Annotated in this window: 178 protein-coding genes, 2 tRNA genes and 7 pseudogenes; 106 read left to right on the top strand and 81 right to left on the bottom strand. The window is 37.7% G+C overall.

Annotation, left to right across the window (positions count from 1 at the left end; all coding sequences use genetic code 11):
• Positions 1-170 precede the first annotated feature (170 nt).
• The 4 genes from hppD (at position 171) to RT723_RS09330 (ending at position 4,223) form a co-directional block, all read left to right on the top strand.
• The gene (hppD, locus tag RT723_RS09345) at positions 171-1,253 is read left to right on the top strand and encodes a 4-hydroxyphenylpyruvate dioxygenase (RefSeq protein WP_315946790.1); all 1,083 of its coding nucleotides are present in this window, start codon (positions 171-173) and stop codon (positions 1,251-1,253) included.
• A 25-nt stretch (positions 1,254-1,278) separates the two neighbouring features.
• Positions 1,279-1,824, top strand: coding sequence for a VOC family protein (locus RT723_RS09340; RefSeq protein WP_216053857.1), 546 nt, complete (start codon positions 1,279-1,281; stop codon positions 1,822-1,824).
• Positions 1,824-2,831: a fumarylacetoacetate hydrolase family protein gene (locus RT723_RS09335; protein WP_315946789.1), complete on the top strand. Its 1,008-nt coding sequence runs from the start codon at positions 1,824-1,826 to the stop codon at positions 2,829-2,831. The genes RT723_RS09340 and RT723_RS09335 overlap by 1 nt, the downstream gene beginning before the upstream one ends.
• Positions 2,832-2,957: 126 nt before the next feature.
• A complete protein-coding gene (locus RT723_RS09330; protein WP_315946788.1) occupies positions 2,958-4,223 on the top strand; it encodes an NADH:flavin oxidoreductase/NADH oxidase family protein in 1,266 nt (421 codons plus the stop codon).
• Here RT723_RS09330 and RT723_RS09325 read toward each other — a convergent pair.
• Entirely contained in the window at positions 4,220-5,449 is a 1,230-nt protein-coding gene (locus RT723_RS09325; RefSeq protein WP_315946787.1) for an MDR family MFS transporter, read from the bottom strand. The two genes, RT723_RS09330 and RT723_RS09325, sit on opposite strands and share 4 nt — an antisense overlap.
• Before the next feature lie 216 nt (positions 5,450-5,665).
• On the opposite strand from RT723_RS09325, the gene RT723_RS09320 reads away from it, so the two are divergent.
• Together RT723_RS09320 and RT723_RS09315 are read left to right on the top strand one after the other, a co-directional pair.
• Positions 5,666-7,162: an Hsp70 family protein gene (locus RT723_RS09320; RefSeq protein ID WP_216053861.1), complete on the top strand. Its 1,497-nt coding sequence runs from the start codon at positions 5,666-5,668 to the stop codon at positions 7,160-7,162.
• Between the two features lie 312 nt (positions 7,163-7,474).
• Positions 7,475-8,218: an SDR family NAD(P)-dependent oxidoreductase gene (locus tag RT723_RS09315; RefSeq protein WP_315946786.1), complete on the top strand. Its 744-nt coding sequence runs from the start codon at positions 7,475-7,477 to the stop codon at positions 8,216-8,218.
• A gap of 107 nt (positions 8,219-8,325) precedes the next feature.
• On the opposite strand, the gene RT723_RS09310 is transcribed toward RT723_RS09315, so the two are convergent.
• Entirely contained in the window at positions 8,326-9,057 is a 732-nt protein-coding gene (locus RT723_RS09310) for a FadR/GntR family transcriptional regulator (protein ID WP_315946785.1), read from the bottom strand.
• Between the two features lie 851 nt (positions 9,058-9,908).
• On the opposite strand from RT723_RS09310, the gene RT723_RS09305 reads away from it, so the two are divergent.
• From RT723_RS09305 to RT723_RS09265, 9 genes and pseudogenes are all read left to right on the top strand, one after another.
• Complete coding sequence (locus RT723_RS09305) at positions 9,909-11,066, top strand: NAD(P) transhydrogenase subunit alpha (RefSeq protein WP_315946784.1); 1,158 nt, start codon at positions 9,909-9,911, stop codon at positions 11,064-11,066.
• Positions 11,066-11,338 (top strand): annotated as a pseudogene (locus RT723_RS09300) (NAD(P) transhydrogenase subunit alpha part 2); the annotation flags it as partial. The gene RT723_RS09305 and the pseudogene RT723_RS09300, both read left to right, overlap by 1 nt.
• A 13-nt stretch (positions 11,339-11,351) precedes the next feature.
• Positions 11,352-12,732, top strand: a pseudogene (locus tag RT723_RS09295) (NAD(P)(+) transhydrogenase (Re/Si-specific) subunit beta).
• A gap of 527 nt (positions 12,733-13,259) precedes the next feature.
• Complete coding sequence (gene fbaA, locus RT723_RS09290; protein ID WP_315946782.1) at positions 13,260-14,339, top strand: class II fructose-bisphosphate aldolase; 1,080 nt, start codon at positions 13,260-13,262, stop codon at positions 14,337-14,339.
• Between the two features lie 10 nt (positions 14,340-14,349).
• Positions 14,350-15,315: a class 1 fructose-bisphosphatase gene (locus RT723_RS09285; protein ID WP_216053869.1), complete on the top strand. Its 966-nt coding sequence runs from the start codon at positions 14,350-14,352 to the stop codon at positions 15,313-15,315.
• A 615-nt stretch (positions 15,316-15,930) separates the two neighbouring features.
• On the top strand, positions 15,931-19,002 hold the full coding sequence (locus RT723_RS09280; RefSeq protein WP_315947185.1) for a TonB-dependent receptor: 3,072 nt from the start codon (positions 15,931-15,933) through the stop codon (positions 19,000-19,002).
• 464 nt (positions 19,003-19,466) lie between these two features.
• Positions 19,467-20,873: a TolC family protein gene (locus tag RT723_RS09275; RefSeq protein WP_315947184.1), complete on the top strand. Its 1,407-nt coding sequence runs from the start codon at positions 19,467-19,469 to the stop codon at positions 20,871-20,873.
• A gap of 2 nt (positions 20,874-20,875) precedes the next feature.
• Positions 20,876-22,234 (top strand): efflux RND transporter periplasmic adaptor subunit, encoded by a 1,359-nt coding sequence (locus RT723_RS09270; RefSeq protein ID WP_315946780.1) that lies wholly within the window; start codon positions 20,876-20,878, stop codon positions 22,232-22,234.
• Between the two features lie 2 nt (positions 22,235-22,236).
• Positions 22,237-25,320: an efflux RND transporter permease subunit gene (locus RT723_RS09265; RefSeq protein ID WP_315946779.1), complete on the top strand. Its 3,084-nt coding sequence runs from the start codon at positions 22,237-22,239 to the stop codon at positions 25,318-25,320.
• A gap of 84 nt (positions 25,321-25,404) precedes the next feature.
• On the opposite strand, the gene RT723_RS09260 is transcribed toward RT723_RS09265, so the two are convergent.
• On the bottom strand, positions 25,405-26,073 hold the full coding sequence (locus RT723_RS09260; RefSeq protein ID WP_315946778.1) for a hypothetical protein: 669 nt from the start codon (positions 26,071-26,073) through the stop codon (positions 25,405-25,407).
• 1 nt (position 26,074) lies between these two features.
• The gene (locus tag RT723_RS09255) at positions 26,075-26,581 is read right to left on the bottom strand and encodes a sigma-70 family RNA polymerase sigma factor (RefSeq protein WP_315946777.1); all 507 of its coding nucleotides are present in this window, start codon (positions 26,579-26,581) and stop codon (positions 26,075-26,077) included.
• Positions 26,582-26,900: 319 nt separating this feature from the next.
• On the opposite strand from RT723_RS09255, the gene RT723_RS09250 reads away from it, so the two are divergent.
• Positions 26,901-28,085, top strand: a complete 1,185-nt coding sequence (locus tag RT723_RS09250; RefSeq protein WP_315946776.1) for a hypothetical protein — start codon at positions 26,901-26,903, stop codon at positions 28,083-28,085.
• A 71-nt stretch (positions 28,086-28,156) separates the two neighbouring features.
• On the opposite strand, the gene RT723_RS09245 is transcribed toward RT723_RS09250, so the two are convergent.
• The 4 genes from RT723_RS09245 to xseA form a co-directional block, all read right to left on the bottom strand.
• Positions 28,157-30,049, bottom strand: a complete 1,893-nt coding sequence (locus RT723_RS09245; protein WP_315946775.1) for a sensor histidine kinase — start codon at positions 30,047-30,049, stop codon at positions 28,157-28,159.
• Between the two features lie 76 nt (positions 30,050-30,125).
• Entirely contained in the window at positions 30,126-32,363 is a 2,238-nt protein-coding gene (locus RT723_RS09240; protein WP_315946774.1) for an EAL domain-containing protein, read from the bottom strand.
• A gap of 302 nt (positions 32,364-32,665) precedes the next feature.
• Positions 32,666-33,418, bottom strand: a complete 753-nt coding sequence (locus tag RT723_RS09235; protein WP_315946773.1) for a tRNA (adenine(22)-N(1))-methyltransferase — start codon at positions 33,416-33,418, stop codon at positions 32,666-32,668.
• Positions 33,418-34,761: an exodeoxyribonuclease VII large subunit gene (xseA, locus tag RT723_RS09230; RefSeq protein WP_315946772.1), complete on the bottom strand. Its 1,344-nt coding sequence runs from the start codon at positions 34,759-34,761 to the stop codon at positions 33,418-33,420. Before xseA ends, RT723_RS09235 begins: the two co-directional genes overlap by 1 nt.
• Before the next feature lie 233 nt (positions 34,762-34,994).
• Between xseA and guaB the strand changes: the two genes are divergently transcribed.
• Both guaB and guaA read left to right on the top strand, forming a co-directional pair.
• Complete coding sequence (guaB, locus tag RT723_RS09225) at positions 34,995-36,464, top strand: IMP dehydrogenase (protein WP_216053880.1); 1,470 nt, start codon at positions 34,995-34,997, stop codon at positions 36,462-36,464.
• Between the two features lie 353 nt (positions 36,465-36,817).
• Positions 36,818-38,401: a glutamine-hydrolyzing GMP synthase gene (gene guaA, locus RT723_RS09220; protein ID WP_315946771.1), complete on the top strand. Its 1,584-nt coding sequence runs from the start codon at positions 36,818-36,820 to the stop codon at positions 38,399-38,401.
• A 102-nt stretch (positions 38,402-38,503) separates the two neighbouring features.
• Here guaA and RT723_RS09215 read toward each other — a convergent pair whose 3' ends face one another.
• The 3 genes from RT723_RS09215 to RT723_RS09205 all read right to left on the bottom strand — a co-directional run bounded on the left by RT723_RS09215 (position 38,504) and on the right by RT723_RS09205 (position 40,298).
• On the bottom strand, positions 38,504-39,679 hold the full coding sequence (locus tag RT723_RS09215) for a retroviral-like aspartic protease family protein (protein WP_315946770.1): 1,176 nt from the start codon (positions 39,677-39,679) through the stop codon (positions 38,504-38,506).
• A 196-nt stretch (positions 39,680-39,875) separates the two neighbouring features.
• The gene (locus RT723_RS09210; RefSeq protein ID WP_315946769.1) at positions 39,876-40,010 is read right to left on the bottom strand and encodes a hypothetical protein; all 135 of its coding nucleotides are present in this window, start codon (positions 40,008-40,010) and stop codon (positions 39,876-39,878) included.
• Between the two features lie 54 nt (positions 40,011-40,064).
• Entirely contained in the window at positions 40,065-40,298 is a 234-nt protein-coding gene (locus RT723_RS09205; RefSeq protein WP_216053884.1) for a hypothetical protein, read from the bottom strand.
• A gap of 205 nt (positions 40,299-40,503) precedes the next feature.
• On the opposite strand from RT723_RS09205, the gene tadA reads away from it, so the two are divergent.
• On the top strand, positions 40,504-41,010 hold the full coding sequence (gene tadA / locus RT723_RS09200; protein WP_315946768.1) for a tRNA adenosine(34) deaminase TadA: 507 nt from the start codon (positions 40,504-40,506) through the stop codon (positions 41,008-41,010).
• 298 nt (positions 41,011-41,308) lie between these two features.
• Here tadA and mltF read toward each other — a convergent pair whose 3' ends face one another.
• Entirely contained in the window at positions 41,309-42,841 is a 1,533-nt protein-coding gene (gene mltF / locus RT723_RS09195) for a membrane-bound lytic murein transglycosylase MltF (protein WP_315946767.1), read from the bottom strand.
• A 239-nt stretch (positions 42,842-43,080) separates the two neighbouring features.
• Here mltF and purL point away from each other — a divergent pair.
• The 3 genes and pseudogenes from purL (at position 43,081) to RT723_RS09180 (ending at position 50,795) form a co-directional block, all read left to right on the top strand.
• Positions 43,081-46,990 (top strand): annotated as a pseudogene (gene purL, locus RT723_RS09190) (phosphoribosylformylglycinamidine synthase).
• A gap of 200 nt (positions 46,991-47,190) precedes the next feature.
• Positions 47,191-48,759 carry a glutamate--cysteine ligase gene (gene gshA / locus RT723_RS09185; RefSeq protein WP_315946766.1) on the top strand — a complete coding sequence of 523 codons (1,569 nt, stop codon included), beginning with the start codon at positions 47,191-47,193 and terminating at the stop codon, positions 48,757-48,759.
• 1,424 nt (positions 48,760-50,183) lie between these two features.
• On the top strand, positions 50,184-50,795 hold the full coding sequence (locus tag RT723_RS09180) for a transglycosylase SLT domain-containing protein (RefSeq protein ID WP_216054355.1): 612 nt from the start codon (positions 50,184-50,186) through the stop codon (positions 50,793-50,795).
• A gap of 73 nt (positions 50,796-50,868) precedes the next feature.
• Here the strand turns inward: RT723_RS09180 and RT723_RS09175 are convergent, their stop codons facing one another.
• The 4 genes from RT723_RS09175 to RT723_RS09160 form a co-directional block, all read right to left on the bottom strand.
• On the bottom strand, positions 50,869-51,900 hold the full coding sequence (locus RT723_RS09175) for a phospholipase A (protein ID WP_315946765.1): 1,032 nt from the start codon (positions 51,898-51,900) through the stop codon (positions 50,869-50,871).
• 92 nt (positions 51,901-51,992) lie between these two features.
• Entirely contained in the window at positions 51,993-53,627 is a 1,635-nt protein-coding gene (locus RT723_RS09170) for a methyl-accepting chemotaxis protein (RefSeq protein ID WP_315946764.1), read from the bottom strand.
• A gap of 163 nt (positions 53,628-53,790) precedes the next feature.
• Positions 53,791-55,071 (bottom strand): HlyC/CorC family transporter, encoded by a 1,281-nt coding sequence (locus RT723_RS09165; protein WP_216054352.1) that lies wholly within the window; start codon positions 55,069-55,071, stop codon positions 53,791-53,793.
• A 69-nt stretch (positions 55,072-55,140) separates the two neighbouring features.
• Positions 55,141-55,947, bottom strand: coding sequence for a cytochrome C assembly family protein (locus tag RT723_RS09160; RefSeq protein WP_315946763.1), 807 nt, complete (start codon positions 55,945-55,947; stop codon positions 55,141-55,143).
• A 236-nt stretch (positions 55,948-56,183) separates the two neighbouring features.
• On the opposite strand from RT723_RS09160, the gene ffh reads away from it, so the two are divergent.
• The gene (gene ffh / locus RT723_RS09155; protein WP_216054350.1) at positions 56,184-57,554 is read left to right on the top strand and encodes a signal recognition particle protein; all 1,371 of its coding nucleotides are present in this window, start codon (positions 56,184-56,186) and stop codon (positions 57,552-57,554) included.
• Positions 57,555-57,758: 204 nt separating this feature from the next.
• On the opposite strand, the gene RT723_RS09150 is transcribed toward ffh, so the two are convergent.
• The 3 genes from RT723_RS09150 to RT723_RS09140 are packed head-to-tail and all read right to left on the bottom strand — an operon-like array spanning position 57,759 to position 58,820.
• Entirely contained in the window at positions 57,759-58,244 is a 486-nt protein-coding gene (locus RT723_RS09150; RefSeq protein ID WP_315946762.1) for a CreA family protein, read from the bottom strand.
• Positions 58,245-58,304: 60 nt separating this feature from the next.
• On the bottom strand, positions 58,305-58,619 hold the full coding sequence (locus tag RT723_RS09145) for a hypothetical protein (protein WP_315946761.1): 315 nt from the start codon (positions 58,617-58,619) through the stop codon (positions 58,305-58,307).
• Between the two features lie 39 nt (positions 58,620-58,658).
• Positions 58,659-58,820 (bottom strand): DUF2986 domain-containing protein, encoded by a 162-nt coding sequence (locus tag RT723_RS09140; protein ID WP_315946760.1) that lies wholly within the window; start codon positions 58,818-58,820, stop codon positions 58,659-58,661.
• A 151-nt stretch (positions 58,821-58,971) separates the two neighbouring features.
• On the opposite strand from RT723_RS09140, the gene RT723_RS09135 reads away from it, so the two are divergent.
• From RT723_RS09135 to RT723_RS09120, 4 genes are read left to right on the top strand one after another with little or no spacing between them, the layout of a single operon-like run.
• On the top strand, positions 58,972-59,511 hold the full coding sequence (locus tag RT723_RS09135; RefSeq protein WP_315946759.1) for a hypothetical protein: 540 nt from the start codon (positions 58,972-58,974) through the stop codon (positions 59,509-59,511).
• Positions 59,438-60,298 (top strand): hypothetical protein, encoded by an 861-nt coding sequence (locus RT723_RS09130; RefSeq protein ID WP_315946758.1) that lies wholly within the window; start codon positions 59,438-59,440, stop codon positions 60,296-60,298. The genes RT723_RS09135 and RT723_RS09130 overlap by 74 nt, the downstream gene beginning before the upstream one ends.
• Positions 60,295-62,544, top strand: a complete 2,250-nt coding sequence (locus RT723_RS09125; protein WP_315946757.1) for an N-acetylmuramoyl-L-alanine amidase — start codon at positions 60,295-60,297, stop codon at positions 62,542-62,544. Before RT723_RS09130 ends, RT723_RS09125 begins: the two co-directional genes overlap by 4 nt.
• Before the next feature lie 40 nt (positions 62,545-62,584).
• Positions 62,585-63,781 carry an acyltransferase family protein gene (locus RT723_RS09120; RefSeq protein WP_315946756.1) on the top strand — a complete coding sequence of 399 codons (1,197 nt, stop codon included), beginning with the start codon at positions 62,585-62,587 and terminating at the stop codon, positions 63,779-63,781.
• A gap of 82 nt (positions 63,782-63,863) precedes the next feature.
• Here the strand turns inward: RT723_RS09120 and RT723_RS09115 are convergent, their stop codons facing one another.
• Together RT723_RS09115 and yhbY are read right to left on the bottom strand one after the other, a co-directional pair.
• The gene (locus RT723_RS09115) at positions 63,864-65,249 is read right to left on the bottom strand and encodes a Na+/H+ antiporter NhaC family protein (RefSeq protein ID WP_315946755.1); all 1,386 of its coding nucleotides are present in this window, start codon (positions 65,247-65,249) and stop codon (positions 63,864-63,866) included.
• A 245-nt stretch (positions 65,250-65,494) separates the two neighbouring features.
• Positions 65,495-65,791 (bottom strand): ribosome assembly RNA-binding protein YhbY, encoded by a 297-nt coding sequence (gene yhbY, locus RT723_RS09110; protein WP_216054333.1) that lies wholly within the window; start codon positions 65,789-65,791, stop codon positions 65,495-65,497.
• 101 nt (positions 65,792-65,892) lie between these two features.
• On the opposite strand from yhbY, the gene rlmE reads away from it, so the two are divergent.
• The 12 genes from rlmE to RT723_RS09050 all read left to right on the top strand — a co-directional run bounded on the left by rlmE (position 65,893) and on the right by RT723_RS09050 (position 76,846).
• The gene (gene rlmE / locus RT723_RS09105) at positions 65,893-66,522 is read left to right on the top strand and encodes a 23S rRNA (uridine(2552)-2'-O)-methyltransferase RlmE (protein WP_315946754.1); all 630 of its coding nucleotides are present in this window, start codon (positions 65,893-65,895) and stop codon (positions 66,520-66,522) included.
• Positions 66,523-66,560: 38 nt separating this feature from the next.
• A complete protein-coding gene (gene ftsH / locus RT723_RS09100) occupies positions 66,561-68,483 on the top strand; it encodes an ATP-dependent zinc metalloprotease FtsH (protein WP_305849771.1) in 1,923 nt (640 codons plus the stop codon).
• Between the two features lie 77 nt (positions 68,484-68,560).
• Positions 68,561-69,391 (top strand): dihydropteroate synthase, encoded by an 831-nt coding sequence (gene folP / locus RT723_RS09095; protein WP_315946753.1) that lies wholly within the window; start codon positions 68,561-68,563, stop codon positions 69,389-69,391.
• Positions 69,384-70,715, top strand: a complete 1,332-nt coding sequence (glmM, locus tag RT723_RS09090) for a phosphoglucosamine mutase (protein WP_315946752.1) — start codon at positions 69,384-69,386, stop codon at positions 70,713-70,715. The genes folP and glmM overlap by 8 nt, the downstream gene beginning before the upstream one ends.
• An 84-nt stretch (positions 70,716-70,799) precedes the next feature.
• A complete protein-coding gene (gene tpiA, locus RT723_RS09085) occupies positions 70,800-71,537 on the top strand; it encodes a triose-phosphate isomerase (RefSeq protein WP_216054329.1) in 738 nt (245 codons plus the stop codon).
• A gap of 9 nt (positions 71,538-71,546) precedes the next feature.
• Positions 71,547-71,933: a preprotein translocase subunit SecG gene (gene secG / locus RT723_RS09080; RefSeq protein ID WP_216054328.1), complete on the top strand. Its 387-nt coding sequence runs from the start codon at positions 71,547-71,549 to the stop codon at positions 71,931-71,933.
• Between the two features lie 9 nt (positions 71,934-71,942).
• Positions 71,943-72,027, top strand: a tRNA-Leu gene (locus RT723_RS09075).
• Between the two features lie 116 nt (positions 72,028-72,143).
• The gene (locus RT723_RS09070; protein ID WP_315946751.1) at positions 72,144-73,382 is read left to right on the top strand and encodes a leucine-rich repeat-containing protein kinase family protein; all 1,239 of its coding nucleotides are present in this window, start codon (positions 72,144-72,146) and stop codon (positions 73,380-73,382) included.
• A gap of 41 nt (positions 73,383-73,423) precedes the next feature.
• Entirely contained in the window at positions 73,424-73,696 is a 273-nt protein-coding gene (locus RT723_RS09065; protein ID WP_315946750.1) for a putative quinol monooxygenase, read from the top strand.
• Positions 73,697-73,894: 198 nt separating this feature from the next.
• A complete protein-coding gene (locus tag RT723_RS09060) occupies positions 73,895-74,182 on the top strand; it encodes a response regulator (RefSeq protein ID WP_315946749.1) in 288 nt (95 codons plus the stop codon).
• Entirely contained in the window at positions 74,151-75,440 is a 1,290-nt protein-coding gene (locus RT723_RS09055; protein ID WP_315946748.1) for an HD-GYP domain-containing protein, read from the top strand. Before RT723_RS09060 ends, RT723_RS09055 begins: the two co-directional genes overlap by 32 nt.
• Positions 75,441-75,442: 2 nt before the next feature.
• A complete protein-coding gene (locus RT723_RS09050) occupies positions 75,443-76,846 on the top strand; it encodes a GAF domain-containing sensor histidine kinase (RefSeq protein WP_315946747.1) in 1,404 nt (467 codons plus the stop codon).
• Positions 76,847-76,941: 95 nt separating this feature from the next.
• Here the strand turns inward: RT723_RS09050 and RT723_RS09045 are convergent, their stop codons facing one another.
• Positions 76,942-78,750, bottom strand: coding sequence for a cation:proton antiporter (locus RT723_RS09045; RefSeq protein ID WP_216054323.1), 1,809 nt, complete (start codon positions 78,748-78,750; stop codon positions 76,942-76,944).
• Between the two features lie 321 nt (positions 78,751-79,071).
• Between RT723_RS09045 and RT723_RS09040 the strand changes: the two genes are divergently transcribed.
• Genes RT723_RS09040 through RT723_RS09020 form a run of 5 tightly spaced genes read left to right on the top strand, consistent with a single transcriptional unit; the run spans position 79,072 to position 82,941 of the window.
• A complete protein-coding gene (locus RT723_RS09040) occupies positions 79,072-79,725 on the top strand; it encodes a response regulator (protein ID WP_315946746.1) in 654 nt (217 codons plus the stop codon).
• A gap of 2 nt (positions 79,726-79,727) precedes the next feature.
• Positions 79,728-81,041: a sensor histidine kinase gene (locus RT723_RS09035; protein WP_315946745.1), complete on the top strand. Its 1,314-nt coding sequence runs from the start codon at positions 79,728-79,730 to the stop codon at positions 81,039-81,041.
• Positions 81,042-81,072: 31 nt separating this feature from the next.
• On the top strand, positions 81,073-81,429 hold the full coding sequence (locus RT723_RS09030) for a cupredoxin domain-containing protein (protein ID WP_315947182.1): 357 nt from the start codon (positions 81,073-81,075) through the stop codon (positions 81,427-81,429).
• Positions 81,419-82,210 (top strand): FTR1 family protein, encoded by a 792-nt coding sequence (locus RT723_RS09025; protein WP_315946744.1) that lies wholly within the window; start codon positions 81,419-81,421, stop codon positions 82,208-82,210. The genes RT723_RS09030 and RT723_RS09025 overlap by 11 nt, the downstream gene beginning before the upstream one ends.
• The gene (locus tag RT723_RS09020; RefSeq protein WP_315946743.1) at positions 82,207-82,941 is read left to right on the top strand and encodes a hypothetical protein; all 735 of its coding nucleotides are present in this window, start codon (positions 82,207-82,209) and stop codon (positions 82,939-82,941) included. The genes RT723_RS09025 and RT723_RS09020 overlap by 4 nt, the downstream gene beginning before the upstream one ends.
• Positions 82,942-83,051: 110 nt before the next feature.
• Here RT723_RS09020 and RT723_RS09015 read toward each other — a convergent pair whose 3' ends face one another.
• The 9 genes from RT723_RS09015 to RT723_RS08975 form a co-directional block, all read right to left on the bottom strand.
• Positions 83,052-84,857 (bottom strand): protein-disulfide reductase DsbD, encoded by a 1,806-nt coding sequence (locus RT723_RS09015; RefSeq protein ID WP_315946742.1) that lies wholly within the window; start codon positions 84,855-84,857, stop codon positions 83,052-83,054.
• Positions 84,858-84,918: 61 nt separating this feature from the next.
• A complete protein-coding gene (locus RT723_RS09010) occupies positions 84,919-85,812 on the bottom strand; it encodes an FAD:protein FMN transferase (RefSeq protein ID WP_315946741.1) in 894 nt (297 codons plus the stop codon).
• A 5-nt stretch (positions 85,813-85,817) separates the two neighbouring features.
• Complete coding sequence (locus RT723_RS09005; protein WP_315946740.1) at positions 85,818-87,062, bottom strand: DUF3570 domain-containing protein; 1,245 nt, start codon at positions 87,060-87,062, stop codon at positions 85,818-85,820.
• Positions 87,053-87,277 (bottom strand): DUF4266 domain-containing protein, encoded by a 225-nt coding sequence (locus tag RT723_RS09000; protein WP_315946739.1) that lies wholly within the window; start codon positions 87,275-87,277, stop codon positions 87,053-87,055. Before RT723_RS09000 ends, RT723_RS09005 begins: the two co-directional genes overlap by 10 nt.
• Before the next feature lie 9 nt (positions 87,278-87,286).
• Positions 87,287-87,787, bottom strand: coding sequence for a TlpA disulfide reductase family protein (locus tag RT723_RS08995; protein WP_315946738.1), 501 nt, complete (start codon positions 87,785-87,787; stop codon positions 87,287-87,289).
• 176 nt (positions 87,788-87,963) lie between these two features.
• A complete protein-coding gene (locus tag RT723_RS08990) occupies positions 87,964-88,344 on the bottom strand; it encodes a rhodanese-like domain-containing protein (RefSeq protein WP_315946737.1) in 381 nt (126 codons plus the stop codon).
• A gap of 13 nt (positions 88,345-88,357) precedes the next feature.
• A complete protein-coding gene (locus RT723_RS08985) occupies positions 88,358-89,335 on the bottom strand; it encodes a cobalamin biosynthesis protein (RefSeq protein WP_315946736.1) in 978 nt (325 codons plus the stop codon).
• Positions 89,335-90,027, bottom strand: coding sequence for a 5'-methylthioadenosine/S-adenosylhomocysteine nucleosidase (mtnN, locus tag RT723_RS08980; RefSeq protein ID WP_315946735.1), 693 nt, complete (start codon positions 90,025-90,027; stop codon positions 89,335-89,337). The genes RT723_RS08985 and mtnN overlap by 1 nt, the downstream gene beginning before the upstream one ends.
• A gap of 153 nt (positions 90,028-90,180) precedes the next feature.
• Positions 90,181-90,789, bottom strand: a complete 609-nt coding sequence (locus RT723_RS08975) for a DUF2726 domain-containing protein (RefSeq protein ID WP_216054319.1) — start codon at positions 90,787-90,789, stop codon at positions 90,181-90,183.
• Between the two features lie 325 nt (positions 90,790-91,114).
• Here RT723_RS08975 and RT723_RS08970 point away from each other — a divergent pair, with 325 nt between their 5' ends.
• From RT723_RS08970 to RT723_RS08955, 4 genes are all read left to right on the top strand, one after another.
• Positions 91,115-93,379, top strand: coding sequence for a hypothetical protein (locus RT723_RS08970; protein WP_315946734.1), 2,265 nt, complete (start codon positions 91,115-91,117; stop codon positions 93,377-93,379).
• Positions 93,339-94,985, top strand: a complete 1,647-nt coding sequence (locus RT723_RS08965) for a hypothetical protein (protein WP_315946733.1) — start codon at positions 93,339-93,341, stop codon at positions 94,983-94,985. Before RT723_RS08970 ends, RT723_RS08965 begins: the two co-directional genes overlap by 41 nt.
• 94 nt (positions 94,986-95,079) lie before the next feature.
• A complete protein-coding gene (locus tag RT723_RS08960; protein ID WP_315946732.1) occupies positions 95,080-96,006 on the top strand; it encodes a hypothetical protein in 927 nt (308 codons plus the stop codon).
• A 135-nt stretch (positions 96,007-96,141) separates the two neighbouring features.
• On the top strand, positions 96,142-98,421 hold the full coding sequence (locus RT723_RS08955; RefSeq protein ID WP_315946731.1) for a carboxypeptidase-like regulatory domain-containing protein: 2,280 nt from the start codon (positions 96,142-96,144) through the stop codon (positions 98,419-98,421).
• A 108-nt stretch (positions 98,422-98,529) separates the two neighbouring features.
• On the opposite strand, the gene rdgC is transcribed toward RT723_RS08955, so the two are convergent.
• Together rdgC and RT723_RS08945 are read right to left on the bottom strand one after the other, a co-directional pair.
• Positions 98,530-99,435 carry a recombination-associated protein RdgC gene (gene rdgC / locus RT723_RS08950; protein ID WP_315946730.1) on the bottom strand — a complete coding sequence of 302 codons (906 nt, stop codon included), beginning with the start codon at positions 99,433-99,435 and terminating at the stop codon, positions 98,530-98,532.
• A 97-nt stretch (positions 99,436-99,532) separates the two neighbouring features.
• Positions 99,533-101,287, bottom strand: a complete 1,755-nt coding sequence (locus tag RT723_RS08945) for an ATP-binding protein (protein WP_315946729.1) — start codon at positions 101,285-101,287, stop codon at positions 99,533-99,535.
• 612 nt (positions 101,288-101,899) lie between these two features.
• Here RT723_RS08945 and thrA point away from each other — a divergent pair.
• From thrA to ung, 4 genes are all read left to right on the top strand, one after another.
• Positions 101,900-104,350 carry a bifunctional aspartate kinase/homoserine dehydrogenase I gene (thrA, locus tag RT723_RS08940; RefSeq protein WP_315946728.1) on the top strand — a complete coding sequence of 817 codons (2,451 nt, stop codon included), beginning with the start codon at positions 101,900-101,902 and terminating at the stop codon, positions 104,348-104,350.
• 2 nt (positions 104,351-104,352) lie between these two features.
• On the top strand, positions 104,353-105,351 hold the full coding sequence (thrB, locus tag RT723_RS08935; protein ID WP_315946727.1) for a homoserine kinase: 999 nt from the start codon (positions 104,353-104,355) through the stop codon (positions 105,349-105,351).
• Between the two features lie 57 nt (positions 105,352-105,408).
• Entirely contained in the window at positions 105,409-106,683 is a 1,275-nt protein-coding gene (gene thrC, locus RT723_RS08930) for a threonine synthase (protein ID WP_315946726.1), read from the top strand.
• 160 nt (positions 106,684-106,843) lie between these two features.
• The gene (ung, locus tag RT723_RS08925; RefSeq protein WP_315946725.1) at positions 106,844-107,554 is read left to right on the top strand and encodes a uracil-DNA glycosylase; all 711 of its coding nucleotides are present in this window, start codon (positions 106,844-106,846) and stop codon (positions 107,552-107,554) included.
• A gap of 161 nt (positions 107,555-107,715) precedes the next feature.
• Here ung and RT723_RS18170 read toward each other — a convergent pair.
• The 4 genes and pseudogenes from RT723_RS18170 to tal form a co-directional block, all read right to left on the bottom strand.
• Positions 107,716-107,829: pseudogene (locus RT723_RS18170) on the bottom strand (DUF3545 family protein); the annotation flags it as partial.
• Between the two features lie 268 nt (positions 107,830-108,097).
• Entirely contained in the window at positions 108,098-109,021 is a 924-nt protein-coding gene (locus RT723_RS08915) for a DMT family transporter (RefSeq protein WP_315946724.1), read from the bottom strand.
• Positions 109,022-109,137: 116 nt separating this feature from the next.
• Entirely contained in the window at positions 109,138-110,766 is a 1,629-nt protein-coding gene (pgi, locus tag RT723_RS08910) for a glucose-6-phosphate isomerase (RefSeq protein WP_315946723.1), read from the bottom strand.
• A gap of 106 nt (positions 110,767-110,872) precedes the next feature.
• Positions 110,873-111,826, bottom strand: coding sequence for a transaldolase (tal, locus tag RT723_RS08905; RefSeq protein ID WP_315946722.1), 954 nt, complete (start codon positions 111,824-111,826; stop codon positions 110,873-110,875).
• Positions 111,827-112,081: 255 nt separating this feature from the next.
• Between tal and RT723_RS08900 the strand changes: the two genes are divergently transcribed.
• Positions 112,082-112,564 (top strand): DUF3429 domain-containing protein, encoded by a 483-nt coding sequence (locus tag RT723_RS08900; protein ID WP_315946721.1) that lies wholly within the window; start codon positions 112,082-112,084, stop codon positions 112,562-112,564.
• A gap of 96 nt (positions 112,565-112,660) precedes the next feature.
• On the top strand, positions 112,661-113,437 hold the full coding sequence (gene yaaA / locus RT723_RS08895; RefSeq protein WP_315946720.1) for a peroxide stress protein YaaA: 777 nt from the start codon (positions 112,661-112,663) through the stop codon (positions 113,435-113,437).
• 179 nt (positions 113,438-113,616) lie between these two features.
• Here yaaA and pulA read toward each other — a convergent pair whose 3' ends face one another.
• The 3 genes from pulA to RT723_RS08880 all read right to left on the bottom strand — a co-directional run bounded on the left by pulA (position 113,617) and on the right by RT723_RS08880 (position 118,057).
• Positions 113,617-116,364, bottom strand: a complete 2,748-nt coding sequence (gene pulA / locus RT723_RS08890; protein ID WP_315946719.1) for a pullulanase-type alpha-1,6-glucosidase — start codon at positions 116,362-116,364, stop codon at positions 113,617-113,619.
• Positions 116,365-116,381: 17 nt separating this feature from the next.
• Positions 116,382-117,341 (bottom strand): 23S rRNA (adenine(1618)-N(6))-methyltransferase RlmF, encoded by a 960-nt coding sequence (rlmF, locus tag RT723_RS08885; RefSeq protein WP_315946718.1) that lies wholly within the window; start codon positions 117,339-117,341, stop codon positions 116,382-116,384.
• A gap of 95 nt (positions 117,342-117,436) precedes the next feature.
• Positions 117,437-118,057, bottom strand: a complete 621-nt coding sequence (locus tag RT723_RS08880) for a carbonic anhydrase (RefSeq protein ID WP_315946717.1) — start codon at positions 118,055-118,057, stop codon at positions 117,437-117,439.
• 161 nt (positions 118,058-118,218) lie between these two features.
• Here RT723_RS08880 and RT723_RS08875 point away from each other — a divergent pair, with 161 nt between their 5' ends.
• Entirely contained in the window at positions 118,219-118,617 is a 399-nt protein-coding gene (locus RT723_RS08875; protein WP_315946716.1) for a PAS domain-containing protein, read from the top strand.
• 37 nt (positions 118,618-118,654) lie between these two features.
• On the opposite strand, the gene RT723_RS08870 is transcribed toward RT723_RS08875, so the two are convergent.
• The 4 genes and pseudogenes from RT723_RS08870 to RT723_RS08855 all read right to left on the bottom strand — a co-directional run bounded on the left by RT723_RS08870 (position 118,655) and on the right by RT723_RS08855 (position 120,857).
• On the bottom strand, positions 118,655-118,873 hold the full coding sequence (locus RT723_RS08870; protein ID WP_315947180.1) for a hypothetical protein: 219 nt from the start codon (positions 118,871-118,873) through the stop codon (positions 118,655-118,657).
• 126 nt (positions 118,874-118,999) lie between these two features.
• Positions 119,000-119,736 (bottom strand): annotated as a pseudogene (locus tag RT723_RS08865) (ATP-grasp domain-containing protein); the annotation flags it as partial.
• Positions 119,737-119,891: 155 nt separating this feature from the next.
• Positions 119,892-120,377 (bottom strand): 5-(carboxyamino)imidazole ribonucleotide mutase, encoded by a 486-nt coding sequence (gene purE, locus RT723_RS08860; protein WP_315946715.1) that lies wholly within the window; start codon positions 120,375-120,377, stop codon positions 119,892-119,894.
• 138 nt (positions 120,378-120,515) lie between these two features.
• Positions 120,516-120,857: a PBPRA1643 family SWIM/SEC-C metal-binding motif protein gene (locus RT723_RS08855; RefSeq protein WP_315946714.1), complete on the bottom strand. Its 342-nt coding sequence runs from the start codon at positions 120,855-120,857 to the stop codon at positions 120,516-120,518.
• 401 nt (positions 120,858-121,258) lie between these two features.
• Between RT723_RS08855 and RT723_RS08850 the strand changes: the two genes are divergently transcribed.
• Genes RT723_RS08850 through RT723_RS08840 form a run of 3 tightly spaced genes read left to right on the top strand, consistent with a single transcriptional unit; the run spans position 121,259 to position 126,020 of the window.
• Positions 121,259-124,678, top strand: a complete 3,420-nt coding sequence (locus RT723_RS08850; RefSeq protein ID WP_315946713.1) for a PAS domain S-box protein — start codon at positions 121,259-121,261, stop codon at positions 124,676-124,678.
• Between the two features lie 11 nt (positions 124,679-124,689).
• Positions 124,690-125,103, top strand: coding sequence for a response regulator (locus RT723_RS08845; protein ID WP_315946712.1), 414 nt, complete (start codon positions 124,690-124,692; stop codon positions 125,101-125,103).
• The gene (locus RT723_RS08840) at positions 125,100-126,020 is read left to right on the top strand and encodes a GGDEF domain-containing protein (RefSeq protein ID WP_315946711.1); all 921 of its coding nucleotides are present in this window, start codon (positions 125,100-125,102) and stop codon (positions 126,018-126,020) included. Before RT723_RS08845 ends, RT723_RS08840 begins: the two co-directional genes overlap by 4 nt.
• A 64-nt stretch (positions 126,021-126,084) precedes the next feature.
• Here the strand turns inward: RT723_RS08840 and ybaK are convergent, their stop codons facing one another.
• The gene (gene ybaK, locus RT723_RS08835) at positions 126,085-126,579 is read right to left on the bottom strand and encodes a Cys-tRNA(Pro) deacylase (protein ID WP_315946710.1); all 495 of its coding nucleotides are present in this window, start codon (positions 126,577-126,579) and stop codon (positions 126,085-126,087) included.
• Between the two features lie 125 nt (positions 126,580-126,704).
• Here ybaK and RT723_RS08830 point away from each other — a divergent pair, with 125 nt between their 5' ends.
• Together RT723_RS08830 and RT723_RS08825 are read left to right on the top strand one after the other, a co-directional pair.
• Positions 126,705-128,729, top strand: a complete 2,025-nt coding sequence (locus tag RT723_RS08830; protein WP_315946709.1) for a RecQ family ATP-dependent DNA helicase — start codon at positions 126,705-126,707, stop codon at positions 128,727-128,729.
• A gap of 79 nt (positions 128,730-128,808) precedes the next feature.
• Positions 128,809-129,423 carry a hypothetical protein gene (locus RT723_RS08825; RefSeq protein WP_315946708.1) on the top strand — a complete coding sequence of 205 codons (615 nt, stop codon included), beginning with the start codon at positions 128,809-128,811 and terminating at the stop codon, positions 129,421-129,423.
• 51 nt (positions 129,424-129,474) lie between these two features.
• Here RT723_RS08825 and RT723_RS08820 read toward each other — a convergent pair whose 3' ends face one another.
• Genes RT723_RS08820 through rapA form a run of 3 tightly spaced genes read right to left on the bottom strand, consistent with a single transcriptional unit; the run spans position 129,475 to position 133,961 of the window.
• Positions 129,475-130,350: an alpha/beta fold hydrolase gene (locus tag RT723_RS08820; protein ID WP_315946707.1), complete on the bottom strand. Its 876-nt coding sequence runs from the start codon at positions 130,348-130,350 to the stop codon at positions 129,475-129,477.
• A 48-nt stretch (positions 130,351-130,398) separates the two neighbouring features.
• Entirely contained in the window at positions 130,399-131,067 is a 669-nt protein-coding gene (gene rluA, locus RT723_RS08815) for a bifunctional tRNA pseudouridine(32) synthase/23S rRNA pseudouridine(746) synthase RluA (protein WP_315946706.1), read from the bottom strand.
• A 5-nt stretch (positions 131,068-131,072) separates the two neighbouring features.
• The gene (rapA, locus tag RT723_RS08810) at positions 131,073-133,961 is read right to left on the bottom strand and encodes an RNA polymerase-associated protein RapA (protein WP_315946705.1); all 2,889 of its coding nucleotides are present in this window, start codon (positions 133,959-133,961) and stop codon (positions 131,073-131,075) included.
• Positions 133,962-134,203: 242 nt separating this feature from the next.
• Between rapA and RT723_RS08805 the strand changes: the two genes are divergently transcribed.
• A complete protein-coding gene (locus RT723_RS08805) occupies positions 134,204-135,622 on the top strand; it encodes a PhoH family protein (RefSeq protein ID WP_315946704.1) in 1,419 nt (472 codons plus the stop codon).
• A 150-nt stretch (positions 135,623-135,772) separates the two neighbouring features.
• Here RT723_RS08805 and RT723_RS08800 read toward each other — a convergent pair whose 3' ends face one another.
• Positions 135,773-136,279, bottom strand: a complete 507-nt coding sequence (locus tag RT723_RS08800; protein ID WP_315946703.1) for a type 2 periplasmic-binding domain-containing protein — start codon at positions 136,277-136,279, stop codon at positions 135,773-135,775.
• Between the two features lie 307 nt (positions 136,280-136,586).
• Between RT723_RS08800 and RT723_RS08795 the strand changes: the two genes are divergently transcribed.
• The 3 genes and pseudogenes from RT723_RS08795 to RT723_RS08785 all read left to right on the top strand — a co-directional run bounded on the left by RT723_RS08795 (position 136,587) and on the right by RT723_RS08785 (position 142,872).
• Positions 136,587-140,099 (top strand): hybrid sensor histidine kinase/response regulator, encoded by a 3,513-nt coding sequence (locus RT723_RS08795; RefSeq protein ID WP_315946702.1) that lies wholly within the window; start codon positions 136,587-136,589, stop codon positions 140,097-140,099.
• Positions 140,100-140,171: 72 nt separating this feature from the next.
• Positions 140,172-141,808 (top strand): annotated as a pseudogene (locus RT723_RS08790) (electron transfer flavoprotein-ubiquinone oxidoreductase).
• A gap of 116 nt (positions 141,809-141,924) precedes the next feature.
• Positions 141,925-142,872 carry a diguanylate cyclase gene (locus RT723_RS08785; RefSeq protein WP_315946701.1) on the top strand — a complete coding sequence of 316 codons (948 nt, stop codon included), beginning with the start codon at positions 141,925-141,927 and terminating at the stop codon, positions 142,870-142,872.
• A gap of 13 nt (positions 142,873-142,885) precedes the next feature.
• On the opposite strand, the gene RT723_RS08780 is transcribed toward RT723_RS08785, so the two are convergent.
• Entirely contained in the window at positions 142,886-143,599 is a 714-nt protein-coding gene (locus RT723_RS08780) for a ZIP family metal transporter (RefSeq protein ID WP_315946700.1), read from the bottom strand.
• Between the two features lie 149 nt (positions 143,600-143,748).
• Here RT723_RS08780 and RT723_RS08775 point away from each other — a divergent pair, with 149 nt between their 5' ends.
• Together RT723_RS08775 and RT723_RS08770 are read left to right on the top strand one after the other, a co-directional pair.
• Complete coding sequence (locus RT723_RS08775) at positions 143,749-144,042, top strand: hypothetical protein (protein ID WP_315946699.1); 294 nt, start codon at positions 143,749-143,751, stop codon at positions 144,040-144,042.
• Between the two features lie 163 nt (positions 144,043-144,205).
• Entirely contained in the window at positions 144,206-144,769 is a 564-nt protein-coding gene (locus RT723_RS08770; protein ID WP_216054280.1) for a CBS domain-containing protein, read from the top strand.
• 66 nt (positions 144,770-144,835) lie between these two features.
• Here the strand turns inward: RT723_RS08770 and RT723_RS08765 are convergent, their stop codons facing one another.
• From RT723_RS08765 to RT723_RS08745, 5 genes are all read right to left on the bottom strand, one after another.
• On the bottom strand, positions 144,836-145,204 hold the full coding sequence (locus RT723_RS08765; protein WP_315946698.1) for a diacylglycerol kinase: 369 nt from the start codon (positions 145,202-145,204) through the stop codon (positions 144,836-144,838).
• On the bottom strand, positions 145,204-146,910 hold the full coding sequence (locus RT723_RS08760) for a phosphoethanolamine transferase (protein ID WP_315946697.1): 1,707 nt from the start codon (positions 146,908-146,910) through the stop codon (positions 145,204-145,206). Before RT723_RS08760 ends, RT723_RS08765 begins: the two co-directional genes overlap by 1 nt.
• A 195-nt stretch (positions 146,911-147,105) precedes the next feature.
• On the bottom strand, positions 147,106-148,989 hold the full coding sequence (locus tag RT723_RS08755; RefSeq protein WP_315946696.1) for a CocE/NonD family hydrolase: 1,884 nt from the start codon (positions 148,987-148,989) through the stop codon (positions 147,106-147,108).
• Between the two features lie 198 nt (positions 148,990-149,187).
• Positions 149,188-150,606, bottom strand: coding sequence for a sensor histidine kinase (locus tag RT723_RS08750; protein ID WP_315946695.1), 1,419 nt, complete (start codon positions 150,604-150,606; stop codon positions 149,188-149,190).
• Positions 150,603-151,280 carry a response regulator transcription factor gene (locus RT723_RS08745; RefSeq protein WP_216054275.1) on the bottom strand — a complete coding sequence of 226 codons (678 nt, stop codon included), beginning with the start codon at positions 151,278-151,280 and terminating at the stop codon, positions 150,603-150,605. Before RT723_RS08745 ends, RT723_RS08750 begins: the two co-directional genes overlap by 4 nt.
• 211 nt (positions 151,281-151,491) lie before the next feature.
• On the opposite strand from RT723_RS08745, the gene RT723_RS08740 reads away from it, so the two are divergent.
• The 3 genes from RT723_RS08740 to RT723_RS08730 all read left to right on the top strand — a co-directional run bounded on the left by RT723_RS08740 (position 151,492) and on the right by RT723_RS08730 (position 154,969).
• Positions 151,492-153,054, top strand: coding sequence for a sugar porter family MFS transporter (locus RT723_RS08740; RefSeq protein WP_315946694.1), 1,563 nt, complete (start codon positions 151,492-151,494; stop codon positions 153,052-153,054).
• A 96-nt stretch (positions 153,055-153,150) separates the two neighbouring features.
• Positions 153,151-154,035 (top strand): sugar phosphate isomerase/epimerase family protein, encoded by an 885-nt coding sequence (locus tag RT723_RS08735; RefSeq protein WP_315946693.1) that lies wholly within the window; start codon positions 153,151-153,153, stop codon positions 154,033-154,035.
• Positions 154,036-154,048: 13 nt separating this feature from the next.
• The gene (locus tag RT723_RS08730; RefSeq protein ID WP_315946692.1) at positions 154,049-154,969 is read left to right on the top strand and encodes a carboxylesterase family protein; all 921 of its coding nucleotides are present in this window, start codon (positions 154,049-154,051) and stop codon (positions 154,967-154,969) included.
• 21 nt (positions 154,970-154,990) lie between these two features.
• On the opposite strand, the gene RT723_RS08725 is transcribed toward RT723_RS08730, so the two are convergent.
• The 3 genes from RT723_RS08725 to RT723_RS08715 form a co-directional block, all read right to left on the bottom strand.
• Positions 154,991-155,989 (bottom strand): LacI family DNA-binding transcriptional regulator, encoded by a 999-nt coding sequence (locus RT723_RS08725; RefSeq protein ID WP_315946691.1) that lies wholly within the window; start codon positions 155,987-155,989, stop codon positions 154,991-154,993.
• A gap of 131 nt (positions 155,990-156,120) precedes the next feature.
• Positions 156,121-157,653, bottom strand: coding sequence for an MFS transporter (locus RT723_RS08720; protein WP_315946690.1), 1,533 nt, complete (start codon positions 157,651-157,653; stop codon positions 156,121-156,123).
• 76 nt (positions 157,654-157,729) lie between these two features.
• Positions 157,730-159,064 (bottom strand): GH1 family beta-glucosidase, encoded by a 1,335-nt coding sequence (locus RT723_RS08715; protein ID WP_315946689.1) that lies wholly within the window; start codon positions 159,062-159,064, stop codon positions 157,730-157,732.
• Between the two features lie 254 nt (positions 159,065-159,318).
• On the opposite strand from RT723_RS08715, the gene RT723_RS08710 reads away from it, so the two are divergent.
• The 6 genes from RT723_RS08710 to RT723_RS08685 all read left to right on the top strand — a co-directional run bounded on the left by RT723_RS08710 (position 159,319) and on the right by RT723_RS08685 (position 168,343).
• Positions 159,319-160,572 carry a sugar MFS transporter gene (locus tag RT723_RS08710; protein WP_315946688.1) on the top strand — a complete coding sequence of 418 codons (1,254 nt, stop codon included), beginning with the start codon at positions 159,319-159,321 and terminating at the stop codon, positions 160,570-160,572.
• A gap of 24 nt (positions 160,573-160,596) precedes the next feature.
• Entirely contained in the window at positions 160,597-163,161 is a 2,565-nt protein-coding gene (locus RT723_RS08705) for a glycoside hydrolase family 3 protein (RefSeq protein ID WP_315946687.1), read from the top strand.
• 69 nt (positions 163,162-163,230) lie between these two features.
• Complete coding sequence (locus tag RT723_RS08700; RefSeq protein ID WP_315946686.1) at positions 163,231-164,334, top strand: glycoside hydrolase family 16 protein; 1,104 nt, start codon at positions 163,231-163,233, stop codon at positions 164,332-164,334.
• 525 nt (positions 164,335-164,859) lie between these two features.
• Entirely contained in the window at positions 164,860-166,071 is a 1,212-nt protein-coding gene (locus RT723_RS08695) for a type III PLP-dependent enzyme (protein WP_315946685.1), read from the top strand.
• A gap of 183 nt (positions 166,072-166,254) precedes the next feature.
• Positions 166,255-167,535 carry a GGDEF domain-containing protein gene (locus RT723_RS08690; protein ID WP_315946684.1) on the top strand — a complete coding sequence of 427 codons (1,281 nt, stop codon included), beginning with the start codon at positions 166,255-166,257 and terminating at the stop codon, positions 167,533-167,535.
• Complete coding sequence (locus RT723_RS08685) at positions 167,522-168,343, top strand: substrate-binding periplasmic protein (RefSeq protein ID WP_315946683.1); 822 nt, start codon at positions 167,522-167,524, stop codon at positions 168,341-168,343. The genes RT723_RS08690 and RT723_RS08685 overlap by 14 nt, the downstream gene beginning before the upstream one ends.
• 29 nt (positions 168,344-168,372) lie before the next feature.
• On the opposite strand, the gene RT723_RS08680 is transcribed toward RT723_RS08685, so the two are convergent.
• The 6 genes from RT723_RS08680 to RT723_RS08655 form a co-directional block, all read right to left on the bottom strand.
• A complete protein-coding gene (locus tag RT723_RS08680; protein ID WP_315946682.1) occupies positions 168,373-169,086 on the bottom strand; it encodes a DUF6445 family protein in 714 nt (237 codons plus the stop codon).
• 3 nt (positions 169,087-169,089) lie between these two features.
• Positions 169,090-170,598 (bottom strand): tryptophan halogenase family protein, encoded by a 1,509-nt coding sequence (locus RT723_RS08675; protein WP_315946681.1) that lies wholly within the window; start codon positions 170,596-170,598, stop codon positions 169,090-169,092.
• A 12-nt stretch (positions 170,599-170,610) separates the two neighbouring features.
• Positions 170,611-171,630, bottom strand: coding sequence for a cupin-like domain-containing protein (locus tag RT723_RS08670; RefSeq protein ID WP_315946680.1), 1,020 nt, complete (start codon positions 171,628-171,630; stop codon positions 170,611-170,613).
• A gap of 46 nt (positions 171,631-171,676) precedes the next feature.
• The gene (locus RT723_RS08665; RefSeq protein WP_315946679.1) at positions 171,677-172,405 is read right to left on the bottom strand and encodes a SapC family protein; all 729 of its coding nucleotides are present in this window, start codon (positions 172,403-172,405) and stop codon (positions 171,677-171,679) included.
• Positions 172,406-172,432: 27 nt separating this feature from the next.
• The gene (locus RT723_RS08660) at positions 172,433-174,007 is read right to left on the bottom strand and encodes a tryptophan halogenase family protein (protein WP_315946678.1); all 1,575 of its coding nucleotides are present in this window, start codon (positions 174,005-174,007) and stop codon (positions 172,433-172,435) included.
• 248 nt (positions 174,008-174,255) lie between these two features.
• Positions 174,256-177,228, bottom strand: coding sequence for a TonB-dependent receptor (locus tag RT723_RS08655; protein ID WP_315946677.1), 2,973 nt, complete (start codon positions 177,226-177,228; stop codon positions 174,256-174,258).
• A gap of 305 nt (positions 177,229-177,533) precedes the next feature.
• Here RT723_RS08655 and RT723_RS08650 point away from each other — a divergent pair, with 305 nt between their 5' ends.
• Genes RT723_RS08650 through RT723_RS08630 form a run of 5 tightly spaced genes read left to right on the top strand, consistent with a single transcriptional unit; the run spans position 177,534 to position 183,526 of the window.
• Positions 177,534-178,919, top strand: a complete 1,386-nt coding sequence (locus tag RT723_RS08650) for an MFS transporter (RefSeq protein WP_315946676.1) — start codon at positions 177,534-177,536, stop codon at positions 178,917-178,919.
• A gap of 4 nt (positions 178,920-178,923) precedes the next feature.
• Entirely contained in the window at positions 178,924-179,661 is a 738-nt protein-coding gene (locus RT723_RS08645) for a hypothetical protein (RefSeq protein ID WP_315946675.1), read from the top strand.
• Positions 179,625-181,832, top strand: coding sequence for a gluconokinase, GntK/IdnK-type (locus tag RT723_RS08640; RefSeq protein WP_315946674.1), 2,208 nt, complete (start codon positions 179,625-179,627; stop codon positions 181,830-181,832). The genes RT723_RS08645 and RT723_RS08640 overlap by 37 nt, the downstream gene beginning before the upstream one ends.
• A complete protein-coding gene (locus tag RT723_RS08635; RefSeq protein WP_315946673.1) occupies positions 181,825-182,613 on the top strand; it encodes a sugar-binding protein in 789 nt (262 codons plus the stop codon). The genes RT723_RS08640 and RT723_RS08635 overlap by 8 nt, the downstream gene beginning before the upstream one ends.
• A gap of 1 nt (position 182,614) precedes the next feature.
• Positions 182,615-183,526, top strand: coding sequence for a hypothetical protein (locus tag RT723_RS08630; protein ID WP_315946672.1), 912 nt, complete (start codon positions 182,615-182,617; stop codon positions 183,524-183,526).
• A 103-nt stretch (positions 183,527-183,629) separates the two neighbouring features.
• Here the strand turns inward: RT723_RS08630 and RT723_RS08625 are convergent, their stop codons facing one another.
• The 3 genes from RT723_RS08625 to RT723_RS08615 form a co-directional block, all read right to left on the bottom strand.
• Complete coding sequence (locus RT723_RS08625) at positions 183,630-185,249, bottom strand: methyl-accepting chemotaxis protein (protein ID WP_216054252.1); 1,620 nt, start codon at positions 185,247-185,249, stop codon at positions 183,630-183,632.
• Positions 185,250-185,534: 285 nt separating this feature from the next.
• Positions 185,535-186,158 (bottom strand): bifunctional phosphoribosyl-AMP cyclohydrolase/phosphoribosyl-ATP diphosphatase HisIE, encoded by a 624-nt coding sequence (gene hisIE, locus RT723_RS08620; RefSeq protein ID WP_216054251.1) that lies wholly within the window; start codon positions 186,156-186,158, stop codon positions 185,535-185,537.
• Positions 186,159-186,177: 19 nt separating this feature from the next.
• Positions 186,178-187,911: a proline--tRNA ligase gene (locus RT723_RS08615; RefSeq protein ID WP_315946671.1), complete on the bottom strand. Its 1,734-nt coding sequence runs from the start codon at positions 187,909-187,911 to the stop codon at positions 186,178-186,180.
• A 194-nt stretch (positions 187,912-188,105) separates the two neighbouring features.
• Between RT723_RS08615 and RT723_RS08610 the strand changes: the two genes are divergently transcribed.
• The 5 genes and pseudogenes from RT723_RS08610 to RT723_RS08595 all read left to right on the top strand — a co-directional run bounded on the left by RT723_RS08610 (position 188,106) and on the right by RT723_RS08595 (position 190,730).
• Positions 188,106-188,885: a DUF2310 family Zn-ribbon-containing protein gene (locus tag RT723_RS08610; protein ID WP_315946670.1), complete on the top strand. Its 780-nt coding sequence runs from the start codon at positions 188,106-188,108 to the stop codon at positions 188,883-188,885.
• Between the two features lie 206 nt (positions 188,886-189,091).
• Entirely contained in the window at positions 189,092-189,568 is a 477-nt protein-coding gene (locus RT723_RS08605) for a phosphate-starvation-inducible PsiE family protein (protein ID WP_428983651.1), read from the top strand.
• Positions 189,569-189,744: 176 nt separating this feature from the next.
• Entirely contained in the window at positions 189,745-189,984 is a 240-nt protein-coding gene (locus RT723_RS08600; RefSeq protein ID WP_315946668.1) for a hypothetical protein, read from the top strand.
• Positions 189,968-190,072 (top strand): annotated as a pseudogene (locus RT723_RS18165) (transposase); the annotation flags it as partial. The gene RT723_RS08600 and the pseudogene RT723_RS18165, both read left to right, overlap by 17 nt.
• Before the next feature lie 208 nt (positions 190,073-190,280).
• Positions 190,281-190,730, top strand: a complete 450-nt coding sequence (locus tag RT723_RS08595; RefSeq protein WP_315946667.1) for an MBOAT family O-acyltransferase — start codon at positions 190,281-190,283, stop codon at positions 190,728-190,730.
• 428 nt (positions 190,731-191,158) lie between these two features.
• Here RT723_RS08595 and RT723_RS08590 read toward each other — a convergent pair whose 3' ends face one another.
• Complete coding sequence (locus RT723_RS08590) at positions 191,159-192,271, bottom strand: Kelch repeat-containing protein (RefSeq protein WP_315946666.1); 1,113 nt, start codon at positions 192,269-192,271, stop codon at positions 191,159-191,161.
• Positions 192,268-193,020 (bottom strand): tRNA (N6-threonylcarbamoyladenosine(37)-N6)-methyltransferase TrmO, encoded by a 753-nt coding sequence (gene tsaA / locus RT723_RS08585; protein ID WP_315946665.1) that lies wholly within the window; start codon positions 193,018-193,020, stop codon positions 192,268-192,270. The genes RT723_RS08590 and tsaA overlap by 4 nt, the downstream gene beginning before the upstream one ends.
• Positions 193,021-193,286: 266 nt before the next feature.
• Here tsaA and RT723_RS08580 point away from each other — a divergent pair, with 266 nt between their 5' ends.
• The 6 genes from RT723_RS08580 to RT723_RS08555 all read left to right on the top strand — a co-directional run bounded on the left by RT723_RS08580 (position 193,287) and on the right by RT723_RS08555 (position 201,576).
• Positions 193,287-194,219 carry an ABC transporter ATP-binding protein gene (locus RT723_RS08580; RefSeq protein WP_315946664.1) on the top strand — a complete coding sequence of 311 codons (933 nt, stop codon included), beginning with the start codon at positions 193,287-193,289 and terminating at the stop codon, positions 194,217-194,219.
• Positions 194,220-194,231: 12 nt separating this feature from the next.
• A complete protein-coding gene (locus RT723_RS08575; RefSeq protein WP_315946663.1) occupies positions 194,232-194,975 on the top strand; it encodes an ABC transporter permease subunit in 744 nt (247 codons plus the stop codon).
• A gap of 25 nt (positions 194,976-195,000) precedes the next feature.
• Positions 195,001-196,896 carry a GldG family protein gene (locus RT723_RS08570; protein ID WP_315946662.1) on the top strand — a complete coding sequence of 632 codons (1,896 nt, stop codon included), beginning with the start codon at positions 195,001-195,003 and terminating at the stop codon, positions 196,894-196,896.
• A gap of 56 nt (positions 196,897-196,952) precedes the next feature.
• On the top strand, positions 196,953-197,987 hold the full coding sequence (locus RT723_RS08565) for a DUF4340 domain-containing protein (RefSeq protein WP_315946661.1): 1,035 nt from the start codon (positions 196,953-196,955) through the stop codon (positions 197,985-197,987).
• Between the two features lie 128 nt (positions 197,988-198,115).
• Entirely contained in the window at positions 198,116-198,754 is a 639-nt protein-coding gene (locus RT723_RS08560; protein ID WP_216054236.1) for a DsbA family oxidoreductase, read from the top strand.
• A gap of 284 nt (positions 198,755-199,038) precedes the next feature.
• Positions 199,039-201,576 (top strand): TonB-dependent receptor plug domain-containing protein, encoded by a 2,538-nt coding sequence (locus RT723_RS08555; protein WP_315946660.1) that lies wholly within the window; start codon positions 199,039-199,041, stop codon positions 201,574-201,576.
• A 78-nt stretch (positions 201,577-201,654) separates the two neighbouring features.
• Here RT723_RS08555 and RT723_RS08550 read toward each other — a convergent pair whose 3' ends face one another.
• The 4 genes from RT723_RS08550 to RT723_RS08535 form a co-directional block, all read right to left on the bottom strand.
• A complete protein-coding gene (locus RT723_RS08550; protein WP_315946659.1) occupies positions 201,655-203,331 on the bottom strand; it encodes a dipeptidyl-peptidase 3 family protein in 1,677 nt (558 codons plus the stop codon).
• A gap of 89 nt (positions 203,332-203,420) precedes the next feature.
• A complete protein-coding gene (locus RT723_RS08545) occupies positions 203,421-204,143 on the bottom strand; it encodes a UDP-2,3-diacylglucosamine diphosphatase (RefSeq protein WP_315946658.1) in 723 nt (240 codons plus the stop codon).
• Between the two features lie 116 nt (positions 204,144-204,259).
• Positions 204,260-204,754 (bottom strand): peptidylprolyl isomerase, encoded by a 495-nt coding sequence (locus RT723_RS08540; protein ID WP_216054233.1) that lies wholly within the window; start codon positions 204,752-204,754, stop codon positions 204,260-204,262.
• 125 nt (positions 204,755-204,879) lie between these two features.
• The gene (locus RT723_RS08535) at positions 204,880-205,542 is read right to left on the bottom strand and encodes an SDR family oxidoreductase (RefSeq protein ID WP_315946657.1); all 663 of its coding nucleotides are present in this window, start codon (positions 205,540-205,542) and stop codon (positions 204,880-204,882) included.
• Between the two features lie 201 nt (positions 205,543-205,743).
• Here RT723_RS08535 and ylqF point away from each other — a divergent pair, with 201 nt between their 5' ends.
• From ylqF to RT723_RS08520, 3 genes are read left to right on the top strand one after another with little or no spacing between them, the layout of a single operon-like run.
• Positions 205,744-206,676, top strand: a complete 933-nt coding sequence (ylqF, locus tag RT723_RS08530) for a ribosome biogenesis GTPase YlqF (RefSeq protein ID WP_216054231.1) — start codon at positions 205,744-205,746, stop codon at positions 206,674-206,676.
• Positions 206,677-206,735: 59 nt separating this feature from the next.
• Positions 206,736-207,038: an acyl-CoA thioesterase gene (locus RT723_RS08525; protein WP_315946656.1), complete on the top strand. Its 303-nt coding sequence runs from the start codon at positions 206,736-206,738 to the stop codon at positions 207,036-207,038.
• A complete protein-coding gene (locus RT723_RS08520) occupies positions 206,993-207,157 on the top strand; it encodes an acyl-CoA thioesterase family protein (RefSeq protein ID WP_315946655.1) in 165 nt (54 codons plus the stop codon). Before RT723_RS08525 ends, RT723_RS08520 begins: the two co-directional genes overlap by 46 nt.
• Positions 207,158-207,283: 126 nt before the next feature.
• Here RT723_RS08520 and RT723_RS08515 read toward each other — a convergent pair whose 3' ends face one another.
• The 6 genes from RT723_RS08515 to RT723_RS08490 all read right to left on the bottom strand — a co-directional run bounded on the left by RT723_RS08515 (position 207,284) and on the right by RT723_RS08490 (position 214,566).
• A complete protein-coding gene (locus tag RT723_RS08515) occupies positions 207,284-208,159 on the bottom strand; it encodes a chemotaxis protein (protein WP_315946654.1) in 876 nt (291 codons plus the stop codon).
• Positions 208,160-208,263: 104 nt separating this feature from the next.
• Positions 208,264-209,082, bottom strand: coding sequence for a hypothetical protein (locus tag RT723_RS08510; protein WP_315946653.1), 819 nt, complete (start codon positions 209,080-209,082; stop codon positions 208,264-208,266).
• A gap of 205 nt (positions 209,083-209,287) precedes the next feature.
• Positions 209,288-210,286 carry a cytochrome d ubiquinol oxidase subunit II gene (gene cydB, locus RT723_RS08505; protein ID WP_315946652.1) on the bottom strand — a complete coding sequence of 333 codons (999 nt, stop codon included), beginning with the start codon at positions 210,284-210,286 and terminating at the stop codon, positions 209,288-209,290.
• Positions 210,279-211,643, bottom strand: coding sequence for a cytochrome ubiquinol oxidase subunit I (locus tag RT723_RS08500; RefSeq protein ID WP_315946651.1), 1,365 nt, complete (start codon positions 211,641-211,643; stop codon positions 210,279-210,281). The genes cydB and RT723_RS08500 overlap by 8 nt, the downstream gene beginning before the upstream one ends.
• Before the next feature lie 42 nt (positions 211,644-211,685).
• Complete coding sequence (locus RT723_RS08495; RefSeq protein WP_216054225.1) at positions 211,686-212,237, bottom strand: GbsR/MarR family transcriptional regulator; 552 nt, start codon at positions 212,235-212,237, stop codon at positions 211,686-211,688.
• 202 nt (positions 212,238-212,439) lie between these two features.
• Complete coding sequence (locus RT723_RS08490) at positions 212,440-214,566, bottom strand: TonB-dependent receptor plug domain-containing protein (protein WP_315946650.1); 2,127 nt, start codon at positions 214,564-214,566, stop codon at positions 212,440-212,442.
• A gap of 220 nt (positions 214,567-214,786) precedes the next feature.
• On the opposite strand from RT723_RS08490, the gene RT723_RS08485 reads away from it, so the two are divergent.
• The gene (locus tag RT723_RS08485; protein ID WP_315946649.1) at positions 214,787-215,614 is read left to right on the top strand and encodes a DHHA1 domain-containing protein; all 828 of its coding nucleotides are present in this window, start codon (positions 214,787-214,789) and stop codon (positions 215,612-215,614) included.
• A 104-nt stretch (positions 215,615-215,718) separates the two neighbouring features.
• Here the strand turns inward: RT723_RS08485 and RT723_RS08480 are convergent, their stop codons facing one another.
• The gene (locus RT723_RS08480) at positions 215,719-217,515 is read right to left on the bottom strand and encodes an acyl-CoA dehydrogenase C-terminal domain-containing protein (RefSeq protein WP_315946648.1); all 1,797 of its coding nucleotides are present in this window, start codon (positions 217,513-217,515) and stop codon (positions 215,719-215,721) included.
• A gap of 419 nt (positions 217,516-217,934) precedes the next feature.
• Between RT723_RS08480 and RT723_RS08475 the strand changes: the two genes are divergently transcribed.
• From RT723_RS08475 to RT723_RS08460, 4 genes are all read left to right on the top strand, one after another.
• Positions 217,935-218,687, top strand: a complete 753-nt coding sequence (locus tag RT723_RS08475; protein ID WP_216054221.1) for an electron transfer flavoprotein subunit beta/FixA family protein — start codon at positions 217,935-217,937, stop codon at positions 218,685-218,687.
• Positions 218,684-219,610, top strand: coding sequence for an electron transfer flavoprotein subunit alpha/FixB family protein (locus RT723_RS08470; RefSeq protein WP_216054220.1), 927 nt, complete (start codon positions 218,684-218,686; stop codon positions 219,608-219,610). The genes RT723_RS08475 and RT723_RS08470 overlap by 4 nt, the downstream gene beginning before the upstream one ends.
• Before the next feature lie 652 nt (positions 219,611-220,262).
• Entirely contained in the window at positions 220,263-221,333 is a 1,071-nt protein-coding gene (locus RT723_RS08465; RefSeq protein WP_315946647.1) for an SMP-30/gluconolactonase/LRE family protein, read from the top strand.
• A gap of 164 nt (positions 221,334-221,497) precedes the next feature.
• The gene (locus tag RT723_RS08460) at positions 221,498-222,130 is read left to right on the top strand and encodes a FecR family protein (RefSeq protein WP_315946646.1); all 633 of its coding nucleotides are present in this window, start codon (positions 221,498-221,500) and stop codon (positions 222,128-222,130) included.
• Positions 222,131-222,220: 90 nt separating this feature from the next.
• Here the strand turns inward: RT723_RS08460 and RT723_RS08455 are convergent, their stop codons facing one another.
• Positions 222,221-223,288, bottom strand: a complete 1,068-nt coding sequence (locus RT723_RS08455; RefSeq protein WP_315946645.1) for a cysteine synthase A — start codon at positions 223,286-223,288, stop codon at positions 222,221-222,223.
• Positions 223,289-223,587: 299 nt separating this feature from the next.
• Between RT723_RS08455 and RT723_RS08450 the strand changes: the two genes are divergently transcribed.
• From RT723_RS08450 to rpsO, 7 genes are all read left to right on the top strand, one after another.
• Positions 223,588-223,664 (top strand) — tRNA-Met (locus tag RT723_RS08450).
• 214 nt (positions 223,665-223,878) lie between these two features.
• Positions 223,879-224,337: a ribosome maturation factor RimP gene (gene rimP / locus RT723_RS08445; protein ID WP_216054216.1), complete on the top strand. Its 459-nt coding sequence runs from the start codon at positions 223,879-223,881 to the stop codon at positions 224,335-224,337.
• 23 nt (positions 224,338-224,360) lie between these two features.
• Positions 224,361-225,857 (top strand): transcription termination factor NusA, encoded by a 1,497-nt coding sequence (nusA, locus tag RT723_RS08440; RefSeq protein ID WP_216054215.1) that lies wholly within the window; start codon positions 224,361-224,363, stop codon positions 225,855-225,857.
• 24 nt (positions 225,858-225,881) lie between these two features.
• Positions 225,882-228,518, top strand: a complete 2,637-nt coding sequence (gene infB / locus RT723_RS08435) for a translation initiation factor IF-2 (RefSeq protein WP_315946644.1) — start codon at positions 225,882-225,884, stop codon at positions 228,516-228,518.
• 195 nt (positions 228,519-228,713) lie between these two features.
• A complete protein-coding gene (gene rbfA, locus RT723_RS08430) occupies positions 228,714-229,082 on the top strand; it encodes a 30S ribosome-binding factor RbfA (protein ID WP_428983650.1) in 369 nt (122 codons plus the stop codon).
• A 2-nt stretch (positions 229,083-229,084) separates the two neighbouring features.
• Entirely contained in the window at positions 229,085-230,035 is a 951-nt protein-coding gene (gene truB / locus RT723_RS08425; protein WP_216054212.1) for a tRNA pseudouridine(55) synthase TruB, read from the top strand.
• A gap of 161 nt (positions 230,036-230,196) precedes the next feature.
• A complete protein-coding gene (gene rpsO, locus RT723_RS08420; RefSeq protein ID WP_315946642.1) occupies positions 230,197-230,466 on the top strand; it encodes a 30S ribosomal protein S15 in 270 nt (89 codons plus the stop codon).
• Positions 230,467-230,686: the final 220 nt, after the last annotated feature.

Below are 230,686 nucleotides of genomic sequence, written 5' to 3'. Positions count from 1 at the left end.
AATATTAGAAACTGTTTGCTATATTGCAGCCACAAAATAGAAGTTAGTTTAGGCCGTTTATAACCTTGATTATTAATAATCATAGCGTTTATTAAACAACATGAAACACTATGAGCAGATTCATAGTAATGTCCTAAACTGGCTCATAGAAGTTTAATGAGGAATATAAAGTGGCTGATTTATTTGAAAACCCAATGGGTTTAGACGGATTCGAGTTTGTAGAATTTTGCGCTCCAGAGAAAGGGATCCTAGAACCTATCTTTACTGCAATGGGCTTTAGTAAAGTTGCTGATCATAAATCAAAAGATGTTCAACTTTGGCGACAAGGTGATATCAGCTTTATCTGTAATTATGAAAAAGGCAGCCACGCAGATTATTATGCACAAGAACACGGTCCTTCCGCTTGTGGTTTAGCTTTCAGAGTTAAAGACGCACAGTTTGCTTACTCAGAAGTATTAAAAAAAGGCGCTCAGCCAGTCCATATTGAAACAGGACCGATGGAGTTACGCTTACCAGCTATTAAAGGTATTGGTGGAGCTACGTTATATTTAATCGACCGTTATAAAGATACCAATACTATTTACGACATCGATTTTATTTGGGTTGAAGGCGCAGACCGTAATCCAGAAGGTTGTGGTTTCCATACACTGGATCACTTAACGCATAATGTTTACCGTGGCCGTATGGATTATTGGGCATCTTATTATGAAGACCTATTTAACTTCCGTGAAATTCGTTATTTTGATATTAAAGGTGAATACACTGGGTTGTTATCAAAAGCGATGAGCGCACCAGACGGAAAAATTCGCATTCCTCTTAATGAAGAAGCAGCAGGTGGTGGTGGTCAAATTGAAGAATTTTTAATGCAGTATAATGGTGAAGGAATTCAGCATATTGCATTTTCTTGTGACGACTTAATATCTTGTTGGGATCGTTTGAAGAAGTCGGGTGTTAAGTTTATGACAGCGCCTCCTGCGACCTATTACGAAATGCTAGATGAACGTTTACCAGGTCATGGTGAACCTGTTGATGAGTTACAGGCGCGTGGTATTTTATTAGACGGCACAACAGGCAGTGATCAACCACCTCGATTATTATTACAAATATTCTCTGAAGCTTCTTTAGGTCCAGTTTTCTTTGAATTTATTCAACGTAAAGAAGATGATGGTTTTGGTGAAGGTAACTTCAAGGCGTTATTTGAGTCCATTGAACGTGACCAAGTGAATCGTGGCGTTATCGGTGACGATAAATAATATTACTAACATGTAGGAAGTAATTATGAAAACTCAAGGCATTCATCACGTCGCTTATCGTTGTATTAATGCGAAAAAAACCATGGAGTTTTATCGCGACTTACTAAACATGGAATTTATGTTAGCGATTGCTGAGGATAATGTACCTTCAACAGGTGCCCCTGATCCTTACATGCATATCTTCATGGACTCTGGTCGTGGTAATGTATTGGCGTTTTTTGAAATTCCTAATTCACCAGAAATGGGACGTGATGTGAATACACCTGAATGGGTTCAACATATCGCGTTTCAAGTTGATTCTATGGATGATTTATTAGAAGCAAAAGGTAATTTGGAAGCCGCAGGTATTGATGTACTAGGGCCAACTAATCATACTATATTTAAGTCGATTTACTTCTTTGATCCAAACGGACATCGTATAGAATTAGCGGCTAATACTGGGAAACCAGGTATGTTAGATGAATTAAAACGTGTTGCCCCTGCTATGTTAGACGAGTGGGACAAAACTAAAAAAGCACCACAACATGCAGCATGGTTGCACAGTGGTGAAGATTTTCCGGGAAGTAAATAATGAAATTAGCAAGTTTAAAATCAGGCCGTGATGGCAAATTAGTTGTGGTTAATAATGCTCTGACTAAAATGGTTTCTGCCGGTGATATCGCACCGACAATGCAAAGTGCGTTAGACAATTGGGAAGCCGTAGGGCCTAAACTTAATGCTTTATTCGCAGACTTAGAAAGTGGTGCAATTGCAGGTGATGTTTTTGACCAAAACGAGTGTGAATCGCCATTACCACGCGCTTATCAATGGGCTGATGGCAGTGCTTATGTTAATCACGTTGAACTTGTGCGTAAGGCTCGTAATGCAGAAATGCCTGCTAGCTTCTGGACAGATCCATTAATGTACCAAGGTGGTTCAGATAGCTTTTTAGCACCTCGTTCGCCAATTGTTATGCCACAAACTGAAGGTTTTGGTGTGGACTTTGAAGCGGAAGTTGCTGTTATCACAGGTGACGTACCTATGGGCGTTAGTGCGGAAGATGCACTGAATTACGTTCGTTTAGTGATGATCGTAAACGATGTATCATTACGTGGCTTAATCCCAAATGAATTGGGTAAAGGGTTTGGTTTCTTTCAATCTAAACCATCAAGTGCCTTTAGCCCTGTTTGTGCAACGCCAGATCAACTTGGTGATGCATGGCAAGACGGTAAGTTATCTTTGCCATTAATATCTATTTTAAACGATGACATGTTTGGCAAGCCAGAAGCGGGTGTTGATATGACATTTAACTTTGGTCAACTTATCGCTCATGCAGCTAAAACTCGTCCATTATGTGCAGGCACCGTTATAGGTTCTGGCACTGTATCTAACAAGTTAGATGGTGGTGCAGGTAAACCAGTGAAAGATGGTGGGGTTGGTTACAGCTGTATTGCTGAAATTAGAATGATCGAAACCATCGAAAGTGGTAAACCAACTACTCCATTTATGCAATTTGGTGACAAGATACAAATCGAAATGTTTGATAAACAAGGTCAATCTTTGTTTGGTCAAATAAATCAAACATTAGAGCAACAGTAAACATAAAGCTGTAATAGAGAAAACCTCATTTAAATGAGGTTTTTTTATGCCTGAAAATCGGTCTTTTTTTACTTTAAATTAACAGTGTATACTGCCAGTTAATAATTAGCGTGTTTTGAGTTATCAATGAATATAAGTAATCAACTTGTTTTACCCTGTGGTGCTACCTTACCTAATAGAATATGCAAAGCGGCAATGACAGAAGGCCTTGCTGATAAATTTGATCAACCTACTGAAGCATTAAATCGTTTATATCAAACATGGTCAGAGGGCGGTGCTGGCTTATTAATCAGTGGTAATATCATGGTTGATAGACGTTATTTGGAAAGAGCAGGGAACGTCGTAATAGAACAAGGTAGTGATATCAACTTAGTTAAACAATGGACTCAATCCGCTACCTTAAATGGAAACCACTTTTGGGCGCAGATATCTCATCCTGGCAGACAGTGCCCGCGTATGGTCAACTTACACCCTGTGTCACCATCAGATGTGCAATTAGATATGATTGGTAACTTTGGTAAACCAACGCCTTTATTAGAAACGGAAATTGAGCAGATCATAGAACGTTTTGCGACTACAGCTAGAATTGCGAAGGAAGGCGGTTTTACCGGCGTGCAAATTCATAGTGCACATGGTTATTTGTTAAGTCAGTTTTTATCTCCTATCACCAACAAACGTTCAGATATATGGGGCGGTAGTATTGAAAATCGCGCTAGATTATTACTTGCTGTGGTTCGGGCTGTTAGAGATGCGGTAGGCCCTGCATTTCCTATTGCGGTGAAACTCAATTCATCTGATTTTCAAAAAGGTGGTTTTAGTCATGAAGATTCGGTGAAAGTAGCTCGTTGGTTACAAGAAGTAGGAATCGACCTACTTGAAGTGTCTGGTGGTACTTACGAAAAGACCAAGTTTTTAACCACGGAAGAAGAAGACGATGTCAGAGAATCAACCAAACACAGAGAAGCTTTTTTCTTAGAATATGCCGAAACAATGCGTGAAGCTGTAGGTGATTTGCCATTAATGGTGACGGGTGGATTTAGAACATTAGAGGTAATGAACGAGGCACTTGAGCAGAATAAAACCGATATGATAGGTTTGGGACGTCCATTTTGTTTAGTGCCTGATTTCCCTAATAAACTATTAAATAATCAGACAAAATCACTACCAAAACCTGAATCTAGATTAGTATTAGGCAAAGGTAAACTTAGCGGAAATAGTTCTAATTCATTAATAAGAGCCATCAATACACAAGGTCAGGCTGGTTACTTCTATTATCAGATTTATCGCTTAGCGGCTGGCAAATTACCAAAAGATAACTTAGGAGTGTTTAGCTCTTTTTATAAACACTTATCTAGAGATTGGTATAAATCCATTGCCAGAAAACTGGCTTAACAGATCTGTTTTTCTATTAACGCCTCAAAATTGGGGCGTTTTGCGTATTGGGTTAACCCATACATAGCGTAAACAACAAAACATAAACCAAAGGTAATACAGAACAATACGCTGCCAGACCAAGCCGACAAAATGATCCCACCAATGTAAGGTGCAGATGCAAAACCAATAGAGTAAAAACTAGCAGCACCAAAATATACGCCTTTCATATGTTTTGGCGCAATTCTGTCGATTTGTATGTTCATGTTTGGAAACAAGATAGTTTCACCCACACTCATTACAAACGTGGCTATTATCCAACCGGCATAAAAATCAATGGGGTTTAAAGCAAAGCACAATTGAGATAACGCCAAGAAAAACATGCCTAAGTATATTCGCCTGATCAAACTGACATGGGCTAAAAATTTAATAGAAAAAAACTGTAAACAAATGATAGTGCACGCATTAGTAAAAATGAGAAAGCTGACTAATTCTATGACGTTATTGGTCGATGATTGGGTTAAGTATTGCACTAAGGATGAATCTAAATGTGCGTATATAAACATTACTATCATGTTCGCAATCAACAAGAGCAAAAACACATGATCTTGTCGTAATATATGCAAAGTTTGTTTAAGGGTTACTTTAGTTAAATTTGTTGGCTGGCCGATAAATGTTGAATGCTTAAAGGTGTATTTGAGTACAAGTACTAACACAACGAAAGAAAATGCGGTTAACAAAAAAGTTTCTTGTTGCGCGGTTACACCAAACCATACCCCCATTAAAGGTCCGATGGCCGCGCCTACATTAATAGCGAAGTATCTTAGTTGGAATGCTAGTTCACGTAAGTCAGTATTGGGTAATGAGTCTGATATTAGGACTTTTACCGGAGGTTCCCATATTTCCTTACTGATGGCGCACAACGCCATAAAGAATACATAGCTGATTATGTGGTTAGCGAAGGCTATGCCTACGAAGGCAAATATTGAAATAATGCCCGCTGCGAGAATAACATTTTTACGTCCATATCTGTCGGTTAGAGTCCCTGAGAAAAATCCGGTCACTACTGCTGATACAGCTGCAAGACTCATAAATAAGCCGATTTCCCATGGTGATAACTGAAACTTTTGAAACAGAATTATTGCCATAAATGGCCAAACCATAAAAAAAGTACCACGCGCAAAAAAGGCGCCGATAATTAATACCCAAACCACCACTGGAAATTGTTTGGCATTTGATATTTTCATGTTCAATCTCATACAGGCTAGAGTAATTACACTATCGTTTTTTTGCACAAATTACAGCCATTTTTTGCACGATTTTTGTTATATGAAATAGCAAATGTTTCCTATTCAAAATGCGGGTTATTTCAACTGAAATTATTCATGGTGTTTTGATTAAATATGGGTAGAATTGCATCCCGATTTTTCTGGTAAATATTAAAAATAAATAAAGAGTGCAGAATGGTAACAGTAGGTATTGATTACGGAACATCTAACTCCGAAGTGGTTTTATTTGATGGTAAAGAACATCATTATATTGAGTTAGACAAAGACTCTAAAACCCCGTTTAAGATCCGTTCTTCGGTTTTTATTTATTATGAAGATGACTTACCTTTACCTCCAGTTGAAGTGATTGAAGATAAAGTTCAGTTTTTAAAAAGAGCGATTACTGCGCAGTTAGATAAAGCTAAAGATAAGTATGAAGAAGCTAAAACGCCAGTAGATCAACGTCGTTACTTAAAACAAATCGACACGTTAAGAGCTGAATTCCATAATACGCCAGCGTTACAGCGTAAAGCGATTAATCAATTACTAAAAAATCAGTCAGTAGACGACTTACCGCTGCATAAAATGGTTGAAACCGGTACTTTCTTATTTGGTGAAGCTGGCTTTAAGCAATACTTAAAAACACCTGAAAAAGGACGTTTAATATATTCTCCAAAAAACTTCTTAGGTGCGAATTTATTATCAGGTCAAAAAGACGCTTTTGTTGGTTTGATCGCTAAACAATTGGCTTTCTTTAAAGAAGCCACAGAAGCCCAATTAGGGAAAGAAGTAAAAGGCGCTGTTATCGGCCGTCCAGTTAAATACCACGGCACGCGTGGCGAAGATGGTAACTCTCAAGCCATCACTATAATGAAAGAAGCGGCAAAATTAGCTGGTTTCGAAAAAATAGATTTTTTAGAAGAACCTATTGCTGCGGCATATCGAATTGAACAAAACCTAAATGAAGAAAAAGTAGCACTGGTTATCGACATCGGTGGTGGTACAACAGATGTATGTTGTATTCGTTTAGGAACACAAAAGCAACATGAGTACGACAGACAGCAAGATGTTCTGTCAGTGACGGGAACACGTCTTGGTGGTATGGAGTGTGACAAAAATCTAATCCTTAAATGCATTGCTCCTGCAATGGGATTAGGGACAGAAACCACAAATGGTATTCCTATCCCTCCGTTATATTACAACGACATGGTGGCGGTAGATGATATTCCACGTCTAAATAAGTTTTTTACTGACGAGACTGGCTTAGAGATAGCTCAAACGATATCGATTGCTAAAGAACCTAAAAAGTTGGAAAAATTATTAATCGTTCAAGAAGAGAAACAATCCGCTCGTTTGGTTAACTCTTCAAGAATGGCAAAAGAAATGTTGTCTGAGAAGAATCACATTGTTTTACCGTTAAAGTACATAGAGCCTGATTTTAATGTTGAGCTAACGGAAGATGATTTGAAACGTTCAATGATAGGTTGGATGTCACGTGTAAGAGCATTAGTGAACGAATGTTTAGCTAAGAGTAGTCAAAAACCTGATATCTTATTTTTAACCGGTGGCATGAGCTTGTCACCTGTGGTTCAAAAAGATATTAAAGCTATGTTGCCTGACATTCCAATTGTTACGGCTGATGCATTTAAGTCAATTTCTGAAGGTTTGAGTATTCAAGCCAATAAACTGTAATCTCCCTTTTCTACAACAGTTCTAGCCTAAAATAGGTTAGAACTGTATTTTACTCTCCTTATTCTACCGTTGCATTTAATCTCACGCGTCACGACACTTAATTATGATTAAGACCAAGCGTTATTGCAGTTTGAATAGCTATTTAATCAACTGTCTTGGTGGTTAACCAATGTCTTATAATTGGTTGATATTTGGTGGGTTAGTGATTAGTTTCTATATTAGCTTTAGAACAATCAAAGAAGCGCGGTTCTTTTTACTTCTGAAGTTTACCTTTTAATATTAGTTAATATAGTTCTGGAGAATAGAATGTCGATGAAGGGGAAAGTAGCAATTGTAGCTGGAGGTGGACGCGATATTGGTCGTGCTTGTGCAATTGCATTAGCAGAAAAAGGCGCAAACATCGTCCTTACTTATCACTCAAGTAAAGAAACCGCACTATCCGCAGTCGCTGAAATTGAAGCCTTAGGGTGTAAAGCGGTGGCAGTACAAGCTGATTTAACAGTACAAACAGGTGTTGATGCCACGGTTAAAGCGGCTTTAGATAGCTTTGGTTCAATTGATACTTTAGTGCATGTATCTGGTGGTTTATTAGACCGCGTTAAAATTGCAGACATGTCATTAGAGCATTGGACCAATGTGATGAATGTAAACATAACGTCATTATTTATGATGACAAATGCATGTATTCCACACATGAAAAATGGCAGTTCGATTGTCACATTTGCGTCTCAAGCTGGACGTGATGGTGGTGGCCCAGGCGCAGTAGCCTATGCAACATCAAAAGGTGCCGTGATGTCATTTACACGTGGTCTTGCAAAAGAACTAGGGGTCAATAACATACGAGTTAACAGTGTGTGCCCTGGCATGATCAGTACCGGCTTTCACGATACATTCACTAATAATGATGTACGTAAAAATGTTGCAGGCGCTACGGCGCTCAAACGTGAAGGTACATCACAAGAGGTGGCTAGTTTAGTTTCATTCTTAGCCAGTGATGAATCGTCTTATATGACGGGTAACTGTGTGGATATTAACGCAGGGTTATTATTCTCTTAATAGACTCAATCAGTCTATTTATAATGAGAGTGTTTGGTCATAAAAAAAGAAACCGTAGGGTTTCTTTTTTTATGCTTTTACCAATGCAGATTATTCGTAAAAATTGTTTAACTAACTAAATGACTTAACGAATATAAGTCTCTTGTTTCATTATTTTTTCTTTTTACTTCTTCTAATGCTCTTGCTTCAGTTGCATCAAATAATGCATTGATAAGGCGGTTAAAGTGTTCATGCATTGCTACTCTCGCAGCTTGGGCATCACCCGCTTTTAACGCATTATATATTTCTCTGTGTTCATCTTTACGTTTATTAACATTAGAGTTACACACCATTCTATAAGCTTCTTTGATATTTTCTTTGCTTTCTCTTAAGTGCCAAAAGTTTTGTACTGAGAATAAAATGGCATTGTTGCGAGTCGCTTTAGAGATAATTGAATGAAACTCTTTATCCGCTTCCTCTGCATTAACACCTGACTCCATCTTCACTAGACTAATATGTAACTGCTCTAGTTCTTCTTTAGTTATGCTGCCAGCCGCAAGCGCAGCTGCTTCACCTTCAACAAGCGCGCGAGCTTGGGTTAATTCGAATGCTGAAACGAACAATTGGCTATTAGCTTCGTCAGGCTTTTCAATTACATAGACACCTGAGCTGGTTTTGACCTCAACTCGTTGGCGAACTTCTAATGCAATGATAGCTTCACGTATAGTAGGACGACTTACATCAAATTGCTCAGCTAACACACGCTCCGGCGGTAGACGACTACCTGGAGGATAATTTCCGGAATCTATAAGTAATTCGATTTTTTCTACGATATCCCAAAACAATCGGCGGTTTTGCATTATAGGTCTCTTTCTCTGAATACAGCAAAGCTGGATTAAACAATTGATATTAGTTTAGATATTATATCCTTATATCAGGTTTTTATGAACAATCAAATTGGTTAATAAATAAGTTTTATATTGGTTTTATCTTTAGTGGAATATGGTTAACCGAAAGGGGAGCGATTTATCAATATTTGACTGGCTACTTTCGATGGAAGCTGTGTACTAAAACTCACTTTTATAGCTGTGTAGCTCACTAAACTTTACGTCGATTATTAGTCATTATGTAGTAGGTTATTAATCTGAATTGCTAAGGCGGTGACAACTAAAAGCCTGACTTAACACGATAATATGGTTTGTTATGTTTAATTACGTCACAGTTTGAACGTTACTTAATATTGCATCTTATAATATTAAAGAATTAATAATAAAATACGGTCCTAAACAAACAGGGTTACCTTAGCCTAAATACCACTCATATTCTTATTTGATCCACCTTTACTTAAGGAGGATTAAACCTATGCTTACAGCATAAATATTGTCGTTTATTCCTTGGAACAACTCTCTTCTTTGTAACTATTTAGTTGTATTTACCTTTGTTACATTTAGCTGTTTTTAACTTTTACTAAAACGACATTATTGAATCACGTCTGACTTTCATCAATTTGCGCATAGGTTATAAGTAAATTTTTCTCAAAATAATTCAAAAAAAGTTAAGCTGATCTAATCGCAAAAAAATAGAGCTAACGAATAAGGTTAGTTTCTAATTTGACCCACAAGGTCATGACTTTACTTAGAAATATAAAATTCAATTGAGCAGCAGATTATAGTGTCAATGGGATTTTATATCTGAAATTTGAGGAGCAATTATGCCGACTTTAGCTTTCCCAAAAGAAACCTTAGTAGGTGAGAAGCGCAGCGCATTGTTACCAAGCAATGTCAAAGCTTACAAACTCCTAGGTGCATCAGTCATTATTGAAACTGGTCTAGGAAAAGGTATTCATATAACGGATGAAGAATACCAGCAGGCAGGAGCCGAAGTAATTAACAGCCGAGAAGTGTTATTAACACAAGCTGATGTGGTTTTATCAATTCATAAGTTACCAAAAGAGGAATTAAGTTTAATCACCAACAAAGTGGTTATTAGCTTTTTAGATCCTTTTAACAATGCAGAATATGTAGAACAACTATGCCAACATAATGTCACTAGCTTTAGCATGGAAATGATCCCTCGTAGCACCCGTTGTCAAAAAATGGATGCGTTGAGTTCACAAGCCAGCTTAGCGGGTTATGTCATGGTCGTTAAAGGCATCGCAGAATTAAACTCTGTGTTACCTATGATGATGACCGCAGCGGGCACCATTAAACCGGCTAAAGTATTTGTTATCGGTGCAGGTGTTGCTGGTTTACAAGCTATTGCAACGGCAAAGCGATTAGGCGCAGCAGTAACCGCGTTTGATACTCGTTCTGTAGTTGCTGAGCAAGTTCAATCGTTAGGAGCTAAGTTTTTAGATATCGACTTAGGCGAAACCGGGCAAACTGCTCAAGGTTATGCCCAAGCGTTAACGCCTGAACAAATGCAAATTCAGCAACAAGAACAAGCAAAATGTATTGCTGATTCAGACATAGTGATCACAACGGCTCAGTTGTTTGGTCGTAAACCTCCAGTGTTAATTAATAAAGAAACGGTGTCTTTAATGAAACCAGGTTCTGTCATTGTTGATATGGCGGCTGAAAATGGCGGTAATGTTGAAGGTTCAGTAGCTGGAGAAACGGTAGTTGTTAACGGTGTGACTTTGGTTGGAACCGGAAACTGGTCAAACGATGTAGCTAAAAATGCCACACAAATGTATGGCAATAATGTATTTAATTTAGTCAGTGAGTTTTGGCAAAAAAGCGAAGACGAACAAGACACTAAATTTATCATCGATCTTGAAGATGACATTCAAGCCAATGCTGTTATCACTCACCAAGGTTTCATTTCAAATGACATGATCAAAAACCACTTACAGAAAGGACAAGCATAATGACCGCAATTTATCTGTTATTTATTTTAATGTTATCTATCTTTGTTGGTTTTGAATTAATTCGCAAAGTCCCCGCAACATTACATACGCCATTAATGTCAGGCGCTAATGCTATTTCTGGCATTACCGTTATTGGAGCTTTGGCATTGGCGGGTGGTGAATATGGACAATGGTCTACTTGGTTAGGTGCCATCGCCGTGTTTTTAGCAACGGTCAACGTAGTGGGAGGTTACTTAGTAACTGACCGTATGTTAGCCATGTTTAAGAAAAAAGTAGGGAATAATAATGTTGGATTCATTTATCAGTACCGCTTTATTAATAAACTTTGTTTATGTGATATCTGCTACTTTATTTATCTTTGGCCTAAAACTATTAAGTCACCCATCCACTGCAAGGAAAGGTAATTTTTTGTCGGCTTTAGCTATGTTAATCGCCGTTGTTATTACCTTGTTAGACAAACAAATCATTTCCTTTGAACTGATTTTAGCCTCTGTTGTTGCGGGATCAGCCGTTGGCCTTTTTGCCGCTAAGAAAATAGAGATGACGTCTATGCCAGAACTTGTATCTTTATTTAATGGTATCGGTGGTTTGGCTAGCTTAGCCGTAGCGTGGGCGACAATATTAGGGGGGGAATTTATCGACCTTTGTATTGTTTGTTAGTTTCTTAGCATTATTAATCGGTGCGATTACTTTTTCAGGCAGTGTGATTGCTTGGGCTAAATTAAGTGAACGCATTGTGGGCCGCCCAATTGTATTTAAAGGACAAGTGTTTGCAAATGTACTTTTAATCATTGCGATTGGAGCCTCTGCCGCCTTGTTAATCATGCAACCTGAAGTGACCAACTGGCACTATTTGGTGATTGGTTTAGCACTGTTGATGGGGGTTATGTTTGTATTGCCAATTGGTGGTGCAGATATGCCGGTGGTTATTTCATTATTAAATAGTTACTCAGGCTTAGCTGCTTGTGCCGCAGGGTTTGCATTAGAAAATAACCTATTAATAGTTGCAGGCGCATTAGTTGGGGCCAGTGGCATTATCTTAACTAATATAATGTGTAAAGCCATGAATAGGTCATTAGTGAACGTCATAACATCTGGTTTTCAACCGGTCGTGACCTCTGACATGGTGATTGAAGGTGAAGTAAAACCTTTGTCAGCAGAAGATGCTTTTTATGTGTTAGAAGCGGCTCAGTCTGTGTTAGTTATTCCTGGTTATGGCATGGCAGTGGCACAAGCGCAACATGCAATGAAAGAGTTGCAAGGTTTGTTAGAAGATAACGGTGCTGAAGTGGCTTATGCTATTCATCCAGTTGCAGGACGCATGCCTGGACATATGAATGTGTTATTGGCAGAAGCGGATGTATCTTATGAGCAATTGTTTGAAATGGATGAGATAAACCCTCGCATTGAAGGTTTTGACGTGGCAATTGTTATTGGCGCAAACGATGTAGTTAATCCTGCTGCGCGTGAAATGAAAGGCAGTCCAATTTACGGCATGCCAGTTATTAATGCGGATCTTGCTAAGAATGTTTTTGTTCTTAAGCGAGGCATGGCATCTGGTTTTGCAGGTATCGATAATCCACTGTTCTTTAAACCCAATTGCCGTATGGTTTTTGGTGATGCAAAAGAAACGTTAAATAATATTATTCGTCAATTTGCAGACTAATTTTATTATTAATATAAAAGCGTTAAAGGCAGGTTAAACCTCCTTTAACGCTTTTTTATATAAATGAAATATTCTAGTTAGGAACTCAAAATTGATTAAATATACTTAGCGGTAAGTTTAATGAGTTGCCAATGTAGATGAAGCTTTCATATGATTCAAACTTATAATTTTAATCAGCAATACCTTTAAACTAGCTGTTATTAAGCGGCATGTGGTTCTTCAATTTTATCGGCAGTCATATTTACAGAAGAATCTGTGCTACAAAATGTGTACGGATCTACCGAATTAAAAGCAACTCGTGTCGGCTTGTCAGGTGGCGCGTTATTTTTATCTGCGGTAAACTCAGTATTCCAAAATATTAACTTTTGCCCAACAGTGTTGTATCTCCATAAAATAAAACGAGCATCTCTAATTAACTAATAAGAGTGAGCTTGCAGGTTGATGGGATCACTGTAATAAGTGGATTAAAAAAATTGGCAGGCAAATACCGATGTTTGCCGTTATGCAATTAACTGAGGAATGAATAAATGTCCAAACTTACTGATATGTTGAAACCTGGGGTGGTTTTAACAGATGATGTTCAACGTTTATATGATCATGCAAGAGCAAATCAATACGCGTTACCAGCGGTAAACGTGATAGGCACAAACTCCATTAATGCAACTTTGGAAGCGGCTGCTAAAGTAAAGTCGCCAGTGATCATTCAATTATCAAACGGCGGAGCATCATTCTTTGTAGGTAAAGGTGTGGCATTAGAAGGTCAAGACGCTGCAATCGCAGGGGCGGTAGCCGCAGCTAAATACGTTCATGCTGTTGCACATTTATATAATGTACCAGTTATTTTGCATACAGATCACGCAGCTAAAAAGCTTCTTCCTTGGATAGATGGTCTTCTAGACGCAGGTGAGCAGCACTATGCCGAAACGGGTAAGCCATTATTTAGTTCTCATATGATTGATTTATCGGAAGAATCATTAGAAGAGAATATTCAAATTTGTGCTGAGTATCTTGCTCGCATGGATAAAATCGGTATGACCTTAGAAATAGAATTGGGTTGCACGGGTGGCGAAGAAGATGGGGTTGATAACTCACATATGGACAGTTCTGAACTATATACACAGCCAGAAGATGTTGCTTATGCCTATGAACAGCTTTCTAAAATAAGCGACAAATTCATTATAGCTGCTTCGTTTGGTAATGTTCATGGTGTATATAAACCAGGTAATGTTGTACTTACGCCTGAAATATTAAAGAACTCACAAGCGTATGTTTCTGAGAAGTTTAACTTACCGCATAACAGTTTGAATTTTGTATTTCATGGCGGATCAGGTTCTGAACCAGAAAAAATTGCCGAGTCATTAACTTACGGCGTGATTAAAATGAACATAGATACTGATACGCAATGGGCCAGTTGGCATGGTGTGTTGGATTATTACAACGATAAACAAGGTTATTTACAGGGGCAAATTGGTAATCCTGACGGTGACGATAAGCCAAATAAAAAATACTACGACCCTCGAGTTTGGTTACGTCATGCTGAAACATCAATGACAACTAGATTAGAGCAATGTTTTGAAGAACTAAATTGTCTAAATAGATATAGCTAAGGGATTTTGAATGCAACGATTAGTACCAGTATTAAAAAAAGATAACGTCAGTTTAGAACTGATTATGTTGATCAGAACGATATTAGCGGCATCTAAAGAAATTGCATTTCGTGTCAGTCAGGGGGCTTTGGCTGGAGTATTAGGCTCAACCTTAGACGAAAATATTCAAGGTGAAGTGCAAAAGAAATTAGATGTGTTATCTAATCAGTTATTAAAAGACATGTTACTTGGCGATGATACTGTTCGTGCGATTGCTTCTGAAGAGGAAGACTTTGTCGTTGCAGGCCATAAAGGTGCGCCTTATATTGTTGCTTTTGACCCATTAGATGGTTCATCTAATGTTGATATTAACGGCCAAATAGGCACTATTTTTACTATTTATGCTGCCAGAGATGATGTTGCTGATGATAGTGAGTTGCAGTTTGCACAACCTGGTAAAGATCAACTGTGTGCTGGTTATGTGCTTTATGGCGCGTCTACTTTATTAGTGATGACAACTGGTGGGCCTACACGTTGTTTCACGCTGGATTTAACTCATGGTGGTTACTTATTAACTGAAGACGAATTTACTATTCCTAATCAAACCAAAGAGTTCTCAGTTAATATCGCTAATTACCGCCATTGGTCTAAACCTACTCAAACGTATTTTGATGATGTGTTATATGCCTCTGAGAAGTATGCAGGTTCATCAATGCGTTGGAATGCCGCCATGGTTGGGGATATGCACCGTATTATTAGTCGAGGTGGCATATTCTTATACCCAGAAGATGGGCGTCCAGGTAATGAAAATGGAAAAATTCGTTTGTTATATGAAGCGAACCCATTAGCTATGTTGGCAGAAAATGCAGGTGGTAAAGCGACAGCGTCGGGTGAACGAATATTGGATATTCAACCAAGTTCTTTACATCAAAGAGTACCAGTAGCTTTAGGATCGGTTAACCAAGTCGATGAGTTTAATAAAGCAACCTTAAATTAAATCGGCTGCAATACTTTATCTGATAAAAAAACCTAGGCTTGCCTAGGTTTTTTATTGCCTAAAAATATTAAAGTTAAAAGTAAGATTGGTTACTGTCTTGTTTTTTAACGCTCACTTCACCTCATAACGCGCTTAAATCCGATTGAAATTTACGATTCGTTTATTCAATCGAGCATATCCTGACTCTTTTAACATCAATTTCAGCTACATAATATGTATAGAGAGCATCTTGATTGATTTTAGGTATTACAATTTGGTAAACAATTCGTGGTATTTTCACCCAATTAATTGTTGTTACTTATGTTACTAAAAAATAAGGTTATTTTTTAAAAAACTGATTTTTGTATAAAAAAAAGTATAAGTTAAGTCGATTATTGTTTGAACTACATTGTAAGTTGTATTATAAATGGTCAACCAAATTTAGTCGATAATACAAAAATAAAAGAAATTGGTTATATCCTTTGGTCTTATTTTGGTAAGGCCAATAGGCTGAGGTAATAACAAATAGCAACCTATGACTTTTGAAATTACTGAAAGTTATGTGCTTAGATTAATAGAATAAATCAACAGGGGTTATACAACGTGAAACTAAATAAAATAATATCTGCACTTCGTATGCAGAATTCACTAAATCAAAAATTATATGCATCTTCTTTAGCTGCTATGTTATTAGCTTCACCTACTTATGCTGCTGAAGCAGATAAAAACGCTGCCGATAAAGATGTAGAAGTTATCGAAGTGAAAGGTATTCGAGGTTCATTAGCGAGTGCACTTAATGAAAAACGTGAATCTAATAACTTAATTGAAGTTATTGAATCTGAAGATATTGGTAAGTTACCGGATCAAAACCTTGCTGAAGTATTAGAAAACTTAACGGGTGTACAAATTACACGTACTGCAGGTGTTGGTACTGGAGTACAAATACGCGGTAGTAACTCAAATATCGTACAAATTAATGGTATGCAGACGGTTGGTACAGGCTCTGGCCGTACAGGTATGAAGTTTGAAGATTTATCTGCATCTATCATTGCTGGCGTAGAAGTTATCAAATCGCCTCAAGCTAAACACACTGAAGGTTCAGTTGGTGGTACCGTTAATCTTAAAACAATCCGCCCACTTGCTTTAGGTGAAACTCTAGCAACGATAAGAGTTCAAGGTGAAGATAGTAGTTTAACTGAAGACGGTGTTATGCCAAGACTTTCAGGTGCTTGGGGTGATAACTGGGAGACTAGTTCTGGTAGATTCGGTGTTGTTGCAAGTGGTAGTTACTCATTACAAGAAGCCACTTCATTTCGTCCACGTGTTGACCGTGATGCATTAGTGGAAAATAAAAATGCCAATGTTATTCGTTATAACAGCGATGGCGTGGCGTCTACAGAAGATCAAGCAACTAAACGTCCAGCAGCACAAGATTTTGATTATTTAGGCATTCAATTCTTAAATCAAGAGTTAGAAAACTTTGAATACGAGACTACTAACTTTGCAGGTACGCTAGAATTTGCTCCAAATGCAGACATGAAGTTTTTCATAGACACAGTATTAACGAAACAAGAAGTGCGTCAGGAAAGTACACGTGTTCAAATTTCAGGCGTATCCGACTTACTAAATACATCGGTACCAGATGAATTTGAAACTGTAGATTACGGTTCATTAGGGGGGCAAGATCTTGGTCAAATTCAAGCGGCCGTTAAAGGCAGCTTAGGTATCAATGGTGAAGATCCTAACTTACGTTTTAACAGTGATAATGCAGCTCGTAAAACAGACACTACCTTGATCCGTCTTGGCGGTGAATGGCAAGTAACTAATGATTTGTTTGTTAGTGCTGAGTTCTCAAGTGCTACATCTAAAACTAAAACACCTAAGTTAGACTCACAGTTGAACTTCATCAACCCTAACGCTAATACTCCGGTAACTAGCCTAGATGCTGACGGTAACTACACAAGTAGTTCAAAGAACGATAACGCCGTTCCTACTTTATATGACTTAACCGGTGGGGCACTAACTTTCGGTATTGACTTTGATTCTATGTATGCCCCAACTATTGCTGACCTTCAAAATGGTGATAACGTCGTGTTAGACCAAGTTGATTACAGCTTAGGTAATGTAGATAACTCTGATACTGCTTTCCGTGTTGATGCGAATTACTTCCTAGACTCAGTTATAACATCTGTTGATGTAGGTTTCCGTTATAACAAAGCTAGCCACGAATCAGTATCAACATCTGATCGTATTGGTGGCTTTAGTTCAATGAAAGATAGCCCAGGTGGTGATTTATTCTCCGAACTATTAGTTGCGGGTCCAAGTAACTTTGGTGATGCTGATGGTCGTGAATTAGCAATCCGTAATTTTGTAATCATCAATCCAGATTTGGCTTACAATAACCCACAAGCGGTTATTGATACGCTTCACGGTGCTATGGATGCACATAGAGCTGATATGGAAGCGTTAGGTATAACTTTCGACAGCCCTGTTGACTACTTACAAACAGAACCTTCACAGTCTGATGCGTTTAAAGTTGAAGAAACAACGACAGCATTATATGCACAAGCTAATTTTGAATGGGAAATGATCCGTGGTAATGCTGGTGTTCGTTATATTACATCTGAAGTTACTTCAGAAGGTGCAACTGAGCTAAATGGCGAATTTACAACAGTTAAATACGAAGGTGACTATAATTACGTTCTACCTCGTGTAAATATTGTTGCTGATGTATTGGATGATGTTGTTGTTCGTTTCGGTTGGGGACAAGATATAAAACGCCCATCATTTAGTAACCTTAATACTAATGCTAAATTTAGCCCTACTGAGAATGCTTCGGTAACAATTGGTAACCCTGGGTTAGAACCAGAAGAAGTGACAAGTTTAGACCTTTCTGCTGAATGGTACTTTGCTGAAGCTGCGGTAGTTAGCTTAGGTTACTTTAGTAAAGATATTACTAATTTACATGTTGCAGGTTTAAACAGCGCGGCTCAATTAGCTAATAATGGTCGTGAAACAGATCCAAACTGTCCAGGCGGTGGTGTATTTAACCCGATTGCAGAACCAAATATCTTCAATGCAGGTGGCAGTGTAGGTATGTGTGTTGATGCGGAAACGTCTGTTAATGATACTGCAACAATCACTCAATCAGGTTTTGAATTAGCATTCCAGTATGACCTATCTGCATTTGAAAGTGATTTAGGTTGGGCATCAGGTTTTGGTATTCAAGCTAACTACACAGTTCAAGATTATGAAGGTGGTTCAGTAGAGAATGAATCAGCTACCCGTGGTACTGATATCTTCAATGCTATCAATGGAATATATGACAGTGCTGAATTTGTTAAAGTGACTGCAGTTCAAGGGTTATTAGACTTCTCTGAAAATGCATATAACTTAACGGCTTACTACGACAAACATGGTTTCTCTGCTCGTTTACGTTACACATGGCGTGAAGCGTTCCGTACAGATGACACTGCAGCGGGTGCTTCTCGTAACTCTACATTAGGTTTCCCTGTTTATACTCATGACAGAGGCCAGTTAAATGCAAGTGTTAGCTATGACGTGAATGAAAAATTAAACTTAGGTATAGAAGCGATTAACTTAACTGAATCTGAGATTACACAATCTTGTGTTAGTGAAGGTGCGCAATTCTGTTTCCAAGGTTTAGCTGACCGTCGTATCACATTTGGTGCACGTTACAAATTCTAAACCAACATAGAAAAAAGAGTTATCTAAACTCTTAACAACTAAAAATTTGAAAGCCTACTTATATTAAGTAGGCTTTTTTATTTGTTTAGCTTTAGCTGCCCCCTTGATTCCATATCTCATCGCGCCTTTTAATAAGCATTTGCAATACTAATAAGCATTCACAATTTTAATGGCTTCCTGATTATCAATTGGCGGTTAATCTATTAATTTGGGGAGTTGAACTCAGCGCAATAAAAAATGGCAAAAATATGGGGTATTCTTTAACGAGTTAACACTATGGGGCTAATACTATGACTCCTTATTTAAGGATATTTAGCTCCTTAAATGGGGATATAAATAGTTCTGTCATTGATTTTGCGTTTTTCACTTAGTTAACTATTTGATATTTATGAATATATTTGTCGGTATGTTTATTGAATAGTATGCCGTCTTGTTGTTTTAAACTTTAATACTTTTGGATTTAGATAAATGTTGTTTCAAAAAAGTCGTATCTAAGTTTTATTTTACTCAGTGGGTTTATTGTTACTGGTTGTACAACCAATTCAGCGATTGAAACCCAACCCAATTCACTTCCGACCCCAGAAAATTGGACTAAAGAAAATATATTAACTCAAAAGGTAAATTCCGAGGTTAATGCTCAGTGGTTAGATAAATTAGTTACACCAACATTAAAACAAAATATAGAAATTGCATTACAGAATAACCGTGCATTGAAGCAGCAGAAGTTAGCTGTTGAAATAGCAGAGCAAAGCTTGTTGGTTAGTGGCGCAACTTTGTGGCCGTCACTTGATTTAAATCTCTCGGCATCTGAACGGGATTACGGAACCGCGGTATCAAGCAGTGAATTATCTCTTTCGTTGAAATATGAATTTGATCTGTGGGGCAAATTAAGCGCATCTGAGCGCCAAGCAAATTTAAATTATGCTGCTTTGTTAGCTAAGTATGAACAGCAAAAGCGAGCGTTAGTATCTGACGTTATCTTAAATTGGTATTTAGTGGTTGAGCAGAATCAACAGTTAACCCTGTCACAAGAAAGATTAAACAGCATTACTCAGAACTTAGCCATTATTGAGTCAGGTTATGACAGCGGTTTAAATACGTCATTAGATGTGTATTTATCACGTAACGAAGTAGCTAGTGAACGTTCAAATGTGGCAAGTCAAAAAACGGCATTACAAGCTGCTATCAGAAAGTTAGAGTTGTTATTAGGCCAATACCCTAAAGCAGCACTACAAACTAATGTGCAAGAAATTCCAGAGTTAACCAGTAATATTGCAGTAGGACTTCCTGCTGATACGGTAGCGAATAACCCCGAGTTGCAGTATATGTGGAACAGCTTATTAGCCAAAGACGCTGGATTAGCTTATGCCCATAAACAACGATTCCCAAGTTTTAGTTTAACGGCGAGTGCTGGTGGTTCAAGTGAAGAACTTGCTGACTTATTATCATCCGATCTTGGTTGGTCTTTGGTTGGTAATATTACAGCTCCAATATTTAATGCTGGCCGATTAGCGGCTAATGAAGAAAAAGCTAGATTAGAAACTAAACAATCTGAACAAGCGTATTTAGAAACACTATTTAATACATTTTCAAGTATAGAAAATGGATTGACTGAATCCTCTAATTTAAAACTGAGTTACGACGCCAATATTGATGCGTCGAACAATGCTCAATTAGCGCAAGATGTGTCGTTTGAACAATATTTAAAAGGTTTAGTTAGTTATACCACGGTATTAGATGCTCAAAATCGAGCCTTTAGTGCACAAAGTACAGTGATTAAACTTAAATATGAAATGCTTAATACCCGCTTACAATTATTCACTGCGCTTGGCGGTGATTTTAGTTCAATTTTATCTAAGGACGTGAAGTAATTATGTCTCTATCTATTGCAAAATTAAAAAAATACGCATTACCTGCCGCCATCTTAATTGGTGGAATTGTTATTTCTCAGTTGATTATATCTAACCCTCCACAAGCCAATCGTCAAAAAGCATCTAGGGCGCCGCAAATGACGGTGGAAGTACAAACATTAACTCCACAGTTATACCAAGTGAAGCTAAGCAGCTTTGGTACAATTAGACCTAGAACTGAAAGTGTATTAGTGGCGCAAGCATCTGGACAAATAAACTATATAAGTGACAGTTTTAGAGATGGTGGTTTTTTTGAACAAGGTGATGTTTTACTTAAGCTAGATGACAGGGATCATCAAGCCGACGTTAAAATCGCTCAAGCTAATTTATTAGATATAAAACAACAGTTAGCAGAAGAACAAGCTCGTGCCGATCAAGCATTAACCGATTGGAAACGTTTGGGTAAACAAGGACAGCCTAACGCTTTAGTATTAAGAGAGCCTCAACTTGCGGCGGCAAAAGCCAAATTACTCTCCGCACAAGCACAATTAGATAAAGCTAAATTAACGTTAGAGCGTACGACAATTGTAGCGCCATACGCAGGACGAATCTTGAATAAAAATGTCGACTTAGGCCAAGTTATTTCAATGAATAGTCAGTTAGCTAACATTTATGCGGTTGATTATGTAGAAGTAAGATTGCCATTAAAAAATCAAGATCTTGAATTAATTGATTTACCTGAAGAGTATCGGAACCAACAAGTTGATAGTGAATCCGCATTAGTTGTTTTTGAATCAGAGTTAAGTAGACAGCATAAGTGGCAAGGTAGTTTAGTAAGAACCGAAGGGGCTATCGATAGTGATTCTCAACAACTTTATGTGGTCGCACAAATTGAAGACCCTTATGCACTAACTAAAGCAAATGATTTTCCAATTAAAATTGGCCAATACGTGAGTGCTAAAGTGACAGGCAAACTATTATCTGACGTTTTAGTTATTCCAAACAAAGCTATTTACCAAGGTAGTTATGTTTATATCGTAGAAGAAGGGGTACTTAAACGTCGCGAAGTCACCTTGTTGTGGAAAAACGAAACGGACGCAATCATTAAGTCAGGTTTAAATGAAAATGAACAATTAGTCGTTACCTCTTTAGGTCAAGTAAGTTCAGGTACAAGAGTGTCAATTGCAGGGGCTGAAAGTAAGGGCGATAACACAAAGGAAAAAGCCAACTCAAAACCGAACAAAGCGCGTAGTTTGTCGGACTTACCAAAAGATAGACAAGAAAAGATCAAACAGATGGCCGAGAAAGAAGGGATTTCACCAGAAAAAATGTTTGAAAACATGCAAGCGAAACGTAAACAACGAATGGCTAATGGAGACTGATCATGATTGCATGGTTTACTAAAAATCACGTCGCAGCAAACTTACTCCTGCTAACTATATTAATGGCAGGGTTATTCTCTTTATCTAATCGTATTCCACTTGAAGTCTTTCCATCATTTGAGTCTGACGTAGTGTCAGTTAGAGTAAGCTTGCGTGGAGCTACGCCTGAAGATGTAGAACAAGGTGTTGCTATACGCGTAGAAGAAGCAGTGCAAGATTTAGAGGGTATTAAACAGATTACTAGTCGTTCTTCAGAGGGCAGTGCATCTATTAGTATTGAAGTCGAATCAGGTTATGAACCAAGAGAAATGCTGGCGGATATAAAAAGCCGTGTTGATGCTATTAATAGTTTTCCAGCTGATGCAGAAAAGCCAGTTGTAGGATTAAATCAACGTAAACGAGATGTAGTTACTGTTACGGTTGCTGGTGATTATAGTGAAGTTGAAATTCGAGAGTTTGCAGAGCGCATTCGTGATGACATGTTACGCATCCCGGGGGTGACACAACTAGAACTCGATGGTGTTCGTAACTACGAAATAGCTATTGAAGTGAACCAAGATAAACTACGTCAATACGACTTAACTTTAAGTCAAATTGCCAAAGCTGTTGGCAGTAGTTCACTTGATGTTTCCGCTGGTAATTTACGTACGTTAGGCGGTGATATTTTATTACGTTCCAAAGGGCAAGCTTACAATAAAGAACAGTTCTCAAATATTGTGGTTAAGAATAATCCTGATGGCAGCATTATACGATTAGCTGATATTGCGGTGATTAATGATGGTTTTGAAGAATACCCAATTCGAACTCGATTTAATGGCAAACAAGCTGCATTTATTAAGGTCTACCGTATTGGACAGCAAAGTGCGATTGATGTCGCTGATAAAGTTAAACAGTACATTGTTGATCAGCAAAGCAATTTACCACAAGGTTTTGAATTAAGTTATTGGGATGATGATTCACAAATAGTTAAAAACCGTTTAGCTACTTTAACTACAAGCGCATTGCAGGGAGGCTTGTTGGTTTTGCTGTTATTGACACTATTTTTACGTCCAGCTATCGCATTTTGGGTATTTATTGGCATCCCCATTTCGTTTATGGGGGCGTTTATCGTTATGCCTATATTTGGAATTACACTTAATGTGATGAGTTTATTCGGCTTTATTTTAGTACTTGGAATTGTCGTTGATGACGCCATAGTCACTGGAGAAAATGTTTATACTCATATGCGGCATAGCAAATCTAGTGAAGAAGCCGCAATTAATGGGACTTTAGAAGTAGCAACACCAGTAACATTTGGTGTATTAACGACAGTAGTTGCCTTTCTGCCATTGGCATTTATAGAAGGGAATCGTGGCGCTCTGTTTGCACAACTCCCTGTCATTATTATTCCAGTATTACTATTTTCATTAATCGAGTCTAAATTTGTATTACCTGCCCATTTAAAATTTATTAAATATCGAGATGAAAATAAATTAACCGGGTTTTCAAAATTCCAACAGAACTTTGCCAATGGTTTTGAGCGCTCAATTATCAAATACTACCAACCAGTATTAAACAAAGCATTACGAAATAAGGGAACCACGGTCGCTTTGTTTATTAGTGCGTTTGTATTAGTGATGAGTTTAATTATGTCTGGCTGGACAAAGTTCATTTTCTTCCCACGTATACCAAGTGAAACAGTGAGTATGAATTTAACTATGCCAACTGGTACACCGTTTGAGGTAACTGATAGGTTTATCAGAAAAATATCTGACTCAGCTTATGACCTGCAGCAAAAATATGTCGATGAGAATGGTAAATCAGTGATCTTAAATGTTTTGGCTATTACTGGCGGACGAGGGGGAGCAACAAACCAAGGTCGAGTTCGTTTTGAAATCATACCTCCTGAAAAACGCGAATCTACCATTACCTCAAGACAGCTTTTATCTGAGTGGAGAGGACTTATTGGCATAGTTCCAGGGGCTGAAACATTAACATTTAGAGCCGAGATTGGCCGTTCCTCTGATCCTATTGATGTCCAGCTTTCTGCAACTTCTATTCAAGTATTGCAAGATGTTGCTGAGAAAGTTAAGGCTAGACTGGCAACCTACCCAACCGTATTTGAAATATCCGATAGTATGTCTGATGGTAAACAAGAGTTACAGATTGAGTTAACTAAACAAGGCAAAGCATTAGGATTAACTCGAAATGAAATATCTCAGCAAGTTAGAAGTGCTTATTTTGGCTCTCAAGTTCAACGCATCCAACGTGGCCGCGATGATGTAAGAGTAATGGTTAGGTTACCGCTTGAAGAGCGAAGAGCTATAGCTAACTTGGAGCATATACTGATTAACCTTCCAAGTGGTGGCCAAGTTCCATTAGCGCATGTTGCACAGTTGATTCCAGGGCAAAGTCCATCGACAATCAGTCGAATAGATAGATACCGTGTTTTGAATGTAACAGCGGACATTGATAAAACTAAAACTAACATGACAGTGTTAAATGCTGACTTAAAACAATTTTTAGATGAATTAGTGGCGAAATACCCTGGAGTTAGCCATTCATTAGAAGGTGAGGCTAAAGAGCAAAGGGAATCATTTGGTTCATTAGCGTGGGGCTTATTAATAGTATTTTTTGCGATATATTGTTTGTTAGCCATACCGTTTAAATCTTATTGGCAGCCTGCTGCCGTAATGAGTGTGATCCCATTTGGTATTTTAGGTGCAGTTATTGGGCATTGGATCATGGGTATGGATCTGACCATAATGAGTTTATTAGGTATGTTGGCACTTATCGGCGTAGTGGTGAATGATTCTTTAGTTCTGGTAGATTACATCAATAAAAAACGTAGCCAAGGTATGGCACTATTAGAGGCGGTATCAACCGCAGGAGCTGCAAGGTTTAGACCGGTTCTTTTAACTAGCTTAACCACCTTTATTGGTCTGTTACCTTTGTTGTTCGAGCAATCAACCCAAGCACAGTTCTTAATACCTATGGGGGTATCTCTAGGTTTTGGTATTTTGTTTGCGACCTTTATCACATTAATATTAGTCCCCGTGAACTATATGTTATTGGATAAAGTAATTGCATATAAACCAACTACTTAAAGTTACGTTTATCATTGAAATAAAAAAGGTCACATTAAATATAATGTGACCTTTTTTTATTTAATGACCTACACCTGTAATGTGTTATCCGTGTTGTTCTAGGTTATTTACCACACCTGACATTTCGACTAAATGTTTCCCAACAAGAAACTCGATGCTTTTTTTGACCCAAGGCGTTGAAACATTTTTACAACTCAATTTGATATTAAACCAAAGCATAACTAAAAACAGTAGGGCTGATGTGACAATATATATAGTGATTATGTTTTTACTTAGCTGGCTATAAAAGTCAAAACCAAACAACAGATCAAAACCTAAAAATACATACGCTAAATAAAATGGTGCTGACATTAGTACCAATTTAGTAAATTGCAGTTCGTGAGAAACAATAGTCAAAATCTGCGTTTGTAACTTTTTAATTGGAGCACTGTAGTCTAACTGAAAAATTAAGACGATTTGACCGATGCTACCAATCAGGCCAATAATCGCAAATATATTCAGAATCAAGGCTGAGATCGTTGGAGCCGTGAAGATCAAATTATGCTCTATGTTTGAGCCGATATAACGCCATAATGACAATATAATGATTGTGAAAATAATCGCTTCAAAAAGGCGAAAGGCAATTAACCGGCGAAACTTGTTTTTATGTTGGCTTGTATCCACATCCGATAATTCTTGTTGGTTAATTTCAACAGATTCTTCAATCGCTCTGTCTTGTTGTTCCCACGTGTTTTTCAATTCATTAATATTCATGTTAAGACGCCTGTTGCATAAATTGTTGTTTTAAAGTTTCTTTAATACGACCGATTCGAGTTGCTACATTGGATTTACTGAGACCTAAACTGTCCGCTATATCGTTATGGCTTTCGTTTTCCAAATACAGCAACATGATTGCTCGGTTCAGTCTGTCCAATTGGTTAATGAAAAAATAAAGCTGCTTGATATCTTCATTTTTTGAATCATCTTCATTCATATCGACAATGTTAAAAATACAATTTTCTTCCATGGATACATTGTCGTGATGTTTTTTATCTTTACGATAATATGAAATAGCGACATTCAACGCGACACGATACATCCAAGTGGAAAACTTATATTCTGCATCGTATTTATCAAATGACAGCCAAACTCTTGTAATTATCTCCTGTGCTAAATCTTGTTTATCTAGTTTGTGAGCACAATACGAATTCACTACTTTATACACTATGCCTTTGTGCTGATTTATCAGTTCAGAAAATTGACTTTTTTTCGATATATTCATTTACGTTATTACCCTGAAAATCCAATTTTTTAATGTGTCAAAGTTCATATATCCCTCATGTTTATCATTAATCTACTTAGTTATTCGCAGCGGGTTCAAAAAAATCACAAAAAATAATTATTTATTTTTGTTCAGTGTTTAATCTTAATTATTTAATTGCTCATTAATTGGTTTTTAAATGTGTGGTAATTAGGCAAACATAGGCCTTTGCCGGATTTTAACTATCAAATTAGCGCCATTTTTCGTATAATGCAGGCCTTTCACTGAATACCAATTATACTGATTGGTTATCATCCACAGATCAGAGCATAAGTCTTTCATGAGAAAATTGTTAACGTCCCCTGTAAAAATGGCATTGTCAGATGCTGAAAACACTATTTATCAAAACATTTTGGAATATGCTACTGAACTTAGTTTAAACCTAATGGCCGTCAAGGTGACGAATCACCCAGATGACTTTTTAAATTGGAGTGCTGAGTTACTCAGGATCACTAATCAAGATTTAAATCAGGATTTGATGGACCCGCCTCAGTTTGTACCATTGAAAAAAATGCAAGAGCTATTGATTAAAGCCATTAGCCTTTCTCAATTTAAAATGACTAAAATTGCGCCTTGGGTCATCTTCTACGATTTTATAAATGCACAAGCGGTACCGCAAGCATTGGAAGAAAGATTAAGATTGTTAGATTACATTGATACATTACGTGCTACTCCTATCGCACAAATGAGTGAGTTAGATCGTTTAGCATTTGTAGGTAAACACACAAATCAACATGACTTTAATATCTATGACTTCGATTGTGAATGGTTTGCTTCTACTAAAGCTGCCAAAGTATTCCACACGTTATTAGAAGCGCAACCTCAAGAATTTGATGCTGCTTTGGCACATATTCCATTAGAGGGGGATGTGAGCCATAAACAGTATCAAGCTTTTGTAGACCATTACACTTCACTATTTACAGCCTTTACTGAAAAGAAAGAAACAGGTGAAAAAGCACCATTAGCGGCAGCCACTCGTTTACTGGCTATGCGTAGACCCGACCAATTTGTCGCTTTAACCAACGCTAAAATAGATGTAATTTGCCAAGGTTTATCCATCCCTAAATTTAATAATTTTAGCTTTGATGGTTATTGGAATGACCTTATCACTACGTTAAGAGCTAGTGCTTGGTGGCGTAAGATGCAACCTGAAGATGAAGCAGAGCAAAAAATATGGCGTAATCGCGCTATCCTTATGGATTTATTTTTGTTTGCTGAAGACGGTTTAGCTGAGCAATCTAATTATGTACGTTTACGTGATAAGCCAATTTCAGCCACCAGAGCTAAATCTGGCACAACGACACGACGTACTAAAGAAACGGCTGAAATGATCGTTGATAAACGTTTAGCATCAGATGACATGCCAGCTTATATGCAGAAGAAACGTAATGCGTTAGTAAGTGAAGTAAAGTTAGGTAAGAATATTGACCAAGTAATAGCGTTAATGCGTAAGATCTTTGGTTAAGGTTTAATCGTTTTTTTAAGGGGCTGTTTATACAGCCCTTTTTTGATCGAGATAGTTATTATATACAATATTTATTTTGGTAATAAACTGGTTAAATCTGAGGGGAATAGAATAGTAAATGTGGTACCAGTACCTAATCTAGACCTAACTTTAATAGTCCCTTTGAGTGACTCACTTACCCATTGATGAGCAAAGTGCAAACCAAGACCGGTATTACCGCCAGCACGGTTAGTCGTGACAAAAGGTTCAAAAATGTCTGGTAAACTGGTTTCATCAATTCCTTTGCCATTATCACTCAACGTTAACTGAATAAAATCATCTTTATTTTTTAATGCTACGATAGTTATTACCCCACCAATATTTTCCTTAAATGCATGATTTTGAACATTTATAATTAAATTTTGTAACACTTGAGAGACAATGCCAGGATAACTCATTAATGAACATTCATCGCTAATATCGGAGTTCACGATAATAGAGCTACTTTTAAGACGATGAGACAGCGATTTTAGTAAATCACTTACAACTTGACTTAAGTCAAACCTGACGAGTTCTTCTTGAGCTCGGTCAATCGCCAATCTTTTAAAGCTTCGAATTAATTCAGCAGCACGATTTAAGTTAGTTTCACTTAAATCAAAACCTTGAGTACTTTGTTGTAAGTATTTTTCAAAAGCCGACTTTGTTAACCCTTGATCTAACGACTGTTGTAATTGTTCATGATTATTTCGTTGTTTTGAAACTGCCATCATAGCAGCTCCTATAGGGGTGTTTAATTCATGTGCTACGCCGGCCACCATCATGCCTAACGCTGAAAGTTTACCGGATTCAATCAAGTCTTGTTGAAGTTGATGTTGTTGCTCGAGTAATTTCGACATTTTCCTATTGTTGTTTTCTAGTTGAATTTTATCTTGCGCTAATGTTTTATTTAGTGAAGAAAGCGTTCGTTGATATCTAATATCTCGCCATGATAAATAAATCATTATAATCATGAGAGTTATTGCAATTAAAGCAGTTGGCCAAAATGCCCTCCAAGTTATTTCATCAATAATCGTTTTAGGTGTAATGGCGACAAAAAATAAGGTATTTTCTTGCCTACTTTTTTGGGTGAGATCCGATTTACGCAGTGTTAATAACTCTCCGTCAACCAATCTTGTTTCATTTATACTTTTATTATTTAAAAATGCCCATAAGTTGGCATTTGCTTTTGGTAAAACGTTTTCTGGATGCTCTAGCATTTCTCCCCATTCTTTATTTGGGTCCGGGTTAAGTAACCAATTGCCATTAATATCTATTATTTGTAATTGGACCTTGTCATTATTCAATGAACGTAGAAATGAAAATAATTTATTCATATCATAATTGATAACTAATGCGCCGTTTGCCATGTCATCTTCAACGCCTGTTTGCAATCCAACACGAATTGTTGATTGATAAGGTGTTTGGATCGCGCCTTTTTCTATATTAAGGTCAATAGGAGAAAAATAAATATTTGGGTATTGGGTTTTCATCGTGGTTTGAAAATAATAGCGATGGGATTTATTTTGAAGTTGGGGGGATGTTAAGACAATTGGTTGGTCATTTATTATATCAACGCGCGAACGTTCTTGTCCGTTTTCATCTAACCAACGTAATTGTAATAATGAATCAAAGCTTTTACCGTAAAAAGAAAATGCTTTATCTAATGAGTTTTTATCTACAGATAAGCTTAGCTTAAATGCTTCGTTGAATGTTGGATCACGGTATAACAGGTTAATTCCATTATTCATATCTCCCAAGGTTCTATTAAAATGCTCAAAAGCATAATCCAATAGTTGATTATGTTTACTTTCTAATACATTCAGTTCGCTATCTAATTTATGAATATAGAAACTTCTTGCAATAAAAATAATAAGAATAAGTGTGATACCGGATAATAAGCCAAATTTACCTATCCATTTATAAGACTTATTGTGTAATGCAAACATATTAGTTGATTCTCACAATGGTGAAACTAACTACTGTTGTGCCTAATTTCTAAATTAGACGAAAACAACATGAATATTAATCTAATTTTTGTGTTGGTAACCAGTCTAGTAATTTCTCTAAAGACATAGGTTTAGCAAATAAATAACCTTGTCCGTGGTGGCAGCCATGTTCGAGTAACATACTTTTTTGACCTTCGGTTTCAATTCCCTCAGCGATAACTGAAAAGCCAAACCTCTGAGCCAGTTTCATTACCATATCTACTACGTGGTAGCTAACTTCATCGTCTTCAATATTTGTAATAAAAGTACGATCAACTTTTATGATATTAGCGGCTAATTGAGCAATATGGGCTAAAGATGAATACCCCGTACCAAAATCATCAATACTAACATTCACCCCGTGCTCGCGAAAACGCATGAGTATTGGATTGATTTCTTCATAATCTAACATAGCTTGAGATTCAGTCACTTCAAGATCTAGTAGTTTCGGGTTTATTTCACCTTGCTCAATGATAGTGAGGATACTGTTAATATAGTGTTCATCCCTTAAATCGGATATGGTGGCATTGAATGAAATAGGTAAGCGATAACCCATGACATCAAGTGCTTTTAATGCATTAACAACTTCAAAGAAAACAAAAAGGTCCAGTTGATTAATCAGCCCTGATTGTTCGGCCACCGGAATAAACCGCGCAGGAGAAATTAAAACTCCTTGATTGCTCCAACGCAATAACGCTTCAAAACCGATAATTGTATTAGTTTGCATATTCACTTTAGGCTGCAATTCAATAAATAATTCAGACTCAGCAATAGCATTTCTTAAACCATGCATTATCTCTGATTCTTCCGTTATCTGTTGTAGGTATTCTGGTGAATAATCAAGTATATTGATACGCTGTTTACGGGCTATATTTAACATCCCTAATGCTAAATAAAGTATCCTGTCGGGATGTAACTCACTGAGTAAGTTTAAATCCATCCTAACCATCGTTAGATCCAAGTTATGTGAAATGCCATGAACAACCATAGGTTCATTCGTTAAAGCTATAAGAGATTCTAATTCAACGGCATCATTTTTATTGTATAAAATTGCAAATGTATCTGCACTCATCTTGGTAATAACGTGTCGCTCTGTTGTCACATTGCAAATTGAGTCATAGAGTTGTTTTATCAGCTGATTAGAATGATCTTCACCAAATATTAAAGCTTTGTTTGCAAATTGTTTTACATTAAAAATAACGAGCTCTGTATTATTCTTATCGGCAAAACTCATATTTGAAAGTTCGCGTTGCAACCAAGTCCGATTGTAGATATTGAGTTGTTGATCTTTATACGCTAAATGCGCTAATCGATTAATAAATGAGATGTTATTAAAGCCATTAGCAATGTTTTCACTAAAAACTTGCAGTAAATTTATATTATAAAGATTTAATGGTTGTTTGGTGTGCACTAAAATCAAATAATATTCAGCAATCTCTCCATCCCCAGGGAAAAATAAAGCTGAGTGATGACCACTAAACTGGTGTGTCATTTGTTCTAGAGCATTACGACAAACATCACCGTACAGGTTTTCGATCTCTTCATTGAACTCACAGTTAATATAACGAGTTGAGTTTCCCGTTGCCGCTTTGACGGTTGCTTTAGGTGCAACTTCATTGGAGGGAAGGGGACAAGGTTGCATAATGCAAAGGATGCCATCAGCTGATGCACTAATGACGTTACTAATTTCTGCTAAAACTACATGAGTAAAGGAATCAAGGTCGTATTTACTACTTAAACTACGAGCCGCTTCAACGACCATTTGTAAACCTAAAGTTGCTTGTTTTAACTCGCTCAATGAATGCCATGTTCTTAAGTGGGCACTAACTATTGAACATAACATGTCATACTGAATTTCAGATTTATTCCAGTACTCATCAATATCATATTCTTGCATCACTTCTAACCGAGGCGCGAATCCAGGTTGACCAGTTAATAATATAATTCTTATCGCAGAGTTTCCTTGAACATTACGAATAAACTCTACTAGTCGAAGCCCTGAGTCATCCTCTTCCATTACTACATCAAGCAAAACTAGAGCAATGTCTGGATTTTGGGTTAAAATGGTTGCAGCTTCAGCAGCTGAACTAGCCTTTAATATTTCAACAGGACGAGTATTAAATATTGTATCTTGGATAGCGTAAATTAATGACTCCTGATAATTAATGTCATCCTCAACACTTAAAATCTTCCAAGGGATACTATTGATACCTTGTAAATTTTTGACATCTTCATTGTTTTCTTGGGCGAATTCAAAACCTGAGTTTATATCCATAAAATTCTCATCACTCCTAAATACAATTTAAGTTCCTTATTTTATTTAGTCTATTAGAGCTAATATAATAATCAATTATTTGCAATAAAATTTAGGCTATTAACTATTAATCTCTAACTTAAAATAGGAATTGAAAGTGTAGTTGCGAAGTTATAATAGGTACAACTAATATATAAAAACATTTGCATAACAAGCATATATATCTATTGGTTTGAATAGCGAACTTGATAAATGTTTTATCAATAGAGGGTAGAGATTTTATGGAAAGTATTAAGTAAAAAAACAAAAATCAAAACTAGAGCTTAAAAGTTAAAATAACGTAGTTCCACTGCTTCATAGGCTTTAAGCATATTAGCGACATCTACTCGCCCTCCATCTTGGATACGGCGATAGTGCTGGATAGTTTTAGTTAAGTATTTATTTGCGGTTTTATACTCTTGTTCTGTTTTTGTTAGCCATAAACTATCTCCGGTTAAAGAAATTGTTTTAATATCTACTTTATTATTTTTCGATGTCATTAGATTATGCTTTACAAGTAACACTTCATAAATTCGATTATTCTCCTCTACCAAAATTTCTTGTTCCATCTTTAAATTTAAATTGGCCAATTGCTGGCGTAATGTGTATTGATGGTGAACAGGGCATAATAAAAAGTCGATAACGAATTGTGGAAATTGCTGGCAAATAGAGGTAACAAACTCCGTCATTAAATCTCCGCCAACACCTGCAATTATCACTAAATGACTGCCTTTATAATCTTTTAATGGCAGGGCGTTAACGTCAATACAATGGGTTTTCCATAAGCATTCTTCTAGCGTGTCATTGTTGGTTATTTGGTTTAATAAACTTTGTTCAGGATAAAACTGATTAAGTTTGTAGTTTAGGCCGCTCATCAACTCAGGAACAATATCAACAAAATGTATAACGTTGGCGGCTTGACGAGTTAATAACGAAGTACCTAAATAACCATGATCGCAACAACAATCCCAAATATGGTCATAGTTTGCTGTGACTAACTTATCTAATTGTTGTAATCGCTTTCCGAGTTTTAACATTAGTTGATTACTTTCACAGCAATATCACCATCGGCTACTTTTATATTTAATTTATCATCCACATCTACTTGACTGGTCTGTGTTATCACTTTTCCTGTTTTGGATGTGGCTATGGCATAACCACGTTGCAAAGTCGCTAGAGGACTCACGATTTGTAATTTTTCAATATTTTTAGCAAATCGCTGCTGTTGTTTAGAAAAGTGATTGTTAAAACTGGCCTGTAAATCATGGCTGAGTTGGCTGTGTTGTTTTTTAGCTAACAGCAATTGATGTTTTGGCGTATTGGCTAATAACATTTCTTTTGCCACTACCGAGCGTTGTTGTTTATGTGCAACCGTTTGTTTGATTAAACCGTTAAGTCGTAAATTCAACTCATCCGTTTGTTGTTGAGCTAATCTAATCTTGTGACTTGGATGCAATAAACTCAGTGTTTTATTTAATTGAGCAAAGCTCGACTTTCTGTTTTTATGGTTGTTGGCATAGGCCATTAACAAACGAGAATACAGCTGAGTAGTTTTATTTATTAACTCTGAATTATCCGTTGAAACTATTTCAGCCGCGGCTGATGGCGTAGGGGCTCTTAAATCGGCAACAAAGTCAGATATTGATACATCGACCTCATGACCGACAGCACTAATAATTGGTAATGCAGAGTTATAAATAGTATGTGCTAACGCTTCGTCGTTAAAACACCACATATCTTCTAATGAACCGCCGCCTCGGCCAACAATTAATACATCAACTTCATTTCGGTAATTAGCCGCGTTGATAGCCCATATAATATTTTGAGCGGCATGCTCCCCTTGCACCATCGTTGGGTAAAGTATTACTTCAGTTTGTGGTGAACGGCGTTTTAATACAGTTAATATATCGTGAACGGCAGCCCCCGTTGGCGAGGTAACAATACCAACTCGTTTTGGCGAAACGGGAATAGGGCGTTTGACATCTTGGTCAAATAAACCCATTTGGCTAAGCTGTTGTTTGAGTTGTTCAAATTGTTGTTTTAATAAACCTTCACCAGCAGGTTCCATGACCTCGGCTATAAACTGAAAGTCGCCTCTTGGTTCATATAAACTGACACGACCACGTACAAGCACTTGAGTGCCGTTTTCAACAACCGCTCTAACAGAGCGATTATTACCTTTAAACATGGCACTTTTTATTTGTGCACGGTTATCTTTTAACGAAAAATACCAATGACCACTTGAGGCTTTAACTAGGTTTGAAATTTCTCCTGAGATCCACACATTAACAAACTCACCTTCCAATAACATGCGGGCTTTTTGATTAAGTTCTGAGACTTGGTAGATATGTTGTTGCTGGGCATTATTGTGAGTTTGCACGTATTTCTAATTCACTTATAAGTCGAATAAATGGAGTCTAACAAGAGTGCAAATGAATGTCAGTTGTTGAAATATATTTCCACATAAATAAGTAGTAACTATTACTTTTTTAAATAGTGCTTATTATTTTACTGATTTTTGCAAATCTTCATTTACCTAGCACAACTTTTAGACTAAAATGCCGCCGCAACGTAATCATCTCCTTCCATATATTAAGTTAAGGTAAAATTTCCATGTTGCGCATAGCTAAAGAAGCTCTAACATTTGATGATGTTCTACTTGTTCCAGGACATTCCTCGATACTTCCTCACGAAGCCAATTTAAAAACTCGTTTAACTCGTAACATCGAATTAAATATCCCTATGGTGTCATCTGCAATGGACACTGTAACTGAAAGCCGTTTAGCAATTGCCTTAGCGCAAGAAGGTGGACTAGGTTTTATTCATAAGAATATGTCTATTGAAGCACAAGCTAATGAAGTTCGCCGTGTAAAGAAATTTGAAGCCGGTGTGGTGTCTGACCCAGTTACCGTTTCTACCTCTATTACAGTGGGTGAAGTTATGGCAATGGCAGATGAACATGGATTTTCTGGTTTCCCCGTTGTAGACAAAGACAATAATCTTCAAGGTATTGTAACGGGGCGAGATTTACGTTTTGAAACTAATTTAAAAACCAACGTTACTACAATTATGACGCCTAAAGAACGTTTGATCACCGTCAAAGAAGGTGCCTCAAACGAAGTCGTATTTAAGTTAATGCATGACAATCGTATCGAAAAAATCTTAGTTGTTGACGATAACTTCAAGCTTACAGGTATGATCACAGTTAAAGACTTCCAAAAAGCAGACAGCAAGCCAAATGCATGTAAAGACTCATTAGGTCGTTTACGCGTAGGTGCAGCTGTAGGTGTAGGTCCAGGTACTGATGAGCGTATTGAAGCTTTAGTTAAAGCGGGAGTAGACGTTTTATTAATCGATACTTCTCACGGGCACTCACAAGGTGTTTTAGAACGTGTCGCTAAAACGAGAGCAACTTACCCAGACTTAGATATCGTAGGTGGTAATGTAGCAACAGCCGCCGGTGCAATCGCATTAGTAGAAGCTGGTGTTGACGCTGTTAAAGTAGGTATTGGCCCAGGTTCAATTTGTACAACACGTATCGTAACTGGTTGTGGTGTACCACAAATCACGGCTATCTCTGACGCAGTAGACGGTGTTGCAGGTAAAGATGTACCTGTTATCGCTGATGGTGGTATTCGTTTCTCTGGTGATATTTCTAAAGCATTAGTTGCCGGCGCAAGCTGTGTAATGGTTGGTTCAATGTTAGCCGGTACCGAAGAAGCGCCAGGTGAAGTTGAGTTATACCAAGGCCGTTATTACAAATCGTACCGCGGCATGGGAAGTTTAGGTGCAATGAATCAATCACATGGTTCATCTGATCGTTATTTCCAAAAATCAGACAACAAAGAAAAATTAGTACCAGAAGGTATTGAAGGTCGTGTTGCATACAAAGGTCCAATCGAAAACATAATTCACCAACAACTAGGTGGCATTCGTTCAGCAATGGGCTTAACCGGTTGTGGTTCTATTCCAGAACTAAACACCAAACCTGAATTTGTACGCGTAACATCGGCAGGCATGGGCGAGTCTCATGTGCATGATGTGCAAATTACCAAAGAAGCACCTAACTACCGTATGGGTTAAATTTCTTCTTTGTTTTGTTGTCAGTTTAACTGATCTCAGTGTCAGCAATGCTCAAGTAGACTTCTACGTTCCGCGTTGCTTCCTTGACCTCAATTAAACTGACTTAAAAACAAATAAAGAAACAAGTAAGAGTAGCTTGCCTATTTGCTTCATGCTTTTGAGTTACGAGTTACGAGTTACGAACTTCTAGCTTCTAGCTTATAGCTTATAGCTTACAGCTTAAGGCTTAAGGCTTAAGGCTTAAGGCTTAAGGCTTAGAACTTAAAAATTATTCAACAAAGTCGGATTAGATGTCCGGCTTTTTCAATTACTTGGTTCAGGTTTCCTGACCACACAATTAAAAAGGCTAAAACATGTCAGTACAGCAAGACATTCACCAGCATAAGATTTTAATTTTAGATTTTGGTTCTCAATACACACAACTTATTGCACGTCGTGTATGTGAAATTGGTGTTTATTGTGAATTATGGGCTTGGGATGTTACCGAAGAACAGATCAAAGGCTTTAATCCTAACGGGATTATTTTAGCCGGTGGACCTGAGTCGGTTACCGAACACAATTCACCTAGAGCTCCTGAATATGTATTTAATGCTGGCGTTCCAGTACTCGGTATTTGTTATGGCATGCAAACTATGTCACAACAGTTGGGTGGATCAGTACAAACGTCTGATGAGCGTGAATTTGGTTACGCTCAAGTTGAAGTTATCTCTAACTCTGCGTTGCTAAAAAACATTGAAGACGCACTTTCAGCTGACGGTAATGCGTTATTAGATGTGTGGATGAGTCATGGTGATAAAGTCGATTCTATCCCAGCAGATTTCACTACCGTTGCAAAAACAGAATCTTGCCCTTATGCAATTATGGCCAATGAAGAGAAACAGTTTTACGGTGTGCAATTCCACCCAGAAGTAACACACACCAAACAAGGTTTACGTTTATTAGAAAACTTTGTGTGTGATATTTGTGCTTGTGAAAAGTTGTGGACTTCAGCTTCAATTATTGAAGACGCTATCGCTAAAATGAAAGAGCAAGTTGGTGATGATGAAGTTGTACTTGGCCTTTCTGGTGGCGTTGATTCATCGGTTGTGGCTATGTTGTTGCACAGAGCTATTGGTAAAAAACTAACATGTGTATTTGTTGATAATGGTTTACTTCGTTTAAACGAAGGCGAACAAGTGATGGAAATGTTTGGTGATCACTTTGGATTAAACATTATTCATGTGAAAGCTGAGGATAGATTCTTAGACCGTTTAGCATCTGAAAATGACCCAGAGAAAAAACGTAAGATCATTGGTAACGTATTTGTAGAAATCTTTGATGAAGAAGCCAGTAAATTAACTAATGCTAAATGGTTAGCTCAGGGCACTATTTATCCTGACGTTATTGAGTCTGCTGCTTCCGCAACAGGTAAAGCACATGTGATTAAATCTCACCATAACGTTGGTGGTTTGCCAGAAGACATGGAACTTGGTTTAGTTGAGCCGCTACGTGAATTGTTTAAAGACGAAGTGCGTAAAATTGGTTTAGAACTTGGTTTACCATATGACATGCTTTACCGTCATCCTTTCCCTGGACCAGGTCTGGGAGTTCGTATCTTAGGTGAAGTTAAAAAAGAATACGCTGATTTATTACGTCGTGCGGATCATATCTTCATTGAAGAACTTCATGCGGCTGATTTATATAATAAAGTAAGCCAAGCGTTTACTGTATTTTTACCTGTACGTTCTGTTGGAGTAATGGGCGACGGTCGTAAATACGACTGGGTTGTGAGTTTAAGAGCGGTAGAAACTATCGACTTTATGACAGCACATTGGGCGCATTTACCGTACGACTTCTTGGGTAAAGTATCGAATCGTATCATCAATGAAATTGATGGTATTTCACGAGTCGTCTATGACATTAGTGGTAAGCCTCCAGCGACCATTGAATGGGAATAACTAGATGTAGTTAGTTGAAAACGGAGCTTTTATGCTCCGTTTTTTTATATTCATTTTCAGTTTTAGGCATAAGGGAGAATTGTTGGATATTGGAATACAGAGTTAATTAACACCTAATATTAACTGATTGTTTAGTTGATCAATCTGAAAAGCAAAATGTTTTAAAAAGTTCATACCAAGCAAACCATCAGCTTTATCTAGGGTTTCTAAATCCATTACGGCAAATTCTATTGATTTAACTTGATAACCATTAATTTGAAATTGTTCAAATAGGTAGACTGGTGTGTTAACAGTTCCTCCTGCTGTATTCATATCTATTTGTCGACTAAAGACAGGATTTAACCAACTGGGGAGGTTTTCAAAAGCATAGTTGGATAAAACTGACAGTGATGCGCCTGTATCTATCATCAATTGAATTTGGCTTTGTGAATCAAACTGACCGTTCACTATAAAATGCTCGCCATGTTTTACTAGTGGAATGGCGGTTTCACCTAATAACAAAGATTGCACTTGTTGTAATAAGGCATCAACTTGGGCTGGTGATTCTTCAGATTCAGCAAGCTGTAACAATATTTCTTGTGCTGAGGATAATTGGTTTAGTTCTATTTTTGTTTTACTTAACAATAATAAATAGGGTGGGTAATCAGCCTCATCAAATAATACTTGTTCGAGAAAATGTAAGGTTTCTTTCCATAAACCTTGTTGGCTTAAGAGTGCATATTGTTTTTGTACCAGTAAATGGATCTGGTTTTCGCTGTGTTGTTCTATTTCTAGATTAAACGAATTATCTATAATGTCTTTATAGAGCTTAATTGCTTGTGGAAATTGAATAAGGTGCTCAAGCCGTTTGGCTTCTAACTGCATGACTCTGATATGATAGGCATTGTAATTAAAGAATGAAGAGGTAAAGGCGGCGACAGTATCATTATCGTGACTATTTAGGCGGTTGTTTAGTTTAATTAACCAAGTGTTAAGTATGTTATCAGCTAACGTTTCATCTTGATTAACAATGTCACTGTAGAGATCGATAGCTAAGTCATATTGCTGGTTATTGAAAAGGGCATGAACTTGTTCCGTCACGTTATTAACTTGTGGTTTAGTGCCTTGGACCGTCGTGTTAAATGGATTGTTGTTGGTTTTGTTTTCTATTTCCAACATTGGACTGTTCAACGCTAAATTGGCTTGCTGCTTTTGGATTGGAAGGGTTAAATAGAAATATAAGTTTAAGCTTAATGATAAAAATAATATCAGGATTAAAAGTCTTATTTTAATCTGCAATTTATTTCTCACTTTTTAGCTAGTCTAAGTTGAATCTATCCTAGATGTATTTATGAATAGATTCAATTAGCTAGCTTAATTTAACAATCTTATAAAGAATTGATCTTGTCTTTTAAATCGTAGTTTTCAGTCGTCACTATTTTTTCTAATACAGCGGTACGTTCTTTTAGTGCTAACATTTCTTGTTTTAATTCTTTCAGTTCTTTTTGCAGATCATCGTTGTCGTCTGCATTTTGTCTTTTAGTTTGGCATTAATGTTAAGTTCATAGGCTGAATATAAAAGTCCACCCACAATAGCTATGATGGCGATGGCTGCAGTTGTTCCTGTCATGACGTTTCTCTACTTAATAATTGTTATTGTTTTAAAGCTTTTGCAAACCAGTGATTAACTGGCTTTATCTAGCGCATTAATTTCGTTTCTTAAAGAATACTTTTCGTCAGTCACAATTTTTTCTAATACTTCGATGCGTTGCTTTAACTCATTAATAACGGCTTGAGTTTGCTCATCAATTTTGCTGTTTTGTTTCTTTAACTGAAGTTTTACATATTGTTCCCAAGCGGCATATCCTATTCCACCTACGATAGCGACTAATGCGATGATAAATGCTGAAGTTGGCATGTTCATTTCCTTCTTAATTTGTTTTATTCAATTATAGAGTGATTACGCTCTATTATTCATTTTTATAGTTGTCATATATAACAACATTTATACCATTTATTAACCTATTGAAATATAAGTAATTAAATTAATAAAGTGATAATTGTGTTGTGGTAATAACTGAATTTTAGTCTAATTAACCAAATTATATTTATTTAGCTATTTTATGACTGATGATGTTGAACATAATAATAAATGGATGTCGCATGCACTTAAACTTGCAGAATTAGCAGAGCAGCAAGGAGAGATACCGGTAGGCGCCGTGTTGGTTAAAAATGATCAAATAATTGGAGAAGGGTGGAATCAGTCAATTACACTAAATGATCCTACTGCGCATGCTGAAGTTATGGCCATTAGAGATGCAGGTAACAAGGTAGATAATTATCGGTTAGTTGGATCAACTTTGTATGTCACTTTAGAGCCATGTCCAATGTGTGCAGGGGCTTTAGTACATAGTCGTATAGAAAAACTGGTGTTTGGCGCAAGTGATTTAAAAACCGGTGCAGCAGGAAGTGTCATGAATATAGTTTCTCATGCGCAATTAAATCATCAAGTTGAGGTTTATTCTGGGGTAATGCATCATGAATGCAGCGCTCGTATTTCAGCTTTTTTTAAGAAACGAAGAGAACAGAAAAAAGCAGATAAATTAAAGAGCGCAATACTAAAAGATTAGAGAAGCAGAGTTATTGCTAGTCAGTTGGTGTAATAGTCGAACCTTCCAAACGCATTGCAATTTGTTTCACTCTTCGTTGAACTAAACGACGAGTATTTCTTTTTTCGATACACGACGACGAATGCCACTGGCCATTAACCCTACCTTTTTTAGTTTATTAACTTTTCTTCTTCTTAACATTTCTTATCCTTTACTGGCTCAAAAGCCCGATATTGATATTGCTATATCGATAATCGGGCTAATCTAGTCTATTTAAACTGAGGCTGCAATATGTGAGAGGTATTTGTTTTACATACCGTTATTGTGCTAGTTGTGGTTTGGCATTTTGCTCAACATCATTTTTTCTGTTGGCAATAGACTCTTCTTCTGTCATTTTTTGATCTATCCAAACAAGCGTGTCGTAATAACGTCTAATGTTTGAAACATAATTTACAGCTTCGTCGCCACGAGCAAAGCCGTAACGAGTTTTTTTGTAATAACGTTTTTGGCGTAATAGTGGTAACTGATTTTTAACATCTACCCATTTGTCTGGATTTCCGCCAAGTTGTGAAGTCAGTCTACGTGCATCTTGCACATGACCCCAACCAATATTATAAGCAGCGAGAGCAAACCAAGGTCGATCATGTTCTGAAATACGATCGGGAATCCTGTTTAATAACTTACGTAAATATACCGCACCGCCACGAATGTTTTCTTCTGCATCTAAGCGACTTTTAACACCAAATTGTTTCGCTGTTGGTTGTGTTAACATCATAATGCCACGAACGCCCGTAGGGGATTTTGCTCTCGGGTTCCAATGAGATTCTTGGTAACTTTGTGCTGCCAGCAAGCGCCAATCAATGTCACCAGCGTATTGAACAAACCAATCTTGGTATTTAGGTAACACATCGTCAACCGCACGCATAAATAACCGAGTATCCACATAATTGAATTTTTCAACATGGCCGAAATACCGGTCTTCTAACGCTAATAGTTCACCGGATTCGTTCATCTCGCCAAAAAAGTCGATTAACACAGCGTACAAAGAATCATCATGGTTATCGTTTAACAGCCAGCTTAAAGGCAACTTCTTTTGAATGGTAAAGGCAACACTAATGTCAGGGAAATAACGACGAACTACCGCTAAATTATGAGAGTCTGCAACGGTGTAATCTACTGTTCCATCCATTACCATCTCTAATATTTCATTAGGATCGGCATTTTCTGAAATGTTAATTTCCATGTCAGGATAATCTTCTACCATGCTTAACAATTTTTCGTGGTGACTTGTTTTAGCTGCAACGGTTATCGGTGCGTCAATATTTTCCATTGAATTTGGACGTTGGCGACCTTGTTTATAAACCACTTTCTGAGAGATGTTTAAGTATGGAGGCGAGTACCGAAATTTTTGTGATCGGTTTTTTGTTGGCGCTAATCCACCTACTAATATATCAACAGTCCGATTTTCTAATTTAGGCAGTAATTCCGAAACATGGTAACTCGGTACAAATTCGATATCGACGTCCAAATAACGAGCAAAGTTTTGTACTAGGTCGTGCTCAAATCCAGCGGCGCCATCAATATCAACATAATAACTGGTTGGGTTAAATAATATCCCTACCTTTAAAACACCAGCTTGTTTGATTTGTTTTAGTTTTGAATCTTTATCTGCAGGCTGACATGCCATTAACACAAACAAAATAGACACGACCCAAAGAAGGCGTGCTTTTGTTGATTTTAAGGTACAAGTTAGTGTACGGGTTACAGTGTGATTTCGTTTCATGGGCAGTTTATACCACAAACTCGATTTACCAGTCACTAAACATAATATGACAAAATTTTTAAATTCCATTATTTATCAGTCAATCCTTTGGTGTTAAAGCTTAGATTTGTTCGCTATAAAAAAATGGAAATAGCACGATAAATTATCTGTACTATTGACTTTAATTTAGCTGATTTTGTGCTAACAAAATATTTTTGTTTAATCGTTCTATTTATTACGATCGTACTCTATATCTTGAGAGCGATTGTGTATATAATGCGCGCCTAATTTTTTCCTTTCAAAACAATCAATGAATGGTGAATTGGCATATGTTAATCCTTCGTGGTGCCCCAGCTTTATCTGAATTTCGTGTTAAAAAACTTCTTGCTGCATTTTCGGCTATTGGCCTAAATGTAACAGACATTTATGCGGAATATTCCCACTTTGCTGACGTGTCAGCGGACCTATCAACAGACGAACTTGAAAAGCTTAATGCTTTATTAAAATACGGTCCGTCTATTGCGCAGCACAAACCTGAAGGTGAGTTGATCCTAGTGACACCACGTCCTGGTACTATTTCTCCGTGGTCAACAAAAGCAACTAACATTGCTAATAACTGTGGTTTAGAAAGTGTAAAACGGGTAGAACGCGGTATTGCGTATTATGTTGTTGCAGATGGTTTAACCGCTGAGCAAAAACAACAAGTAGCTGCAGAATTACATGACCGTATGACGGAAGTGGTATTCAACGAGTTACAACAAGCATCACAGTTATTTATTGAAGAAGCGCCTAAACCGTTTGCTTCAGTTGATATTATCTCAGGTGGCCGTGAAGCATTATCAACTGCCAACATTGAAATGGGCTTAGCCCTAGCTGATGACGAAATTGATTACTTGGTTGAAAACTTCAACAAATTAGGCCGTAATCCAAACGACATTGAATTATATATGTTTGCACAAGCAAACTCAGAACATTGTCGTCATAAAATATTTAATGCAGATTGGACAATCGATGGCATAAAAACAGCCAAAGTCTTTGTTCAAAATGATCAAAAACACATTTGAACACAATAGCGAATATGTAACTTCAGCGTATAAAGATAATGCAGCGGTTATGCATGGTTCTGAAGCAGGACGTTTTTTTGCTAATCCAGAAACTAATGCTTATCAATACCATAACGAAAGCATTGATATCTTGATGAAAGTTGAAACACATAATCATCCAACGGCTATTTCTCCATTCCCAGGTGCCGCAACTGGTTCAGGTGGTGAAATTCGTGATGAGGGCGCAACAGGTCGTGGTTCTAAGCCTAAAGCTGGTTTAAGTGGTTATACAGTATCAAACTTACGTATCCCTTCTTTCGAACAGCCTTGGGAAATCAACTACGGTAAACCTAGCCGCATCGTTAACGCATTAGACATTATGATGGAGGGCCCGTTAGGTGGAGCTGCATTTAATAATGAATTTGGTCGTCCAAACATCTTAGGTTATTTCCGTACTTACGAAGATATAGTAAACAGTCACAATGGTGAAGAAGTACGTGGTTACCACAAGCCAATCATGCTTGCCGGTGGTCTAGGGAATATTCGTCGTGAACATACTCAGAAAGGCATAATCCCTGTTGGCGCTAAATTAATTGCGTTAGGTGGACCTGCAATGAACATTGGTTTAGGTGGCGGTGCTGCTTCTTCAATGGCATCAGGTCAATCAAATGAAGATTTAGACTTTGCATCGGTTCAACGTGAGAACCCAGAAATGGAACGTCGTTGCCAAGAAGTTATCGATAAATGTTGGCAGTTAGGTGATGAAAATCCAATTGCCTTTATTCATGATGTTGGTGCGGGCGGTCTTTCAAACGCGTTCCCAGAATTAGTAAATGATGGTGAACGTGGCGGTAAATTTGAGTTGCGTAATGTACCAAATGATGAGCCGGGCATGTCGCCATTAGAAATTTGGTGTAACGAATCTCAAGAACGTTATGTACTAGCGGTAGCGCCAGAGAACTTAGAATTATTTGAACAGTTATGTAAACGTGAACGTGCTCAATATGCCGTTATCGGTGAAGCTACCGAAGAGCGTCACTTAACTGTAAGTGATGAGCATTTTGACAATAACCCAATTGATTTACCGTTAGATGTGTTATTAGGTAAAGCGCCTAAAATGCATCGTGACGTTACTTCTGCCCAAACAGCGGGGTCAGAATTTGATTTATCCAACATTAAATTAGATGACGCAGCAGAACGTATTTTACGTTTACCGACAGTGGCAGAAAAAACCTTCTTAGTTACTATTGGTGACCGTACGGTAACAGGTATGGTTGCTCGTGATCAAATGGTTGGCCCTTGGCAAGTTCCGGTAGCGGACGTTGCAGTAACAACGGCAGCATTAGACACTTATCATGGTGAAGCAATGTCACTAGGTGAAAGAACACCTATTGCTTTATTAAACTATGGTGCATCTGCGCGGATGGCGGTTGGTGAGTCCATCACTAACATCGCAGCCTCTGATATTGGTGAAATGAAGCGCATTAAAATGTCAGCCAACTGGATGGCCGCTGCTGGTCACCCAGGTGAAGATGCTGGTCTTTATGAAGCAGTTAAAGCCATAGGTGAAGAGTTGTGTCCAGCATTGGGATTAACTATTCCAGTGGGCAAAGACTCAATGTCGATGAAAACTCAGTGGCAAGATGAGTCTTCAAATGAAGATAAATCAGTAACGTCGCCACTTTCATTGGTAATTACTGCGTTTGCTCGTGTTGAAGATGTACGTAATACCGCAACGCCACAGCTTAGAACAGACAAAGGTGAGTCAGAACTTATCTTGCTTGATTTAGGTAATAAACAAAACCGTATGGGCGCGAGCTGTTTGGCTCAAGTTTATAATGAGTTAGGTACGTCAACTCCAGATGTTGATTCTCCTGCGATATTAAAAGGTTTCTTCGACAGCATTCAAACCTTAATCCGTGACGGTAAAGTGATGGCCTATCATGACCGTTCGGATGGTGGATTATTCTCTACCGTTACAGAAATGGCATTTGCTGGTAAAGCCGGGGTTAATGTTGAGCTTAGTGATTTAGGTGATGACGTAACGGCTGCGTTGTTTAATGAAGAGTTAGGTGCGGTTATTCAGGTTAAGTCTTCTGACAAAGCTACAGTGTTAGCCGTATTAGCTGAAAATGGTTTAGCTGACATGTCGCATGTGATTGGTTCTGTTAATAACGAAGATAAAGTTAGTTTTACTCATAACGGCAAAGTAGTACTTGAAAATACTCGTACTCATTACCGTACCGTTTGGGCTGAAACCACATTCAAAATGCAATCTATGCGTGATAACCCAGAGTGTGCACAACAAGAACATGATGCTAAATTTGATGTGAACGACAAAGGTCTAAACGTTGAACTTACTTATGACATCAATGAAGACGTAGCGGCTCCGTTTATCGCAAAATCGGCATCTACCGGTGTTAAACCTAGAGTGGCGATTTTACGTGAACAAGGAGTTAACTCTCACGTTGAAATGGCTGCTGCGTTTAACCGTGCAGGCTTTGAAGCAATAGATGTTCACATGAGTGATTTACAAGAAGCCCGTATGAATCTTGCTGATTTTACAGGCTTAGTTGCTTGTGGCGGTTTCTCTTACGGTGACGTATTAGGCGCTGGTGAAGGTTGGGCTAAGTCTATCTTGTTTAACGAGATGTTAAGTGAACAGTTTAAAACCTTCTTCCACCGTGACAATACCTTTAGTTTAGGTGTATGTAATGGTTGTCAGATGATGTCTAACTTACGTTCATTAATTCCAGGTGCAGATCATTGGCCTCGTTTTGTTACTAACAAATCAGAACGTTTTGAAGCTCGTTTCAGCTTAGTGGAAATCCAAGAGTCAGATTCTGTATTCTTTGCTGGTATGGCAGGCTCTCGTATGCCAATCGCAGTGTCTCACGGTGAAGGTCGTGCTGAGTTTGCTCAAGCATCGGCAGTAACTGCTGCACTTGAATCTGGAACCGTTTCAATGCGATATGTTGATAACAATGGTGAGTTCACAGAAACGTACCCAGCTAATCCAAATGGTTCACCAGAAGGGATTACATCGTTAACGACGACGGATGGTCGAGTTACTATTATGATGCCTCACCCTGAACGTGTATTCCGTACAGTGGCTAACTCTTGGCATCCTGATGAGTGGCAAGAAGACAGTCCTTGGATGCGTATGTTCCGCAACGCTCGTAAATGGGTTGGTTAATATAATCGCTTAAATAAAACCGCCGAAAGGCGGTTTTTTTGTTTCTACAAAAAATTTCTTCAAATTTATCTTTAACTTGCCCTTTATTTTATAGATATTAGACTCCATAACATGCTCTTATATAAACTAGTTTGGTTTCAATATCTTTAGTGCAAAGTAAATATACAGTGAATACTAAAGATGTAAGGAAAGGTTGCGCATTGACAACAATTAAGCAAAAACTTGAGCGATTAACTTCAGCTCAATTTACCAAAGCAATAACCAATATTAACCGTGGTATTGAAAGAGAAAGTTTACGAGTAAATACCGATGGTAAATTGTCTCAATTGGATCATCCAATTGCCTTGGGATCAGCTCTTACGCATCCTTATGTTACAACTGATTACTCTGAATCTTTATTAGAATTAATTACGCCACCTTCAAATAATATCAATACGACTTATGCCCAGTTACAAGATGTGCATAAGTTTGTCGCCCAAAATATTGGTGATGAAGTGTTATGGCCTATGAGCATGCCTTGTTTTATCAATAATGAAGATGACATTAGAATTGCTCAGTTTGGTAGCTCTAATGTAGGTAAAATGAAATCAACTTATAGAACTGGCCTGAAAAACAGATATGGCTCTATGATGCAGGCAATTTCAGGTATCCATTACAATTTTTCCCTACCAACTGAGTTTTGGCAATTATTTAAAGAGTTAAATGGATCAACAGAAGATACGCTTGAATATCAGTCTTCTCAATACATGCATATGGTACGTAATATTAAACGTTTTGTATGGGTAGTTACTTATCTATATGGTGCGTCACCAGCGATGTGTAAATCCTTCTTAAAAGGGCGAGAAACCGGTTTGGATTTTGATTCTTTTGGCAAAGGCTCTATATTTCTACCGAATGCTACGTCATTAAGAATGAGTGATCTAGGGTATACCAATAGTGCTCAATCAGAGTTGAATATTGAATATGGCTCGTTAACTCAATACATCGAAAAACTTAGGAAGGCGATCCATACAGAATCAGCAGAATACAAACAAATTGGTGTCAAAGTTGATGGTGAATATAAACAACTTAATCACAATATCTTACAGATAGAAAATGAGTTATATGCTCCAGTAAGACCAAAACAAGTTGCTAAGTCAGGTGAAAAACCAACAGACGCTTTGGCTAATCGTGGCATTATGTATGTTGAGTTAAGGGCGTTAGATGTAAATCCATTTACTCCTTATGGTATTACACTGGAGCAAATGCATGTTCTTGACGTTTTCTTGCTGTATTGTTTATTTAATTCTGAAACTGAATTAAATAATACGCAACAACAAGAAGCGGAAGAAAATCAGGATAAGATAGTTTTAGATGGTAGAAAACCAGACTTAACATTAGGACACAATGGTGTTGTTAAAAGTCGCACTGATTGGTTAGGCGAAATATTTAAAGACTTCGCTACGATAGCGACTTGGTTGGATAATCATTACGGTGAAACTCACTACTCAGATGCTATTAAAGCGACATTAGCTTCAGCAAACGATCCAACTAAAACGTTGTCTGGTAAATTATTAGCTGTACTACATTCAACTAATACAGATAACGGTGCATATGGGTTGAAGTTAGCTCAAGAATTTAAGAAAATTATTTTAAATAAAGAAACCAGCGAGTTTTCATCTGAGTTTTTACAACAAGAGTCAATTAAGTCATTACAAAAACAGTTAGAAGTTGAGCAAGCCGACCAAGTGGATTTTGATCAGTTTATAACAGAATACTTTAAATATTAACCAATACTTAAATAAAGACTAAAACTCGTAAACAGGACATTCACTTGTTTGCGAGTATTTCCCCTCAATACTTAGTTTTAAATATACAGTTATATACCTACATACTCTGCTTGAACAAAAAAGCCATCGAGCATACCTACATTAAAACAGGCATACTCTCCTTGGCCGTCCATGGCCATCGAGCATACCTACATTAAAACAGGCATACTCTCCTTGGCCGTCCATGGCCATCGAGCATACCTACATCCTGTAGGCAAAAAAAGCGAGCATATAAATGCTCGCGAATTAACAACAACAACTTTCCAGGGAATTAACAACTTTCACTTTGTTAGACAGGGTATTTACAAAAAGTTCATCCAAGTGTGAAATTAAATAAAATTAATTACTCAAACATCAAATTGAAAGGATTGGATATTCAGCTTTGTGACAACAAACTTAAAACTTAAAGTCTTTAGGCATACTCTCCTTGGCCGTCCATGGCCATCGAGCATACCTACATTAAAACAGGCATACTCTCCTTGGCCGTCCATGGCCATCGAGCATACCTACATCCTGTAGGCAAAAAAAGCGAGCATATAAATGCTCGCGAATTAACAACAACAACTTTCCAGGGAATTAACAACTTTCACTTTGTTAGACAGGGTATTTACAAAAAGTTCATCCAAGTGTGAAATTAAATAAAATTATTTACTCACACATCAAATTGAATGGATTGGATATTCAGCTTTGTGTCAAAAAAATTTAAAATCTTTAGGCATACTCTCCTTGGCCATCCATGGCCATCGAGCATACCTACATCCTGTAGACCGTCGCTCTTTGTCATCCATGGCTCGCGACATACCTGTTCCTTACAGGCAAAAAAAAGCGAGCATATAAATGCTCGCAATAAAACAACAACAATCTAAAGGGAATTAACAACTTTCACTTTGTTAGACAGGGGGTGGAAAAGTTCAGCGAAATGAAAAATAAATGTGTTTAGTTCTATTTTTATTTGATTTTAGTTTTAAATTTAACAGTAAACCTTAACATTCTATTTATCTATCTACTGATTTGGGGCTGTGAACATAGTTATTTTGAGTCTCGACATACTAATTCTGTATAGGCATACTCTCTTTGACCATCGTGGTAGATCGAGTATACCTACATTAAAACAGGCATACTCTCTTTGACCATCGTGGTAGATCGAGTATACCTACATTAAAACAGGCATACTCTCCTTGGCCGTCCATGGCCATCGAGTATACCTACATTAAAAACAGGCATACTCTCCTTGGCCATCCATGGCCATCGAGTATACCTACATCCTGTAGGCAAAAAAAAACGAACATTAATTAATGTTCGCTAAACTAACAACAACTTCCAGGGAATGAAAAAATACTGCTTTCACTATGTTAGACAGGATTTTCAGAAAAAGTTCTTACAATATGAAAAAAATTATAATTTATTTATTTTTGACCCTTTCAATTCTAGGTTGCACCACTCCACAGCCAAAGAATATCAACAACATTTGTGAAATATTTATAGAGAAAGATGATTGGTGGGATGCCGCGAATGATATGCAGGATAAGTGGGGAACACCAATTCATGTTGTAATGTCCATGATGTATCAAGAGAGTTCATTTAAAGCCGATGCACAACCACCTATGAGATGGTTTTTAGGTTTTATACCCTACGGTCGAGCGAGTAGTGCCTATGGTTATTCCCAAGCTAAAACTGTCACTTGGGAAGAGTATGTAAAAGAGTCTGGCAATACTTGGGGTGACAGAGATGATTTTGAAGATGCGATTGATTTTATGGGGTGGTTTACCGCAAAAACACACAGAATAAATAAAGTGTCAAAATGGGATGCTAAAAACCAATACTTGAATTATCACGAAGGGTGGGGTGGGTATCGCAAAAAAACGTACAATAAAAAAGCTTGGTTAGTTAAAGTTGCGAAAAAAGTAGATGTTCGAGCTCGAACATATGGACAACAATTAAAAGGTTGTAAGGAATACTTAGATTCTGGTTGGTTATGGCGCTTGTTATTTTATTAACCCACATAAAAAAATCAGGTTAATCAAAACGAACAGAAATATCTGTTCGTTTTGAAAGTAACTATAATCGTGTTTAAAATATTTCTGTTAGTGCAATACCTAGCCCCAACTTTTGTTGTTTATGATTGTAATCAATCATACTTTCGCCATATCCTGAGAAATATTGGATAGTGCCAATTAACTTGCCATAAAGCGGATAGGTATAATTTAATTCAATCGCTCCATTACCAGTTCGCCAGTTTTTGCGGATCAATACTGAAAGTTTATTATTATCGTTGTAAGCGTAGGCGCCATATAACTCATAATTACCCATGTAGTCTTCAATATCTGGATTGTCATCTCCTTTAGGAGATAAAGGGTCAGTTTTGTCACTTTCTCTAATTCTATGCCAAGGTTTTAACATAAACATGTAATCGCCCTTTTCATAGATTAGGCTGCCAATAATTCGATTCCAACTCCTAGAAAGTATCTGGGTTTGCCCATTTGATTGGTGTTCAAAGGCCAGCATAAAGCCCGTGTTGCCGCCAAATGGGTTCCATGGCAAAGGAGCTCGATAAAATAGTTCAGGTTGGTAATTGGTTTCTCTAAATGGTTTAGATATTTGGCTAGAATATAGCTGCCACCAAGCTTGTATTGTCATTGCAAAATAAGCCCCATCACCCCGAATAAAAATGTCACCAGTGTTAAGTGGGATTTTAAAACTTAATTGATATTTAGCTTCAACCTCTTTCATTCCTTCAGCATAGCCATCAAAATATTCGTACTCTTTGCTGTTAAAGTTGTCACTAATTACTATCGGTAAAATGTAACTTGGTTTATGCGGTGTGATGACAAAAGGGTTTAACTCGGTCATTTTTTCTTCAAGAATACGTTTGGCATATCTTCCAGGGTTAAAGTCTTTTTTGATGATCTTAACTTTACAGTATTGGTTCACTTTATCTTGACTACCGTCATAAAGACTGGAATTAACGATGTCATCAATACACTCTTCAATTTTTTTTAAATAGTTAAATTCTTCATATTGATCTTCAATAGTTTCTAAAGCGTGTAGCTGAGAAGTGAATATAGTAAAAGCGAAAATGGAAAGTAATGCAGGTAATTTCAAACTAAAATCTCTTTTGGAAAATGGGTAAAATTAACGAATGATATGTTTAACACTTCCATGTATTAAACATATTGTATAGAAAAAATACGAAATTAACTAAGTTTAAAACGGGTTACAGAGTTAGAAAGTTCAGTAGCTAACGCCATGGTTGTATTAGCTTGATTTCCATTGTTTTCTGCAATGTTAAAGTTAGTTTGAGTTTGGTCAGATAATACCGTTAAGTTTTCACTGATGTCCTCTGCCACAACACTTTGCTGTTCTGTGGCGGTTGCGGTCTGTGCTGCAACATTTGAAACATTGTTACAGGCTTCACTAATTTTTTCTAAAGAGGCTAGGGTTTGTTGTGAAAGTGCCACGGTTGATTCGGTAGCACTATTACCTTGGCTAATTGAACTCACAGCTTGCTCAACACCCGTTTGTAACGCCTCTATCATGCCTTGAATGCTTTGTGTTGACTCTTGTGTGCGACTAGCTAACGTCCTAACTTCATCAGCAACAACTGCAAAACCACGACCTTGTTCACCAGCACGCGCCGCTTCAATGGCCGCATTTAGAGCAAGTAAGTTAGTTTGTTCCGCGATACCCCTAATTACATCTAATACCGACGCTATATCTGAAGAGTTTTCGGCTAGACGTGAAATCACTTCTGCCGCGTGGTTAACGGTTTTGGATAGTTGCTCCATTTCATGAACTGCGTTGTTGGTAATATCTTTACCTTCGCTGGTAAGCTTATTAACCACATCAATTTCAGTGGCGGTTAAGTTGGCGTTAGTTGCCACTTCTTTAATTGCATAAGACATTTGATTCACAGCAGTGACTATCATGTCCACTTTATCCGTTTGCTCTTTACTGGTATGTTTGATTTTTTTAGCGCCAGAATCTAATTCGTTTACACCTGTAATTACCTCAGACGATTGTTCAACGATAGAGCCAATTAACTTAGCTAACACATCCATAAATTCATCGAAATCGTTGGCGATTTGGCCAATCTCATCATGACGATTACTATTAATTCGTTTTGATAAGTCACCATCTCCGCTATTCATTGCTTTTAGCTTAGACGACAAGTCATCTAGTGCATCCGCCATTGTTTTTGGCGCAATTATGCCTGTAATTAAAGTAAATAAAATGATAATGACACTGAAGATTGTCAGAACCGTTAATGTGGTATTAACGTCAGTAATGATTTCATCACTTAGTGATAAACTTTTTTTGTCTGCAGCTTCTCCCGCAAAGTCGTAAAAGGATCGCAAATTATTAAATGTGGTTAATGATGATGCGGCGCTTTGCTGCTTTGCCTTTTCAAGTTGTCCACTTTGTGCTAAATCAAAAACTTTAACCGCGGCCTCTTTCCAGTTATTGAAACTTGCATTAAATTGTCCGAGCTTTTGAGTGGTTGAAGGGTATTCAGACATATATTGTTTAAATTTTTGCATTCTGTCGTAAGCTTGCTGGGCATTTTCTTCGAACTCATTTCTTAGTTCAACTGCGCTGGAGTCACCCTGTTTTATGATCAATACTTGCAGTTCAGCTACTCTGGCTTGATAAAGGTCTCTATCTGCGTTTAACACTGCAGAAATAGCTGGGTTAAATTCATGGGCAAATAAGACCATCCCATTTTCCGTTTTGGATATTAACGAAAAATTCATCAAATTGGATATTATAAATACGGCGGCTATGCTGCAAAACATCGCCGTATATTTAACGCGAATACTCTTAAAATTCATTATCTCAACCCTAAATTGTTATACTAATCCTTAATGAATATAGATCATTAATTCATATAGTTAACGGCTGAAGTTGGAAAATATTGATATTTTGCACAATATTAGTGAATTATTTTTCTAAGTAAGGGGAGGGAGAGGCGAGCTGATAGCTAAGATACGTCAGTTAATCTGACGTATCTTCCATCTCAATTTTAGGATGGATTTTAGCCAAAGAAACTTTATTGTCTTTTACATCAATAATTTCAATTGGATAACCAGAAACTAAGATAGAAACGCCGCCATCTGGGATGTCTTCCATGATCTCTAAGATCAAACCGTTAATCGTTTTTGGTCCGTCAGTGGGTAAGTCCCATTCCATTTCTTTATTAATATCACGGATGGATGAACTCCCGTCTAAAACATAACTGCCGTCAGGTTGTTTTACACAAATAGCACTTGGGTCGACAGAAATACCAGTAGTAAAGTCACCCACTATTTCTTCTAAAATATCTTCAAGAGTAAACAAGCCTTGAATATCACCGTATTCATCAACAACTAAACCAATACGTTCTTTATTTTGTTTAAGTTTTTGTAGTAATACAAACAGAGACGTACCTTCAGGTGTGTAATATATTTCACGTACGGCTCTTAATAATGTGGTCTTGCTAAAATCTTCTTTGGCAAGCAATCTCAATGCGTCTCTTACATGAATAAAACCAACCGCGTCATCTATATTGTCACGATAAAGCAACAAGCGTGTGTGGTTTGCGTACGTAAGTCCCTTAAGTAGGTTTTTCCAGTCATCATTGATATCCAACGCATAAATTTCGTTACGTGGGATCATAATATCTTCAGCTTTAATTTTGCCCAAATCCAATAGGTTAACAATCATATTCTGATGACTATCTCTTAACATGCCACCGGATTCATTAACTACGGTTCTGAGCTCTTCTTTACTTAAACTATGTTCTTCACGTTGTTCAGAACTAACGCGTAATAAGGCTAAAATACCATTGGTGATGTAATTAACAATGACCACTAATGGGAATAGTATCTTCATTAGTATCAATAAAAGAATAGAGCTGGGGAAAGCGACTTTTTCAGGGTGTAAGGCGGCGAGTGTTTTTGGCGTCACTTCGGCAAAAATTAATATGACTAACGTTAATCCAAATGTCGCAATTGCGACGCCCACATCACCATATAAACGTAATCCTATAATGGTAGCGATTGCAGAAGCGCCAATATTAACCAAGTTGTTCCCAATGAGAATAAGCCCTATGGTTCGGTCAGGCCGACTCATCAACTTAGTGACGCGGATAGCCCCTTTGTGACCTTCCTTTTCTAAGTGTTTTAGCCGATATTTGTTTAATGCCATTAACCCAGTTTCAGTACTAGAAAAGTATGCTGAAATAAAAATAAGTACAACGAGTAAAATAAACAGTGCACTTGTAGAGATGTCGCCCAAAATTGATCCTTGCTGGAATTAATAAATGTATAAGTATGATCTTATGTAGGTATAGTCAAGCCAAATACGTTAAGTGAGCAATATTTCACGCACAAAACGACTGCCAAAATATGCCAACGTGAGTATTAAAGAGGCTAATATGGTGGCAATTGCACTGTTACTTCCACGCCAACCATATATTTTATGGCCTATGGTAAGTGTTGCAAAAGCAGCCCAAGCGATCAGAGATAATATTGTTTTATGTGCATATTGTTTTGTCCACATGTTATCTAGAAATAAGAACCCTGTGAATAAAGCGGCAGTTAACAAAATTAACCCAATAGCCATTAGCCTAAATTGTTGTAGTTCAACAACATTAAGTGAAGGTAGGTGACTGTTTAACGATAACGTTTTTGATTTTAGCTTAGAGTCTATGTATCTAAACTGTATTGCATATAAAGACGATATAACCAATACACAATAAGCACTAACTGATAGAACAATGTGAATTATCAAAGGTACAGACGAATTAATCGACACGCCCATATAAGCGAGTGAATCATTAGGTACAAAAATAATAGCCAGCGACAATAGCGCGGAAAATCCATAAGTGACTAACAAAATCATTAAGTTACTGTTTTTAAATGAACGTATAGTTAACACAACAACTATAAGTGCGTTGATTAATAAACACATTGAAGTTAAGGATAAATGCAATTCATTATTTACAAACAACATTGCGCGCACGGCAACTAATTGAGAGATTATTGCGCCAATGGCGACTGAAAATAGAACTTTAGAATTGAATGTAGAGTTTATGAAAACTGATCTAGCCGTCACAATACTGGCAACAGTAAATCCAATAAAAGCTAAAATAAGTCCTATCATTGCGGACATGGGGGTAAACCTTTATGAGTAAATCTAAAAAAATAACGCTTTGATGTTACCACGTTTTTTTATTTCGTTAATCAATATTCAAAAGTTTAATTGCAATAAATTAGCAGATTGTATCTTAGAATGAATTTGAAACCTTGTAATTGCTTTTTTACCCTATATTTAGCATAGGTAGCGGTATATAATCGCACCATTCGCGCTGTTAAAAACAGCTAGCCTTAGTAAGAGAATATTCATCTATGTTTGACAATTTATCTGAACGATTATCCCAGTCCCTCAAAAAAATTAGTGGTCAAGGGCGACTAACTGAAGACAACATTAAAGATACGTTACGTGAAGTAAGAATGGCGCTGTTAGAAGCGGACGTTGCGTTACCTGTTGTTCGGGATTTTGTTAAGTCCGTTAAAGAACAAGCCGTTGGCGAAGAAGTTGGTAAAAGTTTAACGCCAGGCCAAGTGTTTGTGAAAATCGTTCAAGGTGAGCTTGAAAAGGCCATGGGCGATAAAAATGAAGATTTAAACCTTGCCGCGCAACCTCCTGCAGTTGTCATGATGGCAGGTTTACAGGGGGCGGGTAAAACCACATCAGTTGCTAAGTTAGCTAAATTCTTAAAAGAGAAAAAGAAAAAATCAGTATTAGTAGTGAGTGCCGACGTTTATCGTCCAGCCGCTATTAAACAGTTAGAAACCTTAGCCACTGAAGTTGATGTTGAGTTTTTCCCAAGCTCAATCGAACAAAAGCCTATTGATATTGTTAACGCAGCAATCGATCACGCGAAACGTAAGTTTTTTGATGTGTTGTTAGTCGATACGGCAGGCCGTTTAGCAATCGACCAAGACATGATGGCAGAAATCCAAGCATTACATGCCGCGGTTAATCCAGTTGAAACTCTGTTTGTTGTAGACTCAATGACGGGACAAGATGCGGCCGTTACCGCTAAAGCCTTTGATGAAGCTTTACCATTAACGGGTATTATCTTAACTAAAGCGGATGGCGATGCCAGAGGTGGTGCGGCATTATCAATACGTCACATAACGGGTAAACCAATTAAGTTTATTGGTATGGGTGAAAAAATTGATGCGTTAGAACCTTTCCACCCAGAACGTATTGCCAGCCGCATTTTAGGCATGGGAGACGTACTTTCTCTAGTTGAACAAATTGAATCAACTATAGATAAAGAAAAAGCAGCGCAAGTTGCCAAAAAGGTCATGAAAGGTAAAGGTTTTGACCTTGAAGATTTTCGTGATCAATTAACGCAAATGCGCAGCATGGGCGGGATGTCGAGTTTGATGGATAAAATGCCGGGCATGGGCAAAGTATCTGATGCAGTTAAAGGCCAAGTAAACGACAAACAGTTTGTGCAAATGGAAGCCATTATCAACTCCATGACGAAAAAGGAACGTAAGTTTCCTGATGTCATAAAAGGCTCTCGTAAACGTCGTATCGCGATGGGCAGTGGAACACAAGTTCAAGATGTTAATCGCATGTTAAAACAGTTTACGCAAATGCAAAAAATGATGAAAAAAATGAAAGGTGGCGGCTTGATGAAAATGATGCGTGGTATGGGCGGTGGAATGCCAAAAATGCCAGGTGGATTCCCTAAGATATAAAGAAAACTTAGGTATATAAGCTTCATAAAAAAACAAAAAAGAGTTCATATGAACTCTTTTTTTGATCTTGGTTATGCGCCTCTAACAAGCTCCCGAAGGGCGAGTTTAAGAGCTTCATATGCTTTGTTATTGATTTTAACAAGGGAACAACCATTCTCTTCAATCAATGCCTCACCTATAAACCTTTTAATTCTCGCTGAATAACTAATTCATTAATTCAATTGGTTTAACTTTTTGCTTGTCGGCCCACGTCCAAGCCTGAGTATTATACAAAGGTACAGTGGAAAGTGCGTGGTGATGGCTGCCGTTTGTTTCTTTGGTTGAGTATGATAAATACATTAACGTCTTCGCTTTATTGTCATATATCCGACGTACTTTAAGGCTTTTTAATAAGATACTTTTGGATTCGCGAAAAATCACTTCTCCATTTTTTGATAAATCAATTTGAGCCAGGTGTTCCGGTAAGATGGGTCCAGTTTGGCGACAGGCAATTGACATATCAGAAGGGTCAGAAAAATCTAAATTAGCTTCAATATGACTAATATGGCAAGTAACACCTGGGATTTTAGGATCTTGCTCTGCTTTTATCACCACGTCTTTGGTGGTAAACAATCCTAAACTGACTTTGCCTACATCTTCAGTACATGCCGACATGCTTATTGCTAATAATAATATAACGATTGGTTTCATTTGCACTTCCTGTTATTTCGTATTATTGAGAATATACATGAAAGTTACTTAATTGGACGATTATTTGTTTTTCAAGCGTTCAATTGCAGGGGTATCAAAGAAGTCTAAGTCGTCCGAATTCAACGCGGTGCGATATTGATCTTTTCGCGCTTGTTTTTGTTTGATGGATTCGCCAAACACCTCAAAGTGAGCTTGTTCTAGCATATCTATACCTTCTTCATGAGTGATAATACCTAAGTATTCACCAGCGTGAAGAAATCCCTCTAATCTATGTTTGTTTTTTTGATCCGTTTTAGAGGTTTTTGAATGCTGAAATAACTTTATTAAGCGGTTAAGTGCTTCTTGCTGAAACACTTCTTTTGTTTTAGTGATCATGACTGGCCTCCTAGTTTCGTTGAAGGTCGATTATTAAGTTTATTGTTCGCTTGTTTGTTCTTGTTGCTCTTGCTCTTTTTGGTCTAACAAGGCTCTATCTGCTTTAGAAATATATTTAGGTTTGTTGCTTTTATGTAATTTGCTATTGGCCTTTTTTAACTTTCGTTTAAATGTTTCATTTATTTTCTTTTTTCTGTTCATTTTTACGGCCTCAGAGATAAATTTAAGTGAGCTATTCTAACGTGATTTTAGATATTAGTTTAATATAATTAATGTTTGCGATGGAATTCTGTTTAATGTTACGTTGTGAATAATTTATTCTTGACTTTATAATTAATTGGAAGTTTTAATTGTGAATTTAATGACAAGCAAGAGCGTTGTGGTGTTATGTTTAGTCGTCCTTGGTTTATTTTATATTTATTCAGATGATAATACTCGTATGTCATCAGATGTTTTTTATCAAAAGGTGATGGCATCTCCACCTTATAAGCCATTAAATACTCAAGCCAACCTCCTTCAAGGGTTATCAAAACCTAACTTGCAAGAGATAGATGCCTTCCAAAGTGGAGAATCCATTAATTACCGTTCCCCTGATTGGATAAATAATATCAAGGCTAGTTGGTCTGAATTAACAGTAAGTGACGTAGGAAATAAAGTTGTAGTAATAGAAACTAAGCAGTCAGTTAGTGACCCAGATACACTGGTATATCGTTATCGAGCCAACGAGCAAACGCATTTACAATTATTTGAACCATGGAGTGCCTCTAAAGTGATGGCTGTAACTGGCGCAATGTTGGTGGCGCAAGAACAGGGGATAAATGACGACTTTAAAATTGGTGATGCATGGTTTTCAGATCTTGTCACAAGTATCCATAGTTATGCCCCAAGGTAGAGCCGATGGAAATTCTAATAGAATCGCTACATATTTTATCAACTCGATTGGCCGTAAAAGGTTAACTCAGTTATTCAAACAAAAGTGGTTGAATGTAGGTAACAGTCATATAAATGGAGCTTACGGTGGAACTGCTTTTCAACCAGAAAGTAATCTATGGCAACAGACTGGCAAACCGCCAATGAAAGTTGCGGTTTTTAATCCAAGTTCTGACGACCCTAATTATCTAAGTTATCGCTGTGAGCATTGTGCCCTGACAGGAAATAAACCAATGAGTACTTTAGCGTTAGCTGAGTGGTTAAAGCGATTAGTTGTTAATCAAGCAGAGCCATCAACTCAATTAGAAAGTATTAATAACTTTAACTTAAATCTGTTATTTTATGGCAAGCAAAACAATGACAACGTAACAGGAATGACTGCGGGTATTAGTCGAATACTAGCTAATGCAATTGTCCAATCTCTACTCCCCGAGTTTGTCTTCGATCCAAATGGAGAACAAGCCAAGCAATATTTAGATAAGTTAACGGATGGCAAGTGGCGTATATTTCAAAAAATTGGGTGGGGTTATAGCGGCACTAGAACCGCTGGTGAGATAATATATTTAGCCCATGTTAGTTTACCCAATATTAACGGCGGGCATGAATTTACCATCGCCGCACAAACGAGTGTTTCCAATAAAGTGGATAACGATGAAGAACAAAATAAAGTGATAGAAGCGGGTATGAAAATGCAAACCTTAATGAATGAGGTCATGTTACAAGTTGTCGGGAGTAAGACTGAGCAGTGAATAATCATTGGAAAAAATATTTATTATTGGCTTGTGCTATTAGTTTATTGATTGGCTGCCAATCTTTACCTATCGATAAACAAATATCTGTTGGGCAAAATGCGAGGATTCAATCTTTAATTTTACACTTTACAGCGATAGATTATCAACGTTCCATGTGGGCGCTTAAAGATAGTGGAGGCGTGAGTGCGCATTATTTAATTCCAGAAAAAGACGATCCAAGTTACTCCAAAACTAGTTTGGAAATAATACAACTAGTGGATGAAAGCCAAAGGGCTTGGCATGCTGGAACCAGTTATTGGGATGGCCGCCGAAACTTAAATGATACTTCCATCGGTATAGAGATAGTTAATATTCCCAAATGCCATCACCAACCGGTAGTTAAAGCAACACATGGAGGGGAATATGGCGCTCATAAAGATTGCAGGTTTCCTGATTTTGACCAAGAGCAAATCAGTTTATTAATTGAATTATCAAAACAAATTTTACAACGTCATCCAGACATTGAGCCGACAAGAGTCATTGGACATTCAGATATATCTCCTAGTAGAAAAAACGATCCAGGGCCAAATTTCCCTTGGTATCAACTTTATCAACATGGCATTGGTGCTTGGTATGATGCCCAGACTCAAGCTAAATATCAGCATATGTTTGAAACGTTTTCCCCTTCTATCAATTTAGTGCAAAAAGCGCTTTATTATTATGGTTACAATATTAAGGAAACGGGAATATTAGACAGTCAAACTCAAGATGTATTATTTGCGTTTCAAATGCATTTTCTTCCTTGGGATGTGACAGGAGAGTTGAATACAGAAACGGCTGCGACGGTTTATGCATTATTAGAAAAATACAAAGAACCTCAACTGAAAGTATTAATGTCACGATATAACCGAGAAGCAGAACAGCAATTCGGTTTATCGAGTTTACTAGAGGCTAATAAAAACCGTTTAGTGAAACCTTTTTATGGAGCGAAAGGGCAGGGAGAAGTCACTTTAATTCATCCTAATTTATCAAGTTTGATTGACTTAGATATCACTATTAATGGTGTGTCCGTCGATTTCAAGCAACCAGTAAAAATGAATGCAACAGGCATTAAATTTGGTATTACTAGCTTAGTTAACAATGGCAATAACGTGTTAGAAATTGAATCTAAAAGCGATTTGTCTAATCTTTCTATTAATGTTACTGGGCCGGTATTAAAGCAGCCTACAGTCTGGTTAGAAAGGAAATTGAGAAATGAACTGGCCAATAGCCTCAGTACTTTAGAGCAAAGTTTTGAATTTAGTTTAGTTAAACATGACAAAGTGATCTTACACCAATCTTTTGGCCGCGCAGCAAAGAACGGTGAACTTCATTTAAATCAATTAAGTTCTTTTTTTACTACCCAACTTGCTATGGCTAAATTAATTGGTGAGCAACGTATAAAATTAGATAACTCAGTTTCATATTATTTACCTGAATATAAAGGTGATGGCAGAGCAAACCGATTGATCAAACACCTTGTTAATCATAAATCTGGTTACCCAAGAGTCGATGATTACCTTCAAGCCGTCCAACAGTCTAGAGAGGATAACGAACCGAATCAGGCGTTATCCTTAACCGTTGATGAATTACATCAGCAATCACTTGATATCGATTGGCAAAGCGCAATTTACCATGTCCCATTTTATTATGGTGTTGAACAAAAGCTTGTTTATAGTGAGTTTAATGACTTAGTTCTAAGATTAGTCATTGAAAGAGTAACTAACATGCCATTTGAGCAATTTGTTGAAACACAATTGTTCTTACCTTTAGGTTTAAATCATAGTGCGTTTCGAACAGAACCAAGTAACAAATCAAGGCCAACAAGCCAGCTAACCACTCGGATGGACGATGTATTAGTATTAACACAATTGTTTAAAAATAATGGTAGTTATGGCAACCAACAACTGTTTAAACCAAGTGCATACACTCGTTGGTTACAACACAATTCTTTTTGGCTATTAAGTAAAGAGTTGATCCAATTTAAACCTATATTAGATGTGCAAACCTGCCATCCATATTTGACACATAGTAGCCATGTTGCTTTATCTGACAACAATCTCGTATTGGTTGATGACAAATTAGATATTTCAGTAATTATCCATTTCCAAGAAGAGAATAAAGAAGGTGTGGATGAGCTGGGGTCAAATCCATGTGGTTTATCTGAACCGCAACAGCAAGTATTAACAAAGGCGCTACAGATAATCTATCAAGCACAGCGTTAATTAGTAATAACAAGCATATATTAAAAGGAAGAACATCAACATGGGTTGGCATATTTACTGTGAGAAAATACTATCAATATTACCAAAAAATAGACTGTTAGCGCTCGATGTATTTAGAGGGTTAACCATTACCGCTATGGTCTTGGTAAATAATCCCGGCAGTTGGTCTTATGTTTATCCTCCAATGTTACATGCTCAGTGGCACGGCTGGACTCCTACCGATTTAATATTTCCATTTTTTGTCTTCATTGTTGGTGTATCCATTGCCATTGTTATGAACAGAGAAATGGCCAAAGGAACCAATAAACTGAGCTTGATAAAAAATGCCAGTGTAAGGGCTGCTAAATTGTTTGGTTTGGGATTGTTTTTAGCTTTGTTTTACTTCAACGTTTTTGCTGCAGATTACAGTTGGGTTGAGTCTAAGTTAATGTCTGTGCGGGTGATGGGCGTTTTACAGAGACTCGGTTTAGTATTTTTATTTACCGTGATCATTGTTTTATATTTTGGCCGATTTGGGCGAGGGCTTTGGATTACAGGATTACTATTAGGTTACTGGGCGATCATGATGTTAATTCCATACACTGACAATAATGGTGTTGTTTACCAAGGGTTGTTGCAGCACGGAAATAGCTTAGCGGCATGGCTAGATAACGTAATTCTGGGAAGTGAGCACGTGTATTACTCGAAAGCTCAACCTTTTGCCTTTGATCCTGAAGGCATATTAAGCACGTTCCCTGCGATTGCGGGAGCATTAGCGGGGGTATTCACCGGAGATCTATTAACGGATAAATCTAGAACACTGATAAATAAAACTAAAACCATGTTTTGTTGGGGATTAGCGTTGATTATTGCAGGTGAGCTTTATGGTCTTGTATTCCCTATTAACAAAGCATTATGGACATCTAGTTTTGTTGTGATGACGACAGGCTGGGCGTTATTTATTTTAGGTTTGTTAACTTGGCTGATTGATATAAAAGGTTATAAAAACTGGAGTGCACCATTTGTTGTATTTGGTGCCAATGCCATTTTGTTTTATTTGTTTTCTGCGGTGGTCGCACGATTATTTATGATGATCCCTATTGGTAATATAAGCTTACAAGGCTGGCTGTACCATCAAGTATATAGTCCACTATTTGGCAATCTTAATGGTTCACTCATGTATGCGATAAGTTTCTTGTTAATGTCTTATGTTGTGATGCATATATTATATAAAAAGAAGATATTCTTTAAGGTTTAGCGAATTAAACCTTAAATTCTAGGCATAAAAAAAACGTTTCAAATTGAACGTTTTTTTAAGTGTTAGATTTAGATGTACCAATCTAGATCATTACTAACCCTGCTATTAAATAAGCGATTACTGTCAAACCTCCACCAACTAAGGCATAAGGTAATTGTGTCTTTACGTGTTCCAGTAAGTCACAACCCGAAGCAACTGAACTGACTGCAGTTGTGTCTGATATTGGAGAGCAATGATCGCCAAATACGCCACCACCTAATATTGCCGCTAAAATTAATGGTGCAGGTAAACCTAAGTTAACCACTAATGGCATACCTATTGGGATCAATATGGCAAACGTCCCCCAACTTGTACCTGTAGAAAATGAAATTAATCCACCGGCAATAAATAACACGGCTGGTATTAAGAAGTATGGTAACGACTCAGCTACTAAACCAGAAATAAATATACCTGTTCCTAGTTGTTTTAAACTGGCACCTAACGCTAACGAAAATAAAACTATCATCACTAGAGGTAGAAGTTCTGACATACCGGAAAAACCAATTTCAGTCATTTTTTTATGGCTAAATTTCTTCGTGCTTATCATCATGGCATAAGCAACAATACAAGCTAAAGCTGTGGCATATAAAACCGACTTAGAACCGGAACCTTCAATGAAATTACCATTGCCCGTTAAGAACATAAAGCCAACCATAGATAAAGACATCACGAATAATGGAACTAACATAAATCTTGGTTTTGATGGTTCAATATCTAACTCAATACTCTGAGTTGATTTAGATTGTCTCTTTTCCGCTTCTTTTAACGGGCCGTGGGTTTTATCAGCAATGATGGTATACAGCACAATCGATAACGTAATTAAGGCATAAAAATTAAGTGGGATAGTTTGAATTAAAGTATAGACAGTTGAGTCATTTAGTTCATAGCCACCGATTAAGGCCAACACGTAAGCGCCCCATCCATTAAGTAATAACAATATACAAATAGGGGCACTGGTACTATCAATAATATAAGCCAATCGAGCACGACTCATGTTAAATTTATCAAATAACCCTCGTGATAAAATCCCCGCCATTAATACACTTAAATTCGATTCTATGAAAATAAATACACCAGTGAAAAAAGCCAGAAAACGTGCACGTCTTGCATTGCCACTTAAGCCTTTTTCAACTAAAAAGTTAACGGTAGCTATCACACCGCCGGAATAACGCATAAAGGCGAGTAATGCTCCCACCATGAGTGAGAAAATTAAGATTCTTGTATTTCCACCGTCAGCAAATACATTAACGATGCGTTCTATGCCAGCAATAGCAAATCCAGCTAGGCTATTTGAGCTGTCGGAATTTGTGACCAGTATTAAAAGTTCAGAACTAAAAATAGCGGTTAATAATGCAAGTATAACTTCTCTTTTCCACAATACGATGGCAACGGCCAGTAGGGGAGGAATTACGGTGATCCATTCTGACACTATGTCTCCTATTCTCGCTCTAACGAGTTCTTATTATTTTGATGTTTAAATTTACTTTGCTAGAAAACAAGCAACATTAATTAGCTAGTTGTATTTTGAAAGACCTAATTGAAAAAAGATACCCCTAAAGACGTAATAAATATAAATTGGCAAAAGGGACAGCTGTAAATATTATTAAGTAAGATTTTGAACAAACAAAAAAACCTGCATCAGCAGGTTCTATTAGTTACTACAGGAGAAATTATTTATTTCTTCGGTAGTTCAATCTTTTTGTTTTCACTTTGTTTGAAAATAACAAGCGTCTTGCCAATTAATTGGATTTTTTCTGCTTTGCTTTCTCTAACGATAGCTTCAACGTATAATTGTAATTCTTCGCGGTCTTCACTTGGAATTTTAACTTTAATTAATTCATGCACAGCCAGTGCATTTTCAATTTCAGCTAATACGCCTTCAGTGAAACCATTATTACCCAGTTGTACAACTGGCTTTAAAGAATGGGCTTCGCCCTTTAAAAATTGGATTTGTTTTTTACTAAGATTCATTTTGTCACAAATTTAACAATGATAATTACTTGAATTACCGTTATTCTACCCCACCTTTAGGTTATTACCAATTTATAAGCGCATTTTATTAGGTAAAGAGCATGGCAAAAGATAGTCGGTCGGCCAGTAGCAAGAAATGGCTGCAGGAACATGTAAACGATAAATACGTAAAAGAAGCAAATAAAAGAGGACTTCGTTCTCGCGCTTATTTCAAAATTGAAGAGCTACAAAAAAGAGATAAATTAATGAAACCCGGTGATACTGTGGTGGATTTAGGGGCTGCCCCTGGTGGTTGGTGTCAATACGTTGTAAACGAATTAGGTGATAACGGAACTGTGGTTGCTTGTGATATTTTACCAATGGATTCCATGGCGGGTGTTGACTTTTTACAAGGTGATTTTCGTGAAGAGTCAGTACTTAATGCGTTGTTAAGTCGTATTGGTGGTAAAAATGTAGATTTAGTGATGTCAGATATGTCGCCTAATTTAAGTGGTAATGGTACCGTTGATCAAGCAACATCTATGTATTTAGTTGAATTAGCCTTAGACATGTGTCATCAAGTGTTAAAACAAAATGGTAAGTTTGTGGTAAAGGTGTTTCAAGGCGAAGGTTTTGATCAATTCATGGCTGATGTGAAATCAGCATTTAAAGTAGTAAAAATTCGCAAACCAGAGTCTTCAAGAGCACGATCTCGTGAAGTGTATTTGGTGGCGACAGGTTACAAATTATAGTAATCTTCTTTTAATTTATTTGACTAGAGGTTTTCCCTTTGAGTGATATGGTAAAAAATTTATTGTTGTGGTTGGTTGTTGCCGTTGTTTTGATGTCGGTTTTTCAAAATATAGTGCCTGACAGCGTTGAAGATTCAAATTCAAACTACACCCAATTTATTCAAGATGTTCAGCAAGGTCTGATCCGTGAAGTTAAAATCGAAGATCGTAAAGTGACAGGATTAAGACGTTCAGGCGAACGTTTTGAAACTTATATTCCAACACCATATGACCCAGATTTATTAAATGATTTAATTAAACAAAATGTACGTGTTGTTGGTGTTCCACCGGAAGAACGTTCAATTTTGGGACAAATCTTAATATCTTGGTTCCCTATGCTTCTATTGATTGGTGTATGGATATTCTTCATGCGTCAAATGCAAGGCGGCGGTGGCAAAGGTGCTATGTCGTTCGGTAAATCTAAAGCTCGTTTAATGGGCGAAGATCAAATCAAAACAACATTTAAAGATGTTGCTGGTTGTGACGAAGCAAAAGAAGAAGTTCAAGAGTTAGTTGATTACTTAAAAGAACCTGCGAAATTCCAAAAGTTAGGCGGTAAAATCCCTAAAGGCGTATTAATGGTAGGCCAACCTGGTACGGGTAAAACCTTATTAGCTAAAGCGGTTGCTGGTGAAGCTAAAGTACCTTTCTTTGCAATCTCTGGTTCTGACTTTGTAGAAATGTTTGTGGGTGTTGGTGCATCACGTGTACGTGACATGTTCGAACAAGCTAAAAAAGCAGCACCTTGTATTATATTCATTGATGAAATCGATGCGGTAGGTCGCCAACGTGGCGCGGGTCTTGGTGGTGGTCATGATGAACGTGAACAAACACTAAACCAAATGTTAGTTGAAATGGATGGCTTTGAAGGTAATGAAGGCATTATCGTAATCGCTGCAACAAATAGACCTGACGTACTAGACCCAGCATTATTAAGACCGGGTCGTTTTGATCGTCAAGTAACGGTAGGGTTGCCAGACGTTCGTGGTCGTGAACAAATTATTAAAGTACATATGCGTAAAGTACCTGTATCTGATGATGTAGAGCCTAGTTATATTGCTCGTGGTACTCCTGGTTTCTCTGGTGCTGATTTAGCTAACTTAGTTAATGAAGCTGCGCTATTTGCTGCTCGTGGTAATAAACGTTTAGTAGATATGCAAGATTTTGAAAAAGCCAAAGATAAGATCATGATGGGCGCAGAGCGTAAATCTATGGTTATGGGCGAAAGTGAACGTGAAATGACGGCATATCATGAAGCGGGTCACGCTATAGTTGGTCGCATGGTTCCAGATCACGACCCGGTGTATAAAGTAAGTATTATTCCTCGTGGACGTGCGCTTGGTGTAACTATGTACTTACCAGAGAAAGACCGTTTCTCACACAGCAAACAATTCTTAGAAAGCCAAATATCTTCTTTATATGGTGGTCGTATCGCTGAAGAATTGATATACGGTGCTGATAAAGTATCAACCGGTGCATCAAACGATATCGAACGTGCAACTGATATCGCTCGTAAGATGGTAACGCAATGGGGCCTATCTGAAAAAATGGGACCTATGTTATACGCTGAAGAAGAAGGTGAAGTATTCTTAGGCCGTACATCTTCTAAATCGTTACATATGTCTGATGAGACAGCTAAAGCTATTGACGGAGAAATAAAAGTATTTATTAACCGTAACTATGAACGTGCTGAGAAAATCTTAAAAGACAATATGGACATACTGCATACAATGAAAGATGCATTAATGAAGTATGAAACGATTGACGCTAAACAAATTGATGATTTGATGGATAGAGTTGAAGTTCGTGAACCTGCTGGTTGGACTGAAGACAAAAAGCCTGAAGTTAAACCAGAATCAAAAAACGATGATGAGCCAAAAGCATCATCGGCTAATGAGCCAGAGTCAAAATCTGCTGACTAATTAGCTAGCCCCAAATTAGTTAAGGCTCCGAAAGGAGCCTTTTTTATATAAATGATATAACTGTAAATAATAGCTAAATGAATAAAATTAACCTTCAAAACATCTCGCGTCCTCTCGTGATGGGTATACTCAATGTAACCCCTGATTCATTCTCTGATGGCGGTCGTTTTGCTAACTTTGATATGGCCTTACAGCAAACTGAGTTGATGCTTCAGCAAGGTGCTGACATCATTGATATCGGTGGTGAGTCAACTCGCCCTGGAGCTCCGGAAGTGCCAGTGGAGCAAGAGTTAGATAGAGTTATTCCTGTGATAGAAGCGATAAAGTCTCGTTTTGGTTGTGCGGTATCGTTAGATACAAGTAAAGCGCAAGTGATGCAAGCGGGGATAACGGCAGGTGTTGATTTAATTAATGATGTTTGTGGGCTGGAAGGTGAAGGCGTTTTAAAGGTTATTGCCGACTCGGATGTGCCAGTTTGTATTATGCATATGCAAGGCTCGCCGAGGACCATGCAAAAAAATCCTCAATACAGCAATTTAGTTAATGATATAATGGCGTACTTTTCAGAGCGAATTGATCATTGTGACACTTTAGGTATAGATAAAAGCAGAATAATTATCGACCCAGGATTTGGCTTTGGTAAAACCTTAAAACATAATTATCAGCTCTTGGCTGAATTAGAAAAATTTAAACAATTAGAATGTCCTGTATTAGTTGGCCTATCGCGTAAATCAATGATAGGTAACTTGCTCGAACTTGATATAGATAAACGCCTTGCCGGGAGTATTGCTGCGGCTACATTAGCGCTAAACAATGGTGCGGATATTGTTCGTGTACATGATGTTGAAGAAACCAAACATGCTGTTCGTATATTTAATGCGATGAAATATGGAGTAGAAAATGAGTAAGAAGTACTTTGGAACTGACGGAATACGTGGTTTGGTTGGTAAACCACCAATTACCCCTGAATTTGCATTAAAACTAGGTTGGGCTGCAGGAAAAGTATTTGCTGAAAATGGCAATAGAAAAGTATTAATAGGTAAAGACACTCGTATATCTGGCTATATGCTTGAAACTGCTCTTGAAGCCGGTTTAATCGCCGCGGGGGTTGATGTTGGTTTATTAGGTCCTATGCCGACACCGGCTATTGCTTATTTGACTAAAACCTTCAGAGCCGATGCGGGTATAGTTATCAGTGCTTCTCACAATCCATATTATGACAATGGTATTAAGTTTTTCTCAAAAGATGGCACTAAATTACCGGATGAGATTGAATATCAAATTGAAGACTTATTAGAACAAGACATCACTTGTGTTAGTTCTGAGCTTTTAGGTAAAGCCTTCCGTATTAACGATGCTGCGGGACGATATATTGAGTTTTGTAAAAGCCGATTTGCCCCTGATACGTTAAAAGGCATGAAGATAGTTGTCGATTCAGCTAACGGCGCTACCTATCACATTGCTCCAGAAGTATTTTCAGAACTAGGTGCTAAAGTCATCCCTATTTTCAATCAGCCAGATGGATTGAATATTAATAAAATGTGCGGCGCGACTCATACTGCCGCTTTGCAAAAAATAGTTAAAGCTGAAAACGCACATGTTGGTTTAGCGTTAGATGGCGATGGTGACCGTATCATTATGGTTGACGAAAATGGTGTTGAAGTCGACGGTGATGAATTAGTATTTATTATTGCAAGGCACGCCTTAAAACAGGGCAAACTTAATGGCGGCGTTGTGGGTACCTTGATGTCTAACTTAGGTTTAGAAGTTGCCCTTAAAAACCTAAGCATTCCGTTTAAACGTGCCAAAGTAGGTGACCGTTATGTCATGCAGTTATTAAAAGAAAATAACTGGTCAATTGGCGGTGAAAGTTCAGGTCATGTTATTAATTTGGAACATATTCCGACTGGTGATGGGGTGGTATCGGCCATTCAGGTCCTTGCTGCTATGGTTGAAACTGGAATGAGCCTGTCTGAGTTAAAATCAGGCATGGAAAAATACCCACAGAAGTTAATTAATATACGTGTATCAGACAATAAATACCCACTAGAAGTAGATGAAGTGAAAATTGCTATCGCCGAAGCTGAAGTAGAATTAGGTGAGGCTGGTCGCATTTTAATTCGTAAGTCAGGCACTGAACCTTTGATCCGAGTTATGACTGAAGGCAAAGATTCTGACTTGATAATAAGCGTTGCAGAAAAAGTAGCGCAAAAAGTAACGGAATTCGCATAATTTTCTAAGAATAAGACCAAGCATCTCTTGTAACTTTTGGCGAGGTTAGATACTATCTCGCCCCTAAAAACTAGGAGAGATTTAATGTCCACACGATTACCTCTAGTTGTAGCTAATTGGAAATTAAATGGCGACCGAGAACTACTAACAAACATGGTCGAACGTTTACAAACGTTAGACGCTGAACAAGTAGAAACTGTGATTTGTCCTCCATTTGTATACTTAAGTGAAGAAACGTCGAGTATCCAAAAAGGAGCTCAAAATATAGCGAGCCAAGAATCAGGGGCGTTTACCGGAGAAGTTTCCGGCAGAATGTTACGTGATGTTAATTGTTATTACGTAATAGTTGGTCATTCAGAGCGAAGATCTTTGTTTGGTGAAACGGATGACGTAGTAGCAGAAAAAGTAAAAGCTACATTAAGTGCCGGGTTAATTCCTATCATTTGTGTAGGTGAGACTGACGAAGAAAGAGAACAAGGCGAAACTTTAACCGTGATCACTCGCCAAGTTAAAGCAGTATTAGATGTACTTCCTTCATTCTCTGATAGTTTAGTTTTTGCTTATGAGCCTGTTTGGGCAATAGGCACAGGTAAAACAGCCAGTTGTGAACAAGCAGAAGATGTTCACAGTGGTATTCGCCAAATATTAGCTGGTTATAATCATGAACTGGCAAATACAACACGTATTTTATATGGCGGCAGTGTAAACCCTGACAATAGTGAAGAATTATTTGGTAGTGACAACATCGACGGCGGCCTTATAGGTGGCGCTAGTTTAGATGTTGACTCTTTTATGAAAATTTGTGAAAACGCAGTAGCTTAGGAAACAAGCATGTACGAAATTTTAATTGTAGTTTATTTAGTAGTCGCTTTAGCATTAATAGGTTTAGTGTTAATCCAGCAAGGTAAGGGCTCAGATATGGGCGCTTCATTTGGTGCTGGTGCTTCAGCAACTTTATTCGGTTCAAATGGTTCTGGTAACTTTTTAACTAAAACAACCGCTATATTAGCAACCTTGTTTTTTGTCATCAGCATCTTCTTAGGTGGCATGACGTCAAATACAATCAAAGCTGAAGACGATTGGAATGACCTTTCAGTTCCTGTTGAAACTAAAACAACAGCTCCTGAAACTGATATGCCAGCAATCAATAATGCAGACTCAGATGTTCCAGTAACGCCAGCTGCAGAGAATAAGTCTACAGACGTACCTGTAAACTAAAAAATATTTGCGGATGTGGTGAAATTGGTAGACACGCAGGCATGAGGTGCCTGTGCCGCAAGGCGTGAGAGTTCAAGTCTCTCCATCCGCACCATTACAAGGTTCATTAAGAACCAATAAAGCCAGAATTGCTAAATTAGCCTTCTGGCTTTTTCATTTCTAGCGCTCTCTTAATTGTTAATAGCTTGTTAAAATTGGAACCGAATAAATATGCATACGCTGGCACAGTTAAAATCAGGTGAATTACTTGGTATTAAAAAGTTAACACTGTCTGAAGACTTAACTGAATTTCCACTTGAGATCTTGTCATTGGCGGATAGTTTGGAAGTGCTGGATTTATCCAATAATCAACTAACTACTTTACCTCCTGAGTTAGTGCAATTAACGAAGCTTAAAATTATCTTTGCTTCAAACAATGGCTTTGAAACGTTACCAGAGGTGCTTGGTCGGTGTGACAATTTGGAGATGATTGGTTTTAAGGCAAACCAAATTAAACATGTACCTGCTAACTCCTTACCCGCTAAGTTACGTTGGTTGATATTAACTGAAAATCAGATTGAGCAGTTACCTGACTCTTTGGGTGAGCGACCAAAGTTACAAAAGTTGGCATTAGCGGGCAATAAGTTAACGCATTTACCTTTGACTATTTCGAAGCTTCATAATCTTGAGTTAGTTCGTATATCTGCTAATAACTTAGTTGACTGTCCGGTTCAGTTATTAAATTTACCAAAGCTTGCTTGGTTTGCTTTTTCAGGTAATCCCTTTAGTCGCTCTACGCTTAAGGTAGACAATGTTCCAATCTTACCTGCATCAAGTGTTGTTTTGCACAATATATTGGGGCAGGGCGCATCTGGCGTGATTTCACGGGGCAGTTGGCGAGATAAACAATGGCAGTTCCCTGAAAATATTGCGGTAAAGGTGTTTAAAGGCCAAGTGACTAGCGACGGTTATCCGGAAGATGAATTACAAGTTTGTTTAAAAACAGGTAATCATCCAAATTTGATTAAGTCTTTGGCACAAGTAAATGATGACGGTTATTTGGCCTTGATCATGAATTTAATCCCTGAGCATTTTGCAAATTTGGGGTTACCTCCTAGTTTAGAGACTTGTACGCGAGATAGATTTCCTGCTGGTTTTACGTTAAATATAAAACAAATCGCTAAAATCGTTGAGCAAATGGAAGATGTGTTTGAGCATTTACATGATAACCAAGTTTGTCACGGTGATTTATACGCTCACAACACTATGTTTGATGATGAGGCTAATATTATATTTGGTGACTTTGGTGCAGCGACTATGTACCACATGCTAACGGCAGAGCAGCAATCTTTGATCAGACAAATAGAGCAGCGTGCGCTAAATTATTTTATCGATGACTTACTTGGTATTTGTAATGTGGCAGACCGAGAAAACGAATTGTTTTTTGCCTTAAAAAACAAATTACACTAGTTTACATTTATTGCTTTTTTGTTTGAATATTGGGTGGCGTGATGGCGATTATCGTTGCAGGCAGTTTAATGATTAAACCAACTTACCGTGAAGAGTTCTTACTTCAATCTTGCGAAGCTATTTTACAGGCGAGAGCAAATGAAAGCTGTATTGATTTTTCAGTTTGCGCAGATTCAATTGAGCCAAATAGAGTTAATATATTTGAACTTTGGCATTCAAAACAAAGCTTGAAAGCATTTAGGCAAGCTGGAAATAATCAAGCCATTTTTAATTTAGTGGAATCGTTTTCAGTCAATGAATATGAGGTTACTTAGCCAGTATAATCTTTGTTTATGTCATCACCACTTATTTAATATGGATATTTGATTAAAAAACAATAAATATTAGTTTTAGCTAATGTTGACTTTCCCACCTTTTCTAACTAAACCTTAATTAACCGCTATAAAGTAATTCAACCCACTTTTTAAATATCTGAACAAGGATCATGTTAGTTATAAACATGAGAGGACATTATGCTGTTTAATAATAACGCTTCTGCTGAAATGAATAATATCAAACCTACATGGAAAGTATTAATTGTTGATGACGAAGAAGATATTCACGTTATTACCAAATTGGCACTAAAGCGGTTTGAATTAGATGGGAAACGCCTAGAATTTGTTAGTGCTTACGACAGCCTACAAGCTAAAGAAATCATAAATCAACAAAATGAATTTTCTCTAATTTTCCTAGATGTTGTGATGGAAACCGATCACGCAGGTTTGGATTTTGCCAAATGGTTACGAGAAACAAAAAAATAAATTCAGTCGAATTGTGCTTAGAACCGGTCAGCCGGGTCAAGCGCCTGAGGAAGATGTCATTATGGAATACGACATTAATGACTATAAGCAAAAAACAGAACTCGACCGCAAAAAGTTATTTACAACCGTTGTTACCGCTTTGCGAGCTTACCGTGATCTTCTTGCGGTTGAAGACTCTCGTCAGTATGAACGTAAGTTTAGGCATGGACTAGAACAAGTTATTGAAGCCACCTCAGACATGCTAAAAAGAAAGGACTTACAAACATTTTTTGATGGTTTGTTACAGCAAGTGATGAGTATTTTACATATTGATAATGATGGTGGGCTGGTCAATGTATCTGTTGGTGCAGGCGCCGGTACAAAATTAAAAAATCAGGGGTATGATCTCATTGCGAAAGTGGGAGATACCGAGCAAAGTGAACTTACCCCACAGGTGATACAACTACTAAATACAGCAAGTAAAATTAAAGAAAGCATCTTTGAAGATAATATTTATGTCGCTTATTTTCCTTCAACCACTGAAAAGTCGAGCTTGTTATATTTAACCGGGATCAGCCTTGAAGATATCCATGAAATAGACATTCAAATGTTAAACATGTTTTGCAGAAGTGTTGGGATTGCCTTTGATAACTTTTTATTAAACCAAGATATCATCAACACTCAGGAAGAATTACTTGTACGTTTAGGTAATGCGGTGGAATCTCGTTCTAAAGAGTCGGGAAATCATATCAAGAGGATGTCGGATTATTGTTACTTGTTAGGTCAAAAGCTTAACCTGTCTGAATTTGATTGCATCACACTTAAACAAGCTACGCCAATGCATGATGTTGGTAAGATTGCGACACCGGATTCGATTTTATTAAAACCAGGTAAGCTTGAGTCAGACGAATTTACCATCATGAAATTACATACTCAGATTGGATACGATATCCTTAAAGATTCTGAATTACCTATTTTGCAGGCAGCTGCCATTATTTCGCAACAACACCATGAAAAGTATGATGGTACAGGGTATCCCAATAACTTTAAAGGCGAAGAAATTCACATTTATGCAAGAATCGTTGCTGTGGCCGATGTGTTTGATGCGCTGGCACATAAGCGATGTTATAAAGAGCCTTGGCCATTAGATTCAATAATTACTTTATTGGAAGAGGAAAAAGGAAAACACTTTGACCCTATGGTTGTTGATGCATTTTTACAAAACTTAGATGAGTTTCTGGCCATTAACGAAAGGTTAACCGGTGAGGATCAATTGTAGTTATGTCTCCAGATACTCAAACTCAACTAGAAAATAATACCGAACACAATGACGCTGTCATCCAAGCGCTGTTAACCATTAGTGAATTATTAAATCAAAAAGCAACGCCGCAGGTTTTATATCAAAAAGTGCATAAGACCATTAGTAAAATAATGGACATTAAGAATATTGCGATAGCACTGTATGATGAAAATAAACAAGAAGTCACGTTTGATTATGTGGTTGATGAGAAAGATGGAGAAAGGTTTATTGGGCAAACCGTTCCTTTGGGCCCCGGCCTCACGTCTTACTTAATTAATTCTAAGCAGCCACAAAGGTTAAGTAAGGCCGACATTCTTGAGTTACAGAAACAAGGTAAAATTGAGTATGCACTTGGTACTCTAAGTGAAAGTTGGATTGGCGTACCTTTTATAAAAAACGATACAATATATGGTGTGTTAATTGTACAGAGTTACAGCTTAAATACGATTTACACAGTTGAGCATCTAAAGTTACTTACTTTTGTCGCCGCACATCTTACCAACGTGATCATCCACAAGTTATTTGTTTTAGAACAACAAATGATAAAACAAGAACTCAGGCAAAATATCAGCCTTATTAAAAAACAAAACAAACAACTTGAGAGTACGATGTCGCAATTAAAAGCGACACAGAAAGAGTTGATCCAAAAAGAAAAAATGGCATCACTTGGTAAACTCGTTGCTGGCGTTGCCCACGAAATAAATACCCCGCTTGGTGTTTGCGTAACAGGTATCACAAACCTATCTCATTTAACCAAAGGGGTTCAAACTAGCTTCAAGCAAAATCAACTTAATGCCCAAGATCTTACCGAATTTTTAGAAGATGTGGGGGATAGTTGCTCTATCATCGAGTCAAATTGTTTACGGGCTGCTGACTTAATCAATAGCTTTAAGAAAATGGCGGTGGACCAAGGCAGCTTGAACATCAGACGATTAGATTTGAAACAGTACATAGAGGAAATACTGCACTCACTTAAACCTATGTTTAAATCTTTGCCGCATGAAATCACGGTTGATTGTGAAGCTGATGTTACGCTTGAGTCGGTTGCAGGAGCCATTTCACAAGTACTTACTAACTTAATTCAAAATAGTTTAGTTCATGGTTTTACAGATACAAGTAAAGGGCATATCAATATCAGTGTCACCCAAGATGATAACGAGATTGTCATGGTATATCGTGATGATGGGTTAGGGATGAATGAAGATCAAATCAAACATATATTTGAGCCGTTTTACACCACCAAGAGAAACCAAGGCGGGAGTGGGTTAGGTGCGCATTTAATTTACAATCTGGTCACCACCACATTACAAGGACGCATTACGCTTGAAAGTGAAGTGAATAAAGGGGTTACTTATACTATTTATTTACCACTAACGGTTAAATAAGAAAAATCCAAGCCGGATTAACTGGTACTTCAATTTGGGTTTAAAGTAACAAAGTACAGCTTTAGCTGTACTTTGTTTTACAATCAAATTCAGGACTACTTGAGTATCGTTACTTTTGGAGGTTGCATAGCGATGATCATATCTCCTACATCTGGCACGTATTCACCGCCAACAGTAAATGGGATCACTCGTACATAATCTTCTTCATCAAAATGCTGTAATACAAATAGTGGAATAGCTTCTTTGTTTACTTCTAAATAATTCTCCCAGTTAAATGCTTCGGCTAATTTAGTGGCGCTGACTTTGCCGCCTTTCGCAACTAAGCTACTTAACACAGAATACGATGCATTTTCACCAAACAAATTTTGACGAGATAAAAAGGTTAAACTGTCTTTATTCGCTTTAGAGTGGGCACTTGAAGACTTTAATGAATACACGTTTTTCTCTTCTAAAATATGAGAGAAATACTGCACTCCCAAGGCATTATTATGCCTGTTTGGCGAAAGTCCAATTAAGGTCTTTAAGTTTGACATAGGTAAAAAACGTTCAGCTTGTGCAGATTGTGGATTACCAAAATAACTCTTTAACCCATCCATACGTGCCAGACGACAGTTTTCCCATGCTGGGTCAGATAGATATACATCTACTTTTTGCTCTTGTAATACTTTAGCTATCGCACGGGCAATATGATTAGCACCAATAATTAACACTGTAGATGGTCGTTTTTGACGTATTTTTAATAACTTAGCAATTGGTATCGCCGTTAAGCTTTGTAGCACAACAGTGACGATGATAACTAAGAAAATGATTGGTACTATTTTATCGGCTCCTTGAATACCCGCTTTACTCATACTTAAGGCAAAGACAGAGCCAACTGCTGCAGCGACAATACCTCTTGGTGCAATCCAAGCCAATATGGTTCTGGCGCGCCAATTTAAGCTAGACTTGTAGGTTGATAATGCAATGCACACAGGGCGAGCAACAAACAATACTATTAACATGAAAAAGAAAACGTTAGGCCCTAACAAGAGTAATTCGTTTAACTCTAAACGTGCGGCTAATAAGATAAATAAAATCGAAATTAATATTTGTGACAGGTCTTCTTTAAATTCAAGAATTGAATCTAATTCTAGGTCGTCTTGATTTGCCAAGTAGATACCAAAAACCGTTACTGCTAACAACCCGGATTCATGACTAATAGCGTTAGAAACAGTAAAGCTAATTAAGACTAAAGATAACACCCCAAATTTTTGTAAGTTGTATGGCAGCCACTCTTTTTGAATTATTAAATTGGTAATATAACCGGCAATAATACCAATGGTTAGACCAAGTCCAACGGTTTTCACCAGAGCGACGGCTGTATGGCTAAATATATCTGAGTGTCCAGATAACATAACGGCTTCAAAGACTAATACGGCAAACAAAGCACCGATAGGGTCGATTACTATGCCTTCCCAACGTAAAATGCGGTCTATCTCTTCAGTCGGTCGCATCGCATTTAACAAAGGCGCGGTTACCGTAGGACCCGTAACTACAAGAACGGCACCAATTACCGCGGCAATTCGCCAATCAACATCTAATAACCAATAACAACTAAAACCAATAATAATGGCTGTTGCTATCATGCCAATTGAACAGAGGTTTCTAACCACATTGCCAATGCCTTTTAATTCTTTGAAGTGCAGGGTGAGTGCCCCTTCAAATAATATAATCGCCACCGATAATGAGATGATAGGAAATAATAAATCACCAAAAATGGCATCAGGATCAACAATAGAAAAACCAGGGCCTAATAATAATCCGGTAACTAATAAGAATAGAATAGCAGGTACGCGCGCGACCCAAGCGAGCCATTGTGCAAGTAACGCACATAAGCCTATCCCTGCAATATATAACGCCGTCATCTAATACCCTTTAATTTTTAATAGTGTGGTTAGTTTGGTACACATATTATATGAGGTGAGTTATTTAGTATGTGATTAAACTGCTCTTTGGCAAAGTTATTTATACAAGAGATTAATTAACTGCTGTTTAATTAGCCTTTTCTTAGCGTTGTAGATTACTATTTTTATCAAAATATTACGGCAGAGTTTAGGTGGTTTGAATGATCTATTGTAAAGTACTGAGATGTTAAGTATGTACTTTATATCGTGTGTCGTTATTTCAAGTACGAATTACAATAAACGTTCAATGGTGAGATTAGTTTTTGCAAAACGGTAAAAATAATGAAGATATTGTTGGTTGAAGATGACATTAACTTAGCTGAAGCCTTAGTGAAGTCACTGCACAATGAAGGTTACGCGACTAACCATGTCAATAACGGATCTGACGCTTTATTGAGTATAAAAACTCAAGACTGCGATATGGTTGTATTGGATTTGGGCTTACCAGATATAGATGGAACTGAGGTACTTCGTAACATTAGGAAACAGAAAAATCCAATTCCTATTTTAGTATTAACCGCCAGAGATACCATTGAAGATAAGATACAAGGGCTAGACTTTGGCGCAGATGATTATTTACCTAAGCCATTTGAAGTTAAAGAACTGTTCGCCCGTTTAAGGGTAATAGAAAGACGATTGGGGACAGTGAACACGTCTATTATTGAAGTTGCCAATGTTGTGTTAGACATAGCATCACATAAAATCACTTGTGATGACGAGGTGATAGAGTGTTCTCGTAAAGAGTTCATGGTACTAAAATCATTAATGGAAAATACCGGCAGAATCCAATCAAGAGAACAACTGGAACATAACTTATATCAATGGGGAGAAGAGGTCGCGAGTAATGCCGTTGAAGTTCATATCCATCACTTACGTAAAAAATTACCTAAAAACTTTATTAAGACAATTAGAGGTGTTGGTTATCGTGTTGGTTAATAATGATATCGATTAAACGCTATCAAGTGTTAATGATCACATCCATTATCACTTTGGTGTGTTTTACTGCGGCTATCCAAGGGTATAGGGCCAGTATGAAAAAAGCAGATTTGATGTTCGATCAAGAGCTTGTTTCAATGGCTAAATTCATGCTCAGCTTTAGCGCTGGAAAAGAACGAACTAAAGTCGAAGGTAATGAAAACTTTGCATTTCAATATTGGCAAGCAAACAAGTTGATTTTTAGTAGTAACAATTCCCCAACACAACCTTTAGCTGACTTTAAAGCGGGTATATCACAGGCTAATTTTGCCGGTAAGCGTTGGCAAATATATTCTCAATATAATCCAAATGATGATATTTGGGTATTTACTGCTCATCCTTCTCAACGACGAGTTGAATTAGCCGAGGTGATGACACTTTCTGCTATTACCCCATTAATTTTGAGCATTCCATTTTTAGCGCTGTTGATTTATTTTACGGTAAATCAAAGCTTAAAACCTTTAATCAGTTTGTCTTCAGCATTGAAACTAAAAAAAGAAAATGACTTTGATGTCTTACACATAAAAAATAAAAGTAAAGAGCTAAAGCCGGTGATCAACACGCTTAATCAATTATTAGTGAGACTAAATAGTGCTTTTATCAGAGAAAAACGTTTTGCATCTGATGCCGCTCATGAACTAAGAACGCCCCTAAGTGTACTTAAGCTTAATTTGTTTAATATTGTTAATGAGTTAAAAGATGTTGAAAGTGGCGAAAGTTTGTCTCAGTTGCAGCATGGGGTTAATCGGATGACCCATGTCATTGAACAAATATTGTTACTAAATCGTACATCACCGGAGTCATTTCAAGCCAACTTTAAACAACTCGATTTAGACCTGATCTGTAAAAATGTCATTAAAGATATATACCCTGACATTCTAGCAAAAAAACAAACGATTGAATATTTTGGTTCAAGTGAAACTGTGATGTGTGATGAGTTTTCAATTTCGACTTTGTTACAAAACTTAATTGGTAATGCGATTAAATACACCGAAGAACACAGCATAATAAAGGTTTCTTTATTTAAATCTGGGCATAATGTGGTTCTACAAGTTGATGATTCAGGAGAGGGGATTCCGTCAACAGAATACGCTCGTGTGTTTGACCGTTTTTACCGAGTAGGTGGTGACCAACATCAAACCAATACCATAGGTTGTGGATTAGGTTTGGCTATTGTGCAGCATATTGTTGAATTACACGGGGCGACTATTTCACTATCTCAGTCTCAATCTTTAGGTGGCTTATCAGTGACAGTGAAGTTTCATCAATATGATTAAATCATCTTCAATAAACCTATTACATCTTAGCATGACACTTGTATTGTTATTGCCAATGCTGGTCAATAGTAAAACCCCAGAGGTCAATGTGACCTTACATAACCATCTGTTTTATCCTGCTGTCATTATTATACCGAGCGATCAAAAAGTGAAGTTAGTGATAGAGAATAAAGATGACACCCCAGAAGAGTTTGATAGCTTTGATTTGAATAGGGAAAAAGTTATTTTTCCCCATAAAAAAGCAACTATATTTATAAGCCCGCTTTCGGTTGGTGATTATTCCTTTTTTGGTGAATATAATCCGAATTCAGCTAAAGGGATTATTCGTGTCGTGGACGCGAATAAGCCACAAAAATCCTCAATATCAGGGGATGAAAATGTTAATTAATACCGTCATTCTTTTTTTACGCGACGCATTACCGATATTTATTGTATTTGTTTTGTTATTGGGCTTGTTTGAAGAAAAAATAAAACCGAGGTCTTGGTTGTATTTCGCACTCATGTTGGGAATAACATTGGCCTTAATTTTATTAGTGAATATAAATTGGGTGTCTGAATTATTAGATGGAACAGGTCATGAAACACTCAATGCCTTATTGATATGCATCAGTTATTTTATATTGATTAGTTTAGTGGTGATAGCGAACAATTCAGGGGTATCCATTCATAAATTAACCGCGTTATTGATCATCTCAGGGGCATTAAGTGTTATCACTAACGGTACCGACTTTTTAATTTTTTTAACCGGTTTTTGGTCAAATACGGATAATGCAACCTCATTGAGTCTAGGGATAATACTTGGATTTGGGATTTGCATTAGTATTAGTGTTCTTATTTATTTTTTAATTCATTATTTAAAAGAACGCTTCTCTGAAAAAATAATTCAAACCATCCTCATTTTATATAGCGCAGGTCAACTCTCCAAGGTCACTATTTTATTAGCCCAAGCAGATTTACTACCAGCCACAGCTATCGCTTGGAATTCTGATGTTTATATTTCTGATAGCAAAGAGCTAGGTCACCTTTTAAGTAGTTTAATAGGTTATGAGTCTTCACCTACCTATTTGCATGTAATTACCTATTTGCTCGCGATTATCGTGCCTTATATTTACTTTCTAAAACAGAACTCGAATAGAAAAATAACCTCCTGTGAGGAGCCGAATACATGAAACAAAATTACTTTCCATACTTGTTCACCTTGGCGCTGGCGGCTTCAAATATATCAACACCAGCCTTGGCAGATGGCGTGGTCGTCGATAAGGTCTATCACCCTTATGTATTACCAAATGAACGAGAAATTGAGTGGCGCATAATTGCTCGTGAAACTGAGCTTGGTAACTTATTATCACAGCGATTTGGCTATGGACACTCCGTCACAGAATACCTTACATTAGAAGGATATTTAATTGGTGCAAGACGAGGCGAAGCGGATGGCCCCAAATATGATGGCGACTTTGTATTAGATGGCTACGAATTTGAAGCTAGGCTGATGTTATCAGACCAAGGTGAGTACTGGGCAGACTGGGGTGTAATTGCTGAATTTGAAAAAAAGCATAATCAAAGCAGTTATGAAGTCACCTCGGGATTAGTGTTTGAAAAGGAAATCAGGCGTACCAGTTTAACGTTAAATATGTTTTTGGTTTATGAGTGGGGTGATAAGGTAAATAATGAGATGGAAACTGAATTTAGAGCTAAATATCGTTACCGTTGGTTACCACAATTTCAACCCGCATTAGAGTTATATACTGGCCAAGATTACATTGGAATAGGCCCTGCATTTATGGGGATACAACGTTTTAATGGTCAAAAGCAGTTAAAGTGGGAAGCTGGTTTTATTACAAAGCTCAGTAATACCGGAAAAGATAATAGCTTTAGATTTGCTTTGGAATATGAGTTTTAATCCTGTTCTTGTACCTTATTGCTACATAACAACTATATCCTCGAGCTAATGAAGCTGGTTATTAGGTCAAGAATATAGTGTTTAAATATAAAACTAAATTGCCGCCTGTATTAATTAAACGCGTTATTAATATGTGCGGTAAATTTATCAGCGCCTAAAAATCCAGTTATCCTATCTGCAGTAAGTTCTTTACCTGAATGATCAAATAATAAAATAGTTGGTAACCCTAATACATTAAAGTGTTCCATCACTTCACGGCTTTGGTCAGATGCAGTGTCGGTTAAATCAATTTGCAATAACACCACATTGCTGGTGGCCGATTGCACCGCTGGATCGTTAAATGTGTACTTTTCAAATTCCTTACAAGCGATACACCAATCTGCATATAAATCGACAATGACGGCCTGTTGATGGTTTGCCGCTTGCTCAATTTTTAGTTGTAGCTCAGCCAACGACGCAACCTTAGTGAAGTGATGCCTTTGTTGCTTAGTACTTACAGCAGACCCATTAGATGGCATTACCAGCTGATACCCTTGATTTAAGCCTACAAACATCAGTATAAATATTAATAAACTGCGAGCACCAAACCAAAACGATCGTTGGCTATCTAGGTTTATAACGTATAAATAAGCGCTGAAGGTTAGGGTTAATGTGATCATTAGTAGCTCTGAATATAGCGTTGGTAAAATACGGTCTAACAGAAGAATCGGAACGGCTAATAATAAGAAGCCAAATATGTTTTTAATAATATTCATCCAAGCACCTGCTTTTGGCAGTAACATTCCGCCTGAGCTACCTAAAATGATTAATGGTAATCCCATCCCCATACTTAATGCATATAATGCAGAAGCGCCAACCACAACGTCACCACTTTGTGCAATGTATATTAATGCGGCAGTTAAAGGCGCTGTAGTACATGGTGAAGCTACTAAACCTGATATCACACCCATCATTAAAACACCTAGGTATGAGCCACCTTTTTGATTGTTACTTAGGCTATTTAGTTTTTGTTGCCATTTAGACGGCAAAGCTAAGTTAAAAATGCCAAACATAGAAAGTGCTAAAAAGATAAACAATAAACTCAGACCAATTAACACGGCAGGGTGTTGGAAAGCTGCTTGGAATTGCATCCCTGCAAACGCAACAATAATGCCTAGTGCTGTGTAGGTAATGGCCATGCCTTGCACATAAGACAGTGATAAAAGAAAAGCGCGTTTAACCGAAAGAGTATCGCCTTGGCCAACGATAATACCGGTTAATATTGGATACATAGGGAATACGCAAGGGGTGAAAGACAAACCTAAACCCAGTAAAAAAAACATTAACAAAATGAAGAAGATATTTTCATTTTCTAACAATTCATTTAATTTGAAGTCAGAAAAGGAAAACTCTTTATATGCAGCCAATACACTATCATTAATGGCACTTTTATTATCATTAGCAAACGCACTTGAGCTATTAAATACTTGTTCGTTTATGTCTATTTTCAAAAACTGAGGCGGGTAACATAACCCACTTTCTGCACAACCTTGGTAAGCAAGTTGTAACGAAGCGTTTTGTTGTACTCCTGTTAACGGGATCTTAAATGATAGGTTGTTGCGGTAAATTTCTTGCTCACCAAAATATTCATCGGTATGAAGTTCACCTTTTGGGTATTCAATATTGGTGGAATCTAGATTGTTAAAACGCACTAGCAATTTGTTCTTATATAAATAATAGTGCTCAGCAATTTCAATGGTTACTTGTATCGAATTCGCTGTTCTTAATGTAGTGGGTATAAACGCTTGTTCAGCGGTTAAAAATGTATCATCAGTTATGTTCGATAAGTTAGGGAAACCGCTACTATGTGCCGCAGTGCTGAGCAATAGCACGGCAATCAATATAAAGGGTGCAGACAGTATGTTTTTTAGAGTCATAAATTAATTGCCTTGTTTTTTATAAATAAATAAAAATGATAAAAGCTGGCGTGAGTCACGCTTAGTCACGAAATATCCAATGTTTAATTTCATTTTCAATTAAAAATGACTCAGCATTTTCTTCCTGTAACATCGATAGTGTTGCGAGCATGCCAGCGTTTAAACAGTTTTCACTGGCGATGGTCACAGATCTTGGCGCATGTTCAATTGGCCAACCAGTTTTAACATTTAAAATATGGCCATAACGCTGGTTATTTTTTTCAAGAAAACGATTTGCATCGCCACTAGTTGCTATCCCCCCTCTGTAGAAAGAGATAACCGTAGTGGCTTTGTTTTTAAATGCAGGATGTTCTATCCCTACACGCCAAGGTTGACCGTCAGAACGAGGTTTTGTCGCTAGTAGATCGCCACCAAAGTTAACAAGAGCAGGGTGCTCAGTTAGAGCATTGATCAGGGCGCCAACTTTATCTACGGCGTATTCTTTACCAATTCCACCAAAATCAATTTCCATGTCTTTAGGTAAAGTGATTGTATTTGAGTCAAACTTAACTTGTTGCCAACCGACTAAAGGAAGTATCGATTTGACTGCTTTAGCTGAAGGTAAGTTGTCGGATTGATCAAAGTTCCATACTTTTCTAAGTACGCCCGATGTAATGTCAAACAAACCGTCACTTAGCTGATAACATTGTTCTGCAAAGGTTAACAGTGCAAAAGTCTCTTCATCTATAGCCGTTGCGATGCCATTGCTGTTATTGATCGCTGAGCAAGTACTATCGGGGTTATAACGGCTGTATTTGTCTTCTATTCGCCACACTTCTTTACTGATGATATCTGCCAAATGCTCGACTTTATTAGCTTCAATGCCATCAAAAATAACCTCGCATGGACTTGCCATTGCGTTAAAAGTAACGCTATGGTTTTGTCCATTTGAGTGAATAGAAAATTTTCTGTTCATGGTAGTTAAAATGAATAGTTCATTTGTAGAACAACTGCTTCAACACTAGGGTTAAGATCAAGATCGGCCAAAATGCCTGGTTGCTCAAATCCTGGGTTGGTTGGTGTTTGTTGGAAAAACTCGAGTCTGAAAGACAACTCTTGATCATTGTCCAAAGGGATGCCGTATTTAATACCTAGGGTTAATCCTGTCATTTCACCTATACGATAGTCAGCACTTTGGTATTTTGCTGTCTCTCCTTGCAGAGCAAAAGGACGATAGAATTTAGCAGCATCTTGCATGTAATATCTGACATGAGGTTCAATATAACTGTCTTGAAACATCATTCTATATTTGACATCAAAGGTATTTGATTTGATGTCCCAATCATCCCACATGTAACGATGTGAAAAATCGATAACCGAATCAGTGAAGTGATATTTAGCTTGCCAATATACACTTTGTTTTACCCGTGTGTCAGGTCTATTTTCATACAAGTTCTCTAACACCATGCCATTATTATCAACCACACTAACTACTTTAAATGGGTCAGTGAGATAACCATCGGCTTTTGAATATGAATAATTAAATTGCATTATCATGCGTCGGTTAATCACTTGTGTTAGGCCTATGAGTATGTCGGTGGTGACTTTGTCATCACTATCTCCTAGTCTATTTGGCTCTGTTCCAGCAGGTAACATCGGAGCAAAAGGTACAGGCAAACCACCATTAGGCTTGATAGTGTCATTTGAATAGGATAATCCTAATGAAACCGTGGTGTTTTTTTGATTGAAGTACCTGGCAATATTGCCATTTACACCAAATGAAAAGTAATCATATTCATTAGATACATGAACACCGGCACTGGCCAAATAATTTTCATTAAGAGGTTGAGTCCATTGGGCATTAAACTGAGCTCGCGTATCTTTGAACGTATCATCAAGGGGCGTTTCTCCCGCTTTAATGTCATAAGAGCCATTACCTGAAGGTCGAGTGAAGGTTTGAATTTCATTCTGTGGCACTGCCCCCGTTGCTGATGCACCGGTTAGAGTGTCATAAGTAAGCTTTAAATTAAGAAAGTGCTCATCTTCAAACTCTTTAGTCGCGGAGATGATACCTTCAATTGCGGTTACTCTGTCGGTTTCACCATAATACATAAGTGCAGTATCAAATGACCAAGGTGTATCATCTTGAGCATGAACGTTAGTGCCGAGTAGCGCACAAGTAGCAGCGGTTAATACACGCTTAATATTTTTATCATTTAATTGCATCCGCAACCTCCACCGGCAAAACTACGACCGCCACTTGATGCTTCTTTAGAAAAATAGATATGATCATCTAAAGCGGCATCAATTGGAGATGTGGTTAGCGCCATTTCTTTTTTTGCTAATAAATCTCTTTCCCATGGCTGCACACCCAGTGATGAGCAAGCAGACAATGTGATAAGGGCAAGTGTAACGGCGATATATTTTCTGTAATTGTTCATCGAATTCTCCTACTTATCAGATACGTATGTAGTATTTTCAAATATTAAACTGGCCAGTTCTTTTTCATACTCAAGCATTTTGTTAGTAAAAAATCCGGTGTGGGCTTTTACAATATTGCCAGATTTATCAATGATGAAACTACTAGGCATGCCTTTAAGCTTAAACTCTTTGGCTAACTCACCATTGGGATCAAATACCACGGGGAAATTAATCGGATTGTCTATTAAAAAAGTGTCTGCTAATGATTTGTCCGCATCTACGTTTATACTGATTACGGTGAAACCATCTTGTTTATATTTTGTTTGCATCTGCGCCATCCAAGGAAAAGACTTGCGGCAGGGCACACACCAAGAGGCCCAGAAATCAAGATATATTACCTTTCCAGCATGTTGGTTGAGCTCTGCAGTTAATGTTTCTTTTGCTGTAGGGGTTGCTAATGCAGTAAAAGTCAAAGAAATAAAGAATAAATAACTTAGAGTTAATGTGAGTGATTTGTTGAAGTACTTCATAGAATTAGCCTATTTAAAGAATCTATTGAGTAATATAGATAGAGTTTCTTAAGATAGGCTTAAATAGTTAATTATTATTAGATAAAAATGTGTGGAGCAGTGATAAGAGATTAATTAACGGCGGATAAAATAACCTCTTATCTAATTGAATAAGAGGTTATTTTGTGGGGATACTTTTAATTGGTGACAGTTAATGGATGTTTATTTTCGACCCAATTTAACATATCGCCTTGTAAGTGAATTAAGTTGGTAACGCCATTTTGCATTAACATTTTTTCTGCTTTCCATGCTCTTTTACCACTTCGGCAATGCACTACAATAGGTTTATCGAAAGATTTCAACTGGTCTAATTCATCTAACACAGCATAGTGGGGGATGTTGATAGCACCGTCTATATGACCTTGATTAAATTCATCTTCCGAACGCACATCCAAAATGACATAGTTGTCTTTTTGTTGTAATAGCTCATTTGCAGTGATTAGTTTATTAGTACCGTCATAACCTGCAATTGCAAAGGTTGTGAATAGAGACAGAAGAGTGATTAAGAATGATTTCATGTTATGTCCATTATTAAATTACATTAGTTAACACTAATGTAGAGATAGTCACAATATTAAACAAGATAAAGCTTAGCCTAAATCTATTATTCCACTTTAAAAGTTCCCCAATGGCTGAAGGAAATAGGGGGGCGCCTTGGTTGATTCGTGGTCGTGTTAGCTTTTGTTGATTTAACATTAATGGGCCTGCTAATTCAGATTTACACCCTGCGGAAACAATGCTTAACCATACTAATTGATTAAAGGATGATGTTTGAGATTGCTGCCATTGGTGTTTGTTAGTACTAACATAACGTGACCAAAAAGGACTTGATTTAAAAACCGAATATATTGGGGCTATTAATAACGTAGGCAAAAACTCAAACCCATTTTTAATACTAAATACAGCTTGCCCAAAATGTTTGAATTTAGGGTTTTTAGGTTGCCATACCGTATAAGCCTCTAATAACGCTCGATATAAAATAGCGATAAAACCATTGAAGATGATAAATATTATTACTGGCATCAACCAATAAGAAACAAAACGTTTAATTACACTTTCTAGGGTGAGTTTATTAATGCCCAGTTCACTTAATCTATCCACATCAAATTCAGTGATGTGCGACAAAATAGTTTTCGCTGCGGATTTTTGTTTTTGACTAATACAAGTTTGAATTGCACTTGCCTGATTTGCGACGGTTTGATACCCCAACGCAAAATACAAGAGTATGGCTTGTGTCCACACATCATTAGTAACGGCAAACAGAATTGAACCAACTATGGTTGCAATTAAAAACAAATAGGTACCTAACGCTAACCAGCCAGCCAATAATTGTTGTTTGGTCGTGCCTGATTGCGCCACTTTATTGGATATGGCGCTAGCTAAAACATTGAAGGTAAATGCCGGGGTGAATTTGGTCGACAGCGGAAATATCCATTCCCAAATTAAAACCAGAGTTAATGCAATTAATTCTGGGTAAATTGATACAACCGAGTCGATAAATTCAATCATTAAAGTTGGCTTAAAATATCCAACATTAATGCCGATGAGTTTTTCGATGCCACTTCTAAGTATGCATCAAAGCTCATTGGTGATTCTTGACCTGCAATATCAGATAAAGAACGGATCACTAAAAAAGGTGTTTTTAATTGATGACAAGTTTGCGCTATAGCAGCCCCTTCCATTTCAACCGCTAACATAGTCGGGAAACGTTCACGAGTCTGGTTAATACGTTCAGGATCACACATAAAACTATCACCCGTTGCGATTAAACCAACTTTACTGGTAATGCCATCAAGGTTGTTGATGCATTGTTGTGCTACGGCAATTAGCGTTTCATCGGCTTTAAATGTGGCAGGCATTCCAGGGACTTGACCAAATGCATAATCAAATGCAGTTACATCAACGTCATGATGAACGAGTTCATTGCCCACCGCGATGTCACCCACTTTCAACGCTGGATCAAAGCCGCCAGCAGAGCCGGTATTGATAACATATTTAGGTGAGAATCGTTCAATCACTAATGCGGTTGCAATGGTAGAGGCTACTTTACCTATGCCTGATTGCACAAGTACTACATCTTGGTTGTTCAATTTGCCAGAGTAGAAAACAAAATCGGCGATTTTAGTTTCAACACGGTTGTTCATTTTGTCTTTTAAAATGGCAACTTCTTGTTCCATTGCACCTATGATAGCGATAGTCATGTTAGACCTTATATTAGATTCTTAATTCAAAAATTTGACACAGTATAAAATAATCTTGTTTGAAAGCTAACTCATTTATCTAAAATCTACTGGATCAAAAAAGGAGGCAAAGCCTCCTATTGTGTCAAACGTTAATTTGTCGCAATCATTACGTTATGATGCTTTTGCGAATACAGGTGCTGCCAATTGAGCTTTTATTTGTGAAGAAGACAGTGCACCCACTGGACGTCTAGGGATATTGCCTTTGATAATTGGTTCAGGTGGTGTTGAACGTTCTTTTTTACCAATCTTGTACATGATGCCATTTCTAATTTCTTCTATTTGATATCCGGCTTTTACTTTTATTCTAATATGAGGAATACCAGCAGCTTCTAGCGCACCATTGACAAACCAATCCTGTTTAGATTTATGACCACCTTTGTTGTGATTAACTAAATCAACAGCAGCAATGATTCGGAATGTATTTGGGTCACACAAAACGTAATCGATATATTTTGAAGACGTTTTCATTAATGCAGAGCGTTTAGCTTTGCCGGTTACCGAATCTTTCAGGTCAATGATATCGTTTAATTTTACACGGTTAACAATTTTAAAATCATTACCAACCGCTTTCTCTAGTAGTGCTAAAAAACCACGTTCAATGCTGGTTAATAATTGTGTTTTCTTTTTAAAGGGATAAGGGTTGCTATTGTCCATAAAGTGACTAGCCACAAGTGAAACGGTAATAATTAACAGCACTAATAAAACTAACGCCCATTCCATATAAATCTCCAATAAATCGTTGCGGTATATTCTGATGTTTGGATATAGCAGGAACAATGCCAATATAATTTGACACTGGATTTATTCGTTGTCCCTATTTTTCTGGTCAGATGAGGTGGTTGTGATAAATCATTGATTTACATTAAATAAAAATTAAATTCTAAACCAATAAATGTCTATTAATTGGAGAATAATAGGCTAGAATAAAGCAGTAACTATAATTAAAAACAATTATAATAAATTAATGTTCTAGGAGATATCATGAGTATTACATCGTTATTAAAGTTATTAGCTTTAAGCAGCGTACTCGCTTTAACAGCTTGTGGTGGGGGGCGGAGACGACGCACCTGATGATGGTGGTATAACCCAACCCTCAGATAGAGACGGTGATGGAGTTGCCGATTCAGAAGATGCTTTTCCTGACGATAGTTCAGAAACAATGGATTCAGATGGGGACGGCGTTGGTGATAACGCTGACTTTGCGCCTAATGATAGTTCAATCCAAACGGATCCAAATACAGGTGGAGAAGGAGAAGGAGAAGGCAATGTTTTATCATTTAATCTTTCTGGTGCCGTTTCTGTTGTAACAACTGAAAATCCTGCGACACAAACTTCAGGCGATGGTAATAGCGTTGGCGGCATTGTAAGTGCGATGTCAAAAGATGGACGTAAATTAAATACCTTTGTTTTCCACGACTCGCCTAAAAAAGGTAAAAAACTTTCTAAACTAGAAAGAACTAAAAATATCCAAGCTGCCGGCTACTCTGCTCAAGCAGCAGCAAAATTAGCTGACGATACAACGTCTAATTTCTTTGTTATTGATGAAAACGGTGATTTACAGTTTGCTGCTGAATCAGATTATAACTTGAACGTTTCTTATTCTGTTGTTTGGGAAGAAGTTACTGTGACACCTCGTGACGAAAGTGATCCATTTTCAGAGGACGAAGTTGAAGTAACGCCTTGGTTATTTTTTGCTTTAGCACAAGAGGATATATGGAATAGCCATGAATTCATTAAAGCGACGGAAGGCTGTGCAATATTTAAAGTGAATGTTGATACTGCCGAGTGGACATGTGTTGAAGCCGGTTACGTCGCTGCTAGTATTAACGATGATTACCGTAAAACGTTAAGTGATCAAAAACGTAAGCCATTACAGATAGATGCGAATGGTAATGTTTATTTCATCGCTAAGAAAATGGACGAAGTTGATACCGATGGTGATGGTGTGAACGACTCGTTTGAATTTAATCAAACTTTCTGGGAATCACAAAGCTTACGTAAAGTTTCGCCAGATGGAACCAGTCAAAATTTAACGCCTGATAACTTTTTTGTGTCCTCGTTTATGTCATTACCTAATGACACTATCACTTACACATATTATGACCAATTAGCTAACGGACAATACAGTCTGAATTTAGTAAAAAATGCTTCTAATACAAACCCTGAAACATTCACGTTAGAAGATAGTCTACCTTGGGGGCAATTCTTTTATGCTAAAGATGATGCAAACACAGTTATCTATTCAGACTCGAACGGTTGGGATGCAGGAATTAAGTTTATACAACCAAGAGTAGAAGGGCCAGGGCGTTACATTCTTGAATTAGAAACGAAAATATTTTCTGATAATGATTGGAATGTTTCACCAAAGCGCATCATCTTAGGTGATGACGGCTCTATGTACGGTTTATTTATCGAAGAACGTTATTTAAATGACCGCACACTATTTATCGCAAAATTAAAACGTATGTTGCCATACAGTGGCGCGACCTATGCGGAGTTTATAGTTGGTGATGATTGGGACTCATACTGGAATTTCTTTGATAATGGTCAACGTGATTTACAAGTAGCTAAAGGTTTTGCATATTATATTGAAGACAGAGAACACCCAGATTTTGGTGTTCGTTCGGTTATACGTGCTGTCCGTTTAGTTGATGGTAAACGTGTTGATATACTTGAAGATGACGATTGGTTACAACGTTACGATATCTATAATTGGAAAGTATCAGGAGATAAAATTTTATTTACTGGTTTTGACAAAAATACAAGTACATCAATTTCTGGTCGTATTGATACGTTATCAATGAAACGTGGTGAAACAGAAGCTGAGTTCTTAGAAATTACTCAAACATCTTCAGTGTTAGGTGACTCAAATAAAATTGATGATATTGAAGTGTTACGTGGTAGCTCAACAGGTGTTTTCACAGGTAATAACCCTAAAGTTATTAACTACTTTACAGATCAAGAGAATTTATATTCGGCCTCTGTTGAATTTAGTAAATATATGGATACCAACTCTGTTAATTCTGGCACTTCAGTATATGCCGTAACAAAAGATGAAGAAGGCAATGAAGTTAAAGAAGAAGTAGCGTTAAGCCTAAATATTTGGCTAAACCGTACCATGCATATGATATTTGATACAGACAGAACCACTATTGATGATGCAACAGGTAATATTAATGTCTCAACCGATCCATTAACGACCGCCTCAAGTTATGAAATTAACATTGATGGCGAAGCCGTTGATATTGAAGGTTTCCAATTATTATCTGGTGAGTCTGATCTCGAATTGGTCGTGGACTACAAGACCTAGTGAAGGTTGGTATACAGGTTTTGCCGGTGCGGTTGCTGGAATTACGGACGGCCAAGTTGGTAAGTTTGGTGTTGACGAACTTAACCCTTGGCATTCAAGTAGTGAAACAACATTAGCGAATGTAGGTTATCCGTTAAATCATAAAGTTGAATATTCAGTTCCTAGCTCTAGCAAATTTAAAGTGGAAATGTTTTTAAGAGATTCACATCAAATTAATTGGAGCAATGTTGATTCTAATCCAGAAGATTCAGATGGAAATTTTTGGACTTGGAATGATGGTTTTGAATTAACGGCTGATAAATCTTATGCATTAAAATGGCAATGGTCTAATAACACGGTGTGGCGTGCGGCTTGGAATCAAGATAAAGAAGTAAGAGTTGCCCAACCAATTATCACGGATATTGATGGTGATTCAGTAGACGATGGTTACTTCTTAGATGAAGCAGAAGAAAACAAAGTACGTTATGTTCGAATCCCATATCACCATGTTGATGTTGACGGTAATGTGTATTCTGATCGTTGGGAAACCAATAGTGATGGTGAAAATACACTATACAGACGTAATCTAGGTATGGACCCTTTAAATCCAGATGAAGATGGTGAAGTGTTAACAGAAGTGGCTGATTATTATGTTGATCAAGACACTGGAACTCGCTATTACTGGGATTTTGGAGATTGGCGTGATGAAGACGGAAATACTCCTGAGTGGAATACCCAAGATATGTTGTACGTACCTTGGGGTTGGGAAAACTCAGCTAATGAGCGTGTTGAAGTTCAATTTGATTGGAGAAATAGCTATTGGGTAAATGAAGCCGACATAGACGCTGATATTCCAAACTTTAATAATACGTTATATCAAAACGGCTATTACTCTTCAGATTTGAATTCAGATGACTATACGGACTTAACTGGTTTGTGCCAATTTGATGGCCCACTAGATAATGATAGTTGTACCAATATGAGTGCTGCTGGTAATGAAGCGGGTGAAAACTATGGCTTCAACGATGGCGATTGGGAGTGGTCTCCAATATTCAAATTGTCTGATTTTGAAGAAAATACAGATTCAAATCGTTGGTTCCTATTTGCAAGCCATGGTGGTGGATTAAATTGGACGACTGATAACTTAGATATATACAGCCTTAGCGAACAACCAGATTGGTTCTACCATGACTGGGACAATGCAATACGCCAAGGTGAAGGTTGGTCACAACGTGAATGGGTTCGTTATGAATGGACATTTGTAACCGATACTAATGACACTGACAATTTGGATGATGACGTTACCACGGCAACTCTGAACGTATTTAACTCAGATGACGAATCTATTTTGACCTTGTCAAAAGAGTTATTCTTAGATGTTAGAGAAGCTAGTTGGCAGTTCTGGGCTGATGAAGAGGACGCTGAAACTAAAGGTTTCACACTTGATTTACGTTTAGCTGAAGGTAATGTTCAAATAGATAATATCAAAGTCACTGACATGTCAGGTGAAGACGATGAAGTTCTATTGGAAGAAACATTCGACTCTGGTGCTAATATTTTTAATACAGCTAGTGCAGCGGCTGAAACTCCGGCTGAGTCACTAAGTAAAAAAGCAATACGTAAATAATACATTTACGTTAATTAACAAAGCCACTTAGTCTTATTTTTCTAAGTGGCTTTTTTGTTTACAGTTAAAACTTTTATTCTAAGTGGAAAAATTTATGTCTTACAAAGCTAAGTTACTTTTCAATAGCCTCCTTGTTTTTGCATCGATATCTCACGTACATGCCAGTGACGAACCTGTGAATGTTGACTCTGTTGGCAGTTACTCTTATTTTTCATTTGGTATGGAATCCGTCAGTTATGAAGAGCGTTTAAAAGATAGCGTGAGTGCATTTGGACGAGAAATACCTTTTAGTATTGTCACCGATGGCCAAGTATCCAGCCCGACAATTCGTACCGGTGGTTTGTATCATGTGACGGATACTTTTGATTTCTCAATGGACTCAAGTGCAACTTTTGCACCGACAGCGGATGATGAAATTTGGATTATGAATATTGACTTACCGGAAATGAATATCTCTGGAACAAATGATGTTCAAAAAAATGATTTCACTTTCACAGATGCCACCACAACAGGACTGATCCAATTTAAATATACTGAGCATTTAAGGTTTGCTGCAGGCGCTGAGTTTGCCATGCACACATTTAAGCGCTCAAATATTACATCTCTTTCCCAATTAGTTACCGTCGATGCAAGTTACACAGAAGAGGTAGTGGCCAATATAAACTTATTAACAGGCTTAGTTTATGAAAGTGGTGCTTTGGTTAATTCTGAAAACATGTTTTCTGCTAAAGCCTTAATTGGTTTACCGGTTTGGACAGATGTCCTTAACTCCGTAAATTCAGATGTTAGTTTTAATGAAACTGGAGGCTACAATTTTTTAACGGAAGCTCGTTACACTTTCAAGTTTAAAAAAGGCTTTAATTTAGGTTTCTTTGCTACTTATCGATTAACCGAACGTGAGTTGCAAACTAAAACTTTAGTGACTGATATGGATGGTAGCGATATTAAACGTAAGGTGAGTATACCCGCTGCGACTACCAGCGCTTTTGCTTTAGGTTTATCTGTTGCTTGGGATCTTTAATCGTAGATTATCCACCCTTGAGTTAAACTATGAAAATATTAGGTTTATTGGTAGTTCAGTCATAATGTCCGCTATCAACATTAGTTGTTATCAAGCTAAATTAAGGTCAACTAAGCTCAAATATCTGAGGGTATTATGACAATTTACAAACACTTACTAATCGTAGGTTTTATTTTATTAACCTTGCAGGGGTGTAAGGATACTGCCAAGAAAATATTTGGTTTTGACGACCAATTCCCAGTCAAGGAATTGGTCGCCTATAAAGTTTTGCTCAATAATAAAGATGTTATCAAAGAACAAACCGCCTGGACTATCCAAGCTGATATTAAACAGACCACAGCCAATGCTGCCGAACTGCAAGTTTTCTGGGGGATTATTGATGCTCCGGTTGGCTTTGATATGCCACTTTCATTTACACAAGTAAATGAACAAGGCCAAGCATTATTAAATTTTGTCACGCCTGATGTTGATGAAGATACACAGGTGACGTTACAAATGTCGGTTTCTTTTGATAACGGCAGAGAGCTAGAAACGATATCCAAAGAAGTGGATTTGTTAATTCAAGTAAATAAACAGTTAATCATTTCTGGTTCTGTCACCGACGAACCTATCCCCAACGCTTTAGTCACGGTTGTTATAGGTCATTTAGAATTTCAAACAACCGCTGATAACCAAGGGAATTACACTTTAGAAGTTGAGTTTCCAGAAGACGACTTAATGGTCGTCGTCACTGCAGAAGGCTCTGACGACTTCGACTCTGTGTTATTTAAGTCGTACTTGGGCGATGGAGAAAGCCTGCTAAGCTCAGCGGGTATTGATGGCGTATTAACAGCTGATGAAAATAATAACCTAACGGTATCAAATGTTACGACAGCTAAGTATGTGATCATAAATAATCAGCTAGTTGAAGAAGAGGGATTATTAAACCAAGCTCAACTTGATGATATGAATAAACAATTAGATTTTAACGACGTATTAGAAATTGCCGCTCTGATCAAAGCCATAGTGGACAATAATATGGAATTACCTGAGGGGATTACTAACACCTTACAGCTTGTTCAAGATAAACAATTAACTGCGCAGTTTATAGCCGACATAAGCTCTGAAAACCCTGTTGTTATTAATGAATTAATTAATGACATTATTTATGACCCAACACTTACACCTGCAGATCCCCATTTTAGTTTTACTAACAAATTTTACCTTGTTAAGTCTGATGAGTATCAAAGTGCAATCAGCGATGTGTTCGATATAAAAGATGATGGAGAGGGGAGCTGGATGACGTCTAGTGGAACCTTTGTTATCACTTGGACATTAACGGATGGTGTTCTTTCAATAGCAGCACAAGACGATGAAGGGGCATTTATTGAAACGTATTGCACAAGCGAAAACAATATCACAAGTTGTTACGATAAATATTATTCATCGGCGAAAGTGAAAAAGTTACCAACAAGTGATTCAGTCGTGCAATTGTACGTTGATTACAGCTATAAATTGGTAAATACAGAATCTTCAGAAATCACATATTTACAACAGTTTAATACATTTAATGCCCTGTCAGATGAAGATGTAATTCCTTTTGATGATAAAGAGTTGATGGATTCTCAGTGGGTTATTTCTGTATTAGATGAAAGCGTTGTTAATTCAAACTTAATGTTCGCTGCTTTGCCTATTGAATCTGTTTATGCCACATTCAAAGACGATGGTACCGGTTTTTATCATCAACTAATTGATGGTGGTGAAGTAAAATTTAATTGGACCATTACCTTTGGTATATTAGCGATTGAAGTTGTAGCAAACGATAATCCAACGGTAAATTCCACAAATCACTTGATGACTTATGCCCAAATCAACAACTTACAAGGCGTAAGGCAAACTAACTTATTAATAAATGCACCTGAATTGGTTAATGTTAATCCTAAAATGAAAACGAGTACATCAGGTATGCTTACCACTGTATCGTTACGTGTAGATATGGCGGCAGTCAATGTTGCCTTTGATGTAAATTCTTTCGAATTAGATGGGCAATATGGGTTATTAACAAAAGCCTACCAATCCCCAATGGAGTTTTTACAATTCTCTACTGATAAATTGGGGGGGCAATACCGTCACCTTGATAGCAATACAGTTGAAGTGATCCCGTTTGAATGGAATGAAACCGAACTAGGTATAATCACTACGAGTTATTATTCTGAGGCTGACGACGCTAATGTTAGTAAATGTGATGGTATTGAAGGGACATGTTACATGACGCAGCAACGCGATGTTGAGATAGTCGATAAGGCGGGTAACATATATACGATCAGAAGTTTGGTTACGGACTTCACTTTTAAAGAGGGGATAACGGAGGTTGAGGGGCGCTCTTCCAACATCGCGTTATTAGAATATTTTAACAACTCAGAGCTGAATAATTAGGTTGAAACTCAAACTAATTAAAATGTCTAAAAACCGTCCCTAATATGTATTACCCTAATAATAAACAAACCAGCTCATCAGAGCTGGTTTTTGTTAAAAATTAAGGTTTTAGTTTTCTTCAGGGTTAGTCCAAGTGGTGGCTAACTCTTCAATTAACTCATTCAATTCACCGGTCATTAATGCAAAATCAGCATCAAATTTAGCAAGGTGATCGTCACTAGCAAAGTCATCATTTTGCTCTTTAACTATGTCTAAGAACTTAACTTGTTTTAATGCGGCATCTTCATTTAAGTTGAACTTAATTTTTTCAGCCCAAACCAAAGCTAATTTATGGACGTATTTACCATTTGTTATATGTAACTGAACTTCTTCTTCAGTCACATCATGATTTTTTAATTTTGCCGCAGCCGCTTCTTCATCCAACGCTTTTAGCTCTATATCGTTCGCAAACGTGAATGGCGACGGTAAATCGTTGTTCTTAACCCAATGTGTCATAGTCACAATTAAATCGCCGTCAGGCTTGTGAGGAAGGATTGGCAATGAACCTAAAGATTGACGTAAAAACGCTAATAAGTTTTCTGCTTTGTTTGCACTACTGGTGTTTACAACAATGATTTGTTTTTCAGTATTGATATAAGCATACAAACGACTGCTTTTAGTAAACGCCTTTGGTAATAGTTGTTGAACAATCTCTTCTTTAAGAGTTTGTTTTTCTTTTTTACCCACTTTTTGGCCACGTTCATTTTGTAATAGTTGAACTTTCTCTTCCAATGCGTCTTTAACAACCGAACTTGGTAAAACCTTTTCTTCTGTTTTTAAACACACAAGGGCATTCTTGCCAGCTACATGAACCATATTACTGGTGCCTGGAATAGCGGAAACCCAACCTTGTTTTAATTGATCTTGGCTACCACAAGGACGAAACAGATGTTCATTAAGTGATGATTCTAACTCTTCATTTGGCGTGTCAAATGGCTTGGTGAATTGATAAATAAAGGCGTTGTTAAACCACATATGTTTTTCTTATTCCATAATCTAGAGGCGCAAGATAATAACAAACAAATACAAAAAAGGCTGCATCAATTGCAGCCTAATTAGTTTGTTCTTTAAATTACGAAATTGAAGGATCTTTTTTAACTTTTGGTAATTCTAAGCGGTATGTTAAACCTTTTTCTAATTCACTTTCCGCTTCAATTTCACCGTCTAAAGTTTGTTTCACTAAGTTGTAAGCGATATTAGTGCCTAAACCTGAGCCACCTTGTTCGCGTTTAGTTGTATAAAATGGGTCGAATAGACGATTGAGTTGTTCTTTACTAATGCCATTACCATTATCTTTGTATTCAATTTTAACTGTGTCTCCGCAATCTTTGATTACAATGTCTATTTGCCCATTTTCTCTACCATCAAAACCGTGGATAACACTGTTTAATAAGAAGTTAGTGAATATTTGTGAAATGGCACCGGCTGGCACTTTCATTATGATGTCATCTGGACAATCGATATTTATTTCGTGTGCAGATTTCTTTAATTTGGGTTTTAAAGAGGTAATGATCTCATTCAGGTATTCTTTTAAATTAATGGTTCTAATAGCTTCACTGGCTTGGTCTACCGCTATTTGTTTAAAACTAGCAATTAACTCACTGGCTCTATTTAAATTATTATTTAACAATTCTATGCTTTGATTGCCTTCATCAATGAAGTTTTTCATATCATTGGCACTTAGCGATTTATCATGGAATTTTTTGTCAAGTTCACTTAATCGATCTGAGAGGTAACTGGTGGCGGTCACACCAACGCCAATAGGGGTATTTACGTCGTGGGTAATACCAGCCACTAAACCACCTAACGCCGCTAATTTTTCTGACTCAACCAATTTGCCATGAGCCATGCCTAACGTTTCAATGGTGTGTTCTAACTCAGTGGTTTGGTGTAATAATTTAGACTCAGTACCACGCCTTGTTTCTATTTCTTCTTTTAAGGTTTTTTGTTGAGTTTCTAATTGGTATTTTTGTTTTTGCAGATCCATCATAGCTTGGCTTAAGTTAGCTGTTTTCTTAGCTACTTCTTGTTCTAACATTAAGTTTTGTTGATCGAGTCTGTCGTTGGTTTTCACTAACTGTTTTTGCGCGTGTTTTAATTCGGTTTGAGAGCTAGACACTTTTGCCATCAAATCATTAAAGGAATGTTTAATTACGGTTAGTTCATTTTCTTCTTCTTGATCTATTTGAATTTGAGCATCATCAATATTTTCCATATCGATTTTTTCAATTTTCTCGGTTAATTCACCTAAAGGTTTGGTGAGGTACTTTTTAAAGGCAATGGAGAACAAAACAACTAAACAAATGGTTTTAATAATCGCACTGGCGATTAAAAATAAAATACTGAGCATTATCCGGCTAATAACAATTTCTCGGCTTGAGAATAGAGTCACATCACCAACTTGTGTTGTTCGTCCGGAGAATTCAAAAATAAGCGGGAAGGTATAACCAAATAAGCCATCTTTACCAGAAATGACCGCACCTACTTCACTCAATTCCGTACCTTGGAAGTCAGTGAAATTTGCAATACCACCCATCTGAGTGAGAAGTTCTCGATTATCATCACGAATTAATACGCCCTCGACCATAGGGATCTCTAACAAACCTTCAGATATAGAAACAACTTGTGGAGTGTTAAGTTCCCAAATAGCCCTAGTTAAACTTGCACTAAAGGTTTTTTCTAAGTTACGTAATTCGTGACTGATGTAATCTTTTGTATTGGAGTAATCGGCATAAATCTGCGCGCAGGTAACGACAAAGGTTAATATAAAATAAACTGATAAAACGCTCACTAACAGGCGTCTGGATATACTTTTGCTTGGCTGCATTCCGATGATATTCCTACATTAACTTTAGTTATTTTGACATCTAACTCTAATAATAAAAGTTAATGCCTGAGCATAATTACTAATTTATACTAATTACTTTAAATTTGCTCAATAGGTTTTAGTAATTAGTTAATCTTAAGCGCTTTTTCACAAAACGAATGGCTTAACGGTTCATTTATACCAATATACTTCACTTAAGACAAAACCATTATGCAAAACTAATAAAAGAAATGTCTATTTAACCTTTTATTAGGGATCTGAAGTGTCGTTATTATTTAAAGTATAAATACAATTCAGGTACTTATGATGAATCGATTATAGACGCTAACGTTTTTTCTGACTAGTTGTCAAAAATCTTATCGACAGGCGATTAATAAACCGAGAACAGGTCATATATTAGCAAATTGCACCGTTTGCAATTATAAGTGTCGTAAAAAGCACTTGACTTTTTACTCTAATAATTCGATTTTACACATATGCAAAAGCACACATTTGACACCATCATTATTATCAACACCACCCTAACTGGGTAGTGTAGTCACTGGTGCGCACAATACTTGCAGAGCCCGTGATTAATATCACGGGTTTTTGTTTAATAAAAGGAAAGTAGTTATGAAAGTTGTTAAATTTGGTGGTAGCTCGTTAGCCGATCATGAACGTTTTGCCACAGTGGCAAATATTATTGCGGGACAAGCTCAAACCTCTATTACAACAGCGGTACTTTCAGCTCCAAAAGGTGTAACCAACCAGCTTGTGGATTTGTGTGATATCGCAGAGTCTGGTGCCGAGTTCAAAGCAAGTTTAGACGGTTTAAAATCAAATCTAGAGCAAATTACCAAGGCTTCTAAGTGTGAGTCTGAACAGCAGTTACTCTCACAAATTGAACAACTTATTGCCGAACTAAATAGTAAGTTGACCGGTGTACAGTTATTAAATCATTGTCCTGCTCACGTAAAAGCCTTTGTCATCAGTCGTGGTGAAGTATTTAGTGTATTACTTATGCAACAAGTATTTAACGCTATGGGAGTAAGCTCTCAGGTTTTAGAGCCAACTAAATCTATCATTAGCAGCGATGACTATTTAAATGGTGTGGCGAATATCGAACTCAGTCGTGCCGCTATCATGAATGAAATGCAAAGTGGAAAAGAAGTTTACTTGTTACCTGGTTTCACTGCTGCCAATGAAGATGGTCAATTAACAACGTTAGGTCGAAATGGCAGTGATTACTCAGCAGCTATCGTTGCAGCTTGTTTGCATGCCGACATCTGTGAAATATGGACAGACGTTGACGGTGTATATAGTGCGGACCCAAGACAAGTAAAAGACGCCACTTTAGTTGATAAGTTATCTTATTCAGAAGCAATGGAATTATCTTACTTTGGTGCCAGTGTTTTACATCCAAAAACCATTGGTCCATTAGCCCACTATAAAATTCCATGTGTGATCAAAAACACATTAAACCCAAGTGCGAAAGGCACTGTTATCGCAACTGAAGCAAATAACACAACACCAATTAAAGCTATCTCTAGTTTAAACGATGTATGTATGTTGACGGTATTTGGCCCTGGCATGAAAGGGGTGGTTGGCATGGCAAGCCGTACCTTCAAAGCAATGGCGGATAAAGAAATTTCTGTGGTACTGATCACACAATCATCGTCAGAATTTAGCATTAGTTTCTGTATTTTTGCAGAACATAAAAAAGAAGCAATCGCGGCGTTATATAACGAATTTGAGTTAGAAATAAAAAATGGTTTATTGGATAAACCAAAAGTTAATGATGAAGTGGCTATCGTTTCACTTATTGGTGAAGGCATGCGTCAACATAAAGGCATTGCTGCAAAATTCTTTACATCGTTAGCACAAGCGAGAGTAAACATATTAGCCATAGCGCAAGACAGCACAGAGAGTTCAATCTCGTCAGTTGTTGAACGTCGTAAATGTGAAGATGCAATTAAAGTTTGCCACGAAAACTTTTTCACAAAAATACCTTCAATTGATTTGTTTGTATTGGGTTGTGGTGTTGTTGGTGGTGAATTGATAAAACAAATCAAACGTCAACAACAATGGCTGAAAGATCGTAACATCCGATTAAACGTTTATGGCATAGCCAACAGTCGTAAATTGTTATTAAACCAAGATGGTATTGATTTAGAAAACTATGAAGAATTACTACAGCAAGCTGAACCTGCGTTTAGTTTGTTAAACATCAAACGTTTTGTCCAAGACAATCATTTGGTAAATCCAGTATTGGTTGACTGTACCTCTTCGGAAGGCGTTGCCAGTCAATATGTTGAGTTTTTAGCGGCCGGTTTCCACATCGTCACACCAAACAAAAAAGCCAACACTGGTAGCATGGCGTATTACTCAGAATTAAGAGAAACAGCACAATCAACAATGCGTCGTTTCTTATACGAAACAACGGTTGGTGCTGGCTTGCCAGTTATAGACACTCTACAAGGGTTGTTTAATGCTGGTGATGAATTAGTGGCGTTTGAAGGTATTTTGTCTGGATCATTGTCGTATATCTTTGGCAAATTAGATGAAGGTCAAACTTTGTCTCAAGCAACCATTGAAGCAAAAGAATTGGGTTACACCGAACCAGATCCTCGTGATGACTTAAGTGGTATGGATGTCGCGCGTAAGTTACTTATCATGGCTCGTGAGTCAGGGATGGAATTAGAATTATCTGATATTGAAATTGAATCTGTATTAGGCGATGACTTTGACGCGTCAGGTTCGGTTGAAGAGTTTTTGGCACGTTTACCTGAATTAGACCCTACTTTTGAAGCGCTAAACGAAAATGCTAAATCTAACGGTGAAGTACTACGTTATGTGGGTGAAATCAAAGAAGGTAAGTGTAAGGTTAAGGTTGTATCTGTAGGACCTGATAATGCACTACATGCTGTTAAAAATGGCGAAAATGCATTAGCAATACACAGTGCGTATTACCAACCAATTCCAATTGTATTACGTGGTTATGGTGCTGGTGCTGCAGTAACCGCTGCCGGTGTATTTGGTGATGTAATGAGAACATTAAGCTGGCAACAAGAGGTGATGTTGTAGTCATGAATGCAGTTAATAAAAATGAACTGATTGGGCGTAAAGCATCAGCTTATGCGCCAGCGAGTACCGGTAATGTCAGTGTTGGTTTTGACTTATTAGGTGCCGCATTAGTTCGAATTGACCAACAACCACTTGGCGACACTGTTCATGTTGAATTTAGCCAACAAGATGAAATGATAAATTCTGGCGAGTTTGCTCATGTATGTCCGACGGACAAAATGCAAAACCTTGCTTGGATTGCTTATGTATTGTTTCGTTCAAAATTAAGCAATTCTGATGAATATCCAGCGGTAAAAATGGAATTGGTGAAATCATTACCTGTGGGCAGTGGTTTAGGGTCAAGTGCTTGTTCTGTGGTAGCTAGCTTAACGGCACTTAACCGTTTGTTTGAATTACCATACACAGATCAAGCGTTATTAACCTTAATGGGCGAAGTAGAAGCGGGTGCTAGTGGTGATTTACATTATGACAATGTGGCACCAAGTTACTTTGGCGGTTTACAGTTAATGAGTCCGCACGAGTCAGCGCCGGTCATAAATTTACCAAACCCAGATTCATGGTATTGGGTCGTGGCATTCCCTGGTTTTTCTTTGCCAACCAAAGAGGCGAGGGAAGTATTGCCTAAACAAGTGGATAAGTCTGTAGCAATTTATAATGCACAATATTTATCTGCGTTTGTGGCCTATTTATATCAAGGTGAACAAACGTTAGCGGCAAAAACCATTAAAGATGTTATTGCCGAGCCGTATAGAGCAGATTTAATAGCAGGGTTTAAATCATCAAAACAACATTTGTTAGAACAAGGTGCGTTGGCGGTTGGCATATCTGGGGCAGGACCAACCTTGTTTGCTCTTACCAGCGACTTAGCCCAAGCAGAAAAGTATAAAAATTATCTTGAACAAAACTATATTCAGCAAGAAGAGAATCAAGCGAATAAAGGATTTGTTCATATTTGCCAATGTGCAATACAGGGTGCGAAAGACATAGAGTTATCCAATTAAACAATAACTCAGTAACAACACCGATTAAATTAATTTAGAGAAGTCAAAGAGGTAACCATGCTGTTAGAGAACATAAAGCATAATGATCAGCAGGTAAGTTTTGAACAAGCTGTTAAACAAGGTTTAGGTCGTGACCGAGGTTTGTTTTTCCCAAAACAAATAAAAAAACTATCAAATATTGATGAATTATTAGCATTACCATTTATTAAGCGCAGCAGTATTGTTTTGTCTCATTTATTGAACGACGAAATTAGCCAAGCAGACCTTGAAGACATGTTAACAAATGCATTTGAATTCCCTGCACCGTTAAAACAAGTTAGTGAAAACATTCATAGCTTAGAGCTCTTCCATGGCCCAACATTAGCGTTTAAAGACTTTGGTGCTCGTTTTATGGCCCAGTGTTTGAAAAAGTTTAACCAGCAAGGCCAGTTAACTATATTAACGGCGACTTCTGGTGATACTGGCGCTGCAGTAGCCCATGCATTTTATGGTATTAAAGACATTAGAGTTGTGATCTTATACCCAGAAAACAAAATCAGTCGTTTACAAGAAAAAATGTTCTGCACTTTAGGTGGCAACATTGAAACGATCGCAGTTAAAGGCACATTCGATGATTGCCAAGCATTAGTGAAAGCCTCATTTGAAGATGCTGAATTACGTAAACAGATAGGTTTAAATTCAGCAAACTCAATAAATATTAGCCGTTTGTTTGCTCAAGTTTGTTATTACTTTGAAGCGGTAGCACAACTGCCGGTTGAACAAAGAGACAAATCAGTATTCTCAATCCCAAGTGGTAATTTTGGTAACTTAACCGCTGGTATCATTGCTAAAGTATTAGGCTTGCCTATTAAGCGTTTTATTGCAGCCACTAACGAAAATGATACGGTACCTCGCTTCCTTACAACAGGTGAGTGGGCGCCAAAAGAAACCGTTGCGACTTTATCTAATGCGATGGATGTGAGTGAGCCAAATAATTGGCCTCGTATTCAACACATGATGGACTTAGGTTGGTTTGATAAAAACTTACTGTCTTCTACTATGATTGATGAAGACTCTAGCCAGATGGGCGTTAAACAACTGTATCAAAATGATTATGTTTCAGAACCTCATGGTGCTATTGCGTATAAAGCGTTAAAACACAGCATTGAAGATGATGAAGTTGGTATATTCTTAGGCACAGCACATCCAGCTAAGTTTAAAGAAAGTGTGGAAAATATTTTAGGTGAGTTAATTCCTTTACCAAAAGAATTAGCGGCGGTTGCCAGTTCAACAATATTATCTGAAACAATGGACGCGGACTTTGATAAACTACGTGCGTATTTAACTGCATAAGTTAATAAACATTATTTAGAAGTTAGTGTTTAGGCTCGAATCTCGTAACTCGCGTCTCGAAACTCTGCTCCCTGTAGATGTTTGTTAATACATGCATCTACAGAGTATTTCTGCCAATACTGCTCTGCTGGACTTAATCATCAATTAGTGGAGAACATTAATGCCATTAACCTGGTCATCTTTCATCGCCCAAGAGCAACAACAAACTTATTTAAAAGACACACTAACAACGGTTGCCAAAGAAAGAGCGCAAGGCATAGAGATTTTTCCTGCCGATCATGATGTATTTTCTGCATTTGAGTTAACCCCTTTAGACAAAGTAAAAGTCGTTATTCTTGGCCAAGACCCATATCACGGCCCTGAACAAGCGCATGGTTTGGCATTTTCAGTAAAACCTAATATAAAAATACCGCCTTCATTACGCAATATATATAAAGAACTAGTGACCGACATAGACGGTTTTGAGATGCCTAAACATGGCTATTTGGTTGACTGGGCACAACAAGGTGTTTTGTTATTAAACACTGTATTAACCGTACGTTCAGGGCAAGCACATTCCCACAAAAGTCTAGGTTGGGAAACGTTCACCGATAAAGTAATAACAACACTTAACGAACAAAGAAGTGGTTTGATATTTTTATTGTGGGGCAGTCATGCACAGAAAAAAGCAGCCTCAATAGATACCAACAAACATCATGTATTAAATGCCCCACATCCATCACCATTATCAGCGCACCGCGGTTTTTTCGGTTGTCAGCACTTTTCAAAAACGAACAAGATACTCATTCAGCAGGGTATGACTCCAATAAATTGGCAACCCAAGTATGCCTTGGATAGTATGGAAGAGCCGATACAACAAAACTTGTTATAATGCGTTAACGTTACTAAGCCGGTTATCTGTATATGCAGGCACGATACTATGATCCTGTTATAGGATTAGAGGTCGTCATAAATGTAAACACATTCCAGGACGGGACAGTAGACACAAAAAAGCCTAATCCATGGATTAGGCTTTTTTCACTTTTTAACTTATTAGAACTCTAGGTTATCAAAGTCATAATCCGCCATCGGGTCTATGTCTTTGAGTTCATCTCTCAGTCGATATTTATCCTTAATCGATTCTATTTCACGCCACTTTCTTTTTGACGTTCGTTTTGAGGGGTTTTAGTTTCAAGCGTATTTTCAAGTATTTCAGCTAGACCTTCCATCGTGGTCTCCTTCTACTTTTATAATTATGTTGTTGTTAAAGAATGTTTGCCGTTAATTCTTTTATAAAAATTAATGGAAAACAGACTCTTTATAGCAGAGTTTTTTCTCTGCTCGGGATACTATTTACCACATTTACTCGTAATGTAAAATTTATTTGTGAAAAAATATTAAACAAATTTTGTGAGTAAAATGAACAGATTGTATTTTAAACGGACGTATTACGCTTTTTTAATAGGCCTGTGGTTAATAATACACCTGTGAGAACTAATAAAACGCCCCATAAAATATTGCTGTTTAATTGTTCATTTAAAAATACATAGCCAAAAAACACGCCAAAGATGGGGATTAAAAATGTTACTGTCATCGCGTTAGTTGGGCCTGAATGTTCAATAATGCGATAGTATAAAATATACGCAATACCAGTACTTACAACACTTAAACTGATTAACATTAACCAAGCAAATGAACTTATCGTGCTGAGTGCTGGCGTGGTATAAATTAAAATAGGCAACATGAGCAGAGCACTGCCAAACAAACTGCCTGAGGCAATAAACAAAGGTTTTACTCCAGTTAAATGACGTTTTGAGTAATTAGCAGATAAACCATATAAACTGGTGGCACAAATAACAGCTAAAATACCTTTAACTTGCCCAGTGAATTGCCAACTGAGTTTGTCGATTGATAAAACAAATACGCCAATAAATCCCAATAACAGTCCAAAAACTGCCAGCCTAGATAACTTAGAGTTAAATAATAAAGCGCCAATGACTGCGCCCCATAAAGGGGTCGTTGCATTCATGATAGAAGAAAAGCCGGCATCTAAATTGGTTGCTGCGTAGGCGAACAAAAACATCGGGATAGCCGAATTGGTAATACCTAAAACAAAGATATGACCGATAACCTGTTGTGATGTTTTTGCGTTTGGCTCCAGTGTTAAATTGAGAGTGTGCCAATTATTTTTGATGATGTAATAAAGCAAAATAGGGAATAAGGTGAGAGCTGCGAATACCATACGATAACTGGCTAATGCCGTTGCGCCAAATTCAGGTGCAGCAACACGCATAAACATAAAAGATGCCCCCCATATAGCGGCTAAAATTACCAGTTCTAAAAATTGACTCGGTTTCACAAAATCCCTTATTTATGGTTAATGTCTGGATTAATTGGTTTTATTTATAATCCAGGACAATAAAAAAAAACGCTCAATGAGCGTTTTTATTGTATCGGATAAAATAACACAAAGCGTTAGGAAATTTGTTGTTTAAACATATCCACTAATTGTTGTGTTGAAGAGTCTAACTCAGGCTGAGCAGTATCTTGTAATGCAGATAATACTTGATTACCTAATACTTTACCTAATTCAACACCCCATTGGTCAAAGCTGTTTACGTCCCAAACCACACCTTGTACAAATACTTTGTGTTCGTATAAAGCAATTAATCGACCTAACTGAATTGGATCAAGTTGCTCCATTAACAATGTATTAGAAGGGCGGTTACCTGGCATAAATTTGTGTTTAGCCAAACGTGTCGCTTCTGCTTGTTCAACACCTTTAGCCAGTAATTCTTGTTCTATCTCTGCGGTCGTTTGACCTTGCATTAACGCTTGAGTTTGAGCAAAACAGTTTGAGGCTAACATTTGATGATGTTCTGTTTCACCGTGATTGGGTTTTATCGGCATAATGAAGTCAGCAGGAATAATCGTATTACCTTGATGCATTAATTGGTGGAACGCATGTTGTCCGTTTGTACCTTCACCACCCCATATAATTGGTCCGGTTGTATATTCAACGTTCTGATCTAGCTGGTTAACTGACTTGCCATTAGATTCCATATCTAGCTGTTGAACATATGCTGGGAAACCACGCAAATAATGAGAGTAAGGTAACAATACATGACTTTGACAACCAAAGAAGTTGCTGTACCACACACCTAATACGGCCATGATCACAGGTAAGTTTTCTTCTAGTGGTGCCGTTAAGAAATGTTGGTCCATTTCTCTTGCGCCTTGCAAGATTTTTTCAAAGTTATTAAAACCGATAGACAAGGCAATTGGCAAACCAATAGCAGACCATAAAGAATAACGGCCACCAACCCAATCCCACATAGGGAATATGTTGTCAGGGTCAATCCCAAATTCAGTGGCTTTTTCTATATTGCTTGATACACACATGAAGTGTTTAGCGATGTCTTCAAATTTGGCACCTGATGCTAAAAACCATTCGCGAGTGGTTTCGGTATTTTTGAGGGTTTCTTGTGTCGTGAATGATTTTGAACTCATTACTACTAAGGTTGTTTCTGCATTTAATTTAGCTAACACATCAACAATATGATGCGCATCAACGTTGGCCACAAAATGAACTTTTAACGACGGAGTTTGATAAGGTTTTAACGCCTCAGTGACAATCTTAGGGCCTAAGAACGAACCACCAATACCAATTGCAACAACATCAGTGAAGGCCTTTCCTGTGCGCCCTGTACGTGTCCCATTATGAATGTCGGCAACGAACTGTTTGATCTTAGCCAAGGTTGCATGAACTTCATCAACCACGTTGCTGTCATCTACTAAAATAGTGTCTTGGGCATTACGTCTAAGAGCTGTATGTAATACTGCGCGGTGTTCGGTTTTGTTAATGATCTCACCAGCAAACATGGCATCACGTTTTTGCTCTAACTGGTTGTCAGTAGCCAGTTTAAACAAAACATTTAACGCTTGTTCATCTATTCTATTTTTTGAGTAATCGAGAGTGAAACCACATGCTTTTTTAGTGAATGTATTGGCACGTTGTGGATCTTGTGCAAATAGGTCACGCATATGTGTATCTTTTAAACGGTTAAATTCTTGTTGTACAGACTGCCAAGATTGAACTGTCATTGTAGATTTCCTAAAAATTATCAGATTGTTATAGTTTTGCTGTGGTGCAGAAACAAAAAAGTGACACGTCATCCTGTGCCACTTAAATCAAAGTTAGTTACTTTTTTTATAATTTTTCAAGTAATAGAGTTTCTAGTTTAACTTGGTCAATGGCAAAGTTTCTAATGCCTTCAGCCAATTTTTCGTTCGCCATAGGGTCTTGATTATGATCCCAACGGAACTGAGCTTCGGTCATAGATTCTGGTTTTGCTTTTACATCACCTGAGAAACCTAGTTTTTGCTCTATCGAGCCTTGCATATTATCTAGAGTGTCTAACAATGCCGGAGCTATAGTCAAACGGTCACAACCCGCTAGGGCTAAAATCTCATCGGTATTACGGAAGCTTGCGCCCATAACCACTGTGTCATATCCATGTTCTTTATAGTATTGGTAAATGCTTCTTACTGATACAACGCCTGGATCAGTTTCACCAGTGTAGTCTTGTTGTTCGGTATTCGCTTTGTACCAATCTAAAATACGCCCAACAAATGGAGATATTAAAAATACTCCGGCTTCAGCACATGCTCTTGCTTGAGCAAAACTAAATAACAGAGTTAAGTTACATTGGATGTCTTCTTTCTCTAATTGCTCAGCGGCTTTAATGCCTTCCCAAGTTGACGCTGCTTTTATTAAAACACGATCTTTAGGAACGCCAGCTTCTTCATATAAGGCAATAAGTTTTTTGGCTTTCAAAATGGTCGCTTCAGTATCAAAAGATAAACGCGCATCCACTTCAGTAGAAATACGGCCAGGGATAACTGCGCTTATTTCTTTACCAATAAGTACTGATAATTTATCACCAGCATCTTCTAGCTGTTGTACTTGATCAGATGATTGTGTTTTTGCCCAAGCAATAGATTCAGTAATTAAAGATTGGTATTCAGGAAGTTGTGCGGCTTTTAATAACAAAGATGGGTTTGTTGTTGCATCCACAGGTTGAAACTTTTTAATCGCTTCAATTTCGCCGGTGTCGGCAACAACTGTCGTCATCTCTCTTAATTGTTTTAATATGCTTGTCATTATTTAGGATCCGTTGATTTAGAGTTTGAAATCCAGATGCTGTAACTTTATTACAATGCGAGGCATCTTGGAAGTCATCTAGCGTAAAAATACTGAATAAAACGGTGTTATTTTGTAGCAAAATTACAAATTGGTTCAGCTTTTTAAAATTAGATGATGTATTTACTGGTTATGGTTTTTCTGGCTTCGATTTTTATTGCTATCCAATGTCAATTCTCTATTGTATTGGGCAAATAGAATAAATAGCTTTGTAATATGTCAAATAATCAATATTTCACCACTGAATTGAAGCCTACCATCTCATTTATGAGTTGGTTCGCCATCGCGCCGTTTATAGTATGCACTGTGTTAACTTGGTTTCCAATACTCCCGTTGTTTGGTTTGGACTTTGATGTACTCCATATCGTCAGATTATATAGTGCAATTATTGTTAGCTTTGTTGCCGGTAGTGTATGGTCTGCGGCTTTTTTAATTCAATTAAATAATGAGAAATTTGACTTTAACCGAAAAGGATTGATGTTTGGTGCTGGCTTAGTTTCTATATTGTCATGGTTGATAATTTTTATAGTACCTAAAGCCGGTGTGTTTATCAGTGCTTTATTATTTTTGGTGTTATGGCAAATTGAGTTGAAAACCAATCTTGCAAAAATATACCCAGAATGGTTTTGGACGTTAAGAACCAAACAAACCATGATCATCGCCATGTGCCAAATTGCAATATGGTTAACGTTAGGTTAAAGAAATCGATTAAGTTAATCGTTTCAATACGCTAAACAAGCTAGTTTAGTTTTGATAAAATGCCAACTAACTTGTTAAAAGGTAAGTAAATAAACTATGTTGTATGTTGTATCACCTGCTAAAAATTTAGATTCTGAAACACCGCCCGTTACTGAAACGTATACTCAACCTGAGTTGTTGGATGATGCTCAAGAGCTAATGAAAACCTGCGTGACGTTAACGCCTGTTGATTTATCAAACTTGATGCATATTAGTGATAAGTTAGCGGGATTAAATGCAGCACGTTTTGCACAATGGCAGCCTAACTTCACACCTGATAATGCGAAACAAGCAATCCTAGCCTTTAATGGTGATGTGTACACAGGGATAGAAGCGACAAGTTTTTCACAACAAGACTTTGATTATTGCCAAACCCATTTACGTATTTTGTCTGGTTTGTATGGTTTATTAAAACCACTTGATTTAATGCAACCTTATCGTTTGGAAATGGGGACTAAACTAGCTAACACTCGTGGTAAAAACTTATATGAATTTTGGGGCGAACTCATCACCAATAAACTTAATGAGCAAATCGCGGCAACTAAATCCGAGTTTCTGGTTAACTTAGCTTCAACTGAATATTTTAAGTCAGTAAAAAAGAAACAGTTAAACGCTCAGCTTATTACGCCAATGTTTAAAGATTGGAAAAATGGTCAATATAAAATGATCAGCTTTTTCGCTAAAAAAGCCCGTGGCATGATGGTGCAATATTTAGTGAAAAACAAAATCGAAAACTTGGAAGGTTTGTTAGCGTTTGATATGGCGGGTTATCAATATAATCCAGAATTATCAAAACCAAACGAACCTTGTTTCACCCGAAATATTGAAGAGTAATGTTTATTTCGAAGAGAAATCTTTATTTAAATGGATGCTTCCTTTGATAATCAGTTATCAAACTAACAGTCGTTAAGTTTTTTTAAAAGATAATAAAAAAACACCAAGATAATATCTACCTTGGTGTTTTTTTGTATCGAGTTTTTAAAGAAGTGGCGTTAGTTGTACACACACCTTAGTTACTTAACAAATACCGCTACGCTTAATGGAGCTATGGTAAATCCATTACCATCACTCGCTGATGTTTTCACTTGAGCATCAACACCATTGGCTTGTGTAACATGCAATTTATAACTTGCTGCGTCTTGATAACTAAACTCTTGGAGCGAGTTGTTGTTATTAAAGATAACAATAATAGATTGGTAATTAGGATCTAAATCTTGCCCTTGATTATCATCAATCAGCATGACAATTAATCCATTTTGATGTGCAGAACCCGTATTTAAAAACGATACTTTTTGTTTTATTTGCTCAGCAGTGCGTAACCTAAACAACACAGAGTGCGCGCGAATATTTATAAACTCAGCAAACACCTTAGATGCAAAATCAATTTGTGTTGGGCTGACATCATCTCGGTCTTCATTGTTTGTTAACAAAGTCGTAATGATAGGCCAGTTGTCTATATCTTTCTCTGCTGGTGGTAATCCCACATCGTAGTTATTACTTTGTTTAGAAAAATCCACGGCATTAAACCAGTCACCATAGTCGTAACTATCACGTAAAAATGATTTAGAACGTAACAGTTCAGAACCCATGTGCAGAAATGGTATACCTTGAGCTAATAATGGATACGCTAACGACATATTCTGAATACGCACACGGTCATCACTGCTCATATCAAATGGCAATCTATATTGGTGGTTGTCCCATAAACTTTGATTGTCATGTTTAGAGACATAATTGATGGTATCTGCAGGGTCTAACGCGTAACCAGCAGGAGAACCACCATAATTGATCTGTTTACCTAATTTGATGTCATTGTTGGATGTTTGAATTGAGAATTGTTGCAAGTTACCAGCTAAACCAAGGCGAACTTGATCCATCGATATTTGATATTCAGCCAATTGTTTATCTTCTGGTTGTAACTCATTTGGAATCACTAATAAGCCGTTGCCTATACCTTGGTCACGGCGTAACCCTTCAGCGTTGGTCATGAAGTTACCACCACGTACCGCATCACGTAATCTATCAGTAAAGGTGCCAATTTCGCTGCCTGCTAATTCATTTTGACTGGCCTGAACAAACTGTTTGTTGTTGGCAACCTCGCCAAAGTTCCAACCTTCACCATAAAAATAAGTATCTGGGTCAATTTGTTGTACCGCTTGTCTGGCGTTTAACATTGCTTGTTTTGGTTGGTGACCCATAAGGTCAAAGCGGAAGCCGTCAATTTTATAATCACGTGCCCAAACTACTAACGAATCCGTCATTAGTTTTTCCATCATGGCGTGTTCAGTTGCGCTGTTATCACAACAAGTGGAAATTTCCATAACACCAGAAATGGCATCGTATCTATGGTAATAACCCGGGACGACTTTATCTAATACTGACTTTTCGTTTAAACCAGAGGCAAAAGTGTGGTTGTAAACCACATCCATGATCACTCTAAAACCTAAATTATGCAGCGAAGTCACCATTTCACGGAATTCAACGATGCGGTTTTCACCTTCAGGATTAACGGCATAACTGCCTTCCGGAACCGTGTAATGGTATGGGTCGTAGCCCCAATTGTAATTATCTTTGCCTCTAATGGTTTCCATCACTTCTTGAGCTTGTCCCGTGCGAGTATCAAAACTGTTTAATAATTGTTTCAGGCTTTTGTTTAATACCTTGTCATCATCACAATGGGTTAAGTCTGGGTAAATAGAACACACCTTTGACACGGGATCATCGATGTCAATGGCGATGCCTGCTTGTTCATCTACTGTAGAAATATCGTAGGTTGGCAACAGGTGAATGGTATTTAACCCCGCTTGTTTTAACATTTTTAAGTGGTTAATGCCGTCGGTATTAGTTTCACTAAAAGCTTTGTATTTACCTTTAAACTCAGGTGACGATAACTTTTTCTCAGATGCACTAAAGTCCCGAATATGAGTTTCATATAAGATCAGATCTTCTGGGGCTTCTAAGGTATCTATCGTTTGTGTTAACCAGCCTTGTGGGAAGGTGTTCGGGTTATTCAAATCTATTATTTGTGAATACTTACTATTAGTAGAAAGACTTAATGAATAAGGGTCGGTAGTTGTAACGGTTTCAAATTGTTGCGTGTTAGGGTGGTATACATCAAGCTGATATTGGTAATAATCAAAGGCGTTAGCTTGTGTGCTCGATACAGACCAAACACCGGTATTTCTGTCCTCAGTCATGACCAATTCAGAAGTGGTTTGCTGGTGCGTTTTATCTGTTAATAAAACCGTGACTTGGGTTGCGGTGGGCGCCCACACTTTAAATGTCACAGAGTCTTGATTTACAACTGAGCCAAAATCCGTTTCTTCATTGGCATCATTCTCTTTGGCAGTATACAAAGCGTCCAGTACACCATAAATTTGTACATTGGATATTTGAGTCGCGGCCTCTTTTGAACTTTGTATTACCTGATTATGGCCTTTTAACAGTGTCTTTACATCGATAATCGTTTGCGGAACTTGTAACGCAACAAAATCAGATAGATGAGGGTACTTTACCGACAGCGCTGTTGGCATAGAAGTAGTTGTTAATTTAACTTGTGATTTGCGACCATCGACAAGGGTGGTGTGCAGTTCAAATTGAGTGTTGGGTTTAGTATCACCTACAACAATTATTGTGTCCGTTAACCAATGTGCCGCACTATTGACGTTGGAGGTGTCAGGCTGATTATTGTTTCCGCAGCCAGTGATAAATAATAAAACGCTGGTTAATAATAAAACCAGCGCAGAGTGATTGTTTTTCATAAAGCCCCTGTTGAATATTAGGCAGGGGAATTAAACCACTCATCTTGTTGTTCTTTGGTTAAAAACGACCAAGCGATAAATCGGCTAATTTTATTCCCTTGTCCCATATCAATAATTTTTATTTGCTTTGCCTTTGATTTTTTTAGCTCAGCTTGGATTATTTCTAGGTTATCTTTCTTTGAGATAAGACTGGAAAACCATACCACTTGTTGGCTGTAGTTAGAACTTTCACGCACCATCTTGCATACGAATTCAACCTCTCCACCATCACACCATAACTCATTTGCTTGGCCGCCAAAATTCAGTTTATCAGTGGATTCTGATTTACCTTTACGTGTTGCGGCTAAGTTATTTAATTTACGTTGGCTGCCTTTTTGTGCTTCTTCTGCGGATTTATGAAAAGGTGGGTTGCACATGGTAAACGCAAATTTATCTGTGCTATTAATCACACCTTTAAATATTTGATCTGGGTTGTTTTGACTACGAAGTTTAATTGCTTTTGTTAATCTTGGGTTTACTTTACACAATTGAGTCGCACAGTTAATAGATACTGGGTCGATATCACTGCCAACAAAACTCCACTTGTATTCAAATGAACCTATGATTGGGTAAATTAAATTGGCTCCGGTTCCAATATCTAGCCCTTTAATATTTTTACCTGTTGGAACTTCACCATTAAAGTGTGTTGCTAATAAATCAGCTAAATAATGGATGTAATCAGCACGTCCCGGTATAGGTGGGCAAAGGTATTGCTCTGGAATATCCCAAAAACGCAATTGGTAGAAGTGCAATAATAAGGCTTTGTTCAGTTGTTTAACTGCATCAGAAACGGCGAAGTCGATGGTAGAATTGCCAGCTTGATTGATACCAACGTATTGAGTTAACTCGGGGTTAACCTTACATAGTGTGGCAAAATCATAAGCCACACCATTAACGGCTTGATGACGGTTTCTTGGATGTAAGCGAGATTTGTTCATTTGAGTGTAACCATATCTTTTTAAGTAATTAAAACGTTCAAATAAGAATTTTTACACTCAATAGTTGAATAGTTATAGAAGCCAAGTCGAGGTTATTATAACGTAATAAACTCTTTAGTTTCGTCATTATATGATTCAACCACACCCGTTTTTATATTGTAAATCCAGCCATGTAAGTTCAACTGACCAGAGTTTAATTTTGCAAATACCGATGGGTGGGTTTTTAGATGGTGCAACTGTAATACAATATTTTGTTTGGTTAACTCGTCTAAGTGAGAGTCATCAAGGCCAGAAGGTTCACATTTATGCGAAAACTCTACCGACTCTTTTGCAGCTCTTACGTGATCGATCCATACTTTTACGTGAGGTAAATTTTTTACGTTCTCTGGGTGCATGGCCGCTTTCATTGCACCGCAATGACTGTGACCACAAATAATAATGTTTTTTACGTTTAAAACAGATACTGCATATTCTATTGATGCAGTCATGCCACCAGTTTCATTTGAGTGTGGTGGTACAATATTGCCAGCATTACGACAAATAAATAGTTCGCCGGGATCGGTTTGGGTAATTAAATTAGGATCAACTCGGGAGTCTGAACAAGTAATAAATAAAACATCAGGATCTTGGTTTACAGCTAACTCTTCAAAACGAGCTTGATGTAATGGGTAAATTAGTTTTTGAAATTGCTTTAAACCGTCGAGAATTTTTTTCATCTATTAGTTCCTAATTAGAGCTGATTTGAAACATTATAATTGTTTGAATTTGTTATAAATAGTTTTGTTATTCATATTTTGTATCTTAACTTACTGATCGGATGTGCATCTTTTCTAAAAAAAGTGTAAATTGATTAATTATTGTTCATCGGTAGGTCGGTATGCGCACCATTAATTACGATTTTAAAACTCAATTTGATAAAGAAGAATACGCTGTTGCAGCCACCGACGCTAAAGGTAATGTAATTAATGCCAATCAACACTTTTTAGCGTTAACAGGTTATACACTAGATGAACTAAAAGCGTTAGCTTATCAAGATATTACCGCAGAAGCGTGGACTATTTATGAAAACCATATGGTGATCAGGCATGTTTTCGCTGAAGGTTATGCATCGTTTCAAAAAGAATACGTTACCAAGTCCGGTGAAATTGTACCGGTTGAAATTGAGTTGTTTTTATTGGATGAGGTGAATAACGGAAAATTGGGGATATGGGCAAAAGTGAAAAAGATAGATGCACTATCAGATGAGTTTTTGGCGATAAAAGCGCAAAGTAGCTAATCGTCTTAATGATAAACGATTAGCTAAAACATTAGAGTCACTCTTTAATTTCTGCCAAATTTGTCGCTAATGACTCAGGCAAAAAATCATGAACTTGTCCAATCAATTTTTGTAATTCTTCCACAGAATCCGCCACTAAGTTAATGTGGCCCATTTTACGTTTTGACCTAACGGATTTGTCATACCAATGTAAATGAGCGTTATCTAGCTTTAATAACTCTGAACTTGGTTTAGGCTCACCAACATAATTTACCATCGCCACTAAATGCTGCGCACTTGTATCACCTAATGGTAAACCTGCCACCGCTCTAATGTGATTTTCAAATTGGCTAGCGGCACAACCTTGTTGTGTCCAATGACCTGAGTTATGGACTCTAGGCGCGATTTCATTGACTAATAAATGATCGCCAGTTTGGAATAGCTCAATCGCTAATACACCACAATAATTTAACGCTTCCGCAATTGTTTTATGAATGGCTTCGGCACGTTGCTGTAACTCAGGTGTTAAATTAGGGGCTGGCGCTAATGATAAGACAAGTTGACCGTCGCCATGGTGATTCTCTGTCAGCGGGTAATATTTGTGATCGCCATGTATATCAGTCACACCTAATAACGAGATCTCTTTTCAAACAAAATACATTGCTCTGCCACTAATGGCATATGTTCAAAATCGAAATCAACTAAATCGCCACACACAACTGCTAAATCTTGTTCTGAAAAAATACGCCATTGGCCATAACCGTCGTAACCGTCACGACTCGTTTTTAATATCAACTTAGGCCCTAAATTTTGATACGCATTTTGTAAGTCAGACACACTGTTTATTATTTGGTGTGGACAGTTGGGAATATTAAGCTTTTCTAATAGGGATTTTTCAACAATGCGATCAGCCCCAGCTAAAATAGCATGAGAATTAGGTTTGAATTTACCCGACTCTTCGGCCTGTTTGACTAAGTCTTTTGGTAAATGTTCAAATTCAGAAGTGATGGCTTTACAAGCTTCAAATGCTTGCTCCACGGTCAAATCTAACACTGTTTTATCGACTGCGTTAACACACACGCGATTAGTCGCATCTACGGCAATGATATTTAACCCTAACTGAGTTGAGCTTAAGTACATCATACGAGCGAGTTGACCATGACCTAATACAACTATTAAATCATTATCATTATTTAAATAAGAGGCATTACCAGTGAAAGTTTGAGTCATTTTAATACCGAAGTTGAATTGTAGTTAACTGAGCAAAATAGTTTCAATGATTGGTTAAATAAACCTTAGAAATCTAATTTATGATTATCTAACACATCTTGTGTCTGAGCGGCTCTAAAATCTTTGATTTTTTGCGTCACAATCGTGTCATTTAATCCAATTATTTGTGCCGCTAACAAACCAGCATTACCAGCCCCCGCTTCACCAATAGCTAAAGTACCAACTGCTACGCCTTTAGGCATTTGAACAATCGAATATAATGAGTCCACGCCACTTAATTTACTTGATTTTACCGGCACACCTAAAACAGGTATGTGGGTAAAAGCGGCAATCATGCCTGGAAGATGGGCCGCTCCCCCTGCACCTGCAATAATCACCTTGTAACCTTTTTCTTCGGCTGTTTCTGCGAACTCTTGTAACAAATGTGGTGTTCTATGGGCCGATACCACTTCTGCGTGATATTCAATGCCAAATGTATCTAACATTTCAGCGGCATGTTTCATGGTTGGCCCGTCTGATTTTGAACCCATAACAATTGCTACTTGTTTCATATTCTCATCTTCTAATTAATGTGATTTTGATTAAATGGAAAGGAACTCAACGGATTAAAATCTAGGGATACGTTAAGTTACTTTTTGTGTTGTGATCCTAACAAAAAACACGTTAAGGATCACCACAGAAATTTACTGTTATGCACAGCATTTTTTAAATTTAATCCCGCTTCCGCAATGACAAGGATCGTTGCGTTTTGGTAGTTGTTCAAAAGTAATGGGTTTGCTGATACTCAGTATAGTCGTTAGCTCTTCAATAGATTCAACCGCGTCATTTGCATTGTTAATGGTGATATTGGCAACTAAATTCGCTTCATCAACTAATGCTTGTACTTCTTGTTGGCTCTCAACAGAGGTGACTTGCAAGGTTAAAGGATATTTTTTAGTGCCTAACTTTTGGTTGGCTTTAGGGTTGAAACCATGATTTGTGTGATCAAGGCGTGCATCTTGACGACCTTTAAAGAAAAATTTATCTGACATATGTCACCTTTATATAATTTGGCTTTGAGGCTTTTATGGGATCACAAAAACATAAGCGCGGCATTATACATGAGTATTCTTTAATAAGTTGATTAGGGGGGAATCTTTCATTATTACAACCCAGACGGATATTTTTTGTATCCAGCCAGATTGGATACTTATATATTGTGGTTCTATTTAAGTGTCTGGTAACGAAGTTGGGGGGAACAAACCAACCAAGCCCTTCAGGTTGAGGTTAAGTTAGCCTATTTTTTTGTTATGGACTCACTTAAATAATCCATTATATCTCGATGTTTATGCTGCTATTAGGAATAATTTCTACTCAAGGCTAAGTAAAATGAAAGAGTAACTGCCCAGTTATTTAGCTAAATTCCACTGATATATAAAGATATAAAGCGCAAATGAAATCTTATGCTACTTTTACTATTATAGAAGTATTATCTGGCAGTCCCATGGATTTAGAGACTCATCAATCTGACACAATTAAATTTAAAAAACACTTTACCTTTATCTTATTAACTACGTTCATATTTATTATTTGTTTCGGCGTTTACACGTTTGAATTAGTTAGCCGTTTGTCTGATATCGAAAAGTCCGTACAGCAACACAATAATAAAATGATAAAAATTAATACTGGGATCTATAACCTCAACAAAGCTATGGGGTACGGTGGGTATATACACAACTTTAAAAATTACCTAATTCGAAATGACCAACAGACACTAAGTGAGTTATCGGTCAATATTCAAAGTTTTAAAATGGCCACTGAGCAATTATCCAGTTTGTTTACACAAAGCGATGAATTAGAAGCAATAAAAACCATAAATACGACTCTGGACAAATATCAATTAAACTTAGTTAAATTACAGCAGTTCAAAGATATCACCAACATTGAATATAAAGATCTAATAGTAAAAGTAGACGACCAAGAAGCCTTACAAGCAATTGAATTTTTAAGTGAACGAACAAAGACCCTCAATCAATCTCATCTTAAATTTACCGAACAATCGTTCGAAAACATTTCGCTTTGGATAATGGCTGGTATTTCAATTTTTTTATTTGCGATCTTCTTTGCCATATTCTTATTAAATGCAGTAAAAAAACTGAAATATGTGTATACCGACTTAGCCAAAGCATTACATGAAAGTGATTTATTAATAGCTAATTCTCCAGATGCTATGTTGAGTATTACAGAGGCTGGAATAATGGTCAGGTGTAATGAGCAATTAGAGTCTTTGTTTGGTTACACTAAAGATGAGTTATTGCAACAAGATATGTCAATGTTATTGCCACAGAATGTGAAACATAAACATCAAGCTCACTTAAACTCTTACTTCCATTCACCACACCGTCGTTTAATGGGGGAAGGGGTTAAACAATTATATGGTCAAGATAAGTATGGAAGGTTGATCCCAATAGAAGTCAGTTTAAGCAGTTCAGTTATATCTGGGGTGAAAATTAGTACCGCCACTATTCGAGATATTAGTGCTCGAATAGAAGCTGAAGATAAGTTGAAAATAGCAGTGGAACTGGCTGAGTCAAATTATCTGAAATTACAAAAAGCCCAAATTAGTTTAAATGAAAAACAGATGATCAATATCATGTTAAACAAGTTACCTTTTTGTACTTTGTTATTAGATGGGGGTAAGCTTTTAATAGTAAACGAAAAAGCGTTAATAGAAACAGGGTACTCGCAATTACAATTAGAGCAATTAGAGTTTGAACAATACATCAAAGTTGATGACGAAAAATATCGAAACACTCTGACAAATTTAATAAAAGGTAAACCGCAGACTAAAGACGAAAACTTAACCTTTTTAGGCACATTAGTTACAAACCAACTTGCTGTCATCCCAATTGAGATATACCTATCAACATATTTATATGATGAGCAACTCTTCACATTAATATCTTTTAAAAATTTAACAGAAATTAGGGTGATAGAAGAAAAGTTAGTGAATTCAGTAGAACGCTTCACCCGAGTTATTTCAGCTATAGAAGATGGTATTTGGGAATGGGATATTATTAACAATACAGTAGATTACTCACCTCAATTGATGAAAATTATAGGTCGAGAAAATGAACCCAATCCTGAATTTATTCATTGGTTTGATCATATCCACCCTGATTATAAAGATACAGTAAACACGGCTTTGTCTGCGCATTTAGAAACGAAAGAGAAGTATGAAGTTGAGTATCTAGGCTTAAATGAAACCGGGGAATATAACTGGTTCTTTAGTATTGGTGATTCCAGTTTTGATAAGAACAATAGGCCTGTCCTTATGTCTGGATCATTGCGAAATATTCACAATAAAAAGCTGTTAGAAATAGCGTTAATTGAAAAGTCTCAATTTTTAAATACTATTTACGAAGGCTCAAGTCATGCTATTTGGGTTTTAAATGTAGAAACAAATAATGAATTAAGAATAGTCAATTTTAATCGGGCTGCGTGCGCTAGACTTAGTGTTCAAGAGCAAGACGTGATCGATAAAACGCTATCAGAATTATCTTCTGTATTTGAAAGTACAAACTTATTAGACTTTGTCTCTCATTATTTAACCTGCATTAAATCTGCGAAACAAATCGATTATATCGAAAACTTACATTTTAACGACCAAAATGGGTGGTATAAAACGTCGTTATACCCAATAGCTAATGAGCAAGGTGAAGTCATAAAAGTGGTGGGAACCGCGATTGATATTACTGAGCAAAAGAGATCTGAAAAAGCGTTAGAAGATAACCAGTTGTTTTTAGAAAAAATACTAGACTCCACTGTATGTGGTCTTTATGTATTTAATTTTGACTTACAAAAAAATGTAACCATTAACCAAAGGTACACTGAGATCCTAGGTTATAACATGGATGAATTGAATCAAAACGAAGACTTTATGAGTTTATTTCATCCAGATGACTTACCAGCCGTAATTGAACATATGACAAAAGTTGCCGAATCTAAAAATGGTGAACTATATTCGTTAAAGTACCGATTTAAGAACAAAGGTGGAAGTTGGGTTTGGTGTTATTCATTTGACTGTATTGTTAAATACAATGAAAACAATATGCCATTACTTATGTTAGGCACGTTTGTAGATATCACAGAGCTCACCTTTCTTATGGAGCAATTACAAGAATCCAATGATTATTTAAAACGTTTTGCCTTTGTTGCAAGTCATGATCTCCAAGAGCCTTTAAGAAAGATAACTGCTTTTTCAAGCTCTTTAAAAAATAAACTAAAAACAGAAATAGAAAAAGACGACAGTATAGAGTTTGAGTTCTCAAGGTTAATTAATGCATCCGAGCGGATGCGTGAAATGATTAAAGATTTATTAAAATTATCTAAAATTAACAGTTCAGCTTTGGATATTAAGCAATGTTATTTGTCGGATATATTAAAACAAGTAGTGGATTTGCTAAGTCACTTAATTGAAGAGCATCAAGTTGAATTTCAATTAATTGACACAGACGTTAAATTATTTGTCGATGAAGGGTTAATGATCCAGTTATTTCAAAATCTAATGGCTAATAGCATTAAGTTTATGGATAAAGACGTTAAACCTATTATTCAAATTAGTAGTCATAAAAAAACGAACGACTTAATAATTAAATTTAAAGATAACGGTATTGGTATTGAAGATAAGTTTGCCGATCAAATATTTGAGCCTTTTAGGCGTTTGCATAATAAAGATCAATATAGTGGAAGTGGTATTGGATTGGCGTTATGTCGCCAAATCGTAGCAATCCATAATGGCACAATAGATTGCAGTCGAAATGTTAAACAGGGGGCTGTATTTATTATTACATTGCCTCAAGTAGTTAATTAATAGGATTCTAGATGTTTGACCTAATATTGGTAGAAGACGACTTAGACGATATTTATTTTTTTAAAATGGCATGTAATGCCGTTACACCAAAACCGAATTTAAAAACGTTAAACGACGGAACTGAGCTTATTCATTATTTAGAGCAAAACAGTGGCATAGGGAAAGTCATTTTACTTGATTTAAATATGCCACAAATGGGGGGATTAGAAGTATTAGAAAAACTAAATAAGTTACAAAAAGTTAATCAATTAATTATTATCACTTATACGACATCGGATCATGTCGAAGATATTAAATCTGCATATAAATTAGGCGTGAAGTCTTATTTGACTAAACCAGATAACTTAGAACAACTAACGCAGTTAGTGTCATCGTTGAACAAATACTGGTTTACATTCAATTTGGGCGTTAAGGAAACTGTATGAGAAGTGAGCTTACTATCTATTTACTAGAAGATAACAGTGATGATGTCTATCTGTTCAAGCAGTTATTAGAAAATGATAAAGCGATAAACTATTCCACACTAGAAACCGATAGTTTGGCTGGATTGAATAAACTTATTAGTGCAATCGTACCTGATATATTGGTTATAGATCTAAATATCAGTGAATCAGTTGGGTTGGAGACACTAATAGAAGTTCGTAAATTTAGTTTAGATATTCCTATCATAGTATTAACAGGTAATGATGATGAAATAGGTATTCAAGCCATTCAACTTGGCGCACAGGATTATTTAATAAAATCTGAAATAAACGCATCCACATTAAAACGAGCTATTCAATTTGCCAGAGAACGACTTATTTTATATAGCGCTTTAGGGCAATTAGCCACGCGTGATAAATTAACTATGCTGCATAATCGTGCGGCGTTTGATGAAAAATTAGAAGCGATAGAGTCTGATTTTTTACGTTATGAAATCAATTATTCAATATTGTTGTTGGACATTAATAATTTTAAACCGATTAATGACACATACGGTCACTTAGTAGGGGATAAAATTTTGCAGCACCTAGCTCACCGTTTGCAGATGTTTAATCGAGCGAATGATTTTGTGGGACGTTTTGGAGGCGATGAATTTATTTTGATAGTGCCCAAAGTGGATAACGATGAAAAACTGCAAAGTTTAATTTTGAATAAAAAGAAAGTATTAAATGGCCAATACGCAGTGCAATCTATATCAGGACAAATACTAAATATTCCTATTTCTGTCGCTATAGGTGGCGCCATTCGTGGAGTTAATGCTTTCAGCCCAAAAGAATTAATTAGTATCGCTGATTTAAACATGTATAAAGATAAAGAAATAAATGCTCAGCTAGAAAATAACAACAAGTTTACTGATTAATACCTAACTTCATATGTTCTGTCCAACTGCATAAAGACTTGGCATTAAGGCACTTTGAAAGTATTTATCTTTTATCTAAATTAGGTTTAGCTTGTTGGCTGAGTACAGCGGTTTTAGCATTTAACAGCTGGATTAATACTTTTGGGCATAACCCTATTTCTAATCCTCGTTTTCCAGCACTAACAAAGATAGTGTCATGTTGCAATGCTGAGCTATCAATGACAGTGACTAATCGCTTTTTTTGACCAAATGGACTAACACCTCCTAAAACGTATCCCGTGCTGCGCTCTACAACAGCAGGCTCTGCCATTACAACTTTTTTACACTTAATTGCTTTTGCCACATTCTTTAAATTCAATTGGTTTGATACAGGTACAATGGCTACGATAAGTTGGTTATTCTCCGAGTTCACTATTAAGGTTTTAAAAACTTGTTTGCTTGGTAGGCTTAGCTTTTCTGCTGCTTCTAATCCATAGGATTTAACATTAACGTCATGGTGATAATCAAGCACTTGATGAATGACTTTATTATTGTTTAAGTAATTGATTGCAGGTGTCATTAGGCATCCATTATTCGATTGTAATTAAACGAGTGCGATTAATTTAGCGCATTAGGCTTGGCATTTAAAGGGAATGAATTATACTGTTTTTGTTTACAGTTATTTGCAAAGCAGGGATGATCTTGATGAACCCAACATCGATAAAACAAACATTACAGCAATATTTTGGCTTTTCCGACTTCAGATTAGGGCAAGAGCCAGTCATTAATGCAATTGTTAGCGGTCGTTCAAGTGCTGCGATATTCCCAACAGGGTCGGGCAAGTCATTGTGTTATCAACTGCCTGCGTTGCATATGCCTAATTTAACGTTAGTGATTTCGCCTTTGTTAGCGTTAATGCAAGATCAGATCAGTTTTCTAAATAGTAAAAATATCCCTGCTGCCAGTATCGATTCTAGTTTGTCTCGTGATCAAGTTAATCAAATAATGCAGGAGGTGAGATCCGGGCAGATTAAAATATTAATGGTGGCGGTCGAACGCCTGAAAAACGAGCGTTTCCGTCATTTTCTACAAAGTATTTCTATTTCTTTATTAGTGGTTGATGAAGCGCATTGTATTTCGGAATGGGGGCACAATTTCCGTCCTGATTATTTAAAATTGCCACAGTATCAGCGTGACTTTAATATCCCACAAACTCTATTATTAACCGCAACGGCAACACCTCAAGTTATTCAAGATATGGCGAGTAAATTTAATATAGCGCCGCAAGATGTAACGGCAACAGGCTTTTATCGACCTAATTTAGATATTGGTGTTGCGGCCGTCAGTGATAAAAATAAGCTGTTTTATCTAGAAAATTGGTTGTTACATGAGGCCAGATACAAACCCGCGTTTAAACATAATATTCGTGATAAAAAAGACAAAACGGCCCAAATAGACCCAACAATAGTGTATGTGACATTACAACAAACCGCTGAATTAGTGGCTGCCTCTTTAGCTAAAGCTGGATTTAATGTTAAAGCCTATCATGCAGGGATGAACAGCGATGTAAGGCAGGATACACAAGCAAACTTTATGGCGGGCAATGTCGACATTATTGTTGCAACCATCGCATTTGGTATGGGGATAGATAAAAGTAATATCAGGCATGTTGTGCATTTTGACTTACCAAAATCAATAGAAAACTATTCACAAGAAATTGGCAGAGCCGGCAGAGATGGTGAAAAATCAGATTGTTTAGTGATAGTAAATCGAGACAACATCAGTGTATTAGAAAACTTTATATATGGTGATACGCCAGAGTATTCAGGTATCGAACATGTGCTGCAAGATATCAATCAAAATAAACAAAACGGTAAGTGGGAGTGTCAACTTTATACGTTATCCATGGAGTCGAATATTCGTCAGTTACCTTTAAAAACCTTATTGGTTTATTTAGAGATTCAAGGGTTGGTACAGCCAATGTACTCTTATTTTGCGGAGTATAAATTTAAATTGCTGGTGGACGAAGCGGCTTTATTATCAAACTTTAATGATGAACGTTTACGTTTTGTGCAAGCGATTTTACGCTATTCACAACGGGCTAAAACTTGGTGGACGGCTGACATAGACGGTATCTGTCAGCAATATCTAACAGACAACGCAAACACAGACCGTTCAAGAGTGATCAAAGCATTGGAATATTTTGATGAAAAAGGTTGGATAGAATTACAAGCTAAACAGATAACTGAAGTTTATCGAGTTAATGTTGAGCAAATTAACATCAGCCAACAAGCTCAAGATTTAGCTCAGTATTTTGAACAAAAACAACAAGCTGAAGTCGCTAGAATTCATAATATGTTGCAATTGTTTGAACAAAACCTGTGTTTAACCCATCAATTAGCGAGTTATTTTGGTGATGTAAACGTACCAGCACGATGTGGGCATTGCAGCGTTTGCTCGGGACATAAAATTGTTATTCCTGCACCAGCAGAAAAGCCAGTTATCGAAGCCCAACAGTTGATGGCGGCAAGTCATGAATTTGTAACTCGTTATCAAACCGCATATGCAAAAACACCAAGTTCGGTTTTAACCACGCGCTTTTTATGTGGAATAACCGCCCCAGTTTTTACAAAATTAAAAGCGAGGTCTATTTCTGGTTTTGCTCAGTTTGCCGAATATCCATACAGTTTGATAAATCAGCATTTACAAAACAACATAAGTCACACATAGAAGATAAACGGTTCAACTTGTTACAGCCGATGTTTATTGTTATAAAGCAGCGACTTAAATTACCTTCATTAGGATAAAAATGAAATTTATACTCGTTTTAACATTGTTTGTAACGTCGTTTACTGTCAGCGCTGAAGAAACGGATGTGCTACCCATTTTAGTTAAACCACAAGGTTGGGCTATCAACTTTAATTTTGGCAACACGGCTATAAACTCTGAATTAGCTACACAAGGAATTGACAGCAGTGCATTTACCTTTGGTATGTCATTTGATTATTTAGAACAAGACTGGTACTCAAGTATTTTAATTAATATTGTCGAGTTTGATGATAATTTTGGCTTTAGCCAAGATGTAATTGGTACCGGTTTAGGAAACTCTGGCTCTTATGATACGGCTAAATCTTCAGCATCAGCCTCATCAATTGGTGGCGCATTTGGTAAAGCTTGGTTTGTTAATGGCAACAAGAGTATGTTTTATGCGCAAGCTGGTCTTAATTTAGTCGTTGATGCAACTCGAGGTATTGATAACTGCAGTGATTGTTATGAAGAAGACCTAGAAGTCGAAGGTGGGTTGTTTACTCGTTTTGGTGCCAGCATATATTTTGACAACTTTATTTTAGGTTTATACACCACTATGGCGTTAACCGGTGATATCGACAGTGATTTTGGTATAACCGCTGGATTTAAATATTAACTAAGATGTGCTGAGTTAAATGAAAAAGCCCACGAAAGTGGGCTTTGCTGTTTATAAAGCCGGATTAGAATGATTTTCAATAAATCGTATGCATACCTTAGCAAACTTACTCGGGCTCTCGACATGTGGATAATGACCAACTTGGTGTAACCGAGTCACGTTAGGGTTAGGAATTAGTTCCTCATACCGTACAACCATGTGCTCACCGCTGATAGGGTCAAGTACACCGTTAATAAGGTGCAAAGGCACTTCAGTGTTTATCAAAGCGTTAACCCAACGTGTTCTATTGTGAATTCGTTCTCGCATATAACGAATTATTTTATGGATGATCCGCTTTCCTTTGTTATGGCAAATTAGTTGCCAATTAGCGGAGATTTCACTCTCACTCAATGGTATAAAACATATATTGTCTAAGTTTTGTTTTAACTTAAATTTTGAATAAAATAATGGAAATAAAAAACCTAAAGGGCTGATCAACAACGTTTGAATTGGTAACGAATGATGCGTTTCTGGGAATAAGCCGCCATTGGTTAAATTACAACTTTGAATCTGTTCGCCAGCTGCGTCTCTGGCTAGTAATTCTTGGGCAACCGTGTCGCCATAATCGTGGGCTATGATGTGATAATGGCTCACATTTAACTTAGTTAATAATGCTTGGCAAATATCAGCCTGTTCAAAAATACTATACTTTTTATAAGGTTTATCACTAAAGCCAAAACCCAATAAGTCTAAAGTTATCAAACGATACGACTTATTTAACTCTGGCCATATTTTCATCCAATCCCAGCTTGATGTTGGAAAACCATGAATTAATAGCAAGGTTTGTTTGTTTTTGTTTGAGTCAGTTTGTAATGTGTCTTTATAAAAAATCTGTTGATTATTAAATGTGAAATAGGCGCCAGATAAACGCCATTGCTGAATATTCAATTGGTTTCTCAATGTGTGTGAGATGAATTTTAATGTTGGAAGCTAACGTTAAAATTCACATTCTTTTTCAAACACCATCACTTGCTCCGTATGCGGGTGCTTTATTTCTAATCTTTGTGCGTGTAATTGCAATCTATCTGCTTGTTGAATGATAGCTTCTGGAGCATACAAACGATCGCCTAATATGGGGTGTCCCAATGCTTTTAAATGCACACGCAACTGGTGACTTCGACCTGTAATGGGAATTAATTTTACTCGGGTCCAATTATAGTTACTACTTACTCCTCTTTCTATTACCTGATAGTGGGTCAAGGATGGTTTGCCATTTTCATAACACACCATTTGTTTAGGCCGATTTGGCCAATCACAAATTAACGGTAAATCTATACTGCCAGTATCATTTTCCATATGCCCGGCAACCACTGCAATGTAGAACTTATCAGTCGCACGGTCAGCAAACTGTCGATTTAAAAACCTAAGTGCATCTTTGTTCATCGACATAACGATAATACCAGATGTCATCATATCCAGACGGTGAACAATCCCTGCATTTGGCCATACTGCCTGAACTCGTAACATCAAAGAATCAAAATGTTCTTTATGCTTGCCAGGGACGGACAATAATCCACTGGGTTTATTCAAGGCGAGAATGTGCTCATCTTGATACAAAATATCTAAATATGGATCGGTTGGTGGATTATATTCCAGCAGTGCCACAGTTTTTATCCTTGTGTAACAACGATTAATCGTATGGCATCTAAACTAACTTGCGACATTTCAATTTCTTTAACTGAGTTATCAATCTGTTGTTGCAGATAGTTAATTTCTTCATCTCGAATTGCAGGATTAACTTTTTGCAACGCGGTTAAACGATTTAACTCTTGCTGACGGTTAGTTAACATTTTATCTTTTGCTTCCAGCTTAATTTGTGCTGCATGTGTGGCAGCCATAGCTTCACTTTTTTCTATCAGAACACTTACTTCGTCTTTTAACGCCTTGATCAGTTGTAATGCCATTTGTTTTTTAGCATTTTTTAACATCTTATCTAATGAACCTTGTTTAACTTTATCCGCTAAATTATTGCCGTTTTTATCAAGCATTAAACGGATAACCGTATTTGGTAAAAAGCGATGAAGTTGTAATGATTTTGGTGCACTTGTGGTTAACACGTAACTGGCTTCCACTAAAAACGTACCCGGTGGTAATTGTTTGTGTGGTAACAAACAAACAGAACTGTTGCCGAGTTCACCAGACGTAAGCATGTCTAATACACCAGTGACCATTGGATGTTCCCAACTCATAAAGTGCTGATCTTCTTGTGATAATGCCGTTTCACGGTCAAAACAAACCGTCATGCCATCTTCAAGTAAACTTGGAAAATGGTCATTTAACATATGTTCACCTGGGTGCAATATGGTACTGAAAGTAGATTTTTCTTCTTGCTGAACACCAAACTGATCCCAAACTCGACCGATATAATTCATCAATTCTGTAGAATCATCCATTTCGTCAATTTGTTCACAGATCTGTTTGGCTTTATCGCCGCCACTTGAGTTTAATTCTAATAATCTATCTCGCCCGTTTTCAACATCTTGTTTTAGCTCTAAGTTACGAGTTTGACATGTTTGAATTAACGCTTCTTGCGCGCTCTGTTCTGACACATTCAACAATACTTCGGATATTTGTTGTTTAAATTCTTCTGCCACAATGCGGGCTGTTGTTGAGGTTTGTTCAAATGCATTAAAGCTATTATGGAACCAATTAAATAAGTTTTCTTGTGCACTATTCACTAAATATGGCACATGAATTTTTACCGTCTCGGTTTGACCAATACGGTCTAAACGACCTATACGTTGCTCTAACAAGTCTGGGTTTGCTGGTAAGTCGAATAATACTAGGTGATGAGCAAACTGGAAGTTACGGCCTTCTGAACCAATTTCAGAACAGATTAACGCTTGAGCACTGTTTTCTTCATCCGCAAAATAAGCGGCCGCTTTGTCGCGTTCTACTATGCTCATGCCTTCATGAAAAATAGTTGAACGTAAACCTTCTCTTTCAAATAAGGTGTCATCAATTTTCATTGCCGTTTGTGCGTGTGCACAAATAACTAATACTTTTTCACCTTTATTTTCTAATAAGAAATTGCATAACCATTGCACTCTTGGGTCTAAGTTCCACCAAGCGTTGTTTTCAGTGACCCCACTGTCATGTTGAGTTTCAGGTTGTAATCCCATAAAGCTAGCTTGATTAGGGTAACCTTCAGGTGCGTTAAGTGGGTAAGGTGTTACTTTACGTTCTGGGAATCCTTTAATGCCTTGTCGGCTATTTCTGAACATGATCCGTCCAGTACCGTGACGGTCTAAAAGATCAGAAATTAGACGTTGAGCTAACTCAGCTTTGTCCTTGTTTGATTGGTACTTATCGAGCGTTTCTATGCTCGTAGAGTCATTTAATAACTGAGATAACACTTTGTATTGTGCATCTGAAAACGACTTTTGAGACACTAATACATTCGCGATTTCAGCAATTTGCTGATAATGAGTTTCTTCTTGTTTAAACTTCTCATAATCATGGAAACGGTTTGGGTCTAATAATTGTAACCGTGAGAAATGACCAAAGTGGCCTAGTTGATCTGGGGTTGCGGTTAATAAGATTAACCCTTTTGTTTGTTCGCCAATTTGCTGTACATGTTTATATAACTGATTTAGCTCAGTTTGTTTTGCCAATGCAGATTCATTTTCTGGGGTAATGTGATGCGCTTCATCTACTACAACTAAGTCCCATTCACTTTGTAACAGAGCTTTTTGCCACTTATCGTCACGGGATAACCATTCTTGGCTAATTAAAATCAATTGTTCACTATCAAAAGGGGAAACTGCATCTTCACCAGCCGTTTCCATTTCAGCTTCACAACGTTGATCGTCAAAAATAGAGAAACGTAAATTAAAGCGACGTAACATCTCAACTAACCACTGATGCTGAAGGCTTTCTGGTAAGATTAATAATACACGTTGCGAACGGCCACTAATTAGCTGTTGGTGGATAATTAAACCTGCTTCAATGGTTTTACCTAAACCAACTTCATCGGCTAATAACACTCTTGGTGAAAAGCGTTGGCCAACCGTGTCTGCAATATATAACTGATGTGGAATTAAACTAACGCGTGCGCCTTGTAAACCTTGTAAATGTGAAGACTCTAGGGCGGCTTTATGTTGGTGGGCTTCCATACGCAATGAAAACCAATTACTGCGGTCAAAATTACCTGTGTATAAACGTGCTTCTGGGGTATGCAGTTTAATGTGGTGGTCTAACATGATCTCTTTGACGGATACTTCTTCACCATTGTCTACACGTTTACCTTTGTATATTAAGGTGTTTTGCATTTCTTCTACGTGTTCAACTACAAACTTAAAATCTTCAAGTGATGATAAGGTTTCACCAGGCGCAAATTCTACTCGCATTAAAGGTGCTTGTTCACTGGCGTAGTTTCTAGTTTCATCTGCAGCAGGAAAGAGGACTTGAACAAAACGTGTATCTACTTGAATAATTGTTCCTAAGCCTAAATCGTTTTCGGCTTGACTTACCCATCTTTGACCAATTGCAAAATTCATTAATGAAACTCCTAGAATGCCCAGATTACATAGTTTTTAGGGCGCGTATTGTACTTGCCTTAGCGCACAATTACAGTATTTAATTAATAAAACATCGAGAAAGCTAACGACATTAATAATAGGATATTTTAGAAAGTTTGCTCAGCGCGTTAATTGTGCATTAAATGAATAAATTTCATCAAACATTCATATTTTTTTACTACATTTAAAGTGTACATGGATATTCAATTAAAGGGCGACCTATGCAAAAACAACAAAAAAGCAGCGCTGAAAAAAAGTTATTTGTTTTAGATACCAACATATTGTTACACGACCCCCACGCATTTTTTAACTTCCAAGAACATGATGTACTAATTCCAATGACGGTTTTGGAAGAGTTAGATCATATAAAAGACCGAAATAAAGATGTTTCCCGTGATGCCCGAGTGGCCATTCGCTCCTTAGAAAATACATTACAAGATGTGCCACCAGAATTGATGATTGAAGGTGTACCACTTAATAGAGGTGATTTAAAAGACAGCACAGTAACGGGCCACTTAATCATTTTAAACGACCATCATATTAATGCTGAGGTGTCCGGTTTACCTGGCGGTGAAAATGACAATCGTATTATCAATGCGGCTTTGTATTTACAAAAAAAATACAGTCAGAAAGACGAGCCGGATGTTACGGTTGTCTTGGTAACCAAAGACATTAATATGCGCTTAAAAGCAAAAGGTGCAGGATTAAAACATGTTGAAGATTATACAACGGATCAATTAATCGACGACATTAGCTTTTTAACTAAAGGTTATGAAGAGTTTCCGGGAGAGTTTTGGCAAAATATGACGGCGGTAGAAAGTAAAACCGATGGCAGAGATACCATACATTCGCTCACTGCAAAAAGTTTAGAACGAACATTTATAAATGAATATTTACTTGATGAAACATCAGACTTTGCCGCTCGTGTTATTAACAAAGATAACGACCATGTGGAATTACTCGACCTTGGACGACAACGTTTGTTAGCTAGGCAAGCTTGGGGCATTAGACCCAAAAATATATATCAAGGCATGGCATTAAATGCGCTGCTGGACCCTAATATTGAATTGGTGATCTTAACCGGTCCCGCCGGATGTGGTAAAACGCTTTTAGCCTTAGCCGCTGCGTTAGAAATGGTGGTAGAACAGGGCATTTACGACAAAGTACTTGTTACTCGTAATACCCCTGAAATAGCAGAATCTATTGGTTTTTTACCAGGTACGGAAGAAGAAAAAATGGCTCCATGGTTAGCTGCGATTACGGACTCATTAGAAGTACTGCATAAAAACGATGAAAATCCGAGCTCTAGTCTTGGTTATATTATGGAAAAAGCCAACATTCAGTTTAAGAGTGTCAACTTTATGCGTGGCCGTAGTATTCAAAATGCGGTGGTATTGTTAGACGAATGTCAGAACTTAACCGCTTCACAATTAAAGACCATCATCACCCGTTGTGGGGAAGGGACTAAGCTCATCTGCTCAGGCAATTTAGCTCAAATAGATAGTAATTACCTAACGGCAGTAACCTCGGGGTTAACTTATATCGTTGAACGGTTTAAGAGCTTTGAAGGCAGTGCAACTGTGAACTTAAAAGGGGTCGTAAGAAGTCGTTTAGCCCAATTCGCAGAGGAAAATTTATAAGTATCCATAATATCGTTGAACTGAAAAACTCATAAATATTGTTTATGAGTTTTTCTCATTGTTAATTAAACAAGTGATAGATTATTTACCCAACATATTAAGCGCTTTTAATTTTAGTTATTAAAAAGTCTAAATCTTTACATTTTGTATTTAAAAACACCACGGTTTCGGTTTGTAACATTGGATTGGTTGTGAATTGCAGTTGTGGTTTTTTTCAGATTTTTGGTAGCTAATGTTATCAATAATGCCAAAGTCAACATGCCCCGAGTTCACCATAGAAATGACAGCATCATTTGTATCAACAAGATGCACTGTTATATTGGCTAACTTAAATTGTTTCATGAGTTTTGCATCAGCATTCGAGCGCAATAATGCCACTGCTTCGCCTGAAAAGTCGTAGAAATCATTCCATGTAAACGGATTGATTTGCTTTTTACGTATTAATCCTAGTTTTACGTTAGTATTCGTGAGCGAATATTTAATATAATCAATATATCTTGAGGGTTGATGTAAACTTGCACACCATTGTCCACTCGAAAGCACGCCGTAAGCTTGGCCTGATGGCAAAAAATGTGGTTGCCATTGAATGTCCAAGCTCAACTTGTTTTCTGTGAGTAACTTTAGAGATAATTCAGTGTCACTTTTCTGTGTTGTCATAAACGAAGGGTAATCTATAACTATAACGTCGATATTTTTAGTTTTTGCGACTAACGGCATCGATAATGTGAACAACAAGATGAGGAATAAAGGAAGATTAAAAATAAGAGTAGCCTTTTGTTGATTTGGAGTTTCATTATAGCTTTGACTTAAGGTTCTGCAACCTAATTAGAAAAGCCTAATCAACAAGTAAGTGTGTAACAGTATTGATTGTTTTGATTGCTATGTTAGTTTTATCAATTAACTCCGAACTTCAAAAGCCATGTGTTTTTTGGCTTAATTATTTTTTCACTTTAATGGAATAACATTGAATATTTTTATAGCCAGAAGGTTGATTGTTGCTTTCTTTATTACCCTGTCATTACTCGCGGTTATGAGTATTTATTTTGCTATGCAAAAGTACAACTCCGATAAAGTGGAACTAATAAAACAACACTTTGCACATCAAGAGCATGTAATACAAACCATTTCAGCAAAGTTATCGTTTTTGAACGAGATAATCTTCACCAGTGCTAACTCAATAACGACTCTTTTACAATCTCCCCATACTGAAGAAATCAAGCCATTGGGAGATGTTTTTGCATTTAGTTGGGGGCAAAAATTTAGACATAAGGTGAGTCGCAAAAGAGATACTGAATTAGGATGGCACTTCCAAACGATTCACACACATCTTCGGAATTTGAACAGCAATCAACATATCAATAGTAGTTACTTGATTAAGCAATCTGGTAAATTTGATTTTGAATATATTCTAGAAGCTGAGGGTAATGCCCCATCAGAGATCTTTGTTTGGTTGATCAGACATGGTGTTTATATTGATTTTGACAGTAAGTCATTATTTAACATTCCGGTTATAAAATCAGCAAACCAATTAACAAACTTTTTGATTTATCCTGTGTATAAACAAGGGGAAGAAAAATACTTTTTAATCGCTGAACTCGACAGTAAACTTTTGTCATTTCCTGCCAACATCAATAACAAATTCGTGATTTGGGATCCGATGAGTAGCTATTTATTAACAACCAATATTGCCATTGAACCTGAACACAACACGAATTCATTATTACATGTAAAAAAAGTATTCCCTTCGCCTTATAACAATATAATCAAGCAATTAAATGAAGAAATAAGTAAATTAGATACGCCAAGCGTAAAAGAAGTAGATGGTTACCATTCCGTCATTTATGAGCAGTTTAGTTTAGGAGACGACATCTTTAGGTTGTTACTTGTTGATACGACTAACGAGCTTGAATTAGCCGCATTTAAAGGAGCTAAGACATTTGCCCAAACGCTATTTCTAACCTCTACTTTTGTCATTATTGTATTTGCAGCGCTAATCATTTGGTTGTTAGCGATGCCGGTTTCTAAACTGATCCATAGTATCGAAGGATTGCATTTTAAAAGAACAGAAAGTAAAAATACCCCGGCAAAAGGTTGGGAAGTTTGGTTTTCTTTACTTAACCAAACATATAGGCAAAATAAAGAATTATTAAAAACCTTAACCAACAGAGCGCATGATTTAGACGCTAAAGTTAATGCGAGAACACAACAACTACTTGAACAAACCAGCACCAAAGATAGAAATTTGGCGCTTAATCGAGCCATGATGAATACCATCCCAGATATGTTGTTTTATAAAAGCTTAGACAGCAAATACCTTGGATGTAACAGTGCCTATGAAACCTTTATTGGTATGAGCGAACAAAACATAGTGCATAAAACCTCAAGAGAGATTTTTGAATTAAGTCGCGCCGTTTGGATTGAGGAATTTGAACAAGAAGTCATTGCTAAAAAACAATCTATGGTGAGAAAGCGGTGGACTCGAAATTCAATGGGCGAGGCCGTTCTTATACGCTGGTTGTTTTCACCTATTATTAATAATCAAAATACAGTGTTAGGTGTATTAGGGTTAGGCAATGATATTACACAGCAACATCATAATGTTAATGAATTACAAAAAGCAGTTACCGCGGCCGAGAAAGCCAATGTAGTTAAAGGTGAATTCATTGCTAACATTAGTCACGAAATACGAACGCCAATGAACTCCATCATTGGTATGCTGGAGTTATTGGACGGCATCAACACAGACCCGAGCCAAAAAAGTTTTATTGGCATTGCAGAACATTCGGCAAAAAGTTTATTGGCCGTAATAAATAATATTTTGGATTTTTCTAAGGCCAATGCGAATAAGATAAAAACGGAACTGAGTGTCTTTAATATTAATGATGTATTGGACAATGCTTTTGCAAATAGTTTGCCTAAAGCAATGAAAAAAGGTCTGCTATTAGACATCAACCTACCAATGCACTTTCCACAGTTTTTCATTAGTGATGAAGTTAAATTAACTCAGGTTTTTACTAACTTGATTGGTAATTCGGTGAAATTCACCCAGCAAGGAAGTGTAACGGTTTCAGCTGTTTTGATGGAAAAAGTGGACATCAATAAGCAGAAAGTTAAATTTGAGGTTGTAGATACCGGGATTGGGATTGAAGAATCTGATCGACAGTCGGTATTTGAAGCCTTTTCACAAGCCGATAGTTCGGTCACTCGTGAATATGGTGGTACTGGATTAGGGTTAACCATAGCGTATCAATTAGTTCGGTTATTAGGTGGTGAAATTACCCTAGAAAGTGAACCTGGGGTAGGAACACGTTTCACTTTAGTCTTTGAATTTGGCAGCGTTGAAGAGCAACCAAGACTAGAACAGATAGATCATAAGTTAGTTTATTGGGAAACCGAGGCTGAAATAGAAAAGTTAATACAAGGTAAACTAAACACTATAGGGGTTGACGCAAAAGCAATAAACTTACAACAGCAAAACGACATAGAATTGCACAACGAGCAAACAATATTGTTATGCCGTTTAGAGTTAATTGAGCATATTCCTCAACCCGTAATCGACAAAATTCAGTCTGGTGTGATCCGGTTACAACCTATCACTTTCACTTTACAACCAAGCAGTAGTTTATCTCGTATCCCGCATCTGCCATTGCTTATTGCACCTGTAAACATTCAAACAATGTTATTTAACTTGCACCAACAGCAAATCATTTACCCCAATTATCATCACACTAATGCAGCCAGATTACTGGGTAAACATATTTTAATTGTGGAAGATAACGATTTAAATCAGAAAGTATTAGAACTTATTTTCGAATCAGAAGGTGCGACATTCACAACCTGCTTTAATGGTCAGGAAGCTTTGTTAGAACTTGAAAAGCAACCATTTGATTTGATTGTGACAGACATTCAAATGCCAGTGATGGATGGATTGTCGCTAACGAACCGAATTCGTTTGATGGATGAATTTTGTGAACTCCCAATTATTGCCATGTCTGCGCATTCTTCCAAGTTGGATATAGAGAAGTCATTACAAGCTGGTATTAATCAACACTTAACCAAGCCCATTGATAAAACCAAACTGATTGAAACAATACTGGCGTTTACACAGCCTGAGTTGATTGTGTTGAGTAAGCAATTACAGAATCAAGTTGATGTTCAGTATTTATATAACCAAGTTAATCAGTCTGTCGATGCGGTATTGGCTATATTAAATAAATTCCATTTGTCCTACTATGCTAGGTTAAGTGTGTTGTTAGATGACTTTGAACACCTTGACCCGACAGCACGGTTAGAATTGTTACACAGCTTTAAAGGGGCATCGGGCAACATAGGTGCAAAATATATCCACCAATTAACCAAAGAGCTAGAAATGCAGCTAATTGCTGACTCTGTCCTCAAACACAGTGTCAATTTGTGGCAACAGTCGGTTAAACAATTATTTTCAAACTTAGTTGTTGTACTAAAGTTAGCTAAGTAGAATGGCGCAATAATAATTACATAATAATAAAATTTAAGGGGAGTCAGAGTGTCTGAAATTGAAAGAGAATCAATGGACTTTGATGTCGTAATTGTAGGGGCCGGGCCTGCTGGTTTATCAGCGGCAATTCGATTGATGCAAAAAGCGCAAGAAAGCGAAGAAGAGTTGATGGTCTGCGTGGTAGAGAAAGGCTCTGAAGTTGGCGCTCATGTATTGTCAGGTGCGGTACTAGACCCAAAAGCATTAAATGAACTAATACCAGATTGGAAAGAGAAAGGCGCTCCGTTAACTACTCAAGTTAGCCACGATGAAATTTATTACCTACGCGGTGATCTTGCATCTTCTAAAGTCCCAAGTTTTGCCTTCCCAAAAACAATGCACAATGATGGTAATTATATTGTTTCAATGGGCAATGTATGTCGTTGGTTAGCGGAACAAGCTGAATCTATGGGGGTTGAGATATTCCCAGGTTTTGCAGCGTCACACGTTTTGTACGATGAACAAGATAATGTAGTTGGTATACAAACAGGTGACATGGGCTTAGATGAAGAGGGGAATCCTAAAGATTCATTTATGCCGGGTATGGAATTAAGAGCAAAATACACTATTTTTGCCGAAGGTTGCCGTGGTCACTTAGGCAAAGAACTGATTGCGAAATACCAGTTAGATGCGGATAAATCTCCACAACATTATGGTTTAGGTTTTAAAGAAATTTGGGACGTTCCAGCGGAACAACACCAAGAAGGATTAGTTATCCACTCTGCGGGTTGGCCACTCACTGGTGAATTAAGTGGTGGTGGGTATTTGTATCACGCAGAAGGTAATCAAATTGTGTGTGGTTTGATCATAGATCTTAATTACAGCAATCCACATGTGAGCCCATTCGAAGAGTTTCAACGTATGAAACATCATCCAGTGTTTGCAAAACATTTAACCGGTGCGAAACGAATTGCCTACGGTGCCAGAGCTATTGCCAAAGGTGGCTTAAATTCGTTACCTAAAATGTCTATGCCTGGTGGTTTTTTAGTTGGTTGTAATGCTGGCACTTTAAATTACGCCAAGATCAAAGGTAATCATGCTGCAATGAAGTCTGGCATGTTAACCGCTGAAGTTATTTTTGATGCGTTAAAAGCCGGTGACCAAGGCCAGTCAGACCTTACTCAACTGCAAGACACATTTGAGCAAAGCTGGTTATATGATGAATTAAAATCCAGCCGTAATTTTGGCCCTGTCATGCACAAGCTCGGTGTATTTCTGGGGGGGCATATAATACGCTTGACCAAAATTGGTTTGGTGGGAAATTGCCGTTTAATTTTAAAGACAACACTCCTGACCATGCGAACATGAAATTGGCTTCAGAATGTGAAAAAACTGAGTACAAGAAGCCGGATGGTAAGTTAAGTTTTGATCGTTTATCGTCGGTCTTTTTATCAAATACTAACCATGAAGAAGAACAACCTGTTCACTTAAAATTAACGGATCCACAAATACCGTTAACGGTTAATTTAGATAAATTTGATGAACCCGCTCAGCGTTATTGCCCGGCTGGTGTGTATGAGTTTGTGAAAAGTGAAGCGGGTGAAAACCAATTCCAAATTAACTCACAAAACTGCATCCATTGTAAGACGTGTGATATTAAAGACCCTGCTCAAAATATTACTTGGGTAACGCCAGAAGGCGGTGGTGGTCCAAACTACCCAAATATGTAATTAGGTTAAATTAAGATTGATTTGAAATAAAAAAGGCGCAAATTTTGCGCCTTTTTAGTATTTCAATTACACCTAACATCAAATTAGTGTTAGTTTTAATTGGAAGGTAATCAGTTGTGGACAATTCCAGAAAAACATATTTTATGAACATTAAATCCATCATGGTCTCGGCCAAATTAAACGGCACACCAGACTCAAGTGTTAAACAACTTCTCGACGATATGATTGCCAATCAACATTCATGTGGGTTAATTGGTACTGGTAATACTTTGCAAGGCATTATTAACGAACGTGAAGTTATGTTGGTTTGTCAGGCCGCATTTCAAGGTGAACCTTCCAACGCGCCTCGTGAAGTCATAGTGTCAGAGATTATGAATAAACAACCATTTTGTTTACATCAAGATACACCTATTTATGACGCGTTTGTCACAGCAAAGGTGAAACAGCTAAGAAGTTTACCCGTAATTGACGATGACGACCGTTTGGTTGGAATTGTTACTCAAAGTGAATTGTTAGATGCTTACATCAAATTAATGGAATTAGATAAAGATTTAAAGATCACCAATAAAAAACTTAAGTCATTAGCATTAGAAGACAGCTTAATGAAAATTGGCAGTCGACACGCGATGGAGATTGACCTTAAATACACAGCTGCACAAGCTAAACGAAATAAGTCCAAGTATTCCATAGCTATGGTTGATGTCGATTTTTTCAAACGTTATAACGATATGTACGGTCATCAAAGTGGTGATGTCGCTTTATTATCAATCGCAAACATCATTAATAAAGTAAGTCGTGAGTCGGACCGAGTATACCGCTATGGCGGTGAAGAAGTATTAATCATAATGAGTGATACGGATGAACACGGTGCTAAAGAAAGTGCAGAACGAATAAGAGCGGCAATTGAAATAGCAGCCATCGAACATTTAGCCAGTGAGCTAAAGGTACTCACTGTAAGTATAGGGTTATGCACGAAAATGGCAGGTAACTGGGAAGAAATGGTTAATGTGGCAGATACTGCCTTGTATCAGGCTAAACAAACAGGACGGAACCGAGTGCGATAGTATTTGATCTTGATCACATCGTCATCATGTAACCTAACATCCCTAATAAAAAACCACATACCGCCCCCATTGGTGGAAAATAATGATTTTTTAAAGGCACTTGTGGTGCTATATCTTGAAACACCGTATATAAAATCCCCCCTGATGCAAACAGCATAATGACTGACAGTAACTCTGGAGAGTCCACCAACCATAAGTATCCAGTTACTCCACTTAACGGACCTAACAAAGAAAATAATAAGAAGATCACTATGATTTTACATGAGGAGTAGGGGCTGGATTTTTTCAATTCAACAAAGGCATTAAAACCTTCAGGAATATTCTGTAACGCTATTAATACCGCCAGCAAGATTGCCATTTGAGGATTGATACTAAAAGTTGCCCCTAAAGCTAAGGACTCAGGAATAAAATCGGCCAACATCGCCAATAACTGGCTGGCTGATGTTTTTAATTTTGCTTGTAGAATATCTAATCCCATAAACACCAATGCGCCTAAGCTAAAACAAAGTGCACTGGCGAGTAATGATAAATGATGACTGCCTTCAGGAACTAATACTAACGCCACCGCGGACAGTAATGCTCCACCACCAAAGGCAACGATAAAATGTTGGAGCTCGTTAGCAAAGAGAATGCTTTTAAATGAAGCTTGATTTGCTATGACAGCACCCAAAGGTATCGCTAACCCAGCTAACAACGTTAACAAAATGATGGTTTGTAATGCGGTCATAATTTAACTCTTTAACGGTTATGATGGCTGAACTGTTATTAAATATTTACTGTTTGCTGTTGATACCAATATATATTTTTACATTGAGCTTGAATATATCTTCACTATCCACAATATTATCACTAGAGCGATACTTTAGGTGTTAACTGGTGTTATTTAAACTTTTATTTATTGTTAGCGTTTTATTAAGCACAATTTCTGCAACAGAAATTGCGTCTAATAGCGGGCATGATTTAAGTTTCACTGAAATTAACATGATCACGCTGGATGAGTTAGCAAATCCAGAATTAGACTTAGAGAATCCATCCGCTTTATTGCACCATAAGTTTAATTGGATTTTAGCCAGTTTTAAACAAAGTACGTTACATTATCAACAACCTTTCCATTCGCAATTACGCTACACAAACACCTATTCAAGAGCACCACCTACCTATTTTTCATAAATCAACCTATCCGTTTTAACAATAAACACTTTGCTTTTGGTCATTAACCAAGGGCGGATTGAACACAACGACAGCCCTTAAAGTAAGGCTCAGTTAGCGCTTATAAACCCAATAAGTGGTTATGAATCGTTTTGTTCATTTAGATTATGAATTAGAGGTCAAAATGAAAAAATTACAATTATTTAACTTAGATGTAACTGACAATGTTGTTTCCCCTGAACAGTTTGATATTACTGATCTAAAATCACCTGCAACGACCATATTTACTGACTTTAAAAAACATGAAGCATTAATGGTTGAAAGCGATACATCCGCAGAAGATGCATTAAAATTAATGTTAAAGACTCATGTCAGAATGAAAATAGTGGTGTCAGATAACGATGACTTTTTGGGAATAATTAGTACTAATGAGTTAACAGAGCAGAAAATTTTGGCACAAGTTTCTAAAAGTAATAGTCGTAAAGACGTTTTAGTAAAGGATTTAATGATACCAAAATATCGTCTGCACGCATTTGATTACGATGAGTTAAAAGCTTCATCCGTGGCCGATGTTCTATTGGCTTTAGATAACTATAAACTGCGTCATTGTCTGGTATTAGACCGCTCAAGTCATCATATACGTGGGGTTATTTCCTCCAGTGATATCGCCAGAAAGTTGAAGTTAAACATTAACTTAAACCTAGAAAATACATTCAGTTCTATTTATCAAGCTGCCCATGCCGCTTAAGAGACTATAAACAAAAAAAACGACCTACAGAGTAATGCCTGTTAGGTCGTTTTTGTCATTATAGAGTCAGCTAAATAATATGACAGTCCATATGCAGGACGCAATAACAATACTTATCAATACCGCAGCGGATCCTAAATCTTTGGCTAACCCAGACAATGGGTGTATGTCTAAACTTATCCGGTCCACAACTGCTTCTATTGCCGTATTGATCACCTCTGTAAACATAATAAATACAATAGATAAGATCAACATAGTGCGTTCAAATGGACTTACGTCAAAATAAAATGTTAAAGGGATGCATAGAACAAACAATAAAAGCTCTTGTCTAAAAGCCGACTCGTTTTTTAATAGCCATTTAAATGCCCGAGTAGAGTTAAGGCTAGCAAGGTAAATACGTTTGATCCCCTTAGGCTTATTTTCATTGTCGAACATTAATTTGTTACCTCTTGATTGTTATTTAAGGAAGACCGTCTTGCAATAACCACGGATTTACAATTGTAAAATGGGTCATTAGTACGGTGATAGCTTTTAGTTTGAACTGAAGTGATATTGAGCAGTACATCAAACACATTGTCATGGCTCATCACATTAGACGAAACAGATTCTAAGCAATGTAAATTGAGCTCATTTTGTTCTGTGTTTGTCCAAAAAATCATAGGTACATGAGTTTGTTCCTGTGGGGCAAACGCATACGGTAATCCATGCAGATAAACGCCACTTTCTCCTAATGACTCACCGTGATCGGAAACATACAACATGGAAGTCGTGACGTTTTGCTTATTAGATAATTCAGCTAACTCTGAGATTACCTGTGCGAGCACATAGTCTGTATAAGCTATGGTATTATCATAAGAGTTGATTAACTCTTGCTCAGTGCAATTTTGAATATCGCTACGTTGACAATCAGGTGTGAAGATCCTTTTGTCGCTGGGGTAACGTTTAAAATAAGTAGGGCCATGGGAACCAATCATGTGCAATACGATGAGTGTGTTATCACTCGAAAGATTGGTTAACTTCTTTCGTAATGGTTGCAACAGGACTTCATCAAAACAATACTCACCGTCACAAAATGGATTTCCCTTATCGGTCGCAATTTTTTCAGTTTTAACCCTGGTACATACGGCTTTACAGCTGCCATTATTATTACTTACCCACAATACATCAGCCCCAGCTAAGTGAACAATATCAATGACATTTTGTTGAGCGGTCGCAATGCGTTTGTTGTACTCTTTTTTATCTAACCTTGAAAACATGCAAGGGACGGATATCGCCGTAGCCGTTCCACATGAGGCCATATTATTAAATGAGATCACTCCTTGTTTTGGAGTGTAGCGGTTGGTTTGTTTTTGATAACCATTAAGTGAAAAGCTTTGTGCTCGTGCGGTTTCACCTAAAACAAATACGGTTACTTTTTTGTTGTTATTGGCTTTAACAATTTGAGGCGCTGTGTCTAATAATTTGAATTTTAATGGAGGGTAAAAATAATGATTACGAACATATTTGTACGCTGAGTCGACAAATTTATACGGCGTAATATAGCTTATTAAGTCTTTGTTATTTCGCCCAACAGCTGCGTAATTTGAATAAAACACGCCACCGATACATACGGTTAAGATTAAAGTAACTACGATTAACTTAACTCGATTTATTATTTGTTTAAACAAAGGCGAATAAGTGACGTTTACAAGATAGATAAACATGGCTGGGATAACCCCAAAAACAGTAAAAAAGATCACCGCGTACAAGTTAAAATAGGAAAATAACTCTGCCGAATCAGTTTCTACGGCGTTTTGTACCATGCCGTAATCAAAAACAACGCCATAGGTTAACGTGGCGTAAAACATTAATGCAGATAACAATACGGTAATGATTAAGGTGGGTTTCAGTAACCATTTAAATGAAAATAAACTTTGAAGGATAACGGTTAACCCAAACAAAAAAGCGGGAAAAGTAAGTAAGAATAGAAGGTTATAGTCTTCCAATGACGTGATGGCACTCATTGACTTGGTTAAAAAAGGCAGATTAAGGATCAGTGTGATATATGCAGACACCAAGAGTAATAACTGATTGCTGGTAAGGGTCAAATGTTTAATAACGTTAATGATTATTTCGGAAGACGAGATAGTTTTAGAATTCATAACAACACCTATATTTATGTGTGGTTATGTTAAATAGCGAAACTTAAGAACCGCTTAATGTTAACTGATGTTTTATAACGGCTTAGGTAAAAGCACTAAGTTAAAGGACTTGCGGTAAATAATTAACGAGTAGAAACAAAAACCCCCGCATACAATGCAGGGATTTTATATTAACTAACTCGTTATAATTGTGTTTTAACGGTCAATAACTTTAAACTCGATTGAGCTTGGGTATTTTTCGCTGTGATAAAGCTTATGTTCTGCTTTTACGTAATCTTCCGCTTTAGCTTTGAAGATATTATCCACGTATTTTTGTGGGTTCATATCCATAAACGGGAACATGCTACTTTGAACTTGAATTTGTAATTTATGTCCACGTTTAATCGTGTGCAATACATCAAGTAATTCAAACTTAACCAGTGTTGGTTTGTTTGGTTCAAATGGCTCAGGTTTGCTCATGTCGTTTCTAAAACGTCCACGGATAATACCCCAACGTACTAATTCATGACGATTGCCAGTAGCTTTATCTACCTTGTTATTGGTTTCATCTACACCAGGGAAGACATCAACAAGTTTAACGACAAAATCGGCAGCACTTTGGCTTGTAGATACCCAAAGGTTCAAATCGATTGCTCCTGCAATAGTCATATCTTGTTCAGCTACATCACCATTAAACACTAGTACGTCGGTACGTCTTGCTGTAAAACGTTGATCTTCCGCCATGTAAGGTTTATCCCAACCTCGACTTGTATGTGCTGAATGAGGAACCGGCTTTTTAGGATCACTGATGTAATCGCTATAACCACCTTTTTGGTCTTTTTGCGTGATCAATTTTTCATTGTTACCCATATATAAAGTAACATCTTTACCTTGTCTTGGTGGCCAAGTGTCAAACTCACGCCAGCGATTTGCACCAGTTTCAAATATGGTCGCCTTGGCTAAAGCGTCTGCTTTTTCATCTTTTAAATTTTTCTTGAAAAATGGCAGTAAAATACGTTTTTGGAACCACTCACTTGTGTCGAACCCTAAGTTAGCTTCACCCATTTTATCGCCATTGCCACGGTTCCATTGACCGTGATACCAAGGACCCATAATGATATGAACATTATCTTTTTTATTGCCTTTAGACATGGTTTGGTAAGTGGCTAACGGCCCATATAAGTCTTCAGTATCATACCAACCGCCAACAACTAACGTAGCCGGCTTTACGTTATCAAGATGTTGTAACAAATCTCGTTTTTGCCAATACTCGTCATAGTTTGGGTGTTCCGTTAATTCATTCCAGAAAGGGCGTTCGCCTTTAAAGTAATTTTTGTTTACGTTGGATAAAGGACCTAAGTTACGGAAAAAGTCATATCCATCAGGAGTGGTTGAATCCATGCCTTTTGGCCAATGAGCAAATTGGCCATTTCGTTGCTTATCAAAAGTATCAAAGAAAATGAACGCCATTGGTGTAGAGAAAGCACCATTACGATGAAAGTCATCAAAGAACCAATCCGCAATTGGTGCTTGCGGTGAAATAGCTTTAAGTGCTTTGTGGCTATTAATCGCGGCTACCGAAGTGTAATAACCAGGGTAAGAGGTTCCCCACATACCTACTTTGCCATTGTTATTTGGTATGTTTTTAACTAACCAATCAATCGTGTCGTAAGTATCTGTAGCATCATCCGTTGCATTTCCACCTTTGTCATTGGCGTCTTGTGGGCGCATATTGACGTATTCGCCTTCCGACATGAACTTACCGCGAACATCTTGGAAAACAAATATAAAACCTTCTTTCTCAAAGCTCTCACTTGGACCTAACTTGGTTTTATATTTATCAACACCATACGGTGCAACTCGGTATGGTGTACGTTGCATCATCATTGGGTATTTAGTTGATTTGTCATAAGGAATGTAAACTGAGGTGAAAAGTTTTACCCCATCACGCATTGGGATCTGGTATTCGTATTTAGCGTAATGAGAGCGGATATGTTCAGCTCTTTTATCTTGTTTTTTTGGTTCTGCGGCTTGGGTAAATCCAGCGAGCAGCAGCAAGAAAAACAAGCTAACGAACCTTGATAAGGTTTTGTTATTCATTAAATTATCCTTAAGCTATTAAAATTATTAGATTTGTTTTGTAGCGCTTACGGCAGAAATATTACTATGCTAGGAAAAACCAGCGTATGGAAAAACGGTGAGGTGAACCAATTCAGCGGTGAGTGTTTTTTATTCTATTTAGTTTGTTTTCAACTAAACCATTCAAACTAAGCCATAAAAAGGCAACGATCTAATATTTTAGATGGTTAAAGTAAAAGTAAGTGTGTTGTCTAATTTCATTGCAACAGAAACGTCTACGCCAATGTTGTCACAATAAGATTTAACAATGGCTAATCCTAACCCGTATCTATCCGATGACGTTCTGGATGAATCTTTTTGCCAAAGAGGTTCAAAGAAATGTTGTAACTCAACTTCATCGTATTGATAGACACTAATGTTTGAAATCATCAGTGTTATTTTGCCATCATCGGTCAGCGCACTTGCAATGAATATATCCGAATTCTCTGGACTGTAAAAAATGGCATTACTGATTAAATTACTCAGTATGGTTTCTAATGCTATGTCGTTAGTGAGTGCAGTAATGTGTGGATTTACATCAAGTTTTATCACCCGATTATTAATGTTTTCTCTTAAAATGATTTGGTTAAGTAACTGAGAAATATTGACTTGTTTTTTTGCTAATTGCGCGCCATTGGTACTTTTTTGTAACAGAAGGATGCCATTAACTATGTTTTTTAATCGTTGGGAGATACTAAGCACTTCAGCTTTATAATCGTTATTAAGTTGTTGTTCGTGGGGGAATTTAATCGACACTTCCGTTAAATTGAGTAATTCAGCTATCGGGGTTTTTAACTCATGAGCAATATCGGATGTGATCCTTTTTTCACGAGAATAGAGAATTTTATTTTCATTCAAAAAGTGGTTAATACCATTAGCAATGGGGGTTAATTCAATGGGTAAATTATGGGTTGAAATTGAGCTGTTGTTTGAGTTTAAGTTAACGCTTTTTAATTTAGTATTTAACTTCTCAAGTGGTGACAACCCTTTTTTAACCACTTTAAAAACTATCAAACGTACTGCGAAGACAACGGTTAATGAAGATAAAATAAAGATGATATCGACAAACCATAATATTTGCTCCAGCTCTTCGATACTAATGGCATAGGCCAGCTCCATGATTTTTTGGTTATGAATAAAATCTTGTTTTAGCCCACCTAAAACTTGCCTATCATCACTGTCAATCTGTGGTTTAAACTTAGTGAAGTACAATCTACCTGAACGACCATCAGGCAGGATAATGTTAGTGATCTTTGCTTTATTCAACTCGACATCTAATTTGGGTAAGTGATTTTCCTCAAACAACTCCAACGTTTTAGACCGCTCAAAAACTTGGTTATCTCGCCATAATTGAAAATATTCAGGGTCATTGTTGCCAGAAAATTCGGGCATAAACTCATCGGCAAAATGAAACTCTACTTGATCTAAGTCTTCTTCAACTAAAGTAACCAAAAAACCAGACTTGCTGGTCATGGCTCTATCAAACTCATTACTAATCCAGTTATCTACACCTATGTCCGTAAGTAATAAGATGATCACCAATAAGGTGGAAATGGACAGGGTTAAATAACGACTGTGCTTAAGTTTAATTGAGTTCATTGATTGGATTCGACGAAATATCCGAAGCCTCGTTTGGTTTTAATGGGTAAATCACAGCCTAACAATCGAACTTTCTTTCTGGCACTTGATAAATGTGCTTCCAATGAGTTTTTGGCCACGGAATCATATTGGCCAGCTAAGTATTCACTCAGTTTTTCCGGTGAAATTACTTTGCCTTGATTGGAAAATAAACATTCTACAATTTTGTATTCGTTCGGGGTTAAATTGGCGTCTTTGTTATTACAATAAAGCTGTTTTAAATGTAGATCTAAACTAAACTCGCCAATGTTAATTTTACTATCGCTGATGTTTAAACTGCCGCGTCGCATTAGGCACAATAAACGTACATGCAATTCATCAAATGAAAATGGTTTGGTGAGATAATCGTCAGCACCATTGAGTAACCCTTCGACTTTATCTTCAATCAGATCTCGTGCAGATAAAATTAAAACCCTAAGATCTTTTTTAGCTTTACGTATGGCTTTTAAAATTGCAGTACCATCCACGCTAGGCAACATGAGATCCAAAATTAGCAGCGAATAGTCACCGGTTAACGCCATCGTTAAACCTTCAGAGCCATCACCTGTATCGTCTACAGTGAAACCTAAATTAGATAAGCCTATTTTTAGACTGCGTCTTAGTGACGTTGAATCTTCAATAATGAGTACTTTCAATGGTTTTCCAAATCAGATTTAACGCAAGGTAACTAGACTAACTTGTTAAACTTAAGATTAACTGAATTTTTGCTTAAGTTGATTAAATATCCAGTTAAATTCTATCAATAATTATTTTAAATTTAATAAAATAGTTTTTATTGTAAGCGCTTTCAATTAATTAATAGCATGGTAAAGTAAGCGACAGTATGACGTAACTTAGTACAAAAAAATGAAAATATCTCCAACAATTATTTACACTATTATCGTGTCTTTAGGTGGGTTCATCTTTGGCTTCGATGCATCGGTTATTTCTGGAACCCTAAACTTTATTGTGACAGAGTTTGACTTATCGTCCATTGAACAAGGTTTAGTCGTCAGTGCACCTACTTTAGGGGCGATAATAGCGACTGTGACCGCAGGTATCTTAGCCGACCGTTTTGGTCGTCGTAATCTACTTATTGTTATCGCATTGTTATATTTGTTATCTGCCGTAGCCTCTGCATTCTCAACTAGTTATTGGATGTTAGTAAGTGCTCGATTTATTGGTGGGTTAGCATTTTGTTCACTGATGATAGCGCCTATGTACATCGCGGAGATTAGCCAACCGGAGAAACGCGGTAAATTGGTTTCCATCAACCAATTAAATATTGTTATCGGTTTTTCAGCCGCTTATTTTGCTAATTATTATGTACTGGAACTAAGTCAATCTAGTGCAAGTTGGGTATCAGGTATTGGACTGGATACTCATACCTGGCGTTGGATGTTAGGCCTAGAAATAGTACCAGCCTTAGCTTGGTTTATTTTATTGTTTTATGTGCCTCGTAGTCCTCGTTGGTTGGCATTAAAAGGACAAGATACCCAAGCCATTTCTGTTTTAAAACAGCTTAATGAAAACGATGAACAGCATGATTATCAACAAGACATTGAACAAATTAAACGCTCATTAGAAAATAAAGACACTTCATTGTTGGCAAGCTTAAAATACCTATTTAACTCTAAGATTCGGTTTGCTATTACCATAGGGATCATTGTTGGCATCGCCCAACAGATCACAGGTATCAACGCCATTTTCTTTTATGCCCCAAGTATATTTGAACAAAGTGGCGTGGGCACCAATGCAGCCTTTGCCCAAGCGGTTTTGGTTGGGGTTATTAATGTATTGTTTACGATTGCGGCAATGATGCTAATTGACAAACTAGGTCGAAAACCTTTGTTAACCATAGGATTAGCCGGGGTTTCATTAAGCATGGCGTTGTGTGCTTACGGATTTTCACAAGCCACCTACAAACTGACGGCAGACGATATTGAAAGTTTAGTCGTTAAAGAACAATCATTAGCCAAGTTAATGGACGTGCAGGGGAAAACGTATCAATCTGATGTCGAATTTAAACAAACGATCGTTAAGTTAGTTGGTCAGCAAACCTTTAGTGCGCACCAAGGTGACATTTTAAAACTAGCAGCCACTATGAACGCTACGGTTATACTGCTTGGTATCTTAGGTTTTGTCGCTTCATTTGCGTTTTCTTTGGGTCCGGTGATGTGGGTCATGTTTTCCGAAATATTTCCAAATCATGTTCGGGGTATAGCAATCTCTTTTGTCAGTGTGATCAATAGCATAGTCAGTTTTACCGTCACTTTCGTATTCCCATGGGAGTTAGAAGTGCTCGGTTCGGCCATTACCTTTTTGATTTATGGTGCGTTCGCCTTCATCGCTTTGATTTTAGTGGTGCGATTATTCCCGGAAACAAAAGGTAAGTCGTTGGAACAAATTGAAGCTGAAATGGCGAGTTAATACACGTTAAAAAGTTAAATATAAAAATATGATAAGCCAGCCACCGCTGGCTTTTTATTAATCAAATTTTGTTGAAAAAATAATTGAAGAGTGGCAATGAATATAAAAAATAAATACAACACTAAAAAGAGGAGTCTATTTGGGCTAATTAACTTATTTATTTTAATCTCTTTGTCCGGTTGCGACCTTTTATCGAATAAAGCTTCAAATTATATACCACCAATTAGTGTGCAACTTTGGTCTGTTAAAGAAGAGCTTAAGGCTGATTTTAAAGGCACTATTAAGTTATTAGCTAACATGGGTTTTAACGGGGTTGAATTTGCCGGTGACTTTGGCCCTTTTAAGGATAAACCTAAACAGTTAAAGGAATTTTTAACTGAAAATGGTTTATCTGCCAGTGGTGCTCATATTGGTTTTGAACAATTATCAGCATCTAAACTAGATGCCACATTAACGTTCTACCGAGAGTTAGGTGTTAAATTTGTTATCGTGCCTTGGGATGATCGAGCTTGGCATCCAACCGGAGTGATTGAATTGGCTGAACAATTAACTAAGTTATCGGAACAAGTAAAACCTTATGGTCTAGTAATTGGTTTTCACAATCATGACCAAGAGTTTAATGATCACCAAGGGGCTACTTATTGGGATTATATTGCCCAACACACGCCAGAATCTGTTTTACTGCAATTAGATATTGGTTGGGTTAATTATGCAGGCAAAGATCCAATTGAATACGTTCAAAAATATGCAGGGAGAACGTTAACAACGCATTTTAAAATTCGAACAAAAGAGGGCGATAACGTCACCCCAATAATTGGAAAAGATAATTACAATTGGGCAGAACTAATTAAAACTAATATAAAAGTTGGTGGCACAAAGTGGTTAGTCGTCGAGCAGGAAGAATACCCAGAAGGATTGTCGCCGGTTGAAGCGGTTGCTCAATCGAAATTGGGATTAGATAAAATAATTGAGCAATTATAATAGGAAATACTATATGTGCCGTTTCGTCATATTACTTGTTACTGCGTTGTGTTTATTGGCCTGCAATAACGCACAACAAACAGTGTCAGGACCTCAGTTACAGCGAATAACTTACCAAAGTAACGTTGAGAACATTGAACGTGATTACTTTGTTTATTTACCTAAAGGTTATGCATCGGACAAAACCAAACAGTGGCCCTTAATGCTGTTTTTACATGGCAATGGTGAACGAGGTGATGGTAAAAAACAACTGGGGCATGTACTAAAACACGGCCCTTTATATGAAGCTTGGATTCAGAAAAAAGACTTGCCTTTTATTATAATATCGCCGCAGTTACCTATGTTCGGCTTTGATAAAATGGGCATTGGTTATATCGACCAACGTACTGACGACAGTATCCCAGTCCGGTTAATTGATGGCGTTCCAGAAAGACCTTCCGCTTTTGTTACTGCCGGAGAGCTCACCGGGGCCATCGCCGTTGATATGACTGAACAAGCCCCTTTATTTCCTATGGGGTGGGAACAAGTTGAGACAGACTTATTAGATATGCTTACACATGTTAAGCAACACTATCGTACTGATAATCATAGAGTGTATCTGACTGGTTTAAGTTATGGTGGTGTGGGCACTTGGTATATGGCTAGCAAACATCCACAATTGTTTGCGGCTATTGCACCTGTCGTTGGTTGGGGGCACCCAAGTCTGATGCAACCAATTGCTCAACAGAAATTACCCGTTTGGGCATTTGCGGGTGGTAGAGATTCAGCTGTCGTGGTTGAACGTTTTTATCATGGTTTAAATACGTTAGAACAGTTAGGTCATCCTGATGTGAGATTCACAGTGCACGAGGATATGGGTCACGATACTTGGACGCGGGTTTATTCTGGTGATGATATTTATACTTGGCTGTTAAACCACAAAATAGATAAGTAAAACGCTAAAACTAGTTTGATATCAAACGATAATAGCTGAGTTCCGTTCAACTAGTTTAGGGATAAATTGGTGACGGATCTCTAGCTTTTTCTTGTCGTATACATCTTTTAATACTAACTTTGCGGCCATATGACCCATTTGTCGAATAGGGTAGTCAATGGTGGTTAGGGTAGGGAATAATAAACTGGCGTAAATAATATTATCGAATCCAGTTACCGACAATTCTTTTGGCACATCCATGCCTTTTTGACGAGCGGTTGCCAGAACACCAGACGCCATTTCGTCGTTGCCACACACTAACGCTGTAAAAGGAATGCCAGCGTCTAATAAGCTAGTTAAGCCGTCACAACCACCGGTTTGGGTAAAGTCGCCTTGGTACATTAGCTGCTCGTTAAATGGCACATTAAATTCTTCTAATGCTTTTTTATGGCCTTTAATTCGTTGATTAGAGTCATCTTTCCATTTAGGTCCAGAAATATAAGCTATTTCACGATGGCCTTTTTCTAATACCGACTTTGTTATTAAATAACCACCTAGGGCATTATCCAGTGTAATACATCTATCGGCCATTTCTTCGATATAACGATTGATGATGACAATAGGCACTTTGCCTTTGTGTAATTCAATTAGATATTCATCAGATACCGCTTCGACATGTAAAATTAAGGCATCACAATTTCGACTTAATAGAAATTCGATACCATCGACTTCTTTATCAACGTCACTGTGTCCTGTGGTGATAATGACGTGTTTTCCAGCATCACGTAATTCTGATTCGGTTCCCCCCATCATTTGTCCAAAGAATGGACCGTGCAATTCAGGGACGAGAAGCCCAACACTGTCACTGCGGTTTGATGCAAGTGAACGAGCTGTGGCATTTGGGCGATAACCCAGCTCTTTCATGGCATCCAATACTTTTTGTTTGGTTTTATCACTTACTTTAGCGTTGTTGTTCATTACACGGGAAACCGTTGCTAATGAAACGCCTGCAAGATCTGAAACTTGGTATATGGTAGCCATTGTGCCCCTTTACTGGATTAAATTTGGTTTACGATTGAAAATTTTCATCAGTTTAACGCTTAACTATGTTAATACCAATTGAATTAATTGGCATTAACAGAATCATGTTTAAGTCGTTAATTAGTATACAATTAACTTGGATTATCTAAACGGCGTTGAATTAACTCTGCGCCCATTTGTTGCTGTTTAGCATCTGTTAATGGGTAAAACATCATTAACGCCGCGGCGGCAAAGCTAAAGGCTGCTGGGATCCAACTCATTAGTAATTTCATTCCAGGTAAGGCATTTTCAATGGTGGCTTTATCCATACCATCGTAACCATAACCAGCTAATACGATAAGCACCAAAGCTCCGGCAAACCCGCCACCGGTTTTTTGCACAAAAGTACCGGCAGAATAGATTAATCCTGTCGCTCTACGGCCATTTTTCCACTCAGAATAATCAGCTGAATCGCCTAACATTGAAAAGAATAAGGTCGGCATGATAGCGGCAAAAAATTCAGCACTACAACCAACGATAAATACATAAGTGGCATCACCTTGAGGTGCCCAAAATAAAGCGCCGGTAAACAAACCACTGAGTATCAATGAAAGGATAAATAGATTTTTACGGCCTAACAATTTAGACAGGGGGCTGGTGCATAATGCGCCAATGATTGAAACCACTAACAATCCGACAAAATATTGCCCAGCCATCAGCTCATCACCAATAAAATACTTAAAGTAATACGCAATAACACCATATTTGATGCCATTAAACATCATGGTTAAAAAGCCCATGCCTAACAGTATCAACCAAGGTTTATTGGTTAAAAGGTCAACCATATCACGCTGAGTACCGGTTAAATCTTCTGGTGTATTATTCAGTAGTTTTTTAATGGCTAGCCACATACCTGTCATAACAACGGCAAAAAAGAGTCCGCTGTACAGTTCGCGATAATAGAAAAACAAAGTCATCGCAAGCAGAGGGAGAATAATAAAAGGTAAATTTTTAACTAAATCAGATATTTCAGACTTTAAATCGGTATCAGCTGCAACCGGTGGTGAAATACGTTCTTTGGTCGTAGCAAAACTGATAAACATTAACACCATTAAGGCTGCCGCAAATACGTACATGGTATATTGGTAACCCATAACATCATCACCGGCACCTAACATAGCCACTAATTTAGGGGTGAATCCCATGACAATTAAGCCACCGATAAATGCCCCTGCAAATCGAAAACCAGATAAGCTTGTACGTTCTTGATCGTCATCGGTCATCACACCCATTAATGCAGAATAAGGCACATTGTTAACGGTATAAGCTAAAGTTAGGCCGATATAAGTGAAGTATGCGTATGCTAATTTACCGCCTTCACTTAAATCTGGCGTAGTGAAGATTAACACCATAAACAACCCCAAAAATGGTGTTGACCATATTATCCATGGTCTAAACTTACCCCATTTGGTATCGGTTCTGTCGGCAATCATCCCCATGATAATATCGGTGATACCATCAGACAGTCGCACTACCAAGAACAACATGGCTGCAGCTGCGGCAGTTAAACCAAAGGTATCCGTATAAAATACAGCTAAATAAGCTAACGCGCCGCGCCAGACTAAATTTGCTGCAGCATCCCCAAACGCATACCCTACTTTTTCGTAAAACGGTAATTTTGTCATGATTGATTCTTATTGTTATTTTTGTAATTTTAAATTAAAAATAAGGCCTTTTAAAAGGCCTTATTGATGTTGATTATTAACGCTGGCTGATTAACGCTTTATAGGCGTGGCCACTATTTTTAATAGTACGTTGTTGTGTTACATAATTAACACGGACAAGGCCAAAGCGTTTTAAGTAACCTTCTGCCCATTCAAAGTTGTCCATTAAACTCCAAGCAAAATACCCTTGAATATCGACACCTTGCTCAATAGCGTCGTTTACCGCATTAAGGTGTTTATGATAGTAATCTATTCTATCTAAGTCGTTGATGACACCATCTTCCATTTTATCCGGCATCGCCGCCCCATTTTCTGCGATATACACAGGTGGTAACTTATATTGAGTATTTAACGACACTAACAATTCAGTTAATGCTTTAGGGTAAATTTCCCAACCTATGTCTGTTCGTGGATATAAATGTTCGAGTTCAGTATAAAACTCGCCTGCTTGTGAAGGCGCACTATAGGTAAGTCGTGTGTAGTAATTTACGCCAAGGAAATCTAACGGTTGCGCGATGATATTCATGTCACCATCAAGTATTTCAGGTTTACAATTTTCATCTAATTCATCAATCATTTTAGGGTATGAAGCATCAAACAGTGGCTTGATGTACCATTGATTAATGTATTGGTCTGCATAGTCCGCCGCTAACTTGTCAGCATCAGAATCAGTAGATGGATAACAAGGGGTAAAGTTAAGCACAATACCGTTTAGGCTATCAGGGCTGTTTTTCTGTAGCACTTTCATGCCCAGACCATGTGCTAATAAGATATGATGAGCGGCTTTACGCCCAAATTCTTTACCGACGACACCAGGGGCATGAACGCCAATTTCGTATCCTAAAAACGCACTGCAAAATGGTTCGTTAAACGTGGCGTAAGAATGCACTCTATTACCTAACGCTTGTGTAATTAAATCAACGTATTCTGCATATTTATAAGCCGTATCACGATTTAACCAACCACCTTGATCTTCTAAGTGTTGTGGTAAGTCCCAATGGTACAGAGTGACAAAGGTTTTAATGCCTTTCGCATTTAATCCATCTAATAAATCAGTATAAAACTTTACGCCTTTAGGGTTTAACTGACCATCAAGCGTTATTACACGCGGCCATGAAATTGATAAACGATAAGCATCAACGGAAAGTGATTCGATTAAATCAATGTCTTGTTGCCATAAATTATAATGATCACACGCGGTTTTACCGTCAGAGTTATCGGCAATTTTACCGTCAGTTGCGCAGAAGGTATCCCATATACATGGCAGTCTATCTTCTACACCACCTTCTATCTGGAAGGATGCGGTTGCAACACCAAAAGTAAACTTTGGCGACAACATTTTTGAATCTTTAGGTAACTTAATTGCGGTCATAATAGCTCTAACTCAGTTTTTGTTTATTCCGTGCGATTAATTATTTTCACTTTCAAATAGAAAGCGCTTACAAAACACTTGAAAAAATATATATAAACCTTTCTAATGGAAAAATGAAAGCGCTTACAATTCAAGTTAGAGTAAATAGTAATTGTTCAAAGGTCAATAATGATTTTGAAACTGATTGTATATTTTTGTAACACTGGCTATGTATACGCTTAAAAATAATAAAAATTAATCACAAGGGGAACACCATGGCAGCGTCTGGTCATTCAACAGTTACACACAACACACTTGATGACGGCAAAAATTATAATTTTGCGTTAACGTCATTAACGACTTTATTTTTCATGTGGGGCTTTATTACCTGCTTGAACGATATTTTAATACCGCATTTAAAAGGGGTCTTTGACCTTAATTACACCCAATCCATGTTAATTCAGTTCTGTTTTTTTGGTGCTTATTTTTTAGTGTCATTACCAGCAGGCTCATTAGTAAAAAAAATGGGTTATCAAAAGGGGATTGTAATTGGGTTAGTCGTCGCGGCCTTAGGTTGTTTATTATTTTATCCAGCCGCCGCTGTGCATAGTTACCCGCTATTTTTAGGGGCGTTATTTGTATTAGCCAGTGGTATCACATTATTACAAGTATCTGCTAACCCTTATGTCACTTTGTTAGGGCCTACAGAAACGGCGTCTTCTCGTCTGACGATGACTCAAGCATTTAATTCTTTCGGCACAACAGTAGCACCATATTTGGGGGCGTTATTCATTTTAAGTGAAGCAACGTCACAAGTAGCTAAAGCTGATACGGCTGAGTCAGTGCAAATTCCTTATCTTGTATTAACCGCCATGTTATTAGTTTTAGCGGCTATTTTTGCTTATTTAAAATTACCTCACTTATCAGAAGCGGAAGTTGAAGAAGGTGAAGAAGTTGAAGGATCAGCTTGGCAATATCGTCATTTAGTTTTAGGTGCCCTTGGTATTTTTGTTTATGTAGGCGCTGAAGTATCTATCGGTAGTTTCTTAGTTAGCTTCTTTGGTGAAGAAAATATTGCAGGATTGGAAGAAGCGGAAGCGGCTAAATACCTTACTTATTACTGGGGTGGGGCTATGGTTGGTCGTTTCATAGGTGCTGCTGTCATGCAAAAAATTGCTGCGGGTAAAGTGTTGGCATTTAATGGTGGGGCTGCTGCAGTCTTAATTGGGTTAGCTATTTTAACTTCTGGCACGGTGGCAATGTGGTCAATTCTATTAGTGGGTTTGTGTAACTCAATCATGTTCCCAACTATTTTTAGTCTTGCCTTAAATGGATTAGGTAAACATACAAGCCAAGGGTCAGGCGTTTTATGTTTGGCTATTGTTGGTGGTGCAATCGTGCCTTTAGCTCAAGGTTTACTTGCAGACACGATAGGCATTCAACTTTCTTTTGCCTTACCAATCATTTGTTACGGTTATATCGTTTATTACGGCTTAATTGGTAGCAAACCAGAATCAGTTTCAGTTTAAGAAAAAAAGATGAGAATTATAAAAATGAAAAATACAATAATTAACCATAAATCCATTATTGCATCTTTTATGGCGATGACGGTTGCCGCGTGTGGGGCCGATAAATCTGCAGAGATGGACTCTTCAGCTGCTAAAGATGCTTCAAAAATATGGCCTGTATTAGATATTGCTGTAAAAAAAGACGACGAAATTGAACGTAAAATTGTTGAAATCATGTCAACCATGACACTTGAGCAAAAAGTGGCTCAAATGATCCAACCTGAAATCCGTGATATTACGGTTGAAGATATGCGTAAATATGGTTTTGGTTCTTACCTCAATGGTGGCGGTGCATTTCCAAATAACAACAAACATTCAACACCTGCGGATTGGATTAAATTAGCAGAAGATCTATATCAAGCGTCTGTTGATGACAGTGTTGATGGTTCTAACATCCCAACAATTTGGGGCACCGATGCGGTTCATGGACATAACAATGTTATTGGTGCGACGTTATTCCCTCATAATATTGGTTTAGGTGCTGCGAACAATCCAGATTTAATTGAAAAAATAGCAAACGTAACGGCGACGGAAGTCATGGTTACTGGTATCGATTGGGTATTTGCGCCTACGGTTGCGGTTGTACGTGATGATCGTTGGGGCCGAACTTATGAAGGTTACTCGGAAGATCCAGAGATCGTTCGTAGTTACGCAGCGTCAATTGTAAAAGGGTTACAAGGACACGCAGATAAAGACTTTTTAAGTAACGACCGTGTTATCAGTACTGTTAAACACTTTGTTGGCGACGGTGGCACCGAAAAGGGTGATGATCAGGGCGATAATTTAGCGTCTGAGCAAGACTTATTTGACATTCATGCACAAGGTTATGTTGGTGGTTTGTCTGCAGGTGCTCAATCGGTAATGGCATCATTTAATAGCTGGCATGGCGACAAAATTCACGGTAATAAATACTTATTAACTAATGTACTTAAAGACCAAATGGGTTTTGATGGTTTTGTGGTTGGTGACTGGAATGGCCACGGACAAGTTAAAGATTGTACTAATGATAATTGCCCGCAAGCGGTTAATGCCGGTTTAGATATTTTCATGGTACCTACCGGAGCATGGAAACCGTTATATGAAAATACAGTGCAACAAGTTAAAGACGGCGTGATCAAAATGAGCCGTATTGATGATGCGGTGGCGCGTATTTTACGTGTGAAATTACGTGCTGATTTATTTAATAAACCAAGCCCAGCTAAACGCCAATTCTCTGGTAAGTTAGAATTGATTGGTGCAAAAGCACATCGTGAAGTTGCACGACAAGCTGTACAAGAGTCTTTGGTATTGTTAAAAAATAAAAATGTATTACCGATTAAACCTACCGGCCATATTTTAGTTGCGGGTAACGGCGCTGATAATATTGGTAAACAGTCAGGTGGTTGGTCAATTACATGGCAAGGTACGAATAACACCAATGCAGACTTTCCTGGTGGCACATCAATTTATCAAGGTATCGCGGATCAAGTTAAAGCAGCGGGCGGTAAAGTGACATTAAGTGAAGATGGTTCATTTAGCACTAAACCAGATGTTGCGGTTGTGGTATTTGGTGAAGACCCTTATGCGGAAGGCCACGGCGATCGTGAAAACTTAGACTACCAACGTGGTGAAAAAACAGATTTAGCCTTGTTGAAAAAGCTGAAAGCGCAAGGTATTCCAGTGGTTTCAATCTTTTTATCTGGTCGTCCAATGTGGGTTAATGCCGAGTTAAATGCCAGTGATGCGTTTGTCGCTGCATGGTTACCAGGTTCTGAAGGTCAAGGTGTTGCTGATGTTATTTTAACGAATGCGGATGGTTCTATTCAGAATAACTTCAAAGGTAAATTATCTTACACTTGGCCAAAATCTCCAGACCAAGCGGTAATAAACCGTTTTGATGAAAACTATGATCCATTATTGCCTTATGGCTTCGGATTAACTTATGGTGACGAAAACGTATTAAGTGATGCGTTAAACGAAACGGTAGAGCGTGACTTATCTAAAGTAACGACTAGAACCTTATTTAATGGTTCTATGCAAAAACCTTGGTTGTTATGGTTATTCTCTGGTGATAAAGAAATGGAAGTTAACTCTAACACTCATTCAATTGGTGCATTAGCTTATCGCACGGTTGATAAAGTGGTACAAGAAGACGCACGTCAAATAACGTTAGATGGCAGCGAACGTGCTGGTTTGCGTATCGCAAGTAAGAGTCACTTTAGAGAAGACTTACGTTCTGATTTAGAAGTGAAGTCGGCGTTACATTTCCAAATTAAATTATCTGAAAAGCCCGCTGCAAAAGTCTCTTTAGCGATGAGCTGTGCAAGTGAAGGTGATACGCAAGGCAGTTGTGGTTCGAGTATTGATATTACCTCGCAGTTAAACGCTTTACCGTTAAACGAATGGCAATCCATTTCAATTGATATGGCTTGTTACGCGAATACGGGAATTCGAATGGCTGACCTAGTGGTACCGTTTGAATTATCGTCAAAAGGTAAACTTAAATTAAGTTTAGCTGAAGTTAAGTTTGAGCCAAATACAGCAGCTCAAGCGACAATTAGCTGTCAGTAAAACATAAAAATTTAATGTCATTGTTAATGATAGAAATGGAAGCCTAGCTTCCATTTTTTTGGAAAGATTATGAATAAGAAAATAAATATTACGTTATCTGGTTTGTTTATCACTGTGTTGTCGGCTTGTGGCAGTAATAATACTTCTGAGCAACAAGTTGAAGTTACTCCAGAGCAAGTAACAGCGCAGAAGCAAATTCCAGATGTACCAGTACAAGACAAAATACAAGTAAATGAAAACTGGAACTTAGTTTGGCAAGATGAATTTGAAAACCCAGAGATCGACCTAAACAAATGGGGATTTGAAATCAATTGTTTTGGTGGTGGTAATGACGAAAAACAATGTTATACCAACCGCAGCGATAATGCGTATATTAAGGACGGTGTTCTCACGATTGCCGCGTTAAAAGAGAGTTTTACTGGACCGGCATTACTAGACGATGACCCAAATTACTCCGTGGAAAATACTCGCACGCAACCATATACATCAGCAAGATTAAGAACCAAATACAAAGGTGACTGGAAATACGGTCGTTTTGAAATCAGTGCAAAATTGCCATACGGGCAAGGCACATGGCCCGCGATTTGGATGTTACCAACCGACTGGGTTTATGGCGGTTGGGCGGGTTCTGGCGAGTTAGATATTATGGAAGTGGTTAACTTAAAGGCTGAGTCTGACGAACCGAGTTATGCAGGTTTTCCGGAAGGACGTGTTCACGGAACTTTGCATTATGGCAGGAAGGCTCCTGAAAACGTTTATACAGGCACGTACACTCACCTACAAAATAATGATAACCCAGCAGATGACTTCCATGAGTATGCCGTAGAATGGGAAGAGGGCGAGATACGCTGGTACATAGACGATATCCATTACGCCACTCAAACCAGTGACAGCTGGTATACCCAATATATGAAAGACGGCAAGTTAGTGAATGGTGAAGGGGCTGCTCCGTTCGACCAAAACTTTCACCTGATATTAAATTTTGCGGTTGGCGGTAATTGGGCTGGCAATGTCAACGAAAAAGGCATAGATGAGTCGGTCTTTCCGCAAGTGTTTGAAATTGATTATGTACGTGTTTACCAGTGCTCTACCAATGTAGAAACAGGCAAAGGCTGTGCTGCGATAGATCCTGCGGCTAAGTTAGTGATAGGCGCGCCACAACCTGAGTTGTAAATGATATAACTCAGGTTAAATTAGATATAAGATTTAATAAATACAACAGACTAAAGCACAATTGAACATTACCGTGAACTTGTGTTTTAGTCTGATAATACAGCCCCAATTTTCCCTTATTATTGTTGTTCAATAAAAAATTTAAATTCCCACGATAAAAATATTTTGATTAGGCATTTTTACACTACATTCATTTGGTATGGCTTTGTAGTTTATCGTTTTTGTGCAATCCTTGGTTTTGTAAGTGATTGATTATTAATATTGTTTTACCATGTTGGGCTAATGTATTTTAATGAAGTACACAGTACGAATCGTCCTATTTTTTGATTAATAAAAAGTTTGCATTACGTCAAAATTTATTTATTATCCCGCCACTTCTTGTTGATAGCCAATCCAAGTACATCGCAAAGGCGGCCAGGCAATAGAGCAACTATCCAAGAGTGAATTTGAATGTTTAAGTATATTTTAACTCGCTCAAACCTTAACTGGTTTATATAGCTTATAAAGACGGCTGGAGAAATTGCAATGTCTGTTACAAACTTAGAAACGAACTTAACCTCAACCATTGTTTCACCTATTAATGGTGACATTGCAGCATCATTAAGCAACAGCACAGTTGACGCTTTGGTATCTCAATACGGCACCCCATTAATGGTGTTAGATTGTGACGTAGTACGTCATCAATACCGTGCATTACAAGACGCATTGCCAAACGTAGAATTACATTATGCACTTAAACCTTTGCCGCATCCTGCTGTAGTAAAAACCTTATTAGCTGAAGGTGCCTACTTTGATTTAGCAACAAACGGTGAAGTTGATTTAGTGCAATCCGTTGGTGTACCAAGCGAGCGAACTATCCAAACACACCCAATTAAACGTGATAGTGATATCCAGCATGCATTACGTTATGGCTGTAACGTGTTTGTTGTGGATAATGCCAATGAGTTAGAGAAGTTTATACCTTATAAAGATCAGGTTGAGTTGTTGTTACGTGTCAGTTTTCCAAATGCGGATGTCTTAGCAGACCTATCTAAAAAGTTTGGCTGTAAACCAGAGCAAGCCCTTGAGTTAATTAACTATGCCTTTGAATTAGGTATTCGCATTAAAGGTTTGTCGTTCCATGTTGGTTCGCAAACGCGTTCTGGTGAAAAGTATTCATTAGCCATATTACGATGCAATGAAATAATGAAACAAGTGACAGATGCTGGTTTACCAGCGTTAAGTACGTTAGATATTGGAGGCGGTTTTCCGGTACATTACACTCCGGACGTATTGCCAATAAATGTATTTTGCGCGCCAATAAGAGACGCCTTAGCACTATTACCTGAGACAGTACGTGTGATTGCTGAACCAGGACGTTTTTTAGTGGCTCCATCAGTAACCAATATTGCTGCGGTGATGGGTCAGGCGGAACGTAATGGACAAACTTGGTACTATTTAGATGATGGTATTTATGGTTCGTTTAGTGGTTTAATGTTTGATGAAGCAAAATACCAAACCAAAAGCCTAATTCAATCAGACGATGTGTATTCAAGTGTGTTGGCAGGGCCAACCTGTGACAGCATAGACGTGATCACCGATAACATCATGTTGCCAAAGTTAAATAATGGTGATCTGGTTGTCAGTACTATGATGGGCGCTTATTGTTCGTGCACCGCAACAGATTTTAACTTCTTTAAAAAAGCAGAAGTCATCGTTGTTGGCGAAGAGACTATGTTTGCTTCCATTAGTGCGTAACCGTAAAGCTAAGTATTAATTACCCAATAGTGTTAAAAGCCGCCTGACTAAAGACGGCTTTTTTATTTGCCCGCACTGTATATTTAATAAACTTTTAGCCACTTGGCTGAAAACGGTTTCATTAAAGCCATTACTACTCTAAGATTAATGTCAATTTGAAGTGTCTGAGAAGTATCCGTTTTAATGTTTGCAAGTTCTCCGAGGCCAAACAATCTCTCTCAAAAAATGTTACTCGTTATTTTTTCTATTTACTTAGGCGTAACTTGCTTAATAACTTGTACACAGTTTTTAACCGAATACCTTAAAACCCAAGACTCCATCTCAAGTGAATTAAAACAGCTCGAAGAAACCGTTCGAGGACCAATCTCATCCAGTTTATGGCAATACAACCAAGCTCAATTAGATGTATTAATTGAAGGGTTAATAAAAATGCCAATCATCGTTGGGGTAGATGTGTTTGATAAAGATGGTGAAAGCATTATTTCGAAACGAGCTTACTCGCCATCCGCAGTGCCTCTATCTACTTTTGATAGCAAAACAGAGTTAAGTTGGGGGGTAAACGGCGACCGTATTTTTCTTGGTTCTTTGGTTCTGTACTCATCATCTGAAATAGTATTAGACCGCGTATTGTTTGGATTTTCATTGATTATTATGACCGCTTTTATAAAGTTAACTATTTTGTTTTGGTTATTTATTTGGGCGTTTAATCGCTATCTTGCGACGCCACTGAAAGGATTAATGTCTCAAGTTAATGACGTTCAGATAAGTCAAGATATAAGTAAACGGATTGCGCTGCCTGATATTGAGAATAACGAAATAAGGCAACTGCAGGAACATATGAATAATATGCTTTCGGCTATCGAAGCAGATCAAGTACAACTATTGGAAGACGAACAAGCTAAACGGGCATGGTTAGAAGATGCGGTTGCTAAACGAACGGCTGCATTGCAAGTTTCCAATGAAAAACTAAAAGAGTTAGCAACCAGAGATTCGCTAACAAAGGTGTTAAATCGTGGCAGCTTTTTTGAAACGGCTCAGCACTTACTAACTCTTTCCCAGCGACAAAAATCTCCAGCATCGTTTGTATTAATGGATTTAGATTTATTTAAATCTATTAATGACACCTATGGTCACTTTATTGGTGATCAAGTGCTTGTTCATTTCACTAACACTATACAAACCTTGGTAAGAAAATCAGACTTAATTGGCCGTGTTGGCGGTGAAGAGTTTGCAATATATCTACCTGATACTGATGAAAAAGATGCGCTCAATATCGCCGAGAAAATACGGGCTGAGGTTGCTCGTTCAATATTGGACGTTGAAGGTAAACAAGTTAACTATACCGTCAGTATTGGCGTTGAAACTTCTTATCTTGAAGAACAATCTATTGGTGATTTATTTAAACGTGCCGATTTAAAACTGTATGGTGCCAAAGATAAGGGGCGAAATTGTGTGGAGAACTAGACGAGCTTGTCGTAAAAAAGCAAACGCCTTATTTATCACTGCGCTATTTGTTATAGGTACGCTATTTAATATCGCTCATGCTACAACGCTAAAAGTTTGTTATGACCAATGGGCACCAATGACCATCTTTCCCACTGCAACGTCGTCTCGTCGTGGTGTCATAATCGATATGGTTGAACAAATATACACAGCCCAAGGTTACACCATAAAGTATTATGAAGTTCCATTAGCAAGAGGGTTAGAAATGGTCGCTGATGGAACATGTGATATGTTGCCTGAGTACTTAATATCAGATAGTGCAGAGCAGTTATTTGACTTTGCTACACAAGAAACATTTGCTTATAAATCAGCCTTTGTCGTTAGAAATGCAGACGACTGGCGTTATCAAGGCGTCCAATCTATAAAGGGTAAACGCATCGCAACGGGGCCAGGTTGGGATTACAGTTCAATGAGTGCTGATTATCAAGGTTTTATCGACGATCCTAATAACGCGTCTATGGTTGAAGTGATTGCTGGAAATGACGATGTGATTGAACGTATATTCCGCATGATCAAAGAAAATAGAGTGGATGTGTACGCTGACAATGAACTTGTCCTGCAGCATGTGTTAAATCAGTTAAATTTAAACCATGAGTTAAAAATAGTACGTCCAGGGTTGGAAAAAAAGTTAATAGAATATCCCATTTTCTCGAAAACCATCCCAGCTGAGAAAAGACAGAAATTAATTACTATATGGGAGCAAGGACGTGTCTCTTTAAAAGGGGAAAAAGAACAGTTATTACTTAAAAAGTATAATGTGTCACTTTAATGTTTGCGTTTTGATTGAAGCTTTAACGGCTATTTAAACTCAAAGAAAATATTGGCAGTTAACCGTCCGTTTTTTGGATCACTCGACAAGTCATTGGTTTTATCTACCGTTACAGAGTGCAATAAATTGCTTGGGTAAATCACTAATCTATTAGGTTTGTATTCCACTTCATAAAACTTTTCAAAATGGTCGTTGGACCCTGTGATATAACCCGGTTCAGGTTCACCATGTTGTTCAATATACTGCTTTGCACTGCTTATGTATTGATCACATCTAGCTTCGGTAATACGTTCAAATTTGGTTGGATTGTGTCGATATAATCCAGTGCCACCATGTGGGCCTTCTGCCAAATAGTGTAATACCGCAAAACAGGTTGAACTGTTGGTATCAAAATGAGGCATACGTTGTAACAAATGTAACGCGTTAGGCGCTAATGACAGCAGCGAAAAGTACGAGCTTAATGGTGTTACACGTTTACTTAATTCAATGCCATAAATTCCGTATAAAGGCTGATATACCGCTTGAAGTAGTTTGATTATATAACTGTCTGGTAACGGGCTACGAACCCCAGGATAAAGGGTTTTTTCATCTGGTGCGTATTCGGCATGCTCATAGGCAAACGTTTTTAATGCTTCTGTGCTCGATGCAAAATCATCAATGATGATCAAAGGCGTTTGTTCAACGCCCATTCTCATCACATTAACTTGCATATTTGGGTTTGGCGTAAAGTACTCTGCAGACATCGGCTAAGCCTTAACCGTACTCTTACAATAATGTTGTATAAAGTCATAATGATCAGGCCAAGAGGCAACTTTCTTTTTCACATTATTTTTAATATGCATTAAAAAGTTTTCTAATTCAGCATCATCCATTTGGTCCACTATTGGGTGATATTGCTCAGGCATCAAACCTTGTCCTAACATCACTTGAACCCACGAGGTTTCACCAAATAACTCTTCCGCTTTTTTGAATACACGGCCGGACTGTTTAAATAAATCCATTCTGTGTTGTAACGAATCAGGGATCTCCATGTTTTTACAATGACGCCAAAATGCGGTGTCTTCACGGTCTGTTAAGTGGTAATGCAAGATAATAAAGTCTCTTATATTATCGTGTTCAAATTTAGTTTGAGCGTTAAATTCATTTACATCTGATTCATTGATCCCCTGGCTTGGGAACATCTGCATTAATCTTACAATAGCGCGTTGAAATAAATGAATGCTGGTGGACTCAAGTGGCTCGATAAAGCCAGAAGATAAACCAACGGCAATACAGTTTTTGTTCCAATGTTTTCTGCGTGTTCCAGTTTGAAACTTAATCACTCGTGGTTCATTTCTTAATGTGCCAACTAGGTTTTCGCGTAACTTGGCGATGGCTTCATCGTCCGTCATATATTTACTGCAAAAAACTAAACCGTTGCCAGTTCTATTTTGTAATGGAATACGCCATTGCCAGCCTGATTCATGAGCGATTGAGCGAGTATAAGGAACAGGTTTACCAACAGATTCCGTTTGTACCGCAATAGCACTATCACAAGGCAGCCAATGACTCCAATCTTCAAAACCAGTGTGAAGCGCTTTCTCTATTAATAAGGCTCTGAACCCGGTGCAGTCTAAGAATAAATCCCCCTCAACTACTTGTTCTGAATCTAAAGTTAGGGACTCGATAAAGCCGTTTTCATTAGATAAGTTAACCTTATCAATCTTACCTTCCACTCGTGTAATGCCATGTTGTTCAGCAATATTACGTAAGTATTTGGCATATAAACCTGCATCTAAATGGTATGCATGATTTAACGCTTGATTGGCTAACACCGCAAATCGACCTTCTCGTGCAGCAAGGTGCTCTGGTACATAATCACCAATTTCAGAAACAATGCCTCGTTGGTGGCCTTTTAACCAAAAATGTTGAAAACCCGCTGCCCAACAGTCTTGGCCTAAAAATCCAAACGAGTGAATGTAATCTTTTTTAACATCACGCCAATTTTCAAAAGAGATACCCATTTTAAATGTGGCATTGGTGGCCGCCATAAAATCTTGTTCTTTTATGCCCAATAATTGATGAAAAATATGTAAGGTCGGAATCGTGGCTTCCCCCACACCAACGGTGGGAATTGCATCTGACTCAACCAGAGTCACATCGATATTTTTACCAAGTAATTTAGTTAGTGCAGCTGCTGCCATCCAGCCTGCAGTTCCACCGCCTGCGATAACAACCTTTTTAACTGGATTCTTAGTTGATTTACTATCATTCATAATTGTGACTCATTATCGTTTAAGTTGTTCTAACAATTTAGCTCGGAGTTTTCGAGCTTCAATTTCTGTCATCGGTTGTTTTAAACAACCTTGGGCGTGCTCTGGGATATGGGCATTGTCACTGTCTTCATGATCAAATACATAATGTTCAAATAGTGCTTTCCATGCTTGACGTTGTTCCAGAGGTAAATTCCTAATACTTAAAATTGCTAACTCGATTGCATTATCTGGCCTGCCCATAAAAGCTGGACTATTGCGCCACCAATGCGTAACCAACACATTAAAGCTGGTTAACCCTTCAACATGATGCCACCACATACTAGGAATAAATAAAGCATCACCAGCCTCAAGATTAGCAACAAGCGCATTATCTAGAGCGGTTTGAAATTTCGGATGTTTTGTTAAGTCCGGTTGTTCAAAGTTCACCAAACTAATGTCTTGGCCTCCAGGAGCAAACTCCTTAGGGCCAACATATAAGTTTTTAACTTGTTCAGGTGGAAACAAGGTAAATCGTCGTTTACCTACGGCGCAACAGGCTAAATTATTCGGGAAGTCAAAATGTGCGGCAATTTTAGTTTTATTACCCAGCCACAAATTAGTGATAGGTTGTGCGTTTTCAATTGTGACGTTATTTTCACTGTTTAGACTAGGAAAATGACGATGAATGTTGGTGGAGCCAACATACACAGCAGGAGGCTGTGCTAAATCACGTACCTCTTTTAATTTGTTTAATACCGTTGGCAAATCTAGTGTCGCACTTTGAAAATTAAAACCGTTAAAGTCGGCATTGTAAAAAATACGACCGTTGGCATCAGGCTGTGCATAATACGCTGATATCGGCTGACCGTTATAGGCGTTGTTTATATATTCAAAAGCGTGGTCTTGTGACTGTTTTCCAGCGTTAACTAAAGGCCAGTGATTAATGAAGCCTTTCAGTAAAACGGGTTCAGCCGCATTAACTATATGCTCAGGTAATGATTCACCTGCAGGTAAAAAGACCTCTTTAACCAGGTTTTTAATATCTAACATCATCGTCCTTTAACCGGAATTTAACTAAGCTAAAAAAAGGCTTAGTCTTTTACAGACCAAGCTGCGCATTTTTTAATTGAATTAAACGAGTTACATTAGATTGTGATGCCAAGGTCATATAAATCGGCTGTAAGTGGCCATTTTGATGCAATTTAGCAATCACTTCACTACTAAGCGCTGCGAGTTTATCTTCATTGATAGTGTAAAAACCTAACATCTGATGTTGAGATCGGTCATTGAGTTCTACGTCTAAGGTGAAAGACTCTAATAGCTCAAGTTCTACCAACATATCAATAAAGGCATTGTGATCTTCAATACCGTGATGCAGTACTTCCATCATGTCTGCCATGCTTTCTAAGTATGGGGCATTCGCGCCAAATTCTAAGAATAATGGTTCACCTTGCTCAGTATTAACTCTAGGATGATCTTCATCCAAAAATAAAACACGTTGATGTTTTTCAATGCCATCTTCCATTAATGCTTGTTCTCCGATTAAAAACGGCGTGCGTGCATGAGTTAATGGAATATAAGGTACTGACCAACGATTGTCCTTGATGAATAAGTTTTCATTTTGTTGAAACCCAAACAAGGCAACAGAGAAAAAACGCCCTGTATTTTCGTCTTTAGTAAAAAATATAGGGTAATAAGCCTGAACACTTCGGTACTCAGCAGGGAAGGTTTGTGTAAACCAAATATCGTCGCCGTAGGCGGCTGAACGTTCTGTGATGATCTTTGTATCTTTATGGTCGATGTTGTTGACTAATGTATGATTTGGCATGAAGCACCTATTTAATTTTTGTTATTGTTATATTTTTGCAAATCCGAATTTTTTTACTTTATTAAGTAAATCGCGATTTGAGGTTAATACTGCTGATTGTTGCTGTGTGCGTAGTCTATTTTCATTAAACAACTGCTGAGCGCGTAGTTCAATTTGTTTATCCTGTCTTTTGGCAATCGGGTTTGACTTAAAGCCCATTCCAAACATCACATATTGATAACTGGCGGCTGGAAATAATGGATTATATCCCGCTTGGTCTAATCGGTAAGGGTATTGATGTTGCCATAACTCTAAGTTTTCAATTAACGAATCTGGCATTGACTTAGGATCTACATTATCAAGCCAATATTGACTGTCTGTACGTTTTGTCAGCACATAATGAAGTTTAAGAAACTCAATAATTTGAGTCCAATGCTGGGACGTGGTTTGATTATATCGTTTGGCAATAATGGGCATAATCGCACGATTTTTAGGAAATTGTTCGGCTAAGAAATTGGCTGACTGTTCTATTAATGCAAGCGCGGAGGCTTCCAAAGGCTCAATAAAACCTGCGGACATACCAATGGCTAAACAGTTATTATGCCAAAACTTTTCTCTATATCCCGGGGTAAAATTAATGGTTCTTGCTGGCAGTGCTTCCGCTTGTTTGATACCAATAGTAGGCGTTAAGTATTGCCTTAATTGTATTTCTGCTGCGTCAGTTGTTGTATGATCGCTTGAAAATACATGACCAACACCACGTCTGCTTTGTAAACCAATATCCCAAATCCAGCCATTAGTTTGTGCGGTTGATAATGTGCAAGAGGCAATATCTTGATTTGGATCATCATAGGGGGCCTGAATCGCGATTGCGGTGTTATTAAATAATTGGTCTTGTTTATTAATGAAGTCAATATTGTAATGTTTACCAATTAACAAAGATGCAAAACCAGTACAGTCAACAAAAATATCCCCCGCAATGGCTCCGTTTTTCTCGGTTTCTATATGATTAATAAACCCTGAGTCGTCATTATGGATTTCTGTGACATTGTCGATGACATGTTTCACATTAAGTTTGTTGATTGCATGTTTTTTTAATAAGCCGCTAAACTTGCCTGCATCTAAGTGATAACCATAATTGCCAATAAAGGAATATTCCGGAGAAGTGATCAACTTAGGCGCTTTACCTTGTTTTGCTAATACACTTTGAGTTGAAACGGCATCTGCAAAACAAACTTGTTCAGAGTAGGGCTGCCAATGTGGGGCTAAATTAATGTTTTGAAATTCGACTGGGACGGTAAAAGGATGAATATAACTGTCTTGTGGGTAAACCGGATTAGTGGAAGTAAGGCCTTGCCAATCATTAAATTGAGAACCTTGTTTAAAACTGGCATCACAGCAATTAATAAATTCATTTTCACTAATGCCAATCTTCTTTAACGTGGCTCGCATGGTTGGCCAAGTACCTTCGCCTACACCAATTGGATTGATATCTGAAGATTCAACTAAAGTAACAGTGTAATTTGAATTACTTAAATCAAGTTCTGCCGCTAAGATACATGCAGTTAACCAGCCTGCACTACCACCACCGACAATGATTACTCGATTAATTAGATTATCCACATTCTACCTACTGCTTTTCAACGTTAAACGTGACTGATAATGACATTTGTAACACATAATAATTTAAGGTTAAACGACTGAGGTGATCACAATGACTTAGTCAAATAACAAAAGACTAACCTTAATATATTAGGGTAATAATTTAGATGGTAAGCGGTACATAAAAATAAGTCGCTACTCATAATATATGGCGTAGCGACTTATTCAATTTAACACTTATAACAAGTTATTCACATAATCATTAATGATTAGAATGAATAACGTGCACCAAAGTTATAACGTGGGCCTGTTTCTGTTAAGTTTAACACTTGTTTTTCAGCACGACCGTGAGTACGTGTGAAGTTGTTAGCAATGTTAATACCTTCAAAGAAAACCGTTAACCCTTCAACCTGGCTAACGTCGTAGCTCATGTTAAAGTCAATTTGAGAGTAAGCTTCAACAAATATTGGAGAAGGACCTACATCACCTTGGTAACGAGATGCAAGGAACTCATCACGCCAGTTATATGCGATACGTGCTTGGAAGCCGTCTAAGTCGTAGAACGCAATTAAGTTAGCTGAGTCACTGATATTTGTTAATACCGGTTGGTCTTCTAAGTTCATAACGTCGTACTCTAAATCAGTACTTACCGCAGTGTAGTTAGCAATGACGCCGTAACCTGTTTCACCAAATAAGTGTTGGATAGAGAATTCCATTCCATCAATTGGTGTTTTACGGTCATTATTAGTTGGGACGTTTATCGCAACATTCATAATATTATCCGTAGCAGGGTCACCCGTAATAATACCGTTTGCAACATCTACATACGGGTCATTTGGATAATTGGCAAAGATATAATCACGAATCGCTACCGCATCAGTTGTATTTAATGCAAGACGAGCTTCGTTATATTTAGCACCATCACCTGGGTTAGCAATACCGTAAATCGTAGAGTTTTCTTCAACGTTAGCTATGTAGTTTTGAGTGTCTTTCTTGAATAAACCAAAAGACATATAACTTGTTTCGCTGTAGTACCATTCAACAGATAAATCTAAGTTAGTAGATTCAAGTGGTAATAGGTTTGGATTACCCGCACTACCGTTTGCCCCACTTGTTCTTGCTAATGAACCAACAACGGTTCCACCTTGGATGTCGGCATAATTAGGACGACCAATCGTTTGGCTGTATGCCGCACGAACGATAACATCATCAGTAACTTCTAAATTAAAGTTGATGTTAGGTAGGAAGTAATCGTATCCACCAGTTTGAGTTTGGAATACACGACCGCCATCACCTAAGATAACTTCGTTAGCAGATACCCATTCAGCGCCATCACGAGCTGTCACGATAGAAGTTGATTCAACTTCAGTATCTTCCCAACGTACGCCTACATGTAGACCGTAATACATACCAGCCATTTCACCGTCGTAGTTATACTGAGCATAAACTGCAGTAGAATTCTCTTCAGTAAAGCGGTCAGTGTCGCCACCATAATTAGTTGATGGGCAGAATAAGTTTCCACAGTCACCAGGTGTTGCACCAGCAGACGTTGTGTAAGCTTCTGCAGCAATTGCACGAATTGCTTCAAAGTCCCAAACAAACATTCTATCGATTGCTTGCATGTCGCCTGATAAGCCGTTGAAGTTACCGCCTGATGTATCAAAACGATCTTGAATGCTGTCCACTGGGAACATATCTTCAGTGAAGATACTTGGTTGATCAACACCCATGCCACCCCAGTCATTACGCTGAACGTTAATAGCTTGAGAGTGATTACTTACTGATGTTAATGAAACACCAAAGTCGATGCTGCTATTTTCATCAAGGACATAGCTACCATTAACTTGTTGTTGAGAAACGTCAGAAGCGTCTTGTGAGTTACCAAATGTACTACCTGTAACACGCATATCAGACCATTGAACGTTTTCACTACCGTCAACCGCTAAGATAGGACGATCACCTGTGAAATCAGTTGCAGCTCTGGTACGAACAAAAGCAGCCATAGACATGTTTGCAGCGCTACCGTATTGACCATTTGGGGTTCTAGAAGCGTCAGATGAATGTACGTCTAATTCAAGTTTTAAATCTGAATTAACTTGCCATTCAACATTTAAACCAATTGAAGAACTTTCGTGACGGTTAGCAGAGAAACCACGTGCCATTGATAAATCGGCAGGTGAAGCTGACGGGTAATCTTCTGAATAAATTAATGGAGTAGCAACAGGGCCATCAGACCAGACGTTCTCTGAAGTACCAAAGTTATACCAAGCAGAGATGTCATTGTGTTGAACATCAATGTCGTTTTGCATCATAGTGTAATCAAGTGTCGCCGTTACTGAGTCAATTGGACGATACTGAAGTACTAACTGTGCATTGGTACGGGTACGTTGTTGTTCTTCAAATTTATATATCGTTGTTTGAGGAACCGAATAAATATCTGAATCAGCAGGACGGTTAGTTTGAGTTGAGTCTTTAGCGACACCACCCCAAGTTGCATTGGTACCTGACCAATCTGTATCAGCAGTACCAGGGAATGAACGCCAACCTGTACCAACTTGTGCTTGAGCGTTGCCACTTTCACGTTTTTGGTAACTAGCAGAAACGGAAACACCGAATTTGCCATCTTCATCTGTATATGAATATAAACCAGATAATTCTGGCGTAATAGAACCATCTTCAGTTGAAGTATCTGCTACCGCTTTTACACCAAACGAAGCTTTAGTACCTTGATGAGAAAGTGGTTTATGAGTTTGAATGTCGATAACCGACCCGATGCCACCTGTAGGGACTGATGCGTCACCTGTTTTAGTTACCACAACACCACTAACACCTTCAGAAGCGATATTAGCAAAGTCAAAAGAGCGGTTACCGGTAGTTACAGGCATTTGACGGCCGTTTAGTGTAACTAAGTTCATTTCTGGTGGAATACCACGTACTGTTACTTTACTACCTTCACCGTTCTGACGGTCGATAGAAACACCAGCAATACGTTGCATAGATTCGGCTAAGTTTGTATCTGGGAATTTACCGATATCTTCTGCAGAGATAGCATCAGCAACGCCGTTGCTATCTCTTTTTAAATCTCTTGATTTGATTAAAGAAGCACGAATACCTGTTACTTCGATAACTTCTACATCTTTAGCTTCGTCCGCTGCATGAGCAACAATAGGAGCTGCAAATGCGCCAATTGCGATAGACAAGCTAGTTGCTATTTGTGTTTTTACAAAGCGATTATTTTTCATATTATTCTCGCACTTTCCTGTTGATGTTGTGATTTTATATTTTAAATTAGTTTTCACTGAAAGCGCTTACATTGGACAGGGTTAAGATCTTCTGAAAGCGCTTACATTCATAAAGTAATGCAAAATATAATTGTCGTCAAGGGTAAAATCACAATGTTTTTGTAGAGTTAACACTCTATAAAGCTCGGTAGGCTGCTATCTCTGGGGTATAGGTTAAAAAAAGTACTTTATTACAAAAAAATAATTTGTAAGCGCTTACATAAGGTGGTTGAATAGTTGGCAAATAATACTAATAAGAGTTTGTTATGGAAACGAATCGGTCAACTATTAAACAATCGAGCGTATTGTCTTTAAAAGAAAAGGTAGGGTATGCCTGTGGAGATGTCGCCTCTAATTTTTATTGGCGCGTATTTGATGTATTCCTATTTATTTTTTATACCGACGTATTTGGTTTATCCGCCACTGCTGTAGGTACTATGATGTTGGTTACTCGATTAATCGATGCGTTTTCAGATCCATTAATGGGAGCAATGGCGGATAGGACCTCAACGAAATACGGTAAGTTCAGACCTTATTTGTTGTGGGGCATTATTCCAATCGTCGCCGCTGGGGTATTAACCTTTACCGTGCCCGATGTGGGCGAATCAGGCAAATTAGTCTGGGCCTACGCCACTTATATCTTCATGATGTTAGCGTATACCTTTATTAATGTTCCTTATGGTGCATTAATGGGGGTTATCACATCTGACTCAAACCAACGAACTACCTTAACCAGTTTTCGCTTTATTGGTGCGTTTTCCGGCGGTACTTTAGTTGCGTATTTAACCCCTGACTTAGTTGCGTATTTAGGTAATGGTAATGAAATACTTGGCTGGCAATTAACCATGGCAATATATGGTGTGGTTGCAGCTGGGTTATTTTTCATTACTTTCTTAACAACCAAAGAACGTATTTCTCCGCCAGCGGAACAAAAAACACCGGTATTACAAGACATTAAAGACTTAACCAAAAACAAACCATGGTTAATTCTATTCAGTCTTGCCTTAATTATTATGTTAACTATTACCTTAAGAGGTAGCTCAGGAACATTTTACTTTAAGTACTTTGTTGGAAGAGAAGATTTAATCGGTTCTTTTTCTATGGCCTATATGTTGAGTTTAATGTGTGGTGCCGCGATTACCCCTTTATTAGTTAAGTTTGTCGATAAAAAGAAACTGTTACTTATATTAATGTCCTTAGTGGCTATTTTATCTGCTTTATTTTTCTTTGTACCAAAAGAAAACATCCCTTTAATTTTTACCGTGCAGATATTAATTGGCTTATGTTTAGGCCCTAAATCACCATTAGTATTTTCTATGTACGCTGATACCGCGGACTATTCAGAGTGGAAAAATGGTCGACGCGCCACTGCAATGGTATTTTCCGCCGCAGCATTTGCGCAAAAACTGGGTGGGGCTATCGCCGGTGGGTTAATGGGCTGGTTGTTAGGATCATTAGGTTATGTGGCAAACCAAGTACAAAATTCAGCATCCGAAATGGGCATCGTGCTGTTAATGACATTAATACCAGCGGTGTTTGCGGTGTTAGCTGTGGTGTGTATTTGGTTTTACCCACTCGGTCAAAAAAACTTAGAACAATTACAAGCTGAATTAAAACTAAAAAGTAACTATCAAGCAGACGCGGTAAAATAAGACAATGGCAAGCAATACATTTAATAACGAGTTACAAAACGGGCAAGCGCGTATTCAATTAGACAGCCCATTAACAATGCCGAATGCCACAAGCTTTTTGTGGAATTCACAAATGGTTGCGCAAATAAATTGTCGCGGTTATATGACCGCACAATTTATGCAACCTGAGCCTGCTAAGTATTCGTATGCGCCAAACTTAGAAGCAAAAACCTTTATTCAACCAGAACAACCGTATTATGCGGATCACCCGGGCCGTTTTTTCTATATCAAAAATGAAGAAACCGGTGAGTTATTTTCTGCCCCATACGAACCAATGCGAATTGAACTAGACTCATTTAGTTTTTCTGCCGGTACCAGTGATGTTAAATGGGTAATAAAAAAGTGGAACATTGAGTTCACTATCACTTTGTCCTTGACTCAAGATAAGGTGATGGAGTTATGGTCGGTTGACATCGTTAACAATAATAAACAAAACATACACATTTCTATTTATCCGTGTTTTTCCATTGGTTATATGTCGTGGATGAATCAGTCAGCCACCTTTGACCCTGAGTTATTAGGCATAGTTGCTGCGTCTGTAACGCCTTATCAAAAAGTACAAGACTATTTTAATAACCAAGCGTTAAAAGACTTAACCTATATGATAGCGGATCAAATTCCGGATTCATGGTGTTGTAATTTATTAACCTTCAGGGGGAGGGCGGTATGCATAATCCGTCCATGTTGCAACAACCTAGTTTAGAAAATAAGACGGCGTGTTATGAAACCCCCGTTGGTGTGCAGCAATTTAAAAAGATATTAGTGCCAAATGAAAAACAGCAGTTGAATATCATTTTTGGTCCTGCAAATAATCTAGATGAGATCAAACAGGTTAAAGCCGAATTGTTAGCGAATAAGGCGCAATTTAGCCAAAAGAAACAAGAATATTCAGCCTATATTCATCAGGGTAAAGGCAGTATTTCAATTACATCACCAGACTCAGACTTTGATCAATACGTTAACCATTGGTTACCAAGACAAGTGTTTTATCATGGTGATGTAAACAGATTAAGCACGGACCCACAAACGCGTAATTTTTTGCAAGATGCAATGGGCATGATTTACATTGCACCTGCCGTGACCAGAGAACGTCTGTTATTGGCCTTGTCTCAACAAAAGTTTTCTGGCGCTATGCCAGATGGCATTTTGTTAAGTGAAGACGCACAGCTTAAATACATCAATCAAGTACCTCATACCGATCATTGCGTATGGTTATCTATATGTCTGCAAGCTTATTTAGATGAAACCAATGACATAAGCATTCTACAAGAAACAATTGGTTATTCAGACAGTGCAGAAATCAACACAGTTAAAACACATTTAGATAAAGCCATGGAATGGTTATTAGATGCCACCGACGAAAGAGGCTTGAGTTACATAGAGCAGGGCGATTGGTGCGATCCCATGAATATGGTGGGGTATAAAGGCAAAGGTGTGTCAGCTTGGTTATCTTTAGCCAGTGCCTATGCCATCAAATGCTGGGTTTATGTGTGTGAAACCTATTTATCTGTTAATGAGCAAAATGAATGCAAAACACAATTGCAGGAATTTATGGCTGCCGCCGATTTGCTTAACTTACAAGTCAACAAATATTGTTGGAATGGCGATTGGTTTGCCCGTGGTATTACCGATGATGGCAATCTATTTGGCACAAAAACCGACAACGAGGGGCGTATATTCTTAAACCCACAAAGCTGGGCTATGTTAAGTAATGCTGCAACAAGGCAACAATATGAACTGATCAATAAACAAATATTCGAGCAACTGGCGACGCCTTATGGCGTGACCATGTTAGCGCCGAGTTATACTCAAATGCGCGAAGATATTGGTCGAGTCACTCAAAAATCAGCTGGTGTATCAGAAAATGGCTCTGTGTATAACCATGCCGCTATGTTTTATGGTTTTGCACTTTATAGCAAAGGCAAAAACGATTTGGCCTTTGATGTATTAAAACGCATGTTGCCTAACCAGAAAAGTGCCAAGGCCCAAGGGCAACTACCGGTATTTGTACCTAACTATTATCGCGGTGCTTATTACCAGCATCCTCACCATGCGGGACGTTCAAGTCACTTGTTTAATACCGGTACTGTTGCTTGGTATTTACGAAGTGTCGTGGAAGGATTGTGCGGATTAAAAGGTAGTGGAGATGATTTGTTAATTCAGCCTCAATTACCTTCTCACTGGCCCAGCTTAAAAGTGCAGCGCCAATTTAGAGGGGCAAATATTGAACTGGCTATTATTAAGTCTGATATCGTCAAACAACAAGTAACCACAGTGAATGGTCTTGTATTTAAAGATAATAAATTATCTAACCTGCAAGCTGGACACAATTATAAGGTTGAAGTGTTATTGCCAACTCAAAAGCTAAGTTTACCTAAATTAACCATAGTGATGGGCGTAAGTGGTTGTGGTAAAACGGCGGTTGGCGAACGTTTAGCAAAAGATCAAAATCACGTGTTTATCGATGCCGACAATTTTCATGACATGGATGCCAAGCAAAAAATGGCCAGTGGTATACCGCTTAATGATGAAGACAGAAAACCTTGGTTAGCGCGAATTATGCAGTTTTTAACTATGTTGTTAGATAATCGTCAGTCTTGCGTATTAGCTTATTCTGGTTTGAAGAAACAACACAGACAGTTATTTACCCAACTTGGTTTTGAATTAACGATTGTACATTTAAACGTGTCAGAAAATACAATTGCGACGCGTCTTGCGCAAAGAGAAAATCACTTCTTTGATCCTAATTTACTGTCTTCACAATTTGATGCACTTGAATTGCCAAGTGAGAATGAAGGCGTCATAAGTATTAATGCAGATAAATCATTAGAAGACATTGTCAGACAAATTAATCAGGAAATATCAAATGACTAAATATACCAAGTCACTCAAAAAACATGTTTTAGCTTGTATGTTTGCCAGTGCGTTTATCAGCACGGCCATTGCTAATGACGAAAGAGAAAGTTTTGTCGCTCTACATACTAGCAATCCAATCACTATTGATGGCAAGGCGGATGAAACTGTTTGGGCACAAGCCACTTGGTATCCAATGGATCATGACATGATTGGCAATGTGCCAACACCAGATGATTTTAGCGGTCGTTTTAAGTTAGCTTGGGATCAAGGACAATTATATTTGTTAGCGGAAATTGTTGACGATGTTTTATTCGATCAATATCCAAATCCATTAAACTTATATTGGGATGATGACTGTTTAGAGATATTCATCGATGAAGATAAATCCGGCGGAAATCACCAGTTTAATTTTAATGCTTTTGCTTATCATATTGCGCTGGATAATCAGGCTGTTGATATCGGTGAGCAAACCGCCACAAATACAGAACCGTTTATTTTGTTAAATGATCATATAGAGAGTCGTTGGACAAGAGATGCCAACGACCATACAAAAATAATTTGGGAAGTGGCGATTAAAATATTCGACGACAGCTTTAAGGTTGATGACATAAGTGCTAAACCTGTCAGCCTACAAGCCAACAAAGAGATGGGATTTATGCTGGCCTATTGTGATAACGATGGCAGCAAACAAAGAGAACATTTTATGGGATCTACCACCATACAAGCAGTAAATGGTGATAAAAACCTTGGTTATATTGATGCCAGTGTATTTTCTACTTTAACCTTAAAGGGTAACTAAAGTGTTAATCCGTCGTTATCAATTGGCACTTGTTAGCCTCATGAGTGTAGTATTGATAACGACCACTTTTGTTAGTTGCAGTGCGCCTTTGATTAATCAAAATTTAAAGGTGGTTAGCTCATGTACAGCAGAAGACCAGAGTAATAACTTAACCCTTAACGGATTGAGTTATTGGCATCACATTAGTCGCTATCCAAACGAGTTTTCGAGATTACGCTTTTTTAACCCGGAAACAGAAAACGAAAAATATAAACTTTTGCCAGTTAGTCCCAGTAAATTTAATAAAAAAACATGTATTAACCAAGACATCATCTTAGTCAAAAAGGTAATTCATAATAAACGTCAACATGCCAATGGCATTGAAATGGACTTGTCGGATCTACAACTCACCTATGGTAATTTAGATTCATTTAAAATGCGTTTTCAAATAGACCGTCCACTTAGTTTTACCCCACATGTTTCATCACTAACAAGCATATTGAAAAGGCAATTACCTAGCCAGACAAGGGTTAATCAAATCTTAGTTGATAAACTGCTTAACCAAAACATGACATTAAAGTTAGTGTTTTATGGACACAATCATTCTGATCATAAAACCATGACAGTGAATGGAAAAAAGTTGGTTGAGTTATTACCAAACTTACCTGATGGCGCTTGGCTGGAGCTTGAATTAACTAACACAGATTTGAACACTTATTGGGAGAAAGACTGGCAAGGAACCGCCGTGCCATTGTCTGATATTATTGACCAACCCATATTAGGGTTTATATTGATGGCAGAAACACCAAGTGGAAAAACCTTTGAGAGTTTAGCTAAAAACATGGATAGTAACGGTATTGATATTAAAGACGTTGATGAGCTTTTTATAGAAACATATATCAGGCTTGGCAGCATCTCAATTAACAAAAAGTAACGCAAATAACGCAAGTTGTTAACTTTGGTCATTAATAACAAAAACGCATCTATTTAGATGCGTTTTTTGTTTGAAAATAAATGGGCTAATTTAAAGTGCTAATTTAAAGGATAAACTTATCAGTTTGTTCTTTAAGTTGATTTGATGAGACACCAATTAAGTTAGATTTTTCATGAGCTAAACGGGCTACATCTGTGGTTTTTTGACTCATTTCTGCTATTAAAGCCAATTTGTCTGTCGCACCATTTGCAGAGGCAAATTGTGACTTAGACGACTCATCAATAGAATTACTCTTAGCCGCAATATCAGAAATAATGTTTAATAACTCCGTGATGGCGCTTGAGGTTTGTTTTGCTTGATCCACGCTTTCTGCGCTGGTTAGCATACTTTGTTCAACCGTTTTGATTGCTTCAGAAGCTGCAGCTTGCAACTTCTCAATCATGTCATGAATTTCTTTAGTGCTTTCTTGTGTGCGCTTAGCCAGTTGTCTAACTTCATCGGCTACAACTGCAAACCCGCGCCCTTGATCACCGGCTCTTGCTGCTTCTATAGCTGCATTTAGCGCTAATAAATTGGTTTGTTCTGCCACACCTTGAATAACGGTTAATACGCTTTCAATAGACTCAACTTCTTCCGCTAATTGTTTTACCGACGCACCCGTTGATTCTATTTGGCTTTCCAGTTTTCCTATAGTGTGGGTTGAGATCTCAGTTAACTTATTGGCACTTTCACCATTGGTTTGTGCAACGTGTAACATCTCCGCCGTTTCAGTAATATCAACACTAGATATTTCCGCACCGTGAGCAATATCTTTAATGGCCTCTGCTGTTAAATGGGTTTCGTTATCTAAGGTAGAAGTTAGTTGATCTAATTCTATGGACTGTTGTTCCGAATCTTTTACCTGTTCAGCTAAAGAAAGTGACACAGATTGCATATTACTAACCACTTCCCTTAATGCGTTTCTCATATAGGACAGTGACCCTAATATACTGTTAGGCTCCGCGTGAAACTCAAGTTTATTGTCCGTTAAATTTCCTTTTGAGATCTTACTAACAATATCTACAACCTCAGATACTTCTGCACCTAACTCAGCGGTTAACTTTCTGCCAAACTGAAAAATGGCGATGGAGATACAAGTTATAATAATCAGTGCCAGTACTAATAACCATTGAGCCGTATCCCAATATCTTTCATTGGTTTCTTTAAAACTAATCCCTGTACCAATGTACCAACCCCATTTTTCTGTTTTTTGTGCAACAGAAGTCAACCCAACCACTTCACCATCGCGTTCGGATGTCCAATTGTAAGTCACCATTTTACCAGGGGTTCTTTGTGTAACGTCAGATACGATTTTACCAATACTCTTACCATTTGAATCTTTAAAGTCATTAAAGCTAGTTCCGTGTAATTGAGGATCATGAGGGGCCGCAACAAAGTTTAGTTGTTCGTCAGTAACGTAAACGTACTCAGAGTCGTGATATTTGTTTTGTTGTAAAATTAAGGTAGCAATGGATTTTGCTTTTGCTTCTTCCAATTCACCTTTCTCTACTAAATTTTCAAGTTGAGTAATGGTGGAATAAGCACTTTTAAAGAGTTGTTCTATGCGAGCAAAGTTATCTGACTCACTTGCTATCTTTAATGAATGTAATCCAACAAAAGCAATCACGACATACGAAATTGCGATAACGGATGTAAGGATGACCATTTTTAATTTTAAACGCATAAACAATTCCTATTAGGACAAGGAGCTAATAACTAACATACCGAGATGTGATATTAAATGGGATTTAATACTGTTCTATAAAACGTAATCGGCGTCATTAAGCATTACTTTATAGTTAACACCATAAAGATATTTTCATGTATAAAAAAGATCAATTATGAATATTAAATAACCAGTAATTGAGGGCAGGCTTTTATATGGTTAGGGGATCAAAAAAGCCAGTTCGAGTTATCAAAACTGGCTTAATGAATTAGATTAAATAAAAGGGCTTATCAAACCGCTCTGTTATTTTTTATGACGCTGTTTTAACACGCCAATCACATCAGATAAGTTTAAGTCTGACGCTTGTAACAAAACTAACAGATGATAAAGCAAGTCAGCGCTTTCATTTTTAAGCTCTTCTAAATCTTTAACTGTTGCAGCAAGCGCTGTTTCAACGCCTTCTTCCCCCACTTTTTGGGCGATACGCTTGATACCGCTGGCATATAAAGATGCCGTGTAAGATGAGTCTGGATCCGCGCCTTTTCTTGAAGCAATTAAACGCTCAAGATCAGCAATGAAGCTAATGTCTGGCTGTGCCGCATCGTCATTCCAGCAAGACTCAGTGCCGGTATGGCATGTCGGGCCGTTTGGTGTCGCAAGTGCGATGATTGAGTCGTTGTCGCAATCAGATGATAACTCAACTAAATCTAACGTATTGTTAGACACTTCGCCTTTTGTCCACAATCTTTGTTTACTACGGCTGAAAAAAGTAACTTGTTTGCTGTTTAATGTATGCAGCATCGCTTCTTGGTTCATAAATCCTTGCATTAAAACCTTGCCACTCATTGCGTCTTGCACAATACAAGGTAATAACCCGTCCATTTTTTCCCAAGCAAGTTGGGCGATATTGTCAGTATTTAACTTCATATTTTTAATTACTTTTTAATTATGTATTTTTTATTTTATTAACAACAAACGAAACCGCTTCGTCTATTGATAAAAGTGTTTTTTCGCCAGAGTTACGGTCTTTGTGCTCAACTTGATCAGTATCAAGGTTACGCTCACCAATAACAATTTGATGTGGAATACCCATTAATTCCATGTCGTTAAACATAACACCCGGACGTTCTTTTCTGTCATCGAATAAGACTTCAATGCCAGCGGTTTTTAATTCGTCATAAATCTTTTGAGCAACATCAGGAATACGATGAGATTTATGCATGTTCATTGGTACAATCGCAACCGTGAATGGTGCTAATGCTAATGGCCATTTAATACCGTATTTGTCATGGTTTTGCTCAATGGCAGCCGCCGCAATACGTGTAATGCCAATACCGTAACAACCCATTTCTAATACTTGATGTTTGCCCGTCTCCGTTAATACACCAGCGTTCATGGCTTTAGAGTATTTAGTGCCAAGTTGGAATATATGACCAACTTCAATGCCACGCTTAATGGTTAATACGCCTTTACCACAAGGGCTTATATCACCTTCAACTACATTACGAATATCAGCAACAACCGGTAGTGCTAAATCGCGCTCCCAGTTAATGCCAAAGTAATGTTTACCGTCTTGGTTAGCACCTGCACTAAAGTCAGAAGCAACGGCAGCGGCTCTGTCTACAATTACTGGAATAGGGCAATTAATTGGCCCTAAAGACCCCGGTGAAGCTTGCATAACTTGTTTAATTGCATCTTCGGAAGCCATTTCTAAAGGCTCAGCAACAAAAGCTAATTTTTCCGCTTTTATTTCATTAAGCTCATGGTCGCCACGAACAATTAACGCCACGTATTCAGCGCCGTTTTCAGCAACACACTCAGCAGACGCTTTAACAATTAAGGTTTTAACGGTTTTTTCTACAGGAACATTAAACTGTTCAACCAACTCAGCAATGGTTTTAGCATTTGGTGTGTCGGTTAAGGTTAATTCTTGTGTTGGTGCATCCGCCGCATCTTGTGGCGCAAAGGCTTCTGCTTTTTCAATATTAGCAGCGTAATCACTTTCAGTTGAGAACGCGATATCGTCTTCACCAGAATCAGCAAGTACATGGAATTCATGAGAGGCATCACCACCAATAGAACCTGTGTCTGCAATAACCGGACGGAAGTCCAAACCTAAACGAGTAAAGATATTGCAATACGCTTGATACATTTTGTCGTAAGTTTGTTGTAATGACTCTTGATCTAAATGGAAAGAATAAGCATCTTTCATTATAAATTCACGGCTACGCATCACACCAAAACGAGGACGAACTTCGTCTCTGAATTTAGTTTGGATTTGGTAGAAATTAAGCGGTAACTGTTTGTAACTGTTGATCTCTTTACGTACAAATTCGGTTATTACTTCTTCGTGAGTTGGGCCAAGCGCAAAGTCACGGTTGTGACGGTCTTTAATACGTAACAATTCTGGACCGTATTCTTGCCAACGGCCAGATTCTAACCACAAATCAGCAGGTTGAACTACAGGCATTAACATTTCTATCGCACCTGCGTTTTCCATTTCTTCACGGACTATTTGTTCAATTTTACGAACAACTTTTAAACCAGTGGGTAACCAAGTGTATAAACCAGAAGCGAGCCTACGGATCATACCGGCTCTTAACATTAACTGATGGCTGATAACTTCAGCGTCAGATGGAGTTTCTTTTAAAGTAGCAATTATATACTGGCTAGTACGCATTGGTTTTTGATCCGTTAACTAAAAATATAAAATAACGCCTAATGAATTTATGGTTATTAGGCTAGAATGGCGGCGATTTTAGCAATCAAACCCTGAGTATTAAACAGTTAAAATGAAATAACTCATGTTATTTTACCGCTTAAGGCTAAAAAGCCTCGCTAGTTAGTTAAAATAGTAATAAAAGGAAGCCTTAAATGTATGTATGCCAGTTGTCTTTTGAATGTGAATTAGACGTAGAACTTGATGAAGCACAACACGCTATCTCCATGTTATTAGACCAATACAGATATAACGGACAGATCATTGGCCGCGAGTTTCCAGTGACTTTGGTTGAAAACAAATTTGAAATTATATTTGTTTGTCCTGAACAAGATTCGTTAGCGGTTAAAAATAACAATTTACAGGTTATTCAAGGTTTTGAGCGATTAAAAAAATTAGGCTTATCAACCCCTGAATTTAAGCTAAAAGGTTTGGAGTGTCAGTCTGACTTTGTGGATGGCTGTGCAACACCTAATGCGCTTATTTTATATTCTACTTATGTACAGTCTTGTTCACCGCTGCGCTGTATGGAACATTTTTCGCCAGTGCCTTTATACAAAATGCCAGAGTCGGTAAGAAAACCGTTAATTAAATGGCAAGAAAGCCAAGCGGCCTGTGATCAATTACAAATGAATCAGTTAACGGAAATAGAACCTTTTGTTATTGAGCAGTTGGGTCAGATCAACAGTGAGCTATTACAAACCGGCGATGCGATAGCCAAAACTATTCAACAAGAACTAAACGTACCTGTGTATCAATATTTGTATCGTGTTGGTGGGGAAAGTTTGGAGGCTGAACAACAAAGGCGTTGCCCTAGTTGTGATGGTGATTGGCTTTTCACAACAGAGAATCATAAAGAACCATTACATGGTTTGTTTGATTTTAAATGTGATGGGTGTTTGTTGGTTTCTAATGTGAGTTGGGATTGGCAGTAGTTTTATCGTTTTGTTTACTTGATTTGTCTAGTAACGATGAACTTTAACGTTTAACCTGAATGTACAGTCGGTTATTTCCCAACACAATATTAAAAATGTTTTAACTTGTAGAATACAGCACCTGTTTGCTCTAATAGTCATCAATTGACCCATTGGGTCGATATTAAATCGTTGGCTTTCCGCACTATACGTTTACCTCTGGAGAAATTATGAAGCATGAAGAGTTACCTGAAAATACGTCAGATAAATTACTGAATTTATTACACTCTAATATTAGATTTGCGATTAAAATACTCGCTATATTGATGGTGTTAGTTATCTACTGGAGTATTGCCGACGTTGTTTATGTTCTTTATATGAGATTATCAGCACCACCATACTTCCTTCTGGACGTAGAAGATATCCTTCAAGTCTTCGGTGCATTCATGATTGTATTAATCGCTGTAGAAATATTTATTAATATTCGATTATACCTTGGCTCACATATCATCCCAGTTGAGTTAGTTGTGGCAACGGCACTCATGGCGGTTGCACGAAAAATAATAGTCTTAGACCTTAAAATTGTTTCAGCTGAACACATTATTGGACTAGCTTTAGTCACTATCTCTTTAGGTGTGACATATTTTTTACTAAAACGTAAGGCTCCATCAAGTACTAACAACAAACTCGAGCAGGACAAATAAGAGTTTGATGTCGTTCTTTCCTCGTCAATTATAATCAACAATTAAAAACCCATTGGTTGGCGTTAGTTGTTTCAGTAATTAAGGAATATTTAATGCAGTTTACTAATTTACTTGAACCGATTTCAATTGTGTGACGGTTGCTTTTAATAAATTTGGTATAAGAAGGAGAGTTGAATTTGAAAATTGATAAAGAGTTTATTAAAAATTGGAAATTGTCTTTTACATTTTTATATCCGGTTATGGTTGCTTGCATGTTAGTAAGGGGGCTTTTTATGTTTTTAGACGGTGATGCTGAAAATATGACATTTGCTACTGTAACTTCAGCTTTCTCTATATTAACTTTAGGAACACTGATTCTTACGTTTTTAATAGCGTACTTTGGGATGCAAAGAATCAATGGGGTCAGAACACTTTGATTTACGTGGGCAAGACAGAGTAAATACCCAATGGCAAATGTATTGCCTTGTTCATAACATAGAGAAGTTAAGGAAGAGTTTACATTAGCTCAAGAGTTAGGCCTTTATACCCACATTAAGCCTCACGTCATTAATTAGCTCTATAAATCCACATCAAACGCAATTTAACAAAAACTATTATTGAAAATATAATCAGTTATTGAATCTTAGAAAGATGTGAAATACTGTGTTTTTTATTTAAAAGAATTGGCTGGGAATGAGAAATTCTACAGCCTCGTTAGGCATACGGAATTATCATGCACAGTACATTGTCACTTTCACAATATGTTAAGAAACGAAATGGTGTTCCTTTGGGTGCAAGCCACTCTATGAGAAATATGCTTGCACGATCTTTCGGTGCAAAATCTTTCCCCGTTTTTTGGCGCTATTGGAATCCTATCTGGAGCTATTATTTATCTCGCAATGTAATGCGACCACTTACCAATTTTTTGCCTATCTCTATAGCCACTCTCATCACATTCTTAGTGAGTGGCGCGCTTCACGATATAGCTGTATCAATCGTAAAGTGGAAAACCGTTGTGTTTTTTACACCGTGGTTTGGGATAATGGGGTTAATGGTTATAGCGTCACAAAAAGCAGGAATATTGTATGGGCATCTTGCTTGGCCAATTCGGGCGTCTATCAATGCTTCTTTCATTTTTGTTTCGCTTGGGGTCACGTACTACGTGGAGAGCATGTATGCTTAACAAGGCGTTAAAATCGTTCCCGAATCAATGGGGTCAGATCACTTTGATTTAAAGTTCGGCATAATTGAAACTGTTAGTTATTTAATTCCAGCATTTAGCTTTTCCTTGAAACTCGTCTCTCGCAGCTAGAATTAAGAGCCACCCACTCAATTTATTCTAAATAATTATAAGAATAAATTGGTAATCATTGTCAAAGCTCGTAACCTTTTTTGCTTACGGCTTACGGCTTACGGCTTACGGCTTACGGCTTACGGCTTACGGCTTACGGCTTACGGCTTACGGCTTACGGCTTACGGCTTACGGCTTACGGCTTACGGCTTACGGCTTACGGCTTACGGCTTACGGCTTACGGCTTACGGCTTACTCTTTTAGCTTCTCCTCGAAACTCGTGGCTCGCAGCTCGAAACTAACGCTCTCGCCACTCGTAACTATCCCCCAATGTGAGTAATCACTTTATTCGTCACAGCCTGTTTATCTAACATGCCACCTATGGTTACCCAGTTGCCGTTTATGTTTAATAGCCCTCTGTGATCCATAGTTGCGTGTTTACTGTTGGTGACTTGCCATGAGCGTTTGGTGATGTAGTAGCTCCAAATCTCGTTGTTAGGTGTTAATGGTTTATCACTTTGCGAATGACTGTTAATTGCTTTACCTGCAACATCGTGTGGGGCATTTGTGCCGCCAATAAAGATTATCCTGTCGTTTTCTATATCACCAGACGCGGCCATTCTGAATCGCCCTTGATCCGTTGGGTGTACCCATTGAACCCAGTTTATTTTGTCTGGACGGGTGACGTTGATCTCGCCTAAATAACAATTGGTTTCTTGGTCGATGGTTTTATTGGCTGCAAATTGCGCCGTGATCTTTGCGCCGTCACACACCATGATAACGTTATCAACAATGCCGCCAGCGTGGCCAAAAACGGCGGTACCTATGAATGGGCTGGCTTGAAACCATTCATTTTTTAATGTGTCGTAAACTTGTACTAGGTTTATGGCACCATCGTTTTGCCAGCCAGAAATCACGTATATATAACGATCGCGGTAAACCAAAGTGAGTGCATCATTAACGGATACTGGCATAGGCTCTAATTGGGCATAAGAGTCAGTTGGTACATGGTATTTGTACACACCGGGCGCGGTGTCAAAAGAACGTGAGCGGCCTAAGTTGTAGCCACCAAATATATAGACACTGTCATTTATGCCAACAGCGGAACTTGCTAAACGACCTAAAGGTTCCTGCAAAGAGGGAAGCGGCGTGATACTTTGCCAGTTAGCGGATTCTTCAGGTTTAGAGCCATCGGTATTAATCTCTAATTTCCAAGCTTTATTGTGCATACTGGTGATTTTTTTATCCGCACTTAAACCAGAAAAACTCAAAATAGTTTGTTTGCCATTTATGGAAACGGAAGCAACGGCATTGCTGGTGACAGGCTCAGGCAAAGGCGGTAGGTTAATCTCTGCGTATGATTGAAGAGGCAACAATATAAAGAAGGTTAACAAAGTCATTAACTTAAATTTTCTTAATATCATAACGTTCATTTACCTTTAATCTCCTGTGTTTGTTCGTTATCCAATTCTATTGCCAGTACATCACATCGATTGTTGGTGACTTGCCAGCGAATATTAATATCGTATAAACGGATTCCGTAGATTTTATCATCGGGTTTATTTTGTTTATATGACGGTCTTGGATCTTGTTGCAAAACTTGTGAAATCAACTGCTCTAAATGCGGATATTGGTTGTTAGTTACTTTCTGATATTGGTTCAGCTGAGTTTGTGCTTGTTTGCAAAACACAACATTAAGGCTTTGCGTTGGTGCGCTGTCTGCCATGTCGGAATGGGCTTGTTCAATCTTGTCTGAATAAGGAATATAAGGTTTTATATCCACCACAGGCGTACCATCTAATAAGTCTACACCTTGCACATCAACAAACCACTGTTGCCCTGATTGCCTAACACCAAGTAATTTAACTGCCGACATACCTATGCCATTTGGTCTGAATGTGGAACGGGTAGCAAAAACCCCTGTTTTTTGATTTCCACCTAAACGAGGAGGACGTACACTTGGCTTCCAACCTTGTTCAAGGTTTTGATGAAACAGAAACAAGAGCCAAATATGGCTATGTTGCGTTAAATCCTTAACGGCCATCTCATTATTAGCATCGCCGTATAATTTAATACTGCCAAGTGCCGCATTACAAAGCCCCGGTTGTCTTGGAATACCAAACTTTTCTTTAAAAGGTGAGTCAATTTCTCCAATAGGAGAAAGGGAATAAGTGTGCGGCATATATTGAACTTTGGCTCAGTTTAAACTTCTATATTGGCATTCTAAACAGTCAAGTTACATAGGGGAATGTTAATCTGTGCATTTTTAATAACATTGTTAGTGTAGTATCGGCATTTAGTATTTTTGGGTGACTAAAAATAAATACTATAAAAATCAAATTTAGACACCTTGAATTGAAAAAAATCGACAATATAATTTTTGCAATTGTTTAACACACTCGGTGTGTGAACTGAGTGTTGGCATAGATAATAGGCATGAGTAAGTACATGATAAAAATAAAAAATTTAACCAAACGATTTGGCGATTTTGTCGCTGTAAATGACTTATCATTTGATATTAACCCCGGTGAAGTGGTTGGGTTTTTAGGCCCCAATGGTGCAGGTAAATCCACCACCATGAAAATGCTCACTGGCTTTTTAGCCGCCAGTTCAGGCTCTATCACTATTAATGGTTTAAATATAAAAGAAGATGCGCTGACCATTAAACAAGGTTTAGGTTATTTACCTGAAGGTGCACCGGCATATGGCGATATGACGGTGTTGCAGTTTTTAAGTTTTATTGCGGATGTTCGTGGTTTAACAGGGCGTAAAAAACAAGTCCGCATTGCACGAGTTATTAAAAGCGTGGAGCTTGCTTCTGTATTAGATAAGAGCATAGAAAATTTATCAAAAGGGTTTAAACGCAGAGTTGGTTTAGCTCAAGCCATTATTCATGATCCTAAAGTTCTTATCTTAGATGAACCTACGGATGGGTTAGATCCCAATCAAAAACATCATGTACGTGAATTAATCAAAAATTTAGCCAAAGACAAGATTGTTATTATATCCACTCATATATTGGAAGAAGTCACCGCTGTGTGTAACCGAGCCTTGATAATTGCTAACGGCACTAAAATATTTGATGGCACACCGCAACAACTTCAAGAAAAATCGTCTTATCATCACGCGGTCACCATCGAGCTGACTCAAGCCGTTGAAAATGGCGATGAACTTAAATCATTACCTCATGTGGCTTCGGTTGTTGACGGTAAAAATAAGATAACGGTATTACCAACATCAGGTCATAATATTTTTGCTAGCGTGTATGACAAAGTACAAGCTTTAGGCTGGCAGTTTGACGCTATTTACAGTGAACAAGGGCGGCTTGACGATATCTTCCGTGAGTTAACCACTTCTTCAACTAACGCCGTTGACGCATAAGGAGTTTCTAATATGAATCAATTATCAATGATCTCAATTTTGACTAAACGTGAGTTTATGTCTTTTTTTGCAACGCCTATTGCGTACGTGTTTATTGCTATCTTTTTAATCATGAGTGGCATTATGACCTTTAATTTAGGGTCTTTATTTGAACGAGGCCAGGCCGACTTATTGCCATTTTTTAATTTCCATCCTTGGTTATACCTATTTTTAGTGCCTGCTTTTGCAATGCGTTCTTGGAGCGAAGAACGACGTAGTGGCAGTATTGAGCTTCTAATGACTCTGCCTATCACAGCACTGCAAGCCATGGTGGCTAAGTTTGTCTCAGCTTGGTTGGTATTAGGGTTAGCGTTAGTGTTCACCTTCCCACTTTGGGCAACCATCAACTTTTTAGGCCAGCCAGATAACGGCGTTATCTTAGCCGCTTATATTGGCAGTTGGTTAATGGCGGGGGCGTTTTTAGCCATAGGCATTTGTATGTCTGCGTTGTCTAAATCCCAAGTCGTGGCGTTTATCTTATCCGTTTCAATTAGCTTCTTGTTCGTATTAAGTGGCACAGAAGCGGTGATTAATTCGTTTAAAGGCGTCTTACCAACGGGGGCCATAGATGTTATTGCGTCGCTGTCATTTATCCAACATTTTGATTCCATTGCTAAAGGCGTCATTGCGTTCAACGATGTGGGTTATTTCCTTTTGGTAATTGTCAGTTGGTTAACCGCTGGTTTAGTCATTATTGAAGACAAAAAGGCAAGTTAAGGTGAAGAGTAAAATGGAGAACCAAATGCATTCAAAATCATCAGTTAAACGTGTTTCATTTACTACTGCTTTAGTAGCCATCGCGTTTGTATTTTTAACCTTAGTTTTATTAAACAATACGATATTTAACAAAACCAGATTGGATTTAACTCAAGGCAATGTGTATTCAATTACCGAGGGGACCCATCAAGTATTATCGGCAATAGAAGAGCCAATAACCTTATATTTCTTTTTTTCAAATAAGGCGTCTGAAGGGTTAACCACGCTAAGAAATTACGCTAATAGAGTGAAGTCACTGTTACAAGAATATGAATTGTACGCTGGTGGCAAAATAAAACTGCAGATCATCGACCCAGAAGCTTTTTCAGAAGCGGAAGATAAAGCTGCTGAAATGGGATTGGTGGCTGCACCTATTAATGCCGCTGGTGACTCTATTTACTTTGGTTTAGCCGGAACAAACTCATTAGATGACAAAGAAATCATTGCGTTTTTTGACCCTAGCCAAGAAAGTTTATTGGAATATGAACTGAGTAAGTTAGTGCACAGGTTGTCGGATCCAACGCCCGTGAAAGTGTCAGTATTATCTTCATTACCAATCCAAGGAGGGATGAATCCAAATCCCATGGCAATGCAAATGGGTCAGCCTCAAGCATTACCACAATGGGCGGTGTTATCTCAGTTAGAACAGTTGTACCAAGTAGAAGTACTAGAACCAACTGCTGAAACGATTCCTGAAGATACAAAAGTATTAATGCTTGTGCATCCAAAAGACTTAACGGACGCTCAGTTATTCGCGATTGATCAATTTGTTTTAAATGGTGGAAAAACGTTAGTGTTTGTTGACCCAACAGCCGACTCTGATCAACAAGGGGCAAACATGATGGGCATGCCAGCACCTTCAACATCAAACTTATCTAGTTTATTTAGCGCTTGGGGCATTGAGTTTGATGACTCGGCCATTGTATTAGATGCGGCTAAAGGCCTTGAAATTAGAATGCCAGACGGACAACCAGGCAGACATATAGGTTACATAGGTTTAGATAAAGACAACATTAATGGACAAGATGTCGTCACCACGTCGTTATCCAGTATTAATGTTGCCAGCGCAGGGGCATTACGTTTAGTAGAGGGGGCGACTACAACGTTATCGCCATTAATGACCAGTTCTGAGTATGCAGACTTTACTGACATTGCTAAATACCAAATGGCAGGGCAAAACCCAGAGTTGTTATTAAATGATTTTGAGGCAAGAAACGCCGACCTAATTTTAGCGGCTAGAGTCAGTGGTTCAGCCAATACTGCATTTGATTCTTTGCCTGAGGGCATTGATGAAGAAGGTTGGATAAAATCGTCAGATGATATCCAACTGATCGTGGTTGCTGATACGGACTTATTAACCGACAGGTTTTGGGTGCAAAGCAGTAACTTCTTTGGCGAAACTATATTACAGCCTTTTGCCAATAACGGCGACTTTGTTATCAATGCCGTGGATAATTTAGGTGGCAACTCAGCGTTATTATCTATTCGTGGACGAGGTCAATACCAACGCCCGTTTGATGTGGTAGAACAATTAACGGTTGAGGCTGAAGCTAAGTTCAGAGAACAAGAGCAACAATTACAGCAGCAGTTAGAAGAAACCGAAAGCCAATTAGCTCAGTTACAAAATCAGCAAATGGATAATAGTGCTTTGGTATTAACGGTAGAACAGGAAGATGCTCTGGCGTCATTTGTTGCAAAAAAATTAGAGATAAGAAAACAACTAAGAGAAGTGCAACATCAGCTTAATAAAGACATAGAGTCGTTAGGCACGACGGTGAAGTTATTAAATATTGTTGTATTCCCATTGTTATTAACTTTTGGTTTGGCGTTATTTGCAAGACGTTACCGCCTCAAAATGTCTGCATCTTACCAAGTAAAATAATATAGCGTTAAGTGGATAAGGTTAATAAAACAGTATTAAACCAGTAGGAGTTATTAGTGAACGTTAATTTGTTAATTAAAACCTTAATATTTGGAGTTTTTGTATTACTTTTTAGCAGTTATTTTATCGCTAAAAATAAGGGCGTACAGTCTTTTGAAAAGACCCAGCTGTTAACTGAATTTGACGCAAGTTTAGTTGAAGTAATTAAAATGCAAACGGCTAAAAATGACGACTTAATGAGTGTTAAAAAAGTAAACGGACAATGGCTGCTATCAAATAAATTTGATTACCCAGTGGATACCGCTCAATTATCTAAGTTATTGCAAAGCCTAAAAGATGCGAAGATTATCGAGTTAAAAACCAAACAAGATAAATATTTTAGTCGCTTAGGATTACAAAACATAGATAAGCCAACCAGTGTAGCCACTTTATTAACTTTTGAGTCTAAAGAACAATCCATTCAAGTATTGTTGGGCAACGAAAGTACATCGGCAAGTGGACGTTACGTTCGGCTAGCGGGGTCGTCACAAACCTACTTAGTTGACTTGGATATCGATTTACCAGAAGCCAGCAGTGATTGGCTAAAGCCTGACATAGTGCCAATAGAATATGCACAAATAAGGCAAGTTGATATTACTTTGCCTGAAAACTCGTTTTCAATTGTTCGTAAAGAATCAGATGATGAGAGTGCAGACATTACAGTTACTGACGAGCTGACTGTATTATCTGAGGAGAATGATAAAGTCAGGTTAAAAGATAATTTCGAATTAGTGGAGACTGTCGAAGGTAAAAAATTACAATATGACTCCATTTTAACAGGCTTAGTACGCAATATTATTAACCTGACGGTTAAAGACGTGCAGCTTGGAGAGTCGCATCAGATGCCGGTTTATCAGACGCTTATTTTAAATTATGTTGATAAAGCTGCTCATCAAGCTTTACCTAATCAACAAATGAGTTTGAAGTTATTTAAAACGGATGATGAAACTCCCACCTATTGGTTACAAAAAAATAACGATAAATGGTTATTACAAATATCTGAGTTTGATTTCAAACAAGTGAGTAAGCCGTTAAACGATTATTTGGAATAATAAGGTTTTTTGAGTATATGTATACAAAAGCTATTGGTATTTACTAATAGCTTTTTTTTGTGCACAGTCTTTGCATAACAAAAAGACGATATAAATAAATTAACTCAATTAATGTTATGAAAGCTAAAATGAAAGTTGAAATTTGGTCCGACATCGCTTGCCCATATTGCTATATAGGCAAACGCCGTTTTGAAATGGCGCTAGAAAAATTTGACGGCAAAGAAAATGTTGAAGTGATCTGGCGTAGTTTTGAGTTAGATCCAAACGCTGAATTAACCTACCAAGAAAATAAATACGAGTTATTAGCCAAAAAATATGATCAACCATTAAAGTGGGCTGAACTTGCCTGTGATGATATGGCCAAACAAGGCGCTGAAATAGGCCTCAATTTTGATTTTGATAATAATAAACCGACTAATACGTTTAATGCACAACGGTTAATTCATTTAGCCAGTGAAAGTGGCAAAGAACAGGAAGTACAAAACTTATTGTTTGAGAGTTTTTTCTCAAAAGGTGAACTGATCAGCAAAAGTGACATACTGTTGACTATCGCAGCCAAGGCTGGTCTTGATAAAGATAAAGCAGAGCAAGTATTAAACTCAGATGGTTACAGTGCACAAGTTAAAGAAGATGAAGCCTTAGCCAAAGAATTAGGCATTCAATCTGTTCCGTTTTTTATCATAGATGAAGCTTATGGAATGGAAGGCGCGCAACCTGTTGAACACATTTTAACTATGTTAGAAAATGTATCTAATGGCGTAATTTAAACTAATTTAATTAAAACTCAGCTCAAAAAGCCAAACTCGGCACTAAGGCAGACTCGTAGTCTGTCTTTGAAAACATTAAATCCATCCCGTGTTTTTTATGATTTGGTATAAATTTTACACAAATCATGCATTTTTTACTCAAAGTTACAATTCCTGCACGTTTTTAGTTGTAATTCTCACGATCACTAGTACTTTATTAATTAGCTTAATGTGAAGTTCACTATTAGGCACCAAATAATAATTATAAAAATCAAAAAAATACCAACATGAATATGGGAATAAATATGTTTAAACTATCACCACTATCAAAAATGGTTAAACTGTCATTAGTGTCAGGTTTAGCTTTAACTGCTGCGTCAACTTCTGCTTTTGCTGAAGAAGGCGATAAAGTAGAAAACGTAGAGCGTATTGCTGTTGTCGGTTCGCGCGCAGCACCTCGTTCAGTAAATGACTCTCCAGTCCCTATCGATATCATTGGCGGTGACGAGTTGGGTCGTAATGGCGCAACTGACATGTTAGATATGTTAGCGTCAACCGTTCCATCTTTTAACGTGCGTGCCCAACCAATCAGTGATGCTGCTACGTTAATTCGTCCAGTGAACCTACGTGGCTTACCGTCTGATAGCACCTTACTATTATTAAATGGTAAACGTCGTCATCGTGCATCTGTTATCGCATTCCAAGGGGGCGGTGTAAACGATGGTGCTCAAGGTCCAGATATTTCAGTTATTCCAAGCGTAGCACTACAGCAAGTTGAAGTGCTTCGTGACGGTGCTGCTGCTCAATACGGTTCAGACGCGATTGCTGGCGTAATGAACTTTGTATTAAAAGACGATTCAGAAGGTGGTTCAATCTCAGTTAAAACGGGTGAGTACTACGAAGGTGACGGTGCGGCTACCATTATTGACGGTAACATTGGTTTACCATTAACTGAAAATGGTTTCATCAATGCAAGTTTCCAATTAAAAAATGCAGATGCAACGAGCCGAAGTGTTCAACGTCCTGATGCGGCTGCAATTAAAGCCGCTGGTAATACGTCGATTGAAGATCCAGCACAAATTTGGGGTAACCCAGAGATCAAAGATGATTACACTATATTCGTAAACTCAGGTATTGATTTAGATGAAAATACCAAAGTATATGCATTTGGTAATGTATCGTCACGTGATGTAACTGGTGGTTTTTATTACCGTAACCCACATAATCGTGGCAATGTATTCTCGGTTGATGGTGGTGAAACATTATTAGTTGGTGCCGTAAATGGCGACCAATCAAGCTGTGCTACTGTCCCTGCTAATGTAGGTAACGTGTTAAGTACGCCAGAATATGCAGCTATGCTTGCCGATTCAAACTGTTTCTCTATGAACCAACTTAAACCTGGTGGTTACACTCCATTGTTTGGTGGTTCAATTGAAGACATGTCTTTTGCCGCTGGTGTAAAAGGTGAAATGGCAGGTTGGATGTATGATGTTTCTGCGGTTATGGGGAACAATAAAGCGACCTTTAATCTTAAAAACTCTCTTAATCCATCAATGGGCTTAGCGTCTCCGACTGATTTTGAAACGGGTGCGTATGAGCAATCAGAAACTACAGTTGGCTTAGACTTAGTTAAAGCTATTGACTTTGGTATGGCTAATTTAGTTAATGTTGCAACGGGTCTAGAATGGCGTGAAGAGTCATTTGAAATTACAGCTGGTGAAGAGTCATCTTGGATTGCAGGACCTTATGCGGATCAAGGATTTAACATTGGTTCTCATGGATTTAAAGGCTTTGGTCCTGAATCTGCGGGTAAAAATAGCCGTAATAATATTGCAGCTTACCTAGATTTAGAAACGTTTGTAAACGATAACTTCCTTCTTGGTACCGCTCTACGTTACGAAGACTTCTCTACTTTTGGTAGCACGTTAGATTATAAAGTAACGGCACAATATCAATTAAATGATGAATTTTCTGTTCGTGGTTCACATAGCACAGGTTTCCGTGCTCCGACTGTTGGTCAAGCTAATGTGGTTAATACGCAAACATCAATTGTAGGCGGTGACTTAATTCAGACGTTTATCGCTCCACCTACAAATCCACTAGCTGCATTTTATGGTGGTAAAGAGTTAACACCTGAAGAATCAACAAGTTTTGCCTTTGGTGGTGTTTATGATAATGACGTTTTGTTAATCACAGTAGACTATTACACAATTGAAGTAACTGGACGTTTAGCTCAATCAAGCCAAATATCGGTTGAAGCAGAAGACTATACGGCTCTAGAAGCCGCAGGTGTACAAAACCCTGAATTAATCTCAGCGGTGACTTACTATTCAAACGACTTTGATACAACTACACAAGGTATCGATTTAGTTGGTAACTATGAAACTGAGTTCATGGGTGCGGATACTATGATCAGCTTAGCGTACAACTGGACAGATACTAATGTAGATAAGTTTAACCCAGAAACTACGAATGAAGGAAAAGTACGTCGTCTAGAAGATGGTATTCCTGCTCACCGTGCAACATTAACATTCGCGCCAAGCTGGGATAAATTAAGCCTAACGGTTCGTGGTAACTTCTACGGTGAATATTATGCAACGCATGCTGATGATACTTCGGAGTGGGGTTCTGAGGTTGCGGGATCTGCTATGACGTTAGATGCTGAAGTAAGTTACACATTAATGGATTCATTAATTTTATCAGTTGGTGCTAATAACTTATTAGACCAAGAAGCTGAGAAGTTAAAAGATTCTTATGCGGAACTTGGTGGTGTTTATTATGAAAGTGGTCCATTTGATTACAACGGTGGTTACTACTATATGAAGGCTCAATATAAATTCTAAGTTTGAGTTTAATCAACAAGCATAAAAAAGGCTCCGTAAGGAGCCTTTACTTTTTCTCAGTATGTAAAAAGTAGAAAGTTACAAACCTAATACTTCTTTACCTTGTTCAAACACAATATCCACTGGAATGTTTGCCGTGGTTAATCGTTCTAAGTCGGCTTTTAATTGTGGTTTAATGACGCCTTTGTCAGCGACTAACTTAGCGACGGCTTGATAATCCCCGTTACCTTGATGGGTTAAGATTAAGTTAGATAATCCATTCATTGCTTCACGCATCTTAGCCATATCAACACTATATAAACCCTGTTCATTTCGTTTAAAAGCATTGTTTTCTGCAAAGTAATTAAACCGGATCATGTTGGCTTTACCATGAGCGCTTGATGCGCCAAAACGCACTGAACGGAAGATGCCCGCTAAGAAGGTTGTGTAATAATCTTCTAGTTTACCTTCTGTGATCACGCCTTGTTCAAATAACTGAGTGATCATGTATAAACCTAAAATATCGGCTTTACCTTCTTCTAGAGCAGACGCGTGTTCTTTTAATGACTGACGAACGGTGCCTTTATCGTTAATGGTGTTTTTAATACCTAGACCGTGAGCGACTTCGTGGAACATAGTGTTGTTAAAAAACGCATTAAAGGTAATGTTTGCACGTTGCTCAGGCACAATAAGTAAGTCGGCGATTGGTAATAAAATTTTGTCGAACTTAGCTTGCATGGCATTTTTAAGTTGTAAACGACGGGTGCCTTTTTGTAATTGCACTTCTTCATCATTTGGTAGGTTAATCGCGATGGTTTTTGAACCTGCATTAGAATGACCAGCGTAATAAACTACGTCATAAGCATTTAACTCTGCGTTAGAGCCCGGCATTTCGGCTTTATATTTAGCATCAACAGGTAAACCTTTTTGTAACGCTGGTAGTGTCGCTGCGTATTTAACTAGCTTTTCGCTCCATGCCATATCTTTGATTAACACATAGGCTTCAAATGCGGCACGGTAGCCGTATAACATGTCTTCGTAGTTTTCAATTGGGCCATAAACTAATTCGATTGTATTCGACTTCATGTCCATCCAAGCAAAATCAGATGGTTGGTAATTATCGGTTAATAGGGCGTCCGCACGCAAGGTTAAGTAATTAGCAAATTCTTTGTTTTTGGCCAATTTAGCAGCTTCAAGTAATAACTCAGAGGCTTTAGTTAACTCTTCTAGATAATAAACAGAATAAGGTACTGAATATAACTGTCCTTTATCATTACGTTCAATGACCGAATACAACCCAGTTTTATCTATAATGTCGGCGGCTTCAAACTCTTCTTTGGTCATATCTTCTGGGTAAAATTGTGCCCCTAACGACTTTTCAGTTTGACCGACTAAAAATGGTTCATCGCCTTTTAATCTGTCCCAAGGTCCGTAGTTTACATCGGCGTAAGTACGTGTTTTTGCATCAGAAATACCCGCTAAAAACGCATCTTTATTTTTGCCATACGCTTGTTGCCAGAATAACGCATCCATTATTTTTGATGCATCAATTAACAAAGACACCATTTTCTTTTGGTTGGCCGATAAATGAGATAAATCAGCGGTTAATGTTACCGGTGTGTATATATCAAGACGAGATTGAAACTCTGGTTTTAACGTGTTTGGCGATACCTTAGCGGCTTCTTGCTGGGAGTTTGGTGTAGAATTTTGTCCGCATCCAGTAAGTGCTAAAGATGCCACTAAACCTAGTGCTAGGGATAAAGTTGATAATTTCACAAATTGTCTCCTATGAATGTTTATAATTTTTATTTTGTATTTAAGGGATTTGATTGGGTGTTTAATAACACGCGTAGTTGAAATGTGATTTAATTTGTCGGTAATGGCAAGGACTTTAGTTCTGCGCCGTTATTAGATAATAGTAAAACCGAACCTTGGGTATACCAATCGCCGACAACTATGCGTTGTTTATACTGATCAAGTTGGTGTATGTTTGGTCTGTGAGTATGCCCATGAATTAACCAATCACAGTTTGATGTTTGAACCACTCGTTGTACTTCGCGTTCTGCTACATCCATTATGTCGTCGGATTTATCCATCTGACTCAATTTACTCATTGCACGATATTCAGCCGCTTTATTTTTACGAAAAGATAAGGGCAAACACAACATCAGCGTTTTCCACCACCAAGTACGGCTTTTATTGCGGAATTTTTGATATTCCACATCGTCTAAACACAGCTGGTCGCCATGCATAAATAATATGGATTTATTAAAGTCGACAATGCCATGACTTTCACTTAATAGAGTCATACCACAACGTTTGGCGTATTTTTTACCTAACAAGAAATCTCTATTACCATGAATAAAGTAGACGGAGGTGTGCGCCGAAAAGTCGTGAATAGCTTGAGCAACTTGTTGGGTGAATGGATTGATATCATCATCTCCCACCCAAGATTCAAATAAATCACCAAGAATATATAAGGCTTTATGCTGGTTTGATTCTGCAATTAAAAAATCAAAAAAACATTGGCTAATGTCTGGACGTTCAGAGCTTAAATGTAAATCAGCGATGACTAAAATAGACGACATATTGTTTCTTAATTTCTGTGATTTAAAAAAATAAATAAGCTTATATAAAAAAGGGCATCACAACGATGCCCTATAAGTTGTTGTTACTCAACTATTATGTAACAACCGAATAAGTGTTATTCAACAACAACCGCTTTTTCGATAATAACTTCTTCAGTTGGTACATCTTGGTGGTAACCAGAACGACCTGTTTCAACTGCAGAGATTTTATCTACAACGTCCATGCCTTCAACTACTTTTGCAAATACACAGTAGCCCCAACCATCAGGTGTTTCTGAACGGAAATTTAAGAAGGCATTGTCAGCACTGTTAATGAAGAATTGTGAAGAAGCTGAATGAGGTTCTTGTGTACGTGCCATCGCTAATGTACCACGGTCATTTTTAAGACCGTTGTTGGCTTCATTTTTAATAGATGCATTTCCGTCTTTTTCTTCCATGCCAGGTAACATGCCGCCACCTTGAACCATGAAACCAGGAATAACGCGGTGAAAGATAACGCCGTCATAAAAGCCAGACGTTACATAGTTTAAAAAATTCTCTACAGTTTTTGGTGCTTCTTCAGCGAATAGTTCGATTTTGATGTCGCCAAAGTTTGTTGTTAAAACAACCATAATATTTCCTAATAATTAGATTTTAATTTTGTGCCGGATTGTACCCAATAACCCATTTGATTTATAGGGTTGTACAGTAATAAACACGACCGTTTTTATATAATTGATATTATTAAATTAAGGGATTACCAAGGCAGCTCTTCACCATTGGAATGCCAAAAGCCACCGCTTGTTGATAAGTCCAATTGTTCAATGCGTTCAATTAAACCTGCTGCCGATTGTTCTGTTGTGATCAAACCACTAAATTCAACCATTCGCGTTTGTACCCAGCCCGGATGTAATTGCGCAACAGCAATGCCTTTGGTTTTTAAATCTTCTGCTAGGGATTTACCAATTGCATTTAAAGCTGCTTTAGACGCGCGATACCCATAACGGCCGCCCGAATCATTGTCTGCGATAGAGCCCATTCTACTTGTGATGTTCGCAATTTTACTGCCCACCACCATGTTTGGAATTAATGCTTCCGTGACTTGTAATGGCGATAATGCATTGATTTCAAACTGTTCACGTAATGAGTCGTAATCAATTTTTCCAAGCACTTCGTCTTTTAATAAACCTGCATTGTTGATCAATAAATCGACTTGTTGATCGCCAATGACTTTTTTAATCTGTTGGATATCTTCAGGGTTAGTGACATCAATTCCTGAAATAACCATGCTGGCAATAGCCTCTATCTCTTCAGATTCAGAACGGCAAATTGCAATAATATCCCAACCTTTGGCTGCAAGTTGTTGGCTTATCGCCAGACCAATACCACGGTTAGCGCCGGTAATAACTGCTGTTTTCATAATTCATTTCCATTATTTTACTTGGTTATTATTGTGGTGGTAGGTGGGCTGCTTTTCAATGTTCGGCAACAATTATGACTAATATTTATAAGTAAAAGTTAAAACAATCAATTAGTCGTTTATGAAGTGAGATAAACACGGTAAAATCACGGCAATTAACTTAAGTTCGAAATCATTTCGGATAAATAGAACGGAGATAAAATGGCAATTAACTGGTTTCCGGGCCATATGCACAAAGCTCGTAAAGAAATTGCAGAGATCATGCCTCAGGTAGACGTGATCATAGAAATACTTGATGCCAGAATTCCATTTTCTAGTGAAAATCCTTTAGTTCCAGAACTTAGAGGTGATACTCCGGTACTTAAAATCTTAAATAAAAGTGACTTGGCTGATCCAATTCAAACCCAACGATGGTTAGAACATTTACAGCAAGAACGTGGTATCACGGCAATTGCTGTCACATCACAAGATACAAAACAAATTAAAGATTTATTAAATGTCATCTCAGAAATGGTGCCACATCGAGTTAGCCAAGATAAACAATTGCGTGCGCTGATTTGTGGTATTCCAAATGTAGGTAAGTCCACCACTATTAATATTTTGGCGGACCGTATTATTGCGAAAACGGGTAACGAAGCGGGTGTGACTAAAGCCCAACAGCGTATTCGTTTAGACAACAATATTGTATTGCATGATACGCCCGGATTTTTATGGCCTAAATTAGAGCCAGAAGATTGCGGGTATCGGTTAGCTATCACGGGAGGCATTAAAGATACCGTTACTGAAAAAGAAGACATAGCTTATTACGCCATTGAATACTTGATGGAACATTACCCAGAACTATTAATTGAACGTTACCAATTAAAAGACATGCCAGCTACTCCAATAGAGGTGATGGATGCGATAGCCGTTAATCGTGCATGTGTACGTAAAGGTGGCATTGCTGACTTATATAAAGTGTCTGAGATCATATTAAATGATTATCGCTCAGGAACGCTAGGTGCCATTACTTTGGAAACGGTTGAGCAAGGCATCGAGGCGAAAGCCATTGGTAAAATTCAAGAAGCGGAACGTTTAGCAAAGAAACAAGCGTTTGAAGATAATAAGAAAAAGAAAAAACGTCGTAATAAATAAAAGTATTATCAGGGCATATTAATGCCCAATCCAGTATTGAACATTAAGATAGGAATAACATGAGTCACACATCTCAAATCAAAGTTCGCGGTTTTCATTTAGATATTTATCAGCATGTGAACAATGCGCGATATTTAGAGTTTTTAGAAGAAGCTCGTTGGGAGTATTTAGAAGAAAGTGGCGATATTGAGTTTTTCCAATCTTTAGGTTTGGCTTGGGTCATTGTGAATATCAATATTAATTATAGAGCTTCTGCCACGATGGGACATACTTTAGACATTGAAACTTCTTTGTCTAAAGTGGGGGTAAAAGCGCTGTGTTTAATCAAAAGATCACAATTGCAGGCACTGACGTTGCGGTAGCCGATGCGGACATTACATTTGTCGTGTTGGATCAGAAAACAGGCAAAGCAGTACCAATAGAAGGTGCTTTGTTAGAACGAATGCAGTCGCATTTGAACGCCACTGGTGAAGAAATATAATTTTGTTTTGGAATTAAAACTCCAGAGCTAGTTAATAAATTACCACTAATTCACTAGGTATTATTGATTATGTCACATGTGCAGCAGCTTTTTATTCTTTAATGGAAAAAAGATTAAGAACTATTTCTAACTCGCTCCTCGTAACATGGCATTGACAAGTTCTTGTGCTTCAAATTTTGTTAATGCCACGTCAGCGCCCACTTCGGTTGCCCGGGTGACACTCATACTGCTGGAAAGAGAGCTGTGAAGAATTATGTAGGTGTTGGCTAAAAAGCTAGTATCTCGAACTTCAAATGCAAGCTCGTATCCATCTAACCCCGGCATTTCTATATCACTGACTAAGATATCAATTGGGTTGTCTTCGGCCGCACAAGCTTTCATAACGGCTAATGCATCATTGCCATTGTTACAAACTTTAAACGGTACATCGATATTTATTAGCGCGTTTTCTAACTGTTTACGAGCGGTTGCGGAGTCATCAACGAGTAAAATATGTGAATTTTGCAATAACCCTTTTTGAACGCCTGTAATTTCAATTGCGGTATCGGCGTCATCAGGAAGAATTTGTGCGAGCAGTAATTCAATATCTAGTAACTGAATTAGCGAGTCTTCATAGCGTGTAATACCTGTAATGTATGTTTTATGGCCTAATTGTTGAGGCGGAGGCTCAATACTTTTCCAATTACATTCAATAATACGTTCTACTTTTCTTATTAAAAAACCAACCGTTATACGGCTACAATCAGTAATTAAAATAACCGCAGAGTCTCTATCGGCTTCTAAAATGGGAGGGTAACCAACGGCAGCGGCCATGTCGATAACCGCAATGGATTTGCCTCTAATGTGTACCGCCCCAAGTACATGAGGGTTTGATTTAGGTATTTGAGTAAGCGCTTGATAAGGAACAATTTCTTGTATCTTCAAAGTACCTAATGCAAAATTTTGCAATTGAGTTAATTTAAAAAGTAATAACCCTTGTGACTGGCTAGATTTGGACTGCATATTTAAACCTTTCCTCTGTAAATTAACTTTTTATAAATAGTTAAAATGATAACGGAATTTTATAGGATAAATCAGTAATTGCCCATAATTGATATACTCCAAAATCATAACTTACAGGTTAAACTCTTCCTTTCAAATTCATTTTTATTATCAGTTATGATAGTTAATTTTTTTTCGCCATTTGAATCAGACTGTCCAAAAGTAGATGATTGTTTTCTGCTATAAGATTGCCCTGTATTAACCAGTCTACTGCCCAAGAGTTGATATTGATTGGTAATTGTTTGCGCGAGTTTTATGCTAAAAAAAACATAAGCACTGCCACTGCCGGTGAAGGTCAATTCGCTTTCAATGGGGATATTGTTGCTGTTGACGAGCAAACGGAACTGCCCTTTAAAGTCGTCAACATGGTCTCGGGTTTCTTGGTCTGTGATGATGCTTTCCAATGGCATATCAAACATAAGTTCTCTGGCTTGTGTATCTTGATACTGAACTTGTTTTTCCGTCTTAAACTTAGCTTTATTAATAAAACGTAATAATGATGGGGCTGCGGACATCATCTCTAATAAATCTGAACTCTCTACGCGGTACATGGCATTTAACGTAGGCGTGTCGGCGTTTTCATCTTGTTCTTTGAGTGTTTCTTCTTGTGCGACTTTATCGAGTATTTCTTTGTTATACGCTACCTGTAAGCCTTTTTCGTTATAACTTGCAGATAATGTGATAAACCCTTTTTTGGTTTTTAAATCAGACTGCTTACCACGGTTTTGTGTGTATTTGGAGGTGTACTCAACAGCTAATACGCCATCATCATGTAAGTTAGTTAATACATTTTTTAAGTCAGATAATGTATCGGCTCTAACGGAAAAAGTAACTGATGCCAATAATGAGGAAAGTAAGGTAAGTCGAATAGAATTTAAGATCATAACGAATGTAGTTTCAGTTCAATTAAAACATCAGCATTCGTTAGCGAGGGATAAAAGTCAATTATAACTTTAGGTCTGTTGTTATTATTTATCGGTCATTTTATTTACGTCATGTCACCTCAATCATTTATGCTGAGGTGACATGATTATTACTTTTAACTGATATACCCCATTTAAGGTTTAGGGGGAATAAAAGTTGATGACATTAATAATACCGTAACTCTTGTACCTTACCCCAGAAAACTCGATATGAATAAGCGGTATACATTAAGATCGTTGGGACCACGACGATTGCGCCATATAACAAGAAGTTAAGGGATTCTGGCGCAGCCACGGCCTGCCAAATAGTTAATTGATTTGGCACTATATAAGGGAAGAAACTAAAACCTAATCCAGCAAAGCTTAATGTGAAAATTAAAATGCAAAGGAAAAAGGGTAAACCTGCGCCGTGTTCTGGATTGTTTTGTAAACGCCTTAATAAAACAAAAGCCAATGTAAATAAGGCAGCACATACAATAGGTATAGGCATCAAAAATAGGATGTTAGGGAAAGTAAACCATTTTACATAAATGTCGGGATTAAATAGTAAGTTGGTAGCGGATACTGCAGCAATGCCTATAAATGCGATGATAAGTGTGCGTTGCGCCACCTTTATCGATTTAAGCTGTAATTCCCCTTCGGTTTTCATAACCAACCACGTTGCCCCAATAAAGCAGTAAGCCGAGCTCACTCCAATAGCACTAAGGGTTGCGAATAAATAACCTGTTATTGATGTATCAAATCCGTTTACGTACATACCCAACATATAACCTTGTGTTAATGAAGCAATTAACGAACCTAACTTAAATATTTTGTTCCATGTTGGTTGATGGCTAAATGACGCTTTAGCTCTAAAATCAAAGGCAACACCACGCAGAATAAGGCCAATTAACATAAAGGTTGCTGGCAAATAAAGGGCTTTAAGCGTGAAACTGTGCGCAGCTGGGAAGGCAATTAATAACAATCCAACCGCTAACACTAACCAAGTTTCGTTGGCATCCCAGAAAGGCCCTATGGATGCCACCATGATATCAGCGTGTTCACTATTATCAGTTGGTATTAACATTCCAACGCCTAGATCATAACCATCTAATATGGCATACATTAATACCGATAATCCCATTAACCCAACGAAGATCACCGCCAGTGTGTTTTGATCAAACATGGTTATTCTCCAATGTGTTTAGTGTTGATTTGTTCATTTCATTGTCGCTTATTTCTTCGATTTCAACCGCTCTACGAGCCATCACAAAAATAGTGTGTAAATACGCATACAATAGACCGATATACACAATGGAATATAAGGCCAAAGATATTGCGACATTTGATGATGCGATGTCGGTAGCCGCTTGTTTCACGGTTAATATGTCGGTAACGAGGTAAGGTTGTCGGCCAATTTCAGTAACGTACCAACCGGCTAAAGTGGCAACCCAACCAGAGAAACTTAAAGCTACGAGTACTTTTAACATCCATGCTGGCAGTTCATTTCTGTTGAATAAAGTGAGACGAGCAACCCAAGCGGTTAGTAACATGAACAACCCCAAACCAACCATAATTCTGAATGAATAAAAAACTGGTTTAACTGGCGGGTGTTTGCCTACAAATTCATTAAGCCCTTTAATTTCACCATTCATATCATGAGTTAGTATTAAACTAGCCATGTAGGGCACACCAATTTCAAAATGATTACTGCGGGTCTCTTCATCTGGAATGGCAAATAATAACAGTGGAGCGCCTTGTTCTGTTTCCCAGACTCCTTCCATGGCCGCAATTTTTTGTGGTTGATGTTCTAAAGTATTTAACCCATGTAAATCACCGACAAAAGCTTGTAGCGGGGTAAGTAACATAGCGGCGGTTAACGCTACCTTTAATGTTAATTTAGGCGCTCGTTTGTTGTCTCCACGTAATAATCGATATGCACTGATGCCCGCAATTAAAAATGAAGCGGTGATTGCTGATGCAATTAGCATATGGAAAAAACGATAAGGGAAGGACGGGTTAAAGATGATGGCAAACCAGTCAACAGGAAAGGCAACACCGTCTCTCATTTCATAACCGGTAGGTGTGTGCATCCATGAATTTAACGACAGTATCCAAAAGGCAGAAAGGGTTGTACCTAAAGCAACAATCGCGGTAGCTAGTGTATGTATCTTAGGAGGGACTCGTTTGATGCCAAATAACATGATACCCAAAAAAGTCGCTTCTAAGAAAAAGGCCGTTAATACTTCGTAACCTAATAATGGCCCCGCGATATTCCCTACTGTTTCCATAAAACCTGGCCAGTTAGTGCCAAATTGGAACGACATGGTAATGCCACTCACAACACCTAATGCAAAAGTTAAAGCAAAAATTTTGACCCAAAATCGATAGGCTCGCATCCAAATTGGGTCACCTGTTTGATCAAAACGAATTTTAAAAAACAGTAAAAACCAGCACAGGGCAATGGTGATGGTTGGAAATAAAATATGAAAACTGATATTAGTGGCAAATTGGATCCGAGATAACATCAAAGTGTCTAACATTTGGGCCTCGTACTGCGAGTTAATTAATAGGGAGTTCGATAATTAATTGTTACCAGATTTCAGAAATTTATCTTTCATGTCTAATACTTTGCCAACGCCGGCACCTAGCTTCATTAAGGTTTTTAATTTATCTGGACTCATGTTTTGTAATTCACTTGCCCACATCGTTACAGATTCAAGCAAGTCGTGAATTTCATGCATTTTCTCTTGGGCGTAAATTTCTTGTTGATTGGCGGGTTGGTCCAAAATACTTGAGCGTAATAAAGATAATGTTGGGTCCATTTCTCGTTTACGGCGTTCTTCAAACACACGAGTCGCTAAATCCCATATACTGCCAGCTGGCGCATAATAGTCTTTTCTATCACCTTGAATATGCTGCACTTGGATTAAACGCCAAGACTGTAACTCTTTAATTCCCATGCTGACATTGCCACGGGAAATATTTAAAGATTCGGCTAAATCATTTGCACTGACAGGATGTTCGCTGACAATGATCAATCCGATCATTTGTCCAACGGTACGGTTAAAGCCCCAACGACTACCCATTTCGCCACAATGCATTACAAACGTTTCTAACTTTGGACTTAATAACATATCGACTCTTCTGAAGTTTCAGTAATTTCTGAAACTTTAAAACTTAAATTGACCTAGATCAAGTTTTATCTTAAATATTTACTCTATTTATTACGGATGAAATTTAACTTAGAACTAGGCATATACAATTTTTAGGCAGGTATTAAAAAGGCTAGGTAAACTAGCCTTAGATAAGTGTTATTTGTTTGTTTAAGTTAAGTCATTAAAACTCAATTTGAATACCGATGGATGGAATTGGGGATTCTGGGAATTGATACTCAGGCTCTTTTTCAGAATAATCTTCGTTATATTCATAACCAGATAAGCTTTGTTTGCCGTAAGCATTGAGGATTTCGAAATACACATTTGTGTCTTTTCCCCACCACTGAGTTTTGTAATCTAAACGTATATCTAAGCGGTGAAAATCATCTAAGCGCTGTGAATTAATCGCCCCTTCATTTGGATCGTAAAATATAGGAGGTTGGCTGCTATCTGGCATATTATCAACTAAAGGGTAGATTGGTGTTGCGCCATTTATCGGGGTGTATAATGATCCGCTTTGAAAACGCCAGCGACCACCTAGTTGCCATCTATCGTTAAATTCATAATTACTGACTAAGTTGATAATCCAAGGTTTATCAAACTCATAATTGAGTTTTTCACCAGTCAGTTGATTGGTTCGTTCTGTTTTACTGTACGCAATGCTTAACCAACCATACCAGTTATTAGAAATCGCTTTATTTAACAAAAATTCAACACCGTAAGCGGTACCCGCCCCCGCATTTAAATAATTATCTGCCTGCGCTAAATCGTTGCTAACAGATGCATCAGTCAAGGCAGTAACTTGATTAGCTGGATTACTTACAATCAGATCTTCCATATCTTTGTAGTATGTTTCGATACGCCATGCCCAGTCAGAATAACCTTCGTATTCAACGCCAATGACATAGTGTTGTGATTTAACCTGTTCTAAATTCAAACTACCAAATGTTTCTGATAGGTACTTATACTGTCTGAACCATTGGTGGTGTTGACCATAGGAGAACTTAAATAGGTACTCGTCAAGTGCTTGCCATTTAAGCATGACTCTTGGTTCCGCAATGGTTTCGTCATTAAAGTCATTGTTATTAACTGCACCACCTACACGTAACATGACAGTGTCGGTTAAATCTAAATCATAGTCGGCAAATACATTGATAAAATTAATATCAATCTCAGCGTCTTCAGAAACGGTGGGGGAATAATAAGATGGAGCACAGACTTCAAATTCATTATTACAAGGAGAGCTTTTGCCTTTAACTTGATAATCAATGTTTTGCTGTCTTAGCTCAAAACCGGAGTTTAACGTGCCTTCACCAACAAGTTGAGTATTGATTGCTTTGAACATAGTGTCGGTAGTAATCGCGTCGAGCTCAATGATTTGTCCAACAAAAAAGTCTGAGTTACGTACCAGTCTGTTTAAATAGACTTGAGTTTGACCGTAGCCAGATTCGTTTGTCCAAACAATGCTTTGGTTGTCGTAATAGGTTTCAAATCCAATACCACCCGTTAATTCTGGGTTTTGTTTTACTTCCGTTGAGTCATCCGAAAACAACAGGCCTACATCATCATTTGCGCCAGTTGCTTGCACAACAATTTTATTATTGTCATCTATATAATTAATGTATTTAAATTGATAATCATTGTTAATTGGCGCTTGAGTAAATTCAAAGTCTTCCTCGTCGAGTAATGCATCCAAATATATATGGATTAAACTTTGTCTAGCTGCCAAATAAAAGGCCGAGGTGTCAGTTAGTTTTGACTCAACTAAAATGCCTGCACGTAAAAAACTAAAATCAGCAACACCATTAAATTCAGTAATTTCAGGGTCTCGTAAAGTGGTATCGATAACACCACCAATTGAGTCTGAAAAACTAGACTCCCAAGCACCGGTTTTTAACTCAAAGCTTTTAATTAGATTAGGATGAAAGCTGCTATAGCTATCATTATGAAAAACATAACCAACAGGCACTCCGTCGGTTTGATAATACATGTCGTTTGGTGAGCTGCCACGTACTGCTGGCGCAAATCCGTTGGCTAATACAACGCCAGGTAAACTTTCAATTGCTCTAATTGGGTCATTGCCAGCACCTGGCACTTTTAAAATCTTTTCTGAACTTAGCTCCAGTCCAGAGTCTCGACTGCCAATAACCCGAATTCGTTCAGGTGGGCGAGTGGCTTGAGGAATTGCAGGTAAAGCAGAATCTTTAGATGTTGTTATTTTATCTTCAGCATCTTCTGGTGTAGTTACGCTTGCGAGTAATGGCAATGAGCATAAAGTCAAAAATGTGGATAACGTTAATTTTCTCAAAACAGATCCTAATAAATTTACAATATTGATAGCAAATACGATTGTATAGTTATGTTATACGTTAAAGATGACAAAGTGGATCTTATTGAATTATAAAAATAATTATATTTAATTTAACAAGATAACAAATAATTAGGGTTTTATCTGGCTGTTGCCGAGGTTTTACTTCAGAATTGCAGCCTTGATCTTGAAATCGTTAGTTTTGTATATAGGAATATTAATGTCTCACTTGTGTATTTATCATAAAAGTTGTCCAGACGGGTTTGGTGCAGCATTGGCTGTAAATGTATTTTTGCAACGAGAGCACAGTGAGGATGAACATGAATGGTTACCGGCTCGTCATGATGACGATGCCCCTGATGTTACGGGAAAACATGTTTACATTGTTGACTTTGCATACTCTAGAGAAACGTTAATCAAGATGCACGAACAAGCAGCTTCGTTAATTGTTATCGACCATCACAAAACCGCACAAGCCGCATTGGAAGGTTTGGATTTTTGCCAATTTGACATGAGTAAAAGTGGCGCATATTTAGCGTGGGAATATTTTAATAAAGACTTACCGGTACCTAAGTTAATTGCTTATATTCAAGACCGTGATATTTGGCAATGGAAATTACCGGATAGCAAAGAGTTTTCAGCGGGTTTGCAGTTGATTGAAATGAGTTTCGAAACTTGGGGGGAGTTGTTAACGGATGAAGCTGTTTTGCCAATTATAGAGCAGGGTAGAACGATCTTAGCTTATCAACAAATGGAAATTAAACGTGCAATGAAGAAAACACCAGAGATGATCACCTTATGTGGTTATTTAGTTCCTTGTGTTAATACCACCACACTTATTAGTGATCTGGGTAATGAGTTATGTCAAGGTCATCCGTTTGCGGCTATGTATTTTGAAACAGAAAATAAACGTATTTACTCTTTACGTTCAGCCGAGGACGGTATTGATGTTTCTGCAATTGCCAATAAATTTGGAGGCGGCGGCCACTTTCATGCTGCTGGCTTTTCAATAGAAAAACCGCCAATTACCTTCCCTAAGCTTGATTAACCGTTATCGCTTTTCGTTTAGTATAACGAGTTTATTAACAGGATAAATAAGGCCGCGTAATATACTTTAATACGCGGCTTTATTATTTATTCTATGTCTTTTATTTAAAAAACAAAATGCTCTGAATCTATAGCCATCATGCTGTCAGCGCCGGCGGTGATACAGGCAACATGACCTTTAGCTCTTGGTAATATTCGGTCAAAATAAAACTGACCGGTTTGTATCTTAGCTAAATAGAAGTCTTTTTCTTCTGTCCCTTCATCCAGTTTTTGTTGTGCACATGCCACCATCTTCACCCAATAATAAGCTAAGGTTATGTAACCTGAGTACATTAGATAATCAACCGATGCGGCGCCAACTTCATCTGGATTAGTTGCTGCTTTTTGACCAATGTCCATCGTGGTGGTTTGCCATTCTTGCAGGTAACTACCTAATGTTTGGCAATAGTTCGTTAATGCAGGATTTGTCGCATTAGTTTGGCAAAAGCTAACAACTTCAGAGGCAAACCCTTTTAATAATTCACCTTTAGAACCTAATACTTTACGGCCTAATAAATCGAGTGCTTGAATGCCTGTGGTCCCTTCATAAATACAACTAATTTTGGTGTCACGTAATAATTGTTCCATGCCCCATTCTTTAATAAAGCCATGCCCACCAAACACTTGAATACCATGACTAGTAGATTCTAGACCGGTTTCAGTTAAAAAGGCTTTAGCTATAGGTGTTAAGAAGGCAAGTTTTGCTTCAGCTTGTGCTTTCTGTTCTTCATCATTACTTGCATGAGTTATGTCGACAAGTTGGGCTAAATCCGAGGTTAATGCACGTCCCCCTTCGGCAAAGGCTTTTTGAGTTAACAGCATACGCCTTACATCTGGATGCACTATGATTGGATCTGCAGGTCCGTTAGGATTTTTTACACCAGACATAGAACGCATTTGTAATCTGTCTTTAGCATAAGCTAATGCTCCTTGGAATGAAGCTTCAGATGCAGAAACGCCTTCGTTGGCTACGCCTAAACGAGCGGCATTCATAAAGGTGAACATACAATTTAAACCACGATTGATCTCGCCGATTAAATAACCTTTTGCATTATCAAAATTGATCACACAAGTGGCGTTAGCATTGATCCCCATTTTATGCTCAATAGAACCACAATTAACGCCATTCCGATCTTCAATATCGCCATTGTCTGAGATATTAAATTTAGGAACTGCAAATAGCGAAATTCCTCGAGTACCCTCCGGAGACCCTGGAATTCTGGCGATAACGATATGAACGATATTGTCAGAAAGGTCATGTTCACCTGCGGAGATGAATATTTTGCTGCCGTTTAAGCGATAAGAGCCATCATCGTTTAATTCGGCCTTTGTGCGCAACATGCCCAAATCAGTACCACAATGTGCTTCGGTTAAACACATAGTTCCAGTCCAGCTGCCTTCAACTAACTTAGGTAAAAACATTTGTTTTTGGATGTCAGTACCGTGTGCCATCAAGGTGGCTATTGCACCATGACTTAAGCCTGGGTACATGGCAAAGCTATGATTGGCCGCAGACATCATTTCACCCATAACGGTATTAATGGAATGTGGTAAGTTTTGTCCACCAAATTCTTCAGGTAATGATAGAGTCGGCCAGCCGCCGTCAACATACTGTTGATATGCCTGTTTAAAACCATCTGGTGTTGTTACGACACCATCTGTCCAAGTACAACCTTGTTGATCACCTATTTGGTTTAATGGTGCGATGACTTGTTCGGTAAATTTACCAGCTTCAGAGAGGATTGCATCGACCATATCTAGGCTAGCATCTTCGTATCCAAGGGTCGTGTAGTGCGTTTCACAGTCTAATAATTCTTGCATGACAAATTTATAATCGCGAAGCGGGGCTTTATATTCAGGCATTTTTATTTTCTCATTCTGTTGATATTTTGCTGGTCAGACTAGCAGTAAATTGGATGTAATTACAAAGAAATACGGCAGAATTAATTGGAGGGATCACTGCGATTGATGTGGAGGTAATTTAATCAATGTAAAGTATATTTACCATTTAGCGAAATATTCAACTTGCTAATAAACATATCGACTATTGAATAGAGTTATTTAAAATCCATTTAAGTTGATAATATGTTGGTAAATTAATGACAAAGCAGACTATTTTGCCTATATAACACAGTCAGCTATTAAACAATTATGATTTTTGTCATTAAGTGTTAAGAATAAAAATAATTTAAACAACCGTTTGAATTATGTGAAAAATAAAGTAAATTGTTCTGCATTCTGAATATAACAGATATAAAAATTAAAAAAAGTGAGTGATTTTAATGAAAGTATTAGTCCCAATAAAACGCGTTATTGACTACAACGTCAAAGTACGTGTTAAAGCCGATAATTCTGATGTTGATTTAACCAATACAAAAATGGCGATTAACCCTTTTTGTGAAATAGCAGTTGAAGAAGCGGTTCGCCTTAAAGAAGCTGGAACTGCAACAGAAATCATCGTTGTATCTGTTGGTGATAAAACCTGTCAGGAACAATTAAGAACGGCATTAGCACTAGGTGCAGACCGCGCTATTCAAATTGAAACTGACGAATCATTAGATGCTCTTAACATTGCTAAATTGTTGCAGAAAATAGTTGAAGAAGAACAACCTCAACTTGTTATTTTAGGTAAACAATCAATCGATAGTGACAATAATCAAACCGGTCAAATGTTAGCTGCATTAACAGGTATGGCACAAGGCACGTTTGCCTCTGAAGTGGTTGTTGAAGGCGACAAAGTTAATGTGACTCGAGAAGTCGATGGTGGTTTGCAAACGGTTGCGTTAACGCTTCCTGCTATTGTGACAACAGACTTACGTTTAAATGAGCCTCGTTATGCATCATTACCTAATATCATGAAAGCAAAACGTAAACCGTTAGACGTTAAACCTGCTGCAGATTTTGGCATTAACTTAACGGCTCGTACTTCGTTACTAAAAGTGACTCCGCCAGCAGAACGTCAAGCTGGTATCATGGTTGGTTCTATTGATGAATTAGTAGAGAAATTAAAGACTGAAGCGAAGGTGATCTCATGAGCATTTTAGTTTACGCAGAACACGATAATAAAAACTTAAAAACAGAAACGAATAAAACCGTTACAGCCGCATTAAAAATTGGCGGTGATGTCCATGTTTTAGTTGCAGGTACAAATTGTCAATCAGTTGCTGAGCAAGCTGCAAAAATTACAGGTGTGAATAAAGTTTTAGTTGCAGATAATGCGGCTTATGAACATCAACTTGCAGAAAATGTAAGTGCGTTAGTATTAGAAATCGCAGCTGACTATGACACTATTATGGCAACAGCGTTAACAACAGGTAAAAACTTTATGCCTCGAGTTGCTGCTTTGTTAGATGTTGCGCAAATTTCTGACATTATTGATGTTGAAAGTGCAGACACATTTGTCCGTCCAATTTATGCCGGTAATGCGATTGCAACGGTTAAAAGCTTAGATACTAAAAAAGTACTTACTGTACGTGCGACAGCATTTGATGCCGCGGGTTCAGATAACAGTGCTGAAATTGTTACGCTTTCAAATGTAACCGATGCAGGAATTTCTAGTCATGTAAAAGATGAATTAACGGTATCAGCTCGACCTGATCTAGGGGCGGCAAGTATTGTTATCTCTGGTGGCCGCGGCATGCAAAATGGCGACAACTTCAAATTATTAGATGGCATTGCTGATAAATTAGGTGCTGCTATTGGTGCATCAAGAGCAGCAGTTGATGCTGGTTTTGTTCCCAATGATATGCAAGTGGGCCAAACAGGTAAAATCGTTGCTCCAGACTTGTACATTGCTGTTGGTATCTCAGGAGCTATCCAGCATTTAGCAGGGATGAAAGATTCTAAAGTAATCGTTGCTATTAATAAAGATCCTGAAGCGCCAATTTTCCAAGTTGCCGATTATGGTTTGGAAGCAGATTTATTTGACGCTTTACCAGAATTAGAAGCTAAATTATAAAGCGATTTTAATTTAGTAGAGAAAAGGCTGTTTTTTAAACAGCCTTTTTTATTATTAAAATCAGGTGGTTGAGTATTAATCAAGTAGTGAATTAAAAAGTAATCATTGTTTTTGGCATGAGTAATGCTTTGATTAAAGTGTATTAATAAGTTGTTTTCGGATGAAATATTAATACGGACTAAGGGTTAGTCATAATTAACCGAAGCCGATAATTATATTTTAGGAACCAACTTAAGCTGCTGTTGTGCAAGCTCAACTTGTATTGAGAAGCCTGATGTAACTAAACCGGTTCCCACACTGAACACAAGGCGTTCAGGTGTATTATGTTTTAACTTTAGTCTAAAAATTAACATCCAGAATGAGAACCCGATTCTAGTCCTGAGCCGATATAACACGTAAGGAATGTGACTTAATATTTGTTGTGTAGACCCCCAAGCACTGTTAATGGTGTAAAAAAGGGTAACCTGAAAATAGTAACAACACTCCACAATACCCTCATAGGGTTCAGGTTCTAAGTTAAAGGCATTCTGGATATTTTTTTATTTAACAAATACACTTTTTGCATATCAGCAATTATTCCAGTTACCCTCTATTTTTTATTTCATAATCCTATACTGTATTTGTATTACTATTTTTAGAAACAATAAAATAAATGAAATCTATAAAGGTAGTTGCAGTCTTAACCGTCACATTTTTTATCTTATTCGTTTTACTGTGGTTTAATTCTCCAATTCACCCCATTATTTGGCAACCAACAGAAAACCCAAAGTTATCAGGTGTTTTTTCCAAAAATACTAAATTAGATAAAAGTCAGCTTATTTTACAAAACTTAGGCTCAGGTCCAGAAGATATTGTTTTATCGGAAAATGGACGCTTTTATACAGGTTTTGCTGATGGCCGAATTATTAGCTTTATCATTGATCAAAACAAACATTCTGATGTACATCTCCTTACTAATACGGGTGGGCGACCACTCGGTATGAAGTTTACTAACACTGGTGAGTTAATTGTGGCTGATGCGGTTAAAGGTCTGTTATCCATTTCAATGGCTGGTGAGCTCTCTGTGTTAGTAAATATGGTGGATGGTATAAAAATGAAATTCGTCGACCATTTAGATATAGCGGAAGATGGTACAATTTGGTTTTCCGATGCGTCTCAGCGATTTGAACATTCCCAAGTTGAGTATGATTTTATAGAGGGCAGTGCGACAGGTCGTTTATTAAGTTATTCACCTGATACAGCCGAGACCAAAGTGCATATATCAGATCTGTTTTTCGCTAATGGCGTCGCGTTAGGACCCAAAGACGAGTATGTACTGATCAATGAAACGGGCAAGGCTCAAATACATAGATTGTGGTTAAAAGGAGACCAAAAAGGAAAGCGAGATATCTTTTTAAAGGATTTACCAGCTATGCCCGACAATATAACATTTAATGGAAAGGATACATTCTGGATCCCCTTGATCCATTTAAGAGAACCCTTATTAGAGCAAATGGCTTATTACCCATTCATACGAAAATTAATCGGGGGTTTTCCTTCTCATTGGATACAACCAATTAATCAATATGGCTTTGTTATTGGGGTAAATTTAAATGGGGAGGTGATAGCTAACCTGCAAAGCCCAACAACCCTCCATAGCATCACCAGTGTAATTGAATATAAAGGCTCATTAATCTTAGGCAGTTTAGATATGCCAAATGCGGCTATATTTAATTTGGATTGACCTCATAAACATAATTACGGTTTGTTGAATGAATAGTTCATGTTTTGATTAAAATAAATGTACTTTGGGCTTGTCTGGTCGGATCTACTGCCACTATCTTTTTATTGTGTTTAGTTCATAAATAGATAGTATCAACTTTCAAATTTGCGTTAATTGGTATGTGTATGAAAATAAAAATAAGAAACATAATGGCGTTATTTACGTTAACAATGGCAATTTCAGCTCAAGCTACAACGAAAGAAACCGTTGCCACTGTTTTAGCAAAAAAAGGTGATGTAAGTATTATTAGTGCGGATAACATTGTCGCAGCTAAACGTAAATCTACATTAGTAGAACTTGATAAAATAGCCACAGCAAAAGATGCGAAGGCGTCGGTGAAGTTTAATGATGGCACCATTACCACCTTAGGAAGTAACTCTGAGATGTTAATCAAGGGTTATAAGTGGAGTGAAGATGATAAAACACCATCTGCAGAGTTTGAATTAGTTAAAGGTGTATTTCGTACCGTTACAGGTCTTGTAACAAAAGTGTCGAACCCTAGTTTTACCGTTAAAACGCCTATGGGAAGTATTGGTATTCGAGGCACTGATTTTTGGGGGGGCTACTTAGAAGAAGATGCTGTTGATGTTTTGTTTGTTGGTGGTGAACATGAAATTGTAGTCAGCAATGAATTTGGTACAACGGTCTTAACAACCCCAGGTCAAGGCACAACGATAAAAGCTGGAAAAGCCCCTACTGCAGCAAAAGTTTGGCCTAAAAAGAAAGTGGATAGAGCGGTTAAAACGATAACTTTCTAGTACTAATAATAACCTATTAATTGATGATGTTAGTGAGATTGTTTGATCTCACTAACTCATGTTTTCTCTTATATCATTCAGCAAACCAACCTAGCCAAAATCTACCGACTGTAATAACGAGTTATTATCTTGATAGGTTTTAATGAGTTGTTGAATGGTTTGTGATGACGGGTCTATATTCTTTGATGCCAAAAATTCTGGATTATATAACTTAGACTTTGAACGCTCACCTAAATCACAAGCAATAGTCACTATGGTTTGTTTTGCTCCACCATTTAAAGGACCAAATTGTAATGCGCTATAAAGCGCTGCTGTGACGTTTAGGGCACTTGAACTTCCTAACACCAACGCGTCTTGTTTGCGTACATAGTTAGCAACAGTCACAATATCTTTGTCAGGCAAATTAATAGCATGATCAACTTTTGCTTGTTTAAAATTCTCAACCAAACGCATAATACCGATGCCTTCCGTAAATGAACCACCTTCTGTAGCTATGTATTTACCTTGGGTTAAATAATTTAAAATGCCTGAACCATCTGGATCGACAGCAACGGTTTTGATATCACAGTTTTGTGATTTAAGGTATTTCGATATGCCTCCTAACGTACCACCAGTTCCAGCAACTGATACAAAGACATCTATTTCTTTATCAGTTTGCTGATAAATTTCAGGCCCAGTATGTTCAAAATGAGCTTTGGCATTACTTAAGTTCTCAAATTGATTTGCCCACCAGTATTTTGGGTTTTGTTCTGCCATTTGACGAGCTGTATGGTAAAAGTGAGCTTGATTTGAAAAAGGAACGGCATCGACAAGATGTAATTTTGCACCATGCAACTCAATCATTTCTTCTTTTTCTTTGGTTTGGCCTTTAGGCATTACAACATCAAGGTCGTAACCAAGCGATTTTGCAACAATAGCTAAGCCAATGCCTGTATTTCCAGCTGTACCTTCAACAATTGACATCCCCGGTGTTAATTCACCCGATTCAATGGCGTCTTTCACCATTTGAAGTGCTGCCCTGTCTTTAACGGAACCTCCAGGGTTTAAAAATTCACACTTAACATAGATATCACAACCGGTTAATTTGCTTAAACTTTGAATTTTAAGTAGTGGCGTATTGCCTATTAATTCAGATAAATTACTTGAACTGCGATGCATATATTTGTGCCTATATTCAATTTTATATGTTCTGGATGAGATTTTAACTTAACTGCTTACATTCTGCAGCCAAAGTGTAGGGGCAAGTTGGCTTTATTTAAACAAATTGATCAGCTATTTAGCAAACTAACAACTATATTTTGCAAATAGACGGCTATTAACTTGAATCTATTCATATAGCCAGTATAATGCCCCGCAATAACGCTGGGTTAATAACTTTGTAGTAAATATCAAAGTGAGTGATTCAGCTGCTAGTCTTTGGAATTAGACTTTAAAAAGTTAGCCAAGTAATTTACGGACGCGGGATGGAGCAGTCTGGTAGCTCGTCGGGCTCATAACCCGAAGGTCGTTGGTTCAAATCCAGCTCCCGCAACCAATTTAGTAAGAATTGGATTTTTAATTAAGAAGTTATGAGCTTAATTAATGCGTAAATTATAAAGGTAGTTGTTCGCCTCGTACATTCGGGGCGTTTTAGGTTTTTAACCTGCTACTTTGACAGTTTGTATTGTGAGTTCAATATAAGTTGAGCTCATGGAACTGGGGCTTATAGCCCTTTTTTTGTACTTGTTTTTAGCAATAGGAGAGGTAATTTGACCAATCTAGAACTGCGTTTAACCGAAATGTTAACTCCTGCAGTAAGTGCCTTAGGTTTTGACTTATTAGGCATTGAATTTGTGCGTGCAGGTAGTCACTCTACTTTACGTATATTTATAGACCATGAAAATGGGATAACTGTGGACAATTGTGCAGACGTTAGCCGTCAAGCCAGTGCAATTTTAGATGTGGAAGATCCTATTACGAATGAGTACAGCTTAGAAGTCTCATCTCCGGGTGTTGATCGCCCATTGTTTACACTTGCACATTTTGCTGCAGTCGTAGGCGAAGAGGTAAGTGTTAAACTAAACGTACCACAAGATGGACGTAGAAATTTCAAAGGCACATTGGTTTCAATCGAAGACGATATGATAAATGTTGAAGTTGATAATCAAGTGTTTTCTTTATTAATTGATAATGTCTCGAAAGCAAATTTAATTGCTAAATTTGGCTGATCATACAAAGGAGCGAGATAATAATGGCAAAAGAACTATTATTAGTGGCAGAAGCGGTATCGAACGAAAAAGCCGTACCACGTGAAAAAATATTTGAAGCGTTAGAGTTTGCTTTAGCAGCTGCAACGAAAAAGAAGAGCCCAATTGAAATTGAAGTGCGCGTTAAGATTGACCAAGAAACGGGTGAATACGACACTTTCAGACGTTGGTTAGTGGTTCCTGATGATCATCAAATGGAAAATCCTGTAGCAGAGATGAGTATCTCGGCTGCACAGTATGATCAACCAGAACTTCAACTTGGTGATTATGTTGAAGAGCAAATTGAATCGATTAAATTTGACCGTATTACGACACAAATGGCGAAACAAGTCATAGTGCAAAAAGTACGTGAAGCTGAACGCGGACAAATCGCTGATGCTTACCGTGGCCAAATTGGTGAATTAATCACAGGTATCGTTAAAAAAGTAAATCGTGACAACGTTACGTTAGACCTTGGTAACAATGCAGAAGCGGTTTTATATCGTGAAGATATGATCCAACGTGAAACGTTCCGTCCAGGTGACAGAGTACGTGCATACTTATACGCAGTTAGACCTGAAGTACGTGGCCCGCAATTATTTGTAAGCCGTACTAAACCAGAAATGCTAATTGAATTATTCCGCATTGAGGTTCCAGAAATTGGTGAAGAGATGTTGGATATCGTAGCTGCTGCTCGTGATCCAGGTTCTCGTGCTAAAATTGCTGTGAAATCAAATGACCGTCGTATTGACCCAGTTGGTGCGTGTGTTGGTATGCGTGGCGCTCGAGTACAAGCTGTTTCTGGTGAGTTAAACGGTGAACGTGTTGATATCGTATTATTTGACGATAACCATGCACAGTTTGTTATCAATGCAATGTCTCCTGCTGAAGTAGCGTCAATAATTGTTGACGAAGATCGTAAATCAATGGATATCGCAGTTGCAGAAGATAACTTAGCAATGGCAATTGGTCGTAGCGGTCAAAATGTACGTTTAGCAAGTCAATTAACTGGCTGGGAATTAAACGTAATGACTGTTGCTGATATGGCTGAAAAGCACCAAGCAGAAAACAGTAAAACAATAGAAGTATTCATGAAAGGCCTAGAACTTGATGAAGACTTTGCCACTATGTTAGTGGAAGAAGGTTTCTCTTCATTGGAAGAAATCGCTTATGTACCAGTAGCTGAACTATTAGAAATTGATGGTTTAGACGAAGATTTAGTTGAAGAGCTACGTACTCGTGCAAAAGCAGCGTTAACAACTCAAGCGTTAGCAAATGAAGAGTCATTAGAAAATTCAGAGCCTACTGAAGAGCTATTAAACCTAGAAGGCGTTGACCGTCATTTAGCGTTTGTATTAGCAAGCAGAGGCGTTACAAATTTAGAAGAATTAGCTGAGCAAGGCACAGACGATTTAGCAGATATTGAAGAACTAGGCGAGAAAAAAGCCGGTGAATTGATTATGGCTGCTCGTAATATTGTTTGGTTTAGTGATGAAGCTTAAGGCTCAATGGAGGTAGTTAAGAATATGACAGAAGTGAGTTTAGACAAACTAGCACAAGATGTAGGTACTCCAATTGAGAAATTGGTTTCTCAGTTCGCAGATGCAGGTATTACTAAAAAAAATGGTGATATGGTTAATGAAGGCGAAAAGAAACAGCTTTTGGAACACCTAAGCAAAGCCCATGGTGGCGAAGGCGCTGAGCCAACAAAAATGACATTACAACGTAAAGTTAAAACGACTTTAAGTGTAAATAGTGGTTCAGGTAAATCTAAAGACGTTCAAGTTGAAGTTCGTAAAAAGCGTACGTTTGTTAAACGTACTGCCGCTGAATTAGCAGCAATTGAAGAAGCTGAAGCGAAAGCGAAAGCCGAAGCCGAAGCTGAAGCGAAAGCCGCAGCAGATGCACGTGCTAAACGTGAAGCTGAAACAAAAGCGAAAAAAGAAGAAGCCGCTGCCGCTAGAAAAGAAGCAGATGCCAAACGTAAAGCGGACAATGCATCTAAAGCGTCAACTAAAAAAGTTAAAAAACCTGGTGAAACTGACGAAGAACAAAAACTTCGTTTAGCGTTAGAGCAGGAAGCGTTGAAAAAAGCGGAAGAAGAAGCTGAGCGTTTAGCGTTAGAAGCTAAAAAAATGGCTGAAGCGAACGAAAAAGCTTGGGCTGAAGAAGAAGAGAAACGTAAATACAAATTAGAACATGAAAATGAAGATGACCTTCATGTTCACTCTTCTGTATATGCACAGTTAGCTGAAGACGACGAAGATAAACGTGAAGAAAAGAAACGTCGTAAAGGTAAGAAATCTGGTAAAGCAACGGCTGATGAAGTTGCACAGTTAACTGGTCGTAGACGTAAGAATAAACCACAAAACCAACATGCATTCCAAAAACCAACTGCACCAGTAGAGCAAGTGGTTAGCATAGGTGAAACTATCTCTGTATCTGAATTGGCATCTCGTATGTCTATTAAAGGTACTGAAGTAGTGAAAACTATGATGAAAATGGGTGAAATGGTTACTATTAATCAAATTTTAGACCAAGAAACAGCAACGTTAGTTGTTGAAGAAATGGGTCATAAGTTTGTATTAACGAAATCAAATGAACTTGAAGTTAAAGTATTAGCTGAACGTGATTCTGGTAAAGGTGATGCAGTTTCTCGTGCGCCAGTTGTTACTGTAATGGGACACGTTGACCACGGTAAAACATCATTACTTGATTATATTCGTAAAGCCAATATTGCTGATGGCGAAGCGGGTGGTATTACTCAACACATTGGTGCATACCATGTTGATACCGACAACGGCATGATCACTTTCTTAGATACTCCAGGACATGCTGCGTTTACGTCAATGCGTGCTCGTGGTGCTAAAGCGACGGATATCGTTATATTAGCGGTTGCAGCAGATGATGGTGTTATGCCTCAAACAAAAGAAGCGGTTCAGCATGCGAAAGCAGCTAACGTACCTTTAATTGTTGCGGTTAATAAAATAGATAAAGAAGCGGCAGATCCAGATCGCGTTAAAAATGAGTTAGCTCAATTAGACGTTATCCCTGAAGACTGGGGCGGAGATACACAGTTTATCCACGTTTCAGCTAAAACGGGTGAAGGTATTCCTGAGCTACTTGAAGCAATTAACCTTATTGCTGAAGTACAAGAATTAACAGCGGTTGATCACGGTGCAGCACATGGTGTTGTTATCGAATCTCGTCTTGATAAAGGGCGTGGTCCAGTTGCAACCGTTCTTGTTCAAGAAGGTGAGCTGAAAAAAGGCGACATCGTTTTATGTGGTTTTGAATATGGCCGCGTAAAAGCAATGAAAGACGAAAATGGTAAAGAAATTTTATCAGCTGGTCCTTCTATTCCAGTTGAGATATTAGGTCTTTCTGGTGTACCTGCTGCCGGTGATGAAGCAACTGTTGTACGTGATGAACGTAAAGCTCGTGAAGTTGCTAACTCTCGTCAAGGTAAATACCGTGAAGTGAAACTTGCTCGTCAACAAAAAGCTAAGCTTGAAAACATGTTTGCTAACATGGAAGAAGGCGATGTTTCTGAATTAAACATTGTGCTTAAAACAGATGTACAAGGTTCATTGGAAGCAATAACTGAAGCATTAACAAGTCTATCTACTGATGAAGTAAAAGTGATCATTGTTGGTAGTGGCGTTGGTGGATTAACTGAAACAGATGCATCTTTAGCGCAAGCTTCAAATGCGATAGTTGTAGGCTTTAACGTTCGTGCAGACGCAACAGCGCGTCGTTTAATAGAACAAGAAGATATTGATTTACGTTATTACAGCGTAATTTACTCTCTAATTGACGAAGTTAAACAAGCAATGTCTGGTCTATTAGCACCTGAATTTAAACAACAGATCATTGGTCTTGCAGAAGTTCGTGATGTATTTAAATCGCCTAAAATTGGTGCAATCGCTGGTTGTATGGTTACCGAAGGTACCATTAAACGTAGTGCGCCAATTCGAGTCCTACGTGATAACGTGGTTATCTACGAAGGTGAGCTTGAGTCATTACGTCGCTTTAAAGACGATGTTCAAGACGTACGAAACGGCATGGAATGTGGTATCGGCGTTAAGAACTATAATGATGTTAAAGTTGGCGACCAAATTGAAGTATTTGAAGTAGTAGAAATTAAACGTACTATTTCTTAAATGACAATATGCTTATAAAAAAGGGAGCGGTAGCTCCCCTTTTTCGCTTAAAGTTAGTGATTAAATAATAGTAATTTAATAAGTTAATCTATTAAATTGATAACATCAAAATGATGAATGAATTAGGAGAGAAAAGTGCAAAAAAACTTTTCTAGAACAGATAGAGTTGCACAACAAGTTCAGCAAGAAATTGCTATGTTGTTACAACGTGACTTTAAAGATCCTCGTGTTGGCTGGGTTACGGTTTCTTCTGTAGAAGTCACCAGAGATCTTGCTTATGTAACAGTGTTTGTAACACTGTTAGGCCAAGAAGATGATGAAGAAAAGATCAAACAAACGATTGAAATTTTGAATAAAGCGCAAGGTTTCTTCCGCTCAGAAATTGGTAAACGTATGCGATTAAGAATCGTTCCAGAAATCAAATTTAGTTACGACAACAGTTTGGTTACTGGTATTACTATGGCTCGTAAAGTTGATGAAGCAATAGCGAAAGACCAAGGTTTACGTGCAAAAAGTGGCGATAATCCAGCAGATCTTTCAACAGATGGCACGGACGACGAGTAAGAATGGCAAGACGTAGAAAAGGAAGAGCAATCTCAGGCATTGTTTTAGTTGATAAATCCCAAGGTAGTTCTTCCAATAATATTTTACAAAAAGTACGTGCTATCTATGGTGCTGCTAAAGCCGGACATACCGGAGCATTAGATCCACTGGCTACGGGTATGTTGCCAGTGTGTTTAGGTGAGGCTACTAAATTTAGTCAGTATTTATTGGATTCGGATAAAACATATTTAGTTACCGCTAAATTTGGTCAGAGAACGGACACCAGTGATGCGGAAGGTGAAGTGGTTGAAACGCGTGAAGTGAATATCACGGAACAGCAAATCCTCGATCACAAAATTAGTTTAACTGGGCCTATTAAACAAATACCGACTATGTTTTCAGCCCTAAAACATAACGGGCAGCCATTATATAAGTTGGCTAGGCAAGGTATTACCGTTGAGCGTGAAGCTCGTCCAATTACTATATATAGTTTTGAGTTGTTGCGGTTTGAGGGTGATGAGGCTGATTTTGAAGTACATTGCTCAAAAGGGACTTATATCAGAACCTTGATAGATGACTTAGGTCAGTTATTGGGGTGTGGTGCTCATGTTCAAGCGTTAAGACGCACAAAAGTAGCCGATTATCCCATCGATAAAATGTTGACGGTTGATCAAATTCAGCAACTAAAAGATGATAATTTTATCAATGGTGATGAAGCAAATGGGGTTGATTATACCGCGTTAGATAGTCACTTATTACCTATGGATACCGCGTTGCTGAAGTTGCCTTCTATTAGGTTAGCTGAGCAGGATGTTAGAACGTTACGTTTTGGACAAACCGTGCCATACCAAATGGATGATGCGGAGGACGTTAAAGTCTACCTCGAAGAGACCAATGAGTTTGTTGGGGTTGTTTCTATCGTTTCTGGTGAAGCAAAAGTAAAACGATTAGTTGTTACTGAACAGTTTTTATAATTAGCTTGTAATAACCTAGCATTTTACTTAATTCACTTTATAAAGACTTGCAAAATAACGTTAAACAAGTAGAATGCGCGCTCCTCTTTTGTATAGAGGGTTCCTTTGTTGGCTGAGTTAGTGATCGGCGAACATAACTTAATTATTTTCTGGAGAGACTTATGTCACTAAGCGTTGAAGAAAAAGCAGCAATTTTAGCAGAGTACGGTAATGGCGAAAACGATACTGGTTCTACACCAGTTCAAGTTGCTTTATTAACAGCTGATATCAATAAATTACAAGGCCACTTTAAAGAGCACAAGAAAGACAACCACTCACGTCGTGGTCTTTTACGTAAAGTTAGCCAACGTCGTAAATTATTAGATTACTTCAAAGGTAAAAACCTTGAAGGTTATAAAGAATTAATCAAAAAATTAGGTTTACGTCGTTAATCGATGTTTACATAATTAATAAAAAGGAGCATTTATGCTCCTTTTTTTGTGCCCAAAACATACTCAGGTATCGCAATCTACATAACATTGTGAGTAATTATTAAAATAACCGTTAAATTTCCTTATTCGCTTTTGATAAAAACTAGTAAATCATCAATTCCCACGTATAATATGCCTCGAATTTAAACGACAAAAACAAGATCCAGTAGGTGTTGGTCAT

This window comes from Psychrosphaera aquimarina (assembly GCF_032461525.1).
GTDB classification, from domain to species: domain Bacteria; phylum Pseudomonadota; class Gammaproteobacteria; order Enterobacterales; family Alteromonadaceae; genus Psychrosphaera; species Psychrosphaera aquimarina.
Note: the sequence above shows the minus strand (reverse complement) of the source record. Positions and strands in the feature narration are given on the sequence as shown.

Coding starts and splice junctions, on each gene's coding strand:
- RT723_RS09340 (WP_216053857.1), top strand. CDS start 1,279: ATGAAAACTCAAGGCATTCATCACGTCGCTTATCGTTGTATTAATGCG.
- RT723_RS09335 (WP_315946789.1), top strand. CDS start 1,824: ATGAAATTAGCAAGTTTAAAATCAGGCCGTGATGGCAAATTAGTTGTG.
- RT723_RS09330 (WP_315946788.1), top strand. CDS start 2,958: ATGAATATAAGTAATCAACTTGTTTTACCCTGTGGTGCTACCTTACCT.
- RT723_RS09325 (WP_315946787.1), bottom strand. CDS start 5,449: ATGAAAATATCAAATGCCAAACAATTTCCAGTGGTGGTTTGGGTATTA.
- RT723_RS09320 (WP_216053861.1), top strand. CDS start 5,666: ATGGTAACAGTAGGTATTGATTACGGAACATCTAACTCCGAAGTGGTT.
- RT723_RS09315 (WP_315946786.1), top strand. CDS start 7,475: ATGAAGGGGAAAGTAGCAATTGTAGCTGGAGGTGGACGCGATATTGGT.
- RT723_RS09310 (WP_315946785.1), bottom strand. CDS start 9,057: ATGCAAAACCGCCGATTGTTTTGGGATATCGTAGAAAAAATCGAATTA.
- RT723_RS09305 (WP_315946784.1), top strand. CDS start 9,909: ATGCCGACTTTAGCTTTCCCAAAAGAAACCTTAGTAGGTGAGAAGCGC.
- fbaA (WP_315946782.1), top strand. CDS start 13,260: ATGTCCAAACTTACTGATATGTTGAAACCTGGGGTGGTTTTAACAGAT.
- RT723_RS09285 (WP_216053869.1), top strand. CDS start 14,350: ATGCAACGATTAGTACCAGTATTAAAAAAAGATAACGTCAGTTTAGAA.
- RT723_RS09280 (WP_315947185.1), top strand. CDS start 15,931: ATGCAGAATTCACTAAATCAAAAATTATATGCATCTTCTTTAGCTGCT.
- RT723_RS09270 (WP_315946780.1), top strand. CDS start 20,876: ATGTCTCTATCTATTGCAAAATTAAAAAAATACGCATTACCTGCCGCC.
- RT723_RS09265 (WP_315946779.1), top strand. CDS start 22,237: ATGATTGCATGGTTTACTAAAAATCACGTCGCAGCAAACTTACTCCTG.
- RT723_RS09260 (WP_315946778.1), bottom strand. CDS start 26,073: ATGAATATTAATGAATTGAAAAACACGTGGGAACAACAAGACAGAGCG.
- RT723_RS09255 (WP_315946777.1), bottom strand. CDS start 26,581: ATGAATATATCGAAAAAAAGTCAATTTTCTGAACTGATAAATCAGCAC.
- RT723_RS09250 (WP_315946776.1), top strand. CDS start 26,901: ATGAGAAAATTGTTAACGTCCCCTGTAAAAATGGCATTGTCAGATGCT.
- RT723_RS09245 (WP_315946775.1), bottom strand. CDS start 30,049: ATGTTTGCATTACACAATAAGTCTTATAAATGGATAGGTAAATTTGGC.
- RT723_RS09240 (WP_315946774.1), bottom strand. CDS start 32,363: ATGGATATAAACTCAGGTTTTGAATTCGCCCAAGAAAACAATGAAGAT.
- RT723_RS09235 (WP_315946773.1), bottom strand. CDS start 33,418: ATGTTAAAACTCGGAAAGCGATTACAACAATTAGATAAGTTAGTCACA.
- guaB (WP_216053880.1), top strand. CDS start 34,995: ATGTTGCGCATAGCTAAAGAAGCTCTAACATTTGATGATGTTCTACTT.
- guaA (WP_315946771.1), top strand. CDS start 36,818: ATGTCAGTACAGCAAGACATTCACCAGCATAAGATTTTAATTTTAGAT.
- RT723_RS09210 (WP_315946769.1), bottom strand. CDS start 40,010: ATGACAGGAACAACTGCAGCCATCGCCATCATAGCTATTGTGGGTGGA.
- RT723_RS09205 (WP_216053884.1), bottom strand. CDS start 40,298: ATGCCAACTTCAGCATTTATCATCGCATTAGTCGCTATCGTAGGTGGA.
- tadA (WP_315946768.1), top strand. CDS start 40,504: ATGACTGATGATGTTGAACATAATAATAAATGGATGTCGCATGCACTT.
- mltF (WP_315946767.1), bottom strand. CDS start 42,841: ATGGAATTTAAAAATTTTGTCATATTATGTTTAGTGACTGGTAAATCG.
- RT723_RS09180 (WP_216054355.1), top strand. CDS start 50,184: ATGAAAAAAATTATAATTTATTTATTTTTGACCCTTTCAATTCTAGGT.
- RT723_RS09170 (WP_315946764.1), bottom strand. CDS start 53,627: ATGAATTTTAAGAGTATTCGCGTTAAATATACGGCGATGTTTTGCAGC.
- RT723_RS09160 (WP_315946763.1), bottom strand. CDS start 55,947: ATGTCCGCAATGATAGGACTTATTTTAGCTTTTATTGGATTTACTGTT.
- ffh (WP_216054350.1), top strand. CDS start 56,184: ATGTTTGACAATTTATCTGAACGATTATCCCAGTCCCTCAAAAAAATT.
- RT723_RS09150 (WP_315946762.1), bottom strand. CDS start 58,244: ATGAAACCAATCGTTATATTATTATTAGCAATAAGCATGTCGGCATGT.
- RT723_RS09145 (WP_315946761.1), bottom strand. CDS start 58,619: ATGATCACTAAAACAAAAGAAGTGTTTCAGCAAGAAGCACTTAACCGC.
- RT723_RS09140 (WP_315946760.1), bottom strand. CDS start 58,820: ATGAACAGAAAAAAGAAAATAAATGAAACATTTAAACGAAAGTTAAAA.
- RT723_RS09130 (WP_315946758.1), top strand. CDS start 59,438: ATGACGACTTTAAAATTGGTGATGCATGGTTTTCAGATCTTGTCACAA.
- RT723_RS09120 (WP_315946756.1), top strand. CDS start 62,585: ATGGGTTGGCATATTTACTGTGAGAAAATACTATCAATATTACCAAAA.
- yhbY (WP_216054333.1), bottom strand. CDS start 65,791: ATGAATCTTAGTAAAAAACAAATCCAATTTTTAAAGGGCGAAGCCCAT.
- rlmE (WP_315946754.1), top strand. CDS start 65,893: ATGGCAAAAGATAGTCGGTCGGCCAGTAGCAAGAAATGGCTGCAGGAA.
- folP (WP_315946753.1), top strand. CDS start 68,561: ATGAATAAAATTAACCTTCAAAACATCTCGCGTCCTCTCGTGATGGGT.
- glmM (WP_315946752.1), top strand. CDS start 69,384: ATGAGTAAGAAGTACTTTGGAACTGACGGAATACGTGGTTTGGTTGGT.
- tpiA (WP_216054329.1), top strand. CDS start 70,800: ATGTCCACACGATTACCTCTAGTTGTAGCTAATTGGAAATTAAATGGC.
- secG (WP_216054328.1), top strand. CDS start 71,547: ATGTACGAAATTTTAATTGTAGTTTATTTAGTAGTCGCTTTAGCATTA.
- RT723_RS09070 (WP_315946751.1), top strand. CDS start 72,144: ATGCATACGCTGGCACAGTTAAAATCAGGTGAATTACTTGGTATTAAA.
- RT723_RS09065 (WP_315946750.1), top strand. CDS start 73,424: ATGGCGATTATCGTTGCAGGCAGTTTAATGATTAAACCAACTTACCGT.
- RT723_RS09060 (WP_315946749.1), top strand. CDS start 73,895: ATGCTGTTTAATAATAACGCTTCTGCTGAAATGAATAATATCAAACCT.
- RT723_RS09050 (WP_315946747.1), top strand. CDS start 75,443: ATGTCTCCAGATACTCAAACTCAACTAGAAAATAATACCGAACACAAT.
- RT723_RS09045 (WP_216054323.1), bottom strand. CDS start 78,750: ATGACGGCGTTATATATTGCAGGGATAGGCTTATGTGCGTTACTTGCA.
- RT723_RS09040 (WP_315946746.1), top strand. CDS start 79,072: ATGAAGATATTGTTGGTTGAAGATGACATTAACTTAGCTGAAGCCTTA.
- RT723_RS09035 (WP_315946745.1), top strand. CDS start 79,728: ATGATATCGATTAAACGCTATCAAGTGTTAATGATCACATCCATTATC.
- RT723_RS09030 (WP_315947182.1), top strand. CDS start 81,073: ATGACACTTGTATTGTTATTGCCAATGCTGGTCAATAGTAAAACCCCA.
- RT723_RS09025 (WP_315946744.1), top strand. CDS start 81,419: ATGTTAATTAATACCGTCATTCTTTTTTTACGCGACGCATTACCGATA.
- RT723_RS09020 (WP_315946743.1), top strand. CDS start 82,207: ATGAAACAAAATTACTTTCCATACTTGTTCACCTTGGCGCTGGCGGCT.
- RT723_RS09015 (WP_315946742.1), bottom strand. CDS start 84,857: ATGACTCTAAAAAACATACTGTCTGCACCCTTTATATTGATTGCCGTG.
- RT723_RS09010 (WP_315946741.1), bottom strand. CDS start 85,812: ATGAACAGAAAATTTTCTATTCACTCAAATGGACAAAACCATAGCGTT.
- RT723_RS09005 (WP_315946740.1), bottom strand. CDS start 87,062: ATGCAATTAAATGATAAAAATATTAAGCGTGTATTAACCGCTGCTACT.
- RT723_RS09000 (WP_315946739.1), bottom strand. CDS start 87,277: ATGAACAATTACAGAAAATATATCGCCGTTACACTTGCCCTTATCACA.
- RT723_RS08995 (WP_315946738.1), bottom strand. CDS start 87,787: ATGAAGTACTTCAACAAATCACTCACATTAACTCTAAGTTATTTATTC.
- RT723_RS08990 (WP_315946737.1), bottom strand. CDS start 88,344: ATGAAATCATTCTTAATCACTCTTCTGTCTCTATTCACAACCTTTGCA.
- RT723_RS08985 (WP_315946736.1), bottom strand. CDS start 89,335: ATGATTGAATTTATCGACTCGGTTGTATCAATTTACCCAGAATTAATT.
- mtnN (WP_315946735.1), bottom strand. CDS start 90,027: ATGACTATCGCTATCATAGGTGCAATGGAACAAGAAGTTGCCATTTTA.
- RT723_RS08975 (WP_216054319.1), bottom strand. CDS start 90,789: ATGGAATGGGCGTTAGTTTTATTAGTGCTGTTAATTATTACCGTTTCA.
- RT723_RS08960 (WP_315946732.1), top strand. CDS start 95,080: ATGTCTTACAAAGCTAAGTTACTTTTCAATAGCCTCCTTGTTTTTGCA.
- RT723_RS08955 (WP_315946731.1), top strand. CDS start 96,142: ATGACAATTTACAAACACTTACTAATCGTAGGTTTTATTTTATTAACC.
- rdgC (WP_315946730.1), bottom strand. CDS start 99,435: ATGTGGTTTAACAACGCCTTTATTTATCAATTCACCAAGCCATTTGAC.
- RT723_RS08945 (WP_315946729.1), bottom strand. CDS start 101,287: ATGCAGCCAAGCAAAAGTATATCCAGACGCCTGTTAGTGAGCGTTTTA.
- thrA (WP_315946728.1), top strand. CDS start 101,900: ATGAAAGTTGTTAAATTTGGTGGTAGCTCGTTAGCCGATCATGAACGT.
- thrB (WP_315946727.1), top strand. CDS start 104,353: ATGAATGCAGTTAATAAAAATGAACTGATTGGGCGTAAAGCATCAGCT.
- thrC (WP_315946726.1), top strand. CDS start 105,409: ATGCTGTTAGAGAACATAAAGCATAATGATCAGCAGGTAAGTTTTGAA.
- ung (WP_315946725.1), top strand. CDS start 106,844: ATGCCATTAACCTGGTCATCTTTCATCGCCCAAGAGCAACAACAAACT.
- pgi (WP_315946723.1), bottom strand. CDS start 110,766: ATGACAGTTCAATCTTGGCAGTCTGTACAACAAGAATTTAACCGTTTA.
- tal (WP_315946722.1), bottom strand. CDS start 111,826: ATGACAAGCATATTAAAACAATTAAGAGAGATGACGACAGTTGTTGCC.
- RT723_RS08900 (WP_315946721.1), top strand. CDS start 112,082: ATGTCAAATAATCAATATTTCACCACTGAATTGAAGCCTACCATCTCA.
- yaaA (WP_315946720.1), top strand. CDS start 112,661: ATGTTGTATGTTGTATCACCTGCTAAAAATTTAGATTCTGAAACACCG.
- pulA (WP_315946719.1), bottom strand. CDS start 116,364: ATGAAAAACAATCACTCTGCGCTGGTTTTATTATTAACCAGCGTTTTA.
- rlmF (WP_315946718.1), bottom strand. CDS start 117,341: ATGAACAAATCTCGCTTACATCCAAGAAACCGTCATCAAGCCGTTAAT.
- RT723_RS08880 (WP_315946717.1), bottom strand. CDS start 118,057: ATGAAAAAAATTCTCGACGGTTTAAAGCAATTTCAAAAACTAATTTAC.
- RT723_RS08875 (WP_315946716.1), top strand. CDS start 118,219: ATGCGCACCATTAATTACGATTTTAAAACTCAATTTGATAAAGAAGAA.
- RT723_RS08870 (WP_315947180.1), bottom strand. CDS start 118,873: ATGGTAAATTATGTTGGTGAGCCTAAACCAAGTTCAGAGTTATTAAAG.
- purE (WP_315946715.1), bottom strand. CDS start 120,377: ATGAAACAAGTAGCAATTGTTATGGGTTCAAAATCAGACGGGCCAACC.
- RT723_RS08855 (WP_315946714.1), bottom strand. CDS start 120,857: ATGTCAGATAAATTTTTCTTTAAAGGTCGTCAAGATGCACGCCTTGAT.
- RT723_RS08850 (WP_315946713.1), top strand. CDS start 121,259: ATGAAATCTTATGCTACTTTTACTATTATAGAAGTATTATCTGGCAGT.
- RT723_RS08845 (WP_315946712.1), top strand. CDS start 124,690: ATGTTTGACCTAATATTGGTAGAAGACGACTTAGACGATATTTATTTT.
- RT723_RS08840 (WP_315946711.1), top strand. CDS start 125,100: ATGAGAAGTGAGCTTACTATCTATTTACTAGAAGATAACAGTGATGAT.
- ybaK (WP_315946710.1), bottom strand. CDS start 126,579: ATGACACCTGCAATCAATTACTTAAACAATAATAAAGTCATTCATCAA.
- RT723_RS08830 (WP_315946709.1), top strand. CDS start 126,705: ATGAACCCAACATCGATAAAACAAACATTACAGCAATATTTTGGCTTT.
- RT723_RS08825 (WP_315946708.1), top strand. CDS start 128,809: ATGAAATTTATACTCGTTTTAACATTGTTTGTAACGTCGTTTACTGTC.
- rapA (WP_315946705.1), bottom strand. CDS start 133,961: ATGAATTTTGCAATTGGTCAAAGATGGGTAAGTCAAGCCGAAAACGAT.
- RT723_RS08805 (WP_315946704.1), top strand. CDS start 134,204: ATGCAAAAACAACAAAAAAGCAGCGCTGAAAAAAAGTTATTTGTTTTA.
- RT723_RS08800 (WP_315946703.1), bottom strand. CDS start 136,279: ATGACAACACAGAAAAGTGACACTGAATTATCTCTAAAGTTACTCACA.
- RT723_RS08780 (WP_315946700.1), bottom strand. CDS start 143,599: ATGACCGCATTACAAACCATCATTTTGTTAACGTTGTTAGCTGGGTTA.
- RT723_RS08770 (WP_216054280.1), top strand. CDS start 144,206: ATGAAAAAATTACAATTATTTAACTTAGATGTAACTGACAATGTTGTT.
- RT723_RS08765 (WP_315946698.1), bottom strand. CDS start 145,204: ATGTTCGACAATGAAAATAAGCCTAAGGGGATCAAACGTATTTACCTT.
- RT723_RS08760 (WP_315946697.1), bottom strand. CDS start 146,910: ATGAATTCTAAAACTATCTCGTCTTCCGAAATAATCATTAACGTTATT.
- RT723_RS08755 (WP_315946696.1), bottom strand. CDS start 148,989: ATGAATAACAAAACCTTATCAAGGTTCGTTAGCTTGTTTTTCTTGCTG.
- RT723_RS08750 (WP_315946695.1), bottom strand. CDS start 150,606: ATGAACTCAATTAAACTTAAGCACAGTCGTTATTTAACCCTGTCCATT.
- RT723_RS08740 (WP_315946694.1), top strand. CDS start 151,492: ATGAAAATATCTCCAACAATTATTTACACTATTATCGTGTCTTTAGGT.
- RT723_RS08735 (WP_315946693.1), top strand. CDS start 153,151: ATGAATATAAAAAATAAATACAACACTAAAAAGAGGAGTCTATTTGGG.
- RT723_RS08730 (WP_315946692.1), top strand. CDS start 154,049: ATGTGCCGTTTCGTCATATTACTTGTTACTGCGTTGTGTTTATTGGCC.
- RT723_RS08725 (WP_315946691.1), bottom strand. CDS start 155,989: ATGGCTACCATATACCAAGTTTCAGATCTTGCAGGCGTTTCATTAGCA.
- RT723_RS08720 (WP_315946690.1), bottom strand. CDS start 157,653: ATGACAAAATTACCGTTTTACGAAAAAGTAGGGTATGCGTTTGGGGAT.
- RT723_RS08715 (WP_315946689.1), bottom strand. CDS start 159,064: ATGACCGCAATTAAGTTACCTAAAGATTCAAAAATGTTGTCGCCAAAG.
- RT723_RS08710 (WP_315946688.1), top strand. CDS start 159,319: ATGGCAGCGTCTGGTCATTCAACAGTTACACACAACACACTTGATGAC.
- RT723_RS08705 (WP_315946687.1), top strand. CDS start 160,597: ATGAAAAATACAATAATTAACCATAAATCCATTATTGCATCTTTTATG.
- RT723_RS08700 (WP_315946686.1), top strand. CDS start 163,231: ATGAATAAGAAAATAAATATTACGTTATCTGGTTTGTTTATCACTGTG.
- RT723_RS08695 (WP_315946685.1), top strand. CDS start 164,860: ATGTCTGTTACAAACTTAGAAACGAACTTAACCTCAACCATTGTTTCA.
- RT723_RS08690 (WP_315946684.1), top strand. CDS start 166,255: ATGTTTGCAAGTTCTCCGAGGCCAAACAATCTCTCTCAAAAAATGTTA.
- RT723_RS08680 (WP_315946682.1), bottom strand. CDS start 169,086: ATGTCTGCAGAGTACTTTACGCCAAACCCAAATATGCAAGTTAATGTG.
- RT723_RS08675 (WP_315946681.1), bottom strand. CDS start 170,598: ATGAATGATAGTAAATCAACTAAGAATCCAGTTAAAAAGGTTGTTATC.
- RT723_RS08670 (WP_315946680.1), bottom strand. CDS start 171,630: ATGATGTTAGATATTAAAAACCTGGTTAAAGAGGTCTTTTTACCTGCA.
- RT723_RS08665 (WP_315946679.1), bottom strand. CDS start 172,405: ATGCCAAATCATACATTAGTCAACAACATCGACCATAAAGATACAAAG.
- RT723_RS08655 (WP_315946677.1), bottom strand. CDS start 177,228: ATGAAAAATAATCGCTTTGTAAAAACACAAATAGCAACTAGCTTGTCT.
- RT723_RS08650 (WP_315946676.1), top strand. CDS start 177,534: ATGGAAACGAATCGGTCAACTATTAAACAATCGAGCGTATTGTCTTTA.
- RT723_RS08645 (WP_315946675.1), top strand. CDS start 178,924: ATGGCAAGCAATACATTTAATAACGAGTTACAAAACGGGCAAGCGCGT.
- RT723_RS08640 (WP_315946674.1), top strand. CDS start 179,625: ATGCATAATCCGTCCATGTTGCAACAACCTAGTTTAGAAAATAAGACG.
- RT723_RS08635 (WP_315946673.1), top strand. CDS start 181,825: ATGACTAAATATACCAAGTCACTCAAAAAACATGTTTTAGCTTGTATG.
- RT723_RS08625 (WP_216054252.1), bottom strand. CDS start 185,249: ATGCGTTTAAAATTAAAAATGGTCATCCTTACATCCGTTATCGCAATT.
- hisIE (WP_216054251.1), bottom strand. CDS start 186,158: ATGAAGTTAAATACTGACAATATCGCCCAACTTGCTTGGGAAAAAATG.
- RT723_RS08615 (WP_315946671.1), bottom strand. CDS start 187,911: ATGCGTACTAGCCAGTATATAATTGCTACTTTAAAAGAAACTCCATCT.
- RT723_RS08610 (WP_315946670.1), top strand. CDS start 188,106: ATGTATGTATGCCAGTTGTCTTTTGAATGTGAATTAGACGTAGAACTT.
- RT723_RS08595 (WP_315946667.1), top strand. CDS start 190,281: ATGCACAGTACATTGTCACTTTCACAATATGTTAAGAAACGAAATGGT.
- RT723_RS08590 (WP_315946666.1), bottom strand. CDS start 192,271: ATGAACGTTATGATATTAAGAAAATTTAAGTTAATGACTTTGTTAACC.
- tsaA (WP_315946665.1), bottom strand. CDS start 193,020: ATGCCGCACACTTATTCCCTTTCTCCTATTGGAGAAATTGACTCACCT.
- RT723_RS08580 (WP_315946664.1), top strand. CDS start 193,287: ATGATAAAAATAAAAAATTTAACCAAACGATTTGGCGATTTTGTCGCT.
- RT723_RS08575 (WP_315946663.1), top strand. CDS start 194,232: ATGAATCAATTATCAATGATCTCAATTTTGACTAAACGTGAGTTTATG.
- RT723_RS08570 (WP_315946662.1), top strand. CDS start 195,001: ATGCATTCAAAATCATCAGTTAAACGTGTTTCATTTACTACTGCTTTA.
- RT723_RS08560 (WP_216054236.1), top strand. CDS start 198,116: ATGAAAGTTGAAATTTGGTCCGACATCGCTTGCCCATATTGCTATATA.
- RT723_RS08555 (WP_315946660.1), top strand. CDS start 199,039: ATGTTTAAACTATCACCACTATCAAAAATGGTTAAACTGTCATTAGTG.
- RT723_RS08545 (WP_315946658.1), bottom strand. CDS start 204,143: ATGTCGTCTATTTTAGTCATCGCTGATTTACATTTAAGCTCTGAACGT.
- RT723_RS08540 (WP_216054233.1), bottom strand. CDS start 204,754: ATGGTTGTTTTAACAACAAACTTTGGCGACATCAAAATCGAACTATTC.
- RT723_RS08535 (WP_315946657.1), bottom strand. CDS start 205,542: ATGAAAACAGCAGTTATTACCGGCGCTAACCGTGGTATTGGTCTGGCG.
- ylqF (WP_216054231.1), top strand. CDS start 205,744: ATGGCAATTAACTGGTTTCCGGGCCATATGCACAAAGCTCGTAAAGAA.
- RT723_RS08525 (WP_315946656.1), top strand. CDS start 206,736: ATGAGTCACACATCTCAAATCAAAGTTCGCGGTTTTCATTTAGATATT.
- RT723_RS08515 (WP_315946654.1), bottom strand. CDS start 208,159: ATGCAGTCCAAATCTAGCCAGTCACAAGGGTTATTACTTTTTAAATTA.
- RT723_RS08510 (WP_315946653.1), bottom strand. CDS start 209,082: ATGATCTTAAATTCTATTCGACTTACCTTACTTTCCTCATTATTGGCA.
- cydB (WP_315946652.1), bottom strand. CDS start 210,286: ATGTTTGATCAAAACACACTGGCGGTGATCTTCGTTGGGTTAATGGGA.
- RT723_RS08500 (WP_315946651.1), bottom strand. CDS start 211,643: ATGTTAGACACTTTGATGTTATCTCGGATCCAATTTGCCACTAATATC.
- RT723_RS08495 (WP_216054225.1), bottom strand. CDS start 212,237: ATGTTATTAAGTCCAAAGTTAGAAACGTTTGTAATGCATTGTGGCGAA.
- RT723_RS08485 (WP_315946649.1), top strand. CDS start 214,787: ATGTCTCACTTGTGTATTTATCATAAAAGTTGTCCAGACGGGTTTGGT.
- RT723_RS08480 (WP_315946648.1), bottom strand. CDS start 217,515: ATGCCTGAATATAAAGCCCCGCTTCGCGATTATAAATTTGTCATGCAA.
- RT723_RS08475 (WP_216054221.1), top strand. CDS start 217,935: ATGAAAGTATTAGTCCCAATAAAACGCGTTATTGACTACAACGTCAAA.
- RT723_RS08470 (WP_216054220.1), top strand. CDS start 218,684: ATGAGCATTTTAGTTTACGCAGAACACGATAATAAAAACTTAAAAACA.
- RT723_RS08465 (WP_315946647.1), top strand. CDS start 220,263: ATGAAATCTATAAAGGTAGTTGCAGTCTTAACCGTCACATTTTTTATC.
- RT723_RS08460 (WP_315946646.1), top strand. CDS start 221,498: ATGAAAATAAAAATAAGAAACATAATGGCGTTATTTACGTTAACAATG.
- RT723_RS08455 (WP_315946645.1), bottom strand. CDS start 223,288: ATGCATCGCAGTTCAAGTAATTTATCTGAATTAATAGGCAATACGCCA.
- nusA (WP_216054215.1), top strand. CDS start 224,361: ATGGCAAAAGAACTATTATTAGTGGCAGAAGCGGTATCGAACGAAAAA.
- infB (WP_315946644.1), top strand. CDS start 225,882: ATGACAGAAGTGAGTTTAGACAAACTAGCACAAGATGTAGGTACTCCA.
- rbfA (WP_428983650.1), top strand. CDS start 228,714: ATGTTGTTACAACGTGACTTTAAAGATCCTCGTGTTGGCTGGGTTACG.
- truB (WP_216054212.1), top strand. CDS start 229,085: ATGGCAAGACGTAGAAAAGGAAGAGCAATCTCAGGCATTGTTTTAGTT.
- rpsO (WP_315946642.1), top strand. CDS start 230,197: ATGTCACTAAGCGTTGAAGAAAAAGCAGCAATTTTAGCAGAGTACGGT.